Consider the following 227586-nt stretch of genomic DNA (forward strand, 5'->3'; position numbering starts at 1 on the left):
ATTTCTCCAGCCCTTCCCGCAGCGCCGTGTCCCCCTGCAACAGACCCCATACGGTCATCTGACCGAAGCTGAACTCCTGGAACATCTCGTCCGAGATTCCCCGGAGCAGCTTGGGGCTCGGCAGCACGGGCGGGACGGTCTCCAGTTCCACACCGTGCGGGTCGGTGACGTGCACCCGGGCGACGGCTCGTCCCGTCGCATGCGCCAGCTCGTCGTCGAAGGCCTCGTCCACCATCATCCGGGCTCCGGATTCGGCGTCCTCGACACAGGTGAAGGCGACCACACGCGCTTCGGCGTCACTGCCGAGCAACTCCGGCCTGGCCAGCGCGTCCTGCGGGATCCGGACCCCGAACTCCTCGAAGGCCAGCATCCTGCTCAGGCGCTCCGCCGGGCCGGCTCCGGGGCCCGTGAGCCGCTTGGCGAAGATGTGCCGGCCGCTCCGTGTCCGCCCCTTCCACACGTCGTTGCGGCCGGGCGCCGCCTCCAGCGTGTCACGGTCGAACGTCCCCAGCCCCAGACGCTCCAGCAATGCGTCAACTTCAGGAACACTGTCCAGGTCAGCGGGTACAACCCTGGCCTCCACCAGCTGTCTTCCTTCTGTCGATCGATGTCGTTCTGAACTCGATCAACAATGACGACCGAACAGCCGGAACTCCAGCCCGGAGAGAGGCAGTCGGCTGCCATTTCGTTGGCAGCCGACTGCCAACGGGCAATGGCAGGCAACTGCCACCCGCCACTCAGGTCACCGCGACCCGCCGGTGCTATACAGGAGAACTCCCGCGCGCTGCCGAAACCCGCTTACTCCGAGCTTTTCTGACGCCTCGTGAGCAGAAGTCGGGCGGGCTCGCGCATCCGCCACATTCTGTCTCCGCAACTCCGAGAAGGCCCAGGTGCTCTTCCGTCTCCTCCGTAGCCGACTAGGCCCGTACCGAAGGCAGGTGATGCTTCTGCTGCTGCTGCAACTGCTGCAGACCGGAGCGACCCTGTGCCTGCCCACACTCAACGCCTCGGTCATAGACAACGGCCTGGTCCGGGGTGACAGCGGCTATGTACTGCGGATGGGCGCCCTGATGGTCGGGGTGACGCTGGCGCAGGTCGGCTGCACCCTGGGAGCGACCTACTGGAGCGCACGGACGTCCATGGCGGTCGGGCGTGACCTGCGTGCGGCGGTCTTCGACCGCGTGATGTCGTTCTCCTCGCGGGAACTGCGCCGGTTCGACGTGCCCTCGCTCATCACGCGCACCACCAACGACGTCCAGCAGGTGCAGATGCTCGTCCTGATGGTGTTCGCACTGGCCGTCGTGGCACCGGTGACCTGCCTGGGCGGGATCGTCCTCGCCCTCCAGCAGGACGTCCCGTTGTCCTCACTGCTGCTCGTGTTCGTGCCGGTCCTGGCCTTCCTCGTCGCTCTGCTCGTACGCGGCATGCGCCCGCTCTTCCGCCAGATGCAGGAGCGTACGGAGGCCGTCACCCGGGTCCTGCGCGAGCAGATCGCCGGGGTGCGGGTCATCCGGGCCTTCGTCCGCGACGACCACGAGCGGGAGCGGTTCGCGCGGGCCAACACGGGTCTGACGGATGTGGCCGTCCGATCGGGCCGGCTGCTCTCCCTGCTCTTCCCCGCCGTGCTGCTCGTGGTGAACGTCTCCAGCATCGCCGTGGTCTGGTTCGGTGGGCACCGCATCGCCCAGGGCGACATGGAGATCGGCGCGCTGACGGCCTTCCTCAGCTACCTGACGCAGATTCTGACCGCGGTCCTGATGACGACGACCGTGTTCATGCTGCTGCCCCGTGCGGAGATCTCCGCCGACCGCATACGCGCGGTGCTCACGGTCGAGAACAGCGTCCTTCCGCCCTCCTCCCCCGTGACGCGGCTGCGCCGGCGCGGCCACGTCGAACTGCGCACGGTGACCTACCGCTACCCGGGCGCCGAGAAGCCCGTCCTGACGGATGTGTCCCTGACCGCGCGGCCGGGCCGGATCACGGCGGTCGTGGGATCCATGGGCTGCGGGAAGTCGACCCTGCTCGAACTGGTCCTGAGACTCAGCGACGCGACGAGCGGAACGGTGCTCGTGGGTGGTGAGGACGTCCGCTCGCTGGCACCCGACGTGCTCTCGGCCTCCATCGGCTACGTCCCGCAACGGCCGTACCTCTTCGCGGGCACGGTCGGCTCGAACCTTCGTCATGGACGGCCGGACGCCACCGAAGCGGAGCTGTGGCGGGCCCTGGAGACGGCCCAGGCGACGGAGTTCGTCACGGCTGCCGGGGGTCTGGACGCCCCGGTCACCCAGGCGGCCACGAACTTCTCCGGTGGGCAGCGCCAGCGGCTCGCCATTGCCAGGGCTCTGGTGGGCGAGCCGGACATCCACCTCTTCGACGACGCCTTCTCGGCGCTCGACCAGGGGACGGAGCTCGCCCTCCGTACGGCGCTCGCGCGGGACCGTGGCACGGCAACCACCGTGCTCGTCACCCAGCGCGCCACCACCTTCCGCGGTGCGGACCACATCGTCGTACTGGACGAGGGACGCGTCGTGGGCAGCGGCACCCACACCGCTCTGATGGCGACGGACATGATCTACCGGGAGCTCGTGCTCTCCCAGCTCACCGAGGAGGAGGCCGCGTGACGGCCAGGAAGCGCGGCGCGACGGCCGTGGAGAGCCGGGGGGCGGCCGCTGCCGGGGACGGAGGGCGTCTGTCGGACTTCCGCGGCTCCGTGACCCGGCTGCTGGGCACCATGCGGCAGGACCGCCCCCTGCTCGTACTCACCGTGCTCTGCGGCGTCACCGGAATCGCTCTGACCGTTCTCGGTCCCGCGCTGCTCGGTCGGGCGACGGACCTGATCGTGAAGGGCATGCTCGGCAGCCGGCTGCCGGGGGGCCTGACCCGTGCCCAGGCGAGCGATGCCCTGCGCCGGAGCGGGAACGACGGCCTGGCGACACTGGTCGAGAAACTGCACCTCGTGCCCGGCACAGCCATCGACTTCGGCGCGGTCGGAACGGTCCTGCTGTGGGCCCTGCTCGCGTACGCGGGGGTGTCCCTCATCGGATTCGTCCAGGCGCGGGCCGCGACGGCTCTTGTGCAACGAGCGGCGTTCCGGCTGCGCCGGGACATCCAGGAGAAGCTGTCACGGCTGCCACTGAGCCACTTCGAGGGACAGTCCCGCGGCGATCTGCTGTCCCGGGCGACCAATGACATCGACAACATCCAGCAGACACTCCAGCAGACACTCAGCCAGATCCTCACCTCCTTGCTGACACTGGTGGGCGTCCTCGCGATGATGTTCTGGATATCGCCCTTGCTGGCGCTGGTCGTCCTGGCCACCGTCCCGTTGTCCGGGTGGATCGCGACGCGGCTGGGCAAACGCGCGCAGCCACAGTTCGTCCGCCAGTGGCAGACCACCGGGGCGCTCAACTCGCACATCGAGGAGATGTACACGGCGCAGGCGCAGGTACGGGCCTTCGGGCGGCAGAGCGAGGCCGCGGCCGCCTTCCGCCGGCACAACGACGAGCTCTGCCGGATCGGGGTCAGGGCCCAGTTCGTCTCCGGCGCCATCCAGCCCGCCATGACGCTCCTGAGCAACCTCACCTATGTGCTGGTGGCCGTCATCGGCACCCTCCGGGTGGTCTCCGGCACGCTGTCCATCGGCGAGGTCCAGGCATTCGTCCAGTACGCGCGACAGTTCGGCCAGCCGCTCTCCCAACTGGCCTCCGTGGCCAACCTGCTGCAGTCGGGCGCGGCCTCTGCCGAGCGTGTCTTCGAGCTTCTGGACGCACCTGAGGAGCGCCAGGACCCCCCGGAGGGGCGTGAGGACACCGAGAAGCTGTCCAGGTCGGGGCAAGCGGACGGGAAGGCCGCCGGCGAGGGCGTCGGGCGGGTGGAATTCCAGCAGGTCTCCTTCCGCTACGCGGAGGACCGACCGCTCATCCACGACCTGACCCTGACCGTCCCACCCGGTCGTACCGTCGCCGTCGTCGGCCCCACAGGGGCGGGCAAGACCACGCTCGTCAACCTGCTGCTGCGGTTCCACGAGGTCCGTAGCGGTCGCATCACGCTGGACGGTACGGACATCAGCACCGTGCCGCGCTCCCACCTGCGTTCCCGGATCGGCACCGTGCTCCAGGACACCTGGCTCTTCGGCGGCACCGTCGCGGAGAACATCGCGTACGGGGCGCCGGACGCCACGCAGGACGACATCGTCGAGGCCGCGCGGGCCACACAGGTGGACCGGTTCGTGCGCACGCTGCCGGAGGGATACGACACCGTGCTGGACGAGGAGAGCTCCGACATCTCGGCCGGCGGCCGGCAGCTGATCACCATCGCCCGCGCCTTCCTGGCGAAGCCGACCGTCCTGGTCCTGGACGAGGCGACCAGCCAGATCGACCCACGCACCGAACTCCAGATCCAGCTCGCCATGGCACGCCTGCGCGCGGGCCGCACCAGCTTCGTGATCGCGCACCGGCTCTCCACGATCCGCGACGCGGACACCATCCTGGTGCTGGACAACGGTGCCGTCGTGGAACAGGGCACGCACGACAGCCTCGTGAGCGCGGGTGGCACATACGCACGGCTGTACGGGGCTCAGTTCACCGAGCCCACGGGAGTGCCCGGTTAGGGCGGGCGGTTCTCCGCCCCGGCCGCTTCACCCGGGGAGCAGCGCGGGCTCGAAGCGGAACCTCATGGACGCAGATCCGTCGTAGTACCGGGTGGTGCCCACGGACACCCCGTGGTCCTCGTCCTTGTCCGCCTCCGCCCAGTCCACGAGGCCGAGATGCCGGGTGCCGTCGGTGGTCCGCAGAGCGGCCTGGCCCTCGGTGGTGTCGGTCCACAGATTCCAGAGCTGGTTCTTCTCCGCCGCGTCGCAGGGCCGCTGTTCCACCGGTGCGTGGTCCTCCGTGCCGCCCGAACGCGTCAGGCACAGCCCGCTTCCCTCGTTACGCACCTGCGTACGCCCCCGGTCGCCCTCGTACGGTTCGAGCAGCACCCACCGCTGGTGCTCGCCGCCGTCGCAGGAGGCCTCCACGGGCCTGGCCCCGGCACCGGCGCCCGCGGGGATGCTCATGCAGCCGCCGGTCGACACGAACCGCAGGGTGCTCGGCCCGCCCAGGGCGGACGCCGGGGGCGCCGATGAGCCGCCGCCGGACGAGGAGGAGGACGCGGAGGTCCCGGACGGGGACCCGGTCCCCGAGGGAGACAGCGAGGCCTGGGACACGACACCCGCCGCTGCGCCGCTCGCGGCCGGTGCCGGGCGGTCCCCGGGTTCCTCCCCGCCGCCGGGCCACAGCGCCCAGCCGCCGAGCAGCAGCGCCACCGCGCCCACGGCGAGCACGCCGGCCTTCACCCCCGCCGCAGCACCGCCACCGGCCGACGCGCCGACCGGCGCCGAGGCGCCCGACGCCGCCACGGCTGCCGCGCGGGCCTCCAGGTAGGCCGGGCCGCCGAACAGCAGCACCGCCGCCGGAAGCACCGTACGCAGCCGCTGGTTGAGGTCCGTCAGCTCCCGGGCCGCCCCGCGGCGCTCCTCGTCGGCGGCGCCCCGCGCGGCCGCATACGCCTCCCGCAGCCCTTCCCTGGCACCCGCGGTCAGTGAGTCCACCCCGCTGGGGGTGAGGCCCAGTACGTCCCCCACCCATGCCGTGGGTTCCTCCTCCACGACGCGGTGCCAGAGCACCGCACGCCACCGCTCGGGCAGGGAGCGGAAGGCCGCCGCCACCATGGCGCCGTCCTCGGCACGCAGCACGCTGTCCTCGGCGCCCGCCGCCGCCTTCGCCCGGCCCGCGCCCGCGCGCCGCCGTGCCTCGGCGTCCAGCCATGCCCCGAAGCCGGGTGTGAGGTCCACCCGGCGGTCCTGGTCCGCCCAGTCGGCCGCGGTGCGGCGCACGACGGTCAGCAGATAGGGCCGCCAGGCCTCGGCCGGACCCTTTCCGTCGCGTACGGCCCGCACGGTGCGGGCGAACGCCTCCGAGGTGAGGTCCTCCGCTGTGTGCGGGTCACGGCAGAAGTTCCTGGCGTACATCAGGACGGCCGGAGCGTGGCGGCGGCGGAGCTCGGCGGTCGCCCCTGCGTCGCCGTCGTCGCGTATCGCGGCCGTCAGCAGGGCGTCGGGCAGCGCCTCGGGAGGCCCTTCCCCGGCGTCCTCGGCCCGGTGCCGGCCGACGGCAGAAGCCCCGCTCCGAGGCCTGCCGGCGTTCCCACTGTCGTTCATGTTCCCTGCGCTCCGGATCCGTCCCGTGAACCGTTCCGTGAACCCTTGCGTGGGGCTCACGGCGCGCAGTCTTGCAGACTTCCCCCGGGTGTGTTCCCCCGGACTCCCGGCGGAAGAACGACGGTTGACCGCCGCGCTGTCTCGCGCTGACGGGCCGTACGCAGGACACTGGGTGGTCCACACAAGGGATCCGGTCGCGACCGGCCGACGTGCGCAACGAGGGGGACGTATGCGGGACAGCCATCGGGCGGAAGCCGAAAGGCTGTTGGTGCGTGCCGTGGAGGAAGAGGCACGGCGTTCGGGCGGCCGGACGGACACCGGAGCGCTGCTGGCGCGGGCGCGGGGCGCGCTCGACACCACCATGGCCGCCGGCGCGGCCGAGGAGTACGCCGCCTACACCAGGGCACTCGACGCGGCGGGGGCCGGCCAGCAGCCGCTGTCGGCGCGGTTCAGCAGAGCGACCCTGGGTACCCCGCTGCTGGTGACAGGAGTCGCCGCCGCCGCGGCCTTCGCCGCCGACCTGGCGCTCGGCACCGCGACCGGTCTCGCCCTGGGCGCGGGCGTGGCCGTCGCCGCCGCCGGGACCACGGCGACGGTGGCACGGGTGACCGCGTCGCACTGGCCCGCCGCACACCGCAGGGCGGGCGAACGCAACCAGCCCGGCGGCCCTGAGCAGCTGCGACTCGAATGGCTGACGGCCCTCGAGGTGCGCGGCATCCGTCCGTTCCTCGACCAGCAGCGGATGCTGACCGCGTCGAGGCGGCCGCCGAAGAAGGCCGGCGCCTCCGTGGTGGCGCAGCTGCGCGGCGGTGACCGCAGCGCGGCCGCACGCACCCGCTCACTCCTCGAACAGTCCTTCGGCCATCTCCCGGCCGCGGACGGCCCGTTCGCCGGCCGTCGTGGTGAACTCGCCCAGATCGCCCAGTGGGTGCACGCCGCACGCGCCGCGACCGAGACCAGGCCGACCGTCGTCGTTCTGCACGGCGCACCGGGCTCAGGGCGCACCACACTCGCCGTACGGGCCGCGCATTCCCTCAAGGACCAGTTCAGGGGGGCGTGCGTGGTCGATCTGCGGGGCGATGTCTCCGGCGACACCCCGCTGCCGACCCGGGACGCCCTGCGGCACCTGCTCAACCGGCTGGGCGCACCGCGTGAGCAGCTCCTCTTCCGGGAGGGGGCGTCCGCCGAGCAGCAGGTGCGGCGCCTGAGCGAGCTCTACCACCAGCATCTGACGGGCACCCCCGTCACGATCGTCCTGGACGACGCCACCGACGCCGCCCAGGTCCGCACGCTCGTGCCCGAGCGCTCCGACAGCCTGGTGCTCGTCACCTCCCGCGAGCCGCTCGAACTGCCCGACGACATCCCGGCCCGGGTCCACCAGCTGCCCGTCGGCGGCCTGGACGCGGCCGGCGCGGAGGAGCTGCTGCGCGAGTCCGCCCTGGACGAAGAGGCAGGCCCGTACGACTACCCGTCGACCGACACCGTCGTCGAGCTGTGCGGCGGGCTGCCGCTCGCGCTGCGTGTCGTGGGCTCCGCACTCGGCGCCCGCAGCCGCGCCGAACTCGCCGCGGCCCTAGGCGACTACGGCCCGGTCGCGCCCGTCGAGCGTGCCCTGTGGCTGCGCTACACCGACCAGTCCGAGCAGGGCCGCCGGCTGCTGCGGCGGCTCGCCCTGGCCGGACGTGCCAGCCTCGGGGCGGCCGCCGCCGCGTCGCTGCTGTCCTCGGACGAGCAGGAGGCGGGACGCCTGCTGGAGGCGCTCGCCGGGGCCGGGCTCCTGGTCCATGTGCGGGGCGCGCGCTACCGACTGCACGACCTCGTACGGGACTTCGCGCTGGCCAGGCTGCTCGACGAGGAGCCGGCCGCCGACCGTACGGCCGCGCAGGAACGCCTCATCCGCAACTACGGCGAACTGGCCGACGCGGTGATCCGCATGGTGGACGGCAAGATGTCCACCCGCGCCAACCAGTTCGGCTCGCACGGCTTCAGCTCGCTGGACGCCGCCCTGCGCTGGCTGGACGACGAGTCGAGCTTCATCACCTCGGCCCTGCGGCACGCCGAGGGCGTCGACCAGGGGGCGGTGCTCCATCTGCTGGGCGCGCTGTGCGACTACTGCCTGCTGCGCGGCGACCTCTACCGACTGGGCGAGATCAGCGAGTTGACGCAGGCCGTCGACCAGGGGCTCCTGGAGCGGTCGGTCCAGTGGCGTACGGGGATCGCCGCCCGCCAGCTCGGCGAGCTCGACAAGGCGCGCACCACGCTCTCCTCGGTCGTCGGTCTCTACCGCGAGGCGCAGAACGACTCGGGCGCCGCACTGGCCCTCTGTTCGCTCGGCATCACCCTGCACCACCAGGGCAATCTGACCGAGGCCTCGGCCAGGCTGCGGGAGGCGCTCGCCCTCCAGTCATCGGCCGAGCAGGCCGAGGACCGCGCCTGGTCGCTGCACGCCCTGGCCGCCGTCGAGCGCGACCGGGCCAATCTGCCCGAGGCGCTGACCCTGCTGGACACCGCGCTCGCCCTGCACCGCGAGGGCGAGTCGCTGCACGGCGAGGCCTGGTCGCACTTCCAGCTCGGCCAGGTCTGTCTGCGCCTCGGCGAGCCGGCCAGGGCCGAGGAGGAGCTGTCATCGGCACTCGACCTGTACGGCCGCACCCGGGACGAGCGCGGTGAGGCCTGGGCCCTGACCCAGCTGGCCCGCGCCCGGCTGATGGACGCGGACGCCGGCAGCACGGCCGAAGCGGTGGAGCAGCTGCGCGGTGCGCTCTCCCGGCACCGCGCCAACGAGGACGCCCGGGGCGAGGCATGGACGCGCTACTACCTCGGGCAGGCCCTTGAGGAGGACGGCGACACCGACCAGGCCGTACGGGAGCTGGAGCGGGCCCGCACGATGTTCTCCCGGATGCGGGACGTGTACGGACTGGCGTGCGCCCGCCATCACTCGGGGCGCGTCACCCGCGACCAGCGGGCCGCGAAGACCGGCAATCTGCGTAACTCGGGCTTCGCCCGGCAGCTCCTGGTGGACGCCCGTGCCGACTTCCGGCGCATCGGGGTGGCGCACGGCGAGGCCTGGACCTGTCTGGAGCTGGCCCTGATCGACGGCGGGAACAACCGCGCCGCGCAGGCGCTGGAGCTCTGCGGCGATGCCGTCAGCCTGTTCGCTTCGTACGACGATGCCAGGGGCAAGGACTGGGCCGCGTTCCTGCGGTGCACGCTGCTCCCCTACGCGTCCCCCGGCGGCAGCGAGGTCGGCACGGCGGTGGCCCAGCAGGAGCTCGCAGACCTGCTGGCGGCCTCCCATCCGCTGCGCGACGCCAAGCTGGAGGACTGCGCGGAGGCCTTCCGGGTGGTCCTGAACCGCGGGGTGGACCTGGAGGACGGCTGGCAGGCCTGGCACCTCGGCCTGACACCGTCCCGGCACGCCCGCGAGGTGATGGGGGTGCCGGTGGGCGTACGCCCGTAGACCGTGTCCACGGGCGGCCGGCCCCGGGGGCGGCCGCCCGCCGCGGGGTCGGCCGCCCGTGCGCACGCGGCACCTCACCGCGTCACACCGGCACGTACGGCCCGGCGTCCGGGGCCGTCGCCGTGGCCTTCGGCAGCCCGAGCCGGCCACGGGTGGCGACGAGCAGGACGGCCGCCACGACGGTGGAGCTGACCAGGAAGGCGTGCGTCGCGTAGGAGTCGGCCAGCGACGGGAACACGTCCGAGTAGGCGATCGAGAAGAAGTTGTTGACGCCGGTGTGCAGCAGCATCGCCAGCAGCAGGCTCTGCCGGGTGTGGTTGAAGATCCACGTCATGACGAAGCTGAAGGTGACCGTGGTCGCCACGAACTCGACCGGGGTGTACCAGACGAGGTCCGTGCCGCCCCAGTCCGTCAGGAACAGCGGAAGGTGCCAGACGCCCCACAGCGGGCCGAGGATCAGCGTGCCGACGACCGGGCCGTAGGCACCCTGGAGCCGGGGCATCGCGAAGTCGCGCCAGCCGGGCTCCTCGGCGACACCCGTGGTGATCATCTGGATGAACAGGCCAGGCAGGAAGGCGGCGAGCACCATGGCGCCGGGCACGACGGGGCTCTCGCCGCCCAGGGCGTACAGCGTGACGACGAGCACGAGGGGCACGGCGACGATGACGCCGATCCACCAGCGCCAGCCGACCCGCCAGTTGGTCATCCGCCCCACCCAGGCACGGAGCCCGGGGCGCCCGTCGGCGACGGCGGTGACGATGAACGCCGACAGGATCGGACCGAGGTAGGCACCCGGGAGGACCCCGAGGAACTGACTGCCGCCTTCGCCGCCGGGGAAGGTGAAGTCCACGACGCCCTGCCCGTTCCCGGACAGGATGTACGGCACCCACGCCACCCAGCTCAGCACGAACGCGAGCGAGAAGAACCAGGTCAGGGGGCGGCGGCGCATACTGCCCCGCCAGCCGCCGCGCTGCGGCGGGACACCGGTGGCCCTCATGCCTTCCTCGCCCGGCGGTGGTCCGCGACGAGCGCGATACCGCAGGCCAGCGTGGCCAGCCCGAAGCCGAGGGAGAGGGCCACGGCGGCCCCGCCCATCATCGAGGTGACCGCGTTGCACACGGCGCCGATCACCAGCAGCAGCCACAGCACGGGACGTACCGGCAGGCGAGAGGATCCAGCCATCGTATTCTCCTTGTCCGAAGGGGAGTTGGGCACGGACAAGACGCTACGGAGACGGCGCGGGGGCGACGATCCGGCCAGGTGGAGAACCGGGGTACAGCAGGCTGTACCAGGCGTCCCCGACGCGTCGGAGGCCCCGCGCGGGATGCCATAGTGGCGCGGCACAGGAGGTGGAGCCGCACAGGAGGTGGAGATGCCCACGCACGACGCCTCACCGGGGAACGGCCGGGCGGACGGCAGGCCGGCGGGAGCCCCGAAGCCGCCGCGCCCCTGGGACGTGTTCGCACGTGCCCGCACCGCGCTGGACGCCTTCGAGCACATCGTCGGCGGCATGGGTACGGCGATCCTCGCCCTGATCATGCTGCTGTGGCTGATTTTCACCGCGGCCGCCTGCCTCTTCGGGGTCGGCCTGTTCCTGGTGCCCGGCACCCTGCGGGCACTGCGCACCGTCACCGAACGCGAACGCGAACGGCTGTCCCGGTGGGGCCCCGAGATCGTCGGGCCCGCTCCGGGACCCACCCGGCTGCGTCAGGCCGTCGCCGACCCGGCCACCCGGCGCGAGGTGGGCTGGGTGGCCTGGCACGCCGTCCTCGGGACGGCCCTGGGTCTCGTCGGTCTCACGCTGCCCCTCACCTCGGCGACCGACGCCGCGTTCCCGCTGTGGTGGCAGCTCGTACCGGCCTCCGCGGCCACCCCGTCCATCGGCCTGTGGACCGTCCACGACTGGCCGGGGGCCTTCGCCGTCAGCCTTCTGGGGATCGGCTGGTTCGCCGTCATCCTGGGCGTCGCCCCCGGCATGGCCTGGCTCCAGGCGTGGCCGGGTCGCCGGCTGCTCTCCCCGCCGCCGGGCACCGATCTCGTGACACGGGTCGCCGAGCTCACCGCGACCCGGGCCGCCGCCCTCGACGCGCACGCCATCGAGCTGCGGCGCATCGAACGCGCCCTGCACGACGGCACCCAGAACCGCATGGTCGCCGTCAACGTGCTGATCGGCGCGTCCCGCCGCGCGGTGTCCCGCAGCCCAGCCGACGCCGACGCCCTCCTGGAACGGGCGCAGGACGCGGCCGAGCAGGCCCTCGCCGAACTCCGCGCGGTCGTACGCAGCATCCTCCCGCCGGTGCTGGCCGACCGGAGTCTCAGCGACGCGCTCTCGGGCCTCGCGAGCAGCTGCCCGGTGCCCTGCCGGATCGACGCCGACGTGGACGGACGGTACGCGGCGTCCGTCGAGGCGACCGCCTACTTCGTGGTGGCCGAGACACTGACCAACATCGCCAAGCACAGCCGGGCCCGGCACGCCACCGTCACGGTCCGCCACCGCGACGGCCTGCTGCGGCTGCGGATCACCGACGACGGCCGCGGCGGAGCGGACGAACACGGCGGATCCGGCCTGGCCGGCATCCGTAAGCGCGTCGAGGCACTCGACGGCACACTCACCCTGGCCAGCCCACCGGGCGGGCCCACGACACTGGAGGCCGAACTGCCATGCGGATTGTGATCGCGGAGGACGATCCGCTGCTACGGGAGGGGCTCGCGCTGCTGCTGCGCGCGGAGGGACTCGACGTCGTGGCCACCGCCGGCACCCCGGACGCCCTCCTGGAGGCGGTGGACGCGCACCGGCCCGACGTGGCGATCGTCGACGTCCGGATGCCTCCGACCCACACCGACGAGGGGATCAGGGCGGCCGTGGAGGCGCGGCGCCGTCGCCCGGACCTCGCGGTCCTCGTCCTGTCCGCCTATGTGGAACAGGCCTTCGCCACCGAGCTGCTCGCCGACGGCAGCGCACGGCTCGGGTATCTGCTCAAGGAGCGGGTAGGCCGGGTCGAGGAGTTCCTCGAAGCGCTCGACCGGGTCGCGGACGGCGGTACGGCCATCGACCCCGAGGTGGTCGCACAGCTCTTCGCGCGCACCCGCCCCGACGCCCATCTGGACCGGCTCAGCCCGCGCGAGCGTGATGTCCTGGCGCTGATGGCGGAAGGCCTGGGCAACGCGGCCATCGCCGAACGGCTCGTCGTGACGGACGGTGCCGTCCACAAGCACATCCGGAGTATCTTCGCCAAGCTGGACCTGGCACCCGCCGACCGCACGGACCGCCGGGTCGCGGCCGTACTGCGCTATCTCAACGACGCGCACCGACGGGCCTGACCAGCGGCGCGGGCCACCTCATCCCTCCCGGAGCGGGAGGAGGCGTGGTGGCCCCGCCGCGTCAGCCCTTGCCCTGAGCGCCGGCCTTCTCCTCGGAGCCCTCGGGCTCCGGCTCCGCCGCCGGGTCGGGGGTCTCCTTGAAGTCGACCTTGCCCATGTGGCGGTTCATCGACTTCATCAGGAACCACGTCCCCACGGCCAGGGCCGCGAAGACGAGGAAACCGAGGACCCCGGGAGTCACCTTGTTCGTGTCGAGGTCGTCGGCGGCGAGCGGAACGAGCTGCGTCAGTGCCTGGGTCGCGTACATATCAGGCATTGTCGCGGATGCCCGCGAAGAGGTCGCTCTCGGGGAGGGAGGTATCGACCAGAGACTTCGCGAGCTCGTACTCCTCGGTCGGCCAGATCTCCCGCTGGACGTCCATCGGCACCCGGAACCAGCCACCGTCCGGATCGATCTGCGTGGCGTGCGCGACCAGCGCCTTGTCCCGGATCTCGAAGAAGTCGTCACACGGGATGTGCGTGGTCAGCGTGCGCTCGGCGCGCCCGAACTCCTTCCAGCGCGCCAGCCAGTCGCCGTACGGGGACTCCAGCCCACGGGCGAGGAGCCCCTCGTGCAGGGCGAGCGTGCGCGCCTTGTTGAAGCCCTGGTTGTAGTAGAGCTTCTGCGGCTGCCAGACCGGCCCGAACTCCGCCTCGGGGAACTTCTCGGCGTCCCCCGCGCCGTCGAAGGCGAGCATCGAGATCGTGTGGGTCTTGATGTGGTCGGGGTGCGGATATCCGCCGTTCTCGTCGTAGGTGGTGATCACCTGCGGGCGGAACGCGCGGATCTTCGCGACGAGGCGCCCCGCCGCCGTCTCGTCCTCCTCCAGCGCGAAGCAGCCCTCGGGCAGCGGGGGCAGCGGGTCACCCTCGGGCAGACCCGAGTCGACGAAGCCGAGCCACTCCTGCTTGACGCCCAGGATCTCCCTGGCCTCGTCCATCTCCTTCTTGCGCACCTCGTGGATGTTCGCCTCGATGTACGCGTCGCCCTGGAGCTTCGGGTTGAGGATGGATCCCCGCTCGCCCCCTGTGCAGGTGACGACCAGGACGTCCACCCCCTCGGACACGTACTTGGCCATGGTGGCCGCGCCCTTGCTCGACTCGTCGTCGGGGTGGGCGTGGACGGCCATCAGTCTCAGCTGCTCGGTCAAGACTCGGTCCTCAGTGATTGGTCGCAATGGTCGGCTTCTATAGTGACTGAACCGGGGGGCGGAAAATTCCACGAGCCCCGGTACGGAAGGAATGATCATGGCGGCGGTGCGCGAGGCCTTGCCCGAAGGGCGCTACGGCCGGTCCCCGGACCAGCGCGCGGACCGCAAGCTGAAGATCATCGGTTCGGTGCTGGGTGTGGCCTTCCTCGCGCTGATCGGCTGGTTCGGTTACGACTCCCTGGCCGGCAACGACATCAGCGCCGAGCTCATCAAGTCCAAGATCGTCTCGGACTCCCGCGCCGAGGCCCATCTGGAGGTCCGCAAGGACCGGGACACCGACGGGCACTGCACGCTCCGCGCCCTGAGCACGGAGGGCGCAGAGGTCGGCCGGGCGGCCTTCCCCTTCGACGAGCGCTCCGACCGGATCGACAAGGTCGTCACCCTGCGCACCACCTCCAGGGCGACCGCGGTGGAACTGCAGGGGTGCACGGCGGGCAGCTGACCGCGCTCCGGCGCGCGCGCCGCCCATGAGGCCCACGCTCCGGTGCTGACCTGCGCGTACGGGCATGTGAGGTTTTACCTTCTCCCCCTTCTCTCGCGAAATTGTTAAGCTCGTTGTTTCGCCCACCCGTGGCAGCGCATGCTTGGGGTAGGGCGTTGCTTTGTATTCCCAGCACCGACGAGGAGCACCCTGTGACCCAGACCAGCGATAACGTCACCTGGCTCACGCCGGAGGCGTACAACCAGCTGAAGGCAGAGCTGGAGTACCTGTCTGGTCCCGCGCGCACGGAGATCTCCGTCAAGATCGCGGCGGCCCGCGAGGAGGGTGACCTCCGCGAGAACGGCGGGTACCACGCGGCCAAGGAGGAGCAGGGCAAGATGGAGCTCCGGGTCCGTCAGCTGACCCAGCTCCTGGAGCACGCGAAGGTCGGCGAAGCCCCTGCCGACGACGGCGTGGTCGAGCCCGGCATGGTCGTCACCATCGCCTTCGACGGCGACCCCGACGACACGGTCACCTTCCTGCTCGCCTCCCGCGAGTACGCGAGCGCCGACATCGAGACCTACTCGCCGCAGTCCCCGCTCGGCACGGGTGTGAACGGCAAGCGGATGGGCGAAGAGGCGGAGTACGAGCTGCCGAACGGCAAGACGGCCACAGTGAAGATCGTCTCGGCGAAGCCCTACAACGGCTGACCCGCACAGCACGCACGACAGGGCCCCGGCGCCCAGAGCGGCCGGGGCCCTGTCGTGCCCGCATCCGGCGTCCGACACGATGGCATCCACCCACGGCGACAGAGCCGAGCACCGACGAGAGGAACGTTCATGCGCGCCCGGAGCATCGCAGCGGTCACCGCAGCAGCAGTCGCGGCGGTGGCAGCCCGCGACCTGGTCCAGAAGAAGCACGCGTTGCTCAGGAACTTTCCGGTGATCGGACACGCCCGGTACCTGCTGGAGACGATCGGGCCCGAACTGCGCCAGTACATCGTGAGCTCCAACGACGAGGAGCGCCCCTTCAGCCGTGACCAGCGCTCCTGGATCTACGCGTCCGCGAAGGAGGAGAACAACTACTTCGGCTTCGGGACCGACAACGACGTCGAGCACATCCAGGGGCACGCGTACCTGAAGCAGCGCACGTTCGCCGGTGCGCTGCCCGATGTGCACGACCCGCAGGCCACCCTGCCCTCGGCCAAGGTGCTGGGCGGGCCGCGCGGGCGCGCACGGGCGTTCCGTCCTGCGAGCGTCGTGAACATCTCGGCGATGAGCTTCGGATCGCTCTCCGGCGCGGCGGTCACCGCACTCAACGAGGGGGCGGCACTGGCGGGCACGCTGCAGAACACGGGCGAGGGCGGCCTCTCGCCGTACCACCGCAACGGCGGCGACCTCATCCTGCAGATAGGTACGGCGTACTTCGGCTGCCGCAACGAGGACGGCACCTTCAGCATCGACAAGCTCAAGGACGTCGTCGCCGGCGCCCCGGTCAAGGCGATAGAGATCAAGCTCTCCCAGGGCGCCAAGCCGGGGCTCGGCGGGATGCTGCCCGGGGCGAAGGTGACACCGGAGATCGCCGAGATCCGCGGCATTCCGCTCGGCGAGGACTGCGCCTCCCCCTCGCGGCACACCGCGTTCAGCGACGTCGACTCGATGCTCGACTTCGTCGAACTGATCGCCACCGAGACCGGTCTGCCGGTCGGGATCAAGAGCGCGGTCGGCGAGATGGACTTCTGGCAGGAGCTCGCCACGCTCATGGCGCGCGGTGACCGTGGTGTCGACTTCGTGACCGTCGACGGCGGCGAGGGCGGCACCGGGGCCGCGCCGCTGACCTTCGCCGACTCGGTGTCGCTACCGTTCCGGATGGGGTTCTCCCGGGTCTACGGCACCTTCGCCGAGCTGGGTCTGACCGACGACCTGACCTTCATCGCCTCGGGCAAGCTCGGCCTGCCCGAGAACGCCGCGGTCGCCTTCGCCCTCGGTGCCGACATGATCAACGTGGCGCGTGAGGCGATGCTGTCGATCGGGTGCATCCAGGCGCAGAAGTGCCACACCGACACCTGCCCCACCGGCATCGCCACCCAGAACCCGAGGCTGGCCCGCGGCATCGACCCGCCGTCGAAGGCCGCCAGGGCCGGGGCCTACCTGCGCACCCTGCGCCGGGAGCTGATGAAGATCTCGGCGGCCGTCGGTGTCGCCCACCCGGCACTCATCACGGCCACGGACATCGAGATCATGAACGGCGACTACGACGCCCGCACCCTGCTCAGCGTCTACGGCTACAAGAGCGGCTGGGGTGAGCTCGGCCCGCACCTCGCCGAGGAGATCACCGCACTGCTCACCACGGAATCGGCCGCCGGGCGGAAGCCGGTCGTCTGACCGGCCGGAGTGGTCGACGATCCCGGCCGGTCGACTTCACACCGTCATGCCGACTTCACACCGTCATCAGGTCACTGCCGAACGGTACTTGCGGACAGCGAGCGTCCGGAACACGACGACGATCAGGACCGACCAGATCACCGACGCGAGGATCGGGTGCTGCATCGGCCAGGCGTCCGGGGTGACGAAACCCGGCGGCAGATTGCCGAACAGCTCACGGCAGGCCTGCACGGTCGCGCTGAACGGGTTCCACTCCGCGATGTGGCGCAGCACCGTCGGCATCTGGTTGGCGTCCACGAAGGCGTTCGAGATGAACGTCAGCGGGAAGAGCCAGATCAGCCCGCCCGAGGTGGCCGCCTCGGGTGTCCGCACGATCAGCCCGATCAGCGCCCCGATCCAGGAGAACGCGTATCCCAGCAGGAGCAGCAGCAGGAATCCGCAGATCACCTTGCCGATGTTCTCGTGGCTGCGCCAGCCGATGATCAGCGCGACACCGGCGAGCACGACGAGGGTCAGCGCGGTCTGCACGAGGTCGGCGATGGTACGCCCGGTCAGGACGGCGCCCCTCGCCATCGGCAGCGACCTGAAGCGGTCGATCAGCCCCTTGTGCATGTCGTCCGCGATGCCCGCTCCGGCCCCCGCGGTGGCGAAGGTGACGGTCTGGGCGAAGATCCCGGCCATCAGGAACTCCCGGTAGTCCGCCGACGAGAGGGTGCTGCCGACCTTGATGGAGCCGCCGAAGACATAGGTGAACAGCACCACGAACATGATCGGTTGCACGAGGCCGAAGATCACCATCTCCGGGATCCTGATCATCCGGATCAGGTTGCGCCGGGCGACCACCAGCGAGTCGGCCACCGACCGGCTGATCGCCCCGCGTGACTTGAGCGGCGCCGGGTTCGGCGCGTCCGTGATGGCGGTCACCGCCCGTCCTCCTTCCGGCCGCGCACGGCCTCCGTCGATCCGTCCCCGGCAGGTGCGTCCCCGGCGGGTGCGTCTTCGGCAGATGCGCCGTCGGCCGCCGCGTCCTCGCCGTTCTTCCCCAGCTCGGCTGCGTGGCCGGTGAGCGAGATGAAGACATCGTCGAGGGTGGGGCGGCGCAGACCGATGTCGTCGATCTCCACACCGTGGGTGTCGAGATCGCGGATGACCTCGGCGAGCAGCTTGGCCCCGCCGGTGACCGGGACGGTCAGCTTGCGGGTGTGTTCGGCGACGGAGATCTCACCCTTGCCGTACGTGGCGAGCACCTCGCGGGCCGGCCCGATCTCGTCGGGCCGGTGCACGACGACCTCGACGCGCTCACCGCCGGTGCGCGCCTTGAGCTGGTCGGACGTGCCGCGGGCGATGACCCTGCCGTGGTCGATGACGCAGATGTCATGGGCGAGGTGGTCGGCCTCCTCCAGATACTGCGTGGTCAGCAGCAGCGTCGTACCGCCGGCGACGAGCTCCTCGATGACCTCCCACAGCTGCTGCCGGTTGCGCGGATCGAGCCCGGTGGTGGGCTCGTCCATGAACATCACCGGCGGGGACACGACGAGCGCCGCCGCCAGGTCGAGACGGCGGCGCATGCCCCCGGAGTACGTCTTCGCGGTGCGGTCACCGGCGTCGGCGAGGTGGAACTTCTCCAGGAGCTCCCCCGCCCGCTTCTTCGCGTCGCGTGCACCCATCTGGTAGAGCTGCCCGACCATCTGGAGATTCTCGCGGCCCGTGAGGTATTCGTCGACGGCCGCGAACTGGCCGGAGAGACCGATCGAGCGGCGCACCTCGTCGGGATTCTTCAGGACGTCGATACCCGCCACCACGGCCTGCCCGCTGTCCGGCCGGAGCAGGGTGGTCAGGACGCGTACGGCGGTGGTCTTACCCGCACCGTTGGGCCCGAGCATGCCGAGGACGGTGCCTTCGGGTACGTCGATATCGACGCCGTCCAGTGCTCGTACTTCGCCGAAGGTCTTCACCAGGCCTTCGGCATGAATGGCGCCTGGCATTCGTGATTCCCCCAGTTGCTTTCGCGTGAATTCCTGAGCGGATCGTAGAGTTCCGGGCCCCTCGGGGCCGGGAACCCACCGGAGTGTTCGGCGATGAACCGTAACGCGATACATCGCGACACACAACGAGTTTCCAGGAATCCACCGCGCAGCCGACGCGGAGTCAGACCCGGATCAGATAGCCCGCGGACCGCAGCGTGGCGGCGACCTCGTCGCAGTGCTCCGGGCCCTTGGTCTCCAGGTGGAGCTCCACCTCGGCCTCGGTGAGCCCCAGCCGGGGATCGGTCCGTACGTGGCTGATGTCGAGCACGTTGGCGTCGGCGAGTGACAGCGTGGCCAGCAGCGCCGCCAGCGCACCCGGGCGGTCGGTGAGCCGCAGCCGCAGGCTGAGGTAGCGCCCGGCCGCGACCATGCCGTGCGTCAGGATGCGCTGCATCAGCAGGGGGTCCACATTGCCGCCCGACAGCACGGCGACAACCGGCCCGCGGAAGCCCTTCGGGTCGCTCAGCAGAGCCGCGACCGGGCTGGCCCCGGCCGGCTCGACGACCATCTTGGCCCGTTCCAGGCACAGCAGCAGGGCGCTGGAGAGCTCGTCCTCGGTGACCGTACGGACCTCGTCGACCAGCTCCTGGACCAGGGGGAACGTGAGGTCCCCCGGGCGGCCCACCTTGATCCCGTCGGCCATGGTCTGCACCGCGTCGAGCGCCATCGGGTGCCCTGCGGACAGCGAGGGCGGGAAGGCCGCGGCGCCGGCCGCCTGGACCCCGACGACCTTGACGTCGGGGCGCAGGGCCTTCACCGCGACCGCGATTCCCGCGGCGAGACCGCCCCCGCCGATCCCGACGACGACGGTACGGACCTCCGGGCACTGTTCGAGGATCTCCAGACCCACGGTGCCCTGGCCCGCGATGATGTCGGGGTGGTCGAAGGGGTGGATGAAGACGGCGCCGGTCTCCTCGGCGTACTCCTGGGCCGCGGCGAGCGTCTCGTCGACGACCTGCCCCTGGAGCCTGACCTCCGCGCCGTACTCCCGGGTCGCCGCGACCTTCGGCAGGGGTGCGCCGACGGGCATGAAGACCGTGGAGCGTACGCCGAGCAGCGAAGAGGCCAGTGCGACACCCTGCGCATGGTTTCCGGCGCTCGCGGCCACCACTCCGGCCGCCCGTTCGACGGGGCTGAGACCGGCGATCCGCACGTACGCGCCGCGCAGTTTGAACGACCCGGTGCGCTGGAGGTTCTCGCACTTGAAATGGACCGGCGCTCCGACGAGGGAGCTGAGATGACGGCTCCCCTCCATGCCGGTCGTTCTGGCCACCCCCGACAGCATCTTCTGCGCCCCTCGGATGTCGTCGAGGATCAGCGGAGGGTGGGGACCTGGCGTGCGGAAGCTCATGGCAGCAAGTCTTGCAGCTCGGAGCCGTCCGGGCCGTCGCATCTCATGGCGGCCTGCGGTGGTGTCCACAGGTTTGTGCAGCGCTGGTACACGTTGCCCCGTGGCCGCGTACTCTGTCCCCCACCCATCCGACACCGCACGAAGAGAGCCCCCGGCCATGCCCCCTCAGGACATGACGACTGCTGCGTCTCCTTCCGGGGGCGCGGCCCCCGGACATCCGGGAACGGACCACCTCCTCGACGTACTCCAGCACCAGGTGGCCGTCTTCGCCCGGCGTGCCGAGCAGACCCGCCTCGGCGGTGTCGGCCAGGTCCGCAACTCGATGGACAGGGCGGCCTATCTGCTGCTCAACCGGCTCGACGTGGAAGGCCCCATGGGCGTCAAGGCGCTGGCCTCGGGCATGGGGATCGACTCCTCGACCGTGACCCGGCAGGTCGCGCCCCTCGTCGACACCGGTCTGGTCAAGCGCACTTCGCACCCGGAGGACGGGCGCGCCGTCGTGCTCCAGCTGTCGCCGCGCGGCCAGTCGCGTCTGGAGGAGGTCCGCGCCTCGCGGCGTGAGCTGATGTCGCAGGTGACCGGCGAGTGGACCGAGGAGGAGCGCGACACGTTCTGCGCCCTGCTGACCCGGTTCAACACCGCGCTGGCGGCCCGCCAGGCGGCGCACCAGCCGGCGGGAGCGGAGGGCTGACCCTTCCGGGCGGCCGGAACCCTCCCCGGCCGCCCGCCCGGTCCGGTCTCAGCCCAGGGCCTGCGTGAGGTCGGCCAGCAGGTCGTCGGAGTTCTCGATGCCGACGGACAGCCGCACCAGGTCGGCCGGCACCTCCAGCGGGGAACCCGCGGCGGAGGCGTGCGTCATGCGGCCGGGGTGTTCGAGCAGCGACTCGACGCCGCCCAGCGACTCCCCGAGCGTGAAGAGCTTCGCACGGTCGCAGACCTCGACCGCCGCCTCCTCGCCGCCCGTGACCCGGAACGACACCATCCCGCCGAACGCCTTCATCTGCTTGGCGGCGATCTCGTGGCCCGGGTGATCGGGCAGCCCCGGGTAGAGGACCTGCGTGACCTTGGGGTGCCGGGTCAGCAGGTCGGCGACCTTGGTGGCGTTCTCGTCGTGACGGTCCATGCGGACCGCGAGGGTCTTGATGCCACGCAGCACCAGCCACGCGTCGAACGGCCCGGCGACGGCGCCCATCGCGTTCTGGTGGTACGCCAGTTCCTCGGCCAGCTCCGGGTCGCTGACGACGAGCGCGCCGCCGACGACGTCCGAGTGCCCGCCCATGTACTTGGTGGTGGAGTGCACGACGACATCGGCGCCGAGCGAGAGGGGCTGCTGGAGGTAGGGGCTCGCGAAGGTGTTGTCGACGACGAGGCGCACGCCCGCCTGCCGGGCCACTCCGGCGACGGCCGCGATGTCGGTGATGCCGAGCAGCGGGTTGGACGGCGTCTCCACCCAGATCGCCTTGGTACGCGGGGTGAGCGCCGCCCGTACCGCGCTCACGTCCGAGGTGTCGGCGACCGAGAACTCCACGCCCCAGCGCGACGCGACCTTGGCGAACAGCCGGAACGTGCCGCCGTAGGCGTCGTTCGGGATGACCACGTGGTCGCCGGGTGTCAGCAGCGTGCGCAGGAGGCAGTCCTCCGCGGCGAGGCCCGACGCGAAGGCGAGCCCGCGGCGGCCGCCCTCGAGTGCCGCCAGGTTCTCCTCCAGTGCGGTGCGGGTCGGGTTGGCGCTGCGGCTGTACTCGTAACCGCCGCGCAGTCCGCCCACACCGTCCTGCTTGTACGTGGACACCTGGTAGATCGGCGGGACCACGGCGCCGGTGAGGGGATCCGCCGTGTTGCCGGCGTGGATCGCAAGGGTCTCGAAGCTGTGCTGGTCGCTCATGAGGCCCGAGCGTAGTTCGTCGGGAGGGGTGTCACAGGCCACTCGCCGCGCGGCCGCCCGTCCGGGGACAATGGACCGCATGGAGATTCTCTGGGTCCTGCTCGCCCTGTGCATGCTCGCCGCCGTACTCGGCCCCGTCATGCTGCGACGCCGTGGCGGTATCCGCCAGGTCGCGCCCGGTTCGCCCGACGCCGCCGACCCCGACACCTACGGCTTCGCGCGCCAGGAGGAGCTGGACATCCGGATGCCGGGGCCCGACCAGGATCTGCTCGACGTCCTCGATGTCGTCCAGGGGACCGGGAGCTGGCGCGCCGCGTCCCAGCTGCTCGCGGGTACGCCCAAGGAGAGCGAGGTCCGCTGGCAGCGGGTGCAGGCGTTCGCCGGCGCGGCGTCCCTCGAACTGGCCCAGCGGCCCGGCGTCGGCGGGGCGTGGCTGCGGGAGTGGCGGGCCGATGCCCCGAAGGACGCGGGCGGGGCGGCGGTGCACGCGGAGTTCCTGGTCCAGCAGGCCTGGCGCACCGGCACCGTGGGCACGGACGACTTCCGGATCATCCTGGAGGAGGCCCGTACGGTCTGCGGGGACGCGGCCCTGCTGGCCCCGGGCGACCCCGTGCCGTACATCGTCGAGCTGGCCGTGGCCCGTGGCCTCGGTTACTCCCACGAGGAGTTCGACCAGCTCTGGGTGAAGATCATCGACCGTGCGCCCGCGCACATGGGCGCGCACATCGCGGCCCTGCACTTCTGGTGCGAGAAGTGGCACGGCTCCCGCGAGGAGGCCGACCGCTTCGCGACGGCGGCCGCCGCCCGCGCCCCGCAGGGCTCGCTGCTCGCCGCGCTGCCGCTGTTCGCGCTGTACGAGCATCTGCCCGAGGTCAATCTGGTGCGGGGGTTCTACAGCGGCCTCGCCGTGACGAAGGCGGTCGAGGGCGCGATGTTCGCGGTGCACGCGGCCCGCGCGGACGACCCGGTGCTCGCCCATGTCCGGCACCTGCTGGTCCTCTTCCTGGTCCGCATGGAACGCTGGTCGGAGGCGATGCACCAGTTCGTCCACATCGACGGCCATGTGGGTGCGCTGCCCTGGATCCAGAATCCCGACCCGGCCGCCGAGTACACGGTGTACCGGGCGCTGGCCGTCGCCGGTTACGAGGCGAACGGCGGCAGCCCCGCGACGCTGCTCCACTGACCCGGCAAACCCGCCATCTCCGGATTGGACCGCACACCCATGGCACGACTGATCCCGCTGATCCTGATAGCGCTCGCCGTCTGGTTCTGGCTGCGGGCGCGCAGGAAGACCGCCTCGTACATGGCTGCGTACGAGCGCCCCGCCGACCGGCACGGTGAGGGTGACGAGCAGCGCCGTGAGCCCCCGGCCCCCGCGGCCTGAGACCCGGAATCCCCGGCGCCCCCGCGGCGTTGTACGGAGCGAACACCGACCCCGGAGGAGCCCCCGCATGTTCCTGACCCACCGCACCCCGCAGCTCCCCACCCCGGAGGAGGCCCTGCGCGGTCGCCCCACCCCCGAATTCTCCGTGCCGTCCCGCCACACGGTCCTCGGCAACCCGCTGTCCGGCCCGTACCCGCGGGGCCTGGAGGTCGCCGACTTCGCGCTGGGCTGTTTCTGGGGCGCCGAGCGCAAGTTCTGGCAGACGGAGGGCGTCTGGACGACGCTCGTCGGCTACCAGGGCGGTTACACCGAGAATCCCTCGTACGAGGAGACGTGCTCGGGTCTGACCGGCCACACCGAGGCGGTCCGCGTCGTCTTCGACCCGAAGGTCGTGAGCTACGCCGACCTGCTGAAGGTCTTCTGGGAGTCCCACAACCCGACCCAGGGCTTCCGCCAGGGCAACGACGTGGGTACGCAGTACCGCTCGGCGCTCTACACCCACTCCCCCGAGCAGGCGGAGGCCGCTGCCGCGTCCCGCGAGGCGTACCAGCAGGTGCTGACCGGCGCGGGCTTCAAGGAGATCACCACGGAGATCCTCCCGGCCGATGGCCGCACCTTCTGGCCGGCCGAGGGATACCACCAGCAGTACCTGGACAAGAACCCCGACGGCTACTGCGGCATCGGCGGTACGGGCGCCACGCTGGAGTCCCCTTCGGAGACGAACTGGGGCCGGTCCTGCCCGACGGGCATCGCCCCGGCGCCCGCAGCCTCGGAGTGATCAGGCGGCCAGCCGCACCTGGACCGTAGGGACCCGGGTCGGTGCGGTCCTGGCCGTCCCGGCGGCCCGGGTCAGTTCCTGGTGGGCCAGGGACAGTACGTCGGCCAGCCCGAGACCGAGGGAGCGGGCCGCCGCGGCGAGCACCTCGGACGACGCCTCCTTGCGGCCGCGCTCGATCTCGGAGAGGTAGGGCATGGAGATGCGGGCGGTATCGGCCACGTCCTTGAGCGTCCGTCCCTGGGCGTTGCGCTCGCGGCGCAGGACATCGCCGACGACGTCCCGCCAGAGCGGCTCCCTGTCGGCGGGGACGGGGCGCAGGGGGATGACGCGGGCGTGGTCCCGCGGGTGGCTGCTCATCGTCCGAGCGTAGGAGCCGACAGCCCGGCGCGGGAAGGGAAATCCTTCCTCGCCGGGCGGATCTGCTGTCGGCAGAACGGCGGTTACCGGGCCGGCCCTCAGAGTCCCCGGTAGACGTCACTTCTGTCGACGAGGATGACCAGAACCTCGTTCTGGATCTCGTACACGACACGGAAGTCTCCAGCGCGCACCCGGTACAGGCCCTCGTGGCCCGACAGCTTCTTCACGTCCGCGCCCTCCCGCCACGGGTCGTCCCCGAGAGGCGTGATGGCGGTCAGGATGCGCAGAGCGTCCTGCCGGTCGATCGAACGGAGCTGGCGCTGAGCGTGAGCCGTGAAACGAAAGGCGTACTTCACTCGGGCCGGTCTCCACCCTCGAACAGATCCGCGATGAGTTCAGCCATGCTGACCGTCGGATCCTGACGATGGGCTTCGGCTTCCCGTGCGGCCATTTCGTCAGCCGCGGCGTCCAAGGCGTCGAGCACCTCTATGGGCACGAGCGCGGCGACCCGCTTGCCATTGCGGGTCACGACGGTCGTCCGCCCGCCCTCCGCCCTGTCGATGACCTCGGCCAGGTGGGTGCGAACCTCACGTACGGTCACAGTGTCAGCCATAAGAGAAAGTGTACGCGCGATTGCGTACACCAGCGCTTCCACCGCATGCCCCTCGTACGGCCCGGGGCCCCGGGCTCCGGGCCGTACGGCACGGGGGTGTCAGATCAGGCCCTGGGCCAGCATCGCGTCCGCGACGAGCTCGAAGCCGGCGATGTTCGCGCCGACCACGTAGTTGCCGGGGCTGCCGTAGCGCTCGGCGGTGGTGTAGCTGGACTCGTGGATGTGGCGCATGATGTCCGCCAGCCGCTCCTCCGTGTGGGCGAAGGTCCAGGAGTCGCGGGAGGCGTTCTGCTGCATCTCCAGGGCGCTGGTGGCCACCCCGCCCGCGTTGGCGGCCTTGCCGGGCGCGAAGGCGACGCCCGCGTCCTGGAAGACGCGGACCGCGTCGGGGGTGGTGGGCATGTTGGCACCCTCGGCGACCGCCTTGACCCCGTTGCGTACGAGGGTCTGCGCGTCGGCCTCGTGGAGTTCGTTCTGGGTGGCGCAGGGCAGCGCCACGTCCACCGGGACGCTCCAGACGCCGGCGCCCTCGACGTACCGCACATGCCCGCCGCGCCGCTCGGCGTACTCGGAGATCCGGCCGCGGCCGTCCTCCTTGATCTCCTTGAGCAGGGCGAGGTCGATGCCCTTCTCGTCCACGACGTAGCCGCCGGAGTCCGAGCAGGTCACGACGGTCGCGCCCAGCTGCTGGGCCTTCTCGATCGCGTAGATGGCAACGTTGCCGGAGCCGGAGACCGCGATGCGCTGGCCTTCGAGGGATTCGCCGCGCACCCGCAGCATCTCGGCGGTGAACAGGACACAGCCGTAGCCGGTGGCCTCGGTGCGCACCAGGGCGCCGCCCCAGCCGAGGCCCTTGCCGGTGAGGACACCGGACTCGTAGCGGTTGGTGATGCGCTTGTACTGGCCGAAGAGGTAGCCGATCTCCCGGCCGCCGACACCGATGTCACCGGCGGGCACGTCGGTGTACTCGCCCAGGTGGCGGTGGAGTTCAGTCATGAACGACTGGCAGAACCGCATGATCTCGGCGTCCGAGCGGCCCTTTGGGTCGAAGTCGGCGCCGCCCTTGCCGCCGCCGATCGGCATGCCGGTGAGGGCGTTCTTGAAGATCTGCTCGAAGCCGAGGAACTTCACGATGCCGAGGTTGACGGACGGGTGGAAGCGCAGTCCGCCCTTGTACGGGCCGAGCGAGCTGGAGAACTCGACACGGAAGCCGCGGTTGACGTGGATGTCGCCCGAGTCGTCCGACCACGGCACCCGGAAGATGAGCTGGCGCTCGGGCTCGCAGACGCGCTCGATGATGCGGGCGTCGACGAACTCCGGTCGCTTCGCCAGCACGGGGCCCAGGGTTTCGAGGACCTCTCGCACCGCCTGGTGGAACTCTCCCTCGCCCTGGTTGCGCCGAAGGATCTCCGCGTAGAGCGGCTCGATCACACGGTTCTCGGAGGTGCGCTGGCTGAGGGAATCGGAGCTGGCCGGCATCTGATCAAGACCTTCCGTGGGTGGGCTCTTGTGCGCCGGCGCCCCCCGTCCCCGGGGGCGCCACCGGCCCGTGGGGACCGTTGCACCGTGCAATTCTCGCAGCGGTACGCCACACCGCTCCGGAGACATCCACATAGTGGCCATGGCCGTACGCCCAGGTAGGGGCCCTTCTGTCCTCGAACACCCGTTTCTGCCGGGGCTGACGGACCTCACACCACCCGCGCCTCCCGGGTGCGCGGGTGGCGAACCTCACAGCCGGAGGAGGGCGGCCGTGAGGTCCGCGCCGGGGTTCAGGCCGGGGCGTTCTCCGTCACGGTGACCTTCCCCTTACGGATGGTCGCCACCCGGGGCGCCTTGCGGGCGAGTGAGCTGTCGTGGGTGACCATCACGAAGGTCAGCCCGTGCTCCTTCCACAGCCCGTCGAGCAGGTCCATGATCTCGTCGCGCATGGACTCGTCGAGGTTGCCGGTCGGTTCGTCGGCGAGCAGCACCTTCGGCCGCTTCACCAGCGCCCTGGCTATCGCGACGCGCTGCTGCTGGCCGCCGGACATCTCGCTCGGCAGGTGGGTGGGGCGGTCGCCGAGGCCCACGGACTCCAGCGCTTCGGCGGCCCGTTCGCGGCGGGTCCGCGCGCCCAGGCCGAGGGGGACAAGGGCGGTCTCGACGTTTTCCTGGGCGGTGAGCGTCGGGATCAGGTTGAAGCTCTGGAAGACGAATCCGATGGACTCGGCCCTGACCTTGGTGAGCCGGGACTCGGGGAGCCGGGCCAGATCGACTCCGTCGAGCTCGACGGTGCCCGAGGTGGGCCGGTCGAGACCGCCGAGCATCTGCAGGAGGGTGGACTTGCCGCCGCCGGTCGGGCCCTGGATGACGAGCCTTCCGCCGTCCTCGATGGTCAGATCGACACCGGCGAGCGCGTCGACGGGGTTCTTGCCGCGCATGTAGCGCTTGGTGACGCCCTTGAGCTGGTACACGTGTGGACTCCTGCTGCTGTACGTACGAAGAGGGAGGGGCGGGGCTTTCGGGACGCGCCCTACGCGACGCGGCGCAGCGCGTCGGCGGGGCGTAGCCGGGAGGCACGCCAGCCGCCGAAGGCGCCGGCGATGAGTCCGCCCGCCACTGCGAGGCCGACCGCGACGAGGATCGTGGTGAGGGAGACCGGCGCGGTCAGCGCGATGTCCAGGGTCTTGGAGGCGGCCTGACGGCCACCGCCGCCCATGCCACCGCCCATCGGACCGCCGCCGCCCATGCCGCCGCCTCCGCCGCCGCCCGTGGAGCCGAGCTGGGCGCTGAGGGTGGGGCTGATGGCGGTCACGACGTACGCTCCGGCGACGCCGACGGCGATACCGAGCACACCGCCCATCAGACCGTTGACGAGGGCTTCACCGATGACCTGGCGGGTCACGCGCCCGCTCTTCCAACCCAGGGCCTTGAGGGTGCCGAACTCCCGCACGCGGCGGCTGACGGCGGAGGAGGTCAGCAGGCCCGCGACGAGGAACGCCGCGATCAGGACCGCGATGGAGAGCCACTTGCCGACGCCGGCGGCCAGGTCGGAGGCGGTGGAGAGAGAGCCGGACACCGTGTCGGCGAGGTCGGCGGATGTGGTGACCGTCGTGCCGGTGATGTTCTTCTGGATGGCGGCCTTGACGGTGTCGATCTTCTGCGAGTCGGCGGCCTGGACGTAGACCGTGGTGACCTTGTCCTTGGAGTCGGCGACGGTCTGCGCCTGCTTCAGCGGGATGTAGACGTTGGCCGCCGCGTCACCGCTGTCCGCGGTGGAGACGCCGATGACCTTGTACGTGGTGCCGGAGATGGTGACGGTCTTGTCGACCGCGAGCTCCTTCTCCTTGGCGTAGGCGGAGTCGACGACCGCGACCTTGGCGTCGGTCTCGGACGCCTTGAAGGTACGGCCCTTGGTGATCTTGGAGGAGGTCAGCGGGCCCAGACCCTGCTGGGTGACATCGGTGCCGTACACGGTGAAGGAGTTGACGTCGAACGAGGCGCCGCCGCCCCTGACCTCACCCTGCGGCTGGCCGCCGCCCGAGCCGCCACCGGGGCCTCGGCCCTCGGAGGTGGCGCCCTCGTCCTGCTTGAACTCGCCGCGCTTGAACTGGCCGTCGACCTTCATGACGGTCAGGCTGAGCCCGCCGACGGCGTCCGCGACCCCGTCCTGCTCACCGACCTTGTCGACGGTGCTCGATGCCAGCGTCTGGAAGCCCTGGACCATGACCCGGTCGGTGCTCTGGGTCGCGTCGTCGTCGTCCTTCGCGTCAAATTCGAACTTGGGCCGCTCGTTGCTGCCCGAGCCGGAGCCCGGGGCGGCCGCGGCCTTGGTCACGGTCATGTCCGTGCCGAGGCCGTACAGCGATTCGAGGACCTTGTCCTGGGCCTTGGTCATGCCCGATGAGACCGAACTGACGATGATGACCAGCGCAATGCCGAGGGCGAGCCCCGAGGCGACGACGAGCGCCGCCTTTCTGCGGCGGCGCAGCTCGCGCCGGAGGTAGGTGAAGAACATGGCGCGAAGATTATGGAGCCGGTGTGATGAAGAGTTAAGTCTCCGATGAGAGAGGGATGAGAACGCCGTCACCCCTCATACGCCGGACGCGGCACCGCTCGTACGCCTGACACGGCGCCCCGTGCACGCCGAAGGCGGCGGCGCCCGGAAGGATCCGGGTGCCGCCGCCTTCGGAGGGGAAGGGGCGTGCTGCTCAGCAGGTCAGGCGGCGCCGGCCGTCCACTCCGACCAGCTCATGTTCCAGCCGTTGAGGCCGTTGTCCGGGGAGATCGTCTTGTCCGGGGAGTTCTTGACGATGACGACGTCGCCGATGAGCGAGTTCTCGTACATCCACGCGGCAGGCGTGCCGGAGTCGTCCGCACCCTTGGTGTCGGACAGGCCGACACAGCCGTGGCTGGTGTTCGCGCTGCCGAAGATCGACTTGGCGCCCCAGTAGTTGCCGTGGATGAAGGTGCCCGAGGTGGAGAGCCGCATGGCGTGCGGCACGTCCTTGATGTCGTACTCACCCTTGCCGTCGTCGTCCGTGAAACCGACGGTCGAGCCGTCCATACGGGTCTCCTTGAACTTCTCGGAGATCACCATCTGGCCGTTGTACGTCGGGTTGTCGGAGGAGCCGGCCGAGATCGGGATCGTCTTGACCGTCTTGCCGTCCCTGGTGACCGTCATGGTGTGCGCCTTGGCGTCCACGGTCGAGACCTGGTTGCGGCCGACCTTGAAGGTGACCGTCTTCTGCTGCACGCCGACGACGCCGTCGGCGCCCTCGACGCCGTCCAGCGCGAGCTTCAGCGTGACGGTGGAGCCGCCCTGCCAGTAGTCCTCGGGGCGCAGGTCGAGGCGCTGGTTGTTGAACCAGTGGCCGACGACCTCCTGGCCGCTGCTGGACGTCACGGTGATGCCGTCCTGGACGGCCTTCTTGTCCGTGATCGCCTTGTTGAAGTTGATCGAGACGGGCATGCCCACGCCGACGGTGGAGCCGTCCTCGGGGGTGAAGTTCCCGATGAAGCTGTTCTCGGGCGAGACCGTGGTGAAGGAGCTGTTGCCGTGCGCCTCACGGCCCTCGGAGTCGGCCGCCGTGGCACTGATCTTGTACGTCGTCGAACGCTCCAGCTGACCGCTGGGCTTCCAGCTGGAGCCGTCGGCGGCGAGGGTGCCCTCGACGGCGTCGCCCTCCGCCGTGGTCATGGTGACCTCGGTCAGCTTGCCCTTGGCGACGGTGACGACCGCGGCGTTGTTGATGCTCGCGTTCGTCGCGCCGTTCTTCGGCGCGATCGTTATCTGCGCCTCGGAGGTGTCCTTGGCGGCCGCCTCGTCCACCTGTGCCTGTGACGTCTTTGAGCTGTCGGCGCTCGCGCCACCGCCGTCGTCGTTACAGGCCGAAAGCACCAGCACGCCGCCGAGCAGTACGGACGCGGCCGCGAGGCCCCTGCGCCGCTTGCTGTCCGTCATCACACGCTTCTCCATCGTTGCCGATTCCCCAAGATCCCCGGGCGGGTCCGCCCGACGGCGGTTCCCCGTCAATGTCCTAAGAACACTTTGACCGGGCCTTCCGTTCCACATCCGTCCTGGATGTGGGGAACACCACTCATCGACGCGTCCCGGACCGGTGTGGTTCCCGCCGTCTTCGAGGAGTGCTCCGCGGCCGTCAGCGTTCCGTATGCCCGCCGCCTTCTTCGTCGTCCGTCTCATTGTCCTCGATCCCGTCGTACACCTCGCCCACGTCCCCGTCCTCGTCGGCGGCCTCGTCCTCGTCGGCGGCCCAGTCCTCGGCGTCGGGGTCGTAGTCGATCGTCTCGCTGCTCCAGGAGGCCTGGGCGAGCTCGACCCCGGGCACCTCGCTGACCAGGTCGAACGGGTCGAGCAACGAGGCGAGGGCCTCAGCTGCGTCTTCCCTGACCGTCTCCTCGGCATGCGTGCGTTCCTCGGTGGAGTCGTCGGCGGACGCCCCGGAGGCGGTGAAGTCGGCGGCGATGCTCTCCAGCGCGGTTCCGGTCAGGGCGTCCACGTCGCTGATCTCCAGGACCATCTCCACGCGAAGCCGAACAAATGCGGGTGTCTTCGATGTGCTCATACGCCGGAGCGTAAGGCTCCCTGGACCGGTGGCTTTCCTCCGACCCGCTGCTTTGCTTAGCATCGGCCCACGGGGCCCTCAACTGATGGTTTTCGCAAGGGGATCGATTCTGTGTCCATCGCTCGTCGCACGCTGCTGACCACCACAGCGGCAGGCACCCTGCTGTGCGCTCTCTGGTTCGTCCCCTCCGCCAACGCGACCGACGACGCGGACACCCCGAGCGCTTCGGCCGGCTCGTCCGCCGACGCCCCCGTCGCGGCCCGACAGGCCTCCGCCACGGGGGAGTTCATCTCCGGTGAGGAGCTCGCCGACACCGGGGCGGGCGTCGACACGACCCCCTACCTGGTCGGCGGCGTGGCGTCCCTGTGCGTAGGCGCGGGATTCGTCGTGTACTCGGTGCGCCGGGGCACCACGCCGCACACCGGCTTCTGAGGCTTCCGGCTTCCGGGCTACGTGAGTGCTGCCGCACGCCCCATGAGGCCGTGCGGCAGCACTCGCACGCGACAGCTCAGGCCAGCGGCCCGGTCACCGACTCGACGGCCGCGAGCAGCTTCCCCTCCCGTACGAAGGTGTCGGCCGCGTCCAGATCCGGGGCCAGGAAGCGGTCGGGGCCGGGGCCCTGCACCCCGGCGGCCCGCAGCGCCGCGATGGCGGCCTGCGAGGCGGGTGCCGGGATCAGCCCCTGGGCGGCGCGCAGTTCGACGGCGCGCGTGGCGGCGTAGAGCTCGACGGCCACGATCCGCGCGAGGCCGGTGACGGCGGTACGCAGCTTCCGCGCGGCCGACCAGCCCATGGAGACGTGGTCCTCCTGCATCGCGGAGGACGGGATCGAGTCGACGGACGCCGGGGCCGCGAGCCGCTTCAGCTCGCTGACCAGGGCGGCCTGGGTGTATTGCGCGATCATCAGCCCGGAGTCGACCCCCGCGTCGTCCGCGAGGAACGGCGGCAGTCCGTGCGAGCGGTTCTTGTCCAGGAGCCGGTCCGTGCGGCGCTCGGTGATCGACCCGAGGTCGGCGGCGACGATCGCCAGGAAGTCCAGGACGTACGCGACGGGCGCGCCGTGGAAGTTCCCGTTGGACTCGACCCTTCCGTCCGGGAGAACGACCGGGTTGTCCACCGCCGAGGCCAGCTCACGGGCGGCGACGAGCTCCCCGTGCGTGAGGGTGTCGCGCCCGGCGCCGTTGACCTGGGGTGCACAGCGCACGGAGTAGGCGTCCTGGACCCGGGGCGCGTCATCCTGATGGTGGCCGGTGAGCCCTGACCCCGCGAGCACCCGCAGCATGTTGTCGGCGGAGACGCCCTGGCCGGGGTGCGGGCGGATCGCGTGCAGCTCGGGGGCGAGGACCCGTTCGGTGCCGAGGAGGGCCTCCAGGGAGAGCGCGGCGGTGATGTCCGCGCTGGTGTAGAGGTTCTTCAGGTCGGCCAGTGCCATCACGAGCATGCCCAGCATGCCGTCGGTGCCGTTGAGGAGGGCGAGGCCCTCCTTCTCGCGCAGCTCGACGGGGGTGATGCCGTGCGCCGCGAGGAGTTCACCGGCGGGCCGCACGATGCCGTCGGGGCCCTCCGCCTCACCCTCGCCCATCAGGGTCAGGGCGCAGTGCGAGAGCGGGGCGAGGTCGCCGGAGCAGCCGAGCGAGCCGTATTCGTGGACGACGGGGGTGATGCCCGCGTTGAGCACGTCGGCGATGGTCTGCGCGACCTCGGGGCGTACGCCGGTGTGACCTGAGGCGAGCGTCTTCAGCCGCAGGAACATCAGCGCACGGACCACCTCGCGCTCCACGTGGGGGCCCATGCCCGCCGCGTGCGAGCGGACGATGTTGCGCTGGAGCTGCGCCCGCAGACCGGGGCTGATGTGCCGGCTGGCCAGGGCTCCGAAGCCGGTGGAGACGCCGTAGACCGGCTCGGGCTTCGCGGCGAGTGCGTCGACGGTCTCCCGCGCGGCACGGAGCGCGTCGACCGCGGCTGCGGAGAGCTCGACACGGGCGCCCTGGCGGGCCACGGCGACGACGTCATCGGCGGTGGTACCGGACGTCCCCACCACGACTGTATGCATATCCATATTCAGAAGCCTACGGACTGAAACCCGCCATGTCATCAGTGGTCGTGCGGTTGACCCCTTACGACCTCACCCGGGCGGGTTGCCACGCAGCCTGCGGCGGTCGTGGGGCGACCTGGGCGGGGAGTCGGCGAGCCGGATCACCTCACCGTCGCGCCCGGCGACCACCGGCCTCCTGGAGTGCGCGGCCTTCGCCTGGTACTGGGCGGCGTCGGCCAGCCGGAAGAGCCGGCGCGCGGACCTGACCGGGCCGATGTCGTCACCGGTGGACGCAACCCCGCAGGCCACCCCGTCACCGAGCTCCAGACCGACGGCCCGCGCGCAGAGCTCCTCGGACACCCGGACGACGTCGTCCGCCGGGGGGCCGACGGCCAGCAGACAGAACTCGTCCCCGCCCAGGCGGGCGGCCAGGGCGCCGGGAAGCATCGCGCCGCACAGCGAGAGCACGGAGCCGAATCGTTCCAGCAGACGGTCACCGACCGCGTGGCCATGCGTGTCGTTGACCACCTTGAGACCGTTCAGATCGCAGACGACCAGGCTGACCACTGCCCCGTCCGCGTGATGCCGGTCCACCGCCTCGTCGAGACGCAGATCCACCGCCCTGCGGTTCGCCAGGCCGGTCAGCGGGTCCGTGAAGGCCAGCTTGCGGACCTCCTCGAGACGCTCGGTCTGCGCGATGCCCGCCGCGACGACGGCGGCCAGCACGGTCGCGAAGTCCGCGTCGTCCCGGCCGAACACCGGGACCCCCGCGGGGCGGGCCACATAGAGCTCGCCCCAGGCGCGGCCGTGCAGCACGATCGGCGCCACCACACAACAGCCCCGCCCACGCCGGCGGAGCGCGGCGACCCGCTGGTGGCAGTAGGGACGCGCGCCCCGGGCCGGCGCCCCGGCTGCCGGGGCGCCGTCGGCGGTCTCCACCCAGGCGTCCGGCTCACCGCCGCCCGCCCAGCGCTCGTGCAGGAACTCGGTGATCTCCGGGAACTGGTGCACGGGGTAGGCCTCGGCCTCGGGGAACTTTTCCTCCCCCTCGGCCCGCTCCCCCGCGTTCACCAGGACGCGCAGCCTGCCCTGATCCCGCTCCCACACGGAGAGGGCGGCGAAGCTGCCTCCCAGCGCCTCGCACGCCCCCACCGCCGCGGCGTGCCAGGACTCGCGCGGGGTGCAGGCCGCCGCCATCGTCTGTGCCAGCGCAACCACGGCGCGCAGCCGCGCATCATCACCACCCATCGCCCCAGCTTATGGAGGTTTGTGATGATTTGATCAGTTGGCAGCGCTGATGATCTTCAGATCGTTCCCTGGCTCCCGTCGGCCGGGGTCACTCACCGGGCCAGCTGGGCTTCCGCTTCTCGTTGAACGCGGCGACCCCCTCGGCCCGGTCCCCGGAGAACGCCACGGAACGCCAGGCGGCGTCCTCCACCTCGAGACCGGCCCGCAGATCGAGCCCCTGCCCGAGTCGCAGAGCCCGCTTGGCCGCCCGGAGCCCCACGGGAGAGTTCGCCGCGATCCGGCCCCCCAGGGCCAGCGCCGCGTCCCGGTCCTGGCCCGCGTCCACCAGCTCGTCGACCAGGCCGAGCTCGCGCGCCTCGGCCGCCTCCACCCGCCGGGCGCTGAAGACCAGCTCGGCGGCGCGCGCCGCACCGACCCTGCGGGGCAGCAGCTGCGTACCGCCGCCGCCGGGGATGACGCCGACGGACACCTCGGGCAGCCCGACCACGGCCGTACGGTCGGCCACGATCACGTCGCAGGCCAGCGCGAGCTCGAAGCCGCCCCCCAAGGCGTAGCCGTGCACGGCGGCGACGACCGGCATCGGGAGCTCGAGCACCCCGGCGTAGGCGGCCCTCGCCGTGGGCCGCTGCCGCACGAGCTCCGCGTCGGTGAAGGAGTTCCGCTCCTTGAGGTCCGCGCCCACGCAGAAGGCCCGCTCATGGCTGGAGGTGAGCACGGTCGCCCGCACCCCCTGATCCGCGCCGAGCGCGGCGCAGGCATCGGCGAGGGAACGCGCCATACCGGTGCTCACGGCGTTCATCGCCCGAGGCCGGTCGAGCACCAGCTCGGCTACATGCTCCTGGCCCTCGTGCCGCCGTACGACGACGAAATCCCCGAACCTCTGCTCCGACGTGTCACCCATGACTCAGCACCCCTCCGGTTAACGAGCGTTACCGGAATAGTAGGTGCGACCCCGCGGTCAGGTGGAGGGCTTGCCCCGCCGGGCCAGCAGCCAGGGCTCCACCACACCGAGACCGCGCACCGGCCGCTGCCACATCGGCTGCATCCCGAAGCGGTACGCCGACGGCGGCGGCCCCTCGCCCACGCCGTGGTCGTCCTCGGCCGCCAGCCGGGCACGCTCGGCCGCCGCGGCGGTCTCCTCGGCCTCGGACGCGGGGGCGTCGCCGTTCTTGATGAGCTCGGCGGCGAACGCGCCGTCGACCAGCACCGCGTCCTTCGGCGCTATCGAGGTGAGCCGGCTGGCGAGATTCACCGTCGTACCGAACACGTCGCCCATGCGTGTGGTGACCGTGCCGAAGGCGATGCCGACCCGCAGCGCGGGCATCGTCGTGTCCTGGGCCATCGCCTCGACCAGCCTGAGCGCGATCTCGCCCGCGGTGCCCGCGTCGTCCGCGGCGAACAGGACCTCGTCGCCCAGGGTCTTGACGAGCCGCCCGCCGTGCGCGGCGACCAGGTCCGCCGAGGTCGTCTCGAAGGCCTCGACCAGTTCGCCGAGCTCCTCCTCCTCCAGCCGCCGGGTCAGCCGGGTGAAGCCGACCAGGTCGGCGAAGCCCACGGCGAACCGCCGGTCGACCATCTCCTCGTCGTCCGCCGCCTGCACCACCCGGCCCGTGGCCGCGGCGAGCTGGCGCCGCCAGACGTAGACCAGGAACTCCTGGAGCTCGGGCAGCAGCAGCTCGACCAGCGGATAGGTGACCTCGGTCCTGGTCATCCCGGGCTCGGGCGGCTCGGTCAGCCCCTCGAGGAAGGAGTCGATCTGCCACTCGGCGAGCCTGGCGGTCGTCTGCCCCGTCGACCTGGCCACCTGGATCGCCATCGGCTCGCTGAGCAGCCCGGCCTCCACCAGACCCGCGAGACGGCGCAGCGCCAGGACGTCGGCCTCGGTCAGCGCCTTGGCCTGCCCGATGTCGGCGAATCCCATCGCCCGCCAGAAACGGGACGCCAGGTCCATGGAGACCCCTGCCGTCCTAGCCGCCTGGAAGGGCGTGTAGCGGCGGTCGGCACCCAGAATGAGCGATTCCAGCCGGATGGCGAGCGGGTCGTCGGTCGGTTCAGCGGTGTGGTCGACCTCGTGGTGGGGTGAGGAATGGACCGAGGGTTCCGACGAAGGGTCGGTGTCGTCCCCGGAACTCGTGTCGTCGACGGTCACCGGCCGCCTCCTGCCCGTTCCCTGCGCACTGCCCTGCCGATCTGTCGCTGGATCGCCTCAACGATACGGCAGGTGTGCCCTGGCTCACGTCCCCGGTGGCGCGGTTCCGGAACCGTCGTACGTGACATCACCCGTCCGTGCGGGGCGACCGGATCAGGTGAGACCTCCCGACTCCCCGCGCAGGTGGACGATGTCTCCGGCCGATACGGGCTCCTGGAGCCCGTCGGCCGTGGCCAGCACGAGCCGTCCGTCGCCGTCGATCGCGACGGCCTCGCCGACGAGGGTCCTCTCGCCGGGCAGCTCGGCCCGCACCGTCCGGTCGAGCGTGGCGCAGCCCGCCGCATAGGCCGCCTGGAGCCCGCTCTCGGCGGCGTCGCCGTTCGCGTCGCGCCACCGGCCGTACCACTGTTCCAGTGAACGCAGGACCGCCCTGAGCAGAGTCTCGCGGTCGGTGGAGACGGCTCCCGCGAGCGCCAGCGAACCGGCGTGCGGGGCGGGCAGCTCGGCCGCGCGCAGCGACACGTTGAGGCCGATGCCGATGACGACGCCGTCCCCGGCACGCTCGGCGAGGATGCCCCCGGTCTTGCGCTCCGTGTCGGCGATCGTCACCAGGAGGTCGTTGGGCCATTTCAGCGCCATGTCCACGCCCGCGGCCTTCGCGAGGCCCGTCGCGGCCGCGACCCCGGCCAGCAGCGGAAGCCACCCCCACCGCTCGGCCGGCACGTCCCCCGGGGTCAGGTAGACGGACAGGAAGATGCCCGAACGGGGCGGAGCCGTCCAGCTCCGGTCGAGCCGCCCACGGCCCGCGGTCTGCTCCTCCGCGACCAGCACCGCGCCCTCGGCCGACCGGCCTTCGGCGGCACGGGCCGCGAGGTCGGAGTTGGTGGAGCCGGTCGCGTCGACGATGTCGAGCGAGGTCCACAGACCGTCGGGCTTCAGCAGCCCGCGGCGCAGCGCCGCGACGTTCAGGGGCGGCCTGTCGAGGTCCGACCAGCGATTGTGCGGCGCATCAGGAGGTGTCATGCAACCCACATTAGGTGTGGCAAACGACGCACTGCCGAACGGTATCCGCGCCGATACGCTACGGGGCAGTAGCCGTCGAGCACGTATGAGCGCCGCACCCCTACAACTGCATGTACGTACCAGCCGTCCCCGTGACCAGGCAGGGAGCCGCCACCCGATGTCCGAGCCGCAGAGCGACATCCACACCACCGCGGGCAAGATCGCGGACCTGCAGCACCGTATCGAAGAGGCCACACACGCAGGTTCCGCCCGCGCTGTCGAGAAGCAGCACGCCAAGGGCAAGTTGACCGCCCGGGAGCGGGTCGAGCTCCTGCTCGACGAGGGTTCCTTCGTGGAGCTCGACGAGTTCGCACGGCACAGGTCCACCAATTTCGGCATCGAGAAGAACCGCCCGTACGGAGACGGCGTCGTCACCGGTTACGGCACGGTCGACGGCCGTCCCGTCTGCGTGTACTCGCAGGACTTCACGATCTTCGGCGGCTCGCTCGGCGAGGTCTACGGCGAGAAGATCGTCAAGGTCATGGACTTCGCGATGAAGACCGGCTGCCCGGTGATCGGCATCAACGACGGCGGCGGCGCGCGCATCCAGGAGGGTGTGGCCGCCCTCGGGCTGTTCGCGGAGATCTTCCGCCGCAATGTGCACGCCTCGGGTGTCGTCCCGCAGATCTCCCTGATCGTCGGCCCCTGCGCGGGCGGCGCGGTCTACTCCCCCGCGATCACCGACTTCACGGTCATGGTCGACCAGACCTCGCACATGTTCATCACAGGGCCCGACGTCATCAAGACGGTCACCGGTGAGGACGTCGGCTTCGAGGAGCTGGGCGGCGCCCGCACGCACAACACCACGTCCGGCGTGGCCCACCACATGGCGGGCGACGAGAAGGACGCCATCGAGTACGTCAAGTCCCTGCTGTCCTACCTCCCGTCGAACAACCTCTCGGAGGCGCCGGCCTTCCCCGAGGAGGCCGACCTGGAGACCACGGACGAGGACCGCGAGCTCGACACCCTCATCCCGGACTCGGCGAACCAGCCGTACGACATGCACACCGCCATCGAGCATGTGCTGGACGACGGCGAGTTCCTGGAGACGCAGGCCCTGTTCGCGCCGAACATCCTCACCGGCTTCGGACGCGTCGAGGGCTACCCGGTCGGCATCGTCGCCAACCAGCCGATGCAGCTGGCCGGCTGTCTGGACATCGACGCGAGCGAGAAGGCCTCGCGCTTCGTCCGTACCTGCGACGCGTTCAACGTGCCGGTCATCACCTTCGTCGACGTGCCCGGCTTCCTGCCCGGCGTGGATCAGGAGTACGGCGGCATCATCCGGCGCGGCGCCAAGCTGATCTACGCGTACGCGGAGGCGACCGTCCCGCTGATCACGGTGATCACGCGCAAGGCGTTCGGCGGGGCGTACGACGTCATGGGGTCCAAGCACCTGGGCGCCGACCTGAACCTGGCCTGGCCGACCGCACAGGTCGCGGTGATGGGGGCCCAGGGCGCGGTGAACATCCTGCACCGCAGGACCATCGCGGCGGCCACCGACCCCGAGGCCACCCGGGCCGAGCTGATGACCGACTACGAGGACGCCCTGCTCAATCCGTACGTCGCGGCCGAGCGCGGCTACGTCGACGCGGTGATCATGCCGTCCGACACCCGGGCGCACCTGGTGAAGGGCCTGCGCCAGCTCCGTACGAAGCGTGAGTCGCTGCCGCCGAAGAAGCACGGCAACATCCCCCTCTAGGGGTGGTCCGAAGCCCCCTCACCCCTCCAACCCCACCGGGAGTCACCATGATCAAGGTCGTACGGGGTAATCCCACCCCGGAGGAGCTCGCCGCGGCTCTCGCCGTGGTCCGGGCACGTGCGGCGGCGGTGGCCGCCGTGCCGTCCGGGGCTCCGCTGCCGCCCGAGCAGTGGTCGGACCCGGGGCGCATCGCCCGCCGGGGCACACTGCGGCCGGGGCCCAGGTCGTGGGCGCGGACGTACTGGCCGGCCTGAGAGTGGGCAGGGCGGCGCTTGAGTACGCGTACTCAGGCGCCGCGGCCGTCTCCGGAGCACCATCGGACGCATGCTGTGGTCCGACCCCGAGAACAAGCCGCCGAAGGAACTGCGCGACGCCCAGGACATGATGCGCCGTGCGGGGCTGCTGCTCGCGCTGGCCATGGTGGTGGCGATGTTCGTGCTGGGCACCCGCTGAGGCCCTCGGAGATGCGGCTGACGCCCTCGGAGGCACGGCTGAGGCACGGCTGAGGCGTCCGGGGCCTCTTCCGGCCCGCCTTACGATGGCGGGCATGACTGATCAGCGCCGACTCGTGCTCGCCTCCGCCTCCCCCGCCCGTCTCGGCCTCCTGCGGCAGGCCGGTTTCGCCCCCGAGGTGATCGTCAGCGGTGTGGACGAGGACGCGCTGAGCGCCCCGACCCCGGGCGAGCTCGCGCTCGTCCTGGCCGAGGCGAAGGCCGCCGCGGTGGCGGCCCGCCCCGAGGCATCCGGTGCGCTCGTCATCGGCTGCGACTCGGTGCTCGATCTTGACGGCGAGGCGCTCGGCAAGCCCGCCGACAGCGAGGAGGCCACCGCCCGCTGGAAGTCCATGCGCGGCCGGTCGGGCATCCTGCAGACGGGGCACAGCGTCATCGACACGGCCACCGGCCGTACGGCGTCCGCGACCGCGTCCACCGTCGTCAGGTTCGGCGAGCCGTCGGACGCCGAGGTGGCCGCCTACGTCGCCTCGGGCGAGCCGCTCCATGTCGCCGGGGCGTTCACCCTGGACGGCCGCTCGGCACCGTTCGTCGAGTCGATCGAGGGCAGCCACGGCAACGTCATCGGGCTCTCACTGCCGCTGCTGCGCCGGCTCCTCGGCGAACTGGGCGTATCCGTCACCGACTTGTGGGTCTGACGCACCGTCTCCCCCACATCGCCCACATCGCCCGCAGCCCCGCATCACGGACGCGCGGGCGTCACACCGGCTCGGGAGCCGCCCCGGTGCCGGTCTTCACCGCTTCCGGTTCGCGCCGGTCGAAGGCCACCAGGGTCAGCACGATCAGCCCCAGGACGACCATCAGGAACACGAAGGCCGCCCAGCCGATCAGCCCCACCGCCAGGGCGCCCAGCACCCCGTGGACGACCGCACAGGCGATGAGGGCGATCCGGCCGGGGCGACCCGGAGCCCGGTCGCGTATCCCCGCCAGGAGCGGTATCAGCCCGCAGAGCACCAGCAGGACGCCGGAGACCGCGCCCATCACCCACGCACCGGTCACCATGGCGTCCGGATCGACCCCGGCCAGGGACATGCTCTGGTTGTCGGCGACCGTCGCGAGGATGCCGTTGACGATCACGATGCCCACGGCTTCCGCGAACAGCACGACCGCCGTCACGAAGGCCACTGGTCTGCGCACCACCGCACCCACCCCCTGTTACCCGTAGTACGTCCGATACAGCGCGGACCTTACTAATCGGTAATGCCGGGGACAAGGGTTCGCGCACAGCCCGGACGGCCCCCGCACCACCCCGATGCCGAGGCAAAGATTCCCTCGGCCGTTCGTAGGGACTCCACAAAGAAACGCCGCGCGCCGTTGACCGTACGGACAGAGACTTGAGCCACACTTCGTGGCTACTGTGCCGTTGACGATCCCGGCGTACCGTATTGCGACAAGGGATTTCGCGACTCGAGCAAGCCTCGAATCACACTCCGTGTGGGCAAGTTCACTATTGGGGACGGGTCGTACGGCCGTGTCGGTTGTCCCTAAACTCAGCTTGTTCTCAAGGAGGGAGTCATCGTGCGCAAGGTGCTCATCGCCAACCGTGGCGAAATCGCTGTCCGTGTTGCTCGGGCTTGCCGGGATGCCGGGATCGGGAGCGTAGCCGTCTACGCCGATCCGGACCGGGATGCTCTGCATGTGCGCGCGGCCGATGAGGCGTTCGCTCTGGGCGGTGACACCCCGGCCGCCAGTTATCTGGACATGGCCAAGGTGCTGCAGGCCGCGAAGGATTCGGGGGCGGACGCGGTCCACCCCGGCTACGGCTTCCTTTCGGAGAACGCAGAATTCGCGCAGGCCGTGCTGGACGCGGATCTGACGTGGATCGGGCCGCCGCCGCATGCCATCCGGGACCTGGGCGACAAGGTCGCGGCGCGTCACATCGCGCAGCGCGCGGGCGCCCCGCTGGTGGCCGGCACACCTGACCCGGTGTCGGGTTCGGCCGAGGTCGTGGAATTCGCCGAGAAGAACGGCCTGCCGATCGCGATCAAGGCGGCGTTCGGCGGTGGCGGGCGCGGCCTGAAGGTGGCGCGCACGCTGGAGGAGATCCCGGAGCTGTACGACTCCGCGGTGCGCGAGGCCGTGGCGGCGTTCGGCCGTGGGGAGTGCTTCGTGGAGCGCTACCTCGACAAGCCCCGGCACGTGGAGACGCAGTGCCTGGCCGACACCCACGGCAACGTCGTCGTGGTGTCCACGCGTGACTGCTCGCTCCAGCGCCGCCACCAGAAGCTCGTCGAGGAGGCCCCGGCGCCGTTCCTGACCCAGGCGCAGAACGACCAGCTGTACGCGGCGTCGAAGGCGATCCTGAAGGAGGCCGGCTACGTCGGCGCCGGCACGGTCGAGTTCCTCGTCGGCCTGGACGGCACGATCTCCTTCCTGGAGGTCAACACCCGGCTCCAGGTCGAGCACCCGGTCACCGAGGAGGTCACCGGCCTCGACCTCGTCCGCGAGATGTTCCGCATCGCCGACGGCGAGGAGCTCGGCTACGGCGACCCCGCCGTGCGCGGGCACTCCTTCGAGTTCCGCATCAACGGCGAGGACCCGGGCCGTGGCTTCCTGCCCGCCCCGGGCACCGTCACCCTGTTCGACCCGCCCGCCGGCCCCGGTGTCCGGCTCGACGCGGGGGTCGAGTCCGGCAGCGTCATCGGCCCGGCGTGGGACTCGCTGCTGGCCAAGCTCGTGGTGACCGGCGCGACCCGTGAGCAGGCACTTCAGCGCGCCGGGCGTGCGCTGGCCGAGTTCACCGTCGAGGGCATGGCCACCGCGATCCCCTTCCACCGCGCGGTCGTGGCCGACCCGGCGTTCACCGCCGACCCCTTCCGGGTCCACACCCGGTGGATCGAGACGGAGTTCGTCAACGACATCAAGCCGTACGCGGTCCCGGCGGACCCGGACGCCGACGAGGAGTCCGGCCGCGAGACCGTCGTCGTCGAGGTCGGCGGCAAGCGCCTGGAGGTCTCCCTGCCGTCCTCGCTGGGCATGAGCCTGGCCCGCACCGGCCTGGCAGCCGGCGCGAAGCCCAAGCGCCGCGCCGCCAAGAAGTCCGGCTCCGCCGCTTCCGGCGACACCCTCGCGTCCCCGATGCAGGGCACGATCGTCAAGATCGCTGTCGAGGAGGGCCAGGAGGTCAAGGAAGGCGACCTCGTCGTCGTCCTCGAAGCCATGAAGATGGAGCAGCCCCTCAACGCCCACCGCTCCGGCACGGTGAAGGGCCTGGCGGCGGAGGTCGGCACCTCGGTGTCGTCCGGTGCCGCGATCTGCGAGATCAAGGACTGAGCAGCGCACGGAGCTGGTGCATGTTCTCCTGCCCCTGGGGGCCCGGCGGTCGCCGGGCCCCCAGGGCGTGTCGGGGGTGGCATCCTTGTGGCACGGGGCTGACACCAGGAGGACAGGGGCGATGGCGATGGGCACGGCACCGACACCTGCCCGGCCGTTGCGCGCCGACGCGCGCCGCAACTACGACCGGCTGCTGCGTGAGGCCCGTACGTCCTTCGCCGCCCAGGGCACGGACGCCTCACTCGAGGACGTCGCCCGGCGGGCGGGCGTCGGCATCGGCACGCTCTACCGGCACTTCCCGAACCGTCAGGCCCTCATGAACGCGGTGTTCCAGGAGGCCCTGGCCGCGCTGCTCGACCGTTCCCGCGTGCTGGCGACGGCCGACCGGCCGTGCACGGCGCTGGTGGAGTGGCTGGGCGCGATCGTCAGCCACGCCGGTGAGTACCGGGGGCTGGCCCAGGCCCTCATGTCGGCCTCGGGGGACGAGACTTCGGCGCTGACGTCATGTCATGTGCTGCTGCGCCAGGCCGGGGACCGGCTGCTGACGCGAGCGCAGTCGAGCGGCTCGGTGCGGGCGGACGTGTCGATCGACGACCTTCTGCAGCTGACGAACGCCATCGCGCTGGCCGCGGAACAGACCCCGGCCGACCCCGCCCTGGCCGACCGACTGCTACGGCTGACGCTCCAGGGCCTCAAGGACGGGCCGCCGGCACCAGCCGAAGCGACCACGCCGCCCGCACAGACCACGTCGACCACACAGACCGCGCAAGCCACACAGACCCGACCGGCCACCTGAGCCGGCCCCGCCGGCTCCCGGCCACCGGCTGCCCTCCACCGGGCCGCCCGCTACCCGCTCACCGGCGCCGCAGGTCCGCGACCCGGCCGCCCACCGGCCCGTCCGCCAGCGCGGCGGCGCTCCTCAGCTGCGGACCGAGCGCTCCGGGCCCGCCACCACCGGGCCCACCGCCCTGCGTACGCCGCTGACCCGGCAGCGGCATCTCAGGCCGCGTCTGCCGTCCCTGCGGCAGGGATTCACCGGCCGGGGGCCCGGACTCCGCGCCCGGCCCCGCCACGGTGATCTCCACACCCTGGTCGGCCAGGGCCTGGAGCTCCGTGGCCGCCCGCTCGTCGTGAGCCGGCGGCTCGTCCGTCACCAGACGCGTGATCAGCTCCGTGGGAACCGTCTGGAACATGGTGTCGGAGCCGAGCTTCGTATGGTCCGCGAGGACCACCACCTCGGCAGCCGCCTGCACCAGCGCCCGGTCCACGCTCGCGGAAAGCATGTTGGACGTGGACAGCCCGCGCTCCGCGGTCAGCCCGCTCCCGGAGAGGAAGGCCCGGCTCACCCGCAGCCCCTGGAGGGACTGCTCGGCACCGCTGCCGACGAGCGCGTAGTTGCTCCCGCGCAGGGTGCCACCCGTCATCACGACTTCCACCCGGTTGGCATGGGCCAACGCCTGGGCGACCAGCAGCGAGTTGGTGACCACGGTCAGACCTGGCACCCGCGCGAGCCGGCGGGCCAGCTCCTGCGTGGTCGTGCCGGCGCCGACCACGATGGCCTCGCCCTCACCGACCAGACCGGCCGCCAGGTCGGCGATGGCCGTTTTCTCCGCGGTGGAGAGATGGGATTTCTGCGGAAAGCCGGACTCCCGCGTAAAACCGCCCGGCAAGACCGCACCGCCATGCCGGCGGTCGAGGAGTCCTTCTGCCTCCAGTGCCCGCACGTCCCGCCGTACGGTCACTTCGGAGGTCTGGACGACGCGAGCGAGCTCACGGAGCGATACCGCCCCGTTGGCGCGCACCATTTCGAGGATCAATTGACGACGTTCTGCAGCGAACACGAAACTGACAGTAACCTGGCCGCAGGTTACTTTTCAGCAGTTTGCGCCGAATAGCAGAAGTTGTACACGGGCGAGGCCCCCTAGTGATATAGGGGGCCTCGCCGTCACACCTCACCGGTCACGCCGCGCCGGTCACACCTCGCCGTCACGCCTCGCCGGCGGCCTTACGCGTGTGCAACTGCCGGGCCACTTCTGCGATCGAGCCGGACAGCGACGGGTACACCGTGAACGCGTTGGCGATCTGCTCCACCGTCAGGCTGTTGTCGACGGCGAGCGCGATCGGATGGATCAGCTCACTGGCCCTCGGGGCGACGACACAGCCGCCGACCACGATGCCGGTACCGGGCCGGCAGAGGATCTTGACGAAGCCGTCCCTGATGCCCTGCATCTTGGCGCGGGGGTTGCGCAGCAGCGGCAACTTCACGACACGGGCGTCGATCTTGCCGGAGTCGACATCGGCCTGGCTGTAACCGACCGTGGCGATCTCGGGGTCGGTGAAGACGTTCGCGGAGACCGTCTTCAGGTTCAGCGGCGCCACCGCGTCACCGAGGAAGTGGTACATCGCGATCCGGCCCTGCATCGCCGCGACCGAGGCCAGCGCGAAGACGCCGGTGACGTCCCCGGCGGCGTACACACCGGGGGCGCTGGTGCGGGAGACCCGGTCCGTCTTGACGTGCCCGGACTCCTTCAGCCTGACCCCTGACTCCTCCAGGCCCATGCCCGCGGTGTTGGGGATCGCGCCGACCGCCATCAGACAGTGACTGCCGGAGATGACACGGCCGTCGGCCAGCGTGACCTCGACACGGTCGCCCACGCGCTTGGCGGACTGGGCGCGGGAGCGGGCCATGACGTTCATGCCGCGGCGCCGGAAGACATCCTCCAGGACGGCGGCGGCGTCCGGGTCCTCGCCCGGCAGCACCCGGTCACGGGAGGACACGAGGGTGACGCGTGAGCCGAGCGCCTGGTAGGCGCCGGCGAACTCGGCGCCCGTCACACCGGAACCGACCACGATGAGCTCCTCGGGGAGCTCGTCCAGGTCGTAGACCTGGGTCCAGTTCAGGATCCGCTCGCCGTCGGGCAGGGCGTCCGGGATCTCCCTGGGGTGGCCGCCGGTCGCGATCAGCACCGCGTCGGCGGTGAGCCGCTCCTCGGTGCCGTCGGCGGCGGTCACCACGACCTGGCGCGACCCGTCGGCGGCCTGGAGGCCCTCGAGCCGGCCCCGGCCACGCATGACCCTGGCGCCCGCGCGCGTGACGGATGCGGTGATGTCGTGGGACTGGGCGAGCGCGAGACGCTTGACGCGTCGGTTGACCTTGCCGAGGTCGACCCCGACGACCCGGGCGGCCTGCTCCTTGTACGGGGTGTCGTCGGCGACGATGATGCCGAGTTCCTCGTAGGAGGAGTCGAAGGTGGTCATCACCTCGGCCGTCGCGATCAGGGTCTTGGAGGGCACGCAGTCGGTGAGCACCGACGCACCGCCGAGGCCGTCGCAGTCGACGACGGTCACCTCCGCGCCGAGCTGGGCGCCGACCAGTGCCGCCTCGTAGCCGCCGGGGCCGCCGCCGATGATCACGATCCGGGTCACGAAAAGTCCGCCTCGCGTGGTGTCATCCCACGGCCGTCTGCCGCCCCGGCCGGGGGTCCGGGGGATCGCCCCGGCGTATGCAGTACGTCATTCATTGTCCCGCACGCGCCAAGCTGCTTCGCCCCGGGGCCCTCCATACGGGCACGGACCGTGCCGGGCCACGGCCCGCCCCCTGCCTCGGCCCCCGCGGACCACCCCCGGCCGCCTCCCACGACCGGGCGGCTTCCCCACCGGAACCGGCACACTTTCCCTCACCTCCCGTACCCTCGACCCCATGTCGCTCTACGCCGCGTACGCCGGCAACCTCGACGCGCGGCTGATGACGCGCCGCGCACCGCACTCCCCGCTGCGCGGCACGGGCTGGCTCAACGGCTGGCGGCTGACGTTCGGCGGGGAGCAGATGGGCTGGGAGGGCGCGCTGGCCACGGTGGTGGAGGCACCCCGTTCCCAGGTGTTCGTCGCCCTGTACGACCTGGCCCCGATGGACGAGGACTCCATGGACCGCTGGGAGGGTGTCGGACTCGACATCTACCGGCGCATGCGGGTGCGGGTGCACACGTTGGACGGCGAGGAACCGGCCTGGATGTACGTGCTCAACGGCTACGAGGGCGGGCTGCCCGCGGCGCGCTATCTGGGCGAGGTCGCGGACGCCGCCGAGTCCGCCGGCGCACCGCACGACTACGTGATGAACCTCCGCAAGCGCCCCTGCTGAGCGGCACCCCAGGCCCCCTTTGTACGAAAGTACGAACACACCCGGCCAGACTCTCCACGGACACATCTACGCGCGTAGGGAATCACCGGTTACCCTCGTCCGCGTGAACGCATCTGTTATTCCGGACCACATCCAGGGCGACCCGTACGCCGCCGCCGCCGACGCCGCCGCCCGCCTGCGCGAGCTGACCGGCGCGGATACCCACGACGTCGCTCTCGTGATGGGCTCCGGGTGGGCCCCCGCCGGCGATGCGCTCGGCATCCCGGAGGCCGAGTTCCCGGTCACCGCACTGCCCGGATTCCCGGCCCCTGCCGTGGAGGGCCACGGCGGCACGATCCGCTCGTACCGGATCGGGGAGAAGCGCGCCCTGGTCTTCCTGGGCCGCACGCACTACTACGAGGGCCGAGGGGTCGCCGCGGTCGCACACGGCGTCCGTACGGCGGTCGCCGCGGGCTGCGGGACGATCATCCTGACGAACGGCTGCGGCGGCCTGCGTGAGGGCATGCGCCCCGGCCAGCCGGTCCTCATCAGCGACCACATCAACCTCACGGCGGCCTCGCCGATCGTGGGCGCGAACTTCGTCGACCTGACCGACCTGTACTCACCGCGGCTGCGCGCCCTGTGCAAGGAGATCGACGGGACGCTCGAAGAGGGCGTGTACGTGCAGTTCCCCGGCCCGCACTACGAGACCCCGGCCGAGATCGGCATGGTCCGCGTCATGGGCGGCGACCTGGTCGGCATGTCCACCGTCCTGGAGGCCATCGCGGCACGCGAGGCGGGCGCGGAGGTGCTGGGCATCTCCCTGGTCACGAATCTCGCCGCCGGCCTGAGCGGAGAACCCCTCAACCACGAGGAGGTCCTCCAGGCCGGCCGCGACTCGGCCACCCGCATGGGCGCCCTGTTGGCCCGGGTGCTGGACCGGATCTGAGGCGCCGGCACCGATTCGAGGGGCCGACCTTTGTCCCCCTGCCGTAGAAGTACGGCTACAGGGGCGGAAATCAAGCCCCTTCGGCGATTGAGGAGCGGGGGCCCGGGGGCAGAGCCCCCGACAGCCCCGCGCAGCACCTCACCTCCATCCCAGCACCCCGCATCCCGCACCCCGCACCGCACCGCACCGCAGAAAGGCGGACACCGTGCAGCAGGACCTCATCACGCAGGCCAGGACCTGGCTCGCCGAGGACCCCGACCCCGAGACCCGCGCGGAGCTCGCCGGGCTCATCGAGGCCGAGGACCTCCCCGCGCTCACGGACCGCTTCGCCGGCACGCTCCAGTTCGGCACGGCGGGCCTCCGGGGCGAAATGGGCGCAGGCCCCATGCGCATGAACCGCTCCGTGGTCATCCGCGCCGCCGCCGGTCTGGCCGCCTATCTGAAGGCGCAGGGGAACGCCGACGGCCTCGTCGTCATCGGCTACGACGCCCGCTACAAGTCCGCCGACTTCGCCCGCGACACCGCGGCCGTGATGACCGGCGCCGGCCTCCGCGCGGCCGTACTCCCCCGCCCTCTCCCCACCCCCGTACTCGCGTACGCCATAAGGCATCTGGGCGCCGTCGCCGGCGTGGAGGTCACGGCCAGCCACAACCCACCCCGCGACAACGGCTACAAGGTCTACCTCGGCGACGGCTCGCAGATCGTGCCCCCCGCCGATGTGGAGATCGCCACCGAGATCGCGGCGGTAGGCCCCCTCGCCGGCGTACCGCGCCCGGACTCGGACTCGGGCCCGGACTCGGACTCGGGCCCGGGCTGGGAGATCCTCGGCGACGAGGTCCTGGCCGCCTACCTCGCCCGTACGGACGCCGTCCTCGACCCAGGCTCTCCCCGTACCGCGCGCACCGTCTACACGGCGATGCACGGCGTGGGCACCTCCGTACTCACAGCGGCCTTCGCCCGGGCCGGCTTCCCCGAGCCCGTGCTGGTGGCCGAACAGGCCGACCCCGACCCGGCGTTCCCCACCGTCGCCTTCCCCAATCCGGAAGAGCCCGGCGCGATGGACCTCGCCTTCGCCACCGCGCGCCGCTCGAACCCCGACCTCATCATCGCCAACGACCCGGACGCCGACCGCTGTGCGGTCGCCGTCCCGGACGCGTCGGCCGACGGCGACTGGCGGATGCTGCGCGGCGACGAGGTCGGCGCGCTGCTCGCGGCGCACCTGGTGGACCGCGGCGCCACCGGCGTGTTCGCCGAGTCGATCGTCTCCTCCTCCCTCCTCGGCCGGATCGCCGACAGGGCGGGCCTCGGCCACGAGGAGACGCTGACGGGCTTCAAGTGGATCGCCCGCGTCGAGGGCCTTCGCTACGGTTACGAGGAGGCACTCGGCTACTGCGTGGACCCGGACGGCGTACGCGACAAGGACGGCATCACGGCAGCGCTCCTGATCGCCGAACTCGCCTCCGTACTCAAGGAGAAGGGCCGCACCCTCCTCGACCTGCTCGACGACCTCGCGCTCGCGCACGGCCTGCACGCCACGGACCAGCTCTCGGTCCGGGTCGAGGACCTGACGGTCATCGCGGACGCCATGCGGCGCCTGCGCGAGACGCCCCCGACCACGCTGGCGGGCCTCCCGGTCACCGCCGCGGAGGACCTCTCGCAGGGCACGGCCGCCCTGCCGCCCACCGACGGCCTGCGCTACCACCTCACGGGGGCCAGGGTGATCGTCCGCCCGAGCGGCACGGAACCGAAGCTCAAGTGCTACCTGGAGGTCGTACTCCCGGTCGACTCGGCGCCCGAGCTGCCCACGGCCCGTGCGAAGGCCACCGAACTGCTGGCGGACATCAAGCGGGACCTGTCGACGGCTGCGGGAATCTGACAGGCCGTACGATGCGGCGGTGGCGGCAACCTATGAATGGCGAGGCGACTTCGACAACGAAGCGGTGAACGCTCTCCACGCGGAGAGCTTCGATCACCCACCCGCGCCCATCGACTGGCTCGCCCGCACCCACCGCCACAGCCTGGGATGGGTCTGCGCGCGACAGGACGGCCGGCTCGTCGGCTTCGTCAACGTCGCCTGGGACGGCGGCGCCCACGCCTTCGTCCTGGACACCATGGTGGCCAAGGACCACCGCGGGGCCGGCATCGGCACCGCGCTGGTCTCCGCCGCCGCCCGAGGCGCCCGCGCGGCGGACTGCGCGTGGCTGCACGTCGACTTCGAGGACCACCTGCACGGCTTCTACTTCGACGCCTGCGGCTTCGAGCCGACCGACGCGGGACTGCTCGCGCTCGGCGGCGGGCCCGGCCGGTAACGACTGCGGCCGGGGTTCAGACCTTGACGACCTCCACGGCGGAGCCGCACAGGAGCGTCAGGTCCTCGGGGTCGGAGGTCAGGACGGTGACCGGCTGCGGTGCGGTGCGAGCGATGACCGCGAAGGCGGCGTCGATGGCGTACTTGTGACCATGGAGACGGTGGGTACGCAGGAGGGCGGCGGCCCGGTCGGTGATCTCCTTGGTGACATCGTGGACGTCGACGCGGGAGAGGATCCACTTGATGCGGGCGGCGTGGATGCGCACGTAGTCGGCCTCCAGGGTGGTCATGGCGCTCGTAGCCACGCGGACACCCTCCTCCGAAGCGGCTTGGACCAGGGCCACGACGGCACGGTCCTTACGGTAGAGCTTCGAGAGGCCTTCGCTGTCGAGCAGCAGCGTGCCCGGCATCAGGCGGCGGCCCCGCCGGCCTGCCGGTGGTCATGACGCAGTAGCGCGCGGGCGGCCTCGACCTCCTCGCGGGTGAGCTCGTCGTTGTCGGTCCCGAAGTCGGCGACGATCTCCCGGAGCCTGTCCATGGCGACTCGCTGCTCGAGGGCCTCGGCAACGTAGGAAGAGAAGCCGCCGGGTCCGACGTGGGCGCGCGCCGCTTCGGCGAGCTCCTCAGGCAGACTGATCGAGTACTTCTTACTACTCATGATGCCGATGCTACCGGCGGTCGCAGCCGGCGCGAGGGCATGGACGGTTAAGGACAGACAGCGGCACCATATGTCCGGTATCGGCGTCCGTAACTCCCCCGGGCCGGGGCCTGGCGCCTCCTCAGGCGAGGGCCAGGAGGACCGCTAGCAGGACCGCGCCTACGACGGCCGGTGCGATGACCTCGTAGGCCCAGCGCACCGACGCGGTGGTCGTGCTCGGCTCCTCGCGGGTGCCGGCGCGCTCGGCGAGCTCGCGCAGGTCGCTGACCGTCTGGTCGGCGGCTGCCGCGCGGCCGGCGGAGTCGCGGACGTCGGCGTGCACGGAGGTCCGGCCGTACGGGTCGTCGTGCGCCTGCTGGGTGGCCTTCCTGGCCGCGCGCTTGCGCTCGCGCAGGGAGACGGGCACCGCCCACAGCTGGTACTTGTCGCCGCCGTGCGTGAAGATCTCGCTGGAGTACGCGGCGCGCACGGTGGAGACGTCGGCCCAGGGCAGCACGATCGTGCGGAACGGGTTGCGGATCCGGATCCGCTCCTCGTCGGCGAACACCGCGGGCCGCAGCGTGAACGCCACGATCAGCGGGATCACCATCAGCAGCGCGGCCAGCGCCAGCCACGGCACCCACCCCTTGCCCTGAACCACCGCGTCGCCGCCGATCCAGCCGACCAGCAGGATCAGCAGCGCACCGCTGACCAGACCGGCGCCGGACCGGAAGGTCCGGTCGGCGTACGTGGGCTGCGAGGGGGGCGTGGGGCTCGTCATGGCCCCGATTCTGCCTGAAGGGGCAGGGCGGGGTGGTGCGGGGCGGCCGCCCGGGGCCGGTCCCGGGCGGCAGGGTCGAAACCGGGAGCCCCCTGTACAGGTCGCTACGCGCGTAGATATGCTCACCTGGTGACCATGCCCACCACTGCTCCCGCATTCGCCGACGCGACGGCGTCCGACAGTGCGCTGCGCCGCTTCCTGCACGGGCTGCCCGGCGTCGACACCGTCGGCCTCGAAGCGCGCGCCGCCTCTCTCGGTACCAGGTCGATCAAGACGACAGCCAAGGCGTACGCCATCGATCTGGCCATCTCGATGATCGACCTGACGACACTGGAAGGCGCCGACACCCCGGGCAAGGTCCGGGGGCTGGCCGCCAAGGCCGTCAACCCCGATCCGACCGACCGCACGGCGCCACGCACCGCGGCCGTCTGCGTCTATCCCGACATGGCGGCCACCGCGGTCGCCGCGCTGGCCGGGTCCGGGGTGAAGGTGGCGTCCGTCGCGACGGCCTTCCCCGCCGGGCGTGCCGCGCTGGACGTCAAGCTGGCGGACGTACGCGACGCCGTGGCGGCCGGGGCCGACGAGATCGACATGGTGATCGACCGCGGCGCCTTCCTGTCCGGCCGCTACCTGAAGGTGTACGAGGAGATCGTCGCCGTGAAGGCCGAGTGCGGCTCCGCGCGGCTGAAGGTGATCTTCGAGACCGGCGAGCTGTCCACGTACGACAACATCCGGCGGGCCTCCTGGCTCGGGATGCTGGCGGGGGCGGACTTCATCAAGACCTCGACCGGCAAGGTCGGCACCAACGCCACCCCGGCGAACACGCTGCTGATGCTGGAGGCCGTGCGCGACTTCCGGGAGCAGACGGGCGTACAGATCGGTGTGAAGCCCGCGGGCGGCATCCGTACCTCCAAGGACGCGGTCAAGTTCCTCGTCCTGGTGAACGAGACGGCGGGCGAGGACTGGCTGGACAACCACTGGTTCCGCTTCGGCGCCTCCAGCCTGCTGAACGACCTGCTGATGCAGCGCCAGAAGCTCAGCACCGGCCGCTACTCCGGCCCCGATTACGTGACGGTGGACTGATACGCCATGGCATCCGCATCGAAATCCGCACCCGCGTCCGCGTCGGCACCCGCGTCGGCGTCGGCACACGCGTCGGCGTCCGCACAGGCACACGCACCCGCGTCGGCATCCGGGTCGGCGTCCGCGTTCGCGTACGCGCCCGCACCCGAGTCGCGCTCCGTCGTCGACATCGCGCCCTCGTACGGCCTGTTCATCGACGGTGAGTTCGCCGACGCGGCCGACGGCCAGGTCTTCAAGACCGTCTCGCCGAGCAGCGAGGAAGTGCTGTCCGAGGTCGCTCGGGCCGGCGCCGAGGACGTCGACCGGGCAGTGAAGGCGGCCCGCAGGGCGTTCGAGAAGTGGTCGGCGCTGCCCGGCTCCGAGCGCGCCAAGTACCTCTTCCGGATCGCCCGGATCATCCAGGAGCGCTCGCGTGAGCTGGCCGTCCTGGAGACCCTCGACAACGGCAAGCCGATCAAGGAGACCCGCGACGCGGACCTCCCGCTGGTCGCCGCGCACTTCTTCTACTACGCGGGCTGGGCCGACAAGCTGGACCACGCGGGGTTCGGCCGGAGGACGACAGACGGAAACGCCGGGGCGAGCCCGCGCCCGCTGGGGGTGGCCGGTCAGATCATCCCGTGGAACTTCCCGCTGCTGATGCTGGCCTGGAAGATCGCCCCGGCGCTCGCCACCGGCAACACGGTGGTGCTGAAGCCGGCGGAGACGACGCCGCTGTCCGCGCTGTTCTTCGCGGACATCTGCCGCCAGGCGGGCCTGCCCAAGGGTGTCGTCAACATCCTGACGGGATACGGCGACGCGGGCTCCGCGCTGGTCGAGCACCCGGATGTGAACAAGGTCGCGTTCACCGGTTCGACCGCCGTGGGCAAGGCCATCGCCCGGCAGATCGCGGGTACGGACAAGAAGGCCACGCTGGAGCTGGGCGGCAAGGGCGCCAACATCGTCTTCGACGACGCGCCGGTCGACCAGGCCGTCGAGGGCATCGTCACCGGCATCTTCTTCAACCAGGGTCAGGTCTGCTGCGCGGGCTCCCGGCTCCTCGTACAGGAGTCCGTGCACGACGAGGTGCTGCACGCCCTCAAGCGCCGGCTGTCCACGCTGAGGCTCGGCGACCCGCTCGACAAGAACACCGACATCGGCGCGATCAACTCCGCGGAGCAGCTCGCCCGGATCAGCGCGCTCGTCGAGACCGGTGAGGCCGAGGGCGCCGAGCGGTGGTCGGCGCCGTGCGAGCTGCCGTCCGCCGGCTACTGGTTCGCGCCGACGCTCTTCACCGGCGTCACCCAGGCGCACACCGTGGCCCGCGACGAGATCTTCGGCCCGGTGCTGTCGGTGCTCACCTTCCGTACGCCGGACGAGGCCGTCGCGAAGGCCAACAACAGCCAGTACGGCCTCTCGGCGGGCATCTGGACGGAGAAGGGCTCCCGCATCCTGGCGGTGGCCAACAAGCTCCGTGCGGGCGTCGTGTGGGCCAACACGTTCAACAAGTTCGACCCGACCTCGCCGTTCGGCGGTTACAAGGAGTCGGGCTTCGGCCGCGAGGGCGGCCGTCACGGTCTGGAGGCCTACCTCGATGTCTGACGGGCGACTCAGCGTCTTCAAGACCTACAAGCTGTACGTCGGGGGCAAGTTCCCCCGCTCCGAGAGCGGCCGGGTGTACGAGGTGACGGACTCGAAGGGCAAGTGGCTGGCGAACGCGCCGCAGTCCTCCCGCAAGGACGCACGGGACGCGGTCGTGGCCGCGCGTAAGGCGTTCGGCGGCTGGTCGGGCGCGACCGCGTACAACCGCGGGCAGATCCTCTACCGCGTCGCCGAGATGCTGGAGGGACGCCGGGAGCAGTTCGTACGAGAGGTGGCGGACGCCGAGGGGCTGTCGAAGTCCAGGGCCGCTGCCGTCGTGGAGGCGGCGATCGACCGCTGGGTCTGGTACGCGGGCTGGACGGACAAGATCGGCCAGGTCGTGGGCGGGGCGAATCCGGTCGCGGGCCCGTTCTTCAACCTGTCCACCCCGGAGCCGACGGGCGTGGTCGCGGTTCTCGCGCCGCAGAAGTCGTCGTTCCTCGGGCTGGTCTCGGTGATCGCCCCGGTGATCGCGACCGGCAACACGGCGATCGTCGTCGCCTCGGCCGACGCGCCGCTGCCCGCCCTCTCGCTGGGCGAGGTCCTGGCGACCTCGGACCTGCCCGGCGGTGTGGTGAACATCCTGTCGGGGAAGACGGCGGAGCTCGCGGCGCCGCTGGCGTCCCACCAGGACGTGAACGCCATCGACCTCACGGGGGCGGCCGACGCCGGACTGGCCAAGGAACTGGAGACCGCGGCGGCGGACAACCTGAAGCGGGTCCGCCGCCCACAGGCTGTGGACGGCGAGGACTGGTCGGCCGATCCGGGTACGCACCGGCTGACGGCCTTCCTGGAGACCAAGACGGTCTGGCACCCGACGGGCGCACTGGGGGCCTCGGGCTCCTCGTACTGACGTACGCACCGCGCATGTGTGGGGCCGCCCCGGCCTCGGGGCGGCCCCACACGCATGCCTCCGGCCCGTTCAGCCGGTGATCAGGCCCGTCACCTCGCCGACCAGGGGCAGATCGGCGAGCGCGGCACCACTGGTGATCGGGTCCGTCACCAGGGCCGTGGTCACGGGCTTGAAGTCCGCGATCTGGGTGCCGACCGCGTTGTCCAGGGGGTCCACGCCCGTACCGGCGAGCGGGTCCAGCTGGAGTTCGGTCACGGGCTTGACCGCGCCCACGATCCCGTAGCCGAGCACGCTGTTCAGCGCGGGCTCCGCCGCGTCACCGACGGACGCCAGGGCGCCGTCCTCGGTGCCCGCGGCGTCCGCTCCGGTCGCGGTGTCCGCGCCGGTCGCGGGCGGGGCGGGCAGCGGCGCCGCCTGGGCCGCCGCCGCACCTCCCGCACCGAGCGCCGCGCCCAGCGCGGTGAGGGTCAGACCGGTGCGCAGCAGGGTGCGGTGCCGGGACTTGGACAGTGCATGACGTGCCATGTTTTCCCACCTGATCGGGACGTGTCGGGTAATCATTCGTGTGCGCAGAGTAGTTGAGGTGTGATGCTCGATACCAACAGGACCTCCCGGGGATCCCCTACGCGGGTCAATGCCTCACACTTCTGTCCTGTGAGTTCCCAACCGATCCCCACGCGCGTCGTGCTGCTCGCCGGTCCGTCCGGCTCCGGCAAGTCGTCCCTCGCGGCCCGCAGCGGTCTCCCGGTGCTCCGCCTGGACGACTTCTACAAAGAGGGAAACGATCCGACACTGCCCCGGGTCACCGGCAGTACGGACATCGACTGGGATTCGGCCCTGTCCTGGGACGCGGACGGCGCGGTCGCGGCCGTCGCGGAGCTGTGCCGTACGGGTCGCACGTCCGTTCCCCTGTACGACCTCGCCACCAGCTCACGCACGGGCCGCGAGACGCTCGACATCGAACGCACGCCGCTCTTCGTCGCTGAGGGCATCTTCGCGGCGGACATAGTGGAACGCTGCCAGGAGCTCGGCCTGCTCGCGGACGCGCTGTGCCTGCGCGGCCGACCGTCGACGACCTTCCGGCGCCGACTGCTGCGGGACCTCCGCGAGGGCCGCAAGTCGGTCCCTTTCCTGCTGCGCCGCGGCTGGCGCCTGATGCGCGCCGAACGCCGCATCGTGGCCCGCCAGACGGCACTGGGCGCCCACCCCTGCGCCAAACAGGAGGCCCTGGGCCGCCTGGCCGCCGCGGCGGCGGGCCGGTGCAGACGGGCGACGGTGGGGGCTCGGGTCCCGGAGTAGGCAGGCATGACGGATGTGGCCCGCGTCGCACCGGAGGTCCGAAACCGGCTCGTGGTGCGTTTCGGGGCCGAAGTACTCGACTGGTGTGACGAGTTGCCGGCTCTCGTCACCGAACTCGCCGCCCGCTGGAACCTGACCCCCGTCACGACGGGCGGCGGAGGCACCTCACGGGTGTTCCGCTGCCTACGACGCGACACCGGCGCCTCGGTCTCCTCGGTCTGGCTGAAGCTCACTCCGGACCCGTCGATCGCCCGCGAGGAAGCCGAAGCCCTGCGGGCCTGGGCGGACACGCCGTCGGTCGTCAACCTGCTGGCAGCGGACCTCGCAGCCGGGGCGCTGCTGCTGGAGAACGTGGAACCGGGAGTACCGGCGCGGCAGCTCACCCGGAACGTATCCGAGGTCGCAGCACTGCTACGAGACCTACGGGTCCCTCCCGCCGCACCGGATCAGCACTCGGTACTGCGGCCCCTCTCACACCGGATCGACTCGCTCTTCGACCTGACCGCCCGCAGGCTGGCAGCGGCCCGCACGGAATGCCTGCGCATGACTGCTCAGGCCCGGACGGCGGCCCTGGAACTCGCGGACAGCGGACCCGTCGGACTCGTACACGGCGATCTCCACCCGGCCAACGTACTGTCCGGCAACCTGATGTTCGGCCACGCGCTGTCCAGCCCGGGAATGCGCCTGGTGGCGATCGACCCGAGGCCGGCCTGGGGTGACCCGGACTTCGACGCCGTGGACTGGGCACTCGACGGCGCTACGGACCTGGCAGCGCTGGAGCGGAGGATCGAGAAGCTGGCAACACTGGTGCCCGGCCTCTCCCCTCGCCGAGTCCTGGCCTGGTGCCGAGCCCTCGCCATCCTCGCCGCGGCCCCCAGGATGCGCACGAGCCGGGACGACGCGCAGACACGATTCCTCGTGGCCTTGGCCCGCGGCTGATCCACCTGGCCGCGTGTGCGGCGTTTTTCATGTTCCTGAACGGCCAGGTGGGCCCGACCGCTCAGTCGCCCAGGTCCGCCAGAACCTCACGGCCGGCCGTACGCTGCCCACGTCCGGCCCGATCGGCCACCGTGTCCCGCCCGGCCCCGGTGACCCCCACGGCATCGCACCAGTCGCCGAACATCGACGCGCCCTGGGCCTCCAGGGACTTGGTCCCCTCCGCGGCCAGGTGCCTGCGCCACCGGGCTACGAGATACCCCTCCGCGTCCCGGGAGAAAACCGGAACAGCGGCCCCCTTCCCTCCCCCGCCGGTCGGCGTCAAGGCATCAAGGACGGCCGTCTGCCACTCCTGACCGCGCTCCCGCTCGAGATCGCCGACCACGTCGGCTGCGACGCCGTCGAGACTGCCGAGGGCCCAGGAGCTGCGCGCCGGGGGCGCGCTCAACATGTCCCCCGTGCTGTCCGGTTTCATCGCCGCGAGCCCGTCCGCCGCCTGCCCCGTCATCGCATCCCTGATCACGGCATAGGCACCGGGATCCTCGGACACCGCCCGGACCACGGGCAGCAGTGCCGGCTTCCAGCTCACCGACACGTGGACGCCGCCCTCGTCGTCCTCCCACGCCGGCTTGGACGCGGGCCCGTGCCTCACGTAGTCCACGGGCGTCAACCCCATGATCTGCTGAAGGTCCGCCCGATAGCCGCTGAGCATCTCCCCCAGCGGCAGCCGCAGTTCGGGATCCAGTCGTCCACCCGTCTCATCAAGACTGTCGGCGACCGCGAGGAGCACATCCTTCATCGCCTGCGCCTGCCTCAGCGAATGCGCCCCCGGCTCCGCCCCGACCGTGACAGCCTTCACCGCCGCCCCCAGCTCGGCGCACGACATCCCCGCGTCGTAGCGGTCGTCGCCCAGTGCCTTCTGCACACGCTCGTCGTCCTGCAACACCCCGCACGACGAAGCCGACCCGGAAGAGGTTCGCACGAACCACACGGCACCGGCTGCGACGAGGAGGCAGGCGAACAGAACGGCCACAACGAGAAATCGAGGACGGCCCCTGAAACCCTGTACTAGAGCGGTATGCCCGTCAGAGGCAGAGGAAGAAGAGGACATGGAAGCTCAGTTCGCCGTATCCGACAGGTACTTGTTGGCTGTTTCCGCACCACTTATGTGCGCCTCATGTACGTCCTGACTGAGGCCGGAAAGCTCGGCTTTCCCCTCAGAAGTGGAGGCATCAATGTCCGAACGGCCCTTTGCCCAGCCGTCGACCATAAGGGACATCTGTTGGTTCGTTTCGAGGAACTCCGAAGCAACGCCCGAATTGGCAGTTGCATCCGCATCCGACTTCAGGGCACCGCCTACCTCTGACGCCCATACGTCCACACCCCGCTGCACGAAATCTCCCATGCCTGGGAGGGGGGTCAGCGCACCGCCGACAACGTGATAGAGCATCTTGGACTTCCAGTCGGCCTCGGCATACTCGTCCATGCGGTTGTCATTGATTACATCCTCCCTGATCCCGGTCAAGACACCGAGGGCATTACCTCCCTCGCGAATCGGTTGGGCCATCTCCGTATGACTCGCACCGTCCGGAACACGCTCCATCTCGAGGTCGATGTAGCGAGACTCCGCTTTGTGCAGCGTCCCGTAAGCCTCCGGGTCCTCGGATACACCTCGCATCACCTGGACCAGGTCACGCACGTTCACCGCGAGATGCGAACCTTCAGCGTTGGTGAAAGAACCGTGAGTGGCGGCCTTGACGTAGTCAGCATCGTTTTTCATGACCTGGTGCGTGTCACTGGCATACTCCCCCAGCGCATTCGCCAGGGGCTCTCGCAGCGCCTCCGGCACCGAAGCGTCGGTGCCGGAACTCGGCGCCAGCGCGGCCACTACGCCTGCCATCACCCTGGCGTGCGCCTCGTTGTGTTTCGCCTCAGGCCACGGGTCCTGCCCGTCCCCCAGCGGCGCGTGCCCAGTGGATCCCGCCTCCAGTGCGGCCCCCAGGCCATGGCGGCTGAGCGGGTCATCGTGCACCACCACCGTGGAACCGGCCGGGACAGCCATCTGCGGCCACTCCCGCGCTCTCTCCCCACTGCCCACCAGGTATTCCAGGTGTGACTGCCCGTGATCCTGCTCCGGATCGAAGAAGGCGGTGGCGGCGTCGGGGGTCTTGCTCATCACGTCGAGGAGGCTGTCGAGGGCGTCGGCCCGACCCTCGGTGTGGTTGCCGCCCCACTGCGCGAACATCGTCGTGTTCTTCTTCTCAGCAGCGATCATGTCGTCGCCGAGCTGATTAAGGAACTGGTCGTCATACGGGACGTCTGCGTGCGTCATCATCTCGACGAACGGGCGGTAGCCGTACAGCGGGTTGGTATTCGAGTCGTAGTTCTTGGCTCCGGCCTCTTTGAGCCCGGCCGAGAACTGCCGATAGAAGGCACCGTCGTCACTGGCCAGCCAACTCTGGAACTTCGCGGAGCCCGGCGCCGCGTCCGCCATCGAACCGGGAACATGTGTGGCCGTCGCGACCGTGTTGGCCAATCCCCCCAGCAGCTCCGTGTACTGCTTGCTCGAAGATCCCGAATCCTGCTCGCGGTCGGCCAGGACGTCACTCAGTTTGACGGTGCCATCGGCACCCAGCTCGCCCAGGAAAGACTTGGCGAAGGCCGGGTCGTCGCCGTTGTCCCTCATCGACCGCGCAAACTCCGCTATTTCAGCCTCGGAGACATCCTCGCCCCCGATCATGCGCTTCGCGATCTCCTCGGTGTTGAGCACCTCGTACTTCTCTATGTCGTCGAGGGGCTTGGCGTTGAAGCCGTTCATCGTGCCATCCAGGGCGTCGCTGTCCTGCACGACGCCCTTCAGGGCGATCTCCACACCGGCGTCCGCGTCGGTCACGGCCGCGACAAGACGGTTGATATTCTGCTGCCGTGAGCTGACATCCTCGCTCACCGACTTCTGATAATCCGGATCGTGCTGGTACGCGATCCGTGCGCTTTCACTCAGGCTCGCCGAGTCGAACGTGACCCGACCAGTATCCGACACCAGCATTCCGGCCTTGACCGCATCGTCCTTCGCCACCTGCAGCTTGCTCTTCAGGTCCACGAACTGGGAGTGGGCATCCCTCAGAAGCGAGGCCATCGCCTTCGCCTCCGCCTGGGCCGCCTTGTACTCGTTGAGCGTGATGCCGAACATCGCGTTGGCAGCGGTCGCGCTCAGGCCGATCCAGGTATCTCCCATCGTGATACCGCGAACCTCGCTGTCGTACCGCTCCTCACGTTTGTGGAACTCGGCAGCCATCTCGGTCCACTTGTCCGCAGCGGTAGTCAGAGAGGATAGATCCGTGGTCATTATTTCGTGAAATGTAGGCATGCATTACCCCCGTTGTCCGGAATGCCAGCTCATGCTCTGCGCCGCAGCCTCAGTAGCCGTCAAACGGCGAGGGCGGGCGAATCTGCCCCCCGGTCAGAGTGTCGGTGCCGTGCAGAGGCGCGTGGGCACCACGCAGTGCATCCTTCTCTGTAGCGAGCCGGTTCAACAGGTTCCTCACCTGATCGCCCCACGTCTTGTGCGCGTTCTTGAGCGCACGTGAAGTGATCCACCCCTGGCCGTCCTTGGCAGCGAACTCCTTGACTGCGGCCGAGGTCTCCGTCTGTGCCCACTCGCCCGCCGTCTTGGTGTCACCCTGGAGGTGCTGCTCTATGACGTTGGCCGCAGCGCGCTTCTCGGCAGGAGTGGAGACCAGATCAGCACCTGGCACAAAGGGGCCGTACACCGGAGGAGGAGACGTCGAAGTCTGATCGCCTGTCTGGCCGCTCACTTGTCCCCCTGCACCCCTTCGAACACCCGTGTTGACACAGGCTAACAAGCTCCTCTTTCGCAGGAACTGGAAAGAGCCACGCGGAGGGCCCGCCGTGACATTCGTCAGCAGGGGCTGCTCTCCCCGGGCGAACGCGGCTGGGGCGGACGGGACCCCCCGGCCCGTCCGCCCCAGCTGCGTATCACCCCCGTGCCGCCGCTTCCCCCGAAGCTGCGGCCTTTCCCCCGTACCCCGTGCTCCCCCCGTACCCCGTGTTCCCCCGTACCCCCATACCCCCGGGACCGTTTCCCCCGTGGTCCCGTTTCCCCCGTAGACCTCAGGCCACAAGCTCGCCGAAGGACTCTTCCTCGTCACGGCCGAAGCTGAGGACCTCGTCCTCGCGCAGCCGGCGGAGTGACCGCCAGATGCTCGACTTCACCGTGCCGACACTGATGTCGAGGATGGACGCGATCTCCGGGTCCGTGCGGCCCTCGTAGTAGCGGAGGACCAGCATCGTGCGCTGGAGTTCGGGCAGCCGTGCGAGTGCCTGCCAGAGCACCGCGCGCAGTTCCGTGCCACGCATCGCGTCCGTGTCGCTCACCGTCTCCGGGAGCTCCTCGGTCGGGTATTCGTTCAGCTTGCGCCTGCGCCAGGCGCTGATGTGCAGATTGGTCATGGTGCGGCGGAGGTATCCGCCGACGGCCGCCTTGTCGCTGATCCTGTCCCACGCCCGGTACGTCGAGAAGAGGGCGCTCTGCAGCAGATCCTCGGCCTCGAACCGGTCGCCGGTCAGGTGGTAGGCGGTCGCGTACAGGGAGGCGCGGCGCTCCTTGACGTAGGCGGTGAACACCGCTTCGGCGTCCTCCGTCTCGACGAGGGGCTTCCGCTCCCCCGAGACCTCCCCGTACGCGCTTCCCCCGTTTTCCCCCGTGGCGACGTCAACCATCGTCAGGTACGACGTGTGCTGACGCCCTGCGCCACGTGTACGCCCCCGCCCCCCGGCCGGGGACTTCTCCGGGCTCCGCCCGACGTCGTGAAGGCGCGTGACAACTGCGCTTGAGGTGGTGCTGTGCAGTGCGTTCATCTGGCGCCCCCCATCGGTGGAGTCCGTTCGTTCCTTGTGCCAACGAGCTTGCCGGGGCAGTTTCATGGCGCTGTCCCCCGACTGTCACAGGGCTGTCACAGGGCATGTCGGGCGATCAAGTCGGGGGGATTGTCGAAACCCGGCACCGCCATGGGCCAGAATGGCCCCTGTGCCTTTCCTGTTGCTGATCGAGGACGATGACGCCATCCGCACGGCCCTCGAACTCTCGCTGTCACGCCAGGGCCACCGTGTGGCCACCGCGGCGACGGGAGAGGACGGCCTGGAGCTGCTCCGGGAGCAGCGGCCGGACCTGGTTGTGCTGGATGTGATGCTGCCCGGGATCGACGGTTTCGAGGTGTGCCGGCGTATCCGGCGTACCGACCAGCTGCCGATCATTCTGCTGACCGCGCGCAACGACGACATCGACGTCGTGGTGGGACTGGAGTCCGGCGCGGACGACTATGTCGTGAAACCCGTACAGGGCCGGGTGCTCGATGCCCGTATCCGCGCGGTCCTGCGCCGTGGTGAGAGAGAGTCCACGGACTCGGCCACGTTCGGAAGTGTCGTCATCGACCGTTCCGCGATGACCGTCACGAAGAACGGGGAGGATCTGCAACTCACGCCGACCGAGCTGCGCCTCCTGCTGGAGCTGAGCCGTCGCCCGGGGCAGGCGCTGTCCCGGCAGCAGTTGCTGCGCCTCGTCTGGGAGCACGACTACCTCGGTGACTCCCGGCTGGTGGACGCCTGTGTGCAGCGGCTGCGGGCGAAGGTGGAGGACGTGCCGTCCTCGCCGACCCTGATCCGTACCGTGCGGGGTGTGGGCTACCGGCTGGACACGCCTCAGTGAGTGATTCCGCGAAGCGTTCCATACTCGCGGGTCTTCGCTGGACCAGTCTGCGGCTCCGGCTGCTGATCGTGTTCGCGCTGGTGGCTCTGACGGCGGCGGTGTCCGCTTCGGGCATCGCGTACTGGCTCAACCGCGAGGCCGTCCTGACGCGTACGCAGGACACGGCTCTCGGCGACTTCCGCCGGCAGATGCAGAACCGGGCGGCCTCGCTGCCCCTGCAGCCCACGGCGGACGATCTGCAGGACGCCGCCGAGCAGATGGCCAGCAGCGGCCCCGGCTATCACGTGCTGCTGATCGGCGCCCGTGACGGCAAGCCCGTCGCCGGGTCCTCCGATCTGGACTCCTTCACGAAGGCCGACGTGCCCGCCTCGCTGCAGAAGCAGGTGAACAAGAAGCAGCCGCTGACGTCGGCCAACACCGTCGAATACCACCTGTTCTGGCAGCGTACGACCCTGGGCGGCACCCCGTACCTGGTGGCCGGGACGAAGATCATCGGTGGTGGTCCGGCCGGTTACATGCTGAAGTCGCTCGACCAGGAACGTCAGGACCTCAGCTCGCTGGCGTGGTCACTGGGCATCGCCACCGCCCTGGCCCTCGTCGGCTCGGCGCTCCTCGCCCAGGCCTCCGCGACGACCGTGCTGCGGCCGGTGCAACGGCTCGGCGACGCGGCCCGGAAACTCGGCGAGGGCAAGCTCGACACCCGTCTCGTGGTCTCCGGCACCGACGAACTCGCCGATCTCTCCCGTACGTTCAACAAGGCCGCGATCTCCCTGGAGAAACAGGTCGCGGACATGAGCGCGCGCGAGCAGTCGAGCCGCAGATTCGTCGCCGACATGTCGCACGAGCTGCGCACCCCGCTGACCGCGATCACGGCCGTCGCCGAGGTGCTGGAGGACGAGGCGGACAGCCTGGACCCGATGATCGCCCCGGCCGTGCACCTGGTGGTGAGCGAGACCCGGCGGCTGAACGACCTCGTCGAGAACCTCATGGAGGTGACCCGCTTCGACGCCGGTACGGCCCGCCTCGTCCTGGACACGGTCGATGTCGCCGACCAGGTGACCGCCTGCATCGACGCCCGCGCCTGGCTGGACGCGGTCGATCTGGACGCCGAGCGCGGCATCATGGTGCGGCTCGATCCGCGCCGGCTCGACGTGATCCTGGCCAATCTGATCGGCAACGCCCTCAAGCACGGCGGGTCGCCGGTCCGGGTGTCCGTACGGACCGACGAGGACGATCTGGTCATCGAGGTACGCGACCACGGCCCCGGCATCCCGGAAGAGGTCCTGCCCCACGTCTTCGACCGCTTCTACAAGGCGAGCGCCTCACGCCCGCGCTCCGACGGCAGCGGGCTCGGCCTCTCCATCGCGGTGGAGAACGCGCACATCCACGGCGGCGACATCACGGCCTCGAACCTGCCGGACGGCCAGGGCGCGGTGTTCACGCTGCGCCTCCCCCGGGACGCGAAAGGCCTGGCCGACGCCCCCGAGGACGACGACGACGGCCCTGGCCGGAACGAGAAGGGCGGCGACGCCAAGTGACGCGCAGCGAGCGGGCGTACCGCACACCGCGACCGGCCGGTCCGGGCGCGGGCTCCGGGCCGGGAGCGCGCTCCGGGGGCCGCCGGGCCGGGGCCGCGCTGGCGGCCGTCGTGGCCTGCGCGGCGCTGGCCGCGGGCTGCGGCATCCGCAGCACCTCGGTACCGGTCGACGCGGGGGCGGCGCCGTCCCGGATGCCATGCCGGACGACGTCGGCCGAGGCGTCCGTACCCCCCGCGGGCAGTGTCTCCATGCGGGTCTATCTGGTCTGCGCCTCGCAGCTGGCGACGGTCGAGCGCACGGTCGACGTCGACGACTCCCGCTCCCGTCCCCTCCTCGTCGCGCAGGCGCTCCTGAGCCAGTTGCAGCGTGAACCGGACGCCGCCGAGCGGCGCGCCGGATTCACCACCGACGTCCCGGCGGGGCTGCGGGTCACCGAGGCGCGCAAGGGGGACCCGGACGGCACGTTGCGCCTCAGCGAGCAGCCGGACGACCTGCCGGCGGAGGCCCTCGCGCAGATGGTGTGCTCGTACGCCGACAGCAAGTCGATCGGCTCCGGCGGCTCGGTGCTCCTGGGCGGCCCGGGCCATTACGCCCCCCGCGCCTACCTGTGCACGTCGGAGACGAAGAGCCTCCCCGGCGAGGTCCCCACCCTGGGCGCGGTCGAACTCTCCTGACCCCCCGGGCGCCGACCGGCGGCGCGGGCAGCGGCGGCGCGGTCACGGACGCGGGGTGGTTACGGACGGCGGGGTGGTTACGGACGGCGGGCCGCCCGATTTACCCCTTACGTACGTCCTTAACCTCCCCCCAGCGACCCGCCGGCGGCCCGCCCGACGGCCCGCCGCCGCCCGTGCCGGGGGTCACAGCGGGTTCCCCGGGGCGGACGGAACCGATCCTGCCGGTCGTGGCGTCTTGGTGCACGTGCGTCACAGTTCGGACGGCCCGGCCGTCATCCGCTTCCGCGCGGCGGGGGTAGCCCTCCTCCTCGTGCATCTTCTGTTCGTCTGCTGGCTGACACTGCGCCCGCTGGACGTGCCCTGGGTGACGGCCGCGAACTTCCAGCCACTCGCCGGCATCAGGGCGGACCTCGCCCTGGGTCCCGCCGAGGCGATCAGCCGCATCGGCAAGGGCCTGCTGCTGCTGGCGCCGCTGGGCATACTGCTGCCGATGGCCGGCGGCAGGCTGCGCGTGTCCCCCTGGGCGTCGCTGGCCCGTACGGTCGCGGCCGGCGCGCTGATCTCGATGGCCATCGAGCTGGCGCAGACGAGCGTGCCCGGCCAGGTCGTCGACGTCGACTCGATGCTGCTGAACACCGTCGGCGTCGCGCTGGCCCATCTGCTGGTCGTCCCGCTGTCGCGGTCACGGCTGCGCAGGGGGAACCGGGCGGGGGCCGGCGACCTGTCCCGGATCCGTTACGGGAGCCTGATGCTCCGGGATGAGAGCCCTCAGGGATCTACCCCGACGATTACCAGGGTCGGCATCGCACCGTAGAGCGACGCCCCGTCGTACCCGGTGGAGTCACTATGGAAGTACCGGGAGCGCGACGGAGCAGCTCCCCGAATCGGTTCGCGAAGGAGCCCACCATGGCCGGACTTGTACGCCCCCGAGAAGGACGCATGCTCGGTGGAGTGTGTGCGGCGCTGGCACAGCGTTTCGGTACATCCGCCGGGACGATGCGCGTCATCTTCCTGCTGTCGTGCCTGCTCCCCGGACCTCAGTTCGTGCTCTACCTGGCCCTGTGGGTCCTGCTGCCGTCCGAGAAGAACCGCGCCGCGACGCCGACGGCCTGGTGACCGCCGAGATCAGGCATGAGTACGCAGATGGGGCGCACACCCGGTCCGGGAGTGCGCCCCATCTGTGCGTGCGGGGGGTCAGCCGCCGAGCGGCGGCAGGGCGCCGGTGAGGCCGTTGACCGGGAGGCCGCCGAGCAGGTTGGTGCCGGGGGCCGAGAGGTCGCTGCTGCCGCGCTGCTGCTGGTCGAGCACGCCGCCGGCCGCCTTCTGCACGGCCGGCAGCGCGTCGGTGACGGAGTCGAGCGCGACACCGGCGGGCAGGGCGCCGGCCAGGGAGTCGACGGGCACGGCGACGGCGGAGGCACTGCCCGCGCCCGCGGCGGCGAAAGCGGCGCCGAGAGCGGCGACACCGAGGGTCCTGACAGCAGACTGCTTCATGTGAAATTCATCCTTGGGGAAGGGGATGTGAGCGGCTCTGCAACGTAGTCAGCCGCGCGCCTCTCCCGCAAACATGCCGGGACACGTAAAACGGCTGGGATACGGCCGGGATATAGCGCCCCCGACCGGTTCGCTTTTCGTTCTGTCAGCCCGCAGGGGATGAAGAGAGGCTGGTCACGGCCGTCTGACGGAAGAGCCACTCGGACTTCAGCTCCGCGTATCCGGGCTTCACGACGTCGTTGATCATCGCCAGACGTTCATCGAAAGGAATGAACGCTGATTTCATCGCATTGACGGTGAACCACTGCATGTCGTCGAGCGTGTATCCGAAAGTCTCGGTCAGTCGCTCGAATTCCTTGCTCATGCTCGTCCCGCTCATCAGCCGGTTGTCCGTATTCACCGTGGCGCGGAAATGCAGCCTCCGCAGCAGCCCGATCGGGTGCTCCGCGTACGAGGCCGCGGCGCCGGTCTGCAGGTTGGAGGTCGGGCAGAGCTCGAGCGGGATGCGCTTGTCCCGGACGTAGGAGGCGAGGCGGCCGAGGGTCACGCTGCCGTCGTCGGCGATCTCGATGTCGTCGATGATGCGGACGCCGTGGCCGAGCCGGTCGGCGCCGCACCACTGCAGGGCCTGCCAGATCGACGGCAGCCCGAAGGCCTCGCCCGCGTGGATGGTGAAGTGGTTGTTCTCCCGCTTGAGGTACTCGAAGGCGTCCAGGTGGCGGGTGGGCGGGTAGCCCGCCTCCGCGCCGGCGATGTCGAAGCCGACGACGCCGAGATCGCGGTAGCGGTTGGCGAGCTCGGCGATCTCCAGGGCGCGGGCCGCGTGCCGCATCGCTGTGAGGAGGGCGCCAACGCGGATGCGGTGGCCGGCGGCGTGGGCGCGGCGCTCACCTTCGCGGAAGCCCTCGTTGACGGCCTCGACGACCTCTTCGAGGGAGAGACCCTCGGTGAGGTGCTGCTCGGGCGCGTACCGCACCTCGGCGTAGACGACGCCGTCCTCGGCGAGGTCCTCGGCGCACTCCATGGCCACCCGGAACAGCGCGTCGCGGGTCTGCATGACGGCGCAGGTATGGGCGAACGTCTCCAGGTAGCGCTCCAGCGAACCGGAGTCGGCCGCCTCGCGGAACCAGGTGCCGAGCTTGTCGGGCTCGGTCTCGGGCAGGGCGTCGTAGCCCTGCTCACGGGCCAGGTCGACGATGGTGCCGGGGCGCAGGCCACCGTCGAGGTGGTCGTGGAGGAGCACCTTGGGCGCGCGGCGGATCTGCTCGGGGCCGGGGACATTCGGGGTCTGGCTGGTCTGGCTCGTCATTGGGGCACTGTAGCGCCTACGCGCGTAGAGCGCTGCCTGCCGATGCGCAGCGCCGATGCGTAACAGTGACCGCGAAGCCGGGTGGAATACACCCGTGCTTCTGACACTGTTCTGTCATGGCACAGCGCGCACTTCCCCTGCCTGCCGCCAGGCTGGGACGGGCCGTCCTCACGGCCGGAGAAGCACCCGAGGTCAGCGGCGTGGTCCTGCTGCTCCCTGACGGCGAGACCGATTCCCGACGCCGTCCCTCCACCCTTTCGTACGCGGCGCAGCTGCCGTTCGCCCGGAACCTGGCCCGCGCCGGCCAGGACGACGGGCTCGCGGTGCACGTCGTGCGCTACCGCACCCGGGGGTGGAACGCCGACGCGGATCCGGCGGCCGACGCACTCTGGGCGGCCGACGAGGTCGTACGCCGATACGGCGACATCCCCGTGTGCCTGGTCGGCCACGGCATGGGCGGCCGGGCAGCACTGCGGGGCGCCGGGCACAGCGCCGTCAACTCCGTGCTGGCGATGGCCCCCTGGATCCCGGAGGAGGACGCGTCGCGCGAGCCCGAACCGGTGAAGCACCTGGCGGGGCGCCGGGTCCTGATCGTGCACGGTACGAACGACGCGCGGACCAATCCTGAGCTGTCCTACCGGCTGGCCGAGCGGGCCAAGAAGTCCAACCGGGACACCTGTCGCTTCGAGGTCCATTCGGACGGGCACGCGTTGCGTCAGCACCGGTCCGAAGTGATGGCGCTGGCCGCGGACTTCATACGGGGTTCGCTGTTCGCCCGGTCGTACGCCCGCCCGGTGATGGACGCGTTCGCCGCTCCGCCGCCGCTGGGGCTGCGGATGCCGCTCGCGGCGGGGTTCGGGCGGTCGCTGCGGCACTGACCGGGCCTGGGGCAGGAGAGGCGAGGGGCCGAGGCACCGGGGTACCGGGCCGGTCGTCGGGCCTCGTGGTGGTGTCAGTCCGGTAGCAGGCTGCCTCGGCGTGACAGCAGGAAGTGCTTGAAGGCGGCGACCGGCGGGGTGTCGGGGTGGCCGTCCAGCCAGGCGACCCCGATCTCGCGGGCCGCGCGCGGCGCCGTCACCGTCAGCTCGACCACCCCGGGCCGTGCCACCGCCGGCGGCGGCAGCAGGGCCACTCCCAGCCCGGCCGCGACCAGGCCGCGCAGGGTCTCCGCCTCCTCGCCCTCGAACGCGACCCTCGGGGTGAAGCCCGCCTCCGCGCAGAGGTCGTCCGTGATCCGGCGCAGTCCGTAGCCGGGTTCGAGAGTGACGAAGGTTTCGTCGGCGGCCTCGGCGAGGCGGATCCGTCGGCGACCCGCCAGGCTGTGGTCGTCGGGGACGACCAGACGCAGCCGCTGCTCGTCCAGGCGCCGGGCCACGAGGTCCGGGGCGTCGGGGACGGGCGAGGTGAGGCAGAGGTCGAGGCCGCCCGCGCGCAGGCGCTCGATCATCGCCTCGCCGTAGTTCTGGACGAGTTGGAAGCGGACCCGGGGGTGGTCGACGCGGAAGGCGCGGATCAGGGCGGGCACGGTCTCGGATCCCATGGTGTGCAGGAAACCGAAGGCGACCTTGCCCGCCGTGGGATCGGCGTCGGCGCGTACCGAGTCGGCGGCCTTCTCCACCTCGGCCAGGGCGCGTTCGGCGGAGCCGAGGAACGTGCGGCCCGCTGGGGTGAGCGAGACGGTGCGGCCCCGGCGGGCGAACAGGGCCACGCCCAGGTCCTGTTCCAGTCTGGCCATGGCCCGCGACAGCGTCGACTGCGGGACGCCGAGCTCGTGCGCGGCCCGGGTGACATGCTCGTGGCGCGCCACCGCCTCGAAGTACGCGAGGCGTGGCGCGAGCACGGCCCGGATGTCTTCTTCGTAACTGCTCGGTGACAGCTGCGGCTGTGAGCTGCGTTGATGCGCCATGGGAACGATTATGAGGGTTTCATGCATTGGACGCATGAAATCGTGCGGAGCTACGTTCGCCGCATGCCTCCTGCCAGTACCGAGGCGTCCACCATCGCGCTGGACGCCGCCGCTCCGTCCCCCTCGTCCCCGGCCGCCGTCTCCCCGACCCCCGTCTCCCCGGACCGCCTCACGCCCGGTGGTCCCGGCTACCGCAGGATGAGCTTCGCGCTCTTCTCGGCGGGGATCGCGACCTTCGCTCTCCTCTACTCCACTCAGGCCCTGCTGCCGTCCGTCTCCGCGTCCTTCGGCGCGACGGCCGGCCAGGCGAGCTGGACGGTCTCGGCTGCGACGGGTGCGCTGGCGCTGTGTGTCCTGCCGCTGAGTGCGCTCTCCGAGCGCTTCGGGCGGCGGCAGATGATGACGGCCTCCCTGTCGGTCGCCGTGGTGATCGGGCTGCTCGTGCCCTTCGCCCCGTCGCTCGGCTGGCTGATCGCGCTGCGCGCGGTCCAGGGCGCCGCACTGGCAGGACTGCCCGCCTCCGCGATGGCGTATCTGGCCGAGGAGGTACGGCCCAAGGCGCTGGTGGCCGCGATCGGACTGTTCGTGGCGGGCAACAGCATCGGCGGCATGAGCGGCCGTATCCTCTCCGGCTGGGTCGCCCAGCTGTGGGGCTGGCGGGTGGCGCTCGGCGCGATCGGGCTGCTGGCCGTGGTGTGCGCCGCGGTCTTCCACTTCATGATCCCCAAGGCGCGGCACTTCAGCCCCGCGTCGCTCAACCCGAAGGCCCTGGCGAAGACCGTCACCGGTCACCTCGCCAACCCGCTGCTGCGCAGGCTGTACGCGATCGGCGCCCTGTTCATGACGGTGTTCGGCGCGGTGTACACCGTGATCGGCTACCGCCTCGTCGAGGAGCCCTTCAACCTCCCCCAGGGCATCGTCGGCTCGATCTTCCTGGTCTACCTCGTCGGTACGGTCTCCTCCGCCGCCGCGGGCCGACTGGTCGCCCGGCTGGGGCGCCGGGGCGCGCTCTACCTGGCCGTGTCCACGACCGCCGCGGGTCTGCTGCTGTCGCTGGCCGACCAGCTGACCGCCGTCCTGGCCGGCCTCGTCCTGATCACGGCCGGTTTCTTCGCCGGGCACGCGGTCGCCTCGTCATCGGTGAGCCGTACGGCGACGTCGGGCCGCGCCCAGGCGTCGGCGCTCTACCAGTCCGCGTACTACCTGGGATCCAGCGCGGGCGGCACGCTCGGCGCGGTCGCCTTCCACGCCGGGGGGTGGGCCGGCACGGTCGTGCTGGGCGTCCTGGCGATCCTCGGCGTCCTGTCGATCACCGTGTTCGGCAGCCGCGCGGCCCGGACGGAGCGACTCCGCGCCGCGTGACGGCTCCGGGTGCCGCGTGACGCCCCCCGATCACGGCCCGACGCCTGAGCAGCGGTTTTCCCGCTTCCGTCCCCTGTTGTCAGTGCCCTGCTGTAGCTTCCACAGTGCTGAGTGAGCGGTGTCACAGCGCAACAGGGGTGAAGCGATGAGTGATCGGACAGCGGCGACAGCGGAGATCGACAGCCGCCTGGAAGGGCACCGGGTCGAGCTGACCGGTTACTGCTACCGGATGCTGGGCTCGGCCTTCGAGGCGGAGGACGCGGTCCAGGACACGCTGGTGCGCGCCTGGCGCAGCTTCGACAAGTTCGAGGGCCGCTCCTCCCTGCGCTCCTGGCTGTACCGCATCGCGACGAACGTCTGCCTGGACATGCTGAACGCGGGCAACAAGCGGGCCAGGCCGGTGGATCTGACCGGTCCGACACCGCTGGCCCAGGCCGCGCTGAATCCGCTTCCGGAGAACACCTGGCTGGAGCCGATGCCGGACGGCCGCATCCTGCCCTCGATGGACGACCCGGCGGAGGCGGCCGTGGCCCGTGAGTCGGTGCGCCTCGCGTTCGTCGCCGCGCTCCAGCATCTCCCGCCCAAGCAGCGTGCGGTGCTGATCCTTCGCGAGGTCCTGGCGTGGAAGGCGAGCGAGGTCGCCGAGCTGCTCGACACCTCGGTCGCCTCGGTCAACAGCGCCTTGCAGCGTGCGAGGGCGACCTTGTCGGAGACGGACGCGGACAGCGCGGCAGCGGACGCCGCCAATCCGCTGGACGACGAGCAGCGCAAGCTGCTTGAGCGCTATGTGGCGGCGTTCGAGGGGTACGACATGGCGGCGCTGACGGCGCTGCTCCATGAGGACGCCGTGATGACCATGCCGCCGTTCGATCTCTGGCTTCGGGGACACGACGACATCACCGGCTTCATGCTCAGCATCGGCGCGGGCTGTGCGGGCTCCCGGCTGGTGGCGACGGAGGCCAACGGCACACCGGCCTTCGCGCACTACAAGCCGAATCCGGACGGGCCGGGCTTCGTGCCGTGGGCGGTGCAGGTGATCGACATCTCGGACGGTGCCATCACGGGCATGCACTGCTTCCTGGACACCCCGCGCTGGTTCCCGCTGTTCGGGCTCCCCGACCATCTGGAGGCCGACGCCGGCTGAGGAGGCGGTCGGTCACTCGGGGGCCCTGCGGATGGTTTCCACCGCGTCGGTCAGCCCCACCAGGCCGAGCAGCGCGTCGAGTTCGGCCGGGACGTTGCGCAGCCGCAGCTGGGCGCCCCCGACCCGGCGTGCGACGAGACCCAGTCGTGCGACGGCCTCGACCACGGCCAGATCCGGGTGCACGACACCGCCCACGTCGCAGTCCACCACGACGCGCTCCGTCCCCGAGGTGCCGGATGCGCCGGGAGTGCTGGAAGCGCCGGATGCGCCGGATGCGCTGGATGCGCTGGATGCGCTGGATGCGCCGGGAGTGCTGGAAGCACCGCTCACCAGCGCCTCCAGCCGGGCGCAGAGGCCCGGCACATCGGCGCGGGTGATCCGACCGGTGAGGACGAGGACGTTCGGCGTCAAGGCATCCACACCACAGAGACCGGCAGGGCGCCCGAAATTCATCGGCGCGGGGGTGCGCTGCTTGCGGTCCCCGCGTGTCGGCGCGTCGCCCGGGACCGGGTCCGGCACGCCGAACGGGACCCGTGGCAGTCCACAGGTCCCGTTCACCCGGAAGGGAGAACCCCAGGTCAGGCGATACGTTCCCGCACCACCGGCGTGGCGGTGAAGGGGGTGCCCGCGGGGGCGATGTCGTAGGAGCCGGGCAGCGCGTCGAGGGCGTAGCCGAACTTCTCGGGGGTGTCCGTGTGCAGGGTCAGCAGCGGCTGTCCCTCGGTCACCGTGTCGCCGGGCTTGGCGTGCAGTTCGACGCCCGCGCCCGCCTGCACCGGGTCCTCCTTGCGGGCGCGGCCCGCTCCGAGGCGCCAGGCGGCGACGCCGATGTCGTACGCGTCGAGGCGGGTCAGCACGCCCGAGGACGGGGCGCTGATCACGTGCTGTTCGCGGGCGACGGGGAGCTCGGCGTCCGGGTCGCCGCCCTGGGCGGAGATCATGCGGCGCCATACGTCCATGGCGGAGCCGTCGGCGAGGGCCTTCTCCGGGTCGGCGTCCTTGAGTCCGGCGGCGTCGAGCATCTCGCGGGCCAGCGCGAGGGTCAGGTCGATGACGTCCTGCGGGCCCCCGCCGGCGAGCACCTCGACGGACTCGCGCACCTCGAGGGCGTTGCCCGCGGTCAGGCCGAGCGGGGTCGCCATGTCGGTGAGCAACGCCACCGTCCGTACGCCGCTGTCGGTGCCCAGCGCGACCATGGTGGAGGCCAGTTCGCGGGCGTCCTCGATCGTCTTCATGAAGGCGCCGGAGCCGACCTTGACGTCCAGGACGAGCGCCCCGGTGCCCTCGGCGATCTTCTTGGACATGATCGAGCTGGCGATCAGCGGGATCGCCTCGACGGTGCCGGTGACGTCGCGCAGCGCGTACAGCTTCTTGTCGGCGGGGGCGAGGCCGTCGCCGGCCGCGCAGATCACCGCGCCCGTGGTGTCCAGGACGTCGAGCATCTCGGCGTTGGAGAGGTGGGCGCGCCAGCCGGGGATGGACTCCAGCTTGTCGAGGGTGCCGCCGGTGTGGCCGAGGCCCCGGCCGCTGAGCTGCGGCACCGCGGCGCCGCAGGCGGCGACCAGCGGGGCCAGCGGCAGCGTGATCTTGTCGCCTACGCCACCGGTGGAGTGCTTGTCGGTGGTGGGGCGGGAGAGCGCGCCGAAGTCCATCCGCTCGCCCGAGGCGATCATCGCGGCGGTCCAGCGGGCGATCTCGGTACGGTTCATGCCGTTCAGCAGGATCGCCATGGCCAGTGCGGACATCTGCTCGTCGGCGACCTCGCCGCGGGTGTACGCATCGATGACCCAGTCGATCTGCTCGGGGCTGAGCTCGCCGCGGTCCCGCTTGGTGCGGATGACGGAGATGGCGTCCATGAGGGGTGGGGAGTCCTTCCGGCCGGGTGGTGGGTGAAGAGGAGGGAGGAGAGGGCTTCCAGCCCAGGTGGGCTCCAGCCCAGGTGGGCTCCAGCCCAGGTGGGCTCCAGCCCAGGTGGGCTCCAGCCCGGGTGGGCTGCTACCCCAGATGCTGCGGCCCGAAGGCCTGCGGCAGCATCTCGTCGAGCGTACGGAAGCCGTCCGGGGTCTCCAGAACGAGGCCCGGCCCGCCGAACTCGTACAGCAGCTGCCGGCACCGCCCGCACGGCACGAGCACGGCGCCCGTGCCGTCGACGCAGGTGAAATGGGTCAGCCGGCCACCGCCGGTGGCGGCCAGCTGGGAGACGAGCCCGCACTCGGCGCACAGGCCGACGCCGTACGAGGCGTTCTCGACGTTGCATCCGGTGATCATGCGACCGTCGTCGACGAGGGCCGCCACGCCGACCGGATAGCCCGAGTACGGGGCGTACGCCCGGGACATCGCGTCCCGGGCGGCCTCGCGCAGTGCGTCCCAGTCGACGGGGGCCGCGCTGTCCGTCACTTGCCCTGTCCCTTCCGGTAGCGCATGCCGTCGGCTTTCGGCATGCGCAGGCGCTGCGCGGAGAGCGAGAGCACCAGCAGGGTGACGACGTACGGGGTGGCGCTGACGAACTCGGTGGGCACCGTGTCGGTGGCGAGGTACCAGACGAGCACCGCGGCGGCGATGACGGCGCTGATGACTCCGGGCACGAAGCTCTTGCGGTAGAGCTTCCAGGCCGCCAGTACGGCGAGCAGCACCACGAGCAGCAGGAGCAGCGCATGGACGGACTCGCCGCCGTTGCGCAGCTGGAGGGCGTCGGCGAAGCCGAACAGGCCTGCGCCCATGGCGAGTCCACCGGGCCGCCAGTTACCGAAGATCATCGCGGCGAGACCGATGTATCCGCGGCCGCCCGTCTGGCCCTCGTTGTAGATGTGCGAGGTGACGAGGGAGAGGAAGGCCCCACCGAGACCGGCCAGACCTCCGGAGACGATCACGGCGATGTACTTGTAGCGGTAGACGTTGACGCCCAGGGACTCGGCGGCGACGGGGTTCTCCCCGCAGGAGCGCAGTCGCAGGCCGAACGAGGTCTTCCACAGGATGAAGAACGTGGCGGCGAAGAGCACGACGGCCACCAGCGTCAGCAGCGAGACGTGGGTGACGAGTCCGCCGAGGATGCCGGCGACGTCGGACACGAAGAACCAGTGGTGCTGCTCGACCGAGTGCAGCCAGCCGGACAGCCCCGGGACGGTGACCTGCGTGATGCTGTCGGCCGGTGGCGACTGTTTCGGGCTGCCGCCCTTCTCGGACGCCTCTCCGGTGTTGAACCAGAGCTTGGCCAGGTACGTCGTGAAGCCGAGGGCCAGGATGTTGATGGCGATGCCGGAGATGATGTGGTCGACGCCGAAGGTGACGGTCGCGAAGGCGTGCAGCAGCCCGCCGAGCATGCCGCCGACGACTCCGGCCAGGACACCGATCCAGGGGTCGGTCTGCCAGCCGGCCCAGGCGCCGAAGAAGGTGCCGAGGATCATCATGCCTTCGAGGCCGATGTTGACCACGCCGGCCCGCTCGGACCAGAGCCCGCCGAGACCGGCGAGCCCGATCGGTACGGCCATGGCGAGGGCGGCGCTGATCTGCCCGGCCGAGGTGACGTCCTGGGCCCCGGTGATGGACCGTACGGCGGACAGCGCGAGCAGAGCACCCGCGATGATCAGCAGGACGACGGGGAAGCTGAAGCGGGTGCGGCCGCCCTTGCCGCCGGAGACCTTGGGGGCCGCGGGGGGCGGGGTGGAAGTCGCCGTGGCGGTCACGCCGACACCTCCTGCTGGTCGGAGTTACGTGCGGCCTTGGCGGCGAGTTCCGCGCCGACCCTGCTCTGCTGGCGCTTGAGGCCGAATCGGCGGACGACTTCGTAGGCGATGACGACGCAGAGGACGATGACGCCCTGGATGACGCCGACGATCTCCTTGTCGTAGCCCTCGAATTCGAGCTTGCCCGTGCCGCGTTCCAGGAAGCCCCAGAGCAGCGCGCCGAGTGCGATGCCGATGGGGTGGTTACGGCCGAGCAGCGCGATGGCGATGCCGGTGAAGCCGATGCCGACCGGGAAGTCGCCGCTGTACTCGTAGCTGTCGTTGAGCAGCGTCGGCATACCGATCAGGCCGGCCACACCGCCGGAGATCAGCATGGAGGTGACGACCATCTTCCTGACGTCGACACCGCTGGCCTCGGCTGCCGATCCGGACTGTCCGACCGTACGGAGGTCGAAGCCGAACCGGGTGCGGGTGAGGGTGAACCAGTAGGCGAAGCCGGCGACGACCGCGATCACGACGAAGCCCCAGACGGGCGTCGGGGTGGTCGGGAACTCGAAGAAGTGCGAGGACTCCGGGATCGGGGTGGTGGACACCTTGGTGCCGGCCTCGTCGAGGTGGCCGAGGCGGCCCTGCTGGAGGAGGTAGCCGATGACAGCCGTCGCGATGGAGTTCAGCATGATCGTCGAGACGACCTCGCTGACTCCGCGGGTGACCTTCAGGAGACCGGCGATACCGGCCCACATCGCGCCGACGATCATCGCGGTGAGGATGATCAGCGGGATCTGGAGCGCGCCCGGCAGGGTGAGTGCACCGCCGAGCGCGGCGGCGAAGAAGGCGGCGAGGCGGTACTGGCCGTCGACGCCGATGTTGAAGAGGTTCATACGGAAGCCGACGGCGACCGCGAGACCCGCGAGGTAGTAGGTCGTCCCCTTGTTGAGGATGTAGACCTGGCTGTCCGACTTCAGCCCGTAGTCGAACATGATGCCGAAGGCGCTGAACGGTTCCTTGCCGGTGGCCGCGAGCACCAGAGCGGTCACCAGGAACGCGACCACGATGGCGAGCAGCGGGGCGGCGATCCCCAGGAGCAGCCGCTCCTTGTCGAACTTCTTCATCGGTCCTCTCCCCCGTCCCGGGGGCCGGTTTCGGGGCTGTCGGCCCCGGTGTCGTCGCCGCCCGTGGTGTCCGGCGCTTCCAGGTGCCCGGCAGCCGCACCGGTCATCGCCGAGCCGAGCTCCTCGGGGGTGACGGTCGCCGGGTCGGCGTCGGCCACGAGGCGGCCGCGGTACATGACGCGCAGCGTGTCCGAGAGCCCGATGAGCTCGTCGAGGTCCGCGGAGATCAGCAGGACCGCGAGGCCTTCACGGCGCGCTTCGCGGATCTGGTCCCAGATCTGCGCCTGTGCGCCGACGTCCACGCCCCGGGTGGGGTGGGCGGCGATCAGCAGCTTCGGGTGGTGGCTCATCTCGCGGCCGACGATCAGCTTCTGCTGGTTGCCGCCGGAGAGCGAGGCCGCGGTGACCTCGATGCCGGGGGTGCGGACGTCGTACTCGCGCACGATGCGCTCGGTGTCGGCGCGCGCCGCCTTGAGGTCGAGGACGGGGCCCTTGCTGTTGGGCTTCTCGGTGACATGGCCCAGCATGCGGTTCTCCCAGAGCGGTGCGTCCAGGAGAAGGCCGTGCCGGTGCCGGTCCTCGGGGATGACGGCCATGCCGTCCTCGCGGCGCTTGCGTGTGGCCGTGCGGGAGAGGTCGGCGCCGTCGAGCGTGAGCGTGCCCTTGTCGAGGGTGCGCATACCCATGATGGCGTCGACGAGTTCGGACTGGCCGTTGCCCTCGACGCCCGCGATGCCGAGCACTTCGCCCTTGTGGATGGTGAAGGTGATGCCGTCGAGCACGGCACGCACCACACCGTCCGGGTCGGTGGCCGTCAGCCGCAGGTCGTCCACGCCGAGCATCGGCGTATCGGTGACGGTGGACTCCCGGGTCTCGGGCGAGGGGAGTTCGCTGCCCACCATCAGCTCGGCGAGCTGCTTGCTCGTGGTGTGCGCGGGGTCCGCGGTGCCCACCGTCGTGCCGCGCCGGATCACGGTGATCTCGTCCGCGACCGACAGCACCTCGCCCAGCTTGTGGGAGATGAAGATGACGGTGAGGCCCTCGGCCTTCAGCTCACGCAGGTTGTCGAAGAGCGCGTCGACCTCCTGCGGCACGAGGACCGCTGTCGGTTCGTCGAGGATCAGCGTACGGGCGCCCCGGTAGAGGACCTTGAGGATCTCCACCCGCTGACGGTCGGCGACCCCGAGGTCCTCGACGGCGGCGTCGGGGCGGACCCCGAGGCCGTACGCGTCGGAGATCTCCCTGATCTTCGCCCGCGCCCTGTCCCCGATGCCGTGCAGCTTCTCGGAGCCGAGGACGACGTTCTCCAGGACCGTGAGGTAGTCGGCGAGCATGAAGTGCTGGTGCACCATGCCGATGCCGCGGCCGATGGCGTCGCCCGGGCTGCCGAACGAGACCTGGTCACCATCCACGGAGATGGTGCCCTCGTCCGGCTTCTGCATCCCGTAAAGGATCTTCATCAGGGTGGACTTGCCGGCGCCGTTCTCACCGACAAGGGCGTGGACGGTGCCACGCCTCACCGTGATGTCGATGTCGTGGTTGGCCACGACGCCGGGGAATCGTTTGGTGATGCCGCGGAGCTCTACGGCATGAGGACTGCTGGACGCTTTGATGGCGCACTCTCCTTGGCAGGAGCGGAGGGCGGGCGATGTTCGGACACAGCGCGGGGACCGGTGGCGAAAAATACCGCGCTCGGCGGGCACTACGCGCGTAGCGCCACCGAATCGTTGGCCACCCGGCGACAGGTGGCGGACCAGGAGCACGATACCGACACACGCTGTGGGGCCCCGGCCCGGAGGTGTACGTGAATCGGGGTCCGCGGGCGCGGTGGAAACCACGCCCGCGGACCCCGACTTCAACGGACCGGTCAGGTGGTGGACTTGACCTTGATCGTGCCGTCGGCGATCTTCTTCTTCGCCTCGTCGATCTTCGCCTGGACGTCGTCGAGGTGGTTGCCCGTGGTGGTCAGGCTGACACCGTCCTCGGCCAGGGAGTAAGTCTGCGTACCCGTGAGGGGCTTGCCGTCCTTGACGGACTTCACCAGGTCATAGACACCGCTGTCGACGTTCTTGACGACCGACGTCATGATCGTGTCGGCGTACTTCGACAGGGCCGGGTCCTTGGCCTGGTCGGAGTCGACGCCGATGGACCAGGCACCCTTCTTGCCGGCCACGGCCTCGATGGCGCCGGCGCCGGAGCCGCCGGCGGCGGCGAAGATCACGTCGGCGCCCTTGTCCAGCATGCCCTTGGCGGCGGCCTCGCCCTTGTCGGGGCTGCCGAAGCCGGACAGGTCCGACCCGGTGGACAGGTACTGGATCTGGACCTTGGCCTTCGGGTCCGTCTCCGTCACGCCCTGTCGGAAGCCGGCCGCGAACTTCTTGATCAGCGGAAGGTCGACACCGCCGATGAAGCCGACCTGGCCGTCCTTGGACTTCAGCGCCGCCGCGACACCCGCGAGGTAGGAGCCCTGCTCCTCGGTGAAGACGATGGACGCCACGTTCTTCGTCTCGGACACCGAGTCGATCAGGCCGAAGGTGGTCTCCGGGTGCGCCTTGGCGACCTTTTCGAGCGCCGGCTGGTAGGCGAAACCGACGCCGATCACCGGGTTGTAGCCACCCTCGGCGAGCGAGGCGAGGCGCTGCTCACGGTCGGCCGGGGTCTCGCCGCTCTTGGCGGTGAGCTCCTTGGTGTCGGCGCCGAACTCCTTCTTGGCCTTGTCCAGGCCACGGGCGGCGGAGTCGTTGAACGAGTTGTCGCCACGGCCGCCGACGTCGTAGGCCATGCCGATCTTCATCTGGTCCTTGTCGGAACCACTGCTCTCGGTGGACGATTCACCGCACGCGGTGGCAGTGAAGGCGAGAGCCGCGGAAACGGTACACGCAGCAGCGATCTTGGATACGCGGCGCAAGGGAAGGCTCCTTCAACCTGACCGAAGCGCCTCTTCCGGCGCTGGTTTCGCGGCGATCGTAACGCGCGTAGATGTCAGATAAGGACCCGTACGGAAGCCGTTATCGGATCGTCGCGAACAGAAGATGTCCTGTCCGGTCACGACCCATGACCAGCAAGTAACAACGGGGGCGGCGCCGCACATCCGGCGCCTCCCCCGCCGGCCACGCTCAGGCGTCCAGCAGCGCGGCGGCCGTGAAGAGTTCGACCCCGACGGTGATCGCTTCCTCGTCCACGTCGAAGTTGCCCCGGTGCAGGTCAAGTCCACGGGTGTCACCCGGCGTACGTACGCCGAGCCTCGCCATGGCGCCGGGGATCTTCTCCAGATACCAGGAGAAGTCCTCGCCGCCCAGGCTCTGCTCCGTGTCCTCGATCGCATACGACCCGCGGCGGATGGTCATCGCGGCGTCGAGGAGGCCGATCGTCTCGGCCTCGTTCACCACGGGCGGCACCCCGCGTACGTAGTCGATCACCGTCTTGGCCCGGTGGATTCCGGCCACCTCGTCGATCGCCGCGTGCACCAGGTCGGGCGCCTGACGCCAGCTCTCCAGATCGAGGCAGCGGATGGTGCCGGACAGCTCGGCATGCTGCGGGATGACGTTCGGCGCGTGGCCCGTCTGGAGGCGACCCCAGGTCAGGGCGAGGCCCGCGCGTGCGTCGACGCGGCGGGCGAGCAGCGCGGGCACGTCGGTGGCCACCCGGGCGGCGGCGGTGACCAGATCGGTGGTGAGGTGCGGGCGGGCGGTGTGCCCGCCGGGGCCGTCGAGCGACACCTCCAGCCGGTCGCAGGCCGAAGTGATCGCCCCGATACGGAGCCCGACTCTGCCCACGTCCACCTTCGGGTCGCAGTGCACCCCGATGATCCGCCCCACGCCCTCCAGCACCCCGGCCGCGACCACGTCGGACGCGCCGCCGGGGAGCACCTCCTCGGCGGGCTGGAACAGCAGCCGCACCGGGCGGGGCAGCTGCCCCTGCCGGTCCAGATCGCTCAGCACGAGCCCGGCACCCAGGACACAGCTGGTGTGCACGTCGTGCCCGCAGGCGTGGGCGCGGTCGGGCACGGTGGACCGGTAGGAGACGCCCGCCTTGGTGTCCGGGATCGGCAGCGCGTCGATGTCGCCCCGCAACGCCAGCATCGGCGTCACGCCGTCCCACTCCCCCACGTCACAGACGAGCCCCGTGCCACCGGGCAGCACCTGCGGCTCAAGACCGGCCTTCTCCAGCCTGGCCTTGATGGCCGCGGTGGTACGGAACTCCTGGTTACCGAGCTCGGGGTGCATGTGCAGATCACGGCGGAAGGCGATGAGCTCGGCACGCAGGTCGTCGGACAGGGTGCCGGGCAGGACGGCTTCGGCGTGGGGCGCACGGGACTTCAACTGGTTCACCCAGTCAAGGGTAGGCCCCTGGCACCTACAACTGGCCACAGATCAACAAAAGTTCAGCCGCTCAGCGCAACAAAAATCGGCGGCGCGGGGTGTGACGACCGGTTGCGGCGGGTATGCTCCGCCGACTCAAGCGCGACGCGAGGCAACGCGAGGCCGCAACGGCCCCGAGCGTGAAGCCCGGACAGCGGAGATCAAGCCCCGAGCACCGAGCGCCGAGGTAATCGATCCTCTTCCTATTGACTACGCGGTCAACAGGAGGAGTACTGTTGACCGCATGGTCAATAACCGGGAAGAAGCAAGAAGGGACAAGACCGGGGAACCCGTACCGACACGATCGGCCCTGCCAGCGGTGTCACCGTCACTCACAGGGGCGAAGCGGCTGGTGGCCGGCTACGTGGTGGTGGTCCTGGGCACCCTGGCGGCGCTGGCGGTCCTGGCCGTGGTGACACCGCGTCTGGCGACCTCGGAGGCATGGGGCCACACCGTGATCGTCGCCGTGTTCGCGGTCGTACTGCCCCTGCGGACGCGTGCCGCGCTCAGAGGGAGCCCATCGGGCCTCCGCGCACTCACCGTCATCGGATGCGTCCTCCTGGTCGTGAACCTCGTCGAGGCCGCGCTGCCGGGCGCCTTTCCCGTATGGATGCGCGTGGAGATGCTCGTCATCGCCGCGATGATGCTGGCCCTGGCGGTCCTGTCCGCCCGAGCTCAACGGAGCCGGGGGCGGAACCGGAGCCGTCGGCCGGTCGCCGCGGAGGGAACGGACAGTCCACAGTGAACGTATGACTCCTGCGTCCTCACCCACCACGAAACCCGGTACGCGACGGCAGCGGCTCGACGAGAGTCAACGCCGGGCACAGATCATGACCGCGGCCGTGGAGGAACTCGCCGACTGCGGTTACGGCGGCCTGTCGTTGACCCGCGTCGCCGAACGGGCCCGCGTTTCCAAGGGCCTGGTCTGGCACTACTTCGCCGACAAGGACGACCTGTTGGAGTCCACGGCCAAGGCGACGATGACCACCATCCGCGACCGGATCGCAGACTCGCTCGACCTGACCGACCCCGTCCCGGACATCATTCGCTCAGCCCTGCGCGGCGTCGCGTCCTTGAGCGTCACCCACCGGAGGGAACTCACCGCGCTCGACCACATCGTCCACAACCTGCGGAATCCCGACGGCACTCCGCGCCTGACACTCGAGGTCTACGAGGAGACCTACCAGGCGCAGGAGACACTGTTCCGGCGCGGCCAGGCCGAGGGCAGTCTCCGCGACTTCGACACCCGCGTCATGGCCATCACCTACCAAGGCGCGATCGACATGATGCTCGGATACATCGGAACCGGCCGCTCCCACATCGACGCCGACGACTACGCCGAGAAGCTCGCAGACATCCTGCTCGCCGGAATCCAACGCAACTGAACCGCCCCCCAACCCCCCGGGGCGAGTCACAGGGGAGGTTACGGACAAGCGATCCGGCGTTTTGTCCGATATCAACGTCCGTAACCCCCACCCCACCGGGGCCCGCATCCGTATTCGCGGACCGCGTCGGTACGGAGTCGGTGATCGAGCAGCTCGAAGAGCGGGCGTCTGCGGCCGAGGGCAAGATCGAGCTTCTCGGCGGGCTCCTGCGGCAGCTCCGAGGTGACATGGCCGAGGAGGAGTTCCTCCTCGGCGGCGAGCGGATCGGGCCGTATCTGACCTGCCTGCGCGGCTGGGCCGACCGGGTGGCGGTCGCCGAGATCGACCGGCACCCCGTCGCCGCCGATCCACGGCTGTGGAGTACGGACCGGCTCCACACCAGCTCCCTCGGCCACCAGCGGATCGCCGCTGCCATCGCCCAGGCCGTCCAGCTGCCCGGAAGCGACGACGCCTGGACGCTTCCCCTGCCGGCGCAGGAGCTTCCTTCGCGGCTGCAGGCCGCGGGGGCCGAGGTGCGCTGGGCCGCCGCCTTCCTCGGTCCCTGGCTCGGGCGTCGACTGCGCGGGCGGTCATCCGGCGACGGCCGTGCCGCGAAGCGCCCCCTGCTCCAGCCCCTGGACGCTGCGCCCGGCTCCCCTTCCGGTGACGGGGCGGCGGCGAGGCGACGGCCCGCATAGGCTGCGGTCGTTGGCCAATGCATGACCGTGGGGGGTTACGGGCTGATGAGCCATGCGATGGATGCCAAGGGTGCCAAGGGTGCGATGGGTGCCTTCGAGCCGCTTCAAGCCGATGACCCGGCGCTGGTGGGGGGTTATCGGATCGCGGCGCGGCTGGGCGCCGGTGGGATGGGGCGGGTGTATCTGTCGCACACCCAGGGTGGGCGGCCCGTCGCGCTCAAGGTCGTACGCCCCGAACTGGCCGATGACCCCGGCTTCCGGCGACGGTTCGGCCGGGAGATCAAGGCGGCCCGGCGGGTGCGGGGGGCGTACACCGCCGAGTTGATCGACGCCGACGCGGAAGGCGTACCACCGTGGCTGGCCACGCTGTACGTGCCGGGGCCTTCGCTGACGGAGGCGGTGACCCGGCAGGGGCCGCTGCCGGTGGCCGCGGTGCTGTGGCTGATGGCGGGGGTGGCCGAGGCGTTGCAGGCCATCCACGCGGAGGGCATCGTGCACCGGGACCTGAAGCCGTCGAACGTATTGCTGGCCGCCGACGGCCCACGGGTGATCGACTTCGGTATCGCGCTGGCCGCCGACGGCACCTCGTACACGGCGACCGAGGGCACGATCGGTACGCCTCCGTTCATGGCCCCCGAACAGGCGTCCGGGGGTGACGTCACGGCCGCCACCGACGTCTTCGCACTCGGCCAGACGGCGGCGTTCGCCGCGCTGGGCAGGCCGCTGTACGGCGAGGGTCCGGCTGTCAGCGTGCTGTACCGGATCGTGCATTCCGAGCCCGAACTGTCCCTGCTGCCCGCGTCGTTGCGCCCGCTGTTCGCCCGATGCCTGGCCGCCGATCCGGCGGATCGGGCCACGCCCGCCGAGGTCGTGGAGTGGTGCCGGCAGCGGCTGGGGGCGGATGCGGACGCCGACGCGGGTGGCGGGCCCGCCGTGTGGCGGGAGGTCGCCGGGCCGGAGCCTGTGGTTCCGGCACCGGTGGCCGAGCCGACCCCGGCCTACCCGCAGCCCCCGATACCCCCGGTGCCCACGCCCACCGTCCCGGGATTCCCGCAGCCGCCGGTGCCCGCGCCGGAACCGCGCAAGACCCGCAGGCGGCGCACCGCGCTGATCGCTGCGGCCGGGGTGACGGGAGGGGCGCTGATGGTGGTCGCGCTGGCCTGGACGCTCATGGACGCGGCGGACCGGTTCGGCGACCGGGGCGCCGGCTCCGGCAGCAGGGCGTCCACGTCCGCGTCCGCATCCGCATCCGGGGCGGACGCCGGAACGGCGGTGGACCCGTCGGAATCCGTCCCCGGACTCGCCACCGGATCCCCCGCGGATGCCTCGGCCGGAGCGGACGGCACGGCGGGCGCGGACGGCACGGCGGGCGCGGGCGGCACGGCGGGCGCGGGCGGGGGCGGTGGGGGCGCGGCCCGGGATCCGCGGCCGGAGGACTTCTCCCAGGTGTGGCTGGACGCGAAGAACTCGCTCAGCCTGGCGGAATCCGAGCCACAGCTGAAGAGCCGTAAGGGGGACATCCGCTTCGGCTGCGAGTCGAGCGGCTGCGAACTGAAGGGCGAGCAGACCGTGTTCGTCCAGATGTTCGGATCACACGGCACCACCCTCGCCGCGTGCCGTCTCATGCTCAAGGACGCCACGAGCCACCGATGGCCACTGGCCTCGACGGCGGCCGGCTCCGAGATCTGTATGAAGGACGCCGAGGGCAACATCGGGCTGTACGTGATCCAGACGAAGTCGACCGCGATGCCCGAGAGCGCCTTCCTCCTCGCAGACCTGACCGTCTGGCGCAACGCCGACCGGTAAGGATTTCGTGGTCGCCCCCCGAGGGGTTCACCCTCCCGGCCCGGTGACCCCTCCCCGCCCGCTTCGCGGGACCAGCACCCCGCATCAGCTCTCCGGGACCGCCGCGGCCCTCCAAGGTGCCAGCCGCTGTACGTCCTTGGCCGTCTCGGTCACGCCGCTCAGGAAGCCCTGGGCGCGTGGCGACGCCGTCTCGCGGAGCCACTCCGGCTCTATGTTGCACACCGCGACCTTCACGCCCGTGCCCGCCAGGGCCAGCGGGAGGGTGTGGACCACGGTGGAGGGGAAGCTCAGGACCGTGTGGCCGATGGGGCCTCTGCGGGCGATGAGTTCCAGGGGGAGGTCCGGGCGGACTATCTCCAGGCCGGTGGCGGCTTCCAGGGCGTGGAGCTTGTCCGCGGTCTCCCTGCGGTGGGCGAAGTACCGCGTCGCGCCGTGGGTGCGAGCCAGTGTGGTCACCGCCTCCTCGTACGGGGCCGGGTCGACCACGCCCGTCTCCACCAGGGAGGTGCCGACCAGGTCGGCGCCCTTGGTGATGAGGGGCGGTCCGAAGCGCTCCCGGGTCCAGGCGAAGGTGTTCGCCGTGACCTCGACACCGTCGGGGGCCTCCACCGGCATCGCGGTGAACACCTCGACCGTGCGGGAGGCCGAGGGGGTGAAGCTACGGCGGGCCGCGGTGGTGACCGGGGCCAGGAGCAGCTCGCGGGGGCCCGTGCTGCCCCTGCGATGCCAGCGCACCAGGCGTTCCCCGCGCGCCAGTTGGGCGATGAACTCCATGGTGGCCGTGCCGTCGTCGACGACCGTGATCCGGCGGACGCGGACCAGGGTGAGGAGCAGTTGCACGTAGCGGGAGAAGGGGTCGCCGATGACTATGCGGTCGGCCTTGCGGATCAGGCCGGTCAGCGCCCGCAGGGCCTTCAGAGGCGCGCCGGTCTCCCCGCGCGCCTCCTGCCAGCGGACGGTGATGCCCTCGTCGCGGGCCAGCTCCGCCATCCTGCGCAGCTGTCCGCGCGACATCGGGTCGACCGGGGGGAGGACGACGACGGTGGTGGTGTCGGGTCCTCCCCGGGTGTGGGTCCACTCCAGGACGTTCAGGAGCTGGACCGGGCTCTCGACGAAGGCGAGGTTCACCGGTCGGCCCGTCAGACCGCGACCGGCTCGGCGGCCGGCGCGTTCTCGGACTCGGCGACGACACCCGCGACCCGGCGGAGCTTCTTCATCGGGCCGAGCTCCGACTCGTAGACCTTCTTGACGCCGTCACCGAGCGACGCCTCGATGGTGCGGATGTCGCGGACGAGGCGCGTGAGGCCCTGCGGCTCGACGGAGGCCGCCTGGTCGGAGCCCCACATGGCGCGGTCCAGGGTGATGTGGCGCTCGACGAACGTGGCGCCGAGCGCGACGGCGGCGAGGGTCGTCTGGAGGCCCGTCTCATGGCCGCTGTAGCCGATCGGGACGTTCGGGTACTCCTGCTGGAGGGTGTTGATGACCCGCAGGTTGAGCTCCTCGGCCTTCGCCGGGTACGTCGAAGTGGCGTGGCAGAGCAGGATGTTGTCGCTGCCGAGCACCTCGACCGCGTGCCGGATCTGCTTCGGCGTCGACATGCCGGTGGAGAGGATGACGGTGCGTCCTGTGGCGCGCACGGTGCGGAGCAGCTCGTCGTCCGTGAGCGAGGCGGAGGCGATCTTGTAGGCGGGGACGTCGAACTTCTCCAGAAAGGCGACGGCCTCGTTGTCCCACGGGGAGGCGAACCAGTCGATACCGCGCTTGGCACAGTGCTCGGCGATGGCGGTGTACTCGGCCTCGCCGAACTCGACGCGGTGGCGGTAGTCGATGTACGTCATCCGGCCCCAGGGGGTGTCGCGCTCGATGTCCCACTGGTCGCGCGGGGTGCAGATCTCCGGGGTGCGCTTCTGGAACTTGACGGCGTCGCAGCCGGCTTCGGCGGCCACGTCGATCAGGGCGAGGGCGTTTTCGAGGTCACCGTTGTGGTTGATGCCGATCTCACCGGTGACGTAGACGGGGTGGCCGGGACCTGCGGTGCGGGTGCCGAAGGTGCGCAGGCGGGAGGAGTCGCTCATGGTGGTGCTTCCTTACGTGGTGGGGACGTCGGGGGTTGCGGTGGAGAGGGTGGGGCCCAGGAGCCAGGCCGCGATCTCGCGGATGGCGCCGGAGCCGCCGGGGTGGGTGGTCACGGTGCGCGCGGCGGCGCGTACCGAGTCGTGGGCGCTCGCCACGGCGACGGGCCAGCCCGCCAGGCCGAAGCACGCCAGGTCGTTGACGTCGTTGCCGACGTAGAGCACGCGGTCGGGAGCGATGGACTGCTCCTCGCACCACTGCTTGAGCGCCAGGTCCTTGCGGTCGATGCCGTGCAGGACGGGGACCTGGAGTTTGCGTGCGCGGGCGGCGACGACCGGGTTCTGTTCCGTGGAGAGGATCAGGACCGGCAGGCCGGACCTGCGCAGGGCGGCGACGCCGAGGCCGTCACCCCGGTGCACGGAGACGATCTCGCGTCCGTCGGAGTCGATGAGGACACGGTCGTCGGTCTGCGTGCCGTCGAAGTCGAGGACGACGGCGTCGACATCCGCCCTGGTGGGGTACGGGGAGGGGTCGAGGAGCGGCGCGAGTGCGCGGGCGCGGGCCAGGTCGTGCGGGTCGTCGATCTCCAGGACCCGGGCGGGGTCGGTGGGGACGAGCGCGGTGTGGCCGAAGAAGCGGTGACGGTGGGTGCGGAAGCCCTCGACGTCCATGGCGTAGGCGGCGCCGGTCTCCAGGTAGTCCTGGGGTCGGTCCTGCCTGCGGGGGCGTACGGCCTTGTCGTGGTTGACGCCGTACGTGTCGTCCTCGACCGCGCTGCCGTCGCGCCACACGAAACCGTGGAAGGGGGCCACGGTGACCGCGGTGTCGGCACCTTCGCGGCTGACCGCGGTGGCGACGCCGTCGATGTCCTCGCGGGTGATGAAGGGGCTGGTGCACTGGACCAGGAGCACCACGTCGGCCTTCCGGCCCTGCGCCGTCGTCTCGTAGGTGTGCAGGGCGTGCAGGACCGCGTCCTCGCTGGTGGCGGTGTCGCCGGCGATGGCGGCGGGGCGCTGCACGCAGTGCAGCCTGGACTCCTCCCCCAGTGCCTCGGCGGCGGAGCGGGCCGCGGCGCCGATGGCCGGGTCGTCGGTGGTGACGACGACGTCCGTGACCTCGGGCGAGGCGAGGCAGGCGCGGACGGCGCGGGCGACGAGGGGTACGCCGCCGACCTGGGCGAGGTTCTTCGCGGGCACGCCCTTGGATCCGCCGCGGGCGGGGATCACGGCGAGCACGGTGGAGGGCGGGGTCATGGTTGCTCCTGAATCGGTGGTCACAGCTCGCCCATCCGCCGGATCACGGGGGCGACCCGCTGGACGCCGTGGCGGTAGGCGCCGCGCGCCGCGTTGCGTACGGTCTCGCGGACCGCGCCCCGGACCCGGCCCGTCTCCTTGGGGGTGGCGGCACCCGGCAGCGGGTGGCCGTCGGGGCCCAGGTGGTGGCGGGCGAGGATGCCGGGGAGGTATCCGGGCGCGGTGGCGGGTGTGTAGTAGGGGGCGAGGCGGGGAAGCGGCCCGGCGTCGAGCAGTGCGGCGACCCGGGCGCGTGCGGTGTCGTAGGCCGCGGAGTACGTTCCGTCGGCGGCGACGCCCTGGCCGGCGACCCAGGCCTCGTCGGGATCGGGGCGGCGGCCGCCGTCGAGGTGGTCCCAGGACGTGATCAGCCCGGAGCCGATGAAGTGGTGGTTGCCGAGGGCCTCGCGGACGCCGAGGTCGGAGAGGATCGCGGTCGGGATCCGCCGGTGCAGGGACTCGAGCGCGGCGGTCGACGAAACGGTGACCAGCAGGTCGGTGCGGTCGAGTACCTCGCCCATGTGCCCGTACACGAGGTGGAAGTTGGGCGGCAGCCCGCCGGGGAGCCGCTCGGCGAGCTTCTGGTAGGGCAGCTCCTCGATGTGCGTGGTGTGCTCGCCCGGCTTGGAGCGCAGCTTCAGCAGCACCTCGCGGGAGGGGTGCAGCCTGGCGTGCTCGACGAGCCTGCGCAGCAGGTACGTGCGCTCGGCGCGGGACGCCGGCACGGACGGCTGGGCGGCGAACACGACGGTGTCGCGGCCTTCCTCGGCCCGGTGCGGTTCCCCGCCGAGGAACGGCAGGGCCGCCTCGGTGACGGAGGAGGCGTCGGCGCCGACCCCTTCGTAGACGGCGCGGAAACGCGCGGCGTCATGGCGGGAGTTGGCGAGGACGATGTCCGCGCCGTGGCGCAGCAGGAGTCCGTCGGCGAGCTTCTCGTAGACGACGCCGACATAGCCGGTGACGACGACGGGCCTGCGGGGCAGGTCGAGGGCGGCCAGGCCGTGCAGCATGGCCTGGACCGCGCCGCCGACGAGGGCGAGTACGACGATGTCGGGCTGCTCGTCCCGCACCGTGTGCAGGAATTCGATTGCCGTCACCTCGCGCACCCGGTCGGCGTCCACCCCGACCTCGCCGACCTCGGCGAGCTGGCGGGGCGTGGGGGTGGCCCGGCCGCGCAGCAGCAGCCCGCTGATCTCGACGGGGCGCCCGGCCGCGCCGGTCTCCGGGGTCCCGGTCTCCGGGGCTCCGGTCTCCTCGGCTCCGGAGAGGCGGCGCGCGGTGAGCGCGCCCCATTTCCACCGGGTGTCGGAGTCGGCGAGCACGACTGTGCGGAGGGCCGCACGGTCGGCTGCGGGGGTGGCGGCGGGAGCAGCCGCGTCATCGGTACGAGGGGGCACGTCGTAAAAGTTAGGAAGCCATTTCGATCCGCGGCCGAACGTGGTGGCAACAGATGGTTAACAGCCGGTCGACGCTTGGGGATTCCGCTCGGGAAAGGGGCGAATCGCGCCCGCATGCGGGCGGGTTCACTTTTCCGCCCCCTGCCGTTCACTTTCCGTACGGACGGGGGTCAAGGCAAAGGCCGGGGTCACCCCTAGCGTGATGCGGGTGGTTAAGCTCTCCGTCATCGTGCCGTTCTACAACGTCCAGGCATACGCGCCCGACACCCTCAGAAGCCTGCGGTCCAATACCCGCGAGGACTTCGAATTCATCCTTGTCGACGACTGCTCGACCGACGGGACGGCGGATCTCCTGCGCCGGGCCCAGGACGGCATCGAGGGAGTGGTGGTGCACCGGCACGAGCGCAACGCCGGTCTCGCCACCGCCCGCAACACCGGTCTGGACGCGGCACGCGGCGAGTACATCGCCTTCCTGGACGGCGACGACTGGCTCGCACCCGGTCACTACACCCGGCTGCTCGCCCGGATCGAGGCCCTGGGCTGCGCGTTCGTACGCACGGACCATGTCCAGGTCACCGGCACGTCCCGCACGGTGCGCCGGGTCCAGCACGGGCTGCGCGACGTGGTGAGCGACCCCAGGGACGCGATCCTGCCCGTCGGCCGGACCACCTCGGTGGACTACGCGTACGCCTGGGCGGGGCTCTACCACCGCAGCCTGCTGGACCGGGGGCTCCTGCACTTCACCGACGGGCTGCGCACGGCCGAGGACCGGCCGTGGATCTGGCGGCTGCACCGGGAGGCGGAATCCTTCGCCGTCCTGGGAACGCTGAGCCATTTCTACCGGCGGGGCGTCGCATCGTCCCTCACCAGGATCGGCGACGAACGCCAGCTCGATTTTATTCGGGCGTACGACCAGGTGCTGGCCGATACCGCGACCGACCGGGACGCGGAAGTCCTGTTGCCAAAAGCCGTGCGGACCTATTGCGCCGTTATTTCCCATCACATCGGGTCCATGGAGAAATTCGAGCCGCCCGTGGCCCGGAGCCTGAAATCGCTCGCATCGGCGGCGCTCAGGAACATGCCGGGGCGCGTGCTCGACGACGTACTGGACTCCATGGACACCGAACGGGCGACCGTGCTGCGCAGGCTGCGCCGCCGGCCCGCCGTCACCGAGAAAGCGGCTGCCGCGTGACCGTACAGATCTTTGTCGCCTCCGGATTCCGGGGCCTGGCCGTGCTCGCCGCGGCACTCGATGCGGGCTTCTTCGGGCCCGAGGACTCCGGCGCGAAAGAGGACTCCGGCGCGTCCGGGCGTCGCGTCCTGGTGCTCTCCGACACCACGGCGATTCCCGAGGCGGCGGCGCCGTTCGAGGCGTTGCCCGGATTCGCGGGGCTGCGGGACCGGTTCGACGAGGTGCGCTCGTGGAACGACGCGGTCTTCCCGCTGCACCCGGGCGCCTGGACACCCCGCCCCGACGACGTGCCCCTGTGGGAGCGCCATCTGCGGCGCGCGTGGGGCCTCGGCGACGAGGAGGTCGAGCTGGTCGTCGAGACCCCGCACACCGGCCCCGCCCAGGCCGTCGCCCAGATCTTCACCGGCGGACCGGTGAGCGTGTACACGGACGGGCTGACCGGCTACGGCCCGACCGCGGAGAAGATCCCGCCGCTGATCGGCACCCGGGTCGGGCAGCTGATCCACCCGGACCTGCTGCCCGGCCTGGCACCGCTGCTGCTGGGCGAATTCGACGCCGTACCGCGCCCGCTGCCCGCTCCGGCCCTGCTGAGGGTCTTCGGTGAGCTGGCGGCTGCCGCACCGGAACACCCGGCTCCGCAGGGGGCCGCACTGCTGCTGCTCTCCGACGCCGGGACGCTTCCCGCGGCCGACGGGACGGAGCTGCACCTGCGGATGATCCGCGGCACGGCCGCCCTGGGTCACACGCACCTCGTGCTCCGGCCCGACCCCGGCTCCCCCGAGCCCGCCCTTCCTGCCCTGCGGGCGGAGGCCGTACGCCTCGGTGTCGAGCTGACCGTGGCGGACGCCGGGCTGCCCGGCAGCCAGGTCATCGCCGAGGTCCTCTTCGAGCGGCTGCGCCCGGCGCTCGTCGTCGGCTCCTGCTCGACGGCGCTGCTCACCGCCGCCGCGTACTACGGGCTGCCGGTGGCCAGGGCCGGGACCGGGACGCTCCTGGAGCGCCTCTCGCCCTACGAGAACCCGGCGCGGATCCCCGTCACGATCGTCGACGCCCTGCTGCCCGACCTGGCCGACCTGCCCGACCTGTCCGACCTGGCCGATCGCGCCGCCGTGACCGACCACGCACCGCTGACCGAGGACTCGGTGGCCGACGCACTCGGCGGTCTGCTGCCGGCGGTCGCCTTCGCCATGCAGCCACGGGTACGCCCCGACCTGCGGCCGGCCGCCGAGCGCTATCTGTCGACCCGTCTGAACGCCAGTACCTGGCGCTACTTCAAGCGCCGCCGCCTCGGCTCCCTGGCCCTGCCCGGCGTCGTCCCCGCGCGCCTGGCCTTCGTACGCCGGAACGCCACACTGCGCCGGATCGCACGCCGGGCGCGGACGCTGAAGCGCCGCTGATCCCCGGTCTGTTCAGCCCAGCAGCCGCTTCAGCCCCAGACGGTCCCAGAGGAGCGCCGCACCGAAGGACAGCGCGACCGTTGCGGCGCTGACGCCGATGACCAGGGCCGCGGCCACCGGCAGCGAGAGGCCCGGGTCGACCAGTGCGTCGGTGAGGGTCTCCTGCACCAGTACGTGGATCATGTAGGCGCCGAACGCGGCGCCCGCCAGGCGCGTCAGCACCGGACGCAGGCGCTCGGGGATCCGCACCCGGTGCAGGGAGACCAGCACACCCGCGCTGAACAGGGCGACCAGGATGTTCGCGTTCGGGATCGCGTAGTGCACCCCGTGCTGATAGGCGACGACACCGGCCAGGAGCACACCGGCCGGGAGCAGCCACCACAGGTTCCGCCTGCCGAACGCCCCGGCGGGGCGCGCGTAGAGCAGGGCGCCCATGGCCGCGTAGACCAGCTGGTACGGGACGAAGCTCCACCCGAAGCGCGGCAGGTCGTGCCCCGTGATCTGGGCGATGTCGCCGAACAGGGTCGGGGCCGCCGCGACGACGAGCAGGGCGGTGCCCAGGCCCCAGGGCCGCTTGCCCGACTTCACCAGGGTGGCGAACGCCAGGACGATGATCACGGGGACATAGGCGTAGAGGTACCAGAGGTGGTACGCCGGGCGCACCGAGGCGAACAGCGCGTCGAGGGCGAGCCTGCTCGCGGGTCCGTCGTTGGTGTCGCGCAGCCGGCCCCAGGCGATGTAGAGCAGCGTCCATACGCCGAGCGGCACGACGATCCGTACGATCCGCTGCCACAGCTGTCGGCCGTCACGGACCGGGGCGCCGACGAGTACGGCCCATCCGGCGATCGTGAAGTACAGCGGCACGGCGAAGCGGCCGATCGAGTCCGCCACCAGACCCACCCAGTAGACGCCGGGGCCGTTCGAGGCCTCGCGTCCCGCCGCGGTCAGCAGGGCGCCGCCCGTGTGGCTGAGGATCACACCGCTGGAACAGATCAGCCGGATCAGGTCGATGTCGTACCGGTGTTCGCGGCGCGGGCGGGGTTCGGGGGCCGGGTCGGGGGACTGCACGGGGGCGGGTGAACCGGCCGGGTAAACAGAGGAAGACATAGTCATCGCAGGCTAGAAGCGGGCGGTGGGCGGGTGAACTCCGGTCGGGTGAACAGTCACTTCGTCCGGGTGTCGGGCAGGTGAAGTCCCCGTGCCGGCTGGGCGGTTCTGGGGCCCGGGACGTGCGGGACCGGCAGGCCGAAGATGTCCTGGAGCTCGGTGAGGTTGGCGCGGGTGACCGACCACAGGCGCTCCTGCCGGCCGTGCACATCGGCCACGGCGGCCCGGTGGTCGTCCAGCACGGCCGCGGCACGCTCGGCGAGGCGGGCGCCCAGTGCCCTGTCGTGGACGGACACGCCCCAGTCGGGGCGGTCGATGTCCGAGAGGAAGTAGGCGAGTTTGGGGTGCGAGACCAGGCTGATGATGGGCGTGCCGCAGCCGAAGGGGATCATTCCCGCGTGCCCGCGCATCCCGATCACCAGGCGCGTACGCCGGTAGAGCTCACGGATGCGGTCGTTGCTGAACAGGTACAGCGGCTCCACCGGGAGCGCGATGCCGTGTTCCCTGCGCAGGTCGTGCACGAACTTCTCGTCGGCCGGCATATGTGCGGCGTAACGCACGTCGGCCCGCTTGCCGATGTCGCGTACGGCGGCGGCCGTCTCGGCCAGGAAGTGGCCGTAGTCGTGGCCGAAGCGGAGACCGGCGCGGTCGTAGGCGCAGTTGATCAGCACGGTGTCGTCCCGGTCGTCGCCGCTGCTGCCGCTGCCGCTGCCGTCGCCGTCGCCGTCGCCGTCGCCGTCGCCGTCCAGGGTGGGGTCGAGGTGGCGGGCCACGGTGGTGGGGCAGGGCTGGTAGCGCACCCGCTCGCGCAGCTCCTCGGGCAGGAGTTCCCTGACCCGGTCCACCGAACCCTGGTTGCGCAGCCCGAAGAAGGACGACTTCCCGACCAGGGCGCGCAGGCTCGCCGCGAAGCGTTCCCGGCGGTAGAGCTGGCCGTCGAAGACGTTGTAGCCGACCGCGAAGACGGCGAGCGGCGCGGTGATCCGGGCCAGGACGTCGTCGGCGATGTTCCACTGCCAGCCGCTGTTGCTGTTGGGCGCCGTGTCCGGGAGGAAGAGGCCGCCACCGCCGACGACGATGCCGCGCCTGGCGTTCAGCTCCTCCAGGCCGGGTTCGTCGACCAGCAGATGCACGGACCGCTCGTGCCAGCGGGCCGGTCCCGTGTCGGATCCGAAGCACTGGCGCACGGCTTCGGGGAGCACCTTGTCGCCCGCGTTCTCCTGCCCGTCGGCGAACAGGGCGACATGGGCGAGCTGTTCCGCGGCGGGTGCCGGTTCCCCAGCCGGTTCCGCCTGCACAAGACTGTTCGTACGGGCGTACCAGGCGCGGCAGTTGCCGTCGGTGGCGTCGGCGTCGAGGCCTTCCAGGGCGTACGCCCGCGCCTGTGAGGTCCGGCCGAGCAGCCAGGCGAGCCGGGCCAGCTGGCCGTAGGCGCGGGCCGCGAAGTCCGGTGACACGGTGGCCAGGAGGAGGTGCGTCTCGGCCTCCTCGTAGCGGGACAGGGCCATCAGGCTGATGCCCAGCGTCTCGTGGCAGCGCGGCACGTCAGGGCGGTCCGCCACGGCGGCGGTCAGCAGGGTGACGGCCTCGTCGTAGCGGCCCTGCTGCCGGTACACCTCCGCGACCTGCCGGACCAGATCCACCGGCGCACGCCCCCCTTCGGGCAGCGGCAGGGCGCAGTGCAGGAGCAGCTCGGGGTGTTTGGGGCCCCGCAGGGCGCAATAGGCGGCGCGGAACGCCGTGTCGTCCAGTTCGAAGCGCTCACGCGCCTCGCGCGCCGGAGCGCCGGGGTCGAGATGCTCGGCGAAGTGCAGGACGACGGTGCTGTCCGGTACGGGGGTGTCGTCGTACAGCCGGCCGGCCGGGAAGTCGTAGCGGGTGCCGAGCGGTTCCAGGATTCCCGCATCGGCCAGCGCACGGTCGACCGCGTCCTCGCCGCCTTCGGCCAGCGCGTCCAGCACGGCGTCCGTCACGTCCTGGCGCTGGATGACCAGCAGCCCGCCGTCGCGCACGGTCCGTCCGCCGCCGGGTCCTGGCCGCGGCACGGCGGCCACCCCGGTGCGCAGGGCCAGCAGCGGCTGGAGGGAGCCGAGGACGACCATGCCGGGGCCGAGCGCGATGACGGTGTCGTAGCCGGTCGCCCGGAAGACGTCGAGGCGGCTGTCCGCGATACGCGGGACGAGGCGCGGGTGCAGCCGGCGGGCGGCGTCGAGCGCGGAGTCCGGAAGTCCCGGGTGCAGGAGGAGGAAGTCCTCGCAGACGGCGGGGTCGGCGAGCGCGAGGCTGCGCAGCAGCACCAGGAGGCCGGGCATCCTCTCCTCGTCGGCGTACGCGGCGAACGCGATCCTCCGCTTGCCGGTGACGGCGCGACGGTCGTCGGCGGCGAGGTCCGGACCCGTGGGGCCTGTCCGGCCGTGGTGGGCGTCGGGCCCTGGGCGTCTGTCGTCGGTGGGCTCGGCAGAGGGGTTCATCGCAGTGCGGTCCTCATCTCGGTCTCGTCCTCGTGTGTCGCGCGGGCCGTGACCCAGTCCCGCTCGCGCGGCAGCAGCTGACCCGGCAGTCCGAAGCCGATGAGGTCAAGGCGGTCGGCGGTGTCCAGGAAGTCCAGGAGCCTGACGACGGTGAACGCGGTGCCGGTCCTCGGACCCCAGCCGTCCTCGCCGAGCAGCGCCGGATCGTCCAGGGGGTGCCGCAGCGAGGCGTCGCCGATGTGGTCCTGCGCGCCGGTGACCAGGCGGGAGCGCAGCGAACGGCGCCAGTGCGACAGGGAGTCGGCGAAGACCAGCCGGGTGCCGGTGCGCCGGTCCCAGGAGGGGCCCGTCCAGGGCGTGTCACCGCGCAGGGTGACCGCGTGCACGTCGGTGCGCGGGGCGGCGGCCGGGAGGGAGTCGCAGCGCACCACCAGGTCGTATCCGTCGATCAGCTTGCCGAGCCTGCTGCCGGGTTCCCGTTCCTCGTCGGCGATCCTTGCCGCACCGGAGACCAGGCAGACGGAACGGCCGTCGACCAGGCGGCGCAGGGCGCCGACCCCGAGGGGCTCGGCGCCACCGAGCAGGGGGTCGGCCATCCTGCCCCGGTCCAGGAGCCGGCGGTGGGCGGCGTACAGGGCGGTGAGGCGACGGACCTCGGGGTCCGCCGTGCCGCCGCCCTCGGCGGTCCGGCGGCGTACGGTCTCGGCGAAGTCGGTACGGGCCTGCCCGGCGGGGGCGTTGTGCAGGGCACGCAGCCGGGTGCCGTCCTCGCCGGGGAGCAGGGCGGCGGCCTCGTCCAGGCAGGCGCGCTGTTCTTCGAGGGTGGTGATGCGGCGCGCGATGTCCTCGGCCGCCGCCGGGTTCTGCTGGAGTTCCAGATGGCGTTCGAAGGCCTGCGCCGCTTCGTCGCGGCGGCCCAGTGCGTCGAGGGCCCCGCCGCGCAGCCGCCAGGCGCCCTTGGACCTGGGCCGCAGCTCGGTCGCCTCCATGGCGATGCCCAGGGCCAGGCGCGTCTCCGCGTCCCCTTCCGCTTCCAGGGCGCGCTGCCCGGTGCGGAGCAGGGCGTCGAACAGGCCCTCCGTGCCGGTCGCCGTGGTGAGGCTCCCTATGGCGGCGACGAGCCGGGTCTGCCGGGCGTCGCCCAGGGGGCCGCTCCCGGTGAGGCCCGCGAGGTAGTCGCCGCACAGGCGCAGGGCGGCCGTGGGGCCCGGTTGTGCGGTGCCGCCCTGCCCGGTTCTCGCCCGGACTGCCTTGAGCAGCCCCGTGAAGGTCTGGCCCATGCTCGTTCCGCCGTTCTGTGATCAGTGGCCGCCGGGGCGCGCGCCCCGGCTCGGGGGTCAGAGGCCCAGGCTGCTGCGGGTGCGCCGCACGGTGCGGCGCAGCCGGATCGCCGCTCCTCGCGGGCCGGCGCCGGGCAGGGTGAGCTTCTGCAGGCGACGCCGCTTGAAGTAGTGCTGGGTGGTGGTGCCGAGGTGGTCGCGCAGCCAGGACTCGGCCTCGGCGCGCAGCGTGGGGTGGAGCCCGGACTGCATGCAGTAGCCGACCGTCCTGACCAGCGGCGCGAGGGATTCCGGTGCCGTGGAGGGGAGTTCGGGCACGGGCTCGCCCGCCTGCTCGTCCAGGTCGGGCACGAGGTGGTCGACGATGGTGAGCGGGATGCGGTTGCTGTTCTCGTACGGAGTGATGCGGTCCAGGACGAGGCGGGTGCCGACCCTGGCCACCGGGATGCCGTAGTACACGGCGGCGGTGAACATCGCGGTCGAGAAGCAGCCGACGACGAGCGTGGGCGCGCACCGCTCGTAGAGCGTCTCCGCCAACAGCGGGCTGTCCAGCGTGGTGAGCCGCACCCCGAGGGCGCTCGCCGCGTCGTCCAGCGCCCGGGAGTAGCGGGCCGGCGCGGTGGGGTGGGGCTTGAAGAGGACGGAGGTGTGGCCGGCCCGCGCCGCACCGCGCAGCATGCGCAGGTGCAGGTCCTCCTCCTCCTCGGCCGTGAGGATGTTCAGCGCGGCGAGGTACTGGCCGAGCAGTACGGCCGTGGGGGCGCCGGCCTCCGCATCGGCGAGCTTCCGGTCGCCGTCCGCCGCCGCCGCGATCTCACCGAGCACCTTGCGGAAGGCGTCGTCCGGGACGATCTCGGGCTCGACGCCTGACTCGGCGAGGAGCAGCGGGCGCAGTCCGGGTACGAGGTCGAGGTGGAGCACCCGCTGGACGCGGCAGGCGATGGACCGTGGCACCTTGTTGCGGGTCGGGCCGTAGCTCATCAGGCCGTCCGCGTAGACGTGGACGGCACTCTCGGAGAAGATCGCGGCCAGCGCGCGGGCGGGGTTGACCTGGATGGACTCGACGGCGAGGTCGACGGGCGCTTCGGGGGCGATGTCCCAGGCGAGCCGGAAGGCGCGCTGCCAGAGTTCGGTCTCCTCGGCGCGCGGGCCCCAGCCGCTGGGGTGGTGCGGGCTGATGGCTTCGTTCCAGTCGACGACCGTGTCGAAGCGGGCGGCGATGTCCCCGTAGCCGCGCATCTCGTCGAGCCTGAGGGCGGTTTCGGGGACCGCCGCGTTGTTGGAGACGAGCAGGATGCGGTGGCTGTCCTGCCCGGGTCCGAAGCAGCCGGCGTCCAGCGCCGCCGCGAGCGTGGCGGCGCCGTACAGGGTCGAGACCTGGAAGATCTGGGTGCGCGTGGGCATGGGTCAGGCGGCCTTCTGCTTGTCACGCAGGCGGTTGAGCAGAGTGCTGCGCCTGGTGTCCATCATCGTCAGGGTGTGGTCGAGCACCTGCTGCGGCATACGGTGCAGCGCGGCTGCCGACTCCTGGCGCAGACGCCGGAACGTCGCGGGTTCGTAGGCGTCGGCCTTCTCGTTGTGGAAGGCGATCATCGCGCAGTAGGTGCGGACCGCCTTGGGGAGGAGGAGCTCCGCGTCCGGGTCCTCGCGGATCTCGTCGATCACCGCGTCGTAGGCGGGGAAGAAGTCCAGCTGGCGGGAGTCCTTGATCTGCGTCAGGGACGTGGTGACACCCCGGCGGTAGAAGACCCCGTACAGACTCAGCGCCGCGCAGGTGCGGGCCCGCAGGTGCAGCTGCCAGACCCACAGCCGGTCCTCGGCGGTGCGCAGCCGGGTGGTGAAGCGGTGGCCGCCGTCCTCGAAGAGCCGCCGGTGGTAGACGCCCGCCCAGACGAAGGGGTAGTCGACCAGGGTCTCCCACTCGGGGGACGCGATGCCCTCGCGCGGGTCGAGCACGGTGTCACGGAGCCGGGCGGGGGCGCGCCGGACGACCCGGCTGGTCCCGGTCGCCTGGACGTGGTCGGTGCGGGCGAAGTCGCAGTCGAGCTCGGCGGCGGCGTGCAGCAGCCGCTCCAGGTGGCCGGGGGCGTACCAGTCGTCGCCGTCGAGGAAGGTGACGAAGTCACCCCGGGCCGCGTCGATGCCGCTGTTGCGGGCCGCGGCGATGCCCACGTTCTTCTCGTGCCGGATGACCTCGGCGTGCGGGAGTCTGTCGGCCCAGCGGTCGACGATGGCCGGGGTGTCGTCCGTGGAGCAGTCGTCGACCAGCAGGAACTCGATGTCCGGGCCCGCGTTGCGGGCAAGGCTGCCCAGGGTCGTGTCGGCGTAGGCGCCGACATTGTGGAACGGAACGACAACGGACAGTTTCGGCACGCGGGCCCTCGCCTTCGATCTTGGTCCGCACACGCTACGGACGTGGATGAAGGAGTGGGTGTCTCCCGGCCCGACGAACGGTGAACTCTGGGCGTCGCCCGGGTGACCCGCGCCGGTCGGGACACCGGGGGGCAGGGCCGGGCGCCGCACCGTGCTGCCGCACGCCGTGCTGCTTCACGCCGTGCTACTTCACGCCGTACCGCGCCTCGACTCCCGCGACGACGATCCACAGCCCGTCCTCGAAGCGTTCGTCGTAGTGGGCGAAGATCTCGGCCCCGGCCGCCGCCGCGAGCGGATAGCGCTCCAGGCGTCCGGCCCGCTCCTCGATGTCGTACCCTTCCCGCCGCTCGTCGGGCATGGGCCGGACACCCTGCTCCTCGGTGACGAAGCCCATCGTGTACGCGTTGGCGGTGGTGCCCGCCCGCACGGCCTGCCACAGCTCGAAGCCCGCGTCGACCATGGTGCGCAGGTGCGCCTCCAGGCCGTCGGCGTACTCGGTGCCGGTGAACTTCGCGCCGCTGTAGACCCTGGCGCCGTCGCGGTAGCGCAGCAGCTCCGCGCGCACGACGCTCTGGTACGCGACCATCTGCCGCTGCCAGGTGTGGGACGTGGGGCCCGGCAGCCCACCCTCCAGCATCCGGCGGTGCATCACCGTCGCCATCTCGTCGAGCAGTGCCTGTTTGTCCTTGAAGTGCCAGTAGAGCGCGGGCGCCTTGACGTCCAGCTCCTTGGCGATGGCGCGCAGGCTCAGCCCGTCGAGGCCCACCTCGTTCAGCAGGCTCAGCGCGGTGTCGGCGACACGCGCCCGGTCGATCTTCGTCATACCCACCTTGACAATTTAACAGCGTTAAGCGCACACTCCCAACCATGGAACTTAACAGCGTTAAGGAAACTCAGGTCCTGGTCGCCGGCGCGGGCCCCAGCGGTCTCGCGCTGGCCTGCGATCTCGCCCGGCGCGGGGTGCGCGTGCTCCTCGTCGAGCGGGCACCCGCGCTCTTCCCCGGCTCGCGCGGCAAGGGCATCCAGCCGCGCACCAGGGAGGTGCTCGACGACCTCGGGGTGGGCGACGCCGTACGGGAGCACGGCGGGGCCGCCCCCGTCGGGCTGGCCTGGAAGGACGGTGAGCGCCAGAGCGAGTACGAGATGTTCCGCCGCGCGGCGCCCACCGAGGCGGAGCCGTACGGCGAGCCCTGGCTGATGCCGCAGTGGCGGACCCAGGAGATCCTGCTCGCCCGGCTGCGCGAGCTGGGCGGTGACGTCCTGTTCTCCGCCGCGCTCACGGGCCTGTCGCAGGACGCCGACGGGGTCACCGCACAGCTCACCACCGGCGAGGTCCGCGCCTCCTACCTGGTCGCGGCCGACGGCGGACGCTCCACCGTCAGGCGGGCGCTCGGCATCACGATGGAGGGCGAGACCGTCGACCCCTCGTCCAATCTGGTGGCCGACGTACGCCTGGCGGAGGGGGCACTCGACCGGGACAACTGGCACGGCTTCCTGAGCGACACGGGCATCGCCGCACTGTGCCCACTGCCCGGCACCCCGGACTTCCAGCTGTTCGCCCAGTTCAAGGAGGGGGAGCCCGACACCTCGCCGGAGGGCGTACGGGCGCTCGTCGCGGCCCGCACCCATCTGCGCGCCGACGACGTCACCGAGGTGGGCTGGGCCTCGGACTTCCGCCCGCGCGCCGCACTGGCCGACCGCTTCCGCTCGGGCCGGGTCTTCCTCGCGGGCGACGCGGCGCACATCCACTCCCCGGCCGGCGGCCAGGGCCTGAACACGAGCGTCCAGGACGCCTACAACCTCGGCTGGAAGCTCGGCCAGGTACTGCTGCACGGCGCGCCCGCCGGCCTGCTGGAGACCTACGAGCAGGAGCGCCGCCCGATCGCCGCCGAGATGCTGGGCCTGTCGACCCGGATCCACCGGGGCGAGCAGGAACGCGGTGCCGCGGCCCAGCAGTTGGGCCTGGGCTACCGCGAAGGCCCGCTGGCATCCGGCAGGGCAGGGCTCCTGGAGGCCGGCGACCGCGCGCCGGACGGTCCCGCGGGCGACGGCAGGCGGCTCTTCGACGTCTACCGGGGGCCGCACTTCACGCTGCTCGCGGTCGGCACGGACACCGCACTGCCCACGCACGACGGACCGCTGCTGCGGACCTTCCGCACGGAGGCGGTCGAGACCTACGGCAAGGGCCTCTTCCTGATCCGGCCCGACGGCTACATCGGCTGGGCGGGCGAGAACACCGAAGGGCTCGCCGCATACGCCGCACGGCTCGGCCTTGACCTCAACCTTGCTTGAGGTCCTACGGTCCAGGACATGGACTACTCACACGACGACGCAGGACTGGCACGGCAGCCCATCGGCTACTGGAGCTGGGCCGCCCACGAAGCGACCGTGACCCACATCAGGGCCGCACTGGCCGAACACGGCCTGACCCAGCCCCCCTGGTGGGTCCTCAACCAGCTCATCGAGGCGGACGAACGGGGCCGTCCGCGCGCCGAAGTGGTCGCGATGCTCCGCGGCTATCTGAACGTCGGCGACGCACTGGAGCCCGAGATCGACGCCCTCATCGCGCAGGGCCTGGTCACCGAGGACCCCACCGCCCGCCTGCGACTGACCGCCGAGGGACACGCACTGCGCGCCAGGGCGTTCGAACGCGTCAGCAGGGCGAGCGGCGAGATCCACGCCGGCATCCCGGACGAGGAGTTCGTCGCCGCGCTCAAGGTCCTCCAGCGGATGATCCACAACGTGGGCGGCAAGGCCTGGCACCACTGACCGGCACCCCTGGTCGGCACAGCTGACCGGCCGCCACGCTCAGACGCTGCTGAACGACAGCTTCGCCGCGAACCCGAGGAACAGCACACCCGCCGCCGAAGTGGCCCCCGCCGACAGCCGCTTGCGGCGGCGGAACGCGGCGGCCAGGCGGGTGCCGCCGAATATGAGCGCCGAGAGGTAGAGGAAGCTGCCGATCTGCAGCAGCGTGCCCAGGAGCAGGAAGGACAGCCCCGGATAGGCGTAACCCGGGTCGACGAACTGCACGAAGAAGGAGATGAGGAAAAGGATCAGCTTGGGATTGAACAGGCTGACCACGAGCGCCCGCCGGAAGGGGTGTTCCGCCTCCTTGGCGGGCGCGCCGTCCTCATCCGTGAGCTCGGCCATGTGCTGGTGCCGCTCGCGCCACATCGACAGGGCCGACCGCATCATCCCTATCGCCATCCAGGTCAGATAGCCCGCGCCGGCGAACTTGACGACGGCGAAGAGCAGAGGCGTCGTCTGCAGCAGGGAGGCGGCGCCCAGCGCGGACAGCGTCATCAGGATCGTGTCCCCGGTCCACACTCCGGCGGCGGCCACATAACCCGTGCGCACACCACGTCTGGCGCCTACGGACAGCACGTACAGCGAATTCGGCCCCGGCAGCAGAATGATCAGCACCAGGCCGGCGAGATAGGTCGGAAGATCGGTGACACCCAGCATGAACGGAGTCTCGCACGCGGCTACGACAATCCGCCCGGGCGGTCCAGAATGCGGCAGATCGGCCCTGGGCGTCTCAGAACTTCAGACCTTCGGCCTCTCAGAACGCGTCGGTCGGGACGTACGCCCCCCAGACCTCCCGCAGCGCGTCGCAGACCTCGCCCACCGTGGCCCGCGCCCGCAGGGCGTCCTTCATCGGGTACAGCACGTTGTCCGTACCCTCCGCCGCCGTCCTCAGCTCCGCCAGCGCCGCGTCCACCGCCCCCTGGTCCCGCTCCGCGCGCAGTCGCGCCAGCCGGGCCGCCTGCCGGTCCTCGATCGACGGGTCGACCCGCAGCGGTTCGTACGGCTCCTCCTCGTCGAGGCGGAAGCGGTTCACCCCGACGACGACGCGCTCGCCGCTGTCCGTCTCCTGCGCGATGCGATAGGCGCTGCGCTCGATCTCGCCCTTCTGGAAACCGCGTTCGATGGCCTCGACCGCGCCGCCCATGTCATCGACCCTGAGCATCAGCTCCAGGGCCGCGGCCTCGACGTCGTCGGTCATCCTCTCGACGACGTACGAACCGGCGAAGGGGTCCACCGTCGCCGTGACATCCGTCTCGTACGCCAGGACCTGCTGGGTCCGCAGGGCGAGGCGGGCCGACTTGTCCGTCGGCAGGGCGATGGCCTCGTCGAAGGAGTTGGTGTGCAGCGACTGCGTGCCGCCCAGGACCGCGCCAAGACCCTGCACGGCGACCCGGACCAGATTGACCTCGGGCTGCTGTGCGGTGAGCTGGACGCCCGCTGTCTGGGTGTGGAAGCGCAGCATCAGGGACTTGGGGTTCTTCGCGCCGAACTCCTCGCGCATCACCCGCGCCCAGATCCGGCGGGCGGCACGGAATTTGGCGACCTCTTCGAGGAGCGTCGTACGGGCCACGAAGAAGAAGGAGAGCCGCGGCGCGAAGGCGTCGACATCCATGCCGGCCGCGACGGCCGTACGGACGTACTCGATGCCGTCGGCCAGGGTGAAGGCGATCTCCTGCGCGGGCGACGCACCCGCCTCGGCCATGTGGTAGCCGGAGATCGAGATGGTGTTCCACCTGGGGATCTCGGCCCGGCAGTACTTGAAGATGTCGGCGATCAGCCGCAGCGAGGGCTTCGGCGGGAAGATGTACGTGCCCCTGGCGATGTACTCCTTCAGCACGTCGTTCTGGACGGTGCCCGTCAGCCGGTCCGCCGGAACGCCCTGTTCCTCCGCGACCAGCTGGTAGAGGAGAAGGAGCAGCGCGGCGGGGGCGTTGATGGTCATCGAGGTGGAGACCTCGCCCAGCGGGATGCCGTCGAAGAGGACACGCATGTCGTCGATGGAGTCGATCGCCACACCGACCTTGCCGACCTCGCCGGAGGCGATGGGAGCGTCCGAGTCGTGCCCCATCTGGGTGGGCAGGTCGAAGGCCACGGACAGACCCGCCGTGCCGTTGGCGATCAGCTGCTTGTAGCGGGCGTTGGACTCGGTGGCGGTGCCGAATCCCGCGTACTGCCGCATCGTCCAGGGTCTGCCCGTGTACATCGTGGGGTAGACACCACGCGTGAACGGGAACGAACCAGGGGCGCCCAGCTTCTCCTCGGGCCGCCAGCCTTCGAGCGTCTCCGGCCCGTACACCGGCTCGATGGGCAGCCCCGACTCGGACTCACGCGTCATCTGCTGTGCCTCCCGCTTCGATCTGCGTAGGTCTCCCACTATGCGCAGGATTCGGCAACCGGGCAGCGCGGGAATCCGTCTCATGAGATATCCACGCGCGAACCACGGGCGCGAACCAGGGGGCCGAGGATGAGACGCATACGGACGAACGGGTACGCGCGCGGAGTGCGCACGACGGCGGTGGCGGCCGCCGGTGTGGTCGCGCTGGCCACGCTGACGACGGGCTGCAAGATCGAGACGGTGGGGGCCGCGGAACCCACCGCGGCCCCCACGGGGTCCTCCGCGGGCCCCGCCTCCGCACGGCCCACCTCCGCGCAGCCCACGGACGACGCCAAGCCGGGCGGCGGGGCTACCCCGTCGGCCACCCACACGCGGACACCGAGCGCACGGCCCTCCCCGCAGCCCAGCACCCTGATGTCCGTCGGGGACCGGACCAAGCGGGTGCGGGAGCTCCAGGCGCGGCTGCGCCAGATCGGCCACTTCGACCGGAGCCCCACGGGCTACTACGGCACGGTGACCGTCGCATCCGTGCAGTCCTTCCAGGGCAAGCGGGGCCTGTCCCGCACGGGGCGGACCGACACCGTGACCTGGGAGCGCCTGCTCGCCATGACGCGGCAACCGACGGCGAAGGAGCTGGACCCGCCGGCCCCCGCCCCGAAGGCCGCGAAGCCCGACGCCCGCTGCATGAAGGGCCGGGTGATGTGCATCAGCAAGAAGAGCCGCACGCTGTCCTGGATGATCGACGGCAAGGTCGTCTCGTCGATGGACGTGCGGTTCGGCTCGCAGTACACGCCCACCCGCGACGGCAGCTTCTCGGTGTACTGGAAGTCCCGCCACCATGTCTCGACGCTCTACGACTCCCCCATGCCGTACGCCATGTTCTTCAGCGGCGGCCAGGCCGTGCACTACTCCTCGGACTTCGCGGCGCGCGGCTACAACGGCGCCTCGCACGGCTGTGTGAACGTACGGGACGAGGGGAAGATCGCGTCGCTCTACGCCCAGGTACGGAACGGCGACAAGGTCGTCATTTACTGGTAGAGCGTTCAACCGAATAAGGGGCGCGGGCGGGACCGGGGGAACGTGTCCCACCCGCGCCGGGTGCGCGGAGCCGAAGGTACGGGGGGAACCCCGGCTCGTCGCGCGGCCGATGACCAGTCGGCACTCATTACTGCGCCGCACCGCCGAAGAACGTTACAGCTGAGGCGTTTGCGCAGGTCAGCCAGCTATGAGCAGAGGAGAGGGCGCGGGCGACGGGCTCTTCGACGCGTCCGTCCCGTCCCCGGTGCCCGCGTCCGGCGTGCTCTCCTCGGTCGGCGGAAGGAAGCCGATGGGGGGAAGGGAGGACTCGCCGTCGCCGCTCCCGCCGCCCTCCCCGACGGTGTTCCGGTCGTCGTCCTGGCCCTGGCCGTGATCACCGCCCCCCTCACCGTCCTCCGCGTCGATGAGGCGGTCGCAGAAGCGCTTCAGGTTCTGCTTCCCGCCGGCCAGTCCGAGGAGCCTGGACTCCTCCGCCTCGCCCAGGGTGTCATCCCGGAAGGAGCGGCAGGCCGTGACCGACTTCTTGTACACCTCGGCCCTGGAACCCTGGGGTGCCTCGCGTCCCCCCGTGCCGTCCTGGCTGCCACCACCGGTAGTGCTGTCGCCGCCGGTGTCCTCGCGGTCCGTCGCGGACCCGCCGTCCTGCCCGGTCCGCCCGTCGCTCCCGGCCTCGCCGTCCTCCGGCGTTTCCGGGGCCTTCGCTCTGCCGGGCGAACCGGACGGGCTGACGGAGGGCGACGGAGAGGCCGGCTCGCCGACGTCGGGCAGATCGACGCCCAGTTCCTCGGGGGACGCGGACGCCGATACCGACGTGGCGGGCGCGGGCGAGCCGCTCCCGCCGAACGGCGCGGGGAGCATGCCGGTGCCCCCGGCGACCGCCACGCCACCGAGCGCGCACCCGGCGAGCGACACGGCGAGGCCGTAACGCAGCGGGCGGGTCCAGCGCGGCCGTCCGGGCATGGCCGTGCGGGCCGCCCCGATCCGTACGGTGTGCCGGGCGTCCTGCTCACTCGCGAGCCCGACGGGGCTCGCGGCCCCGGCGCGCTTCCCCCCTCGGGACGCCTCCCGGAAGGCGGCCAGTACGGCGGCCTCACCGGGCAGTTCGTCCGCGGCGGGGGCAGGATCCCGCACCGTGCTCAGCGCGGCCTCCAGCCGACGGGCCCGGCTCCTGGCACGATCGCCGACGGGTTCGACGGGCTCGCCGCGGAGCAACATCTCCGCCGCGTCCGCATCAAGCCACTCGTGCTGCTCGTCGGCCATCACATGTCCTTCTGCGTCCACGGACGCGAATGCGTCACACCGGCGGGCGCCACCGAACCCTGACGGCCGGGGCGTTGCGCGGGTACGGCGCCGAGCTCCGCGCCCGCCGCCGGAATTTCGTCCTCCGGGCCGTGGTCGGCGCCCACCAGCTCGGCCAGCCGCTTCAGTCCCCGGTGGGCCGCGGTGCGCACAGCGCCGGGCCGCTTGCCCAGCGTCCTGGCCGCGCTCTTCGCGTCGAGCCCGATCACCACCCGGAGCACGACCGCCTCGGCCTGGTCCTGGGGAAGCTGGGCGATGAGGGAGATGGTGCGTCCGGTGGCCAGCGACTCCAGCGCCTCGCCGGCGGTGTCGGACTCGGCGGGCTCAGCGGCCAGTTCGCTCTCGTCGCCGCCTATCGCGGGGCGCCTGCCCCGCATCCGTATGTGGTCGAGCGAGCGGTTGCGCGCGATCCTGGCCGCCCAGCCTCGGAACCGGTCGGCGTCCCCGCTGAACCGGTCGAGGTCACGCGCTATCTGCAGCCAGGACTCCGACGCCACGTCCTCGGCGTCCGGTTCACCGACCAGCGTCCGTATGTAGCCCAGCAGCCGTGGGTGCACGGCGCGGTACACAGTCCGGAAGGCGTCCTCGTCCCCGTCCTGCGCCGCGAGCACCGCGGCGGTCAGCTCCGCGTCGTCCCCCAGCACTCCCTCAACCCGCCCCGCTGATCCGAATCGTAGCTGGTCACCACTACTGCGCCACGCTGCGTGCCTCAGCACGCTACGGGGTCGGACGGTGCCCCGTCCATGACTTGTACAACCCGCAACCGTCTCCTGACACAGCGCGGTGTGACAGAAAACGCACCGGCGGCGCTGAGATGAGTACGGGGTCGCTCCGCGGCCCCGTGGAAGACGGCCGGGGCCTCTCCTGTGGGGGGTGGCGGCCCCGGTCGTCGTCCCCCTCCTGACCAGGCGGAAGCAGCCTGTGCCGTGATCAGCTCCCGAGGACGGCGCGCAGGGACGGCTGGAGCAGTTCGCCGTGGGCGCGCACCATGTCGTCGCACAAGGCCCAGATGCGCTCGACGGGCAGCACGGCCCCGGTGGCCGGGTCGGCCATGGCCGCCTGCCTGACGGAGCGCGGGTCGTCCTCCAGGGCGGCGCGTACGACCAGGTCGTTCATGCTCAGGTACTGCCGGTTCAGGGCGGCGCACTGGGCGGGCAGGGAGCCGATCCGGGTGGGCTGGACGCCCATCGCGTCGACGAGGCAGGGCACTTCGACGGTTCCGGTGGCCGGCAGGTTGTCGATGAGTCCGTGGTTGGGGACGTTGCCGTAGACGGCGCGCGGGGTGCCGGTGGTGATGCTGTGGATGATCTGCGGGGCGTACTCCAGGGTGCCCTCGACGGGCAGCTCGGCCCCGGAGGCGAGTGCGGCGCGGGTCTTCTCGTACTCGGCGACGTTCTCGTCGACGATGCCGAGGTAGGCGCCGATGGGGAGCCGCAGCCGCTCCACCTCGCTCGCGTGGCCCAGGTACCACGGCACGTACTCGGAGGAGTGCTCGCTGGTCTCCGTCGGATAGTGGCCGAGGCGCCGGTACATGTCGACGCGGACCCGCCGACGCAGCTCGGGATCCTCCGCGATACGGGCGTCCAGCAGGGGGTACAGGTCGGTTCCGTCGCGCTCGAAACGCAGCACCCACGCCTGGTGGTTGACGCCGGCGGCCTGGTAGCCGACCTCGTCGAAGGGGACGCCGACCAGCTCCGCCAGGTCGTGCATGGTCCAGTACACCGAGTGGCACAGGCCCACGACGCGCTTGAGGCCGGTGGCCTGGGCGAGGTACTGCACGTTCATCGCCATGGGGTTGGTGTAGTTGAGCAGCCACGCATCGGGGCACACCGCGGCGATGTCCTCGCCCAGTGCCTTGAGCAGCGGGAAGGTCCGTAGCGCGCGGAAGATGCCACCGATGCCGAGAGTGTCGCCGATGGTCTGGCGCACCCCGTGGCGGGCCGGGATCTCGAAGTCGGTGCGGGTCGCCTCGCCCATGCCCACCTGGACGATGTTGATGACGAAATCGGCGCCGTCCAGTGCCTCCCGGCGCTCGGCGTGCGCGGTGATCCTCGGGGAGGCTCCGGTCCGTACGGCGATGGCGCGGGCCGCGCCCTCGGCGGTGTCGAGGCGTTCGGCGTCGATGTCGTGCAACGCGATGTGGACGCCCCTGAGTTCGGGGAAGGCGAAGATGTCCGCCAGCAGTCCCTGGGTGAAGACGACGCTTCCTGCGCCGATGAATACGATCTTGGTGGTCATGAGGGGTTCTTTCCGTTGCGGGCGACGGCTGCCTGCGCCTCGTCCCAGGTGGGTTGTGCGGGGGTGCCGCCGTGGGCCCTGGTGGACAGCGCACCGCAGGCGGCGGCGAGATCGAGGGCGTCGGTGGCGCCGAGGCCGTTCAGGATCGCGGTGACGAAACCGGCGTCGAAGCTGTCGCCCGCGCCGACGGTGTCCTTCGGACGGGCCGGGACACCGGCTGTCCGCAGGACGCTGCGGCCGTCATGGACGAGGGCGCCGTCGGCGCCGTTCTTGACGACCACGAGCGGCCCGAGCGCGGCGAGCCGGGCCGCGGCCACGTCGAGCAGGACGGGACCGGTAGCGGGGCCGTCAGCGGGGCCGTTGACGGGACCGGTCGCGAGGCCGGCCAGGGCGATCGCCTCCTGGGCGTTGGGCAGCAGGATGTCGGTGACGGCAAGTACCGCGTCGAGGGCGTCGCCGCGCCAGGTGCCGGACGGGTCGTCGTTGGTGTCGAGCGAGGTGGTGGCGCCGTGGCGGCGCGCCACCCGCATCAGCCCGGGCAGCGCCTCCGCGAGAGCGGGCATGAGGAAGTAGGAGGCGGCGTGCACATGCCTGGAGTCGGCGAGCAGCGCCTCGGGGACGTCGTCGCCCGTGGTGGCGTGCAGCGTGCCGGGGGCGGTGAGGATCGCCCGGTCACCGGCCCGGGTCAGCACCGTGGTGAGCGGGGTCGGCAGGCCGGGATCGAGGCGCAGGGCGTCGGTGTTGACGCCCCTGGCGTCGAGGACGCTCCGTACGTAGCGACCGGCGTCGTCGTCGCCGACGCGGCCGGCGAACGCGACCTTCATGCCGAGCCTGGCGGCGCCGCAGGCCATGATCGCGCCGGAGCCGCCGAGTGTGAGCAGGCCCGTATCGACGAGCTGCTCACGTTGGCCGAAGGCGAGTGGTGTGTCGAGCGGTCCGAGGACGATGTCGGGGTTGGCGTCCCCGATGACCAGCAGGTCGAAGGTGGAGGGCATCAGGCTTCCGTGGGTGTCGGTGCGGTGTCGGTGTCCGGGTCGGTGTCCGGGTCGGTGTCATGGGTGACGTGGGTGCCATCGGTCGTGACGAGGAGGAGCGACGGCGGCTCAGCCCTTGAGCCCGCTCGACGTGATGGACCGGATGAAGGACTTCTGCGCGAGGAGGAAGGCGAGCAGGACCGGCAGGATGGTGATCACGTTGCCCGCCATGACCGCGGCCCACTGGGTGTGGTGCGTGCCCTGGAAGGTGGTCAGCCCGAGCTGGAGCGTGTAGTGCGTGTCGTGGTTGATCGCGATCAGCGGCCAGGTCAGGTCGTTCCAGGTGGTCAGGAACGTCAGGACCGCCACCGTGCTCAGCGCCGGCCGGGACAGCGGCAGGACGATACGCAGGAGCACCGTCAGCCGGGAACAGCCGTCGATCCAGGCGGCCTCCTCCAGCTCCCGGGGCAGGGACAGGAAGAACTGGCGCAGCAGGAAGACGGCGAACGGCGTGACGAGCGAGGGGACGATCAGTGCACCGAGGGTGTCGATCAGCCCCAGCCGCTTCATGACCAGGAACGTGGGGATCATCGTGAGCTGGAAGGGCACGGTCATCGTGGCGAGCATCAGCGCCAGCAGCACGCGGGAGCCGCCGAACCGCATGCGGGCGAACGCGTAACCGCCGAGCGCGCCGAACACGAGGTTGGAGACGACCGTGACGGCCGACACGATCAGCGAGTTGGCGAACCACTGAGGGAACAGGGCGTTGCCGAGCACGTACCGGTAACCGCCCAGATCGATGCCGGAGGGCCACAGGGCGGGCGGGAAGCGGTTGATCTCGCTGTTGCTCATCACCGAGCTCAGCAGCAGCCATACCAGCGGGATCGCGAACAGCAGGGCGAGCGGGGCAAGCGCGAGGTGCCAGGCGCTGAACGGCAGCCTCGGGCGTCGGGGCGCCGTCATCGTACGGCTCCTTCGAGGCGATGGTTCTGCCGTTTCCTGGCCACCCGCAGGACGACACCGATCAGCAGCAGGGCGACGGCGAGCGCATAGGCGGCGGCAGCGCCGTAACCGGCGGTGAAGTTCTTGAAGGCCTGTTCCCAGATGAAGTAGACGATCACGGTCGTGGAGCCGAGTGGTCCGCCCTTCGTCGTCACGTACACCAGGTCGAAGACCTGCAAGGACTCGATGGTCTGCCACAGCACGAGGAACACGCTGACGGGCCCGAGGGCGGGCAGGGTGACATGGCGCAGGATCTGGAAGTGCCCCGCGCCGTCCAGCCGCGCCGCCTCGATGAGGGACAGCGGCACGTCCTGAAGGGCGGCGAGATAGATCACGACACAGAAACCGGTGCCGCTCCACAGTGAGATCGCCACCAGGACCAACAGCGCCTGGCCCGGGTCGGTCAGGAACCCCTGCGCCGAGAGCCCCAGGCTGTGCAGCACCGAGTTGGCGGCCCCGAACTGCGGGTCGAGGATGAAGGAGAACAGCACGCCCTGGGCCGTCGCGGATATGACGAACGGCACGAAGATCAGGGTGCGGTAGAGGCCGACCAGACGGATGCGCCGGTTCAGCGCGACGGCGAGCGTCAGCCCGAGTGCCATGCTCAGCGGCACGTACATCAGCGTGTAGAGCAGTGTGTTGCGGACGGCCTGGCCGAAGTGCGGGTCCTCGACCAGCGCGTGGTAGTTCTGCAGTCCTACCCAGCGGCTGGGTGTGACCAGGTCGTCGGCCTGGAACGACAGCAGCAGCGACCACACGACGGGGACGACGCTCAGCCCCAGGATGATCAGGATCGCGGGCGAGATGAAGGACCAGGCGGTCATCGACTCACGGCGGCGTTTGCGGCGCAGCGCGGGTGCGGGCCGGTCGCGGTCGCTGAGGGTGAGTGGGGCAGGCAGGCTCGGCATCCTTGTGCTCCTCAACGCGGGATCAGCAGTGCGGCGTTGGCCACGTCGGCGCATCGACGCAGCGCCTTGGCCGGGGTGTCCGCACCGAGCAGTACGGCGATGACGGCCTGTCCGAGCGCCTGGGAGATCTGCGGATAGGCGGGATGTGTGGGGCGGACCCGCGCGGACCGAAGGGCGTGGGTGAACACCCGCAGTCCCGGCGTGTCTGCCTCCTGCTTCTCCCAGGCGGCCAGCGCCTGGGTGCGACCGGTCAGCGGGAGACTGCCCGCCTGGATGTCCCAACGCACGTCCTGGGCGGGCTGGTTGAGCCAGCGCAGGAAGGTTCGTGCGGCATCGGAGCGCCCGGAGCCGTTGTCGAAGACCATCCAGGTGTCGGGGCCCGAGATGGTCAGAGGCCTACGGCTGTAGCTGGGCAGCGGCACCACGTGGTAATCGATCTTCGCCTGGCGGATGTCGGGAAGCTCCCACGGCCCGGTGACGACCATGCCCATCCGGCCGGAGTGGAAGACCTGGTAGAGCTGCTCGCTGTCGGGCTTGGGGTCGACGTAGACGCTCCGCTCGCGTGCGAGTGTCTCCACGGTCTCCAGGGCCCGCACGCCGACATCGGCGAAGCCGATGCCGCGCCCGTCCTCGGCGATGACGTCACCGCCCAGGTCCCAGATCATCGGCCACAGACGCCACACGGTGTCCTCGTCGCCCACACCGGGCCATCCGGTGCCGAAGGAGCCGCGCCTCCTGTCGGTGAGGCGTCCGGCCGTTTCGGTGAACTCCTCCCAGGTCCAGCCGGCTTCGGGCAGCGGGACCCCGGCATCGGCGAAGAGCTTCTTGTTGCAGACGACGGCAAGGGTGTCGATCAGCGCGGGAGCGGCCCGGACACGGCCGTTCAGCGTGACGGCGTCACGGGCCGGCGCCCAGTAGGTGTTCCACGGGAGGGGGCCCGAGCGGAAGGTGTCGGTGAGGTCCACCACCGACGGGCTGTGCGCGACGTTGGCGAGATCCGACCCGAAGACATAGGCGATGTCGGGAAAGGATCCGGAGGCCAGGGCCGCCGTCAGCTTCTGGAGCATCGAGTCGGCCAGTACGCCGCCGCCGGAGTCGACGTGAATGGCCGGGTGGGTGCGGTTGAACTCCGTGACCAGTTTCTCGATGGCCACGCGGCCGGTGTCGGTCTGTCCGTGCCACAGCTCGACCACGGTCCGGCCGTCGGCGGTGGTACCGCCCCCGGTGTCCGTCGCGCACCCGGGCAGCGTCGCCGCCGCCGCGGCACCGAGCGCGAGCCCTGCGCCACGGCGCAGCACCGTACGACGCGCGGCCCCGGTGACGGTGTGCTCTCCTGCGGGCATCTGAGCCTCCCTGCGCTGTTCGAAGGAGCGGGCGGGCGCGGGGGCATGGCCCCGAGGCCCGCGAGGAGGGCGGTGTTCCGGCCGTGCCGGCGCATGGGGGGACGGTGCGCCCGCCCATCCATGTCGGCGCACAGCGCTGGTGTGCCCGCCCGAGTCGGCGGCGCGCAGGGGTCGGTGCGCCCGCCCGTGTCGGCGTGGACGCACCGGACCACCGCGGGGCCGGGTCAGCAGGTCTCGCGCAGGTATCCGCTCGACGTATCGGGCCGGACCAGCTTGTCGCGACGGACGATGCTCAGTTCGTCACCCCAGCCGTCGCAGGCTGTCTTCAGGCCCGCGGAGGTGTACTCGATCACGATGACCTCGTTGCCGAACGCCTCCTGGTACGTGCCGCACTCCTCCCACTGGCCGCATTCCTCGGCCACGGCGAAGTCGAGCCCGTTCTCCGCGGCGTTGCCGGCCAGCTCCGCGGTGTTCTTCTGCGCGACGGCGAGGCCCTTGCCGTGCGCGTGGGAGGACAGCAACCTGACCATCGCCTGTGCCTGGGCGTCGTCCAGCAGGTCGTCGGAGCGTGTGTACGTGTCGTAGTTGTCGGGCTCGACGGCCTGGAAGCCCTTGCTCGCGCAGCCGTCGATCCAGCCGTTGACCTTCTCGGCGATGCGTACGCGCTTGGCCTCGGTGCTGATGTCGAGCAGGACTTCGTCCCATTCGCCGTCGACGACGTTGTTCCCGTCGGCGTCCTTGAGGAGCAGGTCGGAGTCCCAGTCGTCCAGTTCGCCCGGCTGCGTCTGGAAGGCGTTCACGTAGCAGATGTTGTACAGCCCCTGCGCGGGCGGCGCTTCGTGGTCCCGGCTGACGACGGTGACACCGCTCGGGGGGTCGTACTCCCCGCCGATCTGGTAGTCGAAGCCCGCGTGTGCCGGGGGGAGGGCGACCGCGTTCGACGAGGCGCCGGCCGAGGCGGAGTAGAGGAGTGAGGTGGCGACAGCAGTTGCGGTCACCGCGGCGGCGGCGAGACAACGACGGGAGAGAACACGCTTCATGCTCATCCGTTGAGCTCCAGCTGAGGGAGGGTACGTCCCCGCCTCGGAACCTCAGGTTCCTGGCGACTTTGTCCGGACTCGGGGCTCGCGAACGGGCCTGTACCGGCTAGGCGTACCTCTGGCGCCAGATGGCTCGAATCTGGCGTTGCATGGAGTAAAGCGAGCAGAAGTCATCATGTCAACAGAGCGAAAATGCTCGGTATCTGATTGCTCAGAAGCGACATCGCATCGGCCGGTGTCCAGGTGACCACCGCCCGACCGGCCCGCCCCGTCCCGGAATCAGGTCACCGCGAGGGCTCTCCGCCGGACCGGCCGAGGCCGCGGGCGCGGCGGGACATCACCGCGCGCAGCACCCGCCGGCCCTCGGTCGACAGATCGAGGGCCCGGCGCAGTCCCGTCGCACCGCCCGGGGCACCGGCGGTGTCGGCGAGACTCTCCAGGATCTCGGCCTGGCGCCGGAGCTCGCCGGTGACGAGCGGGCCGCCGCCCGAGGCGCCGTCGGCCCGGAAGCTCTCGGCCGTCCGGTCGGTGTCACCGGTCGGGAAGTCGCACTCGCGGTGGATGTCGAGGGCGAGGAGCGAGCAGGCGTCCGCCCACGCGCGGAGCGGCTCCGCGCTGAAGTCCCGGGGTGCGGAGCCGAGCAGCACCCTGATGCGGGCCGTCGTGGCGTCCTTCGCCGCGGCGCTCTCCAGCGCCGTGTGCGCGGTGTCGAGCCTGGCGGCCCATTCGGCACCGCTCCCGCAGCCCGCCCAGAGCGGACGCAGGGGCTCCGGAGCACCGCCGTCCTCGGGCTGCGGAAGGCAGCGGTCCAGACAGGCGACCCCGCTCGCCGCCAGACCCTGCTCGTCGGCACGAGCGATCAGCTCCAGCAGACTCATCGACGCCTCCCCCATCGGTTCACCGTTCCTCGGTGGTCGGGAAGCGCACCGCTCCCCGTTACCGCGTACAGCGTCGGATGGCTGAAAAGCGTCACTCTTCCGGCACAGGTCCGCACAGCGGAACTCAGTCGGACAGGCTCTCGATGCCCAGACGGTCCAGGAAAGCGAAGAAAAGTTCCTCTGCGGAGAGCTCCGGCTCCTCGATCCGCAACAGTTCGAGCAGGGGCCCTTCGAGGACTCCGCGGCCGGATTCCGCCGCCCAGCCGACGGCGCGGGCGGCGGCGTCCTCGGGAGGCAGGAAGAGGTCCTCGGTCGTCGGCCCTTCCCGGCCGAGGTGCACCGCCATCGGTGCCCTGCCGAGGCAGGCGTACCAGGACCCGCTGTACGGCGCCGCCGCCTCGACGGCCACGCAGACGCCGTCCATGACGAATCCGAGGAGGACCGGCGCGCGTGCGGCCTCGGCGAGCGCGGTCATGCTGCCGAGCGAGGGTTGGGTGGGGTGGGACCAGACCTGCCAGCCGTCGGCGCGGTACTCACGCAGCGTCAGGAGTTCGCGCGCCTCCCGTAACGCGGGATGGCCGATGAGCGGCTCGCCGCTGCGGCCCACCAGATAGCAGCCCCAGAAACCCACGTCGCGCTCCCCCCGCGGTCCGGGCAGTCATTCTTCCCGCCCGGGACCACGGAGAAGCGCGAAAACGGGTCAATCCGCGCGGACCGCTCGGCGCGTCCCACCCGCGCGCTTGCTCAGCGCGTCTCGTCCGCGAGCTTCTTGAACTGCGCCCAGCTGAGCTTCGGCTCGCGCGGGTCCCACAGCTTCTGGGAGACCGCGTTGAGCGGCATCCGGATCCCCGCCGCGACCTGTTCCTGCGTCTGCGCGTTGGGGAAGTCGCCCCAGACGGCGAACCGGCCGCCCAGGATCTGCTTCGAGTACCGCTTCGCCACCGGCTCGGTCCCGCGCAGGACGAACGGGGTCCACTGCTCGTAGATCCGCTCACCCGTCGGGTACGTGAAGTCGTTGGGCTCGCCGAGCACGTAGTAGAGGAACTCGTCGTTGAGGTTGACCACCTTGCGGCCCTCGGCGAGGTAGTCCTGGGGCGGCCGGGCACCGATCTCCTTGCCCGTCCAGTACTCCACCTCGATGCCCTTGTCGCCGTTGACGGTCCCGCCGCTGAAGAAGCCGTCGTTCCACGCCTTGGGGATCTTCTCGGCCTTGGTGATGACCGCGGCGCGGTCGTTCAGCCAGCCCTCCGTCAGGTCCTGGACGCTCGCGTCGTCGCCGTACTTCTTACGGGCGGCCCCGGCCAGCTGCGGGTAGGAGGCGGCCGGATCGCTCACGGTCAGCGCCTGGTACTCGTCGGCGCCGACATGGAACCAGTTGCCGGGGAAGAGCTCCGCGTACTCACCGAGCAGGTCGTCGACGATCTTCGCCGACTCCGCCTTCGAGATGTCGATGGCACCCTCGCGCGCGACGCCCTGTGTGTTGCGCAGTTGCAGGTCGGGGTGGGCCTTGAGGACCGCGCCCAGATGTCCGGGCGAGTCGATCTCGCCGACGATCGTGATGTGGAGGCTCTGCGCGAGCTTTACGATCCTGCGGACCTCGGCCTTGGTCAGGTGTTCCTCGGAGACCACCTCGGGGTGGGTGTCGGACTCGATCCGGAAGGCCTGGTCGTCGGAGAAGTGCAGACCGAGCTGGTTGAGTTTGAGGTCGGCCATCTCGCGCAGCCGGTCCTCGATCCAGCCCGCGGTGTAGTACTTGCGCGCGATGTCGAGGTTGAGCCCGCGCTGGGCCCGGTCGGGCGTGTCGCGCACCGTGCCCTCGGGCACGGTGTCGTCGGCGTTCAGCGACTGCTTGAGGGTGCGGGTCCCGTAGAAGACACCCGCCTCGCCGGGGCCGCTGATCGTGACCTGGTTGTTCTCGGTCTTCAGGGTGTACGACTCGGGGTCGCCCTTGCCCGAGGAGGCGAGCGACAGTGCGACGTCACCGGACCGCGGGGACTTCTCGCCCCGGTAGCTGATCTTCAGCTCCTTGGCGAGCAGCTTCGCCTCGTCGGCGAGCTCGGGGTCGGCCGCGACGACCGTGCTGTCCTTGGCGGGCTTCCAGCCGGGACCGCGCGCGGCGGTGTGCTCCCGTACCGCGGGTACGGTCCTCGGGGTCGTGGAGAGCGGATAGCTCCGGCTGGGTGACGGCGAGGCGGACGGGGCGGACGCGCCGTTCTCCGGGCGTCCGGGGCCCGAGTCCTCGGGCCAGACGACGACGGTGAGCGTGACGGCGGCCGCGACCGCGACGGCGGCGCCTGCCACCAGGGGTGCGCGTGAGGGCGACATCGGTCAGAAACCTCCGGATCGGGGGAGAAACAGTTCAAAGAAGATGAGAAAGTCGGGCATTTCCCCCGCAGGTTCGTCCATCAAGCGTTCCGAAACTCTCCCGTCCGGGTGAATTTCGCGCATCCTTCGGCTGCGCGTTGCCGGGCCTCGCTAGCGTGACAGCACATAAGAACCAGTCCTCACTCCGGCCCCGAGCAACCTCGTCGCTCCCCGGCCCCTCTCCAGGGTCACAGATGTCTTTCATTCGAGGAGTCCCGCTGTCCAGGTCCAGCGAGTCCCACGCCGGCCTGCCGAAACCTCCGCAGCAGTCCGGGCGGACGGCCGTACCCGTCCAGAGCAGCGGCCCCGCCCCGGCCCTTCGGGAAGCCACGGCAGGGGCCCCTGTTCCGGAACCAGTGTCGGTGAGCCCACGCCCCGGTGCCCACTCGAGCGCGCTGGACCGCTTCAACACCTGGCCCCGGGAGCCGGCCGAGGCGGCCCTGCTGGAGTGCTGCGGCAGCCGCCGCTGGGCCCAGCGACTGGCCGCTCACCGGCCCTATCCGGACCTGAGCACCCTGCTCGCCGCTTCCGACGAGGCGGGATACGACCTCGCGCCCTCCGACCTCGCCGAGGCGCTCGCAGCGGAGGACGCCCCCTGTCTGCACCATGACGCGCCCCGGGCCGCCCACCTGGCACTGCGCGCCGCCCACGCCGCGTACGAGAGCAGGTTCGGCCACGCGTTCGTGATCTGCCTGGACGGCATGCGCCCCTCCCGGCACGTCGACCAGGTACTGGCCGCGATCCGCACCCGGCTGGCGCACGAACCGGACGAGGAGCGCTCCCTGACCGCAGAGGAGATGCGACGACTCGCCCGGGGCCGCATCATCGAGCTGGTGGCCGAGGCGGGCCGGGCGCCCGGCCCGTTCACCCCAGTCGCATATGACCGCCGGTAGCCCGTCCGTGCCTGTTTGTCCGCCGCTTTGATCACACCGGAGGCCCCGCCGCCATCGAACCGACAAAGCGTCGCTACGATGGCCGGGGCCGGTGGACCGTACCCGGCCGGGTCAGACCGACAGTCAAGCCGGCCGACCCCAATCCCCGCTCCCGGAGGGTTCTTCCGTGCCGGCTGGAACGCTGTACCGCGGCCGGGAAGGCATGTGGTCCTGGGTGGCTCATCGAGTCACCGGTGTCCTCATTTTCTTCTTCCTGTTCGTACACGTCCTGGACACCGCCCTCGTGCGTGTCTCCCCCGAGGCGTACGACGACGTCGTGGCCACCTACAAGACACCGATCGTCGCGCTGCTCGAGTACGGCCTGGTGGCCGCAATCCTCTTCCACGCGCTGAACGGTCTCCGGATCGTCGCCGTGGACTTCTGGGCCAAGGGCCCGCGCTACCAGAAGCAGATGCTCTGGACCGTCCTGGGCATCTGGATCGTGCTGATGGCCGGGGCCCTGTACCCCGTCCTCGGTCACGCCGTACGTGAAGTATTCGGGAGCTGAGGCCGATGTCCACCGAGACACCTTCTTCCGCGATCGGCGAGGTCGAGGGCGTAAGCCTGTTCGACGTCGAGAACCCGGCCCCGGTGATCGAGCCCCCGCGCAAGCGCACGGGCAAGACACCCAAGGGTTCGCGCACCAATTTCGAGATGTACGCCTGGCTCTTCATGCGCCTGTCGGGCATCGTGCTGGTCGTCCTGGTCCTCGGGCACCTGCTGATCCAGCTGGTGCTGGACGGCGGCGTCTCCAAGATCGGCTTCGCCTTCGTGGCCGGCCGCTGGGCCTCGCCGTTCTGGCAGGTCTGGGACCTGGCGATGCTGTGGCTCGCCATGCTGCACGGCGCCAACGGCCTCCGTACGGTCATCAACGACTACGCCGAGCGGGACAACACCCGGTTCTGGCTGAAGATGCTCCTGTACACCGCCACGGTGTTCACCGTCCTGCTGGGCACGCTGGTGATCTTCACCTTCGACCCGAACATCCGCTAGGCGCCGGGACAGAGGGACCAGAGGGAAACCATGCAGATCCACAAGTACGACACCGTCATCGTCGGCGCCGGCGGCGCCGGCATGCGCGCGGCCATCGAGTCGACCAAGCGCAGCCGCACCGCCGTGCTGACGAAGCTCTACCCCACCCGCTCCCACACGGGCGCCGCGCAGGGCGGCATGGCCGCCGCGCTGGCCAATGTGGAGGAGGACAACTGGGAGTGGCACACCTTCGACACGATCAAGGGTGGCGACTACCTGGTCGACCAGGACGCCGCCGAGATCCTCGCGAAGGAGGCCATCGACGCCGTCCTCGACCTGGAGAAGATGGGCCTGCCGTTCGGCCGTACACCCGAGGGCAAGATCGACCAGCGGCGCTTCGGCGGTCACTCCCGCAACCACGGTGAGGCCCCGGTCCGTCGTGCCTGCTACTCGGGCGACCGCACCGGCCACATGATCCTCCAGACGCTCTACCAGAACTGTGTCAAGGAGGGCGTGGAGTTCTTCAACGAGTTCTACGTCCTGGACCAGCTGGTCGTCGAGGAGGACGGCGTCAAGAAGTCCGCCGGCGTCGTCGCCTACGAGCTGGCCACCGGCGAGATCCACGTCTTCCAGGCGAAGTCGGTCATCTACGCCTCGGGCGGCACCGGCAAGTTCTTCAAGGTGACGTCGAACGCCCACACCCTGACCGGTGACGGCCAGGCCGCCTGCTACCGCCGGGGTCTGCCGCTGGAGGACATGGAGTTCTTCCAGTTCCACCCGACCGGCATCTGGCGCATGGGCATCCTGCTGACGGAGGGCGCCCGTGGTGAGGGCGGCATCCTCCGCAACAAGGACGGCGAGCGCTTCATGGAGAAGTACGCGCCCGTCATGAAGGACCTCGCGTCCCGTGACGTCGTGTCGCGCTCCATCTACACGGAGATCCGTGAGGGCCGCGGCTGCGGTCCCGAGGGCGACCACGTCTACCTCGACCTCACGCACCTCCCGCCGGAGCAGCTGGACGCCAAGCTCCCGGACATCACCGAGTTCGCGCGTACGTACCTCGGCATCGAGCCCTACACGGACCCGATCCCGATCCAGCCGACCGCGCACTACGCCATGGGCGGCATCCCGACCAACGTCGAGGGCGAGGTGCTGGCCGACAACACCACCGTCGTCCCGGGCCTGTACGCCGCCGGCGAGGTCGCCTGTGTCTCCGTGCACGGCGCCAACCGCCTGGGCACCAACTCGCTGCTCGACATCAACGTCTTCGGACGCCGGTCGGGCATCGCCGCCGCCGAGTACTCCGCGAAGAACGACTTCGTCGAGCTTCCCGAGAACCCGGCGCAGCTGGTCCAGGACCAGGTCGACCGGCTGCGTGACTCCACGGGCACCGAGCGGGTCTCCGAGCTCCGTACGGAGCTCCAGGAGTGCATGGACGCCAATGTGATGGTGTTCCGCACCGAGCAGACCATCAAGACGGCCGTCGACAAGATCGCCGAGCTGCGGGCGCGCTACCTCGACGTGTCCATCCAGGACAAGGGCAAGCGGTTCAACACCGACCTGCTGGAGGCCATCGAGCTGGGCAACCTGCTCGATCTGGCGGAGGTCATGGCGACCTCCGCGCTGGCCCGCAAGGAGTCGCGCGGCGGCCACTACCGCGAGGACTTCCCGAACCGCGACGACGTCAACTTCATGCGCCACACCATGGCGTACCGCGAGGTCGCGGACGACGGCACCGAGTCGATCCGGCTCGACTACAAGCCGGTCGTCACGACCCGCTACCAGCCGATGGAGCGTAAGTACTGATGGCAACCCCGACCCTGGACAAGACCGACAAGGCAGAGGCGGGCTTCGCCGACACCCCGTACATCACGGCCACGTTCCGGATCCGCCGCTTCAACCCGGAGGTCTCCGACGAGGCCCAGTGGCAGGACTTCCAGATCTCGATCGACCCGAAGGAGCGTGTTCTCGACGCCCTTCACAAGATCAAGTGGGAGCAGGACGGCACGCTGACCTTCCGGCGTTCCTGCGCGCACGGCATCTGCGGCTCCGACGCGATGCGGATCAACGGCAAGAACAGGCTCGCCTGCAAGACGCTGATCAAGGACATCAACCCGGAGAAGCCGATCACGGTCGAGGCCATCAAGGGCCTCACGGTCCTCAAGGACCTCGTGGTCGACATGGACCCGTTCTTCCAGGCCTACCGCGACGTCATGCCCTTCCTCGTCACCAACGGGAACGAGCCGACCCGCGAGCGTCTGCAGTCCCCCGAGGACCGCGAGCGCTTCGACGACACCACCAAGTGCATCCTGTGCGCCGCGTGCACGTCCTCGTGCCCGGTGTTCTGGAACGACGGCCAGTACTTCGGCCCGGCGGCGATCGTCAACGCGCACCGTTTCATCTTCGACTCGCGTGACGAGGCCGGTGAGCAGCGCCTGGAGATCCTCAACGACCGTGACGGCGTGTGGCGTTGCCGCACGACGTTCAACTGCACGGACGCCTGCCCGCGTGGCATCGAGGTCACCAAGGCGATCCAGGAAGTGAAGCGCGCGCTGATCACCCGGCGCTTCTGACCCGGACGACCGTCCCGAAGGAGACCCCGTCCCACGCACGCTCCGTGCGGGAGGCGGGGTCTCCTCGTGCGCCGGGCCCCCGGGACGGTACGGTCATGCGGGGCCGGTGACCGGCTCGACTCTCCCGGTCCGGCACGGCACGGGAGCGGCCGGCTCGATGGAGAACGGGGAACGCCGTGAGCGATCCGAATCCGTACGCGGACGACTCGTACAAGTGGGGCCCGCAGCCGCCGGGGCACTCGCCGACGATGCCCGACGGCCAGGGCTACGGCTACCCGGCCGCCGGCGCCCCTCCGGCGTACGGCTATCCGCAGCAGCTGCCCGGTTCCGCGACCCAGCCCGGCCCCGCCTACGGCTATCCGGGCAGCGCGGGTGCGCCGACGCAGCCCGGCTTCGACCTGCCTGCGCAGCAGGGCGGCGTGCCGGTGCTCTCGCTCGGTGACATCACGGTGATGAACGACGGCATCGTGACCCCGTCCGGCACGCTGCCGCTCAAGGGCGCGGTGTGGACGGCGACCGACATGTCACGCACGGAGGAGAAGATCCCGACCGTGGGCATCGTGCTGGCGATCGTCTTCGCGCTGTTCTGCCTCATCGGTCTGCTGTTCCTCCTGATGAAGGAGAAGCGCACGACGGGCTTCGTACAGATCACGGTGACCAGCGGCGGACGGCACCATCAGACGATGCTCCCGGCGACCGGCCCCGAGACCTTCCCGTGGGTCATGTCGCAGGTCAACACCGCGCGTACGCTGAGCGCCTGAGCGCCCTGAGACGGCCGCGGGGCGGGAGGGTTCGCCCTCCCGCCCGTGGGCGCCGCGTGTACGGTGCCTCAGATCCAGCTGAGTTCCCACAGGCGCCAGATACCGGTCCCGTCGGAGAGGTACTGCGACCCGGACACGGATTCCTTGCTGACGACGTAGTCCTTCTTCTGCCACAGCGGGACCAGCGGTACGTCCTCGCCGACCGCCTGCTGGAGCTTCTTGAAGTCGGCCGAGGTGCGGCCGCGGTCGCTGTACTGCTGCGTGGCCGAGATCAGCTCGTCGACCTTCTTGCTGGTGTAGCCGTTGTGGAGGGAGTTGTCCTTGCCGACCAGCGGCTGGCTGAAGGTGTCGGAGTCCGGGTAGTCGGGGAGCCAGCCCACGGTGTACGCGTCGTACTCACCGGCCGCATAACCCTTCTGGAAGGCCTGCCACTCCACGGCCTTCTCCGTGACCTTGAAGAGCCCGTCCTTCTCCAGCTGACGCACCAGCTCGGTGGACTCCTCCTTGTTGGCGTCGTCGTCGCGGTGGGCGAAGGTGATGTGCAGCGGCAGATCCACCCCGGCCTCCTCCATCAGCGCCCTGGCCCGCTTCGGGTCCGACTGCGGGTAGGAGTCGAAGAAGGGGGTGCTGTGCCCGATGTAGCCCTGCGGGATCAGCGAGTAGAGCGGTTCGACGGTGTTCCGGTAGACCTTGGTGACCAGCGGCCCCCGGTCGATGAGCCAGGCGATGGCCTGACGGACCTTCTTGTCCGCGAGCGGAGCGCCGTCACGGACGTTGAAGACGAGGTTGCGGATCTCGGCGCTGTCCGCCTCGGTGACGCGCTTGTCGTTGGCGGCCGGGTCGAGCTCGGCGAGCTTCTCGGAGGGGAGCTGCCGGTGTGTGACGTCGACGTCCCCGGCGTCCCAGGCCGCCTGGAGAGCCTCGGAGCCTTCGAAGTAGCGGATGTCGACGGGGCCGCCCGACTTCTTCAGCGCGCCCTTGTACGCCGGGTTGGGCACCAGCTGGGCCTTGACGCCCGACTCGAACGACTTGAGGACGTACGGGCCCGAGCCGTCGACCTGGGTGCCCGTACGGAGCTTGTCCTTCGGGTACTGGGTGGGGTCGACGATGGACCCGGCGCCCGTGGCCAGCTTCTGCGGGAACGTCGCGTCCTTGGCCGAGAGGTTGAAGGTGATCGTGCGGCCGTCGGCGACGACGTTGTCCAGGCTCGGGAACAGCACCGAGGGGCCTTCGTCCGCCTTGATCCTGAGCATGCGGTCGAAGGAGTACTTGACGTCGGCCGCGGTCACCTTGCGGCCGTTGGAGAAGGTCAGGTCGTCGCGCAGCCTGCACTGGTACGTCTGGAGCTTCTGGCCCACGAAGTCGCAGCTCTCGGCCGCGTCCGGTTCCGGCACGACCGCACCGGGGGTGAACGTCATCAGCGACTGGTAGAGGTTGCTGTAGATCGCCCAGGAACCGGCGTCGTACGCGCCGGCCGGGTCGAGCGAGGTGACCTCGTCCGATGTGCCGACCGTGATCGGGGAATCGTTCTCGTCGTCCGACGGCAGCAGTTGCCAGGCGCCGACGCCCGCGATGACCAGTACCGCCAGAATCGCGAGAATCCGTAGACGGATGAACCGCATGTGCCGTGCTCCCTTGCCAACCCACCCCGGCACGCGTGCACAGAGAGGCACATCACCGCCGCATGACCACCCTTACCCAATCACACGATATTCACATACCAAAGACCAGGGTGGATACAAACGGGACACGCGAAGGTATCGGATCAAGCCATCGGGGAAGCGAGCTCCACGACGGTGATGTCGGAGGGGGCCCCGACGCGCACGGGCGGGCCCCAGGCGCCGGCCCCGCGTGAGACGTACAGCTGGGTGTCGCCGTAGCGCTCGTAGCCGGCGACGGTCGGGTTGGCCAGCTCGGCCAGCAGGTTCCCCGGCCAGAGCTGGCCCCCGTGGGTGTGGCCCGAGAGCTGGAGGCCGACGCCGTACTCCACGGCGTCGTCGATGACGATGGGCTGGTGCGCCAGGAGGACGGAGGCGCGGGAGCGGTCGCGGTCACCGAGCGCGCGGGCGAAGTCGGGACCCTGCCCCTCGCTCTCCCCCGCCACGTCGTTGACCCCGGCCAGGTCGAAGCCGGCGACCTCGACACGGGCGTTCTCCAGCGGGCGCAGGCCCAGCTCACGTACGTGGTCGACCCATTCGGCCGCGCCGGAGAAGTACTCGTGGTTGCCGGTGACGAAGTAGCTGCCGTGGCGGGCCTCAAGACCGGAGAGCGGCTCGGCCGCCGTGCCGAGGTCCGCCACGGATCCGTCGACGAGGTCACCGACGACGGCCACCAGATCGGCCCCGGTGGCGTTGATCGCCTCGACGACCCGCCGGGTGTGGGCGCGGCCCAGGATGGGGCCGAGGTGGATGTCGCTGACCATGGCGATACGGAAGCCGTGGGCGGCACGCGGCAGCCCGGCGAGGCGGACGGTGAGCCGCTTGGTACGGGGGCCGCGCAGCACCCCGTAGGTGCCGTAGCCGACGGTGCCGAGCCCGGCGAGTGCCGCGGCGCCGCCGACGGCGCGGGAGACGAACAGCCGGCGCGAGGGGTCGGCGACGGACGGGGCGGCCGCGGGCTCGGCAGCGGGCTCCACGTCGGGCGGCGCGAGGTCCGTACGGGTGCCGGTGCCGGTGCCGGTGGGCGCGGGTCCTGCGCCTTCGGCGGCGGTGGGCTCCGCCGTGAGGGCGGCGGGTACGGGCGCGGCGGCCGCTGTCGCCGCCCGGCGGGTGAGGAGCCGGCGCAGCAGCGGCCGTACGGCCTCTCCCACCAGCAGAGCCAGCGTCAGATAGAGCAGGGCGGCCAGCCAGAGGTAGCCCGGCCAGGCCAGCACCTGCTGCACCGGGAAGGGGACCCCGGAGCGGCTGGAGACGAGGGCGCCGATGCTCAGCAGCGGCAGCACGAAGGCCGCGACGGTGCCCGTGCGGCGCGCGAGGCTGCCCTTGGCCGTGGTGTCACCGATCAGCCGGCGCCACACATACCGGTGCACGCCGACGAGCAGCGCGACCGCCACGAGCACGAAGACCACAACCACGTACGCTCCCCCGCTGAAACGATCCTGTCCGGAAGGCCCCCTGTGGCCTCCGGTGCCTCATCCGTCTGCGCGACGCAAAGCCCTGACACCACGGAACCCGATGACCCCCACAGCCGTCCCCAGAAGAAACGAGGTGATGGCGAGCAGGAGATGGACCCAGAAGTAGGCGGTCGGGTCGCCCGCGTCGTCGAACGCGAGCCCGCTGCCGTCCTTCCAGAGATTCTTGACAAAGGTGACCCAGATGACCCAGCTCCACGCTCCGAAGACGAGCAGGAACCAGGAAACGGGGCGGCTGAGCTTCATGGGTTCAGTATCGCCGCCGGGCTCCCGTCCGATCGCCCGGGGTGGGCTGTCCCGGCGGTATGCACGGCGGGTCAGCTCAAGCGGGTCCCGATCCTCAGCAACGCCATGTACGTTTCCGACCGTGCCAGCTCTGAAAAAGACCGTAATGACGGTCATCTCTGCCGCTTTGCTGTCCGTATGTGTCGCCAACCCTTCGGGGGCGACGACCGCCAAGGACAAGACCGACGACAAACAGCCGACGCCCACCGGTCAGATGTCGACCGTGGGCGGCAAGCGGCTGGGTGACGTGGGCACCCAGGTCGATCTGGGCCCAGGAGCCCCGGTCCTGCCGAAGGACCTCAGTGGGCGATCGTGGATCGTCGCCGACGCGGAGAACGGGGAGGTGCTGGCCTCGCACAACGCGCACTGGCGGCTGCCGCCCGCCTCCACCCTGAAGATGCTCTTCGCCGACACGGTGCTGCCCGCCCTGCAGCCGAAGACCCTCACCCACCGGGTGACCGAGGAGGAGCTCGCCGGCGTCGGCGAGGGAAGCAGCCTGGTGGGCGTCAAGGAGGACCACACCTACACGGTCCACGACCTGTGGCTCGGCGTGTTCCTGCGCTCGGGCAACGACGCGGTGCACGTGCTGTCCGAGATGTACGGCGGCGTGCCGGCGACGGTCTCCGCGATGCAGCGGCACGCCGAGGAGCTCCAGGCCCTGGACACGACGGTGGTGTCGCCCGACGGTTACGACGCCCCGAACCAGGTCTCCAGCGCGTACGACCTGACGCTCTTCGCCCGCAGCGGGATGCAGAAGGCGGACTTCCGGGAGTACGCGGCGACGGCGACGGCCGAGTTCCCCGGCGAGAAGAAGAAGGGCAAGAAGCGCGAGTCCTTCGAGATCCAGAACACCAACCGGCTGATCACCGGTGACATCGGGGTGGATCCGTACAAGGGCATCGCCGGCGTCAAGAACGGCTACACCACGCACGCGGGCAACACCTTCACCGGCATCGCCGAGCGCGACGGGAAGGTGCTGCTCGTGACGGTCATGAACCCCTCGTCCGAGGAGAGCCACGCCGTCTACAAGGAGGCCGCGGGCCTGCTCGACTGGGGTTTCGCCGCCGACGGCAAGGTGACCCCGGTCGGTGAGCTGGTGCCGCCGAAGTCGGCCGTGGCCGGGAAGGGCTCGCAGCAGACGGCGGGCGCGGACAAGGCCGAGCCCAAGAAGCACGCGGCCGCGTCGGCAGCCGCGGCCACCTCCGGCTCCGGCGGGGTCTGGACCGCGCTGTCGATCGCCGGCGGAGCGCTCGTGGTCCTGGCGGCCGGGGTGTTCCTGGTCAACCGGCGCTGGCCGCTGCCGGACCTGGTGCGTCGCCTTCCGCGTCGCTGATGTCCTGGTCGCTCCCCTCCGGGGTGCCCCGCTCCTCCCCCTTGCTCGGCGTCGCCGTCCAGGCGGCGCAGAGCAGGAGCAGCTTCGCGCTGAAGTTGATCCACAGGAGGAGCGCGATCGGCACGCCGAACGCGCCGTACATGCTCTTCGACGCGACCTCCCGCATATAGCTGCCGAGCAGCAGTTTCAGCAGCTCGAAGCCGACCGCGCCCACCAGTCCGGCCACGATCAGCCGGCGGCGGGGCGGCTCCACCCCGGGGAGCAGGGTCAGCAGGTAGAGCAGGATCAGGAAGTCGGCGAAGACGGCCACGACCACGGCCGCCACCTGGAGCAGGACCGCGCCCGCCCCGCCCTCGGCGATGCCCAGCCGGTCGACCGTCCAGCCGATCGCGGTCGAGGCGACGGTGGACACGGCCAGGGCCACGAGCACCGCTCCGCCTAGCCCGAGCAGCAGACCGGCGTCCTTGAGCTTGCGAACGATCGGGTTCCCCTCGTCCACGTCATCCTTCTCCCAGACGGCGCGCAGACAGTCCCGCATCGAGCTGACCCAGCCGGTACCGGTGAAGAGCAGCAGCACACCGGCGACGAGCCCCACCGTGCCCGCGTGGGCCACGAGGTTGTCGATGCCGAGCTGGTCCGAGATGCCGGGCACCTGCTCGGCGAGCTTGTCCTCGATCTTGTCGAGCTGCCGTGGCGAGAGCAGCGCCGCGCCGATGGCCGCGCCGAGCGCGAGCAGCGGGAAGAGCGCGAGGAAGCTGAGGAAGGTGATCGCCGCGGCGAGCCTGGACCAGTGGACCCTGTCCAGGGTCTCGTAGGAGCGCCAGGCGTGCGTCTCCATCAGTCGTGCGACGAGCGGCCCGATGACGGGGAGTTTTTTCAGCCAGTCCATGACCTACGCGTACCCTGCCGGGCGCGGAAAACCGGTGTTCCTGGCCGCCGGGATCGCCAATCACCCATTTCGGTGAGTGCTGTAACAAATCCCTCAAATGGGTTTTCTCTGGCGATACGGTCACGAGCGGCGGCTGCTCCGCCACCGCTCTGTCATCCCGCTAGGAGTTATCCCGTGAAGGACGCCTTCGGTGCCCCGCAGTCCCTGCTCGTCCTCGGCGGTACCTCGGAGATCGGCCTGGCCACCGCGCGGCGCCTGATCGCCCGCCGCACACGCTCCGTCCAGCTGGCGGGGCGACCGTCCCCCGCCCTGGAGCGGGCCGCGGCCGAGCTGCGCGAGCTGGGCGCCGACGTCCGTACGGTCGCCTTCGACGCGCTCGACTCCGCCTCCCACGAGGAGGTGCTCGGCAAGCTCTTCACCGAGGGTGACATCGACATGGTGCTGCTCGCCTTCGGGGTCCTGGGGGACCAGGCGCGTGACGAGGAGGAGCCGCTCTCCGCGGTCCGGGTGGCGCAGACCAACTACACGGGGGCGGTCTCCGCAGGGCTGGTGTGCGCCGGCGCTCTCCAGGCGCAGGGCCACGGTTCGCTGGTGGTGCTCTCCTCGGTGGCCGGCGAACGCGCCAGGCGCGCCGACTTCATCTACGGATCGAGCAAGGCGGGGCTGGACGTCTTCGCGCAGGGTCTCGGCGACGCGCTGCACGGCACGGGGGTGCATGTGATGATCGTGCGCCCCGGTTTCGTACGGTCGCGGATGACGGCGGGGCGCGAGGAGGCACCGCTCGCCACGACCCCGGGGGCGGTCGCGGACGCGATCGTGACGGGGCTGCGGCGGCGCTCGGAGACGGTGTGGGTGCCCGGGGCGCTGCGAGTGGTCATGTCGGCCCTGCGGCACGTGCCGCGCCCGCTCTTCCGGCGGCTGCCGGTGCGCTGAGGGCCGTCGTGCGCTTCGTTCAGGTGGACAGGGACGGCTGGTCCATGGAGGAGCCGCCCTGGGCTGGTACGGCGGGCGAGCCGCCACCGCCCCCGAACGGGAACTCGTTGATCTTGCGCCAGACGCCGTCCACACCCTGTTCGTACAGCGCGAAGGAACCGCAGGTCCACGCCGCCTCGTACGAGGCGAGCTCCTCGTACGCCCGGTCCATGGCCTCCTCCGCGATGCCGTGCGCCACGGTTACATGCGGGTGGTAGGGGAACTGGAGCTCGCGCACCAGCGGCCCGGAGGCCTCCCGGACCCGCTTCTGGAGCCAGGAGCAGGCCGAGGCACCCTCGACGACCTGGACGTAGACGACGGGCGAGAGGGGGCGGAAGGTGCCCGTGCCCGACAGGCGCATCGGGAAGGGCCGGCAGGCCGTCGCGATCTGGGAGAGGTGGGTCTCGATCGCCGGCAGGCCGGCCGCCTCGGTCCCGGTCGGCGGGAGAAGGGTGACGTGGGTGGGGATGCCGTACGCGGCAGGGTCCCCGAAGCTCGCGCGCCGCTCCTGGAGCAGACTGCCGTAGGGCTCCGGGACCGCGATCGAAACGCCAAGCGTTACGGTCCCCACATCGTTCTCCTCTGTCCTCGGGATTCGTTCGTCTCTGTCTTCGGGATTCGTCCGTCGGTCGTCCGTCGGTCGTGCCGACGCCAGTGTGGCCCCTCCGGCCGTGGTCCCGCCAGGGTCCTTGGACTCAGTGCTTCGCAGGCAGAAGGCCCATCCGGTCGTACGTCTGTGCCAAAGTCTCCGCCGCCACGGCCCTGGCCTTCTCCGCTCCCTTGGCCAGCAGGGCGTCCAGGGTCTCCGGGTCGTCCAGGTATTCCTGGGTCCGGGTCCTGAACGGCGTGACGAACTCCACCATCACCTCGGCGAGGTCGGTCTTGAGCGCCCCGTACCCCTTGCCCTCGTACTTCTGCTCCAGATCCGTGACGGCGGCGCCCGTGAGGGTGGAGTAGATGCCCAGGAGGTTGCTGATCCCGGGCTTCTTCTCCGCGTCGTAGCGGATCACGGTGTCCGTGTCGGTGACCGCGCTCCTGACCTTCTTCGCGGTGACCTTCGGTTCGTCGAGAAGATTGATCAGGCCCTTCGGCGTGGACGCCGACTTGCTCATCTTGATCGCCGGGTCCTGCAGATCGAAGATCTTCGCCGTCTCCTTGAGGATGTACGGCGCCGGGACGGTGAACGTCTCGCCGAAGCGGCCGTTGAACCGCTCCGCGAGGTCCCGGGTGAGCTCGATGTGCTGACGCTGGTCCTCGCCGACCGGGACCTGGTTCGCCTGGTACAGCAGGATGTCGGCGACCTGGAGGACCGGGTAGGTGAAGAGGCCCACGGTCGCGCGGTCGGCGCCCTGCTTGGCGGACTTGTCCTTGAACTGCGTCATACGGGACGCCTCGCCGAAACCGGTGAGGCAGTTCATGATCCAGCCGAGCTGGGCGTGTTCGGGGACATGGCTCTGCACGAAGAGCGTGCAGCGCTCCGGGTCGAGTCCGGCCGCCAGCAACTGGGCGGCGGCGAGCCGGGTGTTGGCCCGGAGCTCCTCGGGGTCCTGCGGCACGGTGATCGCGTGCAGGTCCACCACCATGTAGAAGGCGTCGTGGGACTCCTGCAGCGCCACCCACTGGCGGACCGCACCGAGGTAGTTGCCGAGGTGGAACGAGCCTGCGGTGGGCTGGATTCCGGAGAGCACGCGGGGACGATCAGAGGCCATGCACTCATTGTCTCAGGTGCCGAACCGATCCACGGCAACCGGTGCGGGAAAGCGGTGGGGACGCGCGCGGAGGCTCCGGACCCTGGCGCGCCACGCGGAAGAGGTTTCCCCGGCACGAATCCGACGGACGATACAAAGTGGGCACCACCTCCGCCCACGCCGCACGACGAACGGAGATCCCGTGTCGACCACGGAAACCGCCATCGCCTCCGCCGAGGCGCACAGCGCGCACAACTACCACCCGCTGCCCGTCGTCGTCGCCTCGGCGGACGGCGCCTGGATGACCGATGTCGAGGGGCGCCGCTACCTCGACATGCTCGCCGGCTACTCGGCGCTCAACTTCGGGCACAGCAACCGGCGCCTGATCGACGTCGCCAAGGCCCAGCTGGAACGCGTGACGCTGACCTCGCGCGCCTTCCACCACGACCGGTTCGCGGAGTTCTGTACGCGGCTCGCCGAACTCTGCGGCATGGAGATGGTCCTCCCCATGAATACCGGGGCCGAGGCGGTGGAGACGGCGGTGAAGACGGCCCGTAAGTGGGGCTACCGCGTCAAGGGCGTCCCCGACGGGATGGCCAAGATCATCGTCGCGGCCGACAACTTCCACGGCAGGACGACCACGATCATCAGCTTCTCCACCGACCAGGAGGCGCGGGCCGACCACGGTCCGTACACACCGGGGTTCGAGATCGTGCCGTACGGCGACCTCACCGCGCTGGACGAGGCGATGACGGAGAACACCGTCGCGGTGCTGATGGAGCCGATCCAGGGCGAGGCCGGGGTGCTGGTCCCGCCGCCCGGCTATCTCGCCGGGGTGCGGGAGATGACCAGGGAGCGGAACGTCCTGTTCGTGGCGGACGAGATCCAGTCGGGCCTCGGGCGTACCGGCCGGACCTTCGCGTGCGAGCACGAGGGCGTAGTCCCCGACATGTATCTGCTGGGCAAGGCGCTGGGCGGCGGTGTCGTGCCCGTCTCGGCCGTCGTGTCGTCCGCGGCGGTACTCGGCGTCCACAGGCCGGGCGAGCACGGGTCCACGTTCGGCGGGAACCCGCTGGCCTGCGCGGTCGCGCTGGAGGTGATCGCGATGCTGAACACCGGTGAGTACCAGCAGCGCGCCGCCGAGCTCGGCGACCATCTCCACCACGAGCTGGGGCTGCTGACCGGCGGCGCGGTGCGGGCCGTGCGGGGCCGGGGGCTGTGGGCCGGGGTCGACATCGCGCCCGGACTCGGCACGGGCCGGGAGATCTCGGAGAAGCTGATGGACCGCGGGGTGCTGGTCAAGGACACCCATGGCTCCACGATCCGGATCGCCCCGCCGCTGGTGATCAGCAAGGAGGACCTGGACTGGGGCCTGGACCAGCTCCGCGGCGTACTGGCCGGCTGAGGGCCGTCCCGCCTGGCGTGTTCCTGAGCACGCCGGGCGGGACGGGCAGGGCACGCCGGGGGCACGCCCTACGGAAGCACCCGGCACAGCGCGTCCAGCGCCCCCGCCCAGCCGCTCTCCGACGGCGTGCCGTAGCCGATGACCAGCCCGTCGCGGCCCGGCGCCGCGTCCTCGTGCCGGAAGCGCGAGAGCCGGTCGAGCGCGAGCCCCTGCCAGGTGGCCGCCTGGGCGACCGACTTCTCGGTTCCCTCGGGGAGTTCGAGCACGACGTGCAGTCCCGCCGCGATGCCGCTCACCCTGAAGTCCGGTGCCCGCTCGGCGAGCGCGTCGACGAGCTGGTCGCGGCGGCGCCGGTAGCGCAGCCGCATGGCCCGTACATGGCGGTCGTACGCCCCCGCCGCGATGAACTCCGCCAGGGTCAGCTGGTCCGTCATCCCGGACATCCGGTCGAAGCCGCTCTTCGCCTCGCACACCTCCTCCACCAGGCCCTCGGGGAGCACCATCCAGGCCAGCCGCAGACCGGGCGCCAGCGACTTGGCGGCCGTGCCCAGATAGACGACCCGTTCCGGATCGAGCCCCTGGAGCGCGCCCACCGGCTGGCGGTCGTAGCGGAACTCGCCGTCGTAGTCGTCCTCCAGGACCAGACCGCCCGAGGACCGCGCCCAGTCGACCGCGGCGGCGCGCCGGTCGGGATGGAGCGGTACGCCCGTGGGGAACTGGTGGGCGGGTGTCAGCAGCACCGCACCCACGCCCGGTGTCCCTCCCAGCTCCCCGGTCCTGGCCCCCAGCTCGTCCACCGGGAGGCACGGGGTGCGCAGACCCACGCCGGTCAGGAGATCACGGTGCAGGTCGAGCCCGTACGACTCGACGGCCACACCGCGCACCCGGCGCCGGCGCAGCACCCTCCCCATCAGCGTGAGCCCGTGCAGGAACCCGGAGCAGATCACGATGCGCTCCGGGTCGGCGTACACCCCGCGCGCCCGCGCCAGGTAGTCCGCCAGCACGCTCCGCAGCTCGATACGGCCCCGCGGATCGTCGTCGTACCCGAAGGCCGCGTCGGGGGCGGCGGTGAGGGCGCGTCTGGCGGCCTTCAGCCATTCGGCACGTGGGAAGGCGGAGAGATCGGGCGAGCCCGGGAGCAGACTGTGGACGGGCCGCCGGGGCACCCGCCTGGCCCTGGCACCCCGGGCGACGGGTTCCGGCACGCCGGCCCGCCGCGCGACCCTGGTGCCCGAACCCTGCCGTGCGGTGAGCCAGCCCTCGGCGACGAGCTCGGCGTAGGCGTCGGCGACGGTGTTACGGGCGATCCCGAGGTCCACGGCCAGGGTCCGGGACGAGGGGAGCCGGGTGCCGGGCGTCAGCCGTCCGGTGCGTACGGCCTCCCGCAGCGCGTTCATCAGCCCGCTGCGCAGACCGCCGCCGGCCGGTTCGATATGCAGGTCGGCGCCGAAAGCGGCCCAGGAATCCATCATGGAAATGGACCATACCGGTGTGCCATCCCGTGGTTAGGGTCGAACCCATGAGCACGCACACACATCAGCACACATCCACCGAATACGCCGCCGAGCACCCTCCGCGTCTGCAGATGGCCGAGCTGGCCCCCGACGTCTACAAGGCCATGGTCAGGCTGGACGCCGCAGCGCGTAAGGGAGTCGACCCGACGCTGCTCGAACTGGTGAAGATCCGTGCCTCGCAGCTCAACCGCTGTGCCTTCTGCCTGGACATGCACTCCAAGGACGCGCTCGCCGCGGGCGAGTCCGTCGAGCGGATCATCCAGCTCAGCGCCTGGGAGGAGTCGCAGCACTTCTACACGGAGAAGGAGCTGGCGGCGATCCGGCTGACGGAGGCCGTGACGGTCCTCAACGACGGCTTCGTGCCGGACGAGGTCTACGCACAGGCCGCGAAGCAGTTCGACGAGGCCGAGCTCGCCCAGCTGATCGCCGCGATCACGGTGATCAACGCCTGGAACCGGTTCGGGGTGACCACCCGGCTGACCCCGGGGCACTACACACCGGGCGCCATCAAGCACTGAGCGCGAACGCGGGAGCGGGGGCGGGGGGCGCCGGTTTCCGTGTCCCCCGCTCCCCCGCTTTCCGCCTTCCGGTCCCCCACCCCGACCCTTTCCCACTCCCCCTCGGAGCCCCGATGAACGACCCCGCGTCCGTCTTCCGCACTCTGCACATCGGCCGGGTATCCGGCGACCCGCTGGTCCTGCCAGGGCCGTGGGACGCGGCGAGTGCCCGGGTGTTCGAGGAGACCGGCTTCCCCGCCCTGGCCACCCCGAGCGCCGGTGTCGCAGCCGCCCTCGGTCACGCCGACGGAGACACCCCGGCGGACGAGATGTTCGCGGCGGTGGCCCGCATCACCCGGGCGGTGTCCGTTCCCGTGTCGGCGGACATCGAGGCGGGTTACGGCCTGGCCCCGGAGGAGCTCGTCGACCGGCTCCTGGAGGCCGGCGCGGTCGGCTGCAATCTCGAGGACTCCGTCGGCGGCGTCCTGGTCGAACCGGCACGGCAGGCCGACCGGCTCGCCGCGGTGCGCGCCGCGGCGGGCGAGCGCCTCTTCGTCAACGCCCGTATCGACACGTACGTCCACGGGGACCCGGCCGCCGTGGACGTCGCCACGGACACGACGGCCCGCGCCCTGCTCTACGCGGATGCCGGCGCCGACTGCGTCTATCCGATCATGGCGCCCCCGGACACCCTGCCCGCCCTGACCGCCGCGGTCCGGGTCCCGGTCAACGCGGTCTGCCCGCTCGGCGACCCGTCCGCGCTGCGCCGGCTCGGGGAGCTGGGCGCGGCCCGGATCACCTTCGGCCCCCAGTTCCAGCGCAAGACCGCGGACGCCGTGCGCGACCTCGCGGACGGGCTGCTCGGCGGCTGAACACACGGGACAGGACACAGGACGCACGCGAGGGCGCCCCCGGGCAGCGACTGCTGCCGGGGGCGCCCTCGCCGTAACCGCTGGGGTCCGGCCGGGGGCCGGGCTCCGGTCAGATCAGGCCGAGCTCGCGGACCGCGTCGCGCTCCTCGGAGAGCTCCTGCACCGAGGCGTCGATGCGCGCACGGGAGAACTCGTTGATGTCCAGGCCCTGGACGATCTCGTACTTCCCGTCCTTCGTGGTGACCGGGAAGGAGGAGATGATGCCCTCGGGCACGCCGTAGGAGCCGTCCGACGGGATACCCATCGAGGTCCAGTCGCCCTCGGCGGTGCCGTTGACCCAGGTGTGCACGTGGTCGATGGCGGCGTTGGCGGCCGACGCGGCCGAGGAGGCGCCACGGGCCTCGATGATCGCGGCGCCACGCTTGGCGACGGTCGGGATGAAGGTGTCGGCGAGCCAGGCCTCGTCGTTGACCGTCTCGGCCGCGTTCTTGCCGGCGATCTCCGCGTGGAAGATGTCCGGGTACTGGGTCGCCGAGTGGTTGCCCCAGATCGTCAGCCGCTTGATGTCGGAGACGGCGGCACCGGTCTTGGCGGCCAGCTGCGAGATCGCACGGTTGTGGTCCAGCCGGGTCATCGCGGTGAAGCGCTCGGCCGGTACGTCCGGGGCGGCCGCCTGCGCGATGAGGGCGTTGGTGTTGGCCGGGTTGCCGACGACGAGGACCTTGATGTCGTCCGCCGCGTTGTCGTTGATCGCCTTGCCCTGCGGCTTGAAGATGCCGCCGTTGGCGGAGAGCAGGTCGCCGCGCTCCATGCCCTTCGTACGCGGGCGGGCGCCGACCAGGAGAGCGACGTTGGCGCCGGCGAAGCCGACGTTGGCGTCGTCGGTGATCTCGATGTCGCGCAGCAGCGGGAAGGCGCAGTCGTCGAGCTCCATGGCGGTGCCCTCAGCGGCCTTCAGACCCTGCGGGATCTCGAGGAGTCGCAGGTTGACCGGCACATCCGGGCCGAGCAGGTGGCCGGAGGCGATGCGGAAGAGCAGCGCGTAGCCGATCTGGCCGGCTGCGCCGGTCACGGTGACATTCACGGGAGTGCGGGTCATGGCGATCTCCGTTAGACAGCTGGCGGTGGGGGTCCCTGCCCCTGGTGCTGGATACCTCTGAATCTTGATGTGAAGAGATATCCAGCGGTCAGGCTATCCGACCCTCGCTGCCGGAAACGTCCGGCCCCCTGTGGGACCGCGCACAGCCGGTTACGCAGCGCAGCGGCCCGAGCGCATCACTCCGGCGTGGCGCAGCCGGTCGCGCCGGAGGCCAGGGTCGCGCAGGCCTTGGCGTCGGAGGCCTTCTTGACGGCGACCATCGGGGTGTACGTCTCGGTGTCGGCGTCCACCGTGCCGTCCTGTTCCGACGCACCGGCGGTGATCTTCACGCTGTCACCGGGGGACGCCTGGGTGATACGGGCCCACACGGCCCCGCAGGTCTCGCTGTAGCGGACCTCGACGAGCCCGCTGCCGACGGCCGCGCTGGCGACCGTGCCGGCGAACTCGCCGCCGCAGCCCATGGCTTCCGGATCCTGGCCGGTGCAGTCGGCGCCGCCGCATTCGACGCCCGCCGGCAGCTGGGACGCGTCGGCCGTGGGCTCGGCCGACGGTGTCGCGGCCACCGCGTCGGCGTCGTCGTCCCCGCCCAGATCGAGGATCAGCACGGCCCCGGCCATCAGCAGGAGCGCACCCACGACACCCGCCAGGAACAGCGTCATCCTGCGCCGGCCGCCGCCCTGACGCGGCCCGTCGGAACCGCCGCCCGCGTGGTGTCCGCCCGGGGCCGAGTCCGGCTGCGGCTGCTGCGGGACGCGCGGCGCCGAGCCACGCTGGACGGGCACGGACGGTGGGCGGGCGGCACCATGGCCGGGCCCTCCTGGTCCGCCCGCGGTGGAGACTCCCGTACCGCCGGCCGCGTGGGCGCCGCCGTTCGCACGGCCGCCACCGGCCGCCTGGCCGGCCCTCTTGCCGCCCACGGGGGCTGCCGCCACACCCGCCTCGCCGAGCGCCGCACGCGCCTGGGAGATCCTGATGGCCTCCATCGTCATGTCATGACGCATCTCGGAGCGGCTCCAGGCCCGCTCGGCCAGTTCCCACATGGTCGTCAGATGGTGCAGCTGCGTACCCGTCACCTCGGCGAGCGCGACGATCGCCCCCTTGGGCGCGAGCAGCCTGCCGTTCAGATAGCGCTCCCACGACGTCTTGCTGTAGCCCGTGCGGTCGGCGACCGCGGCCAGGCTCAGCCCGCTGCGGTCCACCAGTCTGCGCAGTTGGCCCGCGAACTCCCGCACCTGCGGATCGAGTTCTTCCGGTAGTGCCTTCCAACGAGGCATTGCTTCCCCCCAGTCGATTCCCCCGGACGTTCCCCGGCGCGCCCCCCGGCCCCGACACCGGGCCCTTTCCCCCTGTCGTACGGAACGTCGGTCCCGCGCTCCGTACTACCCAGAAGGATGCACGGATCCAGGATGCCAGTTCCGGACAAAGGGGCGCACGGGGGCATTCGATATGCGCGCATGCTCCGTTGTGCGCCGCAGTGCGCGTCGATCCGGTCCGGGCGTCGTTGCCCGACGATCACACCATGGCGGAATGGTCACTTCCGTGCCACAGCCACCAGGCATCCCTTGAACCAGATGCCTCATGTCCATGACGCTTGACCCAGGACAGGGCAAGGCCGCTCAAGTCACCGCATTCCGGTGCTTCTTGCACCGGCGCCCGGTCCGGGTGTCCGTCCCTTCTCGGGGGAGGGGACGGACACCTCGTCAACGGATCGTGAAGTGGACGACGTCCGGCAGGAACGGGACGTCGAGCCAGGGCTTGGGCTGTGCCATCAGCGCGAGCAGCACGATCAGGAGCCCTATCAGGCCGTAGGTGACCAGATCGGTGAACCGGGACCGTACGGCGAGCATGCCGACGGACGGGACCACCCAGCGCATCACCGCACCGGCGAGCAGGGCGAAGCCCATCAGCATGGTGCCGATCCTGAAGGCGTTGCCGAAGGGATCGGCACCGACGATCAGCAGCCCGACGCCCGCCGTGCAGAGCACCGTGAGCAGCGGCCACTGACGGGCGGGCGCGGGGGCGTCCCCCGCCGCTGCCCTGCCGCCGCCCTCGGGGCGCGCGGTGTCGCGGGTCAGCGAGAAGCGACGCGAGGGCACCCAGGTCGATCCGCTCCGCCCGGCGGGCTCCCGGGCGGCGGGGGTCTCGGGGGCCCCGGGGGTTTCGGGGGCCGCAGGAGCCTCTGAAGCCCCAGTGGTTTCGGGGGCCGCAGCAGCCTCGGGGGCCCCAGCGGCCTCAGGAGCCGCGAAGGCAGCAGGAACCTCAGGGGCCTCCGCTTCCTCGCGCGTCGCGTCCTTCCGCGTACCGTCCTCCCGCGTCGCGTCCTTCCGCGTACCGTCCTCGCCCGGCTGCTCCTGGCCGTGCTCTGTCACCCGGGCCTCAGCGGACGTCTCGGCCTCATCGGCCGGTCCGTCCGCGTGCGTACCGCCTGCCGGACTCGTACCAGCACCCATGACGTTCCTCCGGTCCGGGTCAGCCGGCGGAAACGGCGGAGGCCTCGGCGGCGGCGAGCTCGGCCGCCTCGACCACGTTGACGAGCAGCTGAGCCCGGGTCATGGGTCCGACACCACCCGGGTTGGGGGCGACCCAGGCGGCCACATCGACCACACCGGGGTGGACATCGCCGACGATCTTGCCGTTCTCGTCCCGGCTGACGCCGACGTCCAGCACGGCCGCGCCCGGCTTCACGTCCTCGGGCTTGATCAGGTGGGCCACACCGGCGGCGGCGACGATGATGTCGGCCTGCCTGAGGTGCACGGAGAGGTCACGGGTGCCGGTGTGGCACTGGGTGACGGTCGCGTTCTCGGACTTGCGCGTCAGCAGGAGCGGCAGGGGACGGCCGATGGTGACGCCCCGGCCGACCACGACCACATGGGCGCCGTTGATCTCCACGCCGTGGCGGCGGAGCAGCGTGACCACGCCCTGCGGGGTGCAGGGCAGCGGGCCGCGCTCGTTCAGCACGAGCTTGCCCAGGCTCATCGGGTGCAGGCCGTCCGCGTCCTTCGCCGGGTCCATCAGCTCCAGGATCCGGTTGGTGTCGATCCCCTTGGGGAGCGGGAGCTGCACGATGTAACCCGTGCAGTCGGGGTTCGCGTTGAGCTCCCGTACGACCTCCTCGATCTCCTCCTGGGTGGCGGTGTCGGGGAGTTCACGCTGGATGGAGCCCATGCCGACCTGGGCGCAGTCACGGTGCTTGCCGTTGACGTACCAGCGGCTGCCCGGGTCGTCGCCGACGAGCAGGGTTCCCAGACCAGGTGTGATGCCCTGTGCCTTGAGGGCCGCCACGCGGACGGTCAGATCGGACTTGATCGCAGCTGCGGTGGCCTTGCCATCGAGAATCTGGGCAGTCATGGAACCCATCCTCGCGGATGACCCCGCCCGCGTACCAATCCTGGCTTGCCACGTGGACATGAGATTGCACTTGCACAACACATTCGGCGACCGGCTGGACAAATGGCGGATGTCACGACGACGATAAGTCCGCATCACCGCGGGCAGGGTCGGGGGGACCAACCGTTGCAGATTGCGCAGATTTCCTCCGCCGCCAGGACCGCGTCGTCCCCATAGATTCGCAACGGAGGAAATTCGCCATGAGCTTCGGCGACCCCAACAACCCCTACGGCCAGCAGCAGGGTGGACAGCCGGGCGGCCAGCCCGGCGGGCAGCAGCCGGGCTACGGCTATCCGCAGCAGGCCCCGCAGGGTGTTCCCCAGCAGGGTTACGGCTACCCGCAGGCACCGCCGGTCCAGGGCGGCTACGGCTTCCCGGGCGGGCCGGGCGAGATGCCCGGCGGTGTGAAGGCCTCGCGCGTCCTGCTCTACGTGATCGCCGGACTCCAGGTCATCGGCGCGATCTTCGTCGTCCTCGCCGCCGCTGCGGTGAGCGCGGCCAAGAACGACCCGACGCTCCAGGAAGACGTCCAGTTCCAGCAGCTCGCCGACTACTCGGGCGGCGTGCTGTGGGCCATCGCCGTCTTCGCCGTGCTGTGGGGCGCCTTCGCCGTCGTCCTCGCCGCCAAGTTCGGCAAGGGGGGCAGCGGACTGCGTGTCACGACCATCATCTTCGGCGTGATCACCGCGATCCTCGGCATCTACCCGTTCGTCGTGATCGGCCTCATCCACACGGTGCTCGCCGTCCTGGTGATCGTCTTCGTCGCGAAGTCCGACGGCGAAGCGTGGTTCAACCGCCAGCAGCAGCCGCAGTACTGATCTCTCTCCCCGCTCGCGCGCGAAGGCCGTGACACCCGCTCAACCGGCGGGTGTGCGGCCTTCAGCCGTTTCCGGGTGCCGAGGTCGACCGTGCGGTGCGCTCCATGACCACGAAGGGGCCGGCCTCACGGGTGACCCGGTAGCGGGCCTCCGGGTGGAGCTGCTGGGCGTATTTCACCGGGTCGTCGATCGGCTGCGACCAGCCGAAGTCCAGGTTCAGCGCGACGACATCGGGCGCGGTGCCGGGGGCCCCGCCGACCCAGTAGACGGTGCGGTCCCCGGTCAGGTGCGCCATCAGCGTGATGTCGGTCTCCACCCGCGCTCCCACGGGGATGGCGTCCAGCGCCTCCTCGGCTGCGTGGGTACGCACATCGGCGCGGTAGGTCTCCGGGCGCAGCAGCTCGCGGAACGGGAGGTGCTGGGTGAGCGCGACGGCGATGGCTGCGGCCATGGGGACGGCGACGTTCGCGTAGGAGACGAGCCAGGGCCGCTTCGAGTCCTGGCTGCGCCTGATGCCGTCGGCCATGGCCAGGAAGACCACCGGCATCAGGATCGCGCTGTAGTGCCAGACCATGCCCCAGTGGTTGGAGTCCTGGGAGAGCAGCCGCCAGCCGAGCGTGGGCAGGACGAGCAGGACCAAGGTGGAACGGAGCGCCATGAAGGCGGTGATGCCGACCAGGAAGACCAGCATCTCGATCTTGACCGACGAGTCGAACACTCCGAGGACGGAGTGGAGCAGCGAGACCTCCTGCCCGCCGTCCTCCTCGATCTTCTTCCAGTAGTCGTACGTCCCCGCGCTGCTGGCCGCCGGTATGAGCACCAGCACGGTCAGCGCGAACGCGAGCACCCCGACGGCCGCCAGCAGGAAGCCCTGGAGCCGCCTCCCGTACAGGGCGAGGAGCAGGCCGACGACGGCCACGGTGGCCCCGAGGTCCTCCTTGACCAGGACCAGCGGCAGCGACCACAGGACGACGGCGCGCCAGCGCTCCATGAGCAGGGCCCGGCAGACCAGGGCGAGCAGCGGAACGGCGAAGGCTATCTCGTGGAAGTCGGCCTTCACCGCCTCCTGGAGCCCCCAGGACAGCCCGTACGCGACAGTGACGCAGAGACCCGAGCGGCCACCCAGGATCTGCTGCACGGTACGCCCGACGACGACCGCCGACGCGGCGAACAGGGCGGCCTGGGCGAACAGCAGGGCGACGGCGGACGGCCAGATCCAGTAGAGCGGGACGAGGAGCGCCACGACCGGGCTGAAGTGGTCGCCGAGGATCAGATAGCCCGGCCCCTTGATGTCGACGACCGGTGCGTCGAACCCCGCGTAGGCGCGCACCTCCTGCTCGAAGATGCCCAGGTCCCAGGAGGGCGACTGGAAGTGGCTGAAACGCAGGTACGCGTAGAGGAAGTAGACCGCGCACAGGGCCACGGCGGCGATCAGATACGGACGCAGCGGCGCCGGATGCGATGCGCTCCCGGCCGGCCGGGGCGCCTGCTCGCCCGGCGCGTCGGTCTCGCTCTGGTTCAGGTCAAGCACGGTGCCCCCGCAACGGAATCCCTTACTGGTCACTGCCCGGTCGCACCGGTTCCGCCCGTCACGGCCCGACAAGCCACTCATTAGAACAGAAGATCGGGAAAGCGCTCGGCGCGGTCCGCGGTCCACGAAGGGATGCGGCCTGCGGCCGTCACTGAGCCGGAGGCCGGACCGCCCGCGCCCGATATCCGTCGGGGGTTGTCGATGAATACAGTCAATGAGACTGACCATCGGGGCGAGGTGAGGCCCGTCGAGCATCCCAGCGGTCCAGAGTGTGAGGAAGCCGGGGCGAACGGCTCGACACGGACGGGCCTAGCTCGCGTAGGGGTCGGTGATCTCACGCAGCTGATCCAGGATCTGGTGCAGCAACGTGAAGTTGCGGGTACCCAGATAGGCCTTCCACTCCGAGAGGATTTCGTCGAGTGTCGCCGAGGCCACCTCGACCGCCCGCTTGCCGCGCCCCTCGATCACGATCAGTCGGGCGCGACCGTCCGTAGGGTCGGGGACCCGGCGGACATAGCCCAGACGCTCCAGCTGGTCGACCAGCACGCCGGCGCTCTGCTTGCTCATCTGCGCCTGGTCAGCGAGGTCGGTGAGGCGCGAACCGTCCGGGGCGACGCGTTGGAACACCCGGCACTGGGCGAGGGTCCAGTCATCGAACCCGGCGTCCTGCAGGGCCCGGAACATCCGGTCCTCGGTGTACCGGTACGGGATGAACAGCGACACCCCCAGATCGACCCGCTCCTCGTCACCCATAGCACTCCCAGCCCCGCCTGCCACCCGGCCACACGAGGTCCACACCCTACGCGAACGCCGCCGGGCCCGACCCCCCGCCGGTCCGGTCGCGGTGGCGTGTGCGCGGGGCAGCGCCCACCACGCTCCGCGCACGCGGCCCACTCCTCGGTGACCTCGCACCTGCCGCTGTTGCCGCCGACGCGACCATATGCCTAAAGTAGTCAATGTTCCTGACTAATTGGAGGGAGCCCGATGAAAGAACGGACAGCGCGAACCAAGGACCGTTCACATCCGGACAAGGCAGAGAGAAAGAACGCAGGTAGCGCGATGACACCGACATCAAGCCTGGCGGGCAAGCGGGTCCTCGTCACCGGAGGCAGTAGCGGGATCGGCGCCGCGATCGTGCGACGGCTCGCCGCCCAGGGGGCCACGGTCGCGGTCGGCTACCGATCCGGTCAGGAGGCGGCCGAGGCACTCGTCGGTGAGCTCCGCGACCACGGGTGTGCCGCGTCGGCGTTCCCCGCCGACATCGGCGACAGAGCGCAGACCCACGAGCTGGTGGGCGCGGTGGTGTCCGAGTTCGGCGGCCTGGATCTGCTGGTCAGCAACGCCGGGATCGAGCACTTCGGAGCGCTGGAAACCATCACTCAGGCCGACTTCGACCGCGTCTTCCGGAGCAATGTGGCCGGGCAGCTGTTCGTCACCCAGGCAGCGGTGGCCGCGATGCCCGACGGTGGCCGGATCGTGCTCAGCTCTTCGGTCAGTGCGCGCCTGGCGGTCCGTCAGCACGCCCTGTACGCGGCGAGCAAAGGCGCCGTTCCGGCCCTGGTGCGCAATCTCGCTCCCGAGCTGGCCGAACGGAACATCGCCATCAACGCGATCGCCCCGGGCGCCACCGCCACCCGCATGGCCGACTACGCACCCCACTACGTGCACCCCGCCCTCGCCGATGTGCCGTTCCCCGCACTCATCCGCTCCATGAGCGCGCTCGGCAGGCTGGCCCAGCCTGACGAAATCGCCGCTGCGGTCGCGTTCCTGCTCTCCCCGGACGCGTCCTTCATCACCGGCACCACCATCGAAGCCGACGGTGGCTGGAACTGACGCACCCGGCTCATCCCACCGGCCATGACGCCAGGGATCAACGCCGGGGCCGGTCGTCCCCAAGCCGCAACACACTCACCCCGAACACCTGTCGAAGGGAAACACCATGTCCACTGTCATCACCGGAGCCTCGGGGCACCTCGGCCGTCTCATCGTCGACCAGCTCCTCGCCGCCGGAACACCGCCGGAGCAGATCGTGGCCACCGGGCGGGACACCGGCAAGCTCGCCGACCTCGCACGTAACGGGATCACCGTGCGGCACGCCGACTTCGCCGACCCGCAGACCCTCGACAGCGCCTTCGCGGGCACCGACGCGCTGATGCTGGTCTCCACGACGACGGTGGATGAGCGTTTCGACAACGCCCGCAACGCCATCGACGCGGCGGGCCGGGCCGGTGTCTCCCGCATCGTGTACACCAGCATCCTCAACGCCCCGACCTCGCAGATGACGCTCGCCGACGCGCATCGCCGCACCGAGGAGTACCTGCGTGACAGCGGGGTGCCGTTCGCCATCCTGCGTAACGGTTGGTACCTGGAGAACTACACGGATCAGCTCCCGATGATCACCCAGTACCAGGCACTGCTGGGCAGTGCGCACGACGGGCGTGTCAGTGCGGTCGCCCGAGGTGATCTGGCGGCAGCCGCGGCAGCGGTACTGACGCAGGACGGGCACCTCGGTGCGACCTACGAACTTGGCGGAACGCCGTTCACGCTGACCGAACTCGCCGCCACGTTCAGCGAAGTCCTGGGCACCCACATCGCCTACCGGGACATGTCGGTGGCCGACTACACCGCGACTCTGACGGGTGCCGGGCTGCCGCCGGAGATGGCCGCCGCGGTGGCCGACGCCGACGCCGGGCTGGCCCGCGGCGAGCTGTTCACGGACAGCGCCGACCTGGTCGAGCTCATCGGCAGGCCGGTGACCACGGCGCGGGAAGCCGTACTGAGCGCCGCCGTCGAGGAGTCACGGTGAGTGCCCCCGGACCCGGCGTCGACACCCATGAGATGGTGCTGATCCACCGCGTACTCCGGCGCGAGTTCGGTCAGCTACCGCGGCTGTTGCGCGCCGCGGCAGGTGACCGTGCACGATCCGGTGTCATCGGTGCGCACGCCCGGGAGATGCTGGCTTTCCTCCACACACACCACAGCGGCGAGGACGAGCTGCTCTTTCCGCTACTGCGTGAGCGAGGAGCCCTCGACCCGGAGCTGATGGACCGGATGGATGCCCAGCACGCACAGGTCGACGACGCTGTCTCTGCCATCGACGCGGAGTTGGCGACGTGGACGGCGAGCGCGGACGCTGCCGCGGGCGAGCGGATGGCCGCTCGCATCGACGCCATGATGCCGGCGCTGATCGAGCACCTGGCCGAGGAGGAGCAGGAAATACTGCCGATCGTCTCCGTCACGCTGGCGCAGAGCGAATGGGACGCGCTCGGCAGGCACGGCATGACCGCGATCCCCCTCACGCGGCGGCTGGTCATCCTCGGCCACATCATCGAGGAGGCCGATGACGCGGAGCGGCGAGAGTTCATGAAGGTCCTGCCGGCCCCGGCCCGCGCGGCCTACAAGCTGATCGGCCATCGCCGGTTCACCCGCGAAACCAGCAGGATCCGCGGCCTGCCCTCCCCACGACCCGACAGCACACCCGAGTGGTCACCGGGCGCCGCCGAACGCTGACGAATCGGATCCGTCGGTCGCCGGGACGCAGCGCAGGCCGTACCCGGGAGGGTTACGGCCTGCGGTGCGTCATCGTGCGGGCTTCTTCAGGGCTTCCGTCAGTGGAAGAAGTGGCGCGTGCCCGTGAAGTACATGGTCACGCCCGCCTTCTGCGCGGCCTCGACGACGAGTTCGTCACGGACCGAGCCGCCCGGCTGGGCGACCGCCTTGATGCCGGCCGCGGTCAGGATCTCCAGGCCGTCGGGGAAGGGGAAGAAGGCGTCGGACGCGGCGTAGGAGCCCTGGGCGCGCTCAGCGCCCGCCCGCTCGACCGCGAGCTTCGCGGAGTCGACGCGGTTGACCTGGCCCATGCCGACGCCGACCGAGGCGCCGTCCTTGGCGAGCAGGATGGCGTTGGACTTGACGGCCCGGCTCGCCTTCCACGCGAAGGCCAGCTCCCTGAGCTCGGCCGGGGAGAGCGCGTCGCCGGCGGCGAGCGTCCAGTTGGCCGGGTCGTCACCGTCGGCCTGGAGGCGGTCGGCGACCTGGAGGAGCACGCCACCGTCGATCGGCTTGACCTCGACGGCGGAGGCCGGGGCGTCCGGGCAGCGCAGCACGCGGATGTTCTTCTTACGGGCGAGCACCTCGACGGCGCCGTCCTCGTACGCCGGGGCGACGATGACCTCGGTGAAGATCTCGGCGACCTGCTCGGCCATCTCGACGGTCACCGGCCGGTTGACGGCGATGACACCGCCGTAGGCGGAGAGCGGGTCGCAGGCGTGCGCGTTGCGGTGTGCCGTCGCGACGTCGTCGGCGATCGCGATACCGCACGGGTTGGCGTGCTTGATGATCGCGACGCACGGCTCGGCGTGGTCGTAGGCGGCGCGGCGGGCGGCGTCGGTGTCCGTGTAGTTGTTGTAGGACATCTCCTTGCCGTGCAGCTGCTCGGCCTCGGCGAGGCCACCGTCGCCGGAGGTGTAGAGCGCGGCGGGCTGGTGCGGGTTCTCGCCGTAGCGCAGGACATTCTTGCGGGCGAAGGTGTCACCGAGGAACTCGGGGAGGCCGGAGTCGTCGGCGGCGGCGTAGTCGTCCACGAACCAGGAGGCGACGGCCACGTCGTAGGCGGCGGTGTGCTGGAAGGCCTCGGCGGCGAGCCGCTTACGGGCGGTCAGGTCGAAGCCGCCCGCCTTGACGGCGGCGAGGACGTCGGCGTAACGCTCCGGGCTGGTCACGACGGCCACGGACGGGTGGTTCTTGGCGGCGGCGCGGACCATCGAGGGGCCGCCGATGTCGATCTGCTCGACGCACTCGTCGTCGGACGCACCCGAGGCGACGGTGGCCTTGAACGGATAGAGGTTGACGACGACCAGGTCGAACGGCTCCACGCCGAGCTCGGCGAGCTGCTCGCGGTGGGAGTCCAGGCGCAGGTCGGCGAGGATGCCGGCGTGCACGCGGGGGTGCAGCGTCTTGACACGGCCGTCGAGGCACTCGGGGAAGCCGGTGAGCTCCTCGACCTTGGTGACCGGCACACCGGCGGCTTCGATCTTCCCTGCGGTGGAGCCGGTGGACACCAGCTCGACACCTGCCTCGTGCAGACCGCGGGCGAGGTCTTCGAGCCCCGTCTTGTCGTAGACGCTGACCAGGGCGCGGCGGATGGGCTTGTTCGCCGGGGTGGGGTTATTCACCGACATGACCGAGATGAACCTTTCGTCCCTCAATGCGATAGCCGTCACGGGCGAGCCGCCCCACGGCCTCGACGAGCAGCTTGCGCTCGACTTCCTTGATGCGTTCATGGAGGGCGGCTTCGCCCTCCACCGTTTCCTCTTCGGTCACATCGACCACGCCCTGCGCGATGATCGGACCGGTGTCGACGCCGTCGTCGACGAAGTGGACGGTGCACCCGGTGACCTTCACGCCGTGCGCGAGCGCGTCGCGGACTCCGTGGGCGCCGGGAAAGCTGGGGAGCAGGGCGGGGTGGGTGTTGACGATCCGGCCGCCGAACCCGGCCAGGAACGCCTTGCCCACGATCTTCATGAACCCCGCGGACACGACGAGGTCCGGGCGGTGCTCCGCCACGGCCGCGGTCAGGGCGGCGTCCCATGCGTCGCGGTCGGCGTACTCGCCGAGCTTGCACACGAAGGTGGGAAGCCCGGCGCGCTCGGCACGCTCGATACCGACGGTGCCGTAGCGGTCGGCGCCGACCGCGACGATCCGGGCGCCGTAACCCTCGGGGTCGTCACCGATCGCGTCGAGGAGGGCCTGAAGGTTCGTTCCTGAGCCGGAGACCAGTACGACCACACGGGCCGGGGCGGCGGAGGGGGGCGGGGAGGCCACAGCAGGGCCCTTTCTCGCGTGGTGCAGCAGGTACGCGATGTACAGGAGGTGCGTTTGTATGGTCGTACGAAAGAAGCTCGTCCCGCGATACGGGGAACTCTACGAACGGTCCGACCGTCAGCAACGATACCGGCACACCCGGCGGCCCCCACGGGACGGGGGCGTAGCCGGGAGGTAGCGTCAGGGGACAGGGAACCGCCCCCGGGCGGAAATGACGAGATGGGGAAGACGTTCACCACATGCCGGACCGCCTCCGCACCGCCCTTGGCCACCCGCTGCCCGAGCGGGCATCCACGCTGATGCGGGAACGCCAGTCCTCATCGCCGGACTCCCCCTCGGGCTCATCACCGGACTCTTCTTCCGGGTCAGGCTCCTCGTCGGGGTCGGGCTCCTCGTCGGGGTCCAGGTCCTCGTCCGGTCGGGGGGCGTCATCCGGCCGCGGGGCGTCATCCGGTCGCGGGTCCTCCGGGTCGTCCGACGACAATCCGTTCGCGGCACCGCCCGAGGACCGGCCCGACCAGCCCTGGCAGCCCCGCCACCCCTCCCACGCGCCGGGCCGGCAGGGCAACGGCGGCGGAAACGGTGAGGGTGGCGGCGGCGGCTCCGATGGCCGGTCCGACGACCGGCCCGTCTGGGGCAGCCAGTGGAGCGACCAGCAGCCGGGCCGCCAGAGCGGCGGTTTCGGCGGCCGTCCGGGCGGCACCGGCGGCACAGGACCGGGCGGCCAGGGCGGTGGCCCCGAGGGCAGTCCGCCCGGGCTGCGCTGGGACCCGACCGATCCCGCTCAGCGGCGTGCGCGCTATGCGGTGCTGGGCGGCATGTGGGCGTTCTTCTTCGCCCTCTTCGACCTCCCCGAGATCGCCATGCTCCTCGGTGCCCTCGCCGTTTACTGGGCGATCAGCGCCCTTCGCGGTGGGCCCCGGAAGACCGAGCCGACGGGTGCGGGCGCGGGACAGACCGCGGTGTCCGGCACGAGCGCCCAGGACCACGCGACCACGCCCCCGGCGACGGGGGCCGCTCCCGCCGCTCCCGCCCCCGGGGTCGCGCAGGGCAGCAGCCGGCAGCAGACGACGGCGGCCATCAGCGGTCTGGTGACGGCGCTGCTCGCTCTGGCGATCGTGGCCACCGGGTACACGGTTCAGCTCGTCTACCGCGACTACTACACGTGCGTGAACGACGCGCTCACCAAGTCCGGCGCCATCGCCTGCAACGACAAGCTGCCCGCCCCACTGGAGCCCTTCTTCGGCGTGAAGAAGTAGCGGCCCGCCGGCCTGACCCGCTGGCCGGCTGGCTGGCTGGCTGGCTGGCTGGCTGGCTGGCTGGCTACGGAGCGGTGTCCCGGTCGGGTTCCGGTTGCCTCTGGGTATCCGGGTCCCGGCCGGTTGGCGTATCGGGTTCGGGTTTGGGCTCGGGTTCGGGTTCGGGCTCGGTCTCGGTCTCCGGTTTGGGTTTGGGTTTGGGTTTGGGTTTGGGTTTGGGTTTGGGTTTGGGTTTGGGCTCGGGCTCGGCTTTGGGCTTGAGTTCCGGATTGGGTCTGGGCTTGGGGCTCGGGCCCGGGTCCTTGTCCGTGTCGGCCGGGAAGTCCGCCATCAGCCCGCCCGAGTTCCTCTTGAGCGCGGCCCATCGCGCTTCCCGCGCCCCGTCCTCGTGCCAGGGGCCTGCCGACAGGAAGTCGTACGGCTCCGCGTCGACGTCCTCGGCTCCGCCCCCGTCCCCGTCCGCTCCCCCGGGCCCCTTCTCCGTCTTCTGCTTCTCCGCCTTCTGCGCGGACTTCCGCCCCGGCTCCTGCTCCTGCCCCGGTTCCGTCTTCGCCTGGTCCCCCTTCACCATGTCCCACCGCCACCCCCACCGGTGTTCCCGCAGCCGCCACGCCCTGAGCAACAGCGCCGCCGGTACGCCGATCACCGAAGTCCAGGCGAGCGCGGCCGGGCCCACCAGCCACCACACGGGGCCGAACTCCGCCAGAGCCCCGGTGCCGAGCGGGCCGCCCGACGCCGCCGCCAGTACCGCCGCGCCCGCCGCGCAGCCCACCGCGGCGAGTCCCGCCACCAGCGCGGTACGGGCCTGACCCCAGGCCTCCTCGCGCCCCCCGCGCACCGGGGCCGCCGCCCGTGCGACGAACCGGGCGAGGGTCAGGGCCGCCAGGACGGGTACCGCGACCGCCGCCCAGTTCGCGAACGTTCCCTGGCCGTGGGCCGGCACCGCGGCAAGCAGGGGAAAGTCCGGCATCGCGGGAGGCCCGGTGAACGCGAGCGGGGTGGCCATCGACGCCGTACCGAGGGCGAATCCAGGCCCGAGGCCGTACGCGGCACCCCACATCGCCGCGTTCGGCACGAGCGCCGTGGCCAGCAGGAGTACGGAGACCCGGCCCGCCCAGTCGCCCGACAGACCCAGGAACGAGTCCTTCGCCGCCCCCGTGTGCCACACCAGCGCCACCGCGACCAGCAGCGCCCCGCCGCCGAGCAGCATGAGCACACCCGCGGCCGCCGACCGCAGGGCGACCCCGACCCCGGACCGGAAACGGGAGCGGGCGGCTGCCTCCTGCAGTCTCAGCGGCGCCCAGACCAGCAGCGGTGTCAGGGGCCGCCCACGCGCCGCCCACACCCCCGCTGCCGCCGCGCCGGCCACCACGAAGGTGACGGGGAAGGCGAGCGAGGTCCGGTCGGCGGGGAGTGCCCCGTCACCGGCGTAGGCCGCCGCCCCGAGCATCACCAGCAGATATCCGGCGGTCACCGCGCAGAACGCCCCGACCGCCGAGTGCCCGCCCGAAGCCTCACCCTCGTTCTCCGCCGAGTCCCGGGCGGCCCGGTGCACCAACCACACGGGCAGCACCACGAGCAGCAGCGGAACCATCGCCACCGGTGCAGGGTGGCCGCTCAGTGTGTCGGCTCTGACGAGTTCGGCCCCGTGGGCCAGCAGCCAGATCCCGGTCGCCACGTGGAAGGCCTCGCCGGGCCCGCTGTCGGGGTACGGAGAGCTGATCCACAGCACCATGACCAGCACAGCGAGCGAGCCGAGCCCGAGCCCCGCCGCCAGCACTCCGCGCACGAAAGCGTAGGCCAGGGCGGCGGACCTGGTGCGCTCTGCCGACAACATCGGGCTGCGTTCGGTCACTTGGGTCACGCGGCCATGCTGCCAACGACACGCGCTTATTTCGTGTAACGGGCTAATAGCCGCTGTGTCGCTCAATATACGTTTATGTACTTTTTCACCCAGTGCAGTGTCCTCGCGGACGGAGGCCTGGCATGACGCGCAGCAGCACAGGACCGGCGCCCGGAGCCCCTCTGCCCTCCCCCAAGGAGCGGCGCAGGCTGCGTGAGGCGAAGGCGCTGAGTGAGGAACAGGTCGCAGCGGCCGTGGGGGTCACGCCCGCGACCGTCCGCGCGTGGGAAACGGGGCGCACGAACCCTCGGGGCCGTCGGCGCGCGGCGTACGCACGGCTGATCGGCTGCGCCGACGACCACCCCACGCCACCGTCGCCGCCTTCGCCACCGTCACCGCCTTCGCCGCAGGCCGCCGAAGCCACCGGGAGCAGCACGCCACCCCCGACCGAGCCCGGCACCACCCCCGCGAACCCCCGAACCACCCCCGACCCGGCAAAGCCCACCCTGGACGACCCCGCCCCGCATCCGGACGCACCGGACTCGGACGCACCGGACTCGGCGACGCCGGAAACGGACGCGCGGGAAGCCGCAGCACCGGTCGCGGCGTTGCCGCAAACGCCAACTCCGGAGGCCCCCGCGCCCGAGGCCCCCGCACCGGTGGCAACGGTGCCGGACCCCGCGGCACACGAGGTACCCGAAGCACCCCAGGCACCCCAGGCACCCGAGGCACCCCAGGCACCCGAGGCGCCCGAAGACCCCGCACCCGCCCCCGCGGCGCCGGACGGGAGTGGGGCCGTGCCGTCGCCCCGGGACGGTCTCACCCCCGAGGAGGCGTACGACGCGCTGTACGGCCGTACCGCCCCCGGCCTCACCCGACAGATGTATCTGCTGACCGGTCGCCGGAAGCTGGCCGGGGAAGCCGTGGAACACGCCTTCCGAATCGCCTGGCAGCGGTGGCCCGAGGTGGCCAGGGACCGTGACCCTGCGGGCTGGGTGCGGGCGGCCTCGTACGAGTACGCGATGTCGCCCTGGCATCAGCTGCGCCGCACCCACCGCCGGGTAGACGCGCCGCCCGACGACCCGGCTCGGCGTGCACTGCTCGACGCGCTGCTCGGCCTGCCGGCCTCCTACCGGCGCACCCTGCTGCTCCACGACGGCGTGGGCCTGGGGCTGCCGGAGACGGCCGCGGAGACGGAGGCGAGCACCCCGGCGACGGCGAGCAGGCTGCTGAATGCACGGGCCGCGGTCGCCGAACGGCTCCCCGAGCTGGCGGATCCCGCTGCACCCACGGAGTCCGGCGGCAGGTCCCCGGTGCTCCGCGAGCGGCTGGGCGCACTCGCCCTCGCGGAAGAGGTACCCGAACCGCCACCGGCCACCGCCGTCCGCGCGGGCAGCCAGCGCATCGCCCAGCTCTGGACCCGGGCGGCGCTCTGCTTCGGCGTACTGCTCGTCAGCACGACCGCCTTCACCCTGCACACGGCCCCTACGCAGTACGAGCAGCCGCTCTATCCCGCCGAGCCGGTCGGCGGCGTCCCGCCACGGGGTGGGCCTGAGAAGCTGACCCCGCAGGACCTGAAGCTGGAGAAGGCGCTGAAGGGCCAGTTCATGCACGGCCCCGAGCGGCTGGTTCCACGCATCCCCTGACACGGAAACGGCGCGGGTCCGCACCCCTTCTCCGAGGGGTACGGACCCGCGCCGTTCACGCGGTGGCGGTCAGCCGCCGAGGATCTCGCGCGCCAGCTTGGCGGTCTCGGTCGGCGTCTTGCCGACCTTCACGCCCGCGGCCTCGAGGGCCTCCTTCTTGCCTGCGGCCGTACCGGAGGAGCCGGAGACGATGGCACCGGCGTGGCCCATGGTCTTGCCCTCGGGTGCGGTGAAGCCCGCGACGTAGCCGACGACCGGCTTCGTGACGTTCTTCGCGATGTAGTCGGCGGCACGCTCCTCGGCGTCGCCGCCGATCTCGCCGATCATCACGATGAGGTCCGTCTCGGGGTCGGCCTCGAACGCGGCGAGCGCGTCGATGTGCGTCGTGCCGATGACCGGGTCGCCACCGATGCCGACGGCCGACGAGAAGCCGATGTCACGGAGCTCGTACATCATCTGGTAGGTCAGCGTGCCGGACTTGGACACGAGACCGATGCGGCCGGGCTTGGTGATGTCGCCCGGGATGATGCCGGCGTTGGACTGACCGGGGGTGATCAGACCGGGGCAGTTCGGGCCGATGATGCGGGTCTTGTTGCCCTTCGCGTTGGCGTACGCCCAGAAGGCGGCCGAGTCGTGAACGGCGATGCCCTCGGTGATCACGACGGCCAGCGGGATCTCGGCGTCGATCGCCTCGACGACGGCGGCCTTCGAGAAGGCCGGCGGCACGAAGAGGACGGACACATCGGCGCCCGTCTTCTCCATCGCCTCGGCGACCGACCCGAATACGGGTACCTCGGTGCCGTCGAAGTCGACGGAGGTGCCCGCCTTACGCGGGTTCACGCCACCGACGATGTTGGTGCCGTCGGCCAGCATGAGCTTGGTGTGCTTCATGCCCGTGGCGCCGGTCATCCCCTGGACGATGACCTTGCTGTCCTTGGTGAGGAAGATAGCCATGGTGTTGGAGTCCCTCGTCCTTTACTTCGCAGCCGCGGCGAGCTCGGCGGCCTTGTCGGCCGCGCCGTCCATGGTGTCCACACGCTGAACGAGCGGGTGGTTGGCGTCGGAGAGGATCTTGCGACCCAGCTCCGCGTTGTTGCCGTCGAGGCGCACGACCAGCGGCTTGGTGACGTCCTCGCCCTTGGACTTGAGCAGCTCCAGGGCCTGGACGATGCCGTTGGCGACCTCGTCGCAGGCGGTGATGCCACCGAAGACGTTGACGAAGACGGACTTGACGTCGGAGTCCCCGAGGATGATCTCCAGGCCGTTCGCCATGACCTCTGCGGAGGCGCCGCCACCGATGTCGAGGAAGTTGGCGGGCTTCACGTTGCCGTGCTGCTCACCGGCGTACGCGACGACGTCCAGGGTCGACATGACCAGACCGGCACCGTTACCGATGATGCCGACCTCGCCCTCGAGCTTGACGTAGTTGAGGTTCTTGGCCTTGGCGGCCGCTTCGAGCGGGTTGGCCGCGGCCTTGTCCTCGAGCGCCTCGTGGCCGGGCTGGCGGAAGTCGGCGTTCTCGTCGAGAGACACCTTTCCGTCCAGGGCCAGGATGCGGCCGTCCTTGGTCTTCACCAGCGGGTTGACCTCGACGAGGAGGGCGTCCTCCGCGACGAAGGTGTCCCACAGGGTCACCAGGGCCTCGGCGACGCCCTCGGCCACGTCAGCCGGGAACTTCGCCTGGGCCACGATCTCGCGGGCCTTGACGATGTCGACCCCGTCGACAGCGTTGACCGGGACCTTCGCGAGGGCCTCGGGGGTCTTCTCCGCGACCTCCTCGATGTCCATGCCGCCCTGCACCGAGGCCATGGCCAGGAAGGTGCGGTTGGTGCGGTCGAGGAGGTACGAGACGTAGTACTCCGCCTCGATCTCCGGAGACAGCTCGGCGATCATCACGTTGTGGACCGTGTGGCCCTTGATGTCCATGCCGAGGATGTCGGTCGCCCGGGCGACCGCCTCATCGGGATCGGCGGCCAGCTTCACGCCGCCGGCCTTGCCTCGGCCGCCGACCTTCACCTGCGCCTTGACGACTGACTTGCCACCCAGCCGCTCGGTCGCCTCGCGGGCTGCCTCAGGCGTGTCGATGACTTCACCGGCCAGCACCGGTACACCGTGCTTGGCGAAGAGGTCCCTCGCCTGGTACTCGAACAGGTCCACGCGCGTCCGTCCCTATTTAGTGGTCTCGCGGTTCGTCTTTCTGCGTGGGCGTGCCGCGAGGGCAACGTGACTGCGCAGTCACTAGGGAGGCGCACACGGTGACCGAGTACGCGGCATGTCCATCCGGCAGGTTATCCCCCACGCCGCGCCGGACCCTAAATTGCAGATCACACATGAGCGGTGATAACGGTCACAGACCGCGCTGGTAGCCGGGTTACGAGGGACAAAACGACGCCTCCGCCGGACCCCACCGGACCTCATCCGGGACGGCCCCTCGTCCGGTCATCGGACGACGTCCGGTATCGGGAGGGTCCTCTTCTCGATCGCCGCCGCCATGACCTCGGGGAAGAGGTCAGGAGTGCAGGCGAAGGCCGGTGCGCCGAGCGCCCCGAACGCGGCGGCGTGCTCACGGTCGTAGGACGGCTCGCCCTCGTCGGAGAGCGCGAGCAGCGTCACGAACTGCACCCCGGACGCCTTCATCGCCCTGACCCGTCCGATCATCTCGTCACGAATCCCTCCCTCGTGCAGATCGCTGATGAGGACGACCACGGTGTCCGCCGGACGGGTGATCTTCGACTGGCAGTAGGCGAGCGCCCGGTTGATGTCCGTCCCTCCGCCGAGCCGCGTGCCGAAGAGGATGTCGACCGGGTCGTCGAGCTGATCGGTGAGATCGACGACGGCCGTGTCGAACACGACGAACCGGGTCGACAGGGTCCGTATCGAGGCGAGCACCGCACCGAAGACCGAGGCGTGGACGACGGACGGGGCCATGGACCCCGACTGGTCGACGCAGAGGACGACGTCCTTCTTCACGGACCGGTCCGTGCGGCTGTACCCGATGAGGCGCTCGGGTATCACCGTGCCCGCGCCTTCCCTGCCGGGCAGCGGCACGTGGTGCTTCAGGTTGGCCCGGATCGTGCGGTCCCAGTCGATGTCTTGGTGGCGCGGCCGGCCCACCCTGGCCGAGCGGTCCAGAGCGCCGGTGAGCGTCGCCCTCGTACGAGTGGCCAGCCGGCGCTCCAGGTCATCGACGACCTTGCGCACGACGGCCCTGGCCGTCTCCTTCGTCGTCTCCGGCATGGCCCTGCCGAGCGAGAGCAGGGTGCCGACCAGGTGGACGTCGGGTTCCACGGCCTCCAGCATCTCCGGCTCCAGCAACAGGGTGGAGAGCCCGAGGCGGTCGATCGCGTCCCGCTGCATGACCTGGACGACGGAGGCCGGGAAGTACGTACGGATGTCGCCGAGCCAGCGGACCACCGACGGCGCGGACGCCCCGAGCCCCCCGGAACGCTCGGCCCTGCTCCTGCCCCTGGGTTTCTTCCCTCCTTCGTACAGCGCGGTCAGCGCCTCGTCCATCGCCGCGTCATCTCCGGTGAGCGCACGGCCCGTTCCTTCGGCGCTGTCCGTTCCTTCGGCACGGTCCGCGCCCAGCACCAGACGCCAGCGCCGCAGCCGCTCGTCCTCGGTGTCGGTCGTGTCCATCGCCCTCGCCTCCTTCTCATCCGTCCTGGCCGAGGAGCAGTCGGAGCACCGGAACCACTGCGTCCGCCCGCTGCTCGTCGAGCCCTTCACCGAAGCCCGGCGCGGCTGGTCCGCCCTCGTCGCCCGCCCTGCCGGAGCCCGGCCCGCGGCGCACGAGCTCGCCGAGCGCGCGCCGGGCTCCCGGCTCGTAGGCTGCGAACGTGCGGCGCAGCAGGGGCAGTACGCCGGTGAACGTGTCGGCCGGTATGCCCGTGAGCCAGGTGTCCACGAGCCCGAGGAGCCGCTCGTCATGGACGAGCAGCAGACCGCCGCCCGCCGCTGCCCCGACGAACCCCTCGATCCAGGCCGCCGCTTCGGGAGGCGCGGTGCCGGGCGAGAGCTCAAGGCCCATGAGTCGCGCGGCCTCGCTCCCCTCCAGCCGCCCTTCGTCCAGGAGCAGTCGCGTGGCACGGCCCCGGACCTCACCGGCGACGGCGTCCCTGGCGGACAGCTTGTGCAGGACACCGGCCCACCGCTCGGGCAGCCCGTCCGCCCGTACGGCGCCGGCGAGCAGCCCTATCGCGGTGTGCACGCCGTCCACCCGGCGGTGGGCCTCCGCCGCCGCGTCCGCGTCGAGGCCGGTGCAGGCGGGCGGCAGGCCCACACAGACGCGCTCGGCGATGCCGACCGCCACCTCTCCCAGGGCCGAGGCTCCGGTGGAGCGCACATCTCCGTAACGCAGGGAGCGGGCCAGGGCGGGTAGCGCGTCGGCGAGGTGGCCGACGTCCGTATCGAGGGCGGCCCGGTCGGAGAGTGCCCTCATCACGACCGGCAGCGCCTCGGGCAGGCCGGCCAGGAGGCACCGCTCGGCGAGTGCGGTGACCTCGGCGAGCGAGGACGCGGACAGGGCGTCCGCCTCGGCCCTGGCCGTCGTGGCTCCGCGCACGGTGGTGCCCCAGACGCCGGCCTCGGCCACCCTGACGTGGAGCTCGGGCTCCCAGCGCAGCCGCCAGCTCTCCCGGAACGTCCCCGTGCTGCCCCGGCCCTCGGTGGGTTCGCCCCAGTGCACGCCGAGGAGTCGCAGCCGGTGCAGCAGCCTGCTGCGGGCGGCGTCGGTGTCCTTGCGCAGGTCGAGCTCCAGCTCACGTCTCCGCGCCTCGGGTGCGATCCGCAGCTTGCGCTGCTGCCGGTCCAGGTCGCGCTGGAGGGGGACGGCGGGGGCGGTGTCGGGGACCTCGCCGAGGACCTCCCCGACGACCAGCCGGTCCCGCACAAGAGCGAGCGGCACATCGGATCCCTCGCACATGACCGCCCTGACCGCGTCGGTGGCCTCGGCAAGCCCGACGGCCGGACGGTCACGCAGGGCCGCCAGTGTCCCGGCGAGCCGGACGGCCTCGATGACATCCGCGGAGGACACGGCCCTGTCCGTGTCGCGCAGCAGTCCGGCTACCTTGGTCATCCAGCGCTCGACGGGCCGGTCGGGGGCGCCGAACAGGTGCCCGTACCAGCCGGGGGATTCGATCCCGGCGCCGTATCCGCTGTGCCGGGCGAGCCTCCGGTGCGTCCAGGGCACCCAGGTCAGCTCCGCCTTGACCTTGGGCATCCCTTTGAGGAGCGCACGGTCGGCGGCGACCGTCGTCCGCGCGCCGAGCGCCGGGACATGCCAGGCGCCGCAGACCACGGCGATGCCGTCGCCGAACTCCTTGCGGGCGGCGCGCAGTTTCAGGCGCATCGCGGCCTCCCGGACGGCGTCCTGTGGATGTCCCCCGTCCCCGTACAACTCACGCAGCGCGGTCATCGCCTCGGCGAGCGCGGTGAACGGGGCACACGGATCGGCCTGCCGTCCGTCGGCCGCACGGTGCTCGACGACGTCCTCCCACCAGCGCTCGGGGTCGTCGTAGCCCGCGGCTCCGGCGAGGATCCCGATCGGGTCGATGCCCGGCCCGTCCTCCTCCGCGGCCTGCCCCGTGGCATCCCCCCGGCCGTCCTCCCGCTGTTCCGCCAATGCCAGGGAGTTCGCGGCCGGCAGGTCCATGAAACGCACCGGGACGCCATGCGCCGATGCCCAGCGGATCGCGCCCCACTCGGGCGAGAACTCGGCCAGCGGCCAGAACGCGGCACGCCCCGGATCGTCCACGGCGTGGGCGAGGAGCGCGACCGGCGGACGCATCCCGCTGTGCGCCGCCAGCGGCAGCAACGCGTCACCCTCGGGCGGTCCTTCTACGAGCACGGCGGCGGGCCGTGCGGATTCCAGGGCGGCCAGGACCGCGCGGGCCGAGCCCGGTCCGTGGTGGCGCACCCCCAACAGCAGCGGCCCCCGGGGAGCGGTGGTGGTCCCACCGGTGCGGGGTGTCATTCGGCGGCCTCACGGCAGGCGCGGTAGAAGTCCTTCCAGCCGTCGCGCTCCCGGACGACCGTCTCCAGGTACTCCTGCCAGACCACCTGGTCGGCCGTCGGGTCACGGACGACGGCCCCGACGATGCCGCCCGCCACGTCCCCGGGGCGCAGGACACCGTCGCCGAAATGGGCGGCGAGCGCGAGGCCTCCCGTGACGACGGAGATCGCCTCGGCCGTGGACAGCGTCCCCGAGGGCGACTTGAGCCTGGTACGGCCGTCGGTGGTGATGCCGTCGCGCAGCTCCCGGAAGACCGTGACGACCCGCCGGATCTCGGCCATGCCGTCGGGGGCCGGGGGCAGGTCGAGCGAGTGCCCGATCTGGGCCACGCGCCGGGACACGATGTCCATCTCCTCCTCGGGTGTCGCGGGCAGCGGCAGCACGACGGTGTTGAACCGGCGGCGCAGGGCGCTGGAGAGCTCGTTGACCCCGCGGTCGCGGTCGTTCGCCGTGGCGACGAGGTTGAACCCACGCACCGCCTGGACCTCCTGGCCCAGCTCGGGGACGGGCAGGGTCTTCTCCGACAGGATCGTGATGAGCGCGTCCTGCACATCGGCGGGGATGCGCGTGAGCTCCTCGACGCGGGCGGTCATGCCCTCGGCCATGGCCCGCATGACGGGGCTCGGCACCAGCGCCTCGCGGCTGGGGCCGTGGGCCAGCAGCCGTGCGTAGTCCCATCCGTAGCGGACGGCTTCCTCCGGTGTGCCCGCGGTGCCCTGCACGAGCAGGGTCGAGTCCCCGCTGACGGCCGCGGCGATGTGCTCGGACAGCCAGGTCTTGGCCGTCCCCGGGACGCCGAGAAGCAGCAGCGCCCGGTCGGTGGCGAGCGTGGTGACAGCGACTTCGACGAGACGGCGCGGGCCCACGTACTTCGGTGTGATCAGCGTGCCGTCCGCGAGCGTCCCGCCGAGCAGATAGGTGGAGACAGCCCATGGAGAGAGCTTCCAACGGGCAGGTCTCGGACGGTCGTCGGCGGCGCCCAGAGCCTTGAGCTCGTCGGCGAAGGCGTGCTCGGCGTGCGGCCTCAGGGCCTCGCCGTCTGCTGCGTCGGTCAGTACGGACACTGTCATGGATCCCCCTCCGGATCGGTCGATCCGATGCGGTTTCCACGGTGCACCACGCCACTGACAATCGGCCCCGGCACCCGGCCGGTACCCCCGTCCGACCCGGCTGGTCCGGCCGGCCGGGACCGATTGTCAGTGGTGCGCCCTACCGTCGGATCCATGGTGCTATCTCACGGGGGAGAATCCTGCCGAGCCGCCGGACCGGCGGAGCGGCGGGCGCTGGAGCGGGCGTTGCGCCTGACTCCTGACGAGGCTTCGAGCGAGGCTTCGAGCGAGACGGGCTGCGCGTTCGCCTCGGAGCACGCCTGGTCCGAAACGGGGTTCGGCGGTCCGGGCGTGGTCTGGGGCATCCGCGCGGGCGGCGACGGCCCGCCGTACCGCACGGCGGTGGACACGGGTGAGCCGGCGTACACATGTGGTTGCGGCGAAGAGACGTCGCCCTGCGGGCACGCCCTGGGGCTGTTGCTGCTCGACGCCTCCGGCGACCGGACGTCTGAGGAGATGCCGGAGAGGGGGAAGGAGCGGGGGAAGGAACCGCCCGACTGGGTCGCACAGTGGCTGGAGGACCGGCACCCGCGGGCGGCACCCGGGGGTCGGGCGAGCCGGGCGGCGGAGCTCCGTGCCGCCCGCAGGGCCGAGCGCATCACGGGCGGTGCCCAGGAGTTGGAGCAGCGGCTCAGCGATCTGGTGCGCGGCGGACTGGCGGCGGCGGACCGCCCTGGATACGCGCTGTGGGAGGAGACGGCGGCCCGCATGGTCGACGCCCAGGCACCAGGACTCGCAGGCCGTGTGAGGGAGTTGGGGTCACTGCCCGTTTCCGGCCCCGGCCGGCCCGCTCGGCTGCTGGAGGAGTGCGCACTCCTGCATCTGCTGGACTCCGCCTGGCTCGGGCTCGACCGGCTGCCAGGACCGCTGGCGGCGACCGTCCGTACGAGAGTGGGGCTGACGGCATCGGCCGAAGGACCGGCTGTCCGAGACCACTGGCTGGTCCTCGCGCAGTACGACACACCGGACGGCAGAATCGTCACCCGGCGCACCTGGCTGTACGGCGGGGACTCGGGCCGCACCGCCCTGTTCCTGTCTTACGGAGCGCCGGGGCGCGCCCCCGCCAGGACGCTGCCGGTGGGCACGGTGCTGGACGCCGAGGTGACACCGTATCCGGGCGGCGGCGGGCTGCGGGGCGAGCTGGGACGGGAGTTCGGCGAGCCCGCCGTCACGGCAGCGGCGCCGCCCGGCGGCACCACGGCCGATGCCGTCGCCGCGTACGGGCGGGCGCTGCGGGACGACCCATGGCTCGACGCCTGGCCGGCCACCCTGCGCGATGTCATACCCGCGCCGTCCGGGGACGGCTGGCAGTTGGTCGGCGCGGCGGACGGCTCCGCCCTGCCGGTCGCACCATCGGCGCTGTCCCGGCCAGGCCTGTGGAAGCTTGTGGCGCTGTCCGGCGGCAGCCCGCTGACGGTGTTCGGCGAATGCGGACACCGGGGTTTCGACCCGCTCGCGGCCTGGTGCGCCGAGACCTCCGACGACGACGAACCGAGCACGGCGGCCGTGGCGCTCGCGTGACGCGCCGAACCCTCCCGCACCGCCGATTCCACCGACTCGACCGACTCCACCGACTTTCCCGGAGTGCCGAAGCACCGGAGCACCGGAAAGGACCGCCCGATGCACACCACCGTCACGACAGCCGGCGCGCCCGTGAGCGCCCCGTGGGAAGACCTCGTCACCTCTGCGCTGCTCGGCACCGACCGGCGCCCTCTGCGGGCGGAGGACGGTGCCGCGGTCGGTCCGGCGGCGCTGCTGGACACGGCGGCGGTCCACACCGTGCGGCGCAGGGCCGCTCTGCGGCCGGCCTCCGGCGCCGCCCTGCCCGTGCCGGCACCGGCCGATCCCAGGCCGCCGCTGCCTGCCGCCGCCCGACGCAGGCTCGCCCAGCTGCTGGCGGACCGCTCGGCGCCGCCGGACGGCGGCCGGCGGGGAGCGGCTCCCGATCTGACCGAGCTCATCCCCCAATGGCTGGCCTCGGCCGGCGCGCACGGTTACCGGGCGCCCGCCGAGCTGCTGCCCGCGCTGCTGGACGCGGCGAGAGCGCGTACGGATCTGCGTCCGCGCGTACTGGCCTTCGCCGGGCCGCGCGGGCTGTGGCTGGCCGCGCTGAATCCGGAGTGGAGATTCGCGCTGCGTGCCGCGTCGCGCGGTGCGCAGCGGCCGGGCACAGCGGATCCGGAGGCGGTGCGACTGCTCTGGGGCGAGGGCCTCTTCGCCGAGCGGGTCGCGCTGCTCGGTGCCGTGCGGGATCAGGACCCCGCTGCGGCCAGGGCCCTGCTCGCCACCACATGGTCCACGGAGCGGGCCGAGGACCGGCTGATGTTCCTGGATTCCCTGCGGTCGGGCCTTTCGGACGCCGATGAAGGGTTCCTGGAGGAAGCTCTGGCGGACCGCAGCCGCATCGTGCGTTCCACAGCAGCCGAGTTGCTGTCCGCGCTGCCCGATTCGGCGCTCGCCCGGCGGATGGCGGCCCGTGCCACGTCCTGTGTGAACCCCGACCGCACGGGTGGCGCCGTATCCGTGGCGGTGGAGGCGCCGCACGAGTGCGATGCCGCGATGCAGCGCGACGGCGTGGCGCCGGTGCCGCCCTCAGGGCGCGGTGAACGGTCGTGGTGGCTCAGCCAGTTGGTGGAGGCGACCCCGCTCGGGGTGTGGCGGGAGAGGTTCGGCGGCCGGACCCCCGATGAGCTGGTGACCCTGCCGGTCGCGGACGGCTGGGCCGGTGAGCTGCACGCCGCCTGGTGCCGGGCGGCCGTGCGGCAGCGGGACGCCGACTGGGCGCGGGCACTGCTCGGCGTCCCCTCGGCCCCCGTGGCGAGCGGCCCCGGGACGGCGTCGCTGGCGGAGCGCTCGAAGCTCCTCGCCATCCTGCCGGCCGCCGAGCGGGCACTCTGGGTCGCCGGGTTCATAGCCGCGCACGGCCTGTCCGAGGCCTTCCAACTGCTCGGTGTCTGCTCCGTGCCCTGGGATGTGCCGCTCGGCCGGTCGGTCGTCGACGCGCTGGACATCGCCCGGGACGCGGGGAGCTACCCGTGGAGCTTCAGCGGGGTGATGGGCCTCGCGGAGCGCTGCCTGAATCCCGCCGAGGGGGACAGGCTCGCGGTGCTCACCACCACGCCCGACGAACCGGCAGACGCTTCACCGGGTGCGGGTGACTACTGGTCGGAGGCGTTCCAGCGCCTGGTCTCCACCCTGCGCCTGCGCGCCGCCATGGACGCGGAGCTGGCCCAGGACGGCACAGGCTGACCGCGCGGTGGCTCAGGCCCCCGCGGGCTGGCGGACGTGCGCGTTCACCCAGTCGACGATCGAAGCCGTCGTCGCACCCGGGGTGAAGATCTCCGCGACGCCCTGCTCCTTCAGCGGGGCGATGTCCCCTTCCGGGATGATGCCGCCGCCGAACAGCTTGATGTCCTCGGCGTCGCGCTCCTTCAACAGCTCGATGACCTTGGCGAAGAGCGTGTTGTGCGCACCCGAGAGGATCGACAGACCGATGGCGTCGGCGTCCTCCTGGATCGCGGTGTCCACGATCTGCTCGGGGGTCTGGTGGAGGCCCGTGTAGATGACCTCCATGCCCGCGTCCCGCAGCGCCCGCGCGATCACCTTGGCCCCGCGGTCATGGCCGTCGAGGCCAGGCTTGGCCACCACCACACGGATCGGACCGGTCACACCCATCAATGCCTCCACATGCGTCTCCCGGACCCAGAGGGGCCGGTGATGTGAACGAACGTTATCCACAGCATCCCGCACGGCGTCGTTTCGCGGTGGACCGGGAGGGGGAAATCACACATGGGACATGTTCGCCGGCAGCGTTCCCAGCGTCGGGCGGCCCAGCGGGCCGCGCGGGGAGCGCCGCCAGGGGAGCCGCAACGAGGTCGTCGTACCACCGCGCCGTCAGCCGCACGGCACGGTGGTACGGCCCCCGGCAGCGTGAGGACCGCCGGTCGCCTCCCGCGGCGATCCCCGTGAGGGCGTACGGGGCAGGGAGCCGCCTCCCCCGCATGCCAGTGCAGGAGGTCGGCCATGAAGGTCCTGCCTTTCCTTCCCCTACTGCTGCGCAAGCCGTCTCTACGCCCCGCCTGGTTGTCGTCCACGCTGGTCAGAGCCACCGCACTGGAGCTGGTGATCCTCGCCGGGCATGTGCTCATCTATCCGTCCGGCCTCACCCCGGAGCGCCGACAGCCCGTGCCCACACCGCCGACGCCCGCACCGAGCCCCGCACCGAGCCCCACACCGACTCCGGCGCCAGGCCGATTCGCCCGTTCGGCGGACACGGCGGACACGGCAGAACCGGATGCACCGGATGCACCGGGCACACCGGACGCATCGAATACGGCGACGGCAACCGCCCTGCCGGCCCGGAGCGACGACCACCCGCCCGTCGTGCTGCTGCACGGCTTCATCGACAACCGCTCCGTGTTCGTCCTACTCCGCCGCTCCCTGGCCCGGCACGGCTGGCACCACCTGGAGTCGCTCAACTACTCCCCCCTGACCTGCGACATCCGCACCGCGGCCGAACTGCTCGGCCGCCATGTGGAGGAGATCTGCGCCCGCACAGGCCACCGGGAGATCGACATCGTCGGCCACAGCCTCGGCGGCCTGATCGCGCGGTACTACGTGCAGCGGCTCGGCGGTGACCGCCGGGTGCGCACGCTCGTCACCCTCGGCACACCGCACGGCGGCACCGCCGCGGCCCCGCTGGCGGGCGCACACCCCATCGTCCGCCAGATGCGCGGCGGCTCGGATCTGATCGCGGAGCTGCGCCTGCCCGCCGCCGGCTGCCGGACCCGGTTCGTCAGCTTCTGGAGCGAATTGGACAGGGTGATGCTCCCGGTCGAGACGGCCTGCGTGGATCACCCCGACCTCGATGCGGTGAACGTCCGCGTCACGGGTATCGGTCATCTCGCCCTGCCGGTCCACCCCGCGGTCGCTTCAGCGATCCGTCAGGCACTCGAGTCCGACGGCACGGCGATCGGCGCACCGGGAGCCGCGTCCGTCGCCTGAATCTCCCGTCCCAGGACCACCACACACCCCAGCCGAATAGAACTGACTTCGAACATAGAGCCAAGCCTGTCTCCACCGTCCACCGAAAGGCGGCCGATTGCCCGTTTCCTGAGGAGCCGAAAGCCGCCGAAGATTGTCGTCCTCACCTACCGCCGGGTACAGTCGCGGCCACTGTCACCCTGGGTTTCCCCCACCGGACCCCGGAACAGGTCCTGCTGCCGAGGCGAGAGAGAAGTTGGTGAACGACCAGCACCCCCACGCCGGGCCTGCCGGATACGACAGCCATTCCACCGGCAGCTTCGACAGCGACCCGCTCTTCGGCACCCTGCCGGGTCAGCACGACAGCAGCCACGAGACGACGTACGGCGGCGGCTACGCCCCGGCGTACGACGGCGGCTACGGCAGCGGTTACACCGGCGGCTCCTGGGACACCGGCGCGCATCAGCAGGCTTCGTACGCCGCCTATGACGCCCAGGCCCACCCGCAGACGCCCCAGGGCTACGACACAGGCGCGCAGGGTTACGACACCGGCGCCACCTGGATCCCCGAGGGCGGAATCCCCGCCCAGGCCGCCCCCCAGTCCCCCGACGCGACGGGCCAGTGGAACACCGCCGGCTGGGACCACACCGGCCAGGCGGACCAGTGGGCGGCGGGCGACACGGGGGCCTTCCCCACCGCCACGTTCGACACCACGGCTTACGGGACGGGCACGTACACCGCCCCCACCTTCGAGACCGCGGGGTACGAGAGCTACACGGCCCCCGACACCGGCACCTACGACGCCACCGCCTGGAACACCGGCGCCACGCCCGGGAACGCCACGTACGCACCCGAACAGACTTCGTATCCCTCGTACGAACACCAGTCGGTGCCCTACGAGACGTACGAGACAGCCGAGTTCACCGCGTTCACCGCCCATGAGGGCGGGGATGACAGCGGACATGACGGCATGCAGGACAGTGCCCAGGACGGGTTCCACGACCTCCACGGCCACCCGGACCCGGACCTCCTCGACGAGTCGCCGGACCTTCACGACGGCGCCCCCGGCGAGGCCGAGCCGGTGCAGAACCTCGCCGGTGACATCGCCGGCATGAGCGCCGAATCCGCCTCAGTCGCGGCGTCATCCGCCCGCCCCGTCGGCCGTTCCTCCGCCCCTCGCGGCGGAGGCCGTGGCCGGCGCCGCACCCCCGCGAAGCGCTCCGCGCTCCTGACCGTCGCCGTCCCCTCCGCCTGTGTCATGAGCGTCGCGGGTATCGCCGCCGCCTCGGTGAGCGGAGTCGGCGGAGGCGAGGAGACCAAGGACGACACGACGTCCATGGCGGCCGCCGACACGGTCAAGCCGGTAGCGGCCAACAACAAGCTGGACACCCAGCTCGCCAACCTCAACGCCGACGCCGAGAACTTCGCCGACCGCGCGAGCCGCACGCAGGAGCGCATCGACCTGAAGGAGCGTCAGGCCGCCGACAAGAAGAAGCGCGCGGAGGAGGCGGCGCGCAAAGAGGCAGCGCGCCCCAAGTTCGTGCTGCCCGTGAAGCAGCACGGCCTCAGCGCCACCTACGGCCAGGCCGGCGTGAACTGGATGTCCGTGCACACGGGCATCGACTTCCCCGTCACCTACGGCACCCCCGTCATGGCGGCGACCGACGGCACCGTCCGCACCCAGTGGAACAGCGCCTACGGGAACATGGCCATCGTCACCGCGGCCGACGGCACCGAGACCTGGTACTGCCACCTCAGCAGCACCAAGATCCGCTCCGGCCCGGTCCAGGCCGGCGATGTCATCGCCTACTCGGGCAGCTCCGGCAACTCCACGGGCCCGCACCTGCACTTCGAGGTACGGCCCGGTGGCGGCTCGGCGATCGACCCGATGCCCTGGCTCAGCAGCCACGGGCTCAACCCGAACTGAGACAGGCCGCCCCAGCTCAGGCCCGAGCCCGGCCGGAACCCGCCGGCAGGGGCCGGGGCTTGGGGTCAGGTCAGAGCCGGGGATCAGGTCAGAGCCGGGGCTCCGGTCAGAGCTTCTCGACCGGCGCGTAACGCAGGAGCAGCTTCTTCGGCCGCTCGTCGCCGAAATCGACCGTCGCCTTCGCCTGGTCGCCGAATCCCTCGACCGCGGTCACCGTGCCCAGGCCGAACTGGTCGTGCGTGACCCGGTCCCCGGCCACCAGCGTGACCACCGGCTTGTCGGAGGTGCGCCGGGTCGCGAATCCCGATGGTCCGGACTTCGAGCGCGACGAGGACAGCGACGACGTGATGCCGGACGTCGGTCCCGCCGAAGCGGCCATCGGCCCCTTGCGCTTCCACTCCAGGTGCTGGTCCGGGATCTCCTCCAGGAACCGCGACGGCGGGTTGTACGAGGGCTGTCCCCACGCACTCCGCATCGACGCCCGGGTCAGATACAGGCGCTCACGGGCACGCGTGATGCCCACATAGGCGAGCCTGCGCTCCTCCTCGAGCTCCTTCACCTGGCCCAGCGCCCGCATGTGCGGGAAGACGCCGTCCTCCATGCCCGTCAGGAACACCACCGGGAATTCGAGGCCCTTGGCCGTGTGCAGCGTCATCAGCGTGACGACACCTGAGCCGTCCTCGTCCTCGTCGGGGATCTGGTCCGCGTCGGCGACGAGCGCGACCTTCTCCAGGAACTCGGCGAGCGTCCCCGCACCTTCCTCCTCCGCACGCTCCTGCTCGAACTCAAGGGCGACCGCGGCGAGTTCCTGGAGGTTCTCGATACGGGTCTCGTCCTGCGGGTCGGTGGAGGCCTGGAGCTCGGCGAGGTAGCCCGTACGCTCCATCACCGCCTCCAGCACGACGGCCGGTCCCGCACCGGACTCCACGATCGTGCGGAGCTCCTCCATGAGCGTGTTGAAGCGCTTCACGGCGTTGGCCGAGCGGGCCGCCATGCCGTACGCCTCGTCGACGCGGCGCAGCGCCTGCGGGAAGGAGATCTTCTCGCGCATCGAGAGGGCGTCGATCATCGCCTCGGCCCGGTCGCCGATACCGCGCTTGGGGACATTGAGGACGCGGCGCAGCGGGACGGTGTCCTCGGGATTGGAGAGGACCCTGAGGTAGGCCAGGACGTCCCTGACCTCCTTGCGCTCGTAGAAGCGCACCCCGCCGACGACCTTGTAGGGCAGTCCGACGCGGATGAAGATCTCTTCGAAGACACGGGACTGGGCGTTGGTCCGGTAGAAGACGGCCACATCGCCCGCCTTCGCGTCCCCCGCGTCCGTCAGCCGGTCGATCTCGTCGGCGACGAACTGCGCCTCGTCGTGCTCGGTGTCCGCGACGTAGCCCGTGATCCGGGTGCCGGTGCCGGCGTTCGTCCAGAGGTTCTTGGGGCGACGGCTCTCGTTGCGCTCGATGACGGCGTTGGCCGCGGAGAGGATCGTCTGGGTGGAGCGGTAGTTCTGCTCCAGCATGATCGTGGTCGCGTCCGGATAGTCCTCCTCGAACTGGAGGATGTTGCGGATGGTCGCGCCACGGAAGGCGTAGATCGACTGGTCCGCGTCACCGACGACGCACAGCTCGCCAGGGGCGTCGCCCTCGCCGGCCGGGCCCACCAGCTCACGCACCAGGGTGTACTGGGCGTGGTTGGTGTCCTGGTACTCGTCGACGAGGACGTGCCGGAAGCGGCGGCGGTAGTGCTCGGCGACATCCGGGAAGGCCTGGAGCAGGTGCACCGCCGTCATGATGATGTCGTCGAAGTCCAGGGCGTTGGCCTCGCGGAGCCGCGCCTGGTAGAGCGCGTACGCCTGGGCCAGCGTCTTCTCGAAACCGTCGGCTGCCTGACCGGCGAAGGTCTCCTCGTCGATCAGCTCGTTCTTCAGGTTCGAGACCTTCGCCGTGAACGACTTCGGCGGATAGCGCTTCGGGTCGAGGTCCAGATCACGGCAGACCAGCGCCATCAGACGCTTGGAGTCGGCCGCGTCGTAGATCGAGAACGACGAGGTGAAGCCGAGACGCTTGGACTCGCGGCGCAGGATCCGCACGCAGGCGCTGTGGAACGTCATGACCCACATGGCGTTGGCGCGGGGTCCGACGAGGTCCTCGACGCGCTCCTTCATCTCACCGGCGGCCTTGTTGGTGAAGGTGATCGCGAGGATCTGCCCCGGGTGCACCCCGCGCTCGGCCAGGAGATGGGCGATCCGGTGCGTGAGCACCCTGGTCTTGCCCGAGCCGGCCCCGGCGACGATGAGCAGCGGCGATCCGGCGTGCACGACGGCGGCGCGCTGCTCGGTGTTCAGCCCGTCGAGCAGCGCGGCGGAGTCGATGACGGGGCGCGGGGCACCGTCGCGGTAGTAGGCGTCGCGCGGGGGCGGAGGCGCGTCGAAGACGTCCTCGAAGAGGCCCTCCGGCACCGCCTCGGGCGCGTGCTCCTCGGGGGGCGGCGGGGGACCGTCCTGCGCTTGCTGGAGGCCGGTCAGGAAACTGTCGTCAAAGAGGCTGCTCATCGCCTCACGAGTCTAGGCGTCCGCACCGACAACCCGGGGCGGCATTGACGAGACGGTACCGACACCGTGTGCACTGCGGGACGGTCCGCCCACGTTCCGTGAGATTCGGGTGCGGAATCCGCCGTCGCGGACCGCCGTCCGGAAAAGGTCACGAAAATGTATCGGGCATATCGAACATCAACCTTCACAGGGACACCACGGGTTGGCTAGCGTGCTCCGGAAGGTGCCCGTATCCCCTGAGGCGAACCACGCCGCACGGGCGCCCGCGCCGAATCCGTACTCCCCCAGGAGGCACGGAACCGGGGACCCACACGCAGTACTGGGGTGAATCGGTCCATCTCCACCGGACCGTAGGGCAGCCTTCCGTGTTCCGCCCGAACCCGACAGCTAACCCGGTAGGCGGTCCACGGAAGGAGATGCCGGCCTTGGCGTCGCATCGAAAGCCGCGCACCCGCGTGCGCACCACCACGCCCGCCGTCGGTCTGACGACCGCGGCTCTCGCCTCCGTCACCCTGCTCTCCACGCAGAGCGCGACGGCCGCCCCCGCCGAACCCAAGCCCAGCATCGAGGAAGTCCAGAAGAAGGTCGACGCCCTCTACCGGCAGGCCGGCACCTCGACGCAGCAGTACAACAAAGCGAAGACCGCATCGGCCGAGCAGCGCGCCAAGGTCGACGCCCTCCTCGACGCCGCGGCGAAGCGGGCCGACAAGCTCAACGACACGCGCCGGGAGCTGGGCAGCTACGCCGCCGCGCAGTACCGCAGCGGCTCGATCGCCCCGACCGCGACGTTCTTCCTGGCGGACGACCCGCAGTCGTATTTCGACCAGGACCAGCTGATGGCCAGGATGACCAGCCAGCAGCAGAAGGCGGTCGCCGACTTCCGTACGCAGCAGAAGGAGGCCGCGGCGAAGCGGGCCGAGGCGACGAAGAGCCTGGAGACGCTCACCGAGTCACAGGAGACGCTGCGCACCAGCAAGCAGCAGGTGCAGACGAAGCTCACCGAGGCCCGCTCACTGCTGTCGAAGCTGACCGCCGAGGAGAAGGCGCGGCTCGCGGAGCTGGAGCGCAAGAAGAAGGCCGAGGCCAAGCGCAAGGCCGAGGAGCTGGCCAAGCAGCAGGCCGCCGCGAAGAAGAAGGCCGATGAGGCGGCCAAGGAGGAGGCGGCGAAGGAGGAGTCCGGCACGGGGACCGGCGGCACGGGCTCCGACAGCGGCTACGCCACGAAGGCCGAGAAGGTCCTGTCCTTCGCACGCGCCCAGATCGGCAAGCCGTACGTCTGGGGGGCGACGGGCCCGTCCTCGTACGACTGCTCCGGGCTCACCCAGGCCGCCTGGAAGGCGGCGGGCGTCGACCTGCCGCGCACCACCTGGGACCAGGTCGAGGTCGGCACCCGGGTGGCCACGGCGGATCTGCAGCCGGGGGACCTGGTCTTCTTCTACGACGACATCAGCCACGTCGGCATCTACAAGGGCGACGGCATGATGATCCACGCGCCGAAGCCGGGTGCGAACGTCCGCGAGGAGTCCATCTACTACATGCCGATCTACGGCAGCGTGCGCCCGGCGTAACGCGTGTGCGGGGCGGGCCGCCGAAGTCCGGGCGGCCCGCTCAGGTCCAGAGCGTGGCGATGAAGATGTTGACGACCGTCAGCCCGCCGACGGCCGCGAACGCGCCCTTGCTCACCTTCTCGTCGTCCCGCTTCACATAGACGAGCGCCAGGACCACGATCAGGACCAGCAGCTTGACGCCGATCTTGATGTTGTTGACGCTCTGGTCGTCGGCCTGGTTCAGCCCGACCAGCGCGACGCCCGTGACGAGCATGGTGAGCGCGCCGTGCAGCATGGCCGGTACGAAGCGGGCCGTGCCCGCCCCCATGGCCTTCATCTGGGTCAGGAAGCCGCCCAGCAGGGAGGCGATACCGATGATGTGCAGGGCCACGAAGACATTGATGAGTACGTCCATGGCCGCAGCCTAACCATGTGATTTCACCACTCTTGGGCCAGGTAGGACTTACCGATGAGCGCACTCATCGTGCGCGCGAATTGCCGGACTCCGGTTGATTTTTCCGGTCATCCGACATCATTCGCCATAAACGAAACAACTTATGAGGGCAATACCTGTCATTACACCTCTTACCTGTGTGCCGGGCTTAGCGTCCCTCCCAGGTGACCGGTTCCGCACCACCGCCCCCGTACCGGGCGGCTCCCCGGTCGCCCCGCCAGGAATCCGGCGGCGGGCCACTCCCCCTGTGGTGGCCCGCCTCCGGGCCCGGTGGGCCCGCGGCACCCACCGACGGGCAGTCGAACGGAAGGACGCACCACCCCCGTGGCCGCCGATCGGAAAGCCGCTCACCGCAAGCCCAAGCAGCGTCTGTTCACCGGACCTGCTGCACGCACCGCAGCCACCCTCGCCCTCGCGGGGGCGGCGACCGCGACCGCCCTCGACGGCGCCGCCCAGGCCGATCCCCAGCTCACCCCGGCCCAGGTCGAGGCCAAGGTCGAACGGCTCTACCACGACGCCGAGGTCGCGACCGAGAAGTACAACGGCGCGAAGGAGGAGGCGACGGCCTCCGAGAAGTCCCTCGACGCCCTGCGCGACGAGGCTGCCCGCAGGACCGAGCGCCTCAACGCCGCGCGCGACACCCTCGGATCGTTCGCCACCGCCCAGTACCGCAGTGCCGGCGTCGACCCCGCGGTCCGGCTGGCCCTGTCGTCCGACCCGGATCAGTATCTGGAGCGCGCCGCCTACGAGGACCGGGCCGGCGACCGTCAGGCCGGCGCGGTCAACGGCGTACGTCGGCAGATCAACGACATCGCCCAGCTGCGCGCCCGGGCGAAGGACGAGCTCGCGGTCCTCGCGTCCCGCCGGGCCGACCTGAAGAAGCACAAGGACGCGGTCCGCACCAAGCTCGCCGCGGCCCGCAAGCTCCTGGCCACGCTCACCGCCGAGCAGCGCGCCGACTACGAGCGCTCGGCCGACGCCACGCACGGCGGCAGCGCCCTCCGCGCCGACCGGGGCCTCGCACGCGGTTCCGTGGCAGCGCCCAACGCCCGTGCGGCACAGGCCGTCGACTTCGCGTACGGGGCGCTCGGCAAGCCGTACGTCTGGGGCGCCACCGGGCCCGCGTCCTTCGACTGTTCCGGGCTCACCCAGGCCGCCTGGCGTGCGGCAGGAATCTCCCTGCCCCGCACGACGTACACCCAGATCAACGCCGGCCGGCGCGTCTCCCGGTCCGAACTCGCCCCTGGAGACCTGGTGTTCTTCTACTCAGGGATCACCCACGTCGGCCTCTACATCGGCGGCGGCCAGATGATCCACGCCCCGCGCCCCGGCGCCCCGGTCCGCATCGCACCGATCGACGAAATGCCCTTCGCGGGAGCGACCCGCGTCGCCTAGGCTCCGGTCCCCATGGACACCGCCAGCGCCACCGCAATCCAGAACTACGCGCGCACCCTCACCCTCCGCTCGCCCGACCACTACCGAGCCGGCCCGTTCACGGTGCGGCACAACCCGGGCTGGGAGCTGAAGTTCGCGAACTACGCCATCCCCGACCAGGACGCCGAACCCACCGCGCGGGACATCGCCGACCTGGTCGCGGCGTTCCGCGCACACGACCGGCTGCCCCGGCTGGAGTTCCTGCCCACCTGGGCACCCGCCGTCGAACCGGCCCTGCTCGCGGCCGGTTTCACGGTGGAGAGCCGCGCACCCGTCATGGCCTGCACCGCCGACCGCCTCCTCACACCGAAGCCGGTGGACGGCCTGCGCATCGCCGAGCCCGTCACCGAGGCGGAGTTCACCGACGCCGCAGCCGTCCAGCACACCGGTTTCGGCTCGGACGGCGGCCCCGACGACGATAGCTCGGACGGCGGCCCCGACGACGGCGAGATCGCCTGGCTGCGCACGGCGGCGGCCGGCGGCGGTGTCGCGGCCCTCGCCACCCTGGAGGGCCGGCCCGCCGGCGCGGGCGGCTGCTCGGTCCCGGCCGACGGGATCGGCGAGCTGGCCGGCCTGGCCGTCGCCGCCCCCTTCCGCCGCCGGGGCGTGGGCGCGGCGCTCTCAAGCTGGCTGACGCACACCGCCTTCGAGCGCGGCTACCGCACCGTGTGGCTGGAGCCTGGCGGCCCCGACGTCGAGCGGATCTACGCGAGCATCGGCTACCGCAGGGCGGGCGAGAAGCTCAACATCTCGCTGACTGCCGGTCCCGGCTGAGCACGGGCCGGGCTCAGACCAGCCGTCGCGCCGTGGCCCACCGCGTCAGCTCGTGCCGGTTGGAGAGCTGGAGCTTGCGCAGCACGGCCGAGACATGGGACTCGACCGTCTTGACCGAGATGAACAGCTGCTTGGCGATCTCCTTGTACGCGTACCCCCGGGCGATCAGCCGCAGCACCTCACGCTCGCGCTGCGTCAGCCGGTCCAGGTCCTCGTCGACCGGTGGGGCGTCCGTCGAGGCGAAGGCGTCCAGGACGAACCCCGCCAGCCTCGGCGAGAACACCGCGTCGCCCTCCTGGACCCGGAAGACGGAGTTGACCAGGTCGGTGCCGGTGATGGTCTTGGTGACGTAGCCGCGGGCGCCGCCGCGGATGACCCCGATGACGTCCTCGGCGGCATCCGAGACCGACAGCGCCAGGAAGCGCACCGGGTTCTCCACCTGCCCCATCATCGGGGCGCAGCGCCGCAGCACCTCGACACCGCCGCCTCCCGGTAGGTGGACGTCGAGGAGGACGACCTCGGGGCGGGTCGCGGTGATCACGGTGACCGCCTGGTCGACGTCGGCGGCCTCACCGACGACCTCGACCCCGGTCTCCTCGGTACGGCCGATCTCGGCCTGGACCCCGGTGCGGAACATCCGGTGGTCGTCGACGAGCACGACCCGTACCCGGCGCTCCGGGCCCCCGGTCGCTTCGGTGTTCTCGGTCATTCGCTCGCCCTCTCCATCTCCAGCTCGACCTCCGTGCCCCCGCCGGGCACCGAACGCAGCCGCGCCGTGCCGCCGTTGCGCTGCATCCGGCCGATGATTGATTCTCGTACGCCCATCCTGTCGCCCGGAACCGCGTCCAGGTCGAATCCCGGCCCCCGGTCCCGTACGGAGACGAAGACCGTGGTGCCCTCGACCTCCGCGAAGACCTGGACGGCGCCGCCCTCGCCACCGTACTTGGCGGCGTTGACCATCGCCTCGCGTGCGGCCTGCATCTGCGCCGCCAGCTTCTCGTCGAGCGGGCAGTCGCCGACGACGACGACCTCCAAGGGGACCCCGTGCTTGTCCTCGACCTCGGCGGCGGCGCGCTTGACCGCCTCGGCGAGGCTCGTCGGCTCCTCGGCCTCCTCCTTGCCGGTGCCCTCCGGGTTGTACAGCCAGTTGCGCAGCTCCCGCTCCTGGGCGCGCGCGAGCCTGCGGACCTCACCGCCGTCGTCGGCGTTGCGCTGGATCAGCGTGAGCGTGTGCAGGACCGAGTCATGGACATGGGCGGCGACCTCGGCACGCTCCTGGGCCCTGATACGCATCAGGCGTTCCTCGGAGAGATCCTGTGCCATCCGTACGAGATAGGGACCCGCGAGCAGCGCGATACCGGTGAGCACGGCGATGGCGGCGGTCAGCGCGGTGCCTAGCTGGGCGGCCGAGCTCCGCACCACCAGGAAGGCGGCGAGGCCCAGGCCGACGAGCGCGACCCCGGCGAGTCCCCGGGCCAGGTGCAGCACCCGGCGGCGGCGGCCGACCTCGATCCAGCGGGCGCGGCGCGCGTTGTCGGCCTGGCGCCAGACGAGGATCGAGCCCGCGCCGATCAGCAGCGCCGGCCAGATGTAACGGTCCGCCTTGCTGCCCATGTCGACGTTGCCGACGAAGGTCCCGGCGCCGATGAGCAGCGCGACCAGGGCGAAGACCTGGCCGCGGTCGGGTTTACGGAGCCTGCGGCGGCCGTCAGGGGCGGTCTCGAACAGGGACCGCTCCCCGCCACCCGCACCGCCGACACCGCCCACCCCGAGGGGCACGACGATCCAGAACACGGCGTAGAGCAGCGCGCCCAGGCCGTCCGCGAAGAACAGCCCGAGGAAGACGAACCTGACCCAGGCGACCGGCAGCCCCAGATGCCCGGCGAGCCCGCGCGCGACGCCACCGAGCATCCGTCCGTCGGCGCTGCGGTACAGCTTGCGCGGCGCGGGCTCCTCCGGCTCCGGGGCGTGGGAGCTCGGGGCTCGGGTCGTGGCTGCTGGCATGGACCGATCGTCACACGTTCCGGCGGCGCGTGGCATCAGGGTCTGCCCGGACTCGACCCTGAGGGGACCCTCGTCCGGAGTCCCCCAGTCGCATCCGGGACGCAAAATCAGGGATCGGCCAGGGTCGCCGCGTGCCCCACGCGGGGGCACGGGCCGTCACCATGGACCCATGACCGTTCCCCAGGACGCCTCCCCCGGCGTCACCCCGCCCCCCGAGCCGACACCGCGGCTTCAGCGCAGCCCGCGGCAGAAAGTGGTCGCCGGAGTGTGCGGCGGGCTCGGGCGGTACTGCGACGTGGACCCGGTGATCTTCCGGATCGTGCTCGGGGTCCTCGCGGCGACGGGCGGCATCGGCCTGATCTTCTACGGCTTCGCGTGGCTGCTGCTGCCGCTGGAAGGTGAGGACGAGAACGAGGCGCGCCGCCTGCTGTCCGGCCGGGTCGAGGGCGCCTCGCTGGTCGCGCTGCTGCTGGCCCTGGTGGGGTGCGGGCTGCTGCTGTCGATGCTGCACAACGGCGGCATGCTCGCCTTCGCCGCGATGCTGTCGCTGGCCGTGATCGGCTTCTCGGTCTGGACCCAGCACCGTCGGACGGCCCCACCGGAGGACAGGCCGGGCACGACCGCGCACACCCCTGGAACGGCCGCGAACCCTCCCGGCCACGGGGCGCCGCCCGAGGTGAAGGCACCGCCCACACCGGGCAGCCCGTCCTGGTGGCGGGACCCGATCGTCAAGGACGGTACGACAGGACTCCCGGGGACCGGCTATCTCTGGGGCCCGGCGAACGCGGCGTTCGAGGCGGCCGGCACCGACGGGGGCCGGGCGACACCGGACGCTCCGCACCACCCGACCGACCGCACGCCGGGCACCCGGGGCCCCAGGCCGATCGGCGGCCTCGTCTTCCTGCTCGCCCTGGCCGCGGGCAGCCTCGGCACGGGGATGACCTGGGACAACCATCCGCTGGGTACGAGCCTGCAGATCGGGTTCGCCGCGGCGCTCGGCGTATTCGGCCTCGGGCTGCTGTTCGCCTCCGTCCTCGGCAGGACGGGCTTCGGCACGATCATGCTGGCCGTGATCACGGCGGGGCTGCTGGCGGGGGCGTCCGCCCTCCCGGACAACATCACCACGGACTGGGTCCGCAAGGAGTGGCGTCCCGCGTCGGTGGCCAGGGTCCAGCCGACGTACGAGCTGGGCACCGGGGACGCGAAGCTCGACCTCTCCGGGATCACCGTCCCGAAGGGCCAGACACTGCGGACCCGCGTCGAACTCGGGGCGGGCCGCGCGGTCGTCGTCGTACCGGCGGGGGTGACGATCAAGGTGGACGCCGAGGCGCGCCTCGGCGACATCCAGTTCCCGTCCGACGCGCGGCAGGACGTGGACATCGCCCCCGACCGACGCGCACACCGGACCATCGAACCGCCCGAGGGCAGCAAGCCGGCCGGCACCGTGGAACTGGACCTGGAAATCGCCATCGGACAACTGGAGGTCACCCGTGCTGCGTCATGAGATCCGCCCGGGCCGCGCGGTGGCCGGCCTCGTCGCACTGACCCTGGCGGCCGGCTACGCGGCGGACGCGGCGGGGGTGTGGAACGCGCCGTGGACGTTCTTCCTCCCCGTGTTCTTCGGCGGCCTGTGGCTGGCGGCCACGGTGACGTGGGTGAGCTACGGGGTACGGCGACGGCGGAACGCCCGGAGGGCGACGGCGGAGGCGTTGCGTGGGGGTTCCGGGGTGCGTGCGGGCTGATCAGTAGTGGTCGACGGTTTGGCCTTCGGGGACCTGGTAGCAGGCGGACCTGACGTTGATACCGATGCTCGGGACAGTGTTCCTGCTGTACTCGACAATCCAGACGCTCACCTTCTTGGAGTCGTTGTCCGCGACGAGGTTGAGGTTCTTGTTCGGGCTGTTGTCGATGTAGGAGTCCTTGAGGACCCACCCACCGCCGGTCAGCCTCTTCTTGAAATTCGCCATAGCGATCTCGTTGTCGGTGCCGACCCTCGGACTGAAATTCCACGGGTGGTAGACCTGGTAGTACCTTTCCGGATCCCTTCCCTGGCAGTCCGACACCCCCGGCCCCGGTTCGGACGCTTTGCCCGGTACGCCCGCGAAGTCATGAATCTGGCTGGAGACGTTCTTCACCGCGGCGACCACCTCGCTGGTGGTGGCGATCCCTGCATAGGGAGGCCCCGCGGCCGTTTCCTTCACCGCTCCGCCGTCGGTGCTGGAGGGATCGGTGGTGTCGTTGTCAGCCATTCCACATCCACTGAGGAGAATTCCGGCTACGAGAGTCGTGGAGAAGCCGCCCCGGCGCCTTTTCCGAGCGGCGATCCGTGGTACGCAGAGCATGAGAGTCCTATCCTGCAGGTGGAGTCGACTACTGAGGGGCGGTGACATTTCCGTATTCGCCGACCACGACCAGCGCTTGGTTCTTCAACGCGGTAGTGCCCCGGTTCCAATATTCGCTGTGCCCTTTTGATCCAGTGGTGGCGTCCGGCCCGCTTCCCTCGGCTTGCGTGTTCATCTGGTTCGCACCGAATTGCTCGTCGCTGGGAAGGAGAAAAGTGCCGCCGCCGACTCTCCACTGACTGCCGCCGTGACCCCAGCGACCGATCTCAGGAACGGCGTCCCCCTCCGCCTCCTCGTTCCACACATGCCCCTTGGGAACATCCATCTCTTCGGCCGAACCGACCTTGACCCCAGGGCTTCCGGCAAGGATCACGTCATCGGCATGGAGATCACCGGTCTCTGCCGCAGCCCCGATGAGAGTCGTCCCGTACGAGTGCCCGATGGCCGTCCGGTGCGGCTCGCCCTGGCCGTTGTGTGAGGCGTCGAGTCCGTCCATGAACTGCCGGTAGGCAGGCGCCCCGTCGTAGGCGTAATGCTCGAAGGGCGAGTCCTTGACGATGTCCTGCGGGGCGTCGTAGCCGAGCCAGGTGACAGTGGACACGGAAGCGTTGGGAGAACCATGGTTCGTCTGGCGCCACAGCTCGTTCATCCGGTTGATGTCGCCTCCGATGCTTCCGAGGTTCGCCGTCGTACCCGGTACGAACACTGCCTGGTGCTGGGCCGTGTCGGGGTTGCCGTTCGCGATGACCGCGCGGCCTGTCCCTTCCGGGCTGAAGCCGAGCAGGTACGCCTCGGGCAGGCCCTCCTTCCCGGTGTCCGCAAAGCGGGTCTCGATGGCTTCCATGCCGTTGAGCGAGGAGGTGAGGTGGCGGTACTCGTCGCCGTACTTCTTGTCCCACTCCATCCAGGCGTCCGTGTGGACCTTGGACACATGTCCCCCCGCGTTGATCCATGTCCACTCGTCCGCGGGCGGTCCGGGGATCGGGCCGAGCCGGATCTCGTACTCGGCCTTCTTCTCCGCGAGCACGGTCCGGTTGGCCTCGTCCCGCGCGTCGGCGGGCAGGCCGTCCAGGCTTCCGACGAGGTCGGGGCGGGTGGCGAGGTACGCCTCCTGCTCCTGCGGCGTGAGTCCGTTCCACCACTCCGCGTTCTGCTGAGGGGTGGCGTCCTTCGGTGGCCCGCCGATGGAGTCGAGGTAGGCCTGTCCCGCGTCCAGCACACCGCGCATGTCCGACTGGGCGTCCTTCATGTCCTGGTTGGACACCGTGAGATCGTCGTCCGCTGTCAGTGCCCGGATCTTGGGTGCCCACTTCGTGTCGGCCTCCGTCGCCTCCTTGAGGGCGGCGGTGATCCGGTCCGCGATGCCGAGTGCCTCCGCGTGGTGCGGGTTGGCGTCGAAGCCGGCGGACTGGCGGCCGATGGCCTGCGCCGTGGGGTCGGTGGTCCCGCCGACCGTGCCGCCCTTGGCCGGTGGCCCGGTGGCGTCCTTCGGCGGGCCCTCGGGGTAGGTGACGCTGCCGTCGGCGTTCACCGTGACCTTCAACGCCGCGGCGTCGTCGAGCGCGGACAGGAGCTTGTTGCGGGCCACGCCCATGTCGTGGGCGAGGCCGTTGAGCGCCGTACTGACCAGGCCGCATTCGATCTGCGTGTAGTGGAAGTTGGCCGAGAGGAGGCTCAGTTCCTTGATCGCGGAGTCGAGGGCCAGCCCGTCCAACGACTTCCGTATGCCGGCCGCGACGACGTTTTCCACGTGGTCCTTGGCGGTACCGGCCATGTCGCTGGTCGCGCGGTAGCCGTCAGCCGCTTGCGTGAACTCGGAAGGCTTCAGCGCCCTGAGCGTGGTGAGATCCATGCCGGGTCCGTCACCGCCCCGGGTTCCGGCCGCCGATGGCGGGGGTGTCGGCGTACGCGATGTCGATGGCGTCGAAGGAAGACGTGATGGCGTCCTCGGTCGTGAGGAGATCACGCCCGGCCTTCTCGAGCACCTTCTTCACGCGGCCACAGCGCCCGTTGACCGCCTTGACGTAACGGGCCCAGGATTCGTACACGTCCTTCTGGGCCCCTGCCGCCAGGCACCCCGTTTCGCCGGCGAGCCCGTGCTGCCCGTCCTCCAGCCGGTTCAGGGCCTTGCCGATTCCCTCGCGCAGGCTGCCGACGCCCTCGCCGGCCCTGTTCCAGGCCTGCCGACTGGACTTGAGGCCGCCGGTTCCGCCCCCGGCCGGGGTGGGGCCCGGCCCCTCACCTGCCTGATGTTGATCGAGCTGAGTCGGCGTCGAACTCTGTCGGCCCGCGGCCTGCTTCAGCTGTTCCCATTCGTCCCACGCCACGCGCACCCCATCCCCGTGACCTGGGCCGCACCCAGGTGAATACCCTTCCAACTGGTTCCTGGCCAGGGAGGTTGTTCCCACGGACGGGTGGCGACGCGGTTGACCGATGGACAGCTGCCCGCCCGGGGGTGGAGCTTTCGCGCGTACTCAGCCGACCGTCGGGGCATCATCGGGCAGCTCCACCGCCGTGCAGTACTCCACCCGGGCGGTCATGAAGCGGGTGAAGTCCGCCGCGAGGGCCGTGACCTCTTCCTGGGCGCCCAGGTCCTTGAGGTGGTCCTCGTCGCCCCCGCCTACGCTGGTGTGCGTCTCCAGCAGGATGGGGCCACCCCTGCTGCCCTTGCATCGGACGTAGAGGGAGACGGTGTCCCCCTCGATGAAGCCCTTCTCGGTTCCCCAGGACAGAGGCGTGTTGCCGGACTTGGCAGCGTCCCTGGAGACGTCGTCGGCGCTGTAGTCGTCTTCGCTCAGGATGAGGAACTTCTCGAAGTGGAGGGACCGCCCGCCGGCACTCAGGCTGCACTTCCAGGTCACGGACACGGAAGTGGCGGAGTAGGAGCCCCACAGGTAATCCTCCGCGTAAGCCTCTCCGCGTTCGGGCAGCAGATCTCTCACCGGGTCCCCGGGAAGCGCGTCGGCGCATACGCGGTCCGGGACCGTGACCACTGGTTCCCCCGGCCACAAGGCCCAGGCACCGAGTCCGATCAGGACAACCGCGCCGACACTCACCTGGGCGACCAGTCGCTTGCGCACCGCTCGCCCTCAGCCGATCTTCGGCGCGCTGTCGGGCAGGTCGGCGGCGCCCTCGCAACCGACCACGTCGCGGGCGACCGCGCGGGCGACATCAGCCGCCAGTCCGGAGACATCCGCCTTCATCGCATCGTCCTTGATCTTGGGGACGCCTCCGATACCGACCGAGACCCTCAGAAGGTCCTTGCGCCCCTTCGCATAGGGACAGTCGACGAACACTTCGGCCCCGTAGCTGCCCAAGTATCCGCCGGCCGGTCCCAGCGAGAGCGGGGTGTTGTCGGGCTTCGACGCATTGCGCTGCACCCATTCCCGGTCGTATTCGGGGTCCTGGATCGTGCCGTACTTGATTTCGAGAATTCTTCCCCCGCCGGACAGGTCACACGTCCCCGGACCCTTCGCGTCAGCCATGAAATTGATGGCCCGCTCCTCCTCGAAGGCCTCACCCTTCTCCGGCAAGAGGGCCTTGACGTGGGCGCTGGGCACTGCCTCCGCGCACACCGTGTCGGGTATGGAAAGCGTCGGCTTCTGGTCCGGCAAGAGCAGAGCCACGCCCACCCCAGCGACCACAAGAATCCCGAGAGCGGTGAAGACGATCTTCTTCCGCTTACTACTGCCCGACGGCATCACCGTCGCATCGTCCCGCACGGTCCTTCTCAGCTCCCTGCTCGTTGACGCCCCAAGCCGTAGCCCTCCTTGACATGGCGGGCTGCGGTATCGGCCTGACTACTGGCGTTCTCCTGGTCGACACCGGCCGCGATGGCTGCCTGGTAGGTGGCGTCGTACACGGCGTCCGCGGACTTGGCCCTCTGGTCCTCCAGGAAGTCGCTGCGCTCCTGGCCTGCCTCGACGCTGGAGTCTCGGGTGTAGTGGTCCACCACCGCCTCCTTGATGTCCTCGATGACGATCCCCGCGGCGTCCCCCGCGACCGGCAGCTTGGACAACCCCATGTCGATGGCACGGTCCGCCCATTTGTCCGCGGTCGACAGGCCCTCGTTGAATGCCGCGTCGGAGGCGATTTCGTCGTCGTAGACAGCCTGGGTACGGGACTCCGCCATGATCCCCGTAATCTCGGAGCCAGGGAGGACGCGGTTCGAGATTTCTGGCGAGAGCTCGTCGAAAATCGCCTTGTCCTGGTAGACACCGTTGATGAGCTCGGTGGTGACCGCCTGCTGGGAGTTGATGATCGCTCCATAGGCGTCGGGATCCTTACCCACTTGCGCGAGGAAATCCTTGAGGGCCCCTGCTGACAGGCCTCCGGTCCCCAAGTTGGCGTTACTGCCGTACGTGTCGATGGGACGGCCCGAGTTCATCCCGTCCTGCACGTCGCGCATGTACTCAGCGGTGATGTTCCCCAAGCTGTCACTCAATGGGGAGCCGTCGAGGCGCTTGAGCTTGTCCTCGTCCTGGCCTGGCGCCGGTTCCTGGCCTGGCTCCGGGTCCTGGTTCTTGCCGTACTCCTCGACGATCCGGTTGACGAGTGCCGCGCTCTCGGCCGAGTGCTTCGGCGGTGTCGCGTCCGAGTCGTACGGCACACCGATGGTGGCCGATTCGAGGGCGTGCCCCAGGGCGTCGTGGCCGAGCGCCTTGTCGTCCTCGCCCCGTGGCCATTCGCGGGCGTCGTCGCCCTGAGCCACCAGGTAGTCCCAGTTGTCCATCTCCTTGCCGTCCGCCGTCGTGGAGTCGTTGAAGAACTCCAGCGACGCCTCGGGGTTGTGTCCGAGGCCCTCCATGAAGCCGGCGAACGGGTCGTTGGGCTCGTCCGTGGGCGGGTAGTTGAGGTTGGCCGTGTCGCGCCAGGCGACGCCCGGGTCCCCGGGGAACTCCCGCTCGTACTTCGGCAGACTCTCGCCGTAGTCGTTCAGGAACTCGTCGTCGAACTTGCCCTTGCCCATCAGGCTGCTCATGACCTGGTAGCCGTTGGGGCCCATCGGCAGCCCCTGGATCGGGAACGGCTTGTCGCCGGCCGCGATCACCTCCCGCTTCCAGGTGTCCATCTGCGGGCTGTCGCTCTGGGTCGCGGTGGCCAGCGTCATGCTCAGGTTGTCCTGGACCTCGGCGAGGGTCTTGGCCCGGTCGCCGTCGACCGCGCCACCGGGCGGGGCAGCCATGTCCCGCCAGAACTGGAGGGTTCCCTCGCCGCCGAGCGTGGTCGCGAACCGCTCGCTGAAGCCCGGGTTGTCCCGCTGGTTCTTGAGCGTCTCGTTGAACCGGGCGATCTCCTCGTCGGTCCACTCGCCGGGGTTGGTCTCCTGGGCCTTCTTCGCCCAGTAGTCGGCGTCCGCCTTGCCCTGGCGGTCGTCGGCCTCCTTGAGCCCGCCGGGGCCGTCGCCGGTGAAGTCGTGCTTGTTCTTCGCGAGTGCGCGCAGGGCGCGTGCGGCGATCCGGTCGGTCTCGCTCGCCTCCCAGAGCACCTTCTTCACCCGGCGCTCCGCCACGGCGAGTTCCTCGTCGGTCGGCGTGTGGATGTCACCGTCGCCCGCCGCCGCGCCCGAGGGGACGGAGACGATCGCGCTGCCGCTGCCGTTGATGAGGATGTTGCGCTTGGCGACGTCGTCGATGACGGTCTGAAGCGCTTCCTTGTGCTTCTTGAAGTCGGCGCTCGCGTCCCGCAGGATTCCGTGCACGCTCTTCGCCTGACCGGCGACGTCCTGGAACTCGGCTGCGATCTTGGTGACGAACTGCTTGGAGACCGTGGCGTTCTCGCCCTTCCAGTCCGCCGCGTTCGCCTGTGTCTCGAGGGCCTTGGCGCTCGTGCCGCCACCACCGCCCGTGGCCAGGGTGCTGAGCTTCGTGTGCATGGTCGACCAGTCGGACACCGCGGTGTCCAAGGTCCCCAGACGCGGGTCGGTGAGTTCCTGCGCCGTCATCGCTTCTGCTGCCACAACGCTGCCCAGCCCCGTAGCTGTCGGTAGTGATCAGTGCGTGTGAGCTATTTGATGTACTCGTCGATCTGCACCGCGGAGAGCGAGGTGTCGATATGGACGTTGTCCTTGGAGTGCTGTGCGCGCGTGAAGTCGAAGTGGTTCGAGATGTGCGCGCAGGCCTCCTTCAGGGTGCTGGTCTGGCTGTTCCACGCATCGTGCAGTTCGGTCAGCGCGGCACCCATGTCGAGACCGTCGTTGAAGAGGTCGATCGACGCGGTGAACGTACTGGCGCGGGCGAAGTCGCTGTCCGTGCTGAACTGCTGACGCAGCTCGTACGCCGTGTTGCCCAGCTTCCCCAACTCGTCGTCGTGCACGACGAGGTCACCGTTGGAGCCGCCACCGCCACCGGGTGCGGCGGCCTCGTTGAGCTGCATGCGCGCGGAGTTACGTTCCGCGACTTCGCTCTTGATCTGTTCCCATTCGTCCCATGCCATGCGCCTTGCCCCTTCCCCGTACGCCGGCAGGCCTGGTGGCCTCCGGCGCTCCGTTCACGTTAACAACTCGCGTGTGAGGCACACCCTCCAGCGGCGTACTGATACCAATTACTCACAATCGACGGGCCCGACAACACATACGCCTGCGATGACCGCCGTCACGAGCTTGCCGACGACTTCCGTGGTCGGCGGACCGGGATCGCGGTCGCCCTCGCGGTCCCGTTCGCGGCCGCCCTCGCGCTCCCGGTCCGCGAACGCGAGATGCCCGCCACCGACCAAGGAGAGCGTGAGGGAGTCGATGTCGGCATCGGCCGTGATGCGGCCCAGTGCGCGCTCCTCGGCCAGATAGGCGGAGATCGCGGTCGTGGCCTCGGCGAGGATCGTGATGCCGCCCCCGGGCCTGGCCTGCCGCAGCCGTGCACGCAGCTCGTCCCGGAAGGTGATGAGCGGGATGATCGCCACCGGGACCGGCCCGAACAGGGCGGTCAGCGCATGGGTGAGGTTGTCGGCCACCGTGCCGGTGCCCACGGACTCGCGCAGCGCGCCTGCCTGGCGCTCCAGTTGGGCGGCCCGGTCGAGCACGAGGTCGGCGAGGAAGGCGTCGAAGTCGGCGAAGTGCCGGTGCAGGACGCCTTTGGCGCAGCCCGCCTCATCTGTCACGGCCCGGCTGGTCAGCCCGTTGGGGCCGTCCCGCAGAAGCACGCGTTCGGCGGCGTCGAACAGCTGCTGCCGTGCGTCGCGCAGGTGCACCCCGGTGGGCATCCGCAGATCCTCTCCGCATCGGTATCCATTGCCCAGTGGGCACGTGCCCACTAAGGTGGGCGCATGCCCACACTACCTCGGGAACAGCCGGAGCCACCCCCTTCGCAGCCGCACGAGGCCCGGCGGACGGCCGAGTCGTTCGGCGTGGACGCACCACGCTACGACCGGGCCAGGCCCGGCTATCCCGACGCACTGGTGGCCCGGATCATCGCCGGGAGCCCGGGACCCGAGGTGCTCGACATCGGCACCGGCACCGGCATCGCGGCCCGCCAGTTCCAGGCCGCCGGCCGCACCGTGCTCGGCGTGGAGCCCGACGCGCGGATGGCCGGCTTCGCGCGGGCCCGCGGCCTGGCGGTCGAAGTGGCGGCGTTCGAGGACTGGCAGCCCGCCGGCCGTACCTTCGACACGGTCATCGCCGCCCAGTCATGGCACTGGGTGGATCCGGCCACCGGCGCCGCGAAGGCGGCACAGGTGCTGCGCCCAGGGGGACGGCTGGCGATCTTCGGTCATGTGTACGAGCCGCCCGCCGAGGTGGCCGAGCCGTTCGCCGCCGCGTACCTGCGGGCGGCGCCCGACTCCCCGCTCAGCGGCCGACCGGCCCGGCGCCCGCTGGATCTCTACCGGTCCGGGTACGAGCGGTTCGCCGACGCGATCCGCGAGACCCGGCAGTTCGAGGAGCCCGAGCAGTGGCAGTTCGACTGGGAGCGGCCCTACACCCGCGACGAGTGGCTCGACCTGCTGCCCAGCACCGGCGGACTCACCCGGCTGCGCCCCGATCAGCTGGCGGAGATCCTGGACACGGTCGGGGCCGCCATCGACGCGCTGGGCGGCGGCTTCACGATGAGCTACACCACCCTGGCCGCGACAGCGGTACGCGGCGGCACCCGCTAACGGCCCCATCCACGGCGGCGGCGCCCGAACAGCGCGTCCAGTGACCAGTAGGGCGCGCCCGCGAGCAGCAGAGGCACCCAGCAGAACAGGTACGGGAGGTCGTTGCCGTAGTAGTACGGCGTGCTCTGCCAGCTCACGGTCAACCACAGGCTCAGCGAGATCAGCACCCCGCCGAGCGCCGCCACCCGTGCCCGGAGCCCGGCCAAGGTCCCCAGGCCGACGAGGAGTTCGCCGATCGCGATGGCGTAGCCGAAACCCTCAGGGCTCTTCAGGGCCAGGTCGACGAGGGCCGGGATCGCCGCGCTGTCGCGTACGGCGTGCATCATCTCGCCGATCGAACCGGCCCCGCTCGCCGACAGGAACGCGCTGTCGGTCAGCTTGTCGAGGCCCGCGTAGACGAAGGTGACACCGAGGAAGATCCGCAGAGGAAGGAGCGCGTACTGCCCCGCCTGGTCCCGGAGACTTCTCGGCTCGCCCAGCCCGTAGGAACCGGAACCGCCCCTGTAGCCCTGCATCACTGCCCCTCTTTCCGTTGGCCTTTCAACAGACCATACGTACGCCGGTGGGGCCCGGATCACCAGGAGTGCGACTCAGCCGTGCGGCTCAGTCGTGCAACTCGGTCGTGCAACTCAGTCCGTGACATCGATACGGCAGGAGTTGGTCTCCACTCCCGCCGCCGTGACGACCTGTACCTCCACGGCGCCGGGTTCGACCTCGACGGGCACCGGAACGGTGAGCACGGTGTCCGCGGGGTTGGCGAAACCTCCGGTGACCGGGATCAGCGGCACATGCACATGCACCGGCCCGATCCTGACGACCACCCGCGCCAGCCGGTCGGGGGTCCCCGAGCCCGGAGGCACGAATCCGGCGCCACGGATCTCGATGTCGTCGCCCGTACGGATCGGGGCGTCGAGGTCGCCGGCCTCCCTGGAGCGGACGACCGACAGGATGACCGGCCGGCCGCCCTCCGCGTACTTGCCCGCGAAGTACGTCGCCGCCGAGACGGCCACCAGGACCGCCAGGCCCCACGGCAGATCCGGCAGTTGCTCGGGGCGGCGCGCCAGGCGGACCACGGCGAACAGCACGGCGACGGTGCTGACCAGCACGTACTGCACGTCCGTGAAGCTGCCGCGCCCCGAGTCGTCGGTCAGCAGATCGGAGGCTCGCGGCCGGTCGGCCCGCAGCTTCTGCAGCCGCTGCCCCAGCACGCGTACGGTCACCACGCGGCGTACGACGACGGCGACGGCGCACACCAGCGCGAGGACGGCCAGCACACCGGCCGAGCGGACCAGGTCCAGACCCTCGATCAGCGCGTCCCGGTCCGCGTGGGCGGATGCCCCGGCCAGTTGCAGCGCGAGGACGAGTACGGCGAAGACCGCGAGCAGCACCCAGGAGGCGGCGACCGTACGCGAGGTGGAGAGCCGGTTGTCCTCGCCGATCAGCGGGGCCAGGAGGCCGCCGCGGCCCCGGTGCACGCGGGCGGCGCCGGTCAGCAGGCCGGCGGTGACGAGCGCGGCGAGCAGACCCGCGGTGCGGGCGGTGGACCAGCCGGCGCCGATCGCGGTGACGGCCTCACCGATGACCAGCAGGGCGACACCGCCCCAGACCACGGCAAGGGTGCGCCGCCACAGGGCGTGGAGCCAGGCGTCACCGGCCTCACGGCTGCGGTCGGCGACCGCCCGGGCCGACTCGGTCAGCTCGTCCGAAACCCACTGCCGCGACGCGGACACCGACTGGGCGACTCCGCCGGGCAGGCCCTGACCTGCGGCGAGTTCATCCCGCTTGGTGAGGAAGGCCGCCACGGCCCGCCGGTGACCTTCGCGTGCTCCGTGCGGGCAGTCGCCGCACGTACAGCCACCGCCGTGCGCACTGTGCGCCCTCGCCTCGTCCAACGCCACGGAGAACGCCGCCCTTTCCCGCCCTGGTAGAACCAACTCGCCTGTGATTACAGCGAATTGTGCCGTACGGAGCGGTCTCGTCCCGCATCGGGGCGGGCCTGGGGCGGGTGTCGTAGAAATGTGCGATTCTCAGGCGCTGAGTACGAGGTAGGCAAGGCCGAGCGTTCCGCGGTATCCCCCGTAGTACCCCGTGCGGCGGGCGTCGACGGCCTCGGTCACCTCGGCGTGCAGCGGGTGCCCGGGGTTGGCCAGCGCCCAGCGCTCGCCGCGCCCGATGTTGGCGGTGGACTCGAAGAGGTCCCACTCACGCTGATCGGCGACGGTCGCCTGGAGCACCCGCAGCCCGGCCGCCTCCGCCTGCCGGATCAGGCCCAGGAGCGAGCCGAAGTCGTCCGGCTCCGCGCCGAGACCCTCCAGCGCGGCGGGCGAGGGCTCCCGCTCCCAGAACCCGTCGCCGAACAGCACCCGGCCGCCGGGGCGTACGGCGGCCCGCAGGGCCTTGAGCGCATCGGAGGTGCCGCCGGGCCAGGCGTGCGCGGCGCCGATGGAGACGGCGAGGTCGTAGCCGTCCCCGTCCGGGTCGCCCCGGTAGTCGGCGGCGGGCACCTCGTGGAACCGCACCCGGTCGGTGAGGCCTCGCTCCTCGGCCAGGCGCAGCCCGCGCGCGACGGCGTCCGGGTCGGTCTCGATGCCGTCGCCTGTGGCGCCGGGCGCGGCCTCGACCAGACGCATCAGCAGCTCACCCCAGCCACTGCCGAAGTCGGCGATCCGGGCCCCCGGGACAGGGGCGCAGGCCGCGATCAGCTGGGCGGCGTGCTCCTCGGACAGCGGGGTGTTCCAGGTGAGGCGGTGGTTGCCGGGGGCGGACATGAGGGCGCGGACTTCTTCGGCGGACATTCGAGGCACCCTGGCACGGGCGCCGGAATCGTGCCAGTGGATTAGCGGCGCCGGTTGATGGCTGTCAGATCGATGTCCAGCGGGAACGGAACCGTCAGGGTGAGCTTGTCACGGTGGATGCCGGTGGGAACATAGACCTCCAACGCGGGGTCGAGTTCGTAGACGTACACGATCGGCAGCCCTTCGTCGTCCGCCTCCACCCGCCAGAAGTGCCGTACTCCGGCGGCGGCATACTTCCGGGGCTTGACGTCGCGATCGCGCTCCACTGATTCTTCCGAGACCACCTCGACGGCGAGCACGATATCCTCCGGCCGGAACCAGGTCTGGCGGTAGCTGGTGTTCGCCTCGACGGGGAACACCAGCACGTCGGGCTCTGCCCTGTTCCTCTCGTCCAACTTGATCGTCATCTCTCGCAACACGTCCAGGTGCGCCGGCGCCTGGTCCAAGAGCGCATTTTCGAACAAACGCATGGCACGCCCATGAAAGGCGGTCTGCGGACTCATGAAGACGAGACTCCCGTCGATCAGCTCGGTGTGGGGCGGGAGGCCCGGAAGTCGGTCGAGGTCGTCCGCCGTCCAGCCGCCCTCCGGCGGGACGGGCCACCGGTACGGCTGCTGCGGCTCAAGCCTGGGCTCGGGTGCGGCGCTCATGATTGCTCCCATACGCCGAAGTCTCGTCTGTCCACCCAGCGTACCCACCCGATACGCCGATGCCGCCGCCCAAACGAATGAGCGACGGCATCGGCGTTGACCTCAGAGAGCGGGGATCACTCCCACTCGATCGTCCCCGGCGGCTTGCTCGTCACGTCGAGCACCACGCGGTTGACGTCGGCGACCTCGTTGGTGATGCGGGTGGAGATCTTCGCCAGCGTCTCGTACGGCAGGCGCGACCAGTCGGCCGTCATGGCGTCCTCGGAGGAGACCGGACGCAGCACGATCGGGTGGCCGTAGGTGCGGCCGTCGCCCTGGACGCCGACGCTGCGGACATCCGCCAGCAGGACCACGGGGCACTGCCAGATGTCACGGTCCAGGCCGGCCGCCGTCAGCTCCTCGCGGGCGATGGCGTCGGCCTCCCGCAGCAGGTCGAGCCGCTCCTTGCTGACGTCGCCGACGATACGGATCCCGAGGCCGGGGCCGGGGAAGGGCTGGCGCTGGACGATCTCGTCCGGCAGGCCGAGCTCCTGGCCGACCATCCGGACCTCGTCCTTGAACAGCTGGCGCAGCGGCTCGACGAGCTGGAACTCGATGTCGTCGGGGAGCCCGCCCACGTTGTGGTGGGACTTGATGTTGGCGGTGCCGGTGCCGCCGCCGGACTCGACGACGTCCGGGTAGAGGGTGCCCTGGACGAGGAAGGCGACCTCGGGGCCTTCCTCCTGGAGGATCTCCAGCTGGGCCTGCTCGAAGACGCGGATGAACTCGCGGCCGATGATCTTCCGCTTCTGCTCCGGGTCGGACACACCGGCCAGGGCGTCGAGGAAGCGCTTCTCCGCGTCGACGACCTTCAGTTTCGCGCCGGTCGCGGCGACGAAGTCCTTCTCGACCTGCTCCGTCTCGCCCTTGCGCATCAGACCGTGGTCGACGTACACGCAGGTGAGCTGGGAGCCGATGGCCTTCTGCACGAGGGCGGCGGCGACCGCGGAGTCCACGCCGCCGGAGAGGCCGCAGATGGCGCGCTTGTCGCCGACCTGCTCGCGGATCAGGGCGACCTGCTCCTCGACGACATTGGTGGTCGTCCAGGTCGGCTCGATGCCCGCGCCCCGGTAGAGGAAGTGCTCCAGGACCTGCTGGCCGTAGGTCGAGTGCAGGACCTCCGGGTGGTACTGGACGCCGTAGAGCTTCTTCTCGTCGTTCTCGAAGGCGGCGACCGGGACGACGTCCGTGGACGCGGTCACGGTGAAGCCCTCGGGGGCGGCGGAGCAGGCGTCGCCGTGCGACATCCAGACCGGCTGCTCGGAGGGGGTGCCCTCGAAGAGGGTGGAGCCGGACTTCGACACGGCGAGCGAGGTGCGGCCGTACTCACGGGCGCCGTTGTCGTCGACCGTACCGCCGAGGGTGGTGGCCATGAGCTGGAAGCCGTAGCACATGCCGAAGACCGGGACGCCGGCCTCGAACAGCGCACGGTCGAGGCTGGGCGCGCCCTCCGCGTACACCGAGGAAGGTCCGCCGGAGAGGATGATCGCCCGGGGGTTCTTGGCCAGCATCTCGGCCACCGGCATCGTGGACGGGACGATCTCGCTGTAGACCCGGGCCTCACGGACGCGTCGGGCGATGAGCTGGGCGTACTGCGCGCCGAAGTCGACAACCAGGACGACGTCGGTCGTGGTGTCGGGGGCGGCGGGGGGTGCTGCTGGCACGGGGCGGCCTTCCGGCGGTGGAGAGGGGGTCGGTCCTCCCAATTCTACCGGCCGTGGAGCAGCGCCCCGCCGGGCTCCCGTCTCACCATCCGGGCCCTGCGTGGACCCCCGCCGGTGGGCGGGTCCATACTTGTCCCATGCGTCAGCACACGACCTTCGTCTTTACCTATGGCACCCGGCCCGCCGGCTGCCATGGTCGTGCTGCTTGAGCAACTGACAAGCAACTTCTCCAAGGCGCCCCGGGCCGACAGGCCCGGGGCGTTCTGGCGTTCCGGACCCGTCGCTCCGGGGGCCTTCGGCCCACCAGGAGTCACAGATGACCAGCACCACACCCACGAAGACCGCCGCCGAGCTGACCGGCGCGCACACCGACGAGGCCGCGTCCCTGATCGGGGGCGCCAGGACGCGCATCGACGCGCTGGACGACCGGATCATCGGCCTCGTCCAGGAACGGATGGCCGTGTCGGCGGTGATCCAGGAGGCCAGGATCACGTCCGGGGGCCGCCGGGTGAATCTCTCCCGGGAGATGGACGTCCTCAACCACTACAGCGACGCGCTGGGTAAGCCGGGCACGGCGCTCGCCATGACGCTGCTGGAGCTGTGCCGCGGCCGGGTGTGACCCGTGGGGGCGGCGGGACAGCGCGCGTACGGACCGTGGGCGGGCGGGACGGTGCGCTTCCGGCCGGGAGGGCTGTACGGCCGCACCCGCGTTCGGGCACGGTCTCACCCGTACGGCGCGTGACCGCGCCCCGCACGGCTTCGTTGGTCCTGTTGTCCGTGCCAGCCAGGGGCGGCATCGGTTGGGATCCACGCGTGGCTCCGCCGGGACGTGTGGCGTACCGCAGGTACGTCGTGGGACCACGGCCCGGCGCGTGTGACCGGTCGGCAGGGGACAGCGGACCGGTCACCCGAGAGCGGCTGGTTCCGGGGACGCCCGGGACCGGCCGCCTACGGACCGGACACCTGCGTGAACGGATGGTCACGGGGCGCCGGGACCGGGCTCAGGTGTCCGACGACGCCGTCCTCGGCGGCACCGCCGGCATCCCGAGGAACGGCAGCTTCAGCGCCCCGAACGCCTCCTCCGGCACCGCGGGCGCCTTCGGCTCGACCGCCGCGAGCCGCTCGTACGCCGCGTCCTGCGCGGGGCGCGGGTCCGCCTCCCCCTTGTTGGGCCAGAAGGACATCGCGCGCTCCGCCTGCGCCGTGATGGTCAGCGACGGGTTGACGCCCAGGTTGGCGGAGACCGCGGCGCCGTCGACCACGGAGATGCCCGGGTGTCCGTACAGCCGGTGGTACGGGTCGATGACGCCCTCCTCCGGACTCGCCCCGATCGGGCAGCCGCCAAGGAAGTGCGCGGTGAGCGGGGTGCCCATCAGCTCCCCGATGTTCGACCCGGGGAAGCCGTTGATCTCCTCGGCCAGCAGTGAGGCGCCCTGTGTGGCCTCGGCTATCTGCGTCGGATTGGGCGAGCCGTGGCCCTGCCGGGCGGTGAGCAGGCCCTTGCCGACGCCGCCGGGCTTGCGGTACGCGGTCAGCGAGTTGTCCAGCGACTGCATGACGAGCCCGATGATGGTCCGCTCCGACCAGCGCCGGTTGGACAGCGAGCGCACCAGGAGCAGCGGATGCTTGGCCACGTTGCCGAACCAGCTGAGCACCCGGTGGGTGCTGTAGGGCACCTGGAGGATGGTCATCGCGCCCATCGCGTTGGAGCCCTTGCCGTAGCGCACCGGCTCGATGTGGGTGTTCTCGTCCGGGTGGATCGACGAGGTGATGGCGACGCCCCGGGTGAAGTCGGCCTTGGCGGTGCCGTGCTTCTTGCGGTAGCGGCGGTCGCTGGTCTGCGCCCCCACGAGTCCCTCGGAGTTGGTGCGGGTCAGCTCGCCGAGGCGGGACGAGAGCCGGGGCAGCAGCCCTTCGTCCTTCATCGTGTGCAGCAGGGTCTGGGTGCCGTAGGTGCCGGCCGCGATGACCACCTTCCGGGCCCGGAGCACGGACGGTGCGGCCTTACGGCGCCGGTGCGTGGGCACGGTCGACACGTCGTAGCCGCCGTCCCGGCCGTCCGTGACCGCGACGACGGACGTCATCGGGTGGATGACGGCACCGGCCTTCTCCGCCAGGTACAGGTAGTTCTCGTTGAGCGTGTTCTTCGCGCCGTGCCGGCAGCCCGTCATGCACTCCCCGCACTGGGAGCAGGCCTTGCGGGCGGGGCCCGCGCCGCCGAAGTAGGGGTCGGGGGTCTCGACTCCGGGCTTCGTGTGCGCCGTGCCGTCGGCGTCCCGGCCGTCGCCGAAGAACACACCGACCGGGGCGAGGTGGAAGGTGTCGCCGACTCCCATGGCCTCGGCCACGGACTTGAGATGGACGTCCGCGGGGGTCTCGGTCGGGTTGAGCCGCACCCCGAGCATCCGCTTCGCCTGGTCGTAGTACGGCGCCAGCTCGTCCTTCCAGTCGGTGATGTCCGCCCACTGGCGGTCCTCGAAGAAGGGGGCGGGCGGCACGTACAGGGTGTTCGCGTAGTTGAGTGAGCCGCCGCCGACGCCCGCGCCCGCCAGCACCATCACCTTGCCCAGCAGATGCACCCGCTGGATGCCGAACAGGCCGAGCGCGGGGGCCCACAGGTAGTTCTTGATGTCCCAGGAGTTCTTGGGCAGCGTCGCGCGGGTGAAGCGGCGGCCCGCCTCCAGGACACCGACCCGGTACCCCTTCTCGCTGAGCCGCAGGGCCGAGACCGCGCCACCGAAGCCCGAGCCGACGACGAGGACGTCGTAGTCGTACGCGTCGTCGTGCGTGTCGTCGTCCGCCTGAGCGGACAGGGCGGCCTGTTTCTGGGCAGGGCTGTCCTGGGACATGGCTCTCCTCGGTACGAAAAGGGCAGGTGGAAGGGCAGGTAGGGGGGCGGGGTCAGCGCAGCCGGAAGGCCTTCATCGCCTTGAGGCTGCGGTTCATGAAGGCTGCGTACTTCTCGTCGTCCATCCCGAAGGCCGGCGCGAGGGGGATCAGCCGCTGCTGGGCGACCGTCTGGGCCTCGGTGAACTTCAGGATGCCCTCGGAGCCGTGCCGTCGGCCGAGGCCGGAGTCCTTCATGCCGCCCATGGGTGACTGGACGCTGCCGTACGCGGGTGCGTATCCCTCGTTGATGTTGACGGTGCCGGTCCGCAGCCGCGCGGCGACGCGGTGGCCGCGCCCGGCGTTCTTCGTCCAGACACTGGAGTTGAGGCCGTAGGGGGTGGCGTTGGCGAGGGCCACGGCCTCGTCGTCGTCGCCGAAGCGGTAGATGGAGACGACCGGTCCGAAGGTCTCCTCGCCGCAGACGGCCATCGGCGCCTCGACGCCGTCGAGGATCGTCGGCTCGTAGAACAGCGGGCCGATGTCGGGGCGGGCGACGCCGCCGGCGACGAGCGTGGCGCCCTTCTCGACGGCTTCGGCCACATGCCTGCTGACGGTCTCCAGCTGCCGCTCGCCGACGAGCGACCCCATGTCGGCGCCGTACGCGAGGGAGTTGCCGAGCCGCATGGCCTTCGTGCGGGCGGCGAAGCGCTCCACGAACGCGTCGGCCACCGACGCGTGGACGTACAGCCGCTCGATGGAGATGCAGAGCTGCCCCGCGGAGGAGAAGCAGGCGCGGACGGCGCCCGCCGCCGCCTTCTCCACGTCGGCGTCGTCGAGGACGAGCATGGCGTTCTTGCCGCCGAGTTCGAGGGATACGCCGACGAGCCGGGCGGCGGCTCCTTGGGCGACCTCGCGGCCTGTCCTGGTGGAGCCGGTGAAGGAGACGTAGTCCGCGCGGCTGACGACCTCGGGGCCGACGACGGGGCCCTCGCCGATGACGACCTGGAACACCTCGGCGGGCAGTCCGGCCTCGATGAGGAGGTCACGGGCCCACAGGGCGGTCAGCGCGGTCTCCGTGTCGGGCTTCATCACGACGGCGTTGCCGGAGACGAAGGCGGGGAGCGCGTCGCCGACGGAGAGTTCGAGCGGGTAGTTCCAGGGGGCGATCTGGCCGATGACCCCGCGCGGCTGGCGCAGCTCGGTGACCTTGGTGAGGGTCGGGACGACCCCGGTGTGCCGCTTCGGCTTGAGGTACGAGGCCGCCCTGCGCCCGTAGTGCCTGGCCGCGACGGTGACGGCCTGCACCTCCTCGTGGGCGTGCAGCCTGGCCTTGCCCGTCTCCAGCTGGATCAAATCGAGGACCTCGGACTGGCGCCGCAGGACCAGGTCGTGGAAGCGGAGCAGCACGGCGGCCCTGGCCCGGACAGGGGTAGCGGCCCAGGCGGGCTGGGCGGCACGGGCGCGGTCGAAGGCGGCTGCGACGTCCTCGGGAGTGGACTCGGGCAGATCCGCCAGCTTCTCCCCCGTGAAGGGGCTGTGGTTGGCCGTGCGGCCGGAGCCGGCGACATCACGCGTCAGCCGGGCGATCACCTCGGGTGTGACCACATCGGCGGCGGTGCGCGCGCCGGCCGGGGCGGCGGCCACCGGATTGGTGCCGACGCGCGTGCCGGAGGCGGCGGAGGTGGGCGTGGAGGCCTGCGAGTCCGTCATGAGGGCGAGAGTATGTCGGCCCGCCCACTTTGGGTACCCGTGGGTAACAGGTTTTCACAGACCCTGCCAGAGACTCCACGCCACACCCCGCCATACAGCCAGTGATCACTGGCGGCATAACCGCTGATCAGGGGCGATTCCTCGGCCTCAGTCCGTCTGCTCCGGCGGCTCCCAGCCGCGCAGCACCGTCTCGAACAGCTTCTCGGTCTCTTCCCAGTCGTCCTCGGGACCCGTTATGAAGAACGCGTACTCAGGGCCGCCCGGCTCGGCGAAGTACATCTGGTCGATGCCGTGGCGCGGTCCCGGGAAGTCCTTGGACTCGACCCAGGTGAACTCCCAGAGAGAGCCCGGGCGGTCGCGGAAGATGTTCTCCTCCAGAGTCAGCCGCTCGTAGTCGGGCAACCGCACGGACAGGTCCTTCTCGATGCCCTGCATGTGCGCGTACGAGTTCGCGTAGTCGGGCTGCGGATCGAGGCTGATCCGGATGCGGTGCGCTCCGCCGTCCGGGGTGTAGTCGATCTGGCCCTCGTTGAGCTGCCGCTCCCAGCCGTCGGGCACGACGAGGCTGAAGCCCTCGGGGTCGGTGACCTTCTTCCAGCCCTCGGGGACCGTCTTCGTGCCCTGCCCTTCCTCCTCCTTGCCCGCCGGATCATCCACCGAACGGGTGGGGGTGGGGCCCGCCGTGCTCCGCCCCTTCGCCCCCGCCGAGTCGTCCTTCATCTTCATCGCGGCCAGGCCCGCCACCCCGCCGATCAGGGCGGCCGCCAGGACGACCAGCAGCGCGGTCCGCCACGGGCGCCGGGCGCGCCGCACGGGGGTGGACGCCGTGCTGTGCGGAGGCACCGTGGTGTGCGGGGGCGCCGACGGCTCGGGCAGGGGCTGGGGAAGGTGTGCGGTGGAGCCGTCCGGGGCGGAGAAGGCCCGCATGTCGTCCTCGGAGACCCGCTGCGTCGGCACATGCGCCTGCGCGGCCCGGGGCTTACGCCCCTCCATCGCGTCCAGCAGCATCCGCTCCGCCTCCTCGGCCGTCGGCCGGTCCGCGGGGTCCTTACGCAGCAGCGCGGTGATCACGGGCGCCAGCGCGCCTCCGCGCAGCGGCGGGGGCGGCTCCTCAGTGACGACGGCCTGCATGGTGGAGATGGGGGACGTGCGGCGGAAGGGCGAGGTGCCCTCGACGGCCGTGTAGAGCGTGGCGCCCAGCGACCACAGGTCGGACGCGGGGCCCGGATCGCCGCCGCGCACCCGCTCGGGTGCCAGATAGTCGATGGAGCCCACCAGTTCACCGGTCCTGGTGATGGTGGAGTCGCCCTCGATCGCGGCGATCCCGAAGTCGGTCAGCAGGACCTGGCCGTCCCGCGCGAGCAGGACATTGCCCGGCTTCACGTCCCGGTGCAGGACACCCGCACCGTGGGCGGCCCGCAGCGCGCCCAGCACATGGAGCCCGATCCTGGCCGCCTCGCGCGGGACGACCTCGCCCGAGTCCTTGGTCGCGTCGGCGAGGGAGGGCCCGTCGACGTACTGCATGACGATCCAGGGGCGGTTGTCGTACTCGATGACGTCATGGACGGTGACGACTCCCGGGTGCGTGATCCGGGCAGCGGCACGCGCCTCCTTCTGCGTACGCGCGTGCAGCACGGCACGGTCGGCCTCGGCCACGTAGAGTCCGGCGGTCAACTCCTTGACCGCGACGGTCCGGTGAAGCACCTCGTCCTGGGCCCGCCATACCTTGCCCATGCCGCCCCGGCCCAGGACGTCACCCAGCTGGTACCGTCCGGCCAGTACGATTCCCGAGTTCGTGCCCTGCGCGTGTTCCACGTGTGTCCTCGCCCCGATCCTTGGGACGCCAGGTTACGGAGGGGAGGCCGTACGACGTAACCTCCCCTCCCCCACGAAACCGCACTGTGATGCTTGTCGCCTTCCGCTGTCGCCCTGTCAGGAGTCCACGCGGTAGGAAGACATCGCCTGTTCGTAGATCTCGGAGACCTTGTCGCGCTCGTTCTCCGGGCCGATGACCTGGATGACGTGGTACCTGCCGTCCACGATCATGACGAGGTTGCGGACGTACACCTGACGGCCGCCGCTCTCCTGCCAGGTGAACTGCCCCTCCGCCATGGCCTGGCGCCCGACGTCGACGCGGCGCAGACCGGTGGAGGTGGCCCAGCTGGAATCCCGGAAGGGCTTCAACTCGGGTTCCGCGGTGCGCTGGTAGTCCAGCGGGTCGCTGCCGTTGGCCTTGACCGTGTCCCGGCCGGGCACGACGAGCACCGTGAACCCGTCGCTGCCGTAGCGGACCTGACGGTCCGAACCTGCCGGGCTGCGCTGCCAGTCATCCGGCACACCGATCTCGAAGCCCTCGGCGTCCTTGCGCAGCTTGTAGCCCTTGGCGAGGGCGACGGCGGAGCGGCTGGTCTGCGGCTTCTCCGACCCGGTGGAGCCCGAAGAACCCGCCGACCCGCCGGCCTCGCTCGCTCCGGCGGACGGGCTGCCGCCGTCACCCGGGTCGGCCGGTGCGCCGGAGCCCGAGGGCGCGGCCCCCGACTCCGTACCGGATCCCGACCTGGGCATGAACAGCACGGCGTAGGCGATGGCGGCCACGATCAGCAGCAGGATCAGCACCAGCAGCAGCCGGCCGAGCCGCCGTGGCGCCCGGCCACCCGGCGGCGGCTGACGCAGCACCTTGGGACCCTTGGGCTCACGCGGGGCGCGCGCCGGCTTCTCGTACGGCGGCGGCTCGTGCACCTGCTGCTGCTCGTACGGCTGCTGCTTCTCGCGGCGCTGCGCCTTTCCCTGACGGTGCCGGCCGTGCGCCGCGCCACCGCGTCCCCTCCGGCGGCGCACCAGCTCGCCCCGGCGGCGTACGACCGGGAGGCGGGTGGCGTCGGCGGGCGGCAGCGTGACGATGTCGGCGCCCGCCTCCGGCTCGGGGGCCGAGCGCACGAGGGAACGCAGCCAGCCGCTGAGCTCCTCGACATCGGGCCGCTCCGTGGGGTCCTGACGCAGCAGCGACTCGACGACCGGCCGCAGCGCGCCGCACTCCTCCGCGAAGGCCGGCGGCTCACCGCAGACCATCTGGACGAGCTCGACCGCGCTCTCCTCCGGATAGGGCGCGTGGCCCTGCACGGCGCGGTACAGCAGCGCGCCGAGCGCCCACAGGTCGGTGGAGGGGCCGATGGGCGGGGCGAGCTGCCAGTTGTCGTGGACAGGCCCCGCCTGCTCGGGCGCCCACCGCTCGGTGACGGCACCGACCACGGCGATACGGGCCTGCCGGGCGCGTTCGGCGGCGAGGGGGGTCGCCGGGCCGCGATAGGCGGGGGTGCTGCCGCTTCCCGCGACGACCTCGTCCCATCCCCCGGCGGGCGCGGTACGGGCGGCCGCCGGCTGCGGCAGCCGGTCCTGGCGCTCCACGGGGCCGGTGCCGAGGCGCCGGGAGTCGGCGCGCAGCGCGTCCTCGCCGGAACCGCCGGCCGCTCCGGAACCACCGGACCTTCCGGAGCCACCCTGCGCTCCGGAGCCGCCGGCGGGCACGGGGCGGCCCGAGGCGGGTCCGTCGTCCCAGGTGCCGGCGAGGTGGACGCGTCGGCCGGGGGGCGTGGGCCCGGGGCCCTCGTCGTCGTCCTCGTCGACGTCGTCGTCATCGTCGTCGTACGCATACGGGTACGGGTCGTCGGCGGCCCTGCCCCAGGCGCCGCTCAGCTGCGGCCGTCCAGGAGCGGGAGGGACGGCGGGGGGTGCGGTGGGCCCTTCGGGGCCGGGGGCGTCGGCGCGGTCGTGTTCGGCTTCCGCGCGCCTGCGGTCCTCACCGGCGCGCGCCGCGGCGCGGGCCCCCGCGCGATAGGCGGCGATGGCTCCGGCGCGGGCGGCGCGGAGCTGCGCGGCACTGCCCGCGCCGGGCTCCGCGGCGGGCAGGGCGTGCGGCGGGGCATGGGGCGAGGCGTGCGGCGGTGCCGCCTCGATCTCGGCACGGGGTCCGGGGGCCGGCACTCCGTCGCTGGACGGCCTGGGGGCGGGCAGGGCCTCCGGTGCGGGCGGGGCGTCGGACTCGGGCAGGCCGCCGGCGTCCGGCTCGTCAGGCGCGGGGGCCTCGTAGGGGCCGGACTCCACCGCGGGGGGCTCGTACGGGCCGGTGGGGCCCGATTCGACGGCCGGCGGGCCGTAGGCGTTCTCCTCGTCCGGATCCGTACGTGGCGCCGGAACATAGCCGCACAGCGCCTCCTCGGCCGCGCCCGCCGCAAGCCCCGTCAGCACCACGCGGCCGTCGTCGCAGACCAGCACCGTGCGGACCGTGATGTTGCGGTGCGTCCAGCCGTGCGCGTGCAGCACCCGCAGCGCCGTGAGCACGTCGGAGCCGATCTCGGCGGCCCGGTAGGGGTTGAGAGGCCGCTCCGCGAGGAGCGCGGCGAGCGGCCGGGCCGCGACCAGTTCGCTCACTATCCAGAGCGATCCCGCCTCGGCGAACACGTCGAAGACCTGGTCCAGGCGCGGATGGTCGGGCACCTGGGCCGCCGCCTGCGCGGCCTCGATCGCGCGCCGGACCGCGGGATCCGTGGACCGCCGCACCGTACGCCCGGTGGCGCGCCTGGCCGACGGCAGCCCGTCGGCGTCGAGCACCTCCGCGTCCACGACCTCGGGTAACGGCACCTGCCGCACCAGGACTTCCTGTCCGCTGTAGGTGTCGAAGGCCCGCGTCTCGACCAGTTCGAAGGCATCGGACGGGGGCAGCGGAAGGCGGTAGCGGTCGGCAAGTACCCGACCCGCATAGTCGTCCACGACGCCTCCCCAGAGCGCGCTGTCCCCCGGTCACCGAGACCGCATCAATCCGTCAATCGCGGTCACTTGCTGTGCAATTGACCTATCATTCCGGCTGCGTACGGTCCTCGGCCTCTCACAATACGTGGCAAGCCGCAGCCGCGCGGCCGGTCACCGCAACCCGACCGGTCAGCTGGTCGGCTCGAACGTGGCGAAGGCCGTCTCGCGCAGCGTCCGGCACTCGTCGTCGTTCCATCCGTCGGCCTTGCAGCTGATCATGATCGAGTAGCCGTGGGTGGCGTCGGCCTTGAAGCCACGGTTGAGGACCCGGACCCGCATGCCCTGCTGGTTCCGGGTGAACTCCCAGTCGGCGACGGTCGGGTAGCCGTTGTAGTCGACCTTCTTTATCCGGATGTGCTTGTAGCCGTTGCTGAGGCTCCTGGTGGCCGCGACCGCTCCGGCCCAGGCGGCGGCAGCGTCGTCCTTCGGGGAGGAGTTGTAGTCGACCTGGACACGGGGGAAGCCGCCGTCGGCGTTGTAGATGGCACCCGAGTTCTGTCCCGCTATGCCGTCGAACTTGAAGTTCTCGGGCATCGCCATCGAGAAGTGGAACTGCTTGTTGGTGACCTTCTTGTACCCGTCGGGCAGCGCGTCCGGGTCCGGGGTCGGCTTGTCGGTGTCCGGCGAGGCGGAGGCGTCGTCCGACGCCTCGCCCGTGCCCTGACCGTCCTTGCCGCCGTCATCGGCGCTGTCCTCGTCCTTGCCCGAGCCTCCGCCGGTCGGCTTGGCGTCGCCGCCGGCCGTCGCACCGGACGAGGCGGCGGTGCCGTCCTTGGAGCCGCCGCCCTCGTTGCCCTTGTCGTCGTCGCCGAGGGCGAGCGCCAGGATCGTACCGAGGACGGCGAGCACGACGACACCGGCGATGACCGCCAGCGTGCGGCGCGGCACGACATCGGTGATGGACGCCCGCGTCACGGCCTGACGCCCGGATCCCCCGGCGGGCCCCGAGGCCGACGCCGTGGCAACCGGGGTGCCCGGCGCCTGCGGTGGCACCGGGGGAACAGCGGCGGCCGACGGGGACTTCGCGTTGCGTACGGACCGCAGGGCACCGCGCAGCCGGTCACCCGTGCTCTCCGTGGTCCCGGGCGCGGCGACCGGGGTGGTCGGGGTGGAGGAGGCGGCACCGGAGGTCTGGCCCGCGGGGGCAGGACCACCGGTGTCCGGTCTTCCCGAGCCCGCCGCAGCCGCTCCGGCGGCGGCAGCAGCGGCTCCGGCAGCAGCGGCTGCCTTCTTGCCGCCGCTCCGGCTGCTCCTACCGCTCTTGCTGCCCGTGCCGTCACCGATCTTGGGCAGCGCCATGATCTGGGTGGAGTCGGCGGGCGGCGCCACGGGCTGTTCCGGAGCGTTGATCACCGCGTTGAGCAGGACACGCACCCCCGCGTCGTCGAGCCGCTCGTCGGGGTCCCTGGCCAGCAGACCGTAGATGGCCTCCTCCAGCATGCCCGCGTTCGCCGGGGGTTCGACGGGTTCCGTCATCACCGCCGTCAGCGTGGCGATGGCCGAGCCCTTGTCGTACGGCGGGCGGCCCTCGACGCTCGCGTACAGCAGCCCGCCGAGCGACCACAGGTCGGCGGGCGGCCCCGGCTTGTGGCCACGGGCCCGCTCGGGCGAGATGTAGGAAGGGGCGCCGACGAGCATGCCCGTCGAGGTGACGGAGGGGTCGCCCTCGACCTGGGCGATCCCGAAGTCGGTCAGGACGACCCGGCCGTCCTCCGAGATCAGCACGTTGGACGGCTTCACATCGCGGTGCAGGATGCCCTCGCGGTGCGCAGAGCGCAGCACGTCGAGGATGGCGAGGCCGACCTCCGCCGCGCGCCTCGGCGTCAGCGTCCCGTCCTCACGGATCACCTCGGCGAGGGACTTGCCCTCGATGAGCTCCATGACGATCCACGGCCGGTCGTCCTCGTCGACCACGTCGTAGACCGTCACCGCGCTGGTGTTGCGGATCCTCGCGATCGCCTTCGCCTCACGCAGGGTTCGCGTGATGAGACGTCGCTTCTCGTCCTCGTCGATGGACGACGGGAACCGCAGTTCCTTGACCGCGACCGTGCGCCCCAACGTCTCGTCGGCAGCACGCCAGACCGTGCCCATGCCGCCCCGGCCGAGCACCTCCCCGAGACGGTAACGCCCCGCGAGGAGACGTCCGTCCTTGTCCCCTTGGGGCTCCCGCGCCTGCTCCGCCTCCGACATGCGTCCCCTCTGCGATCAACCCGCCCTGGCAGAGCGTTCATTGTCCCTCACCCCGGGACCGGTCATGGTTCCGGGTCCGGGGTCGGCCGTCGCCCGCCAAGCGAACCACACCTCACGACCGCATCGTCCTACCTCCCCCTGCTCGCCGTCGAGGGCAGGCCCTCGGGACGCCTCCCCCGCACACCACGAGGCCCCCGGCGGCAAGGAGACGTACCGCCCGGGGGCCCGCTCCGGCGCCGCTCGGCGCAAGGGGCCGGTGGAGTGGCCTGCGGAAGTGGCCTGCGGAAGGGCCTGCGAAGGGGGGGCCTCAGCGCGGCAGGATGTCCGGCGCCCCCAGCCGTGCCGCGTCCGCCGTCAGGTCGTCCGGCTGCCGCTGGGACTCCCGCTCCGCCTCCACCCGCTTGCGGTAGTGCTCCACCTCCCGCTCGACCCGGCCCTCGTCCCAGCCGAGCACCGGCGCCATCAGGTCCGCGCACTCCCGGGCACAGCGGGTGCCCCGGTCGAAGGTCTCGATGGAGATCCGGGTGCGCCGGGTGAGGACGTCGTCGAGGTGTCCCGCGCCCTCGTGCGACGCCGCGTAGACGACCTCGGCCCGCAGATAGTCCTCGGCGCCGGCCAGCGGCTCGCCCAGCGAGGAGTCGGCCGCCACCAGGTCCAGGAGCTCCTCGGCCATCGAGCCGTACCTGTTGAGCAGGTGCTCCACCCGGACGACGTGCAGCCCGGTGCGGGCGGCGATCCTCGCGCGGGCGTTCCACAGGGCGTGGTAGCCCTCGGCGCCGAGCAGCGGGATGTTCTCGGTGACACAGTCCGCCACCCGCTGGTCGAGGCCGTGCACCGCCTCGTCGACGGCGTCCTTCGCCATCACCCGGTACGTCGTGTACTTGCCGCCGGCGACGACGACGAGTCCGGGTGCGGGGTGGGCCACGGTGTGCTCGCGGGAGAGCTTGCTCGTGGCGTCCGACTCGCCTGCCAGCAGGGGGCGGAGCCCGGCGTAGACACCCTCGACGTCGTCCCTGCCCAGCGGGGTGTTCAGCACCGAGTTCACGTGTTCGAGCAGATAGTCGATGTCGGCGCTGGACGCGGCCGGGTGAGCCTTGTCCAGGTCCCAGTCCGTGTCGGTCGTACCGATGATCCAGTGCCTGCCCCAGGGGATCACGAAGAGCACCGACTTCTCGGTCCGCAGGATGAGCCCGGTCGAGGAGTGGATGCGGTCCTTGGGCACCACGAGGTGGATGCCCTTCGACGCCCTGACGTGGAACTGTCCGCGCTCGCCGATCAGGGCCTGGGTGTCGTCCGTCCACACCCCGGTGGCGTTGACCACCTGCTTGGCCCTGATCTCGTACACCTCGCCGCCCTCGACGTCCTGCACCCGCGCGCCGACGACCCGCTCGCCCTCACGGAGGAAGCCGGTCACCCGCGCCCGGTTCGCCACCTGCGCGCCGTACCCCGCGGCCGTGCGCACCAGGGTCGCCACATAGCGTGCGTCGTCCATCTGGGCGTCGTAGTACTGCAGGGCTCCGACCAGGGCGTCCTTCTTGAGGGCGGGGGCGACCCGCAGGGCGTGGCGCCGGGTGAGGTGGCGGTGCACGGGCAGGCCGCGGCCGTGGCCCGACGACACCGACATCGCGTCGTAGAGCGCGACGCCCGAGCCCGCGTACAGCCGCTCCCAGCCCTTGTGCTGCAAGGGGTAGAGGAAGGGGACGGGTTTCACCAGATGGGGTGCGAGCCGCCCGAGGAGCAGCCCTCGCTCCTTCAGCGCCTCCCGTACGAGCGCGAAGTCCAGCATCTCCAGATAGCGCAGCCCGCCGTGGATCAGCTTGCTCGACCTGCTCGATGTGCCGGCCGCCCAGTCGCGCGCCTCGACCAGGCCGGTCGAAAGGCCTCTGGTGGCCGCGTCCAGCGCGGTCCCGGCGCCGACCACGCCTGCTCCCACGACCAGCACGTCCAGTTCGCGCTCGACCATCGCGGTCAGCGCTTCGGTGCGCTCCGCGGGTCCCAGTGTCGCTGTCCTCACTGCTGCCTCCCGGTCATCCCGGTGCGTCGGGGGTACGGCACGGGAGCGGAGACCGGCCGGGGGGCCGGGCGCTCGTGCCCACCCCTCGATTCTGTCCGCGGTCCGCGACTTCAGCCACCGCCTGTGGACAACACCAGCCCCACACGCGTCATCGAATGCGACATATAGGTCATATTTACGCCTAGTCTGACATTGCGCTGTCCACAGCGGTTGCGCTTTCTGTCTCTTGGCCTTAGGGAAAGGACGGCCCACATGCCCGCAGACCTCGCCGTCATCGGACTCGGTCACCTCGGCCTGCCCCTCGCCCAGGCAGCCGTCGGCATGGGAATCCACACCGTCGGCTACGACACCGACCCACGCCCCTTCGGGGAACTCTCCGCGGGCCGTAGCCCGGTCGAGGGATCCCTCAGCGCCTCCGACATCCGCCGGATGGTCTCGGGCGGCTTCCGCCCCACCGCCGACCCGGCCGAACTCGGCCGGGTGCGCACCGCCGCGATCTGCGCCCCCACCCCCCTCGGGCCTGACCGCACCCTCGACCTCCGCGCGGTCACCGACGCGACCCGGGCACTCGCCGCCCGGCTCCGGCCGCACACCACCGTCCTGGTGGAGTCGGCCGTGCCGCCCGGCACCACCGAGAACGTCGTACGCCACCTGCTGGAGGAGGGCTCCGGGCTGCGCGCCGGACGGGACTTCCACCTCGCCCACTCCCCCGGCCGCCTCGACCCCGGCAACCGCACCCATGTCTACGGCAACACCCCGAAGGTCATCGGCGGCCTCACCCCCGCGTGCACCGAATCGGCCGCCGCCTTCTACGGCCGGCTCACCGACAAGGTCGTACGGGCGCGCGGACCGCGCGAGGCGGAGATGACGAAGGTCCTCGAAACCAACTTCCGGCACGTCAACATCGCGCTGGTCAACGAGATGGCGGTGCTCTGCCACGACCTCGGTGTCGACCTCTGGGACGTCATCAGGTGCGCCGAGACCAAGCCGTTCGGCTTCGAAGCCTTCCGCCCGGGCCCCGGTGTCGGCGGCCACGGCGCCCCGGTGGACCCCGGCTGCTTCCCGTACAACAGCCGTACGCCAGGCCACCCGTTGCGCATGGTCTCGCTGGCCAAGGAGATCAACGACCGGATGCCGAGCTATGTGATCCAGCGCTGCGCGACCCTCCTGAACGAGCACGGCAAGTCCGTACGGGGTGCCCGCGTCCTGCTGCTCGGCGTCACCTACAAGCCGGACCTCGCCGACCAGGAGGCCTCACCCGCCCGCGAGATCGCAACCCGGCTGATGGACATGGGCGCCCAGATCGGCTACCACGACCCGCACGTCCTCGACTGGCGGGTGCGCGAGGTGCCCGTCCCGCGCGCCGACTCGCTCTACGAGGCCGCCGCCGGGGCCGATCTGACGGTGCTGCTCCAGCACCACCGCACGTACGACCTCCAGGGCCTCGCGGTGAAGGCCCAACTCCTCCTGGACACACGGGGGGCGACGCCGGCGGGCGCCGCGCACCGGCTCTAGACCCCCTCCACGCCCATGTCCCGCAAGGGATTCCCGGTGTCGTGTGTCGGTACGGACTGCTAGCCTGCGGCGTCACTTCTCGCACAGTCGTGCGTGTAACCGTCCCAGGGGGAAGATCCACCATGAGCCAGCCCGTACAGCCGCCGAACCCGCCTCAGCAGCCCTACGGCGGCGGGCAGCCGACCGACGGGAACCCCTACGCGGCCCAGCAGCCCCAAAGCCCCTACCCCGGCCAGCAGGCGGGGGCACCGACCGGGAACCCGTACCCGCCGCACCAGGCGGGCGCGCCGACCGGGAACCCGTTCGGCCAGCAGGGCCAGCAGCCGGGCCAGTTCGGCGGCGGCGCCCCGTTCCAGCCCGCACCGCCCGCCCGCGACAACATCGGCCTCGGTGTGCTGACCGCCCTCGGCACCGCGATCGTCGCCGCGATCCTCTACGGCGTCATAGCCGGCGCGATCGAGCGCGAGATAGGTTACGCGGCCGTCGCCGTCGGCTTCCTGACCGGCTTCGCCGCGAGCAAGGTCGGCGGCCCCAAGCCGGCGGTCACCGCCGCGAGCGCCGTCTTCTCGCTGGGCGCGGTCTTCCTCGGCCAGCTCATAGGCATGTCGATGATCCTGGCGGACGCCCTGGGTCTCGGCTTCTCCGAGGTCTTCTTCGACCACTTCAGCGATGTCCTGGACGTCTGGAAGCAGGAAGCCGACTTCATGACGTACCTCTTCCTCGCCCTCGGCCCGATCGCGGCCTTCGGTGGCGCCAAGCGCGGCGCGTGACCGACGACGTCTGAGGGCCCGGACCGCGCCCTTGGGTTCTAACGGTCCTCGCAACACCCTCGATCTGTGGGAGTTGCGAGGACCGTGGGCGTTGAGCGGGTTGATCTTGCGGGGTTGAGAAAGCGTTTCCTTGTTCGGCTGGATGTCGTGGGGAGCGTGACGGCAGCGGCGGCCGAGCTGGGCGTGAACCGGAACACAGCGTTCGGCTGGGCCCGGAAAGCCGGTCGTGGGTCGGTGCGCCTGCCGCGACGCGATCCACGGCGCGACGAGTACGAGCGACTGAGGGCCAAGGGGGTTGCGCAGTCAGCGGCGGCCAGGCGGGTCGGGGTGAACGAGCGCACGGCCAGGGACTGGGACCAGGGCGTCAGGAAGAGTGCCATGACACGGACCTACGCCGATGGCCGCCGAGTCGATTACGCGGCGGGAACCGTCACGATGGGCTCTGTGATCACGGCATCGGCAGGTCTGGCGGCTCTGGAGAAGCAACTGCATCCGAGGTATCTGAGGCTGACCGAGCGCGAGCAGATCCGCGACCTTCGGGCCTCGGGTCACTCGTTGCGGGCGATCGGACGCGCTTTGGGACGGCCGGCCAGCACGGTCAAGCGAGAGATCGACGCCAACTCCGGCCCCGGCGGCTACCAGCCCTATGCGGCCCACCGGGCGGCGGCCGCACGCAGGCCCCGGCCCAAGGGCCGCAAGCTGCTGCGCGAGGGCCGGTTGCGCTCCTTCGTCCAGGACGGGCTGCGCAGACGGTGGTCACCCGAGCAGATCTGCCACGCTTTGGTCCAGGAGCATCCCGAGGACCGGAGCATGCGGGTGAGCGTGGAAACGATCTACCAGGCACTGTATTTCCAGGCCCGTGGCGGGCTGAAGCGGGAAGTGCAGGCCGCGATACGCAGCGGCCGCACCCGCCGCAAACCCCACCGCGACCCCGCCGCACGCACGCCGCGATTCACCGACCCGATGGTGATGATCAGCGAACGCCCTGCTGATATCGAGGACCGGGCGGTGCCCGGTCACTGGGAAGGCGACCTGATCATCGGCACGAACAGTCGCTCCGCGATCGCGACCCTGGTCGAGCGGACCACCCGCTACACCATGCTGGTCCACCTGCCCGGCGGAGCCCACGACGCCGAGACCGTCCGTGACGGCCTGGTGCGCACCGTCCAGACCCTGCCCGCGCACCTGCGCGGCTCCCTGACCTGGGACCAGGGCAGCGAGATGGCACGGCACAAGCAGTTCACCCTGGCCACCGGCATGCCCGTCTATTTCTGCGACCCGGCCTCGCCCTGGCAACGCGGCTCGAACGAGAACACCAACGGACTCCTGCGCCAGTACTTCCCCAAAGGCACCGACCTGAGCGTCCACAGCCCCGAAGACCTCGAACACGTCGCCCAGGAACTCAACGGCCGCCCACGCAAGACGCTCGGCTGGGCAAACCCAGCCGAGCGTCTACGTGATCTACTCACCACCTAAAACCAGGTGGCGTTGCGAGGACCCCTGGAACCCAAGGCCGCGGTCCGGGCCCTCAGGCGTGTACGGGAGAGGTCAGCGGCGGTGCTGCGAGTCCGCGACCGTCACCTCGACGCGCTGGAACTCCTTGAGGTCGCTGTAGCCCGTGGTGGCCATCGCCCGGCGCAGCGCGCCGAAGATGTTCATCGAGCCGTCCGGGTTGTGCGAGGGTCCCGTGAGGACCTCCTCGGTCGTACCGACCGAGCCCAGGTCGACCAGCTTGCCGCGCGGCACGTCCTCGTGGACGGCCTCCATGCCCCAGTGCCGGCCACGGCCGGGCGCGTCCGTGGCGCGGGCCAGCGGGGAGCCCATCATCACGGCGTCCGCACCGCAGGCGACGGCCTTCGGGATGTCGCCGGACCAGCCGACGCCACCGTCCGCGATGACGTGCACGTACCGGCCGCCGGACTCGTCCATGTAGTCACGGCGGGCCCCGGCCACATCGGCGACCGCGGTCGCCATCGGGACCTGGATGCCGAAGACGTTGCGCGTGGTGTGCGCCGCGCCACCGCCGAAGCCGACGAGGACACCGGCCGCGCCGGTACGCATCAGGTGCAGGGCGGCGGTGTAGGTGGCGCAGCCACCGACGATGACCGGGACGTCCAGCTCGTAGATGAACTGCTTCAGGTTGAGCGGCTCGGCCGCACCGGAGACATGCTCGGCAGAGACCGTCGTACCGCGGATGACGAAGATGTCCACGCCCGCGTCGACGACGGCCTTGGAGAACTGCGCGGTGCGCTGCGGCGAGAGCGCGGCGGCCGTGACGACACCGGAGTCACGGACCTCCTTGATGCGCTGCCCGATCAGCTCCTCCTGGATGGGGGCGGAGTAGATCTCCTGGAGCCGCGGGGTGGCGGTCTCGACGGGCATCTCGGCGATCTCGTCGAGCAGGGCCTGCGGGTCCTCGTGCCGGGTCCACAGCCCTTCGAGGTTGAGGACGCCGAGGCCGCCCAGCTCGCCGATGCGGATGGCGGTCTGCGGGGAGACCACCGAGTCCATGGGGGCGGCCAGGAAGGGCAGCTCGAAGCGGTAGGCATCGATCTGCCAGGCGATCGAGACCTCCTTCGGGTCCCGGGTGCGGCGGCTCGGTACGACGGCGATGTCGTCGAACGCGTAAGCCCTGCGGCCGCGCTTGCCGCGCCCGATCTCGATCTCAGTCACGATGTGTGGCCTTTCCCTCTACGTCTGCGCTGACCAGTATCCCCGACACATGCATGAGGGGCGGTCCGGGGAACCCGGTCCGCCCCTCATATGCGCTGATGTCTTACTTCCTGCTGTAGTTCGGTGCCTCGACCGTCATCTGGATGTCGTGCGGGTGGCTCTCCTTGAGACCCGCCGAAGTGATCCGGACGAAGCGGCCCTTGCTCTCCATCTCGTCGACGGTGGCGGCGCCGACGTACCCCATGGTCTGGCGGAGGCCGCCGACGAGCTGGTGCAGCACGTTGGCCAGCGGGCCGCGGTAGGGGACCTGGCCCTCGATGCCCTCGGGGACGAGCTTGTCGTCGGAGGCCACCTCCGCCTGGAAGTAGCGGTCCTTCGAGTACGAGCGGCCCTGCCCACGGGACTGCATCGCGCCCAGCGAGCCCATCCCGCGGTACGACTTGAACTGCTTGCCGTTGATGAACATCAGCTCACCCGGGGACTCCTCGCAGCCGGCGAGCAGCGAGCCGAGCATCACCGTGTCCGCGCCGGCCACCAGGGCCTTGCCGATGTCGCCGGAGTACTGAAGGCCGCCGTCGCCGATGACCGGGACGCCCGCGGCGCGGGCGGCCAGCGCGGCCTCGTAGATCGCGGTGACCTGCGGGACGCCGATGCCGGCGACCACCCGGGTCGTACAGATCGAACCGGGTCCGACGCCCACCTTGACGCCGTCCACGCCTGCGTCGATCAGGGCCTGGGCACCGTCACGCGTCGCGACGTTGCCGCCGATCACGTCCACGTCCACGGCCGACTTGATCTTCGCCATCCAGTTGAGGGCGTTGCTGTTGTGGCCGTGCGAGGTGTCGACGATCAGGAAGTCCGCACCGGCCCCGGCCAGCGCCTGCGCGCGGTCCAGCGCCTCCGGGCTGGCACCGACGGCCGCGCCGACGAGCAGCCGGCCCTCGGCGTCCTTGGCCGCGTTCGGGTACTGCTCGGCCTTCTTGAAGTCCTTGACCGTGATCAGGCCCTTGAGGATGCCCGCCTCGTCGACCAGCGGAAGCTTCTCGATCTTGTGGCGGTGCAGCAGCGCCATGGCGTCCACGCCGGAGATGCCGACCCGGCCGGTGACCAGCGGCATCGGGGTCATGACCTCACGCACCTGGCGCGAGCGGTCCGACTCGAAGGCCATGTCGCGGTTGGTGACGATGCCGAGCAGCTTGCCCGCGGGGTCGGTGACCGGGACGCCGCTGATGCGGAACTTGGCACACAGCGCGTCGGCCTCGCCGAGCGTCGCGTCCGGGCCGACGGTGATCGGGTCGGTGACCATGCCGGACTCGGACCGCTTCACCAGGTCGACCTGGTTGACCTGGTCCTCGACCGAGAGGTTGCGGTGCAGCACACCCACGCCGCCCTGCCGGGCCATGGCGATGGCCATGCGGGCCTCGGTCACCTTGTCCATCGCGGCGGAGAGCAGCGGGATGTTCACGCGTACGTTCCGCGAGATGAGCGACGAGGTGTCGACCGCGTTGGGCAGCACGTCAGATGCGCCCGGCAGCAGCAGTACGTCGTCGTATGTCAGCCCGAGCGTCGCGAATTTCTCGGGCACTCCGTCGACGTTTGCAGTCATGACACCTTCCCCAAATGGCCTTGATCGGTGCGGATGTCCATGCTAACGGCCCCGCGAGGTGTCTCATTCCACGAGCAAGATCACCCAGCGGTTCTGTGGCATCCTCCACACGCGGGAACCGCCGTGACCCGCCTGCGCTACTGACCTGCGAGCGCCCGCAGCCTGCTCAGCGCGCGGTGCTGGGCGACGCGGACCGCGCCGGGGGACATCCCGAGCATCTGCCCGGTCTCCTCCGCGGTCAGCCCGACCGCGACCCGGAGGACCAGCAGCTCACGCTGGTTCTCCGGCAGATTGGCGAGAAGCTTCTTGGCCCAGGCCGCGTCGCTGCTGAGCAGCGCCCGCTCCTCGGGGCCGAGCGAATCGTCCGGCCGCTCCGGCATCTCGTCGGAGGGCACGGCCGTCGATCCGGGGTAGCGCATCGCGGCGCGCTGGAGGTCGGCGACCTTGTGGCCCGCGATGGCGAAGACGAAGGCCTCGAAGGGTCTGCCCGTGTCCTTGTAGCGCGGCAGCGCCATCAGCACCGCCACACAGACCTCCTGCGCGAGATCCTCCACGAAGTGACGGGCATCACCGGGCAGCCGGTTCAGCCGGGACCTGCAGTAGCGCAGGGCGAGGGGGTGGACATGGGCCAGCAGATCATGGGTGGCCCGCGCGTCGCCGTCGACGGCACGGTGCACCAGAGCACCGATCACCGTCGTCCCGTCCTCGCGCATCGGACCATGGTGCCTCGGCGCCGTCCTGTCCGAGTCATCGCGTCCCGAGTTGTGCACCGAAGCGTTATCAGCGGGTGCGCCGGATCGCACGTCGCGCGCTTCGGCGTGCGCCCCCGCGAGTGCGTCGGTCTGTACGTCGTCCGTGTTGTGAGCCAGTGCTCCAGCGTTCTGAGCGGGTGCGCCGGATGTCATGTCCTGCGCCCTCCCCTTCCGCTCGACCGAATGTCCCCTGAGGAACTCCACACCCCCAAGGATGCGGCATCGGCCGGGAAGCGTCACACAGTGCTGGTGGGGACGGCCCGGCCGCGGGTCCGCCGCCACCGTCGCCCCGTCCGCCGCCGTGCGGACGGGATCGCAAGGTGGTGCTGCGTCAGTCAGGCCTTGGCTGCCGCGGCATCGGGGCCGCGCCGCGGCATCAGCGGACCAGGCCCCAGCGGAACCCGAGCGCCACGGCGTGCGCACGGTCCGACGCTCCGAGCTTCTTGAACAGGCGTCGCGCGTGCGTCTTCACCGTGTCCTCGGAGAGGAACAGCTCGCGCCCGATCTCCGCGTTGGAGCGGCCGTGGCTCATACCTTCGAGCACCTGGATCTCCCGCGCGGTGAGGGTCGGCGCCGCGCCCATCTCGGCGGAACGCAGCCGGCGCGGGGCGAGCCGCCACGTCGGGTCGGCGAGCGCCTGGGTCACCGTCGCGCGCAGCTCGGCGCGCGAGGCGTCCTTGTGCAGATAGCCGCGGGCACCCGCGGCGACCGCGAGCGCGACACCGTCCAGATCCTCGGCGACGGTCAGCATGATGATCCTGGCCCCGGGATCCGCGGAGAGCAGCCGCCGGACCGTCTCCACACCCCCCAGACCGGGCATGCGTACGTCCATCAGAATCAGATCCGAACGGTCGGCCCCCCAGCGGCGGAGCACTTCCTCGCCGTTGGCCGCCGTCGTCACACGCTCGACGCCGGGCACGGTCGCAACCGCCCGGCGCAGCGCTTCTCGGGCAAGCGGGGAGTCGTCGCAGACGAGGACGGATGTCATGACCGTCCTCCGCAGCTGATGCGCGTCACCTTGAGCCTCCAGGCTGATACAAGTCGTCACCTGTGCGGTTGACCCCCTCGGACATCTGCCCGAGCTCGTTCTCCGTCAACCGCTTCTCCCCCATCAACGACGGTCACTCGAAAGAGTTACGGGCCAAAGCATCCGGTTCGGCACTCTAAGTGAGGGGCCGCATACGGAGGAGAACGACACGGGGTCATTCACCCGTCAACCGAATTTCTCACTCGGCACCCTGCCCCATTTAGCGGGTTTTCTTCCCTTTTGCTGGCGTCTGTGGCTAGATTTCCAATCAGTCATATTTACATCTACTAACACCGTGGATGTACCGTCGGGACTCTGGTCACCAAGACTCCGGTCGCCGACGAGCAACAACGGTCGAGGAAGCCGTTTCCGAACCAGCAAGGTTTCGAGGGGACACGCAATGGCAGATTTCTCCCGCCTTCCCGGACCCAACGCGGACCTGTGGGACTGGCAGCTGCTGGCCGCCTGCCGCGGGGTCGACAGTTCGCTTTTCTTCCACCCCGAAGGGGAACGCGGAGCAGCCCGGAGTGCCCGTGAGGCCTCGGCGAAGGAGGTCTGCATGCGCTGCCCCGTACGCGCCGAGTGCGCCGCGCACGCGCTCGCCGTACGGGAGCCCTACGGCGTATGGGGCGGCCTGACCGAGGACGAGCGCGAGGAGCTCATGGGACGCGCCCGCAACCGGCTGATCTCCGCCCACTCGGGAGCCCATTCAGGAGCCCATTCGGGACCACCTCCGGAGGCCGGCACCACCTGACACTCCGCACGACCCACCGAATGCAGAAACGTTTCCTCTCCTCTGATCTGGCGCGCCCCCCCATGGAGCCCGGGGACCCAGGCCGCGGCCGGCCGGTCAGCGTGCGGCAGCCCGGGACAGCTCGTCCAGGGTCGCCGCCACGGCCGGCACCCGGGCCAGGTCGGGCAGGGTGAGGGCGACGATCTCCCGCTCCACGGCCGGCTCCACCGACACGGCACGCGCGCCCTTGGGTCGTACGGACTCGAGGGCGAGCTGGGGCAGGACGGCGACCCCGAGACCCGCCCCGACCAGGCCGATCACCGCCGGGTAGTCGTCCGTGGCGAAGTCGATCCGAGGGGTGAAGCCGGAGTCCTCACAGACCTCGACCAGCTGCCGCCTGCAGCGCGGGCAGCCGGCGATCCACGGCTCGTCGGCCAGCTCCCCGATGCCCACCGCGTCGGCTCCGGCCAGCCGGTGCCCCTCGGGCACCAGGCCGATCAGCCGGTCGTCCAGCAGCGGGCGCACCACCAGGTCGTCCCATTCGCCGCCTGTCGTCCCGTAGCGGAAGGCCAGCGCGATGTCGCAGTCCCCGTCGCGCAGCATCTCCACGGAGCGCGGCGGCTCCGCCTCGACGAGCGAGACCTGGGTGCCGGGGTGCGCGGCGCGCAGCGCGGCGAGTGCGCCGGGGACCAGCGTGGAGCTCCCGCTCGGGAACGACACGAGCCGGACCCGGCCTGCCCGCAGTCCGGCGATGGCGGCGATCTCCTCCTCGGCGGCGGTCAGCCCCGCGAGGATGCCCGAGGCGTGCCGCACCAGCGCCTCACCCGCCTGGGTGAGGCGCATCTCGCGCCCCGTCCGGATCAGCAGCGGGGTGCCGGCCGAGCCCTCCAGGGCCTTCATCTGCTGACTGACGGCGGGCTGGGTGCAGCCCAGCTCCCGCGCGGCGGCGGAGAACGAACCGGTGGTGGACACGGCCCGCAGGACACGGAGATGACGAGCTTCAATCACCCTTCAACCATAAGCGACTCTTGCAGCATTGCCCCATTAATCGTGAGCGGCTTTGGGTGGTCTCCGATTAGCCTGTGCGGTTATGAAGGTCCTCACCGTGAATCTCGGCCGCCCCACACCCTCTCCCCACACCGACGGCGCCTCGGGTTTCACCGGTATCGGCAAGCGCCCTTCCGAAGGTCCCGTGCGGGTGGACGACCCCGGGCCCAAGGGCAGCGGCGGCAGCGGTCTGACGGGCGACTCGGTGTGCGATCTCCGGCACCACGGCGGATCGGACCAGGCCGTCTACGCATACGCACGCGAGGAGCTCGACGCCTGGGAGGAGCAGCTGGGCCGCCCCCTGCCCAACGGCTCCTTCGGCGAGAATCTGACGACCTCCGGCATCGACGTGAGCCACGCGCGGATCGGTGAGCGCTGGCGGATCGGCGACGAGCTGGTCCTCGAAGTGACGTCGGGCCGTATCCCGTGCCGCACGTTCGCGGGCCACATGGGCGAGCGGGGCTGGGTGAAGCGGTTCACGCGTGAGGGTGCCACCGGCGCGTACCTCCGGGTGATCGTGCCGGGGACGATCCGTTCCGGTGACGCGATCGAGGTGGTGCACCTCCCCGCCCACGGGATCACCGCCGCCCTGGAGTTCCGGGCGACGACCACGGAGCGGGAGCTGCTGCCGCGCATGCTCGAAGCAGGTGAAGCGCTGCACCCGGAGACCCTGCTCGCGGCGCAGGCGTACCTGGCGAAGCAGGCCGCCGCCGCCTCCTGAGCCTTCCAGGGAGCGGACGCGGGTCGGGCACCCCCGCACGCGGAAGCTAACGTGCCGCTATGACGACTGCACTGATTACGGGCGCGACGGCGGGGATCGGGGCCGCCTTCGCACGGCGGCTCGCGGCTGACGGGCACAATCTGGTGCTGGTGGCCCGTGACACGGAGCGGCTGCGGGCGCAGGCGACGGAGCTGCACGACGGCCACGGCATCGAGGCCGAGGTGCTGACGGCCGACCTGTCCACGGATGCCGGGATCGAGTCGGTCGCGGCACGGCTGACGGACCGGGTGAGCCCCGTGGATCTGCTGGTCAACAACGCGGGCTTCGGCAACAAGGGGCGCTATCTGGACGTCCCGGTGGCCGATGAGCTGACGATGCTGAAGGTCCACTGCGAGGCGGTGCTGCGGCTGACCTCGGCCGCCGCGGGGGCGATGCGGGAGCGCGGGCGCGGCGGGGTGGTCAATGTGGCCTCGGTCGCGGCCTTCCTGCCACGGGGGACGTACGGGGCGTCGAAGGCCTGGGTCGTCCAGTTCACCCAGGGCGCGGCGAAGGATCTCGCGGGTTCGGGGGTGCGGCTGATGGCGCTGTGCCCGGGGTTCGTGCGGACCGAGTTCCATGAGCGGGCGGGGATGGGGACGGGCAGCATCCCGGACTGGATGTGGCTCGACGCGGACAAGCTGGTGACCGCGGCCCTGGCGGACCTGGCCCGCGGCAGGTCGGTGTCCATCCCCGACCCGCGTTACAAGGCGCTGATGAGCCTGGTGAAGCTGACGCCCCGCAGCGTCCTGGGCGGAGTCACCTCCCGCGCGGGCCGGACGTACGGGCCGCAGTAGGCGGAAGGCCGCAAGGTCCCTGACAGCACCGAGGCCCGGTGCCCCCGCGACGGGGGTACCGGGCCTCGGCTGCGTACGGAGCCGTACTAGTGAGCGTGGCCGTGGCCGTGACCGGCCTCTTCCTCTTCCTCGGCCGGCTTCTCGACGACCAGGGTCTCGGTCGTGAGCAGCAGCGATGCGATGGACGCGGCGTTCTCCAGGGCGGAGCGGGTGACCTTGACCGGGTCGATGACGCCGGCCTTCACCAGGTCGCCGTACTCGCCGGTCGCGGCGTTGAAGCCCTGGCCCTTGTCGAGCTCGGAGACCTTCGAGGTGATGACGTAGCCCTCGAGGCCCGCGTTCTCCGCGATCCAGCGGAGCGGCTCGACGGCGGCGCGGCGGACGACCGCGACACCCGTGGCCTCGTCGCCGGCCTTGCCGAGGTTGCCCTCCAGGACCTTCACGGCGTGGACCAGAGCGGAGCCACCACCGGAGACGATGCCCTCCTCGACCGCGGCGCGGGTCGCGGAGATGGCGTCCTCCAGACGGTGCTTCTTCTCCTTGAGCTCCACCTCGGTGGCGGCACCGACACGGATCACGCACACGCCGCCGGCCAGCTTCGCGAGGCGCTCCTGGAGCTTCTCGCGGTCCCAGTCGGAGTCCGTGGACTCGATCTCGGCCTTGATCTGGTTGACGCGGCCCTTGACGTCCTCGGTGTTGCCACCGCCGTCGACGATGGTCGTGTCGTCCTTCGAGACGGTGACGCGGCGGGCGGTGCCCAGCACGTCCAGACCGGCCTGGTCGAGCTTGAGGCCGACCTCCTCGGCGATGACGGTCGCACCGGTGAGGGTGGCGATGTCGCCGAGCATGGCCTTGCGGCGGTCACCGAAGCCCGGGGCCTTCACCGCGACGGCGTTGAAGGTGCCACGGATCTTGTTGACGACGAGGGTGGAGAGCGCCTCGCCCTCGACGTCCTCGGCGATGATCAGCAGCGGCTTGGAGGCACCGGCCTGGATGACCTTCTCCAGCAGCGGCAGCAGCTCCTGGATGGAGCCGATCTTGCCCTGGTGGATCAGGATGTACGGGTCGTCGAGGACGGCCTCCATACGCTCCTGGTCGGTCACCATGTACGGGGAGAGGTATCCCTTGTCGAAGGCCATGCCCTCGGTGAACTCAAGGTCCAGACCGAAGGTGTTGGACTCCTCGACGGTGATGACACCGTCCTTGCCGACCTTGTCCATCGCGTCCGCGATGAGCTCGCCGACCTGCGGGTCCTGCGCGGAGAGCGCGGCCACGGCGGCGATGTCGGCCTTGTCGTCGATCGGGCGCGCGGTCGCGAGGAGGTCCTCGGACACGGACTTGACGGCGGCGTCGATGCCCTTCTTCAGGGCGGCCGGGGATGCGCCGGCGGCGACGTTGCGCAGGCCTTCGCGGACGAGGGCCTGGGCGAGCACGGTGGCGGTGGTGGTGCCGTCACCCGCTACGTCGTTGGTCTTGGTCGCCACCTCCTTCACCAGCTGGGCACCGAGGTTCTCGTACGGGTCGTCGAGCTCGACCTCGCGCGCGATGGTGACACCGTCGTTGGTGATGGTGGGGGCACCGAACTTCTTGTCGATGACGACGTTGCGGCCCTTGGGGCCGATCGTCACCTTCACCGTGTCGGCAAGCTTGTTGACGCCGCGCTCAAGGGCGCGACGGGCGTCCTCGTCGAACTTCAGGATCTTCGCCATGGGCTGAGCTGTCCTCTCAAACGAACTGCGCCCCTCGCCGCCCGGCTAGTTATTTCGCAGGGGGCCAGGGGCGCAGAACAGAAGCAAACGTTGGGTGAATTACTTCTCGACGATCGCGAGAACGTCGCGCGCCGAGAGGACGAGGTACTCCTCGCCGTTGTACTTCACCTCGGTGCCGCCGTACTTGCTGTACAGAACGACGTCGCCGGTCTTGACGTCGAGCGGCAGACGCTCGCCGTTCTCGAAGCGGCCCGGGCCCACGGCCAGGACGACGCCCTCCTGGGGCTTCTCCTTGGCGGTGTCCGGAATGACCAGGCCGGAAGCCGTGGTCTGCTCGGCGTCGAGCGGCTGGACCACAATGCGGTCCTCGAGCGGCTTGATCGCAACCTTGGAGCTGGTGGTCGACACGATCCGGTCTCCCCCTTCGGAGATCTCACGGGGTTTAACAGTCTGTGGGATGGCTCCAGGGTCGATCCGTCGTCGCGGGTGCCGGACCTGTCCTGTCGCGCGGTTGTGCTGGCACTCTCCATCGGGGAGTGCCAGCACTGAGACTATGACCGCGATTAGCACTCGGTCAAGCGGAGTGCCAATTCACCACCCGCGCGTGGCGCCGCGTCACCGGCGTACGCCCGGACAACGCGGGAGATCTCCACAGCGTTCCGCAGTTCTCCGTAGCATTCCGCAGCCTTCCGTCAGACGTAGTCCTCCAGCCTGGCCACGGCGTACCCCTTGTCCGTGACCGTCTTCATGACGTTGCGGATCATGTCCGCCATGGAGGCGTCCCAGTCCTCACGGCCCCGGAAGTGGGTGAGGATGATGTCGCCGGGGTGCAGGTCCTGGTCCTCCTCGCGCCAGTCCATGTGGTCGGGGAAGGCTTCGGCGCTCCACAGCGGCACGGCCTTGATGCCGCAGGACTTGGCGATGCGCAGGGTGTCGCCGTTGTAGTTGCCGTAGGGCGGGCGGAAGAGGACGGGGCGCTTGCCCAGATTCTTCTCGATCTTGTCCTGCGAGCCGCAGATCTCCTCGCGCTGCTCGTCCGCGGAGAGCCCCGGGAGATAACGGTGGTTGAGCGTGTGGTTGTTGAGCGTGACGCCCCTGGCCTGCATGTCCTTGAAGTAGCCGTAGTTGTCGTTGATCTCGTAGTCGCTGAGGAAGGCGCTGTACGGGATCTTCAGCTCCGACATCATCCGGAGCAGCTCGGGGTCCTTCTCGGAGCCGTCGTCCATGGTCAGGAAGACGACCCGCTCCTTGGTCGGCACGCTGGTGAAGACCGGCGGCAGCCCCTTACCGCCACCCTCGACCTCGAACCCCTTACGGGTGGTGATGTGCGGCTTCACCGCGGGCGCCACGGGCGCGACGAGCGGAGGCTTGGCCAGGCCCCACTTCTTCGCGACGGCGACCCGGGCGGCCTGCTCCCGCTTCAGCCGCGCCGCCTTGGCCTCGACGCCGGCGGGCCCTGCCTGCGGCGGGACCGCGGCCTCCGACCGCCCGGCGGTGGCTTCGGGCCCCGCGGCCGGCTTCTGCCGACCGGCGGCCCCTTCGTCCGTGGCATCGGCGCATCCGGAAGCGGCGGCGCCGAGCAGCAGGGCGACCAGGATCGCGCAGGCCGGTCTGTGCCGCTTCATGACAGATTTGTCGTTTTGTCGTACTAGTTGCATGGCGCCGCATCCTGCCACCGGGGCACCGGCCGCCCCACGCGACACATCCGGGCGGCCCGCGAGGTCCCCCGGCTGGCTCACAATGGACCCGTGAACGCCCTTCCCCCTGCCGATCGGCCCGACCCGGCCGACCCGCTCGCCGCCTTCGCCGCCCTGCGCACGCCCGAGGGCGCGGCCCTCCTGGACGAGCTGCGCGACCACGACCCGGCCAGGGAACTGGCGACCGCGACCCGGCTGCGCCGCACACATCCCGCCGCCCTCGTGTCGGCGGCGCTCGGCCAGGCGCGGCTGCGGCAGCGTGCGGTGGCGAAGTTCGGGGCGGCGGACGCGTACCGCATGTTCTTCACCCCGGACGGCGTGGAACAGGCGACCCGCACCTCGGTCGCCGGCTACCGCGCGGGGCGGTTCGCGGAGCTCGGCGTACGGAGCGTGGCCGACCTGTGCTGCGGCATCGGCGGCGACGCCATCGCCCTGGCCCGTGCGGGCATCTCGGTCCTGGCGGTGGACCGCGATCCGCTCACCGCCATGGTCGCCCGTGCGAACGCCGAGGCGCTCGGCATCCAGGACCTCGTCGAGGTCCGGTGCGCCGACGTCACCGAGGTCGACACCTCCCCGTACGACGCGGTCTTCGTCGACCCGGCGAGGCGTGGCGGGCGGGGCCGCATCTTCGACCCCGAGGCCTATTCTCCGCCGCTCTCCTGGGCGACCGGGGCCGCGCTGAAGGCCCCGCGCGCCGCGCTGAAGATCGCCCCCGGCGTCCCGCACGAGGCCATCGAACCGGGGGCCGAGGCCGAGTGGATCTCGGACGGCGGCGATGTGAAGGAGGCCGTGCTCTGGTTCGGCGACGGCTTCACCCCCGGCGCCTTCCGGGCCACGCTGCTCCCGTCGCGCACGACGCTCGTCTCCGAAGGCCCGCTCCCCGCACCGCCGGTCGGCCCGGTCGGCCGGTATCTGCACGAGCCGGACGGCGCCGTGATCCGCGCCCATCTGGTGGCCGACATCGTGGAGCGGTGCGACGGCAGGCTGATCGACGAGACGATCGCGTACGTCACGAGCGACAGGCCGTACGCGTCCGAAGCGACCGCCGCCTACGAGATCACCGATCAGCTGCCCTTCAACATGAAGAGGCTGAAGGCGCTGCTGAGGGAGCGTCAGGTGGGTGTCCTGACCGTCAAGAAGCGCGGCTCACCGGTCGAACCCGAGGAGCTGCGACGGAAGATGAAGCTTCAGGGCCCGCACGCGGCCACCGTCTTCCTGACCCGGGTGGCCGGGGCTCCGACGATGCTGCTCGGGCAGCCGGTGCGGCAGGCCTGATCAGCCGCGCACCGTGACCAGCGGGTCCGCCGGTACCCCGGCGAGCACCCGCAGCACCCAGCGGCGGTGGGAGACCGCCTTGACGATGCCGGTCAGCCCGGTCAGCCAGCCGATGAACCCGAGCCCCACCAGCCAGGCCACCAGACCGTACGTCTCCTCCCCGGCCCTGGCGGTCGCGGGGACGGCCACGCAGCCGAAGAGGCCGACGGCGCAGAGCACGAACGACATCAGCAGCCACACGAGGCTCGCGCGCGGCCGGCGCAGGACCATGTCACCCCGCGGGTCACGGTCGAGCCCGCCCCACTCCACGAGGAGACGGTGGACCCGCAGGTCCCTGGCCACCCCGACAGCCATGAGAACGGCGGCGGGGACCAGCACGACGGCGCCGATGGCGAGGCAGATGACCCCGGGTACGACACCGAGGGCGTCCTCGGCGTCCTCGAACATGAGGAACGCCGATCCCGCCAGGGACCAGCCGAGCGCGGCGATCCCCGCCCACATCCACAGGATCCCGAGCCTGCCGGGTCCGATGAACATCTTCACCAGCTCACCGAGGATCAGCGCCCGGTCCCTCAGCAGCGCGTCACGGTCGGGCCACGTACGTATCTCCACGGGCGGGGGTGGCGGCGGAAGCGGTGAACTGCGAGGCATGGGCCCGACTTTACCGAGTACACCGGGGTCGCCGTCAGGCCTGCCGGAGCCCCAGGCCGGCCTGAAGCTCAGGCCTGCCGGATCCTCAGGCCAGCGGGTACGACGTGCGGCCGGATGCCTCGTCGATCTCGTCGTGCGCCTTGGTGAGCAGCTTCATCGCCAGCTCGTTCAGCGCGCGGGCGCCGGCGATCTCCTCGCCGACCCTCGGCTGTTCGGCGTCGGCGGGGTGGCGGCTGGCGTATCCGTGGGCCCGCACCTCGGTCCCGTCGCTCAGCCGTACCATCGCGGCCGCGCGGGTCCTGTGGGTGTCCTCCTCGAATTCCAGCTCTATGTGCCAGCCGACCGTGGTCTCCATCATGTCGGTCACCTCCCTGGGTACCTGCTTCCAGGGTGCGCCCGATACCGGGCGGGCGCACGGTGTGCGCGCCGCGCCTCAGGCGTCCCGCAGGGCCTGGACGTCGAGCTTGCGCATGCCCAGCATCGCCTTCATCACGCGGTCGGCCCGCGCGCGGTCGGGGTCGCCGAGCAGCTCGGTCAGCGCACGCGGGACGATCTGCCAGGACAGGCCGTACTTGTCCTTCAGCCAGCCGCAGTCGCTCTCCTCACCGCCCTCGGTGAGCTTCGCCCACAGGGTGTCGACCTCCTCCTGGTCCACGCAGTCCACGCTGAGCGAGACGGCCTCGCTGAACCGGAAGTGCGGGCCGCCGTTGAGGCCGAGGTACTCCTGGCCCGCGAGCACGAACGCGACCGTGAGGACCTTGCCGGTCTCCCCCGGCGCGGTCTCGGAGTTGTAGCTGACGTCGGTGATGCGGGAGTCCCCGCCGAAGACCGAGACATAGAACTCCGCGGCCTCCTGGGCCTGGTCGTCGAACCACAGACAGGGCCTGATCTTCTGCATGGTCTTCTCCTCGCCTCGATGGACGTCATCGTTCGCTGTGCAAGGTAGACCGGTCCCGCTCCTCGAACTCATCGGTCGGTCCCTCCACGGTCGCCGCCCCGCGCTCCCCCGGCAACAGGACGTACGCCGCCAGCGCGGCGGCCGCCAGGAGACCCGCCGCGACCCAGAACGCGGCCGCGTATCCCGAGGACAGCTCGGTGAGCCCGGTGCCGCCGCCGGTGACCTGGGCGGCGACGGTCACCAGGACCGCGAGGCCGAGCGAACCGCCGACCTGCCGCGAGCTGTTGAGCAGCCCGGACGCCATACCCGTGTCCCCCGGGGGCACATCGGTCGTCGCGGCCGTGCCGAGCGGGACGAAGCAGAGTCCGATGCCCAGGGAGCAGAGCAGCGACGGACCGAGGATGGAGGAGAGGAATCCGCCGTCGACCGTGGCGGTGGTCGCGAACCAGCCCATCCCGAGCGCCGCCAGGGTCCCGCCCAGCGTCATCAGCCGCCGGATGCCGAGCGCGGCGACCGCACGGGTGGCGAGGACCGAGCCCACGACGATGCCCACACAGAACGGCAGGAACGCGAACCCGGCGGCGGTCGGGCCGAACCCGAGGACCAGCTGCATGTACAGCGAGACGAAATAGAACGCCCCGAACTGGGCCGAGGCCAGCAGCAGACAGAACAGGTTGGCCGTGAGCACCGGGCGCCCCTTCAGCAGGCCGGGCCTGAGCAGCGGGGACGTGGTGCGCAGCTCGACCGCGACGAAGCCGCCCAGCAGGATCACCGCCGAGCCCATGACGGTCAGCGTGGCGGCCGAGCCCCAGCCGTCCTCCGACGTCCGCACCAGCCCCAGGACCAGCAGCGTCGTCCCGGCCGTGGCCAGGAGTGCCCCTGCGACGTCAAGACGCGCACCGGTCCTGCGCTGCCCGCCGACCGGCCCCGAACGCACGGCGGCGGCCAGGGCGAAGACGACGATCGGCACGTTGACCAGCATCACGGAGCGCCAGCCCGCAGCGTCGGTGAGCACGCCGCCCGCCAGCACCCCGACCGCGCCGCCCGCCGCGCCCGCCATGCCCCACAGCCCGAGCGCCCTGGACCGGGCGGGCCCGGCCGGGAAGGCCAGGGTGATCAGGGCGAATGCCACAGGCGCGAGAGCCGCGGCCCCGACGCCCTGCACCGCGCGTGCCGTCACCAGCGACCCGGGCGACCAGGCGATCCCTCCCGCCAGGCTGGCGAGCCCGAAGAGGGCCAGGCCGGCCATCAGGACACGGCGGGGTCCGGCGAGGTCGGCGAGCCGGCCGCCGAGCATGAGGAGTCCGCCGAAGGCGAGGGCGTAGGCGTTCACGACCCACAGCAGCCCGTCGCCGCCGAAGCCGAGGTCACTGCGGATGTCGGGCAGTGCCACGTTCACCACGGACATGTCGAGCGACACGAGGAACTGCACGGTGAGCGCCACCACCAGCAGCCACCGCGTGTGCCGCTCCCCCGCCGGACCGCTCTCCGGGCGGCTCTCCGCCCCGGTCCCCGCCCCGCTGTTCCTCTTGCCGCCCATGACGTCCCCCCCGCTTGACGCTTCCCGGTCGTGCTGCCCGGCCGTTGAATTACCATACACGTATAGAAAATAAGCGCGGGAGCTCCAGGAGGGGCCCGGACCTGAGGAAGGGAAGCCCGGAAGGAGAGAATGCCCAGGTGTCAGGCACCGAGAAGAAGACGACGACGGGCGGCGGACGGGGAACGGCGGCGCGTGCCGTGGGGCGGCCCCGCAGGCTGGATCCGGACGTGATGGTCGCCACCGCGCGCCGCATCGTCGAGGAGGAGGGCCTGGCCGCCCTGACCATGCGGCGGGTGGCGAAGGAGCTGGGCAGCACGCCCATGGCGCTCTACCACTACGTACAGGACAAGGACGAGCTGCTGATGCTCACCCTGTCCGGCACCGCCGCCACGTTCCCGCGCCCTGAACTGCCCGACGACCCGCGCGAGCGGCTGGTGGCGGTCGCCGCGCACATGCACGACATCATCGCCAGGATCCCCTGGGTGCTGGACATCCTGGCCCTCGGCGGGCTGACCGACCACGACGCCCTGTGGATGGTCGAGGAGATCATCGACTGCGCCCAGGCCTGCGGCCTCTCCCCCGCGCGGTCCGTGCGGGCGTACCGGACCATCTGGAACTACGTCTACGGGGACCTGGTCTTCCGCAGGGCGGCGGCCCGCCGCGCGGAGAACCCGCCGCGGCGGCAGTTCTTCCCCGAGATGGTCACCGCCGAGGACGCGGCCGAGCTGCCCCGCCTCACGGAGGTGAAGGACCACTGGCGCGAGTACGCCGCCGCCTACGAGACCGTCGAGGAGCTCGACGCGATCGTGGAGGGCCTGATCCGGCGGGGGACGCGGGACACGGAAGCCTGACGCGCCTCCGCGCCCGCCGAGTCCTCCGCGCCCGCCGAAGTGCTTCCGCTCAGTCCACCGACTCGAAGCGCCAGCGGTGCACCGGGCGGGTGACCAGGGCGGCGTCGGGCTCCGGGAGCTCGGGGAGGTCGTCGCCGTACGCCGCGTCCCGCCACCACGTCATCACCAGGACCCGGTCCTGCGGGGCGCGCAGCAGCTCGCGGCGGTGCGGCTCGCGGGCCAGTCCGGCGGAGCGGGCCCGCGCCCACTCCAGGAGTTCATCGCCCCGGCCATCGGCGGCGCGGGCCTCCCACATCAGGACGATGGTCGTGGAGCTCATGAGTACAGGTTGTCCTTGCTGACCTCGTGCACATGGTCATGGCTGTGCGCATCGTGGCTGTGGGTGCCCGGCACATGGGGCTCGGTGACCGGCAGCGAGGAGTCCGCAGAGAGGTCCAGGTCCGACACGGGGCGGTTGCGCGCCACCATCTCCGCGCCCAGGGCCGCGACCATGGCCCCGTTGTCCGTACAGAGCCCCGGCCTGGGGACGCGCAGCCGGATCCCCGCCTTCTCGCACCGCTCCTCGGCGAGCGCGCGCAGCCGCGAGTTGGCCGCGACCCCGCCGCCGATCATCAGATGGTCGACGCCCTCGTCCTTGCAGGCCCGGACGGCCTTGCGGGTGAGGACGTCCACCACGGCCTCCTGGAAGGACGCGGCCACGTCCCGCACGGGAATGTCCTCACCGGCGGCGCGCTTCGCCTCGATCCAGCGCGCCACGGACGTCTTGAGGCCGGAGAACGAGAAGTCGTACGCGGGATCACGCGAGCCGCTCAGTCCACGCGGGAAGGCGATCGCCTTCGGGTCGCCCTCCCTGGCCAGCCGGTCGATGACGGGGCCGCCGGGGAAGCCGAGGTCCAGCACCCGGGCGATCTTGTCGAAGGCCTCGCCCGCCGCGTCGTCGATGGTCGCGCCGAGCGGTCGTACGTCGCTGGTGATGTCGGGGGCGAGCAGCAGCGAGGAGTGCCCGCCGCTCACCAGCAGCGCCATGGTCGGCTCGGGCAGCGGGCCGTGCTCCAGCTGGTCGACGCAGATGTGCGAGGCCAGGTGGTTCACGCCGTACAG

General features: G+C 70.9%; 208 protein-coding genes and 1 riboswitch (2 of these 209 cut by a window edge). Of the genes, 81 read left to right on the top strand and 127 right to left on the bottom strand.

What is annotated here, in order from left to right; translation table 11 throughout:
- Positions 1-583, bottom strand: partial view of a class V lanthionine synthetase subunit LxmK gene (gene lxmK, locus OG623_RS12315; protein ID WP_406146310.1) — the 5' portion only. 512 nt of this gene lie to the left of the window's left edge; 583 of the gene's 1095 nt are visible here — the first part of the coding sequence; its start codon is at positions 581-583; its stop codon lies off the left edge, out of view.
- A 307-nt stretch (positions 584-890) separates the two neighbouring features.
- Between lxmK and OG623_RS12320 the strand changes: the two genes are divergently transcribed.
- Positions 891-2621 (top strand): ABC transporter ATP-binding protein, encoded by a 1731-nt coding sequence (locus OG623_RS12320; protein ID WP_406146311.1) that lies wholly within the window; start codon positions 891-893, stop codon positions 2619-2621.
- Positions 2618-4609 (top strand): ABC transporter ATP-binding protein, encoded by a 1992-nt coding sequence (locus OG623_RS12325; protein WP_406146312.1) that lies wholly within the window; start codon positions 2618-2620, stop codon positions 4607-4609. Before OG623_RS12320 ends, OG623_RS12325 begins: the two co-directional genes overlap by 4 nt.
- A gap of 27 nt (positions 4610-4636) precedes the next feature.
- Here the strand turns inward: OG623_RS12325 and OG623_RS12330 are convergent, their stop codons facing one another.
- Entirely contained in the window at positions 4637-6199 is a 1563-nt protein-coding gene (locus tag OG623_RS12330) for a sigma-70 family RNA polymerase sigma factor (RefSeq protein ID WP_406146313.1), read from the bottom strand.
- 229 nt (positions 6200-6428) lie between these two features.
- On the opposite strand from OG623_RS12330, the gene OG623_RS12335 reads away from it, so the two are divergent.
- Positions 6429-9659, top strand: coding sequence for a tetratricopeptide repeat protein (locus OG623_RS12335; RefSeq protein WP_406146314.1), 3231 nt, complete (start codon positions 6429-6431; stop codon positions 9657-9659).
- A gap of 82 nt (positions 9660-9741) precedes the next feature.
- Here OG623_RS12335 and OG623_RS12340 read toward each other — a convergent pair whose 3' ends face one another.
- Positions 9742-10656, bottom strand: coding sequence for a CPBP family intramembrane glutamic endopeptidase (locus OG623_RS12340; protein ID WP_406146315.1), 915 nt, complete (start codon positions 10654-10656; stop codon positions 9742-9744).
- The gene (locus OG623_RS12345; protein WP_406146316.1) at positions 10653-10841 is read right to left on the bottom strand and encodes a hypothetical protein; all 189 of its coding nucleotides are present in this window, start codon (positions 10839-10841) and stop codon (positions 10653-10655) included. Before OG623_RS12345 ends, OG623_RS12340 begins: the two co-directional genes overlap by 4 nt.
- A gap of 190 nt (positions 10842-11031) precedes the next feature.
- Here OG623_RS12345 and OG623_RS12350 point away from each other — a divergent pair, with 190 nt between their 5' ends.
- Positions 11032-12333, top strand: a complete 1302-nt coding sequence (locus OG623_RS12350; RefSeq protein WP_406146317.1) for a sensor histidine kinase — start codon at positions 11032-11034, stop codon at positions 12331-12333.
- Positions 12321-12980: a response regulator gene (locus tag OG623_RS12355; protein WP_406146318.1), complete on the top strand. Its 660-nt coding sequence runs from the start codon at positions 12321-12323 to the stop codon at positions 12978-12980. The genes OG623_RS12350 and OG623_RS12355 overlap by 13 nt, the downstream gene beginning before the upstream one ends.
- 61 nt (positions 12981-13041) lie before the next feature.
- Here the strand turns inward: OG623_RS12355 and OG623_RS12360 are convergent, their stop codons facing one another.
- Both OG623_RS12360 and mca read right to left on the bottom strand, forming a co-directional pair.
- On the bottom strand, positions 13042-13287 hold the full coding sequence (locus OG623_RS12360) for a hypothetical protein (RefSeq protein WP_406146319.1): 246 nt from the start codon (positions 13285-13287) through the stop codon (positions 13042-13044).
- Position 13288: 1 nt separating this feature from the next.
- Positions 13289-14170: a mycothiol conjugate amidase Mca gene (gene mca / locus OG623_RS12365; RefSeq protein ID WP_406146320.1), complete on the bottom strand. Its 882-nt coding sequence runs from the start codon at positions 14168-14170 to the stop codon at positions 13289-13291.
- A gap of 97 nt (positions 14171-14267) precedes the next feature.
- On the opposite strand from mca, the gene OG623_RS12370 reads away from it, so the two are divergent.
- The 3 genes from OG623_RS12370 to OG623_RS12380 all read left to right on the top strand — a co-directional run bounded on the left by OG623_RS12370 (position 14268) and on the right by OG623_RS12380 (position 17035).
- Positions 14268-14672, top strand: a complete 405-nt coding sequence (locus OG623_RS12370) for a DUF4307 domain-containing protein (RefSeq protein ID WP_406146321.1) — start codon at positions 14268-14270, stop codon at positions 14670-14672.
- Between the two features lie 191 nt (positions 14673-14863).
- On the top strand, positions 14864-15361 hold the full coding sequence (gene greA, locus OG623_RS12375; protein ID WP_406146322.1) for a transcription elongation factor GreA: 498 nt from the start codon (positions 14864-14866) through the stop codon (positions 15359-15361).
- Positions 15362-15490: 129 nt separating this feature from the next.
- The gene (locus tag OG623_RS12380; RefSeq protein WP_406146323.1) at positions 15491-17035 is read left to right on the top strand and encodes an FMN-binding glutamate synthase family protein; all 1545 of its coding nucleotides are present in this window, start codon (positions 15491-15493) and stop codon (positions 17033-17035) included.
- Between the two features lie 66 nt (positions 17036-17101).
- Here the strand turns inward: OG623_RS12380 and OG623_RS12385 are convergent, their stop codons facing one another.
- The 3 genes from OG623_RS12385 to ilvA form a co-directional block, all read right to left on the bottom strand.
- Positions 17102-17959, bottom strand: coding sequence for an ABC transporter permease (locus tag OG623_RS12385; RefSeq protein ID WP_406146325.1), 858 nt, complete (start codon positions 17957-17959; stop codon positions 17102-17104).
- Positions 17956-19020 (bottom strand): ATP-binding cassette domain-containing protein, encoded by a 1065-nt coding sequence (locus OG623_RS12390; RefSeq protein ID WP_406146326.1) that lies wholly within the window; start codon positions 19018-19020, stop codon positions 17956-17958. Before OG623_RS12390 ends, OG623_RS12385 begins: the two co-directional genes overlap by 4 nt.
- Positions 19021-19183: 163 nt before the next feature.
- A complete protein-coding gene (gene ilvA, locus OG623_RS12395) occupies positions 19184-20413 on the bottom strand; it encodes a threonine ammonia-lyase (protein WP_406146328.1) in 1230 nt (409 codons plus the stop codon).
- A 157-nt stretch (positions 20414-20570) separates the two neighbouring features.
- Here ilvA and OG623_RS12400 point away from each other — a divergent pair, with 157 nt between their 5' ends.
- Positions 20571-21104 carry a MarR family winged helix-turn-helix transcriptional regulator gene (locus tag OG623_RS12400; protein WP_406146329.1) on the top strand — a complete coding sequence of 178 codons (534 nt, stop codon included), beginning with the start codon at positions 20571-20573 and terminating at the stop codon, positions 21102-21104.
- 48 nt (positions 21105-21152) lie between these two features.
- Here the strand turns inward: OG623_RS12400 and OG623_RS12405 are convergent, their stop codons facing one another.
- Positions 21153-22298, bottom strand: a complete 1146-nt coding sequence (locus OG623_RS12405; protein WP_406146331.1) for a cystathionine gamma-synthase — start codon at positions 22296-22298, stop codon at positions 21153-21155.
- A 79-nt stretch (positions 22299-22377) separates the two neighbouring features.
- Here OG623_RS12405 and OG623_RS12410 point away from each other — a divergent pair, with 79 nt between their 5' ends.
- The 3 genes from OG623_RS12410 (at position 22378) to msrA (ending at position 24460) form a co-directional block, all read left to right on the top strand.
- A complete protein-coding gene (locus OG623_RS12410; RefSeq protein WP_406146333.1) occupies positions 22378-23481 on the top strand; it encodes a hypothetical protein in 1104 nt (367 codons plus the stop codon).
- A 39-nt stretch (positions 23482-23520) separates the two neighbouring features.
- Positions 23521-23682 (top strand): hypothetical protein, encoded by a 162-nt coding sequence (locus tag OG623_RS12415; RefSeq protein ID WP_406146334.1) that lies wholly within the window; start codon positions 23521-23523, stop codon positions 23680-23682.
- Positions 23683-23749: 67 nt separating this feature from the next.
- Positions 23750-24460, top strand: coding sequence for a peptide-methionine (S)-S-oxide reductase MsrA (msrA, locus tag OG623_RS12420; RefSeq protein ID WP_406146335.1), 711 nt, complete (start codon positions 23750-23752; stop codon positions 24458-24460).
- Here msrA and OG623_RS12425 read toward each other — a convergent pair whose 3' ends face one another.
- From OG623_RS12425 to OG623_RS12460, 8 genes are all read right to left on the bottom strand, one after another.
- Complete coding sequence (locus OG623_RS12425; RefSeq protein ID WP_406146337.1) at positions 24461-24817, bottom strand: helix-turn-helix domain-containing protein; 357 nt, start codon at positions 24815-24817, stop codon at positions 24461-24463. It abuts the gene before it with no gap.
- Between the two features lie 98 nt (positions 24818-24915).
- Complete coding sequence (locus OG623_RS12430; protein ID WP_406146339.1) at positions 24916-25173, bottom strand: type II toxin-antitoxin system RelE/ParE family toxin; 258 nt, start codon at positions 25171-25173, stop codon at positions 24916-24918.
- Positions 25170-25430, bottom strand: coding sequence for a type II toxin-antitoxin system Phd/YefM family antitoxin (locus tag OG623_RS12435; RefSeq protein WP_406146340.1), 261 nt, complete (start codon positions 25428-25430; stop codon positions 25170-25172). Before OG623_RS12435 ends, OG623_RS12430 begins: the two co-directional genes overlap by 4 nt.
- 99 nt (positions 25431-25529) lie before the next feature.
- Entirely contained in the window at positions 25530-26909 is a 1380-nt protein-coding gene (gene gdhA, locus OG623_RS12440; protein WP_406146342.1) for an NADP-specific glutamate dehydrogenase, read from the bottom strand.
- Positions 26910-27199: 290 nt separating this feature from the next.
- Positions 27200-27883, bottom strand: coding sequence for an ABC transporter ATP-binding protein (locus tag OG623_RS12445; protein ID WP_406146343.1), 684 nt, complete (start codon positions 27881-27883; stop codon positions 27200-27202).
- Between the two features lie 59 nt (positions 27884-27942).
- Positions 27943-29427 carry an ABC transporter permease gene (locus OG623_RS12450; RefSeq protein WP_406146344.1) on the bottom strand — a complete coding sequence of 495 codons (1485 nt, stop codon included), beginning with the start codon at positions 29425-29427 and terminating at the stop codon, positions 27943-27945.
- A 201-nt stretch (positions 29428-29628) separates the two neighbouring features.
- Positions 29629-30888, bottom strand: a complete 1260-nt coding sequence (locus OG623_RS12455; RefSeq protein WP_406146346.1) for an Ig-like domain-containing protein — start codon at positions 30886-30888, stop codon at positions 29629-29631.
- A gap of 181 nt (positions 30889-31069) precedes the next feature.
- On the bottom strand, positions 31070-31495 hold the full coding sequence (locus OG623_RS12460; protein ID WP_406146347.1) for a hypothetical protein: 426 nt from the start codon (positions 31493-31495) through the stop codon (positions 31070-31072).
- A 111-nt stretch (positions 31496-31606) separates the two neighbouring features.
- On the opposite strand from OG623_RS12460, the gene OG623_RS12465 reads away from it, so the two are divergent.
- Positions 31607-31927, top strand: a complete 321-nt coding sequence (locus tag OG623_RS12465) for a hypothetical protein (protein WP_406146349.1) — start codon at positions 31607-31609, stop codon at positions 31925-31927.
- Between the two features lie 76 nt (positions 31928-32003).
- On the opposite strand, the gene hutH is transcribed toward OG623_RS12465, so the two are convergent.
- The 5 genes from hutH to OG623_RS12490 all read right to left on the bottom strand — a co-directional run bounded on the left by hutH (position 32004) and on the right by OG623_RS12490 (position 37950).
- Entirely contained in the window at positions 32004-33554 is a 1551-nt protein-coding gene (hutH, locus tag OG623_RS12470) for a histidine ammonia-lyase (RefSeq protein ID WP_406146350.1), read from the bottom strand.
- A 66-nt stretch (positions 33555-33620) separates the two neighbouring features.
- Positions 33621-34778 carry a diguanylate cyclase domain-containing protein gene (locus tag OG623_RS12475; RefSeq protein ID WP_406146351.1) on the bottom strand — a complete coding sequence of 386 codons (1158 nt, stop codon included), beginning with the start codon at positions 34776-34778 and terminating at the stop codon, positions 33621-33623.
- A gap of 88 nt (positions 34779-34866) precedes the next feature.
- On the bottom strand, positions 34867-35679 hold the full coding sequence (locus OG623_RS12480) for an enoyl-CoA hydratase/isomerase family protein (RefSeq protein ID WP_406146352.1): 813 nt from the start codon (positions 35677-35679) through the stop codon (positions 34867-34869).
- 57 nt (positions 35680-35736) lie between these two features.
- On the bottom strand, positions 35737-36927 hold the full coding sequence (locus tag OG623_RS12485; RefSeq protein ID WP_406146353.1) for an adenylate/guanylate cyclase domain-containing protein: 1191 nt from the start codon (positions 36925-36927) through the stop codon (positions 35737-35739).
- Between the two features lie 153 nt (positions 36928-37080).
- The gene (locus OG623_RS12490; protein ID WP_406146355.1) at positions 37081-37950 is read right to left on the bottom strand and encodes a biotin--[acetyl-CoA-carboxylase] ligase; all 870 of its coding nucleotides are present in this window, start codon (positions 37948-37950) and stop codon (positions 37081-37083) included.
- A 157-nt stretch (positions 37951-38107) separates the two neighbouring features.
- Between OG623_RS12490 and OG623_RS12495 the strand changes: the two genes are divergently transcribed.
- The 4 genes from OG623_RS12495 (at position 38108) to OG623_RS12510 (ending at position 40838) form a co-directional block, all read left to right on the top strand.
- Positions 38108-39688, top strand: coding sequence for an acyl-CoA carboxylase subunit beta (locus tag OG623_RS12495; protein ID WP_406146356.1), 1581 nt, complete (start codon positions 38108-38110; stop codon positions 39686-39688).
- Between the two features lie 47 nt (positions 39689-39735).
- Complete coding sequence (locus OG623_RS12500) at positions 39736-39942, top strand: acyl-CoA carboxylase epsilon subunit (RefSeq protein ID WP_406146357.1); 207 nt, start codon at positions 39736-39738, stop codon at positions 39940-39942.
- A 70-nt stretch (positions 39943-40012) separates the two neighbouring features.
- Positions 40013-40141: a morphogenic membrane protein MmpB gene (mmpB, locus tag OG623_RS12505; RefSeq protein WP_099174806.1), complete on the top strand. Its 129-nt coding sequence runs from the start codon at positions 40013-40015 to the stop codon at positions 40139-40141.
- 85 nt (positions 40142-40226) lie between these two features.
- Positions 40227-40838: a nucleoside triphosphate pyrophosphatase gene (locus tag OG623_RS12510; protein ID WP_406146358.1), complete on the top strand. Its 612-nt coding sequence runs from the start codon at positions 40227-40229 to the stop codon at positions 40836-40838.
- Between the two features lie 61 nt (positions 40839-40899).
- Here the strand turns inward: OG623_RS12510 and OG623_RS12515 are convergent, their stop codons facing one another.
- Positions 40900-41340 (bottom strand): hypothetical protein, encoded by a 441-nt coding sequence (locus tag OG623_RS12515; protein ID WP_406146360.1) that lies wholly within the window; start codon positions 41338-41340, stop codon positions 40900-40902.
- A 378-nt stretch (positions 41341-41718) separates the two neighbouring features.
- Here OG623_RS12515 and OG623_RS12520 point away from each other — a divergent pair, with 378 nt between their 5' ends.
- Together OG623_RS12520 and OG623_RS12525 are read left to right on the top strand one after the other, a co-directional pair.
- Complete coding sequence (locus OG623_RS12520) at positions 41719-43473, top strand: acetyl/propionyl/methylcrotonyl-CoA carboxylase subunit alpha (protein ID WP_406146361.1); 1755 nt, start codon at positions 41719-41721, stop codon at positions 43471-43473.
- Between the two features lie 121 nt (positions 43474-43594).
- The gene (locus OG623_RS12525; RefSeq protein ID WP_406146363.1) at positions 43595-44269 is read left to right on the top strand and encodes a TetR/AcrR family transcriptional regulator; all 675 of its coding nucleotides are present in this window, start codon (positions 43595-43597) and stop codon (positions 44267-44269) included.
- 58 nt (positions 44270-44327) lie between these two features.
- Here the strand turns inward: OG623_RS12525 and OG623_RS12530 are convergent, their stop codons facing one another.
- Together OG623_RS12530 and OG623_RS12535 are read right to left on the bottom strand one after the other, a co-directional pair.
- Positions 44328-45314: a DeoR/GlpR family DNA-binding transcription regulator gene (locus OG623_RS12530; RefSeq protein ID WP_406146364.1), complete on the bottom strand. Its 987-nt coding sequence runs from the start codon at positions 45312-45314 to the stop codon at positions 44328-44330.
- A 145-nt stretch (positions 45315-45459) separates the two neighbouring features.
- Positions 45460-46899: an NAD(P)H-quinone dehydrogenase gene (locus OG623_RS12535; protein ID WP_406146365.1), complete on the bottom strand. Its 1440-nt coding sequence runs from the start codon at positions 46897-46899 to the stop codon at positions 45460-45462.
- Positions 46900-47173: 274 nt separating this feature from the next.
- On the opposite strand from OG623_RS12535, the gene OG623_RS12540 reads away from it, so the two are divergent.
- The 4 genes from OG623_RS12540 to OG623_RS12555 all read left to right on the top strand — a co-directional run bounded on the left by OG623_RS12540 (position 47174) and on the right by OG623_RS12555 (position 50848).
- Positions 47174-47611 (top strand): gamma-glutamylcyclotransferase, encoded by a 438-nt coding sequence (locus OG623_RS12540; protein ID WP_362888218.1) that lies wholly within the window; start codon positions 47174-47176, stop codon positions 47609-47611.
- A 103-nt stretch (positions 47612-47714) separates the two neighbouring features.
- Positions 47715-48539 (top strand): purine-nucleoside phosphorylase, encoded by an 825-nt coding sequence (locus OG623_RS12545; protein WP_406146366.1) that lies wholly within the window; start codon positions 47715-47717, stop codon positions 48537-48539.
- A 205-nt stretch (positions 48540-48744) separates the two neighbouring features.
- Positions 48745-50415 carry a phospho-sugar mutase gene (locus tag OG623_RS12550; RefSeq protein ID WP_406146368.1) on the top strand — a complete coding sequence of 557 codons (1671 nt, stop codon included), beginning with the start codon at positions 48745-48747 and terminating at the stop codon, positions 50413-50415.
- A 19-nt stretch (positions 50416-50434) separates the two neighbouring features.
- Positions 50435-50848 (top strand): GNAT family N-acetyltransferase, encoded by a 414-nt coding sequence (locus tag OG623_RS12555; RefSeq protein WP_406146369.1) that lies wholly within the window; start codon positions 50435-50437, stop codon positions 50846-50848.
- A gap of 16 nt (positions 50849-50864) precedes the next feature.
- Here OG623_RS12555 and OG623_RS12560 read toward each other — a convergent pair whose 3' ends face one another.
- The 3 genes from OG623_RS12560 to OG623_RS12570 form a co-directional block, all read right to left on the bottom strand.
- The gene (locus OG623_RS12560; protein WP_406146370.1) at positions 50865-51257 is read right to left on the bottom strand and encodes a DNA-binding protein; all 393 of its coding nucleotides are present in this window, start codon (positions 51255-51257) and stop codon (positions 50865-50867) included.
- A complete protein-coding gene (locus tag OG623_RS12565) occupies positions 51257-51508 on the bottom strand; it encodes a hypothetical protein (protein WP_406151795.1) in 252 nt (83 codons plus the stop codon). Before OG623_RS12565 ends, OG623_RS12560 begins: the two co-directional genes overlap by 1 nt.
- Positions 51509-51626: 118 nt before the next feature.
- On the bottom strand, positions 51627-52265 hold the full coding sequence (locus OG623_RS12570; RefSeq protein WP_406146372.1) for a PH domain-containing protein: 639 nt from the start codon (positions 52263-52265) through the stop codon (positions 51627-51629).
- Positions 52266-52400: 135 nt separating this feature from the next.
- Here OG623_RS12570 and deoC point away from each other — a divergent pair, with 135 nt between their 5' ends.
- From deoC to OG623_RS12585, 3 genes are read left to right on the top strand one after another with little or no spacing between them, the layout of a single operon-like run.
- Positions 52401-53348 carry a deoxyribose-phosphate aldolase gene (gene deoC, locus OG623_RS12575; protein ID WP_406151796.1) on the top strand — a complete coding sequence of 316 codons (948 nt, stop codon included), beginning with the start codon at positions 52401-52403 and terminating at the stop codon, positions 53346-53348.
- 6 nt (positions 53349-53354) lie between these two features.
- Entirely contained in the window at positions 53355-54926 is a 1572-nt protein-coding gene (locus OG623_RS12580) for an aldehyde dehydrogenase family protein (protein ID WP_406146373.1), read from the top strand.
- Positions 54919-55818: an aldehyde dehydrogenase family protein gene (locus tag OG623_RS12585; RefSeq protein WP_406146375.1), complete on the top strand. Its 900-nt coding sequence runs from the start codon at positions 54919-54921 to the stop codon at positions 55816-55818. The genes OG623_RS12580 and OG623_RS12585 overlap by 8 nt, the downstream gene beginning before the upstream one ends.
- Positions 55819-55887: 69 nt before the next feature.
- Here OG623_RS12585 and OG623_RS12590 read toward each other — a convergent pair whose 3' ends face one another.
- Positions 55888-56343: a hypothetical protein gene (locus OG623_RS12590; protein ID WP_406146376.1), complete on the bottom strand. Its 456-nt coding sequence runs from the start codon at positions 56341-56343 to the stop codon at positions 55888-55890.
- A gap of 63 nt (positions 56344-56406) precedes the next feature.
- Between OG623_RS12590 and OG623_RS12595 the strand changes: the two genes are divergently transcribed.
- Complete coding sequence (locus OG623_RS12595; protein ID WP_406146377.1) at positions 56407-57117, top strand: uridine kinase; 711 nt, start codon at positions 56407-56409, stop codon at positions 57115-57117.
- 6 nt (positions 57118-57123) lie between these two features.
- Positions 57124-58056, top strand: a complete 933-nt coding sequence (locus OG623_RS12600; RefSeq protein ID WP_406146378.1) for an aminoglycoside phosphotransferase family protein — start codon at positions 57124-57126, stop codon at positions 58054-58056.
- A gap of 61 nt (positions 58057-58117) precedes the next feature.
- Here OG623_RS12600 and OG623_RS12605 read toward each other — a convergent pair whose 3' ends face one another.
- The 4 genes from OG623_RS12605 to OG623_RS12620 form a co-directional block, all read right to left on the bottom strand.
- The gene (locus OG623_RS12605) at positions 58118-59035 is read right to left on the bottom strand and encodes a hypothetical protein (protein ID WP_406146380.1); all 918 of its coding nucleotides are present in this window, start codon (positions 59033-59035) and stop codon (positions 58118-58120) included.
- A 135-nt stretch (positions 59036-59170) separates the two neighbouring features.
- Positions 59171-61348 (bottom strand): hypothetical protein, encoded by a 2178-nt coding sequence (locus OG623_RS12610; RefSeq protein WP_406146381.1) that lies wholly within the window; start codon positions 61346-61348, stop codon positions 59171-59173.
- A gap of 121 nt (positions 61349-61469) precedes the next feature.
- Positions 61470-61868 (bottom strand): hypothetical protein, encoded by a 399-nt coding sequence (locus OG623_RS12615; protein WP_406146383.1) that lies wholly within the window; start codon positions 61866-61868, stop codon positions 61470-61472.
- A gap of 316 nt (positions 61869-62184) precedes the next feature.
- Positions 62185-62931: a SigE family RNA polymerase sigma factor gene (locus OG623_RS12620; protein ID WP_406146384.1), complete on the bottom strand. Its 747-nt coding sequence runs from the start codon at positions 62929-62931 to the stop codon at positions 62185-62187.
- Between the two features lie 169 nt (positions 62932-63100).
- Between OG623_RS12620 and afsQ1 the strand changes: the two genes are divergently transcribed.
- From afsQ1 to OG623_RS12645, 5 genes are all read left to right on the top strand, one after another.
- Complete coding sequence (gene afsQ1, locus OG623_RS12625; RefSeq protein ID WP_406146386.1) at positions 63101-63778, top strand: two-component system response regulator AfsQ1; 678 nt, start codon at positions 63101-63103, stop codon at positions 63776-63778.
- Complete coding sequence (locus OG623_RS12630; protein WP_406146388.1) at positions 63775-65316, top strand: ATP-binding protein; 1542 nt, start codon at positions 63775-63777, stop codon at positions 65314-65316. The genes afsQ1 and OG623_RS12630 overlap by 4 nt, the downstream gene beginning before the upstream one ends.
- The gene (locus tag OG623_RS12635; RefSeq protein ID WP_406146389.1) at positions 65313-65990 is read left to right on the top strand and encodes a hypothetical protein; all 678 of its coding nucleotides are present in this window, start codon (positions 65313-65315) and stop codon (positions 65988-65990) included. The genes OG623_RS12630 and OG623_RS12635 overlap by 4 nt, the downstream gene beginning before the upstream one ends.
- Positions 65991-66228: 238 nt before the next feature.
- Entirely contained in the window at positions 66229-66804 is a 576-nt protein-coding gene (locus OG623_RS12640; RefSeq protein ID WP_406146391.1) for a VanZ family protein, read from the top strand.
- Positions 66805-66896: 92 nt separating this feature from the next.
- Entirely contained in the window at positions 66897-67106 is a 210-nt protein-coding gene (locus OG623_RS12645; protein ID WP_406146392.1) for a PspC domain-containing protein, read from the top strand.
- A gap of 78 nt (positions 67107-67184) precedes the next feature.
- On the opposite strand, the gene OG623_RS12650 is transcribed toward OG623_RS12645, so the two are convergent.
- Together OG623_RS12650 and OG623_RS12655 are read right to left on the bottom strand one after the other, a co-directional pair.
- Positions 67185-67484: a hypothetical protein gene (locus OG623_RS12650; RefSeq protein ID WP_406146394.1), complete on the bottom strand. Its 300-nt coding sequence runs from the start codon at positions 67482-67484 to the stop codon at positions 67185-67187.
- A 145-nt stretch (positions 67485-67629) separates the two neighbouring features.
- Positions 67630-68793: an adenosine deaminase gene (locus OG623_RS12655; RefSeq protein WP_406146395.1), complete on the bottom strand. Its 1164-nt coding sequence runs from the start codon at positions 68791-68793 to the stop codon at positions 67630-67632.
- Between the two features lie 116 nt (positions 68794-68909).
- On the opposite strand from OG623_RS12655, the gene OG623_RS12660 reads away from it, so the two are divergent.
- A complete protein-coding gene (locus tag OG623_RS12660; protein WP_406146396.1) occupies positions 68910-69671 on the top strand; it encodes an alpha/beta fold hydrolase in 762 nt (253 codons plus the stop codon).
- A 74-nt stretch (positions 69672-69745) separates the two neighbouring features.
- On the opposite strand, the gene OG623_RS12665 is transcribed toward OG623_RS12660, so the two are convergent.
- Entirely contained in the window at positions 69746-70699 is a 954-nt protein-coding gene (locus OG623_RS12665) for a LysR family transcriptional regulator (protein WP_406146397.1), read from the bottom strand.
- 63 nt (positions 70700-70762) lie between these two features.
- Between OG623_RS12665 and OG623_RS12670 the strand changes: the two genes are divergently transcribed.
- Together OG623_RS12670 and OG623_RS12675 are read left to right on the top strand one after the other, a co-directional pair.
- Positions 70763-72061, top strand: a complete 1299-nt coding sequence (locus OG623_RS12670; RefSeq protein ID WP_406146398.1) for an MFS transporter — start codon at positions 70763-70765, stop codon at positions 72059-72061.
- Between the two features lie 145 nt (positions 72062-72206).
- Complete coding sequence (locus OG623_RS12675; protein ID WP_406146399.1) at positions 72207-73205, top strand: sigma-70 family RNA polymerase sigma factor; 999 nt, start codon at positions 72207-72209, stop codon at positions 73203-73205.
- Positions 73206-73217: 12 nt separating this feature from the next.
- On the opposite strand, the gene OG623_RS12680 is transcribed toward OG623_RS12675, so the two are convergent.
- From OG623_RS12680 to OG623_RS12715, 8 genes are all read right to left on the bottom strand, one after another.
- Positions 73218-73658 (bottom strand): hypothetical protein, encoded by a 441-nt coding sequence (locus tag OG623_RS12680; protein WP_406151798.1) that lies wholly within the window; start codon positions 73656-73658, stop codon positions 73218-73220.
- Positions 73659-73783: 125 nt separating this feature from the next.
- On the bottom strand, positions 73784-75061 hold the full coding sequence (locus tag OG623_RS12685) for a thymidine phosphorylase (protein WP_406146401.1): 1278 nt from the start codon (positions 75059-75061) through the stop codon (positions 73784-73786).
- 139 nt (positions 75062-75200) lie between these two features.
- Positions 75201-75602 (bottom strand): cytidine deaminase, encoded by a 402-nt coding sequence (locus OG623_RS12690; RefSeq protein ID WP_406146403.1) that lies wholly within the window; start codon positions 75600-75602, stop codon positions 75201-75203.
- Positions 75599-76888: an ABC transporter permease gene (locus tag OG623_RS12695; RefSeq protein WP_406146405.1), complete on the bottom strand. Its 1290-nt coding sequence runs from the start codon at positions 76886-76888 to the stop codon at positions 75599-75601. The genes OG623_RS12690 and OG623_RS12695 overlap by 4 nt, the downstream gene beginning before the upstream one ends.
- The gene (locus OG623_RS12700) at positions 76885-78000 is read right to left on the bottom strand and encodes an ABC transporter permease (RefSeq protein ID WP_406146407.1); all 1116 of its coding nucleotides are present in this window, start codon (positions 77998-78000) and stop codon (positions 76885-76887) included. The genes OG623_RS12695 and OG623_RS12700 overlap by 4 nt, the downstream gene beginning before the upstream one ends.
- Positions 77997-79613 carry an ABC transporter ATP-binding protein gene (locus tag OG623_RS12705; protein ID WP_406151799.1) on the bottom strand — a complete coding sequence of 539 codons (1617 nt, stop codon included), beginning with the start codon at positions 79611-79613 and terminating at the stop codon, positions 77997-77999. The genes OG623_RS12700 and OG623_RS12705 overlap by 4 nt, the downstream gene beginning before the upstream one ends.
- A 254-nt stretch (positions 79614-79867) precedes the next feature.
- Positions 79868-80908, bottom strand: coding sequence for a BMP family protein (locus OG623_RS12710; RefSeq protein WP_406146409.1), 1041 nt, complete (start codon positions 80906-80908; stop codon positions 79868-79870).
- 208 nt (positions 80909-81116) lie between these two features.
- Entirely contained in the window at positions 81117-82331 is a 1215-nt protein-coding gene (locus OG623_RS12715; protein WP_406146411.1) for an amidohydrolase, read from the bottom strand.
- Between the two features lie 349 nt (positions 82332-82680).
- Between OG623_RS12715 and OG623_RS12720 the strand changes: the two genes are divergently transcribed.
- The 4 genes from OG623_RS12720 to OG623_RS12735 all read left to right on the top strand — a co-directional run bounded on the left by OG623_RS12720 (position 82681) and on the right by OG623_RS12735 (position 86229).
- Positions 82681-83106, top strand: coding sequence for a hypothetical protein (locus OG623_RS12720; RefSeq protein ID WP_406146413.1), 426 nt, complete (start codon positions 82681-82683; stop codon positions 83104-83106).
- A 4-nt stretch (positions 83107-83110) separates the two neighbouring features.
- Entirely contained in the window at positions 83111-83746 is a 636-nt protein-coding gene (locus tag OG623_RS12725) for a TetR/AcrR family transcriptional regulator (RefSeq protein ID WP_406146415.1), read from the top strand.
- A gap of 68 nt (positions 83747-83814) precedes the next feature.
- Positions 83815-84423 (top strand): hypothetical protein, encoded by a 609-nt coding sequence (locus OG623_RS12730; RefSeq protein ID WP_406151801.1) that lies wholly within the window; start codon positions 83815-83817, stop codon positions 84421-84423.
- Between the two features lie 84 nt (positions 84424-84507).
- On the top strand, positions 84508-86229 hold the full coding sequence (locus OG623_RS12735; RefSeq protein WP_406151802.1) for a serine/threonine-protein kinase: 1722 nt from the start codon (positions 84508-84510) through the stop codon (positions 86227-86229).
- Between the two features lie 84 nt (positions 86230-86313).
- On the opposite strand, the gene OG623_RS12740 is transcribed toward OG623_RS12735, so the two are convergent.
- From OG623_RS12740 to OG623_RS12755, 4 genes are read right to left on the bottom strand one after another with little or no spacing between them, the layout of a single operon-like run.
- The gene (locus OG623_RS12740; RefSeq protein ID WP_406146416.1) at positions 86314-87357 is read right to left on the bottom strand and encodes a hypothetical protein; all 1044 of its coding nucleotides are present in this window, start codon (positions 87355-87357) and stop codon (positions 86314-86316) included.
- An 11-nt stretch (positions 87358-87368) separates the two neighbouring features.
- A complete protein-coding gene (locus OG623_RS12745) occupies positions 87369-88304 on the bottom strand; it encodes an N-acetylneuraminate synthase family protein (protein WP_406146418.1) in 936 nt (311 codons plus the stop codon).
- Positions 88305-88316: 12 nt separating this feature from the next.
- A complete protein-coding gene (locus tag OG623_RS12750; RefSeq protein WP_406146420.1) occupies positions 88317-89555 on the bottom strand; it encodes a cytidylyltransferase domain-containing protein in 1239 nt (412 codons plus the stop codon).
- A gap of 20 nt (positions 89556-89575) precedes the next feature.
- Positions 89576-90991 carry a DUF6716 putative glycosyltransferase gene (locus tag OG623_RS12755; RefSeq protein ID WP_406146421.1) on the bottom strand — a complete coding sequence of 472 codons (1416 nt, stop codon included), beginning with the start codon at positions 90989-90991 and terminating at the stop codon, positions 89576-89578.
- Positions 90992-91199: 208 nt separating this feature from the next.
- Here OG623_RS12755 and OG623_RS12760 point away from each other — a divergent pair, with 208 nt between their 5' ends.
- Together OG623_RS12760 and OG623_RS12765 are read left to right on the top strand one after the other, a co-directional pair.
- Positions 91200-92183, top strand: coding sequence for a glycosyltransferase family 2 protein (locus tag OG623_RS12760; RefSeq protein WP_406146423.1), 984 nt, complete (start codon positions 91200-91202; stop codon positions 92181-92183).
- Entirely contained in the window at positions 92180-93580 is a 1401-nt protein-coding gene (locus OG623_RS12765) for a hypothetical protein (RefSeq protein ID WP_406146425.1), read from the top strand. Before OG623_RS12760 ends, OG623_RS12765 begins: the two co-directional genes overlap by 4 nt.
- Positions 93581-93592: 12 nt before the next feature.
- On the opposite strand, the gene OG623_RS12770 is transcribed toward OG623_RS12765, so the two are convergent.
- The 6 genes from OG623_RS12770 to OG623_RS12795 form a co-directional block, all read right to left on the bottom strand.
- On the bottom strand, positions 93593-94693 hold the full coding sequence (locus OG623_RS12770; protein WP_406146427.1) for an acyltransferase: 1101 nt from the start codon (positions 94691-94693) through the stop codon (positions 93593-93595).
- A gap of 50 nt (positions 94694-94743) precedes the next feature.
- Entirely contained in the window at positions 94744-97158 is a 2415-nt protein-coding gene (locus tag OG623_RS12775) for a polysaccharide pyruvyl transferase family protein (RefSeq protein ID WP_406146429.1), read from the bottom strand.
- Positions 97155-98438, bottom strand: coding sequence for a hypothetical protein (locus OG623_RS12780; RefSeq protein WP_406146431.1), 1284 nt, complete (start codon positions 98436-98438; stop codon positions 97155-97157). The genes OG623_RS12775 and OG623_RS12780 overlap by 4 nt, the downstream gene beginning before the upstream one ends.
- Before the next feature lie 57 nt (positions 98439-98495).
- On the bottom strand, positions 98496-99842 hold the full coding sequence (locus tag OG623_RS12785) for a polysialyltransferase family glycosyltransferase (protein ID WP_406146432.1): 1347 nt from the start codon (positions 99840-99842) through the stop codon (positions 98496-98498).
- Positions 99843-99845: 3 nt separating this feature from the next.
- Positions 99846-100811 (bottom strand): glycosyltransferase family 2 protein, encoded by a 966-nt coding sequence (locus OG623_RS12790; RefSeq protein WP_406146434.1) that lies wholly within the window; start codon positions 100809-100811, stop codon positions 99846-99848.
- A 184-nt stretch (positions 100812-100995) separates the two neighbouring features.
- Positions 100996-101634, bottom strand: a complete 639-nt coding sequence (locus OG623_RS12795) for a TetR/AcrR family transcriptional regulator C-terminal domain-containing protein (RefSeq protein ID WP_406146435.1) — start codon at positions 101632-101634, stop codon at positions 100996-100998.
- A 44-nt stretch (positions 101635-101678) separates the two neighbouring features.
- On the opposite strand from OG623_RS12795, the gene OG623_RS12800 reads away from it, so the two are divergent.
- The gene (locus OG623_RS12800) at positions 101679-103103 is read left to right on the top strand and encodes an FAD-dependent monooxygenase (RefSeq protein ID WP_406146436.1); all 1425 of its coding nucleotides are present in this window, start codon (positions 101679-101681) and stop codon (positions 103101-103103) included.
- Positions 103104-103121: 18 nt separating this feature from the next.
- Positions 103122-103580: a MarR family winged helix-turn-helix transcriptional regulator gene (locus OG623_RS12805; RefSeq protein ID WP_406146438.1), complete on the top strand. Its 459-nt coding sequence runs from the start codon at positions 103122-103124 to the stop codon at positions 103578-103580.
- A gap of 39 nt (positions 103581-103619) precedes the next feature.
- Here OG623_RS12805 and leuE read toward each other — a convergent pair whose 3' ends face one another.
- The gene (gene leuE, locus OG623_RS12810) at positions 103620-104279 is read right to left on the bottom strand and encodes a leucine efflux protein LeuE (protein ID WP_406146439.1); all 660 of its coding nucleotides are present in this window, start codon (positions 104277-104279) and stop codon (positions 103620-103622) included.
- 97 nt (positions 104280-104376) lie between these two features.
- Positions 104377-105957, bottom strand: a complete 1581-nt coding sequence (locus OG623_RS12815) for a methylmalonyl-CoA mutase (RefSeq protein WP_406146440.1) — start codon at positions 105955-105957, stop codon at positions 104377-104379.
- A 129-nt stretch (positions 105958-106086) separates the two neighbouring features.
- Between OG623_RS12815 and OG623_RS12820 the strand changes: the two genes are divergently transcribed.
- Complete coding sequence (locus tag OG623_RS12820; RefSeq protein WP_406146442.1) at positions 106087-106995, top strand: L,D-transpeptidase family protein; 909 nt, start codon at positions 106087-106089, stop codon at positions 106993-106995.
- 177 nt (positions 106996-107172) lie between these two features.
- Here OG623_RS12820 and OG623_RS12825 read toward each other — a convergent pair whose 3' ends face one another.
- The 11 genes from OG623_RS12825 to OG623_RS12875 all read right to left on the bottom strand — a co-directional run bounded on the left by OG623_RS12825 (position 107173) and on the right by OG623_RS12875 (position 119002).
- Positions 107173-108255 (bottom strand): hypothetical protein, encoded by a 1083-nt coding sequence (locus OG623_RS12825; RefSeq protein WP_406146444.1) that lies wholly within the window; start codon positions 108253-108255, stop codon positions 107173-107175.
- Positions 108255-108938 carry an RNA polymerase sigma factor gene (locus tag OG623_RS12830; RefSeq protein ID WP_406146445.1) on the bottom strand — a complete coding sequence of 228 codons (684 nt, stop codon included), beginning with the start codon at positions 108936-108938 and terminating at the stop codon, positions 108255-108257. Before OG623_RS12830 ends, OG623_RS12825 begins: the two co-directional genes overlap by 1 nt.
- A gap of 286 nt (positions 108939-109224) precedes the next feature.
- Positions 109225-110532 (bottom strand): alpha-glucosidase/alpha-galactosidase, encoded by a 1308-nt coding sequence (locus tag OG623_RS12835; RefSeq protein ID WP_406146447.1) that lies wholly within the window; start codon positions 110530-110532, stop codon positions 109225-109227.
- The gene (locus OG623_RS12840) at positions 110529-111527 is read right to left on the bottom strand and encodes a carbohydrate kinase family protein (protein ID WP_406146448.1); all 999 of its coding nucleotides are present in this window, start codon (positions 111525-111527) and stop codon (positions 110529-110531) included. The genes OG623_RS12835 and OG623_RS12840 overlap by 4 nt, the downstream gene beginning before the upstream one ends.
- A gap of 108 nt (positions 111528-111635) precedes the next feature.
- Positions 111636-112469, bottom strand: coding sequence for a carbohydrate ABC transporter permease (locus OG623_RS12845; RefSeq protein WP_406146449.1), 834 nt, complete (start codon positions 112467-112469; stop codon positions 111636-111638).
- Complete coding sequence (locus OG623_RS12850) at positions 112466-113416, bottom strand: carbohydrate ABC transporter permease (RefSeq protein ID WP_406146450.1); 951 nt, start codon at positions 113414-113416, stop codon at positions 112466-112468. The genes OG623_RS12845 and OG623_RS12850 overlap by 4 nt, the downstream gene beginning before the upstream one ends.
- Positions 113417-113427: 11 nt before the next feature.
- On the bottom strand, positions 113428-114759 hold the full coding sequence (locus OG623_RS12855) for an ABC transporter substrate-binding protein (protein ID WP_406146452.1): 1332 nt from the start codon (positions 114757-114759) through the stop codon (positions 113428-113430).
- A 224-nt stretch (positions 114760-114983) separates the two neighbouring features.
- Positions 114984-115805, bottom strand: coding sequence for an endo alpha-1,4 polygalactosaminidase (locus OG623_RS12860; protein WP_406146453.1), 822 nt, complete (start codon positions 115803-115805; stop codon positions 114984-114986).
- A gap of 278 nt (positions 115806-116083) precedes the next feature.
- Positions 116084-116677 carry a hypothetical protein gene (locus OG623_RS12865; protein WP_406146455.1) on the bottom strand — a complete coding sequence of 198 codons (594 nt, stop codon included), beginning with the start codon at positions 116675-116677 and terminating at the stop codon, positions 116084-116086.
- A 124-nt stretch (positions 116678-116801) separates the two neighbouring features.
- Entirely contained in the window at positions 116802-117308 is a 507-nt protein-coding gene (locus tag OG623_RS12870) for a hypothetical protein (protein WP_406146456.1), read from the bottom strand.
- A 113-nt stretch (positions 117309-117421) separates the two neighbouring features.
- On the bottom strand, positions 117422-119002 hold the full coding sequence (locus OG623_RS12875; RefSeq protein ID WP_406146457.1) for a family 20 glycosylhydrolase: 1581 nt from the start codon (positions 119000-119002) through the stop codon (positions 117422-117424).
- A gap of 401 nt (positions 119003-119403) precedes the next feature.
- On the opposite strand from OG623_RS12875, the gene OG623_RS12880 reads away from it, so the two are divergent.
- From OG623_RS12880 to OG623_RS12905, 6 genes are all read left to right on the top strand, one after another.
- On the top strand, positions 119404-119934 hold the full coding sequence (locus OG623_RS12880; protein WP_406146458.1) for a 2-oxo-4-hydroxy-4-carboxy-5-ureidoimidazoline decarboxylase: 531 nt from the start codon (positions 119404-119406) through the stop codon (positions 119932-119934).
- A 166-nt stretch (positions 119935-120100) separates the two neighbouring features.
- On the top strand, positions 120101-120481 hold the full coding sequence (sdhC, locus tag OG623_RS12885) for a succinate dehydrogenase, cytochrome b556 subunit (RefSeq protein ID WP_362888326.1): 381 nt from the start codon (positions 120101-120103) through the stop codon (positions 120479-120481).
- Positions 120482-120486: 5 nt separating this feature from the next.
- Positions 120487-120966 carry a succinate dehydrogenase hydrophobic membrane anchor subunit gene (locus OG623_RS12890; protein ID WP_406146459.1) on the top strand — a complete coding sequence of 160 codons (480 nt, stop codon included), beginning with the start codon at positions 120487-120489 and terminating at the stop codon, positions 120964-120966.
- A 30-nt stretch (positions 120967-120996) separates the two neighbouring features.
- Positions 120997-122751, top strand: coding sequence for a succinate dehydrogenase flavoprotein subunit (gene sdhA, locus OG623_RS12895; RefSeq protein WP_406146460.1), 1755 nt, complete (start codon positions 120997-120999; stop codon positions 122749-122751).
- The gene (locus OG623_RS12900) at positions 122751-123518 is read left to right on the top strand and encodes a succinate dehydrogenase iron-sulfur subunit (RefSeq protein ID WP_406146462.1); all 768 of its coding nucleotides are present in this window, start codon (positions 122751-122753) and stop codon (positions 123516-123518) included. The genes sdhA and OG623_RS12900 overlap by 1 nt, the downstream gene beginning before the upstream one ends.
- Positions 123519-123694: 176 nt before the next feature.
- Entirely contained in the window at positions 123695-124279 is a 585-nt protein-coding gene (locus OG623_RS12905) for a hypothetical protein (protein ID WP_406146463.1), read from the top strand.
- 68 nt (positions 124280-124347) lie between these two features.
- Here OG623_RS12905 and OG623_RS12910 read toward each other — a convergent pair whose 3' ends face one another.
- From OG623_RS12910 to OG623_RS12920, 3 genes are all read right to left on the bottom strand, one after another.
- Entirely contained in the window at positions 124348-125901 is a 1554-nt protein-coding gene (locus OG623_RS12910; protein WP_406146464.1) for an ABC transporter substrate-binding protein, read from the bottom strand.
- 143 nt (positions 125902-126044) lie between these two features.
- Entirely contained in the window at positions 126045-127352 is a 1308-nt protein-coding gene (locus OG623_RS12915) for a metallophosphoesterase (protein WP_406146465.1), read from the bottom strand.
- Between the two features lie 57 nt (positions 127353-127409).
- Positions 127410-127655 carry an SCO4848 family membrane protein gene (locus OG623_RS12920; protein ID WP_406146466.1) on the bottom strand — a complete coding sequence of 82 codons (246 nt, stop codon included), beginning with the start codon at positions 127653-127655 and terminating at the stop codon, positions 127410-127412.
- 121 nt (positions 127656-127776) lie between these two features.
- Here OG623_RS12920 and OG623_RS12925 point away from each other — a divergent pair, with 121 nt between their 5' ends.
- Positions 127777-129027, top strand: a complete 1251-nt coding sequence (locus OG623_RS12925) for a D-alanyl-D-alanine carboxypeptidase family protein (protein ID WP_406146468.1) — start codon at positions 127777-127779, stop codon at positions 129025-129027.
- Here OG623_RS12925 and OG623_RS12930 read toward each other — a convergent pair.
- Positions 128975-129916, bottom strand: coding sequence for a YihY/virulence factor BrkB family protein (locus OG623_RS12930; RefSeq protein ID WP_406146470.1), 942 nt, complete (start codon positions 129914-129916; stop codon positions 128975-128977). The two genes, OG623_RS12925 and OG623_RS12930, sit on opposite strands and share 53 nt — an antisense overlap.
- A gap of 174 nt (positions 129917-130090) precedes the next feature.
- Between OG623_RS12930 and OG623_RS12935 the strand changes: the two genes are divergently transcribed.
- Positions 130091-130849 carry a decaprenylphospho-beta-D-erythro-pentofuranosid-2-ulose 2-reductase gene (locus OG623_RS12935; RefSeq protein ID WP_406146471.1) on the top strand — a complete coding sequence of 253 codons (759 nt, stop codon included), beginning with the start codon at positions 130091-130093 and terminating at the stop codon, positions 130847-130849.
- 19 nt (positions 130850-130868) lie between these two features.
- On the opposite strand, the gene OG623_RS12940 is transcribed toward OG623_RS12935, so the two are convergent.
- Complete coding sequence (locus tag OG623_RS12940) at positions 130869-131459, bottom strand: 2'-5' RNA ligase family protein (protein ID WP_406146472.1); 591 nt, start codon at positions 131457-131459, stop codon at positions 130869-130871.
- Positions 131460-131583: 124 nt separating this feature from the next.
- On the bottom strand, positions 131584-132597 hold the full coding sequence (gene trpS, locus OG623_RS12945) for a tryptophan--tRNA ligase (RefSeq protein ID WP_406146474.1): 1014 nt from the start codon (positions 132595-132597) through the stop codon (positions 131584-131586).
- 181 nt (positions 132598-132778) lie between these two features.
- Here trpS and rocD point away from each other — a divergent pair, with 181 nt between their 5' ends.
- Positions 132779-133981, top strand: a complete 1203-nt coding sequence (rocD, locus tag OG623_RS12950) for an ornithine--oxo-acid transaminase (protein ID WP_406146475.1) — start codon at positions 132779-132781, stop codon at positions 133979-133981.
- A 68-nt stretch (positions 133982-134049) separates the two neighbouring features.
- Here the strand turns inward: rocD and OG623_RS12955 are convergent, their stop codons facing one another.
- Positions 134050-135453, bottom strand: coding sequence for a PLP-dependent aminotransferase family protein (locus OG623_RS12955; RefSeq protein WP_406146476.1), 1404 nt, complete (start codon positions 135451-135453; stop codon positions 134050-134052).
- Positions 135454-135500: 47 nt separating this feature from the next.
- On the opposite strand from OG623_RS12955, the gene OG623_RS12960 reads away from it, so the two are divergent.
- Positions 135501-136013, top strand: coding sequence for a carboxymuconolactone decarboxylase family protein (locus OG623_RS12960; protein ID WP_406146477.1), 513 nt, complete (start codon positions 135501-135503; stop codon positions 136011-136013).
- A 113-nt stretch (positions 136014-136126) separates the two neighbouring features.
- A complete protein-coding gene (locus OG623_RS12965) occupies positions 136127-136864 on the top strand; it encodes an isocitrate lyase/phosphoenolpyruvate mutase family protein (RefSeq protein ID WP_406146478.1) in 738 nt (245 codons plus the stop codon).
- Between the two features lie 109 nt (positions 136865-136973).
- On the opposite strand, the gene OG623_RS12970 is transcribed toward OG623_RS12965, so the two are convergent.
- From OG623_RS12970 to OG623_RS12985, 4 genes are all read right to left on the bottom strand, one after another.
- Positions 136974-137963: a malate dehydrogenase gene (locus OG623_RS12970; protein ID WP_406146480.1), complete on the bottom strand. Its 990-nt coding sequence runs from the start codon at positions 137961-137963 to the stop codon at positions 136974-136976.
- 176 nt (positions 137964-138139) lie between these two features.
- Complete coding sequence (locus tag OG623_RS12975) at positions 138140-139237, bottom strand: DUF2690 domain-containing protein (protein WP_406146482.1); 1098 nt, start codon at positions 139235-139237, stop codon at positions 138140-138142.
- A 426-nt stretch (positions 139238-139663) separates the two neighbouring features.
- On the bottom strand, positions 139664-140413 hold the full coding sequence (locus OG623_RS12980; protein ID WP_406146483.1) for a DUF3017 domain-containing protein: 750 nt from the start codon (positions 140411-140413) through the stop codon (positions 139664-139666).
- 19 nt (positions 140414-140432) lie between these two features.
- Positions 140433-141311, bottom strand: coding sequence for a bifunctional methylenetetrahydrofolate dehydrogenase/methenyltetrahydrofolate cyclohydrolase (locus OG623_RS12985; protein WP_406146485.1), 879 nt, complete (start codon positions 141309-141311; stop codon positions 140433-140435).
- A 239-nt stretch (positions 141312-141550) separates the two neighbouring features.
- Between OG623_RS12985 and OG623_RS12990 the strand changes: the two genes are divergently transcribed.
- Positions 141551-142168, top strand: a complete 618-nt coding sequence (locus tag OG623_RS12990; protein WP_406146486.1) for a hypothetical protein — start codon at positions 141551-141553, stop codon at positions 142166-142168.
- Between the two features lie 61 nt (positions 142169-142229).
- Here OG623_RS12990 and OG623_RS12995 read toward each other — a convergent pair whose 3' ends face one another.
- Together OG623_RS12995 and OG623_RS13000 are read right to left on the bottom strand one after the other, a co-directional pair.
- Positions 142230-143699, bottom strand: coding sequence for a DUF2079 domain-containing protein (locus tag OG623_RS12995; protein ID WP_406146487.1), 1470 nt, complete (start codon positions 143697-143699; stop codon positions 142230-142232).
- A 309-nt stretch (positions 143700-144008) separates the two neighbouring features.
- Positions 144009-144452, bottom strand: a complete 444-nt coding sequence (locus tag OG623_RS13000; RefSeq protein ID WP_406146488.1) for a MarR family winged helix-turn-helix transcriptional regulator — start codon at positions 144450-144452, stop codon at positions 144009-144011.
- Positions 144453-144758: 306 nt separating this feature from the next.
- On the opposite strand from OG623_RS13000, the gene OG623_RS13005 reads away from it, so the two are divergent.
- From OG623_RS13005 to OG623_RS13015, 3 genes are all read left to right on the top strand, one after another.
- Complete coding sequence (locus OG623_RS13005; protein ID WP_406146490.1) at positions 144759-145532, top strand: SDR family NAD(P)-dependent oxidoreductase; 774 nt, start codon at positions 144759-144761, stop codon at positions 145530-145532.
- A 106-nt stretch (positions 145533-145638) separates the two neighbouring features.
- Positions 145639-146505 carry an SDR family oxidoreductase gene (locus OG623_RS13010; RefSeq protein ID WP_406146492.1) on the top strand — a complete coding sequence of 289 codons (867 nt, stop codon included), beginning with the start codon at positions 145639-145641 and terminating at the stop codon, positions 146503-146505.
- Positions 146502-147209, top strand: coding sequence for a hemerythrin domain-containing protein (locus OG623_RS13015; protein WP_406146493.1), 708 nt, complete (start codon positions 146502-146504; stop codon positions 147207-147209). Before OG623_RS13010 ends, OG623_RS13015 begins: the two co-directional genes overlap by 4 nt.
- Before the next feature lie 98 nt (positions 147210-147307).
- Here OG623_RS13015 and purH read toward each other — a convergent pair whose 3' ends face one another.
- Complete coding sequence (gene purH / locus OG623_RS13020) at positions 147308-148879, bottom strand: bifunctional phosphoribosylaminoimidazolecarboxamide formyltransferase/IMP cyclohydrolase (RefSeq protein ID WP_406146495.1); 1572 nt, start codon at positions 148877-148879, stop codon at positions 147308-147310.
- Positions 148866-149522: a phosphoribosylglycinamide formyltransferase gene (gene purN, locus OG623_RS13025; RefSeq protein WP_406146497.1), complete on the bottom strand. Its 657-nt coding sequence runs from the start codon at positions 149520-149522 to the stop codon at positions 148866-148868. Before purN ends, purH begins: the two co-directional genes overlap by 14 nt.
- Before the next feature lie 239 nt (positions 149523-149761).
- On the opposite strand from purN, the gene OG623_RS13030 reads away from it, so the two are divergent.
- Positions 149762-150781, top strand: coding sequence for a hypothetical protein (locus tag OG623_RS13030; RefSeq protein ID WP_406146498.1), 1020 nt, complete (start codon positions 149762-149764; stop codon positions 150779-150781).
- A gap of 64 nt (positions 150782-150845) precedes the next feature.
- On the opposite strand, the gene OG623_RS13035 is transcribed toward OG623_RS13030, so the two are convergent.
- Positions 150846-152618, bottom strand: coding sequence for a DUF6350 family protein (locus tag OG623_RS13035; RefSeq protein WP_406151804.1), 1773 nt, complete (start codon positions 152616-152618; stop codon positions 150846-150848).
- Positions 152619-152767: 149 nt separating this feature from the next.
- Between OG623_RS13035 and OG623_RS13040 the strand changes: the two genes are divergently transcribed.
- Positions 152768-154270 (top strand): helix-turn-helix domain-containing protein, encoded by a 1503-nt coding sequence (locus OG623_RS13040; protein ID WP_406146499.1) that lies wholly within the window; start codon positions 152768-152770, stop codon positions 154268-154270.
- A gap of 69 nt (positions 154271-154339) precedes the next feature.
- Here the strand turns inward: OG623_RS13040 and sucD are convergent, their stop codons facing one another.
- The 5 genes from sucD to OG623_RS13065 all read right to left on the bottom strand — a co-directional run bounded on the left by sucD (position 154340) and on the right by OG623_RS13065 (position 161353).
- Positions 154340-155224 carry a succinate--CoA ligase subunit alpha gene (gene sucD, locus OG623_RS13045; protein ID WP_406146500.1) on the bottom strand — a complete coding sequence of 295 codons (885 nt, stop codon included), beginning with the start codon at positions 155222-155224 and terminating at the stop codon, positions 154340-154342.
- A 21-nt stretch (positions 155225-155245) separates the two neighbouring features.
- Complete coding sequence (gene sucC / locus OG623_RS13050; protein WP_406146501.1) at positions 155246-156427, bottom strand: ADP-forming succinate--CoA ligase subunit beta; 1182 nt, start codon at positions 156425-156427, stop codon at positions 155246-155248.
- A gap of 282 nt (positions 156428-156709) precedes the next feature.
- A complete protein-coding gene (locus tag OG623_RS13055; RefSeq protein WP_406146502.1) occupies positions 156710-157909 on the bottom strand; it encodes a VWA domain-containing protein in 1200 nt (399 codons plus the stop codon).
- 16 nt (positions 157910-157925) lie between these two features.
- Positions 157926-160244, bottom strand: coding sequence for a DUF5682 family protein (locus OG623_RS13060; protein ID WP_406146503.1), 2319 nt, complete (start codon positions 160242-160244; stop codon positions 157926-157928).
- The gene (locus tag OG623_RS13065) at positions 160241-161353 is read right to left on the bottom strand and encodes an AAA family ATPase (RefSeq protein ID WP_406146505.1); all 1113 of its coding nucleotides are present in this window, start codon (positions 161351-161353) and stop codon (positions 160241-160243) included. Before OG623_RS13065 ends, OG623_RS13060 begins: the two co-directional genes overlap by 4 nt.
- Before the next feature lie 153 nt (positions 161354-161506).
- Here OG623_RS13065 and OG623_RS13070 point away from each other — a divergent pair, with 153 nt between their 5' ends.
- Positions 161507-162913 carry an SWIM zinc finger family protein gene (locus OG623_RS13070; protein ID WP_406146506.1) on the top strand — a complete coding sequence of 469 codons (1407 nt, stop codon included), beginning with the start codon at positions 161507-161509 and terminating at the stop codon, positions 162911-162913.
- A 99-nt stretch (positions 162914-163012) separates the two neighbouring features.
- On the top strand, positions 163013-164641 hold the full coding sequence (locus OG623_RS13075; protein ID WP_406146507.1) for a DUF5691 domain-containing protein: 1629 nt from the start codon (positions 163013-163015) through the stop codon (positions 164639-164641).
- 12 nt (positions 164642-164653) lie between these two features.
- On the opposite strand, the gene OG623_RS13080 is transcribed toward OG623_RS13075, so the two are convergent.
- Positions 164654-165067 carry a cobalamin B12-binding domain-containing protein gene (locus tag OG623_RS13080; RefSeq protein WP_406146508.1) on the bottom strand — a complete coding sequence of 138 codons (414 nt, stop codon included), beginning with the start codon at positions 165065-165067 and terminating at the stop codon, positions 164654-164656.
- Between the two features lie 348 nt (positions 165068-165415).
- Here OG623_RS13080 and OG623_RS13085 point away from each other — a divergent pair, with 348 nt between their 5' ends.
- A complete protein-coding gene (locus tag OG623_RS13085; protein WP_406146509.1) occupies positions 165416-166396 on the top strand; it encodes an esterase/lipase family protein in 981 nt (326 codons plus the stop codon).
- Between the two features lie 238 nt (positions 166397-166634).
- Positions 166635-168302: a M23 family metallopeptidase gene (locus OG623_RS13090; RefSeq protein WP_406146510.1), complete on the top strand. Its 1668-nt coding sequence runs from the start codon at positions 166635-166637 to the stop codon at positions 168300-168302.
- Positions 168303-168408: 106 nt separating this feature from the next.
- Here OG623_RS13090 and pcrA read toward each other — a convergent pair whose 3' ends face one another.
- Entirely contained in the window at positions 168409-170847 is a 2439-nt protein-coding gene (pcrA, locus tag OG623_RS13095) for a DNA helicase PcrA (RefSeq protein WP_406146512.1), read from the bottom strand.
- Positions 170848-171103: 256 nt separating this feature from the next.
- A riboswitch (cyclic di-AMP (ydaO/yuaA leader) is annotated at positions 171104-171265 on the top strand.
- Between pcrA and OG623_RS13100 the strand changes: the two genes are divergently transcribed.
- Entirely contained in the window at positions 171264-172415 is a 1152-nt protein-coding gene (locus OG623_RS13100) for an NlpC/P60 family protein (RefSeq protein WP_406146514.1), read from the top strand. Its footprint overlaps the riboswitch before it by 2 nt.
- A gap of 40 nt (positions 172416-172455) precedes the next feature.
- On the opposite strand, the gene OG623_RS13105 is transcribed toward OG623_RS13100, so the two are convergent.
- On the bottom strand, positions 172456-172809 hold the full coding sequence (locus OG623_RS13105; protein WP_406146515.1) for a hypothetical protein: 354 nt from the start codon (positions 172807-172809) through the stop codon (positions 172456-172458).
- A 363-nt stretch (positions 172810-173172) separates the two neighbouring features.
- On the opposite strand from OG623_RS13105, the gene OG623_RS13110 reads away from it, so the two are divergent.
- Positions 173173-174243: an NlpC/P60 family protein gene (locus OG623_RS13110; RefSeq protein ID WP_406146516.1), complete on the top strand. Its 1071-nt coding sequence runs from the start codon at positions 173173-173175 to the stop codon at positions 174241-174243.
- A gap of 12 nt (positions 174244-174255) precedes the next feature.
- A complete protein-coding gene (locus OG623_RS13115) occupies positions 174256-175056 on the top strand; it encodes a GNAT family N-acetyltransferase (RefSeq protein WP_406146518.1) in 801 nt (266 codons plus the stop codon).
- A gap of 13 nt (positions 175057-175069) precedes the next feature.
- On the opposite strand, the gene OG623_RS13120 is transcribed toward OG623_RS13115, so the two are convergent.
- A complete protein-coding gene (locus OG623_RS13120; protein ID WP_362888415.1) occupies positions 175070-175765 on the bottom strand; it encodes a response regulator transcription factor in 696 nt (231 codons plus the stop codon).
- A complete protein-coding gene (locus OG623_RS13125) occupies positions 175762-177060 on the bottom strand; it encodes a PspC domain-containing protein (protein ID WP_406146519.1) in 1299 nt (432 codons plus the stop codon). Before OG623_RS13125 ends, OG623_RS13120 begins: the two co-directional genes overlap by 4 nt.
- A gap of 169 nt (positions 177061-177229) precedes the next feature.
- Between OG623_RS13125 and OG623_RS13130 the strand changes: the two genes are divergently transcribed.
- Together OG623_RS13130 and OG623_RS13135 are read left to right on the top strand one after the other, a co-directional pair.
- Positions 177230-178564 carry a PspC domain-containing protein gene (locus OG623_RS13130; RefSeq protein WP_406146521.1) on the top strand — a complete coding sequence of 445 codons (1335 nt, stop codon included), beginning with the start codon at positions 177230-177232 and terminating at the stop codon, positions 178562-178564.
- Positions 178551-178802, top strand: coding sequence for a hypothetical protein (locus OG623_RS13135; RefSeq protein ID WP_406146522.1), 252 nt, complete (start codon positions 178551-178553; stop codon positions 178800-178802). Before OG623_RS13130 ends, OG623_RS13135 begins: the two co-directional genes overlap by 14 nt.
- On the opposite strand, the gene OG623_RS13140 is transcribed toward OG623_RS13135, so the two are convergent.
- From OG623_RS13140 to OG623_RS13175, 8 genes are all read right to left on the bottom strand, one after another.
- On the bottom strand, positions 178803-179309 hold the full coding sequence (locus tag OG623_RS13140) for a hypothetical protein (protein ID WP_406146523.1): 507 nt from the start codon (positions 179307-179309) through the stop codon (positions 178803-178805).
- A 121-nt stretch (positions 179310-179430) separates the two neighbouring features.
- On the bottom strand, positions 179431-181254 hold the full coding sequence (locus OG623_RS13145; RefSeq protein WP_406146524.1) for an alpha/beta hydrolase: 1824 nt from the start codon (positions 181252-181254) through the stop codon (positions 179431-179433).
- A 10-nt stretch (positions 181255-181264) separates the two neighbouring features.
- On the bottom strand, positions 181265-181729 hold the full coding sequence (locus OG623_RS13150) for a hypothetical protein (protein WP_406146525.1): 465 nt from the start codon (positions 181727-181729) through the stop codon (positions 181265-181267).
- A 147-nt stretch (positions 181730-181876) separates the two neighbouring features.
- Positions 181877-182482, bottom strand: coding sequence for a hypothetical protein (locus OG623_RS13155; protein WP_406146527.1), 606 nt, complete (start codon positions 182480-182482; stop codon positions 181877-181879).
- A gap of 9 nt (positions 182483-182491) precedes the next feature.
- Entirely contained in the window at positions 182492-183124 is a 633-nt protein-coding gene (locus OG623_RS13160; RefSeq protein WP_406146528.1) for a hypothetical protein, read from the bottom strand.
- An 8-nt stretch (positions 183125-183132) separates the two neighbouring features.
- Positions 183133-185346 (bottom strand): hypothetical protein, encoded by a 2214-nt coding sequence (locus OG623_RS13165; protein WP_406146530.1) that lies wholly within the window; start codon positions 185344-185346, stop codon positions 183133-183135.
- 62 nt (positions 185347-185408) lie between these two features.
- Positions 185409-185837: a hypothetical protein gene (locus OG623_RS13170; RefSeq protein WP_406146531.1), complete on the bottom strand. Its 429-nt coding sequence runs from the start codon at positions 185835-185837 to the stop codon at positions 185409-185411.
- Positions 185838-185945: 108 nt separating this feature from the next.
- Positions 185946-186599, bottom strand: coding sequence for a TetR/AcrR family transcriptional regulator (locus OG623_RS13175; RefSeq protein ID WP_406146533.1), 654 nt, complete (start codon positions 186597-186599; stop codon positions 185946-185948).
- Positions 186600-186662: 63 nt separating this feature from the next.
- Between OG623_RS13175 and OG623_RS13180 the strand changes: the two genes are divergently transcribed.
- Positions 186663-187490 (top strand): class I SAM-dependent methyltransferase, encoded by an 828-nt coding sequence (locus OG623_RS13180; RefSeq protein WP_406146535.1) that lies wholly within the window; start codon positions 186663-186665, stop codon positions 187488-187490.
- Here the strand turns inward: OG623_RS13180 and OG623_RS13185 are convergent.
- From OG623_RS13185 to guaA, 5 genes are all read right to left on the bottom strand, one after another.
- The gene (locus OG623_RS13185; protein ID WP_406146537.1) at positions 187487-188005 is read right to left on the bottom strand and encodes a DoxX family protein; all 519 of its coding nucleotides are present in this window, start codon (positions 188003-188005) and stop codon (positions 187487-187489) included. The genes OG623_RS13180 and OG623_RS13185 overlap by 4 nt on opposite strands.
- A 114-nt stretch (positions 188006-188119) precedes the next feature.
- Entirely contained in the window at positions 188120-189388 is a 1269-nt protein-coding gene (locus OG623_RS13190; protein WP_406146538.1) for a hypothetical protein, read from the bottom strand.
- A 129-nt stretch (positions 189389-189517) separates the two neighbouring features.
- The gene (locus OG623_RS13195) at positions 189518-190285 is read right to left on the bottom strand and encodes an SAM-dependent methyltransferase (RefSeq protein ID WP_406146540.1); all 768 of its coding nucleotides are present in this window, start codon (positions 190283-190285) and stop codon (positions 189518-189520) included.
- 41 nt (positions 190286-190326) lie between these two features.
- Complete coding sequence (locus OG623_RS13200; protein WP_406146542.1) at positions 190327-190935, bottom strand: Uma2 family endonuclease; 609 nt, start codon at positions 190933-190935, stop codon at positions 190327-190329.
- Between the two features lie 116 nt (positions 190936-191051).
- Complete coding sequence (gene guaA, locus OG623_RS13205) at positions 191052-192638, bottom strand: glutamine-hydrolyzing GMP synthase (RefSeq protein ID WP_406146544.1); 1587 nt, start codon at positions 192636-192638, stop codon at positions 191052-191054.
- A 316-nt stretch (positions 192639-192954) separates the two neighbouring features.
- Between guaA and OG623_RS13210 the strand changes: the two genes are divergently transcribed.
- Positions 192955-193257 (top strand): chorismate mutase, encoded by a 303-nt coding sequence (locus OG623_RS13210; protein WP_406146546.1) that lies wholly within the window; start codon positions 192955-192957, stop codon positions 193255-193257.
- Positions 193258-193639: 382 nt separating this feature from the next.
- On the opposite strand, the gene OG623_RS13215 is transcribed toward OG623_RS13210, so the two are convergent.
- The 6 genes from OG623_RS13215 to OG623_RS13240 form a co-directional block, all read right to left on the bottom strand.
- Positions 193640-195487: a GMC oxidoreductase gene (locus OG623_RS13215; RefSeq protein ID WP_406146547.1), complete on the bottom strand. Its 1848-nt coding sequence runs from the start codon at positions 195485-195487 to the stop codon at positions 193640-193642.
- Between the two features lie 52 nt (positions 195488-195539).
- Positions 195540-197177 carry a succinic semialdehyde dehydrogenase gene (locus OG623_RS13220; RefSeq protein ID WP_406146548.1) on the bottom strand — a complete coding sequence of 546 codons (1638 nt, stop codon included), beginning with the start codon at positions 197175-197177 and terminating at the stop codon, positions 195540-195542.
- A 147-nt stretch (positions 197178-197324) separates the two neighbouring features.
- On the bottom strand, positions 197325-198992 hold the full coding sequence (locus OG623_RS13225) for a protein kinase domain-containing protein (protein WP_406146549.1): 1668 nt from the start codon (positions 198990-198992) through the stop codon (positions 197325-197327).
- Between the two features lie 117 nt (positions 198993-199109).
- Positions 199110-201944: a protein kinase gene (locus tag OG623_RS13230; protein WP_406146551.1), complete on the bottom strand. Its 2835-nt coding sequence runs from the start codon at positions 201942-201944 to the stop codon at positions 199110-199112.
- A gap of 168 nt (positions 201945-202112) precedes the next feature.
- Positions 202113-204173: a protein kinase domain-containing protein gene (locus tag OG623_RS13235; RefSeq protein ID WP_406146553.1), complete on the bottom strand. Its 2061-nt coding sequence runs from the start codon at positions 204171-204173 to the stop codon at positions 202113-202115.
- A gap of 307 nt (positions 204174-204480) precedes the next feature.
- Positions 204481-206187 (bottom strand): glycerol-3-phosphate dehydrogenase/oxidase, encoded by a 1707-nt coding sequence (locus OG623_RS13240; protein WP_406146554.1) that lies wholly within the window; start codon positions 206185-206187, stop codon positions 204481-204483.
- 252 nt (positions 206188-206439) lie between these two features.
- On the opposite strand from OG623_RS13240, the gene OG623_RS13245 reads away from it, so the two are divergent.
- From OG623_RS13245 to OG623_RS13255, 3 genes are all read left to right on the top strand, one after another.
- Positions 206440-207702, top strand: coding sequence for a nucleotide sugar dehydrogenase (locus OG623_RS13245; RefSeq protein ID WP_406146555.1), 1263 nt, complete (start codon positions 206440-206442; stop codon positions 207700-207702).
- Between the two features lie 122 nt (positions 207703-207824).
- A complete protein-coding gene (locus OG623_RS13250; RefSeq protein ID WP_406146557.1) occupies positions 207825-208472 on the top strand; it encodes a hypothetical protein in 648 nt (215 codons plus the stop codon).
- 435 nt (positions 208473-208907) lie between these two features.
- Positions 208908-209948 carry an IS30 family transposase gene (locus OG623_RS13255; RefSeq protein ID WP_406151750.1) on the top strand — a complete coding sequence of 347 codons (1041 nt, stop codon included), beginning with the start codon at positions 208908-208910 and terminating at the stop codon, positions 209946-209948.
- Positions 209949-210020: 72 nt separating this feature from the next.
- Here the strand turns inward: OG623_RS13255 and OG623_RS13260 are convergent, their stop codons facing one another.
- The 4 genes from OG623_RS13260 to OG623_RS13275 form a co-directional block, all read right to left on the bottom strand.
- Positions 210021-211145 carry a GuaB3 family IMP dehydrogenase-related protein gene (locus OG623_RS13260; protein WP_365934571.1) on the bottom strand — a complete coding sequence of 375 codons (1125 nt, stop codon included), beginning with the start codon at positions 211143-211145 and terminating at the stop codon, positions 210021-210023.
- Between the two features lie 103 nt (positions 211146-211248).
- Complete coding sequence (guaB, locus tag OG623_RS13265) at positions 211249-212751, bottom strand: IMP dehydrogenase (protein ID WP_406146558.1); 1503 nt, start codon at positions 212749-212751, stop codon at positions 211249-211251.
- 137 nt (positions 212752-212888) lie between these two features.
- Positions 212889-213464 (bottom strand): sigma-70 family RNA polymerase sigma factor, encoded by a 576-nt coding sequence (locus OG623_RS13270; RefSeq protein WP_362888466.1) that lies wholly within the window; start codon positions 213462-213464, stop codon positions 212889-212891.
- Between the two features lie 415 nt (positions 213465-213879).
- The gene (locus tag OG623_RS13275; protein ID WP_003948568.1) at positions 213880-214491 is read right to left on the bottom strand and encodes a response regulator transcription factor; all 612 of its coding nucleotides are present in this window, start codon (positions 214489-214491) and stop codon (positions 213880-213882) included.
- Between the two features lie 439 nt (positions 214492-214930).
- Between OG623_RS13275 and OG623_RS13280 the strand changes: the two genes are divergently transcribed.
- Positions 214931-215284: a WhiB family transcriptional regulator gene (locus OG623_RS13280; protein ID WP_406146560.1), complete on the top strand. Its 354-nt coding sequence runs from the start codon at positions 214931-214933 to the stop codon at positions 215282-215284.
- Between the two features lie 96 nt (positions 215285-215380).
- Here OG623_RS13280 and OG623_RS13285 read toward each other — a convergent pair whose 3' ends face one another.
- The gene (locus tag OG623_RS13285; RefSeq protein ID WP_406146562.1) at positions 215381-216271 is read right to left on the bottom strand and encodes a LysR family transcriptional regulator; all 891 of its coding nucleotides are present in this window, start codon (positions 216269-216271) and stop codon (positions 215381-215383) included.
- An 82-nt stretch (positions 216272-216353) separates the two neighbouring features.
- Between OG623_RS13285 and OG623_RS13290 the strand changes: the two genes are divergently transcribed.
- Entirely contained in the window at positions 216354-217031 is a 678-nt protein-coding gene (locus OG623_RS13290; protein WP_406146563.1) for an MOSC domain-containing protein, read from the top strand.
- Between the two features lie 59 nt (positions 217032-217090).
- On the top strand, positions 217091-217864 hold the full coding sequence (locus tag OG623_RS13295; RefSeq protein WP_406146564.1) for an SDR family NAD(P)-dependent oxidoreductase: 774 nt from the start codon (positions 217091-217093) through the stop codon (positions 217862-217864).
- A gap of 86 nt (positions 217865-217950) precedes the next feature.
- Here OG623_RS13295 and groL read toward each other — a convergent pair whose 3' ends face one another.
- From groL to OG623_RS13310, 3 genes are all read right to left on the bottom strand, one after another.
- Positions 217951-219573: a chaperonin GroEL gene (gene groL / locus OG623_RS13300; protein WP_406146566.1), complete on the bottom strand. Its 1623-nt coding sequence runs from the start codon at positions 219571-219573 to the stop codon at positions 217951-217953.
- 99 nt (positions 219574-219672) lie between these two features.
- Complete coding sequence (groES, locus tag OG623_RS13305) at positions 219673-219981, bottom strand: co-chaperone GroES (protein ID WP_003966899.1); 309 nt, start codon at positions 219979-219981, stop codon at positions 219673-219675.
- Between the two features lie 284 nt (positions 219982-220265).
- Positions 220266-221198 carry a polysaccharide deacetylase family protein gene (locus OG623_RS13310; RefSeq protein ID WP_406146567.1) on the bottom strand — a complete coding sequence of 311 codons (933 nt, stop codon included), beginning with the start codon at positions 221196-221198 and terminating at the stop codon, positions 220266-220268.
- A gap of 123 nt (positions 221199-221321) precedes the next feature.
- Here OG623_RS13310 and OG623_RS13315 point away from each other — a divergent pair, with 123 nt between their 5' ends.
- Entirely contained in the window at positions 221322-222545 is a 1224-nt protein-coding gene (locus tag OG623_RS13315; RefSeq protein ID WP_406146568.1) for a THUMP-like domain-containing protein, read from the top strand.
- On the opposite strand, the gene OG623_RS13320 is transcribed toward OG623_RS13315, so the two are convergent.
- The 4 genes from OG623_RS13320 to OG623_RS13335 all read right to left on the bottom strand — a co-directional run bounded on the left by OG623_RS13320 (position 222546) and on the right by OG623_RS13335 (position 225634).
- Positions 222546-223196 carry a hypothetical protein gene (locus OG623_RS13320; protein WP_406146569.1) on the bottom strand — a complete coding sequence of 217 codons (651 nt, stop codon included), beginning with the start codon at positions 223194-223196 and terminating at the stop codon, positions 222546-222548.
- A gap of 85 nt (positions 223197-223281) precedes the next feature.
- Positions 223282-223554: a DUF1876 domain-containing protein gene (locus OG623_RS13325; RefSeq protein ID WP_406146570.1), complete on the bottom strand. Its 273-nt coding sequence runs from the start codon at positions 223552-223554 to the stop codon at positions 223282-223284.
- 75 nt (positions 223555-223629) lie between these two features.
- Entirely contained in the window at positions 223630-224094 is a 465-nt protein-coding gene (locus tag OG623_RS13330) for a VOC family protein (protein WP_406146571.1), read from the bottom strand.
- A gap of 25 nt (positions 224095-224119) precedes the next feature.
- Complete coding sequence (locus tag OG623_RS13335; protein ID WP_406146572.1) at positions 224120-225634, bottom strand: MFS transporter; 1515 nt, start codon at positions 225632-225634, stop codon at positions 224120-224122.
- Positions 225635-225771: 137 nt separating this feature from the next.
- Here OG623_RS13335 and OG623_RS13340 point away from each other — a divergent pair, with 137 nt between their 5' ends.
- Positions 225772-226485, top strand: coding sequence for a TetR/AcrR family transcriptional regulator (locus tag OG623_RS13340; protein WP_406146573.1), 714 nt, complete (start codon positions 225772-225774; stop codon positions 226483-226485).
- 49 nt (positions 226486-226534) lie between these two features.
- Here OG623_RS13340 and OG623_RS13345 read toward each other — a convergent pair whose 3' ends face one another.
- Together OG623_RS13345 and tsaD are read right to left on the bottom strand one after the other, a co-directional pair.
- Positions 226535-226804, bottom strand: coding sequence for a hypothetical protein (locus tag OG623_RS13345; RefSeq protein WP_406146574.1), 270 nt, complete (start codon positions 226802-226804; stop codon positions 226535-226537).
- Positions 226801-227586 carry the 3' portion of a tRNA (adenosine(37)-N6)-threonylcarbamoyltransferase complex transferase subunit TsaD gene (gene tsaD / locus OG623_RS13350; RefSeq protein ID WP_406146575.1) on the bottom strand. 324 nt of this gene lie beyond the right edge of the window, so only the last 786 of its 1110 coding nucleotides appear in the window; its start codon lies off the right edge, out of view; the stop codon is at positions 226801-226803. The genes OG623_RS13345 and tsaD overlap by 4 nt, the downstream gene beginning before the upstream one ends.

It is taken from the genome of Streptomyces sp. NBC_01012, from assembly GCF_045162755.1.
Taxonomy (GTDB): domain Bacteria; phylum Actinomycetota; class Actinomycetes; order Streptomycetales; family Streptomycetaceae; genus Streptomyces.

Coding starts and splice junctions, on each gene's coding strand:
- OG623_RS12330 (WP_406146313.1), bottom strand. CDS start 6,199: ATGAACGACAGTGGGAACGCCGGCAGGCCTCGGAGCGGGGCTTCTGCC.
- OG623_RS12335 (WP_406146314.1), top strand. CDS start 6,429: ATGCGGGACAGCCATCGGGCGGAAGCCGAAAGGCTGTTGGTGCGTGCC.
- OG623_RS12340 (WP_406146315.1), bottom strand. CDS start 10,656: ATGAGGGCCACCGGTGTCCCGCCGCAGCGCGGCGGCTGGCGGGGCAGT.
- OG623_RS12345 (WP_406146316.1), bottom strand. CDS start 10,841: ATGGCTGGATCCTCTCGCCTGCCGGTACGTCCCGTGCTGTGGCTGCTG.
- OG623_RS12350 (WP_406146317.1), top strand. CDS start 11,032: ATGCCCACGCACGACGCCTCACCGGGGAACGGCCGGGCGGACGGCAGG.
- OG623_RS12355 (WP_406146318.1), top strand. CDS start 12,321: ATGCGGATTGTGATCGCGGAGGACGATCCGCTGCTACGGGAGGGGCTC.
- OG623_RS12360 (WP_406146319.1), bottom strand. CDS start 13,287: ATGTACGCGACCCAGGCACTGACGCAGCTCGTTCCGCTCGCCGCCGAC.
- OG623_RS12370 (WP_406146321.1), top strand. CDS start 14,268: ATGGCGGCGGTGCGCGAGGCCTTGCCCGAAGGGCGCTACGGCCGGTCC.
- OG623_RS12380 (WP_406146323.1), top strand. CDS start 15,491: ATGCGCGCCCGGAGCATCGCAGCGGTCACCGCAGCAGCAGTCGCGGCG.
- OG623_RS12390 (WP_406146326.1), bottom strand. CDS start 19,020: ATGCCAGGCGCCATTCATGCCGAAGGCCTGGTGAAGACCTTCGGCGAA.
- ilvA (WP_406146328.1), bottom strand. CDS start 20,413: ATGAGCTTCCGCACGCCAGGTCCCCACCCTCCGCTGATCCTCGACGAC.
- OG623_RS12400 (WP_406146329.1), top strand. CDS start 20,571: ATGCCCCCTCAGGACATGACGACTGCTGCGTCTCCTTCCGGGGGCGCG.
- OG623_RS12405 (WP_406146331.1), bottom strand. CDS start 22,298: ATGAGCGACCAGCACAGCTTCGAGACCCTTGCGATCCACGCCGGCAAC.
- OG623_RS12410 (WP_406146333.1), top strand. CDS start 22,378: ATGGAGATTCTCTGGGTCCTGCTCGCCCTGTGCATGCTCGCCGCCGTA.
- OG623_RS12415 (WP_406146334.1), top strand. CDS start 23,521: ATGGCACGACTGATCCCGCTGATCCTGATAGCGCTCGCCGTCTGGTTC.
- msrA (WP_406146335.1), top strand. CDS start 23,750: ATGTTCCTGACCCACCGCACCCCGCAGCTCCCCACCCCGGAGGAGGCC.
- OG623_RS12425 (WP_406146337.1), bottom strand. CDS start 24,817: ATGAGCAGCCACCCGCGGGACCACGCCCGCGTCATCCCCCTGCGCCCC.
- OG623_RS12435 (WP_406146340.1), bottom strand. CDS start 25,430: ATGGCTGACACTGTGACCGTACGTGAGGTTCGCACCCACCTGGCCGAG.
- gdhA (WP_406146342.1), bottom strand. CDS start 26,909: ATGCCGGCCAGCTCCGATTCCCTCAGCCAGCGCACCTCCGAGAACCGT.
- OG623_RS12450 (WP_406146344.1), bottom strand. CDS start 29,427: ATGTTCTTCACCTACCTCCGGCGCGAGCTGCGCCGCCGCAGAAAGGCG.
- OG623_RS12455 (WP_406146346.1), bottom strand. CDS start 30,888: ATGGAGAAGCGTGTGATGACGGACAGCAAGCGGCGCAGGGGCCTCGCG.
- OG623_RS12460 (WP_406146347.1), bottom strand. CDS start 31,495: ATGAGCACATCGAAGACACCCGCATTTGTTCGGCTTCGCGTGGAGATG.
- hutH (WP_406146350.1), bottom strand. CDS start 33,554: ATGGATATGCATACAGTCGTGGTGGGGACGTCCGGTACCACCGCCGAT.
- OG623_RS12475 (WP_406146351.1), bottom strand. CDS start 34,778: ATGGGTGGTGATGATGCGCGGCTGCGCGCCGTGGTTGCGCTGGCACAG.
- OG623_RS12480 (WP_406146352.1), bottom strand. CDS start 35,679: ATGGGTGACACGTCGGAGCAGAGGTTCGGGGATTTCGTCGTCGTACGG.
- OG623_RS12490 (WP_406146355.1), bottom strand. CDS start 37,950: ATGACACCTCCTGATGCGCCGCACAATCGCTGGTCGGACCTCGACAGG.
- OG623_RS12495 (WP_406146356.1), top strand. CDS start 38,108: ATGTCCGAGCCGCAGAGCGACATCCACACCACCGCGGGCAAGATCGCG.
- OG623_RS12500 (WP_406146357.1), top strand. CDS start 39,736: ATGATCAAGGTCGTACGGGGTAATCCCACCCCGGAGGAGCTCGCCGCG.
- mmpB (WP_099174806.1), top strand. CDS start 40,013: ATGCTGTGGTCCGACCCCGAGAACAAGCCGCCGAAGGAACTGCGCGAC.
- OG623_RS12510 (WP_406146358.1), top strand. CDS start 40,227: ATGGCGGGCATGACTGATCAGCGCCGACTCGTGCTCGCCTCCGCCTCC.
- OG623_RS12525 (WP_406146363.1), top strand. CDS start 43,595: ATGGCGATGGGCACGGCACCGACACCTGCCCGGCCGTTGCGCGCCGAC.
- OG623_RS12540 (WP_362888218.1), top strand. CDS start 47,174: ATGTCGCTCTACGCCGCGTACGCCGGCAACCTCGACGCGCGGCTGATG.
- OG623_RS12560 (WP_406146370.1), bottom strand. CDS start 51,257: ATGCCGGGCACGCTGCTGCTCGACAGCGAAGGCCTCTCGAAGCTCTAC.
- OG623_RS12570 (WP_406146372.1), bottom strand. CDS start 52,265: ATGACGAGCCCCACGCCCCCCTCGCAGCCCACGTACGCCGACCGGACC.
- deoC (WP_406151796.1), top strand. CDS start 52,401: ATGCCCACCACTGCTCCCGCATTCGCCGACGCGACGGCGTCCGACAGT.
- OG623_RS12580 (WP_406146373.1), top strand. CDS start 53,355: ATGGCATCCGCATCGAAATCCGCACCCGCGTCCGCGTCGGCACCCGCG.
- OG623_RS12585 (WP_406146375.1), top strand. CDS start 54,919: ATGTCTGACGGGCGACTCAGCGTCTTCAAGACCTACAAGCTGTACGTC.
- OG623_RS12590 (WP_406146376.1), bottom strand. CDS start 56,343: ATGGCACGTCATGCACTGTCCAAGTCCCGGCACCGCACCCTGCTGCGC.
- OG623_RS12595 (WP_406146377.1), top strand. CDS start 56,407: ATGCTCGATACCAACAGGACCTCCCGGGGATCCCCTACGCGGGTCAAT.
- OG623_RS12600 (WP_406146378.1), top strand. CDS start 57,124: ATGACGGATGTGGCCCGCGTCGCACCGGAGGTCCGAAACCGGCTCGTG.
- OG623_RS12610 (WP_406146381.1), bottom strand. CDS start 61,348: ATGGCTGCCGAGTTCCACAAACGTGAGGAGCGGTACGACAGCGAGGTT.
- OG623_RS12620 (WP_406146384.1), bottom strand. CDS start 62,931: ATGAACGCACTGCACAGCACCACCTCAAGCGCAGTTGTCACGCGCCTT.
- OG623_RS12645 (WP_406146392.1), top strand. CDS start 66,897: ATGGCCGGACTTGTACGCCCCCGAGAAGGACGCATGCTCGGTGGAGTG.
- OG623_RS12650 (WP_406146394.1), bottom strand. CDS start 67,484: ATGAAGCAGTCTGCTGTCAGGACCCTCGGTGTCGCCGCTCTCGGCGCC.
- OG623_RS12655 (WP_406146395.1), bottom strand. CDS start 68,793: ATGACGAGCCAGACCAGCCAGACCCCGAATGTCCCCGGCCCCGAGCAG.
- OG623_RS12660 (WP_406146396.1), top strand. CDS start 68,910: ATGGCACAGCGCGCACTTCCCCTGCCTGCCGCCAGGCTGGGACGGGCC.
- OG623_RS12665 (WP_406146397.1), bottom strand. CDS start 70,699: ATGGCGCATCAACGCAGCTCACAGCCGCAGCTGTCACCGAGCAGTTAC.
- OG623_RS12670 (WP_406146398.1), top strand. CDS start 70,763: ATGCCTCCTGCCAGTACCGAGGCGTCCACCATCGCGCTGGACGCCGCC.
- OG623_RS12675 (WP_406146399.1), top strand. CDS start 72,207: ATGAGTGATCGGACAGCGGCGACAGCGGAGATCGACAGCCGCCTGGAA.
- OG623_RS12680 (WP_406151798.1), bottom strand. CDS start 73,658: ATGAATTTCGGGCGCCCTGCCGGTCTCTGTGGTGTGGATGCCTTGACG.
- OG623_RS12685 (WP_406146401.1), bottom strand. CDS start 75,061: ATGGACGCCATCTCCGTCATCCGCACCAAGCGGGACCGCGGCGAGCTC.
- OG623_RS12700 (WP_406146407.1), bottom strand. CDS start 78,000: ATGAAGAAGTTCGACAAGGAGCGGCTGCTCCTGGGGATCGCCGCCCCG.
- OG623_RS12725 (WP_406146415.1), top strand. CDS start 83,111: ATGACTCCTGCGTCCTCACCCACCACGAAACCCGGTACGCGACGGCAG.
- OG623_RS12735 (WP_406151802.1), top strand. CDS start 84,508: ATGGGTGCCTTCGAGCCGCTTCAAGCCGATGACCCGGCGCTGGTGGGG.
- OG623_RS12745 (WP_406146418.1), bottom strand. CDS start 88,304: ATGAGCGACTCCTCCCGCCTGCGCACCTTCGGCACCCGCACCGCAGGT.
- OG623_RS12750 (WP_406146420.1), bottom strand. CDS start 89,555: ATGACCCCGCCCTCCACCGTGCTCGCCGTGATCCCCGCCCGCGGCGGA.
- OG623_RS12770 (WP_406146427.1), bottom strand. CDS start 94,693: ATGACTATGTCTTCCTCTGTTTACCCGGCCGGTTCACCCGCCCCCGTG.
- OG623_RS12775 (WP_406146429.1), bottom strand. CDS start 97,158: ATGAACCCCTCTGCCGAGCCCACCGACGACAGACGCCCAGGGCCCGAC.
- OG623_RS12780 (WP_406146431.1), bottom strand. CDS start 98,438: ATGGGCCAGACCTTCACGGGGCTGCTCAAGGCAGTCCGGGCGAGAACC.
- OG623_RS12785 (WP_406146432.1), bottom strand. CDS start 99,842: ATGCCCACGCGCACCCAGATCTTCCAGGTCTCGACCCTGTACGGCGCC.
- OG623_RS12795 (WP_406146435.1), bottom strand. CDS start 101,634: ATGACGAAGATCGACCGGGCGCGTGTCGCCGACACCGCGCTGAGCCTG.
- OG623_RS12800 (WP_406146436.1), top strand. CDS start 101,679: ATGGAACTTAACAGCGTTAAGGAAACTCAGGTCCTGGTCGCCGGCGCG.
- OG623_RS12805 (WP_406146438.1), top strand. CDS start 103,122: ATGGACTACTCACACGACGACGCAGGACTGGCACGGCAGCCCATCGGC.
- leuE (WP_406146439.1), bottom strand. CDS start 104,279: ATGCTGGGTGTCACCGATCTTCCGACCTATCTCGCCGGCCTGGTGCTG.
- OG623_RS12815 (WP_406146440.1), bottom strand. CDS start 105,957: ATGACGCGTGAGTCCGAGTCGGGGCTGCCCATCGAGCCGGTGTACGGG.
- OG623_RS12820 (WP_406146442.1), top strand. CDS start 106,087: ATGAGACGCATACGGACGAACGGGTACGCGCGCGGAGTGCGCACGACG.
- OG623_RS12825 (WP_406146444.1), bottom strand. CDS start 108,255: ATGGCCGACGAGCAGCACGAGTGGCTTGATGCGGACGCGGCGGAGATG.
- OG623_RS12835 (WP_406146447.1), bottom strand. CDS start 110,532: ATGACCACCAAGATCGTATTCATCGGCGCAGGAAGCGTCGTCTTCACC.
- OG623_RS12840 (WP_406146448.1), bottom strand. CDS start 111,527: ATGCCCTCCACCTTCGACCTGCTGGTCATCGGGGACGCCAACCCCGAC.
- OG623_RS12845 (WP_406146449.1), bottom strand. CDS start 112,469: ATGACGGCGCCCCGACGCCCGAGGCTGCCGTTCAGCGCCTGGCACCTC.
- OG623_RS12850 (WP_406146450.1), bottom strand. CDS start 113,416: ATGCCGAGCCTGCCTGCCCCACTCACCCTCAGCGACCGCGACCGGCCC.
- OG623_RS12855 (WP_406146452.1), bottom strand. CDS start 114,759: ATGCCCGCAGGAGAGCACACCGTCACCGGGGCCGCGCGTCGTACGGTG.
- OG623_RS12860 (WP_406146453.1), bottom strand. CDS start 115,805: ATGAGCATGAAGCGTGTTCTCTCCCGTCGTTGTCTCGCCGCCGCCGCG.
- OG623_RS12865 (WP_406146455.1), bottom strand. CDS start 116,677: ATGAGTCTGCTGGAGCTGATCGCTCGTGCCGACGAGCAGGGTCTGGCG.
- OG623_RS12875 (WP_406146457.1), bottom strand. CDS start 119,002: ATGTCGCCCTCACGCGCACCCCTGGTGGCAGGCGCCGCCGTCGCGGTC.
- OG623_RS12890 (WP_406146459.1), top strand. CDS start 120,487: ATGTCCACCGAGACACCTTCTTCCGCGATCGGCGAGGTCGAGGGCGTA.
- sdhA (WP_406146460.1), top strand. CDS start 120,997: ATGCAGATCCACAAGTACGACACCGTCATCGTCGGCGCCGGCGGCGCC.
- OG623_RS12900 (WP_406146462.1), top strand. CDS start 122,751: ATGGCAACCCCGACCCTGGACAAGACCGACAAGGCAGAGGCGGGCTTC.
- OG623_RS12910 (WP_406146464.1), bottom strand. CDS start 125,901: ATGCGGTTCATCCGTCTACGGATTCTCGCGATTCTGGCGGTACTGGTC.
- OG623_RS12920 (WP_406146466.1), bottom strand. CDS start 127,655: ATGAAGCTCAGCCGCCCCGTTTCCTGGTTCCTGCTCGTCTTCGGAGCG.
- OG623_RS12930 (WP_406146470.1), bottom strand. CDS start 129,916: ATGGACTGGCTGAAAAAACTCCCCGTCATCGGGCCGCTCGTCGCACGA.
- trpS (WP_406146474.1), bottom strand. CDS start 132,597: ATGGCCTCTGATCGTCCCCGCGTGCTCTCCGGAATCCAGCCCACCGCA.
- OG623_RS12955 (WP_406146476.1), bottom strand. CDS start 135,453: ATGATGGATTCCTGGGCCGCTTTCGGCGCCGACCTGCATATCGAACCG.
- OG623_RS12960 (WP_406146477.1), top strand. CDS start 135,501: ATGAGCACGCACACACATCAGCACACATCCACCGAATACGCCGCCGAG.
- OG623_RS12965 (WP_406146478.1), top strand. CDS start 136,127: ATGAACGACCCCGCGTCCGTCTTCCGCACTCTGCACATCGGCCGGGTA.
- OG623_RS12970 (WP_406146480.1), bottom strand. CDS start 137,963: ATGACCCGCACTCCCGTGAATGTCACCGTGACCGGCGCAGCCGGCCAG.
- OG623_RS12975 (WP_406146482.1), bottom strand. CDS start 139,237: ATGCCTCGTTGGAAGGCACTACCGGAAGAACTCGATCCGCAGGTGCGG.
- OG623_RS12980 (WP_406146483.1), bottom strand. CDS start 140,413: ATGGGTGCTGGTACGAGTCCGGCAGGCGGTACGCACGCGGACGGACCG.
- OG623_RS12985 (WP_406146485.1), bottom strand. CDS start 141,311: ATGACTGCCCAGATTCTCGATGGCAAGGCCACCGCAGCTGCGATCAAG.
- OG623_RS12990 (WP_406146486.1), top strand. CDS start 141,551: ATGAGCTTCGGCGACCCCAACAACCCCTACGGCCAGCAGCAGGGTGGA.
- OG623_RS13000 (WP_406146488.1), bottom strand. CDS start 144,452: ATGGGTGACGAGGAGCGGGTCGATCTGGGGGTGTCGCTGTTCATCCCG.
- OG623_RS13005 (WP_406146490.1), top strand. CDS start 144,759: ATGACACCGACATCAAGCCTGGCGGGCAAGCGGGTCCTCGTCACCGGA.
- OG623_RS13010 (WP_406146492.1), top strand. CDS start 145,639: ATGTCCACTGTCATCACCGGAGCCTCGGGGCACCTCGGCCGTCTCATC.
- purH (WP_406146495.1), bottom strand. CDS start 148,879: ATGTCGGTGAATAACCCCACCCCGGCGAACAAGCCCATCCGCCGCGCC.
- OG623_RS13030 (WP_406146498.1), top strand. CDS start 149,762: ATGCCGGACCGCCTCCGCACCGCCCTTGGCCACCCGCTGCCCGAGCGG.
- OG623_RS13035 (WP_406151804.1), bottom strand. CDS start 152,618: ATGTTGTCGGCAGAGCGCACCAGGTCCGCCGCCCTGGCCTACGCTTTC.
- OG623_RS13040 (WP_406146499.1), top strand. CDS start 152,768: ATGACGCGCAGCAGCACAGGACCGGCGCCCGGAGCCCCTCTGCCCTCC.
- sucD (WP_406146500.1), bottom strand. CDS start 155,224: ATGGCTATCTTCCTCACCAAGGACAGCAAGGTCATCGTCCAGGGGATG.
- OG623_RS13055 (WP_406146502.1), bottom strand. CDS start 157,909: ATGGACACGACCGACACCGAGGACGAGCGGCTGCGGCGCTGGCGTCTG.
- OG623_RS13060 (WP_406146503.1), bottom strand. CDS start 160,244: ATGACACCCCGCACCGGTGGGACCACCACCGCTCCCCGGGGGCCGCTG.
- OG623_RS13065 (WP_406146505.1), bottom strand. CDS start 161,353: ATGACAGTGTCCGTACTGACCGACGCAGCAGACGGCGAGGCCCTGAGG.
- OG623_RS13070 (WP_406146506.1), top strand. CDS start 161,507: ATGGTGCTATCTCACGGGGGAGAATCCTGCCGAGCCGCCGGACCGGCG.
- OG623_RS13075 (WP_406146507.1), top strand. CDS start 163,013: ATGCACACCACCGTCACGACAGCCGGCGCGCCCGTGAGCGCCCCGTGG.
- OG623_RS13080 (WP_406146508.1), bottom strand. CDS start 165,067: ATGGGTGTGACCGGTCCGATCCGTGTGGTGGTGGCCAAGCCTGGCCTC.
- OG623_RS13085 (WP_406146509.1), top strand. CDS start 165,416: ATGAAGGTCCTGCCTTTCCTTCCCCTACTGCTGCGCAAGCCGTCTCTA.
- pcrA (WP_406146512.1), bottom strand. CDS start 170,847: ATGAGCAGCCTCTTTGACGACAGTTTCCTGACCGGCCTCCAGCAAGCG.
- OG623_RS13100 (WP_406146514.1), top strand. CDS start 171,264: ATGCCGGCCTTGGCGTCGCATCGAAAGCCGCGCACCCGCGTGCGCACC.
- OG623_RS13105 (WP_406146515.1), bottom strand. CDS start 172,809: ATGGACGTACTCATCAATGTCTTCGTGGCCCTGCACATCATCGGTATC.
- OG623_RS13115 (WP_406146518.1), top strand. CDS start 174,256: ATGGACACCGCCAGCGCCACCGCAATCCAGAACTACGCGCGCACCCTC.
- OG623_RS13120 (WP_362888415.1), bottom strand. CDS start 175,765: ATGACCGAGAACACCGAAGCGACCGGGGGCCCGGAGCGCCGGGTACGG.
- OG623_RS13125 (WP_406146519.1), bottom strand. CDS start 177,060: ATGCCAGCAGCCACGACCCGAGCCCCGAGCTCCCACGCCCCGGAGCCG.
- OG623_RS13130 (WP_406146521.1), top strand. CDS start 177,230: ATGACCGTTCCCCAGGACGCCTCCCCCGGCGTCACCCCGCCCCCCGAG.
- OG623_RS13140 (WP_406146523.1), bottom strand. CDS start 179,309: ATGGCTGACAACGACACCACCGATCCCTCCAGCACCGACGGCGGAGCG.
- OG623_RS13145 (WP_406146524.1), bottom strand. CDS start 181,254: ATGGATCTCACCACGCTCAGGGCGCTGAAGCCTTCCGAGTTCACGCAA.
- OG623_RS13165 (WP_406146530.1), bottom strand. CDS start 185,346: ATGACGGCGCAGGAACTCACCGACCCGCGTCTGGGGACCTTGGACACC.
- OG623_RS13170 (WP_406146531.1), bottom strand. CDS start 185,837: ATGGCATGGGACGAATGGGAACAGATCAAGAGCGAAGTCGCGGAACGT.
- OG623_RS13175 (WP_406146533.1), bottom strand. CDS start 186,599: ATGCCCACCGGGGTGCACCTGCGCGACGCACGGCAGCAGCTGTTCGAC.
- OG623_RS13180 (WP_406146535.1), top strand. CDS start 186,663: ATGCCCACACTACCTCGGGAACAGCCGGAGCCACCCCCTTCGCAGCCG.
- OG623_RS13185 (WP_406146537.1), bottom strand. CDS start 188,005: ATGCAGGGCTACAGGGGCGGTTCCGGTTCCTACGGGCTGGGCGAGCCG.
- OG623_RS13195 (WP_406146540.1), bottom strand. CDS start 190,285: ATGTCCGCCGAAGAAGTCCGCGCCCTCATGTCCGCCCCCGGCAACCAC.
- OG623_RS13200 (WP_406146542.1), bottom strand. CDS start 190,935: ATGAGCGCCGCACCCGAGCCCAGGCTTGAGCCGCAGCAGCCGTACCGG.
- OG623_RS13210 (WP_406146546.1), top strand. CDS start 192,955: ATGACCAGCACCACACCCACGAAGACCGCCGCCGAGCTGACCGGCGCG.
- OG623_RS13215 (WP_406146547.1), bottom strand. CDS start 195,487: ATGTCCCAGGACAGCCCTGCCCAGAAACAGGCCGCCCTGTCCGCTCAG.
- OG623_RS13220 (WP_406146548.1), bottom strand. CDS start 197,177: ATGACGGACTCGCAGGCCTCCACGCCCACCTCCGCCGCCTCCGGCACG.
- OG623_RS13235 (WP_406146553.1), bottom strand. CDS start 204,173: ATGTCGGAGGCGGAGCAGGCGCGGGAGCCCCAAGGGGACAAGGACGGA.
- OG623_RS13245 (WP_406146555.1), top strand. CDS start 206,440: ATGCCCGCAGACCTCGCCGTCATCGGACTCGGTCACCTCGGCCTGCCC.
- OG623_RS13250 (WP_406146557.1), top strand. CDS start 207,825: ATGAGCCAGCCCGTACAGCCGCCGAACCCGCCTCAGCAGCCCTACGGC.
- OG623_RS13255 (WP_406151750.1), top strand. CDS start 208,908: ATGGGCTCTGTGATCACGGCATCGGCAGGTCTGGCGGCTCTGGAGAAG.
- guaB (WP_406146558.1), bottom strand. CDS start 212,751: ATGACTGCAAACGTCGACGGAGTGCCCGAGAAATTCGCGACGCTCGGG.
- OG623_RS13270 (WP_362888466.1), bottom strand. CDS start 213,464: ATGCGCGAGGACGGGACGACGGTGATCGGTGCTCTGGTGCACCGTGCC.
- OG623_RS13275 (WP_003948568.1), bottom strand. CDS start 214,491: ATGACATCCGTCCTCGTCTGCGACGACTCCCCGCTTGCCCGAGAAGCG.
- OG623_RS13280 (WP_406146560.1), top strand. CDS start 214,931: ATGGCAGATTTCTCCCGCCTTCCCGGACCCAACGCGGACCTGTGGGAC.
- OG623_RS13290 (WP_406146563.1), top strand. CDS start 216,354: ATGAAGGTCCTCACCGTGAATCTCGGCCGCCCCACACCCTCTCCCCAC.
- OG623_RS13295 (WP_406146564.1), top strand. CDS start 217,091: ATGACGACTGCACTGATTACGGGCGCGACGGCGGGGATCGGGGCCGCC.
- groL (WP_406146566.1), bottom strand. CDS start 219,573: ATGGCGAAGATCCTGAAGTTCGACGAGGACGCCCGTCGCGCCCTTGAG.
- OG623_RS13310 (WP_406146567.1), bottom strand. CDS start 221,198: ATGAAGCGGCACAGACCGGCCTGCGCGATCCTGGTCGCCCTGCTGCTC.
- OG623_RS13320 (WP_406146569.1), bottom strand. CDS start 223,196: ATGCCTCGCAGTTCACCGCTTCCGCCGCCACCCCCGCCCGTGGAGATA.
- OG623_RS13325 (WP_406146570.1), bottom strand. CDS start 223,554: ATGATGGAGACCACGGTCGGCTGGCACATAGAGCTGGAATTCGAGGAG.
- OG623_RS13330 (WP_406146571.1), bottom strand. CDS start 224,094: ATGCAGAAGATCAGGCCCTGTCTGTGGTTCGACGACCAGGCCCAGGAG.
- OG623_RS13335 (WP_406146572.1), bottom strand. CDS start 225,634: ATGGGCGGCAAGAGGAACAGCGGGGCGGGGACCGGGGCGGAGAGCCGC.
- OG623_RS13345 (WP_406146574.1), bottom strand. CDS start 226,804: ATGAGCTCCACGACCATCGTCCTGATGTGGGAGGCCCGCGCCGCCGAT.